Origin of the sequence: Dyadobacter jiangsuensis, from assembly GCF_003014695.1 — a bacterium.
GTDB classification, from domain to species: Bacteria; Bacteroidota; Bacteroidia; order Cytophagales; family Spirosomataceae; genus Dyadobacter; species Dyadobacter jiangsuensis.
Genome location: NZ_PYAS01000009.1, coordinates 1 through 230,686, shown reverse-complemented (window position 1 = coordinate 230,686; position 230,686 = coordinate 1). Strand labels below are relative to the sequence as shown.

Here is a 230,686-nt window from a genome sequence, read left to right as displayed (position 1 = left end):
CATTCGGGATAGCGAACATCGAGTAAGTACCTGCTTTCACCTTTTTGCCGCCAAAAGTAGCGTCTTCATAAAATTTGATCTCGGTTGACTCATCCGCGCCCAGGCGCCACACTTTGCCATACGGCTCCTTCTTTCCAAAGATTTCACGACCATTCAAAAAAGGGCGGCTGTATGCCACCTTCACCAACGCCTTTTCGCCATCCTTGCGATCATGCGCGAAATGGTCCGGGAAATAGGCGATATCACGCGGACTCTTATCCAGCCCCCTGAATTTCTGCGCATTCGCCCCGAATGCGATCACCATCATCAAAAGGGCAAGGAAAATGTTCTTTTTCATGTTTGTGGTTTTTGTTAAAGATTTGAATGCTAATGATATGAAAATCTTTCGAGTTTGAATGATTTTGCCAGACTCACTTTTTATAATGAAACCTGCATTTCAAGATCTTGATCGCATCGGGTGTCACCGAATATACCAGGCGGTGCTCTTCGTCTATCCTGCGGGACCAACAACCGGAAAGATCTCCCTTCAACGGCTCGGGTTTTCCGATTCCATCAAAAGGAGATCTTTTGCAATCCTTTATCAATTCGTTAATCCTTTTCAGGATTTTCTTATCTGTGTGCTGCCAATGAAGGTAGTCATCCCACCCTTCATCGTGAAAGATTAGCTTCACTCTTCAATAAGCGCCCTCTCATGGAAATTCTTTCCATTTTCCAGATCTGCGATCGCTCTGAGCAATCTTTCCCTGTTTTCCTTGCTACTCAACAGGTATTCGGTTGTATCCTGCTTTTCCCTCGTGACTTTGTCTACTTTTCTTTTACCAGCCATTGCCAGTTTCAGTTTATTCCAATCGATTGTTATTCTCATAGTGTGTTGTGTTTAAATTGGTTCACACAAATATAAAAAACTGAACTGACAAACAGCGTGCGCTACACAATCGCCTTCCCACTCAAAACCGGCCGCGGGTCTTTGGTATTTCCAATGATCGCGAGGCTTCTTTTGAACTCGACTTGGAGGTTATCGCCTTCAAACTTGCACCTTACCGTTTCGTAATGGGCGGTTTCGATGAAGCGCCAGGTCATTTCGAAAGTCGTGTCATCGATCCAGGCACCGTTGGCGGCTATTTTGGTTTTCTTTTCGCCGGGCACGGGCGTGAGAACGAGTTTGAGCGGCAGAGTCGATAAATCGGTCAAACCAATTTTCCAATTGCCTAAACCATTTACCACAAGGTGCTCGCCCTTATCATCGGTTACGCGAAACAAACACCAGCCTTTCTCAAATTCGAAGAATACTTTATTAATTTTCAACTCATTCTCAGCCAACTTAAATGCTTTTCCGCTCATTTTAGCGGCGAGTTCGGATGCTGGTTTTCCTGGCGTAAGCGGCAATGCGAGCGAACCCAGTTTCTTTTGCATTTCGGATTGAACGCCCTTGTCGGCGGGAACACCGGTAGCCTTCACGGTCGGAAGGATGTGATTCCAAACGTGGTTCAGAATGGCCTGCATATCGGCGGTTTCGCTGGTAATTGCCACCACCATATCTTCCTTCGGCATCACAATGCAGTATTGCCCGAAAGCACCGTCACCACGGTAAGCGCCATTGCGGCAGCGCCAAAACTGATAGCCATAGCCTTGTTGCCAGTCGTCGTCCTCGGGTTTGCGGTTACTGCCCTTGGACATGATATGCGAGCGCGTAGCCTCCTCCACCCAAGCGGCAGGAAGAATACGCTTGCCATTATACTCCCCTTTTTGCAAGTACAGCTGACCGAACTTGGCGATATCCTCCGTTTTCACCCGTAAACCCCAACCACCGGTATTAATGCCTTTCGGATCGACTTCCCAATCCACATCGTCGATTGCTAACGGCTGGAAAAGCCGCGGTTTAAGGTATTCGAGCAGGGTTTGGCTGGTCAGTTTTTGAATGATCGCCGACAGCATATAGGTTGCCCCGCTATTGTAGACAAAGAAAGTCCCCGGTTCATGCTCCACAGGCTGTGCCAAAAACGACTTCACCCAGTTATCACTCCCCGACTCGCGCAGCTTACCGGTTGTGTCCTTGTCATGACCGGTCGACATGCTGAGCAGGTCACGTACGCGCATAGCCGCGAGATTTGCACTTACTGTGGCAGGTTTGTCGTCCGGGAAAAACGAAACGACTTTGTCATCCACTTTCAGCTTCCCTTCTGCCACCGCCAGACCAATCGCGCTGGAAGTGAAGCTCTTGCTAAGTGAATACAATGTATGCTTCAAATCCGGCGCATAGGGTGCCCACCAGCCTTCGGCGACTACTTTTCCCTGGCGCAGGACCATCAGGCTGTGCAGGTTCAGCCGGTCGGTTTCGACGGCATTGGCAAAATCCAGAATGCCTTTGGCAGACATCCCCTGCGCTTCCGGCGAGCTGCGCGGCAATTGTCCGTAGCTGAGCGACGACGCCCACGCCGAGGCCGGAATGGCACTGATTACACCCAATTGTAGGGCACCAAACCCTAATATTTGAAGGAATTCCCTGCGGTTGTATGACATGGTTGTGATAAATGCTGGTGATCGAAAGTTTTTGGCAGCCGGTCCGACAGGTAGCATTTGCGCAGGTAGTCCTATCTTTGCACCGATCACAAAACAAATGACCGCATGCCGGAGAACGCAACTTCCTTCCAATCGCTTGGATTGTCCGAACCATTACTAAAAACCATTGCTGAACAGAATTATACTCAACCGTATCCGATTCAGCAGGCCGCAATTCCAGCCATTTTGAAAGGAAACGACGTGCTCGGCATCGCCAAAACGGGTTCCGGAAAAACGGCAAGCTTTGTGCTGCCTATTCTGGAATCGTTTCAAAACAGGCCGCCCGCAAAAAACAGGCACATCACTGCGTTGGTACTGGTTCCTACCCGTGAGCTTGCGGTGCAAATAGGCGCGGTTTTTCAGACCTTCGGCGAGCGGCTTCCACGCAAGGTAAAAACGCTGGCAGTATTTGGCGGGGTGTCGATCAATCCGCAAATGATCGCCATGCAGCATGTTGAAATATTGGTGGCAACGCCCGGCAGGTTGCTTGAACTGATCTCCTATAAAGCGCTCAGCTTATCGGAGACACGCATTTTGGTACTCGATGAGGCAGACAAGATGCTGAATATGGGCTTTGCGGATGAAATGCGGGACATTTTCTTCCTCCTTCCCAAGAATCGTCAGAGTATTCTCTTCTCCGCCACTTTGGGAGACGAGGTGGATAAAATCAATAAAAATCAACTGAAAAACCCGCTTCGCATTGAAATCGAAGAGGAAGAACAAAACCTGGACCTGATCAAACAAACAGGCTATTTCGTGGATCCTGACCGGAAGGGGCCGCTGTTGAGATATATCATCAAATCGCAGCAAATGAGGCAGGTATTGGTGTTCGTTTCGGCAACTCGGACAGCCGATAATCTTGTCGAGAAACTGAAAAAGAATGGCATCGACGCCATGGCCATGCATAGCAAAAAAAGCCAGGGTGCACGCACCGAGGCTTTAAATAAGTTTAAATCCGGAAAGCTGAATGTGCTCGTTGCGACAGACCTGGCGTCACGCGGAATCGACATCCAGTTTTTACCTTATGTGATCAATTTCGAACTGCCGAGGTCTCCGAAAGATTACGTCCACCGCATTGGCCGGACGGGACGAGCTGAGAATCCGGGTGAGGCAATATCTTTGATCTGCCCCGAAGACGTCCATCATTTCAAAATCATCCAGAAAAAGATGGGTAAGCGGGTTGAAATGATGGAGTCTTACGATATCGAGCTGCGGGGCTATTAACGCTACTTTTTCTTTGCGGCCAGGTCGACTATATCCTTCTTGCTGCCTGTCCAGAATGCGATTTTACGGCGGTTATAAGTGTAGGTAACCGCCACCGAATCGCCCCAGCTGATCACAGCGGGGTAGGAATATTCATCTTCTCTTTTTCCGGTAGCAATATCGACCTTGTCGGTCCAGTTCTGGCCGTCGTCATAGGACAGGATCAGTGAAAGCGGCGAGCGGGAGCCCCAGTTATGATCGTCGGGGTTGTAGGCGAGTACAAGGGTGCCGTCCGTCAGCTTGGCGAGGTCAATACCGCTGTTCGGGTTAGGTAATGAGGTCTTTTTGATGGTCGACCACGTTTTACCATTGTCCTTCGAATCGCTGCGTCCGATCACGCCGCCGGTTGTGCGCACGAGCATATGCACCTCACCGGGCTTGGATTCCCACAATGTAGGCTGGATCGCGCCTTTGCCTTTGATTTCCATCGTATCGATCTTGAAATACGGGCTGGCTGTCCAGGTCTTGCCTTTATCCGTGCTCCGGTCAACAAAAACTTCCCAGCGGTTCACTTCATTCGAAGCACCAGCGAGCCAATCGCCATTCGAAAGTTCGATCAGTTTGTCCTTCACCGGACCACGTCCGCCTTTGTCGCCTTTCACGAGTTCGTACGGTTCCGACCACGTGGCGCCATTATCCGAGGAAGTTTTCACCCAGGTTTCCCATTGGGCAATCTCCTTCCCTACTTTGAAATACAAAATCACTTTCCCGTCGGCAGTTTTCTGCAAAACCGGGTTCCAATGCGCATCTTCGCGGATTTTGGCCACCTCAATCGGCTCGCTCCATTGGCCGGGGCGACCTTTCGAAAGCCAGATACCCACGTCCGGGTTCTTCTCCTCCGTACCGCCGAACCATGCTACCAGAAACTGCCCGTCATCGAGCCGCACGAGCGTGGAAGCGTGACATTGCGGGAAAGGGCGCTGATCGCCGAATACGAATTCTTTGTCATTCGTGAGCGAGTCCAGTTTCTTGTCCTCTGCCGTTTCCGTCTTTTTCGAACCGCAGGATGTCATCACAATGGAGCCCAGCAGCAAAGTAGCCGCCAGCCACTTGGATTGCGTTTTGTATTGTAGCATGGATTAAATGATAGGTTAAACGTTTTGCTGAATACCCATGCAAATGGAAAAGAGGCTATTATTTAAGCAACTTCTTCAATTCGTTCATGACCGCGGCCGGGGCCTGCTCTTCGTAAAGAATGCTGTAAACCGCATTGGTGATGGGTAAATTAACGTGATAAGTCTTGTTGAGCTCCTGGATACTCCTGGTGGCATAATAACCTTCCGCGATCATCTTCATTTCAAGCTGCGCGGCCTTCACGCTATATCCCCGCCCGATCATATTGCCGAACAACCGGTTGCGGCTAAACTGCGAATAGGCTGTCACCAGCAAATCGCCAAGATATGCGGAAGAACTCAGGTTACGTTCGCGCGGGTCGAGGGCCGTAACCAGGCTACCGATTTCCTGCATTGCATTTGACACCAGTACGGCCTGGAAATTATCGCCATACCCGAGGCCGTGCGTGATCCCGCACGCCAGCGCGACGATGTTTTTCATCACAGCGGCATACTCAACTCCGTACAGGTCGTCCAACGCATTGGCTGTGACGTAACGGCAGGTCATTAGTGCGGCGAAATCTTCCGCCGCCGGACATTCTGTCGAGGCAATGGTCAGGTAGGATTGCTTTTCCAGGGCCACTTCCTCTGCATGGCACGGGCCCGCAATGACGCAGGTATCTTTCATTTCAATACCAAAAGCATCGGCTGCCCAATCGGTAACGAGGGCATTCTGGCCTGGTACCATTCCCTTAATGGCCGACACAATGCGCTTGCCCTGCAAGTGCTTCGCCGATAAATGCTGTAAAGACTCCTGGATGAATGCGGCCGGAACTGCGAGAATGATATAATCCGCTCCCTTCACCGCGTCGGTTGTCTTCTCGAAAACCTTCACTTTTTTAGGCGAAAGCACTACATCGCTGAGGTAGCTCGGATTGTGATTAAACTTCCGGATATGGTCGATGTCCTTCTGGTTCCGGAGCCACCAGCGGATCTGAACGTGATGTTGTTCGCAGAGAATTTTGATGAGCGCGGTCGCCCAGCTTCCTCCGCCTATCACGGCAATTTTAGTATGATTTAAAAAACTCATCCGGCTGGATTGTCACAATTTGGCTGAAATATGGGGCCAAAATAGCTGAAAATAAAAAATCCTTGCAGCAAAGCCGCAAGGATTTTCCTTTTTAACCTAAACTAAATCGAACTTATTACTTTTTTACAACGCATCAGTTCGGGTTTTCATTTGATTTTTTCCCATCTTTTTTCGGATCTTCCTTCTTTTTTTCAACCAGGTCACCGTTATTGAGGTTTTTGGACACAGCAATGTATGGTCCGGAGATAATCTTGTCGCCCGGTTTCAGGCCCGAAAGGATTTCGATATTCTCAAAATCACTGATACCCGTCTTCACTTCCTTCATTTCCGCCTTGCCGTTCACGTCGATAAACACGACTTCCTTAATCACTTCCTGCTTCTTCGGCTTCTTCTCGTCTTCCTCGGCCGGCTGTGCATTATTATTCGATCCGTCGCCTGAGCCCGGGATCACCTGAGGAGTACCTCCCCGCGTGGTAACCGCCGCGATAGGCACCGAAACCACACCATTTTTACGCTCTGTTATGATCTCTACCGATGCCGTCATACCCGGTTTGAAAGGATAAGATTTTTTCGAGCGGGCGGTCATCAGGTCTTTGAAAGACTCATTCAGTATTTTCACCTTAACCTGAAACTCGGTAACTGCATCCGCCGATGTGCTGGCTGCGGAACTGGACGATGAGGTGAGCGACGCAAGGCCTGCGGCAGTATTCGCAATTTCCTTCACCACCCCTTTGAACTTGCGGCCCGACGAGCTGTAAGCATCTACGTCGATCTCAGCAGTATCCCCGATCGACACCCGTACGATATCGTTTTCATTCACATTCACACGAACTTCCATATCCGCGAGGTTGGCAATGCGCATCATTTCGGTACCGGCCATTTGCGAAGTACCCACCACGCGTTCCCCAGCCTCCACATTCAGCAGCGACACAATGCCGCTTACCGGCGCGAAAATGCTCGTTTTACGCAGGTTTTCTGCCGCATCGCGCATGCTGGCTTCCGCACTCTTGATATTGAAAAGCGCTGCTGCTACATTCGCTTTCGATGATTCCACGTCCTGCTGGGCCACGCCATAACTGGATGCAAATCCTTCGAAATCCGCGGAAGAAATCACTTTATCAGCGAAAAGCTTCTTATTCCGCTCATAATTGGCCTTTGCCTGAACAAGCCTAGCCTCCGCCTGTGCTACCAATGCCTTGGTTTGCTCATAGTTGGCTTTACTTGAATTGACCGCTGCCTGCGCCCGGGCCATCAATGATTCGTAGTTATCCGGACGGATTTTCAAAAGCAACTGCCCTTTCACGACCGAATCACCTTCCGCTACATTCAATGCGATGATCTCACCAGAAACGTCCGGGCTGAGCTTTACTTCCACCTCCGGCTGCACTTTTCCCGATGCACTTACCCGTTCGATGATATCCGATTTTTTGACGGTCGCGTATTCTACCTGGGTGGTTTTGGGCTTACCGATGTAGCCGGCCTGTTTGGCCCCAAACAAACCACCGATGAGCAGCACCACGACACCTCCCGTTATCCACCAGATCTGTTTCGAAGATTTACGTGCCATATTTTTTTGATTACAATTTTTTAAAAATAGTTGCTGATAGTACGGGAATTCTAGAAATCAGAGAGCGGGCGGTTCATATAGAAATCCAGGATTTTAGTCCTGAAAACGTAGTCATACTTGGTCTGGACGAGGTTACCATTCGCTCTGTCAAGATTGGCTTTGGCGATGTTGTACTCCACCGAGTTGATAGCCCCTACGTCGAAACGGACCTGCGCCACGCGGAAAGTCTCCTGCAATGCACGGACCTGGTTGGCGGTGGCGGAGTAACGCTTGGCTGCATTCGTCATATCGATATAGGCCTGCTCCACATTCTTGCGAATCGTCAATTGCACCTGCTGCGCCTGATATTCGTAGGTCTTTTGCTGCAACTTGGCATTAGCCACGTTGTATTTCGTTCTGAAATTATTGAAGATCGGGATCGAGAGATTCAGGTTGATCGCCGAGTTTCGGTTAAAGTCGAGCTGATTGAAATAGCGGAAGTTCTGAATAGAACCATTCGGTGCGGTGACACGCTGGATGATCGGTACCTGTTTGTTGTCGATCATCACATAGTCGGTCGTCGAAGGAACATCGATAGTCGTATTTCCCGATCCGTCCCCCACAAATCGCTGCTTGGGCGCCGCGCTGGAATAGGCAGTATAAACACCGCCATTCAATGTCAGTGTAGGCATTCCCGCACCTCTTGCCAGATCGATGTTAATTTTTGACGCTTCAATCCGCATATTGGCAGCCTTCATTTGCGGAAGATTGTTCAATGCGGTTTCATAAATCTCCTGAATGGACGCGTCGTATGCCTGCATTGTCGGATCTTTGACCGGTATCTTCACGACGTTGATCACCTCGCTGCCAGGCATATTCATATATTGCTTCAAATTCAGCTTCGCACTTTCCAAGTTATTCTGCGCATTTACGAGTGAAAGTTCATCGTTGGCCAGCTGCGATTTAAGGTCAAGGAGATTGCTTTCCGCGAGCGTACCTGCTTCCACCAGCTTGGCGGTGCGTTCTACCTGCAATTGGGATGCATCAACCTGCCGCTGCGCTACCATGATGAGCTCCTCGTTGGTCACTACCTGCAAATAGGATAATGCAACATTGAGCATAATATCATTGCGGGTTGCTTCCAGGTCTTTGGCGCTTGCCTGGTAGTTGGCATTATTGAATTTGATGTTATTACTGATTTGAAAACCGCTGAAAAGTGTCACCTGACCGCCGAGCTGGTAGTTATTGGAGCTCACATTCTGCTGCACGAACTGGTTGGTAAACGGATCGATGTTACGTCCTGAACGGAAACCCTGGCTCGCGCTGAAACTGATGCTTGGCCACCGCTGCCATTTCGACTGCTCGTAGGTGTTGCCATTGGTTTGCACCGTAATTTCCGATTGCTTGACTTGCGGGTTGGTTTCCAGGGCAATCCGGATGCAATCTTCCAGCGAATAGGTATTGGCCGGCTGACTCACATTTTGCTGCGCCTGCGACACTGTCATTCCACCAAACAATGCCAAAACCAGTGCGGAATAGCGTAAAGAATGAAACATAAGCGGTTTAGAGTTAGATGATCAATATTAGTGCTTACCTGAAAATGCAACCATCCATTTGGTACGGACGGTTGCATTTCCGTGGTAAAGGGCGATTTATCCCGCATACCTCGGGATCAATGGAAAAACAGGTAACCGAGCCAAATTCCGGCGATGACGCCTATTAAATCGGCAATAAGGCCTGCCACAATAGCGTATCTCGTATTTTTGATCCCGACGGAGCCGAAGTAAAGCGCAACAATATACAGGGTAGTATCGGCCGATCCCTGGAAAATACATACCAGCCTTCCGACAAAGGAATCGGGGCCGAATTCCTTCATCGCATCGATCATCAATGCACGCGCGCCGCTGCCGCTGAGAGGCTTCATGAGCGCTACCGGTAAAGCGTCGGTAAAGTCGGTATTCATGCCTGTTGAGGCAAACACCCATTTCAAACCGTCGATCACGTAGTCCATCGCCCCGCAGCTGCGAAATGCGCTGATGGCGACAAGCAGCCCCACCAAATAGGGGATAACCGTAACCGACGTAGTGAATCCGCCTTTTGCCCCCTCGATAAATGCTTCGAAAACATTGACCTTCTTGAACATCCCCCACCCGAGAAATGCCGCTACTACGAAAAGCAGCACCGAATTCCCTACCAGGATCGAGATTGTTTCGATTTGCTCCTTGGGTAAGCCCGACAAATACCACAATATCAAGCCAATCATGGCTGTCACGCTACCGAGGCCGAGCATGATTGTCCGGTTAAAGAGATTGATCTTTTGCCACGTTGCGGTAATGATCATACTCACTACCGTAGTTATATACGTGCCCACCACGCAGGGGATGAACACATCGGAAGGACTTTCGGCACCCAGAATAGCCCGTTGCGCGATGATCGATAACGGGATGATCTGCAAGCCGGAAGTGTGGAGTACCAGGAACATAATCTGCGCATTCGAGGCGGTGTCCTTGCTGGGATTGAGCTCTTGCAAGCTTTGCATTGCCTTTAAACCGAATGGCGTGGCCGCATTATCGAGCCCGAGAAAATTCGCGGAGAAATTCATGATCATCTGGCCATTAGCCGGGTGGTCTTTGGGAACTTCCGGGAAAAGCTTGTTGAAAAACGGCCCGATGAACCGGGCGATGACATGGATAATGCCCGCCTTTTCTCCCACATTAAGAATGCCTAAAAAGAATGTCATTACGCCCGTGAGCGGTAATGCGATATCCATCACGGCCGTTTCGGCCATTTTGAGCATTCCTTCTGTAATGGCTTTAAAAGTTTGCACATCACCTGTCAAAATGAATTGCAGGAACGCTATCAGAAAGGCGATGACGAAAAAAGCTACGAAAATGTAATTTAAAGCCATATCAGGTTCAGGGGGTGCAGGGGGCAGGATTATTAATGATTTGTTTATAATGCATTGAGTAAAATATTTCTTTTAATGCAAATAACAAAGGTATATTGCAAACAGGTAGACCTATCAACAAACCTCAACGATTTTCCATGAAGCATTACAGCTTTTTACTCCTTTTGGCACTATTGTGCTGCAACAAACCTAAAAACAACAGCGAAACCACCGCTACAAACAGTGACGAACCGACCAAGGCCATCAACGACACCATCCCGCTGACGCGCGAAAAAGTGGAGAAAAGCCCCATCGCGAGTTACAGCGAAAAGGTTAAAGATGATCTCAACGACTGGCGTTTTGCCGTGGACGTTTACGAAACCCCGCAGACGTTCAAGTTCCTGATGAAGATCGAATACATGGTGCAGGAAGCGGAAGACACACTGACGATCCCTAATTTCGGCATTATGCCCAAAGTAGAAGTCCGGAAAGGCCCGGATGAAAATTCGTGCATTGTCGGGTTTCTTGACAAGCAGGGCGAGTTTAAGGACTACAAGCTGATTGCTTTGAAGGAGAAGCAGTTGAAGATTTCGACTTTGAAGTATTATGGACGGGCTCGGTATAAGGTGAGTAAATGAGGAACATTGGGAATTAAAGCATACTTTGAGCAATAGATTTATTCCAGAATGAGACGCACATTTTCGGAAGTGCCATCCCGGTTGACGAGCATTAAGTAATAAGTTCCTCTCGGCAAATCGCTCACTGGCAATGTAATAGTTCGTTCCTGTTCAAAAGCAGCTGTTGCGTATTGTGCTGTTGCGTCGATTGCTCTTACCTCCTTGCCGCCAACTTCGCTGAGTAATGTTACAGTCTGAGGTAATCGTTCAATCGCTTGCCCATCATCAAATTGAATTTTCACCTGGTCTTTTGCCGGATTGGGAAACACTTTGTAGATCGGAGTTCCCTTTGCACAATTGTCGACACAAATGGTGATTCCTTTCTGCACCGAGCCAAAACAGTTGCTAACGGTAATGTCTATGCCATAGCAGTTGTTGACGTAGGAATTGAAATAAGCGGTACCACCATTGGAATTGAGGATCGTATTCCCGGGATCACTGGACGTCCATATCCCGAACTGCGTCCCAGGCTCGGCGGTATACGCATTGAGCATAACGCCCGCACCGTTGCACATAAAGTCGGGCGAACCGCCGCCGTTGGCAGTTACGAGTAATGAAGCGGGCTGCGGAGCGCTTCGTTTGACGTTGATGGGAGTGCTAAATGCCGATGTTACCCCGCACACGGACGACGTAGCCGAAACCTTCACTGTTCCATCAGAAACACCGGTAATTTGCGCAGAGTTGGTATTTCCGGGCGAGTTTGCGGTAATGCCGCCGGTAGCAACCCAATTGTAACTTGTGGCGTTGCTCGCTGTTGCGGTAATCGTTTTGGGATTACAAAGTAGAATATCAGGTGAATTAATAACCGGTTTTGTAGGAACCGGTCTTGTAATCGTCAGCTGAGAAGACGTTGTCAATCCAGGCACATCATTTCTCGAAGTTGTGACTTTGATAACACCACCAGCACCGGCATTCGGCGTAAGCATAACGATATTTCCGCTTCCCGAAAGCGTCCAGCCAGCCGGGTAAGTCCAAACGTAATTGGTTGCGTTCGCTACCGGATCTACCGAGACGTTGATCGGCGCCGTGCCGCAATTGATTTGGTAACTTCCGCTCTGCGCGGCGCCGTTGATTTTGATGTTGCCGGGCGTGCCGAGGTAACGGATGGGGATAGTTTTGGTTTGCGTTAGGCCCACTGGGCATTCCGAACATCCCTGATCACCAGCGCTGGGTTGACCTGATGTAACTTTGATCGTACCATTTCCATTGGTATTGTTCCAGACAACCTTGATTTGATCCTTTGCATTAGCTTCAAGTATAGATGGACTTGCAGCAGGAATTCCGACAATAAGGCCATTCGTTACTTCCCATTTGTACTTGCAGTCTTTACCATTATTACATTTTGCAAACAAGCTCATTGCGACAGAATAGGTGTGTTCCGTATTATTCGGCAGCGCATATGAACACGTGTTATTTGGAAGCCCGCAATTGATAGCTACCGATTGCCCTTTTGCCGTTATTGATAATCCTATCTGACAAATTACAAATGCGATACAAAGACCTAGTTTAATAGTTTTCATAGTGCTGTATTTAAAAGTGAAAAGTAAAATTTAGCTTACTAATCGGACTCAGTGCGAATCCGAAACGATGGCTCTTTGATGTGACTTCTCCATCCAAACTTTTGCCCTTGGACCAGCGATGATTGATGTAAAGGTTGCTTTCTACCGAGGCCGACAAGCGCTTGGAGATTTGATACTTATAGCCACAAAACGGAGCAACAGCCACTGCCAGACTGGACGAAGGAAGAATTCCAGTAGTATTTTTATAGTTGTTGAACCAGTCGATCTCGGTATCGATTCCATGAAAGAATTGCCCTACCCGAAGATTTCGCCTCCATTCATATCCGATGCCGAATGAGGTTGAAAAACTCTGCATTTCACTGCGACTGTCAAAAGTCTCTGAATAACCCGAATCGGAACTCATTTTTGAAGCGCCTTTGTCTGCAAACCAGCTTAGTGTATTAATGGTCGCGCGGAACGCTCCTCTCCCCTTTTTAGGCGCATACCTAAGAGTCACGTGAGCCTGGCTGGCCGCTATCATGCGAAATACATCCAAACTTACATCCCACCTATAATCCGTGCTAGCATGATTATTACGAATCCCTTCCGGAGGCTTCTTTTGCTCCTGACAATGAGCGATTTGCATTGAACCAACTAGCCCCAAAAGTGCCATCAAAACTAAGTAGCATGTGTTCTTCATATTATTTATATTTTTTGTACAAATAAAATGAGAACAAACGACACCCATTCTGGGAAAAGGAAGGATCGGACCTACAAAAAGGAAGAAAATTCAGGGCCTTGATTTGAGCTTGCTGACGTAGTTTTCGGAGATACCGAGGTAGGAGGCGATGTACTTCTGGGGCACGCGGTTGAAGAGTTCGCGGGAACGTGCGCGGAACGATTCGAGCTTCTCGGGTGCGGAAAGCGTACGCATGTCGCGGAGCAATTCCTGGTGTGTCAGCAACAGGCGCTCGGCGATGATGCGGCCAATGCAGCAGGCTTCGGGGTGATTCCCATATAACTCGTATAGTTCAGTCCTGCTAATGTAAATGAGTATCGAAGATTCCAGCGTCTCAATGCATTCACGGGAAGGGAGCTGTTTTACAAAGCTATCCGCAGCGTGGAAGAAATCGCCCTCGCTGGCAAACCAGTCGGTGACGTCGCGGAAATTGCCCTGGCCGTCGGCTGCGAAATGGTAGCCTCGTACAAGCCCCGATTGCACATACCAGAGCTTATCGCATATTTCACCGTCCGATAGCAGCACCTTACCTTTCGGAACTTTGACGATTTTTAATCTTTGCTGAAACAGTATCCTTGTTTGATCTTCAACAGGCAGTATTTCACTCAGGGAGGATATGAACTCGTAATACATATTGATATAGTGTGTTGATATAACCGCAAGTTGAAAATTTTCAACCACATTTCTATACTACAATACGGCACAAAAAAAGCCCGGATAACCGGGCCCTATTTGGAATTGTTAGGAAGTGTAATTACGCATTAAATACGAGGTCCATCTTCTCACGGATAGTCAATAAACGTTTGCGGTCGCCGCCGGAAACTTCCGCGGAAGCCCAGCCTGAGTAACCGATCTTTTGCAATGCCTTGTTCACTTCCGACCAGTTGCAATCGCCTTCCATGAATTCGACGTCGAAGCCCTTCCAGAGGCCAAGGTCGTTTTGCTTTTTAAAGCTGAATTCTTTCAAATCCAGTTTAAGAATGCGCTTGTTCAATGCTTCAATCCACGAAACCGGCCAGCTGTAACGGAGCACGTTACCCACATCAAAATACCAGCCTACCATCGGATGTTTGAATTCATCGACATAACGGGCCGCTTCGAGCGGGCTCAGCAAAAACTGGTTCCAAACGTTCTCGAACGCTATTTTGACACCTGTTTTTTCACATACCGGCAGCAGCTTACGGATTTCCGCCTGCGAGCGCTCGTATGCTTCCGCGTAGGTCACATTGGCATTCACTACGCCTGGTACCACGAGAACGGTAGTCCCGCCGTATTGCTTGGTGTCGTACAACGCTTTTTCAATGGATTTGACGCATTCCTCACGCTTCTTGGGATCGGGATCCGACAATGGAAGCTTCCAGTGCATCGAGTTCACAGTTCCTGGCAGTTCCAGGCCGGTTTTGTCGCGCGCGGCAAGCACTTCCTTCATATCCAGCTTGTCGGGCGAGTCGAGTTCGACGCCGTCGTAGCCCAGGTCTTTCAGGAGTTTGAATTTGTCCATGATCGACAAATCCTCTTTCACCATGCCCCATTTAAGGCTTTTCTTCACCATCGGGCGTGCCAAGGGCGCAGCAGCTACTGCCTCGGTGCCAGCCAGCACCGAAGAGCCCACCGCCACGGCAGATGCTGCCATGGCGGTGTTTTTTAAGAAATCTCTTCTTTGCATAAGGTATCAGGAGAATGCTGTGATACCTGGTTTTGCCACCTCTACAACCGGTGGTTTCATATCAAAGCTGTAAGTATCAGGGCCCAGCTTCTCGGTAGAGTTCAATGCCTCGTTCCAGGTAATGCGCTTGCCGGTGTAGGCAGCCATTCTACCCATGATGGCGGTCAATGTGCTGTGCGCCATGAACTCACCGTCGTTGATCAGCTTACCGCTACGGATAGACGCAAACAGTTCGTTATGCTCTGTCTGGTACATATCGTTTTGTGCGCCTTCGTATTTCCATGGATTAGCACCGGTAATTTCGTGTACGTTACGTGCACAGTTCACCATCGCGCTTCCTTTGGTTCCCAATGTTTGTACGAGGTAGCTGTTTTCGCAGTTGGCCTGCTGACGTGAGTGGTGGAAACCTTTCACACCATTATCGTAATCGTAAACCACCGAGAAGTGGTCGAAGATGTTACCGAACAACGAATCGGTACGAACCTGACGGCCGCCTGTACCTACCGCCGAAACCGGCAGCTTGCCACCCATTGCCCACGCCATCATGTCGATACTGTGTACGGCCTGCTCCACGATGTGGTCACCGGCGAGCCAGGTATAGTAAGTCCAGTTACGCAGTACGTATTCAGCGTCTGTCCAGCCCGAAACGCGTGGGAACGACCACAGCGTACCGGTATCATAAGTGTTATAGATAGCCGTAATGTCGCCCACTGCGCCATCGAGGATCCGCGCGAAGCTCGCACGTTTCGGCTCATGGTAACGCCAGCAGAAGCCCGACATCAGGGACACGTTCTTTTGTTTTGCCAATTTCGCTGCATCCAGCACTTTGCGAACACCGGGAGCGTCAACCGCCACAGGTTTTTCGCAGAACACGTGCTTGCCTGCATTGATAGCGGCAGTGAGGTGCTCGGGACGGAAATGAGGAGGCGTAGCGAGCAACACTACATCCACACCTGAGTCCAGCACTTTTTTGAAAGCGTCGAAACCAATGAACTTACGACCTTCATCCACTTTCACTTTTGGACCGTGCACTTTGGTCAGGTTTTCAAGCGACGCGTCCATTTTGTCTTTGAAAATGTCGCCCATTGCCCACAACACCACGTTCGGGTCGGCTTTCAAAGCCTGGTTGGCAGCACCGGATCCGCGGCCGCCGCAACCGATCAAACCTACTTTGAGGGTATCGGCATTTACGCCTGCAAAAGCGCGATTAGGGTTCAGAATCGCAAAGGTTGGTAAGGTGCTACCTGCCAATGCAACTCCCGCCATTTTCAAAACATCTCTCCGAGAAGTACTCATTGTCAATTAAGGATTAGGTGATGGAATGACTGTTTTTATTGAATTTTCTGTTGATAATGCCAGTGATACAGGATCTTAAAGGCATTAAAGTTAATGCAAAACCGTAATATTTCCTGCTAATATAAACCAAAATTTCCATTTGCGTGCTCGACCACACACAAAAGTTATTACATGTTAATAATACAATTTATATAGTTTTATATCTCCGAACTTCCGTTTCCTGAATATGGTCCTTGAGAATTTACTGCTTATCATATCCCTCCTTTTTGTAGTTTCGATGCTCACGATGCTGAGCGAAAAAATCGGCATCTCCTACCCGATTTTCCTCGTTATCGCGGGTTTGTTGATCGGCGTTGTCCCCGGAATGCCTCACATCCAGCTCGAACCCGACTGGGTTTTTCTGATCTTTCTGCCGCCCTTACTTTATGAAGCCGCCTGGAATACCTCCTGGAAAGATTTCTGGGCATCCCGGCGCGCAATCGGGCTACTGTCGATCGGTCTGGTGGTATTTACGGCAACGGCAGTCGCTTACATTACCCACGCGCTCATTCCCGGTTTCACATTGGCTATGGGCTTCGTGCTCGGGGGCATTATCTCACCACCCGACGCCGTGGCGGCAACTTCCGTTTTGCACGGATTGAAAGTACCCAAGCGTGTCGTTACGATCCTTGAAGGGGAAAGTCTTGTCAACGACGCTTCGTCGCTGATTGTTTTCCGCGTAGCGCTCGCAACCATCGAAACGGGCAATTTCGTCCTCTGGAAAGCGGGAGCGGATTTCCTGATGGTCGCCATCATGGGCATTATCATCGGGTTGGCCATCGCGCACGTGCTGTACGTGGTACACCGCTTTTTCCCGACCACTCCGAGTATTGATACCGCGCTTACATTCATTTCACCGTATTTAATGTACATCACGGCAGAGCATTTCCATTATTCGGGCGTGCTGGCGGTGGTGAGCGGCGGACTCTTCCTGAGCTTCCGCGCGCATGAGCTGTTTACCTATCAGTCGAGAATGCAGACCAACTATGTCTGGCAGACCGTGGTTTTCCTTTTGAACGGTATTGTATTTATCCTGATTGGACTGCAATTGCCCGAAGTGATAAAGGGGCTGCATGAGTACACCATCACCGAAGTAGTAACCTATGCCGTCATTATCAGCATTGTCACGATTCTGATCCGCATTATCTGGGTTTTCCCCAGCACCTACATTCCACGGATCTTATTCAAATCTATCCGCCAGAAAGAGGCCCGGCCCGGTTGGCAGCCCGTATTCATTGTGGCCTGGAGCGGCATGCGCGGCGTGGTTTCACTGGCATCCGCATTGGCTATTCCGCTTTTGATAGATGGCAAGGCATTTCCGCACCGCGATCTGTTCTTGTTTATCACTTTTGTAGTGATCCTTTTCACACTCGTGTTTCAGGGGCTGAGCCTGCCCTATCTGATCAAATGGCTTAAAATTGAAGATGATGACGATAGCCTGGAAAAGGAGAATGCGATGATGAATTCGCGTCTGGCAACGGTGAGCCTGGATTATATGAAATCCAATTACGATGGCGAGATACAGGATTTCGAACCATTCAGGCTGTTGAAGGACCGTTATGAGAAGATCATCGAAATGGCCGACTACAAGCTGCTGCATTCCGACGACGACACGTCTGTCAGCCACGTGCGGAAATACCGCAAGATGTTACTCGAAATTATTGAAGTAAAAAGAGAAGAAATCCTGAAACTAAGACAGGAGAGAACTTGCTCCAACGAGCTCATCAAGACCAAAGAACATGAACTCGATCTCGAAGAAGCAAGGCTCCGCAGGTCGCCGTAGAATGGCTGTGGGTTAATTCCACTCCACTTCCACCACGTAATCCCGAAGGTCGATGGTAGTGAATTTCTCGTTACTCTGACGTTTGAGGGATACTTTGCCGTTTTGCACCTTCGCCACCTGCTGCGCGATCACGTCCTTTTCGTTTTTCTTACGGTAAATAGCGACCATCGGGTCCAGGCTGGTTACCTCCACCTCGCAGGTACGTCCTTTGGCGGTAATCAGCTTGGAGTTATTAGGCAAATAAGGGGCCTTCGCGAGTGCGAGCGCACGTGAGGCCTGCGGTACGCCGTAGCCTACGAAATTATTGCCGTAAGGGTACAAATGCGATGATTTCTCGATCAGCGAGATCAGTTCTTTGTTCGAAAGCTGCGGATTAGCTTGCAACAAACAGGCCGCAAAACCGGTAATTACAGGCGCGGAAAGCGACGTTCCGTACAACGAAAAGCACGATACGTTCGGCTTTACGTAGGACAAAAACTCCGGCCCGACACTGCTGTAACCAATGCGGTTCCATAGCTTGCCATTGGTAGCGCCCACCGAAAGCACTCCCTTCGCATCCGCAGGGGCCGAAACGATCCCCCAGCTTTTATCGTCGCCCTCGTTACCGGCGGAAACGATAATCATAATGCCTTTTTTATCGGAAGCGATCTGCGCCGCTTTGCTGATAGCGCTGGTTTTGCCGTCCATTTGCGACGGCTGATAATTCTCTTTCGGATCCGAGAATCCTTTGGCATAACCCAATGAAGTATTGATCAGGCGCACGCCGAGGCTGTCCATCCATTCCATGGCTGCGATCCAGTTATCCTCTTCGCCGCGGTACTCGCGCATCGAGTAATCCGTGCGTGCGAGATAGAATTTGGCATTGGTAGCCATTCCATATTGCACCTGATCCTGGTAATCAATGCCCGAAATAGCCGCGAGCACTTCGGTACCGTGCATATCGGAGAATGATTCGGCGGTGCTGAACAGCAAATCGCCCGGGCGGCCAGGTTTCACATAGTCCCGGATGCCTAATATTCTTTTGTTCGAGAAAACCTGTGAAAGCGAAAGCGAAGAATCCGCGCCGTAGAAACCGGCATCAATCACGCCGATCATCACGTCTTTAGCCGTGATATTTTCCTTTAAAAATGCATTGGCCTGCACCTGCGACATCACCGGCGCCATTTGCGCCTTTTCGATCGGCTGGGTGCGTGCTACATAGAAACCCGGATCGATCATGACCACGTCGGCTACGAAATCAAGCTCTCTTACTTTCATCGCCTGCTCGCTCGTGAGGTTGGCTGATACTGCGTTAAGCCATTTGGAGCGGTTGATGATATTGACCGATTGTTGCCGCAGCGCAGCTTCATATTCCTTTTTTACCGGTAAATCGGTTTCATCAGAAAGTACCAGGCCTAGTTTCTGCCGGTTTTCCAGCGTCAGCGCCGATACCGCAGGGCTTGCAGCCAGGTCTTTATTTTTCAGATAAATCCAATATTTCGGGCTTGCGGACAACACCAACGGCACAAATACAAACGCAAGCAAAAGCAGTCTTCTCATCAACGGCATTAGTTAGGTATTCTTAATCAATTTGGTATAATAATACTTTCAAAACTGCATTTGCACGAGCTGAGACCATTCCGTGCAGCAGCAGATGTTTAGAATTTTTGAACAAGATAAACGTAATTTTACAAATTAAATTACCGGATCCGAAAAAATACAGACATGCGATATTCCCCCATCGACCAAAAGCTATTTGTTGAAAACAGACGCCGTTTAACGACTTTACTCAAACCTAAATCACTGGCCATTCTCAATGCCAACGACATTATGCCTACCAATGCGGACGGCACAATGGGTTTCAAACAAAACAGCGATCTATTCTACCTCACCGGTGTCGATCAAGAGGAAACGATCCTGCTCCTCTTCCCCGACCACCCCGATCCGAAGTTCCGCGAAGTACTATTCCTCCGCGAAACCAACGAAATCATCGCCGTTTGGGAAGGAGAAAAACTGTCCAAGGAACAAGCCCGCGCCGCCACCGGCATACAGAGCATTTACTGGACACACCAGTACGAAACCGTGTTCGGTAACATCGTTTTTGAAGCCGAAAATGTGTATCTGAATACCAACGAGCACACCCGCAACGACTCGTACGTACAGTCGCGCGACGCGAGATTCATTCAAGATTTCAAAAACCGCTACCCGTTACACAACCTCGTGCGGCTCGCGCCCCTTATGCACCAGCTGCGTGCGGTAAAGCAGCCGGAGGAAATCGCATTGCTCCAAAAGGCCTGCGACATCACCAAGCAGGGTTTTGAAAGGGTATTGAAATTCGTCAAACCCGGCGTCCACGAGTTCCAAATAGAAGCCGAGCTGCTCCACGAATTCGTCCGCAACCGCTCGAAAGGCTTTTCGTACCAGCCTATTATCGCATCTGGCGCGAATGCCTGCGTATTGCATTACATTCAAAACGACCAGGTTTGCAAAGACGGCGACATCCTTCTGCTCGACGTCGCCGCCGAATATGCCAACTACGGCGCCGACCTCACACGCAGCATTCCCGTGAACGGCCGCTTCACCAAACGCCAGCGCGATGTATACGATGCCGTACTGCGCGTTTTTAAAGCTGCCAAAGGCTTGCTTGTGCCCGGCAATATCTGGGATGAATACCACCAGGAAATCGGCCGCATTATGGAAAGCGAGCTGATCGGCCTCGGGCTGATCACCAAAGAAGACATCGAAAAGCAGGACCCCGACCTTCCTGCCTACAAAAAATACTTCCCGCACGGCACCTCCCATTTCCTGGGCCTCGACATTCACGATGTAGGCAACAAATACCGCCGCTTCGAAGCCGGCATGGTTTTCACCTGCGAGCCGGGCATTTACATTCGGGAAGAAGGCCTGGGCATTCGTTTAGAGAACGATATCCTCATTACGGAGAATGGGAATGTGGATTTGATGGCGCATATCCCCTTGGAGGCAGAGGAGATCGAGGAGTGGATGAATGCTAAGTGATTCTTTGTAAATTTGTTGAAGACCTAAACAGATTTCTAATGGAAACGTCAGTGAATTTGAATGTCGCGTTGTCTTTTGAGCAATTGCTTGGGCTGATCCGACAACTTTCAAGACAGGAACAGGTGCAATTGGTATCAGAACTGAAGAAGGAGATCGTAGAAGATGAAGAGCCCACCAAAGAGCAAATTCTGGCTAATTTGAAGGAAGATCTAATTGCATTTAAAAACGGCACACTAAAAACTCGTCCTATCGAGGATATTCTTAATGAGCTTTAAAATAGAAGCCTCGGAACAATTTACAAAAGAATTAAAGCGGCTGGCCAAGAAGTATCCATCGCTGAAAAGCGATATCGGCTAGCTCATCCGCAGCCTCTCTCACGACCCGGCTCAAGGTACCTCGCTCGGGCAAAACTGCTTTAAAGTCAGGTTGGCAATCAAAAGCAAGGACAAAGGAAAAAGCGGCGGAGCGCGGGTGATTACTTTGGTTGTAATGCTTGCTGAAAAAGTAGTACTGCTCTCGATTTATGACAAATCGGAGAAAGAGAGTATCTCGGATGATGAATTGACAGCATTGATAAAAGAGATTTGACAAATAACCTATTTTTTACTTTTTACACATACACTAATGGCAAAACAACAACTTTCCGCAGAGGAAGCTATCACCGAGGCTAAACGCTATTTGAACAATGCGAAAGAAATTTTGCGTGAAAAGGGTGCAAAAGTTGACGGGCACTATCGGGATTCAAAATATGTAAAAATGGCTGGTCATACTGCCTATTCCGGGGTGCTTTTTGCGTTGGATCACTATTTCGGCAAAAAGACGAAAGGCCGGAAAGACGTCGATTGGTACAGGATCAACATTTCGAAAGAGGACCGAAAAATACTAGACTCTTTTGAAACGGTTTATGAACAGCTGCATCTCGTTATGGCTTACGATGGCTCAGGGAATGTAGAAGTCGTAAAAATCGGTTTCAGAGAAGCCGAACGCATCATCGACTGGGTCGAAATTCGAACAGCGACTGCCGCATAAAATAAAAATACCAATGCGAAGCCGGGGAGGTCGACGATCTGCCCGGCTTTATTATGAATACAAATTACATTGAATGGAACTCCTTCCCGAAGACATTTACAAACTACTGATCTCCTTCACCCTCGGCGGAATCATCGGCGCGGAGCGCGAGTACCGAAGCAAATCGGCTGGGCTGCGGACCCTGATATTGATCGCGATGGGCTCTACGCTTTTTACGATCCTTTCCATTAAAATCAGTTCGGATGCGGGGCGTATCGCGGCGAATATCGTGACCGGTATCGGTTTTATCGGCGCAGGGATCATCTTCCGGGAAAATAACCGGGTGGTCGGCATTACGACGGCGGCGATCGTGTGGGTGACGGCCGCGGTAGGAATGGGCATCGGGGCCGGGTTTTATGAGGTGACGATCTGCTGTTTCGTGATTTCGGGGATGACTTTAGTGATTTTGTCGCCCGTGCAGAAACTCATCCGCCAGAAAAGCCAGATACGGAACTACCGCCTGATGTGCGTCTACCAGAGAAAGACCCTGAAAACCTACGAGAACCTGTTCAAGGAATATGATCTGAAAATCCTGCGCGGCGAGCAGAGTCGTATCGGCACCCATATTACGGGTAGCTGGACGTTGCAGGGGTCCGAAAGAAAGCATGAAAAACTCACCCACCACCTGCTCAACGACCCGGACATCCTGGAATTTGATTTTTAACTATCAGTTACAAATGACATTAGTTTTTCATTAAAACTGATATGAATCATGCCCCGAAATGAGCCAAAAAGCGCTTTTGTAACGTTATAAATGGCCGGCAGGAAACTTTATACTGCAAAACAGGCATTATAGCAATAACCCACGTCCTCAAAAGATTTACACGGTGCAAGCCGGCAAGCAGGATCACCGACAACAGTTATGTCCGATATTATTAAACAAAAGATCTGGGAGATCATCGCTTCGAATACTTCCGCCGAAGAGGCCGGATGGTTGCAGCAAAAGGGATCTGCCGCCCCGGGCGTCGGTACGCCCATCGACCTGATGACGGCCTTCGTAGCAGCCCCCAGGTTTCTATCCAAAAAAATTATCCATACCTCCGACGCCGGAAAAGCCGCATTGAACCTCGAAATACCTGGATTTTCGGTGGACGGCTGGTCGCTCGTGAGGCTTAGCCGCGTGTGGCTGCTCACGCAACTCGAACCGTCGGATAAAGAAGGTTATACCAAGAGCATTGAAACACTTTTCGATACGGCGGAGATGAACGAGCTGGTGGCACTATATTCAGCATTGCCACTGCTTTCATATCCCGAGCAATGGCTTTTCCGGGCTACCGACGCGGTGCGTTCCAATATGGGTTTTGTATTCGATGCGATTGCATTGCACAACCCGTTCCCGGCGAAATACTTCAGCGAACTGGCCTGGAACCAGCTTGTGCTCAAAACAATATTCAACGACAAGCCGATCCATTTTATAGAAGGCCTGGAAAACCGCTCGAACGAGAAGCTGGCAGTGACGCTTTCGGACTTCGCGCACGAGCGATGGGCAGCCGGGCGCAGCGTGCCTGCGCAAGTATGGCGCCTAACCGGAAAGTTCTTGAACAACGCATTGCTGGCCGATATGCAGCATTTGTTTGATTCGGAGAAAGAGGATGACCGCCAGGCTGCTGCATTGGCCTGTGGCGAGGCGACGCTGCCTGCGGCCAATTACCTTTTGGCAAAATACACCGATCTGGAGAAATCAGTAAAATCCGGCGCATTGACGTGGGCCGATCTCGAACATTGATATTATGTGCGCTAATCATACAGAAATACCCCCTAACCCTTCGCATTTCGAAGATAGCGAAGAAGCCAACCAGGCCCCCGCACACCGCGATATCGCCTGGAACGATTACAAGGACCTTATCAAAGGAATGCGGTTTTTCGACCCGCATATCCACATGGTATCCCGCACAACGGACGACTACCAGGCGATGAACCAGGCCGGTATTGTAGCGCTCATCGAGCCTGCATTCTGGGTAGGACAGCCGCGCACGGGTTTATCAACATTCAAGGATTATTACAGCAGTCTGGTAGGATGGGAAAGATTTAGATCCTCCCAGTTTGGAATAAAACATTACTGCACCATGGGCCTGAACTCCCGCGAGGCGAACAACGAGCCGCTGGCGGAACAGGTAATGGAGATTTTACCATTATATATTTACAAAGAAGGCGTGGTAGGCGTCGGTGAGATCGGTTTTGATGACCAGACACCCGCCGAAGAAAAATACTACCGCCTCCAACTCGAACTCGCCAAGGAAGCGAAACTACCCGTGCAGATCCACACGCCGCACCGCGATAAAAAGAAAGGTACGGAGCGCAGTATGGCCATTGCATTGGAACACGGCATCGACCCGTCGTGGGTGATTGTGGACCATAACAATGAAGAAACCGTGAAAAGCGTGCTCGACCAGGGCTTCTGGGCGGCGTTTACCATTTATCCTTTTACCAAAATGGGTAATGAGCGGATGGTGAAAGTGGTGGAACAATACGGCCCCGAGCGCATTATGATCAACTCCGCCGCCGACTGGGGTATTTCCGATCCGTTGGCGATCCCGAAAACAGCCGCATTGATGAAAATGCGCGGCATTTCGGATGAAACAATCCGCCTCGTTACCTACCAGAATGCGATCGATGCATTTGGCAAGAGCGGACAGATCGACGTGACAGATTTCGAATCGGGGTACGCGGTGGATCAAACGGAGAAATTCCATGGAAACAGCATTTTGAGAGGCGGCCAGCAACCTGCTCCGGTGAAAGATTTTTTAGTGATTAATTAAAGTGGGCAGTCTCAAACCTTATTTGCAACTCACGCGCCCGGCCAACCTGGTAACCGCCATCGCGGACATCCTGGCCGGTATGGCGATCGCGCAGTTTACCTTCTCGGATTTCTCCCCTGCATTACTCGTGGTTTCCACCCTCGGCCTGTACGGCGGAGGTGTGGTGATGAACGATGTTTTCGATGCCAGACTCGATGCCGTGGAGCGGCCTGAGCGGCCCATTCCAAGCGGCAAAGTTCCGCTCGCACAAGCTACCACAATGGGGCTTTCACTATTGCTGCTGGGTATTGTCGCGGCGGGGGCATTCAGTTTACAAAGCGGGATGATCGCCGTCGTCGTGGCAATGCTCACCGTTTTATATAACCGTTTTGCCAAACATCACGTATTCTTCGGCCCGCTCGTAATGGGTATGTGCCGGGGCGGCAACCTGATACTTGGTATGAGCGTATTGCCGGAGTCGTTTCAACAATGGGCATTCATCGCCATTTTCCCGATCATGTACATCGGCGCGATCACGCTGATCAGTCAGGATGAGGTCCATGGTGGGAAGAAGCGAACATTATATATCGCGGCTTTTCTATACCTCGCCGTACTCGCCGCGCAGTTGACGATTGCGCAGGGAAAGGGTAATCTTTTGTTTACCATTCCATTTGTGTTACTACATGCCTGGTTCATTTTCCGGCCGCTTTGGAATGCGATGCAAAATCCTATTGGACCACTGATCGGCAAAGCCGTAAAGGCCGGCGTTATCTCGCTGATTGTCATGAATGCTTCCTGGTGTGCGGCATTTGGCTTGCTGCCTATTGCCATTGCGGTGCTCGCGTTGCTGCCACTTTCCATGTATTTGGCGAAGGCGTTTGCGGTTACTTAAATGAGGGGAGAATGGAGGAAAGGGAGGAGGGAGGAAAGGGTGGCTTCGGACTAATAAATAAATTGGACGATGACGGGACGGGGAAAACCTGTTAATTTTAGTCTTTATATCAATGATTTTGAGCTGCGTTTGAACGGATCGTGTTTTCAAACGTTTTTAATGTAAATACCCACTTTGCGTGTAATGCCAGATTCAATGCAAACCATAAAACAACGTTTCCAGGTGGAATACAACTATGCCGTATTCTTCACCCAACACCTTTTTGACACCCAGAACCCGTTACTGAAAGATTTTTTTCAAGAATATACCGAGCAGGGCTTTCAACGCAAAGCGCTGGTGATCGTGGACGAGGGGTTTGAACAGACACAGCCGGATTTGAAAAACAATATCCGCGCCTACTTCGCACAAAATGTAACGCATGTGCAGCTCGCGCCCGAGATCATTTCGGTACCTGGCGGAGAAGCGTGCAAAAATGACCCGTCGCAGTTCGATAAGCTCGTAGAAGCCGTCGATGTGTTCGGGATCGACCGTCATTCATTTGTGATCGGCATTGGCGGCGGTGCCGTGCTGGACTTGGTCGGCTACGCGGCTGCGGTCTCGCACCGGGGTATCAAGCTGATCCGTATTCCAACGACGGTTTTGGCACAAAACGATTCAGGTGTTGGAGTTAAAAACAGCATTAATTTCCACGGTAAAAAGAACTTCCTCGGCACATTCGCACCGCCGGTGGCTGTTTTCAATGACCTTACTTTCCTGCGTACGCTCGACGACCGCGACTGGCGCGGCGGACTCGCGGAAGCCGTGAAAGTAGCTCTGATCAAAGACCAGGCGTTCTTTGAATGGATCGAAGAACACGCAACGGCGCTTGCTAACCGCGATGAAGAGGCGATGGCTTACCTTATCCACCGCTGCGCCGAAATGCATACCGACCACATTGCCGGCGGTGACCCGTTCGAATTCGGCTCGTCGCGTCCGCTGGATTTCGGCCATTGGGCAGCGCATAAGCTGGAATTCCTGACGAATTTTGAGGTTCGTCACGGCGAAGCGGTTGCCATTGGTATTGCATTGGATTGTGTGTATGCTAATAAGATAGGTATGCTTGCAGAAAGCGATCTGCACCGCATTATAGATGTACTCACCAAAGTCGGTTTTGAACTATACCATTCCAAACTGGCTGAAAACGATAAAATCAACCTCCGCAACGGCTTGCAGGAATTCCGCGAGCATTTGGGCGGCAGGCTCACCATCATGCTGCTGGAAAAGATTGGAAAAGGAGTGGAAGTGCATGAACTGGATGCCGACATCATCGCACAGTCGGTGGATTACCTCGAAAGCTCCAAAATTATCCCTGCATGATCACGCCTTACGGACACCTTACCTATTGCAGCAATATCCATCCCGGCGAAAAGTGGGACGACCATTTCCGGTCGCTGCGCGAGAGCATTCCTTACATCCGCGAACAATTAGCGCCCGGTAAGCCGTTTGGCCTCGGGCTGCGCGTCGCGAATGAAGCATCCATCGAGCTGAGCAAGCCGGAAGTACTCGCGGAGTTCAAAGCCTGGCTAGCAGAGCAGAATGTATACGTGTTTGTGATAAACGGCTTCCCGTACGGCGGTTTCCACAACACCCGCGTGAAGGACGACGTGCATACACCCGACTGGACGACTATCGACCGCCTCGCATATACCAAACGCCTATTCAACATCCTGGCTGCATTGCTGCCCGCCGATATGCACGGAGGTGTTTCTACCCCGCCACTCTCCTACCGTCTTTGGTGGAAAACCGAAGCAGACAAACTGCAAGCGACTGAAAAAGCGACCGATCACATTCTCGAACTCCTCGACGAGCTGATCCACATTGAAAAGGAAACCGGTAAGTTCCTGCATCTGGACATTGAGCCCGAACCGGACGGCATTCTCGATAATACCGAGGATTTCGTGACCTGGTATACCAATGTTTTGCTTCCGAAAGGCACTATTTATTTGGTAGAAAAATACGGGATCGATGGTGAAGCGGCGCAGGCGCTGATCTTGAAACACATTCAACTGTGCTACGACATTTGTCACGCCGCGGTAGGTTTTGAAAAACCGGAAGATATTCTCGATTCACTGAATGAATATGGTATTCAAGTCGGCCGCATTCAGGTGAGCTCGGCTTTGAAGGTGAATTACACCAGCGAACGCGAGGTTAAACGCAAAGCCATCGAGACATTCGACGAGCCGGTTTACCTGCACCAGGTGGTCGCCCGCCACGACGACGGCCATTTCACGCATTATCCCGATCTCAAAGAAGCACTGAACGATTGGAACGAAACCCATGAAGAATGGCGCGTGCATTTCCACGTTCCGTTGTTTGTAAATACCTACGGCGTGCTCGATTCAACGCAAGGCGATATTGTGCAGACATTGGCATTGCAAAAAGAGAACCCATTCTCGGCCTACCTCGAAGTGGAAACCTACACCTGGGGCGTGCTGCCGGAGGATATGCAGAAGCCTATTGGCGAATCCATCGTCCGCGAGCTCGAGTGGGTGAAGAAAGTATTGAATTATGAATAAAACCGTAGTTATAGATATTGTAGGACTAAGCGCCAACCTGATCGGCGAACATACGCCGTTTCTGGATGCTTATGTCAAAAAGCGGCACCTTACACCCATCAAACCGGTGCTTCCGGCCGTTACGACCACTTCTCAAAGCACTTATGTGACGGGTAAATGGCCTGCGGAGAATGGCATCGTCGGCAATGGCTGGTACGATCGGGAAGATTCGGAGGTGAAGTTCTGGAAACAGTCGAATAAGCTAGTACAAGGAGATAAAATTTGGGATAATGCGAGAAAGACAGACCCGAATTTTACGATTTCGAAAATGTTCTGGTGGTATAATATGTACTCCACCGCCGACTGGTCGGTAACGCCGCGGCCGCAATACCATGCCGATGGCGTAAAAGCGCCCGATTGCTACTCTTACCCACCTGAATTGCGTGATGAATTGCAAGCCGAACTCGGCCAGTTCCCGCTATTCAACTTCTGGGGACCGAATGCGAATATCAAATCGACTCGCTGGATCGCCGATGCTTCGATGTCGGTAGAAAGAAAGCATAATCCAACGCTGACGCTCATTTACCTGCCGCATCTGGATTATTGCCTACAAAAATTCGGTCCGGATTTTTCGAAGATCAGCAAGGAGCTGAATGAAATCGACGAGGTAATTAAAGACCTGATCCAATTCTACGAATCTCGGAATGCGAAGATCATCCTACTTTCGGAATACGGTATTAACCCCGTGAATAACCCGATCCATATCAACCGCATTCTCCGCAACGAAGGGCTGATTTCGGTGCGTAACGAGCGCTGGTATGAGCTGCTGGATGCGGGCATTTCCAAAGCATTCGCGGTGTCCGATCACCAGATCGCACACGTTTACCTGAATGATCCTTCCGTGAAAGAGCGGGTCATGCAGGTTTTGAAAAAAACACCGGGTATCGATCTCGTACTGGATAAAGAAGCTCAGAAGGCATACCATATCGATCACCAACGCTCGGGCGATATTGTGGTTGTTGCCAAGCCGGATAGCTGGTTTACCTACTACTACTGGGTTGATGACGCCAAAGCGCCGGATTACGCGCATTTGGTGGACATTCACCGCAAGCCGGGTTACGATCCGGTGGAGATGTTTATGGATCCTAAAAATCCATTGATCAAACTCCGTGCGGGCTACAAACTGGCGCGGAAGCTACTTGGTTTCAGATATTTAATGGATGTTATCCCGCTGGACGCCACATTAGTGAAGGGCTCTCACGGAGGCATTAATATCCCCAAAGAATACTACCCGATCATCGTTACCGACCAGGCCGCTGAAAAGCAGGAACTGGAAGCGGTAGATGTGTACGATGTAATCTGGAAACACCTGATTTAAAACTCATTCCAAAAACAAATAGGCTTTCATGACGTTGTTCTAGAAACTTACAACTACGACCTCATGAAAGCCATACTTCGCCTGACGCTCATCCCGTTGGTTATCGCCGTTGCAGTTTTGGCCTGCAAATCCGATGATCCTGAAATAATCGAGGATCGTTTCCCAGAGGATTCCATCAATTCAAAAGACATTTTTCCGGCATTAACATTCAGCCAGCCGGTAGATCTCGTGCAGGCGCCGGGCGACAGCAGCCGGTTTTTCGTCGTGGAACAGGGCGGGGTTATTAAGATGTTTTCAAATGCGGAAAATGTCTCTTCCAGTTCTACTTTTCTGGATATCAAAAGCAAAGTACGGTCAGGCGGCGAACGCGGCTTACTAGGGCTCGCATTTCATCCTGATTTTAAGGCCAATGGCTACTTCTTCGTCAATTACACCTCCGGCACTCCGCTGAAAACGGTGATAGCACGCTATAAAGCCACCAGCGCCACTCAGGCCGATCCGGGCAGCGAAGCGGTTTTATTTACATTCAACCAGCCTTATGATAACCACAATGGCGGTTCAATGCAATTCGGTAAGGACGGCTACCTTTATATTGCCACCGGCGACGGCGGCAGCGGCGGCGACCCGCAGAATAATGCGCAGAACCTGAAAAGCCATTTGGGCAAAATCCTGCGCGTGGATGTAAATGGCACGGCGAAGGGCAATTACAGCATTCCCGCCGACAATCCCTATGCAACCGGCACCACCGGCAATTTACCTGAAATCTACGCCTACGGTCTCCGCAACCCTTGGCGCATCAGCTTTGACAGCAGTACCGGTAAGCTTTTCGCAGGCGACGTCGGCCAGAATGAACGCGAGGAAATCGATATCATCATAAAAGGTGGCAACTATGGCTGGCGCATTAAAGAAGGTGTCGACTGCTACAGTCCCTCGTCCAATTGCAATGCACAAGGTCTCATCGAGCCGGTACACGATTACAGCCAGGATAATGGCGATCGCTCCATTACCGGTGGCTATGTATACCGAGGCTCCGCCATTCCCGCGCTCGCGGGCAAGTACATCTACTGCGACTACATCAGCGGGCGCATATGGGCGCTCGAACTCGACGGCGATACCCGCAAAACGAACACGCTCATCATGGAAGGCAAGGGCAATATTTCCTCTTTCGGGCAGGATATCAAAGGCGAAGTCTACTATTTAAACTACGGGCAGGGCAAGGTAATGAAGGTGGTTAACGGAAATTTAAATTGAAAAATTAACCGGTCGTCCTATCTTTGCCGGAAATTTAAAACTATTAAAATGTCCAAGGTTCTTATCATTGGCGCAGGGGGTGTCGGTAGTGTTGTGGCACACAAATGCGCATTGAACAGCAATGTTTTCACCGAAATAATGCTCGCCAGCCGCACCAAGGCGAAATGTGATAAAATAGCAGCCGAAATCAAGGAAATGCACGGGGTTGATATCCAGACCGCACAGGTGGATGCCGACATCGTGGCCGAAACGGTTTTGCTCATCAAACGTTTCCAACCCAAAGTGCTTATCAACGTGGCACTCCCATACCAGGATCTGACGATCATGGATGCCTGCCTCGAAACCGGCGTGCATTACCTCGATACCGCCAATTACGAACCCAAAGACGTTGCGAAATTCGAATACAGCTGGCAATGGGCATACCAGGAGCGCTTCAAAGAGGCGGGACTGATGGCCGTTCTGGGCTGCGGTTTCGACCCGGGTGCTACACAGGTTTTCACCGCGTTCGCTGCCAAGCACCAGTTCGACGAAATGCATTACCTGGACATTATCGACTGTAATGCAGGCGACCACGGTAAAGCATTTGCGACCAACTTCAACCCTGAGATCAACATCCGCGAGATCACCCAGCCGGGCCGCTATTGGGAAAACGGTGAGTGGGTCGAGATCCCCGCGATGAGCATCCATAAACCGATCGATTACCCGGGCATCGGACCGAAAGAGAGCTACGTGCTGTACCACGAAGAACTCGAATCGCTCGTGAAGAACTTCCCTACCCTGAAACGCGCGCGTTTCTGGATGACTTTCGGCCAGGCTTACATTACGCATTTGAATGTGCTTGAAAATGTAGGTATGACGAGCATCAAGCCGATCAAATTCAACGGCATCGACATCGTTCCCCTCGAATTCCTGAAAGCGGTGCTGCCTGCTCCTGACACTTTGGGCGAAAATTACTCAGGCCAGACGTCCATCGGCTGCCAGATCAAGGGTATCAAAGATGGTGAAGAGAAAACCTATTACGTTTGGAACAACTGCGACCATGCTGAATGCTATCGCGAAGTGCGCGCGCAGGCTGTGAGCTACACCACGGGCGTTCCTGCCATGATCGGTGCGATGCTAATGCTGACGAACGAAGAATGGATGAAGCCGGGTGTTTATAATGTAGAAGAGCTGAATCCGGATCCGTTCATGGAGCTGCTGAATATCCACGGCTTGCCATGGCACGAAGCGGTGAACATCGAGCTTCCCCACGAATATTGATATGTCACGCTGACTAATGTCAGCCTGAGCGCAGTCGAAGGCAGTTGGTACGGCAACATCGTACATGCGCTTCGACTTCGCTCAGCGTGACAACGTTATCCTTCCATCGTAATCACCGCCCGGGTGCAAACCCCTCCTATCGGCGGATTGAATTTCGATACTTTCACCGTCACCTTCTCGACCGTCGGGTAATGCTCCCGAATCTTTTCAATTACATTAAAACCAATGTGTTCCAACAACTTGGCCGGCTCTTTCATGACTTTGGCCGTAAGCTGGTAAATGGTTTCGTAGTTGACAGTCTCACTCAGCTTGTCGTGCTGCGCGGCACGGAAAAAGTCGGTGGTAATGGTAATGTCCAGGGCATATTTGTTTCCGATACGTTGTTCTTCGGGGTAATAGCCGTGATATGCAAAAAACTCGAGTCCTTCGAGACTGATCGTTCCCAATGGTGGTTATTAGATTTGGTCAAAAAATGAACCGCCGCCCGATTTCTTCGGCTGGCTGCTTTCTCTCGGCCGGTTGATACCCGCCGAAGAATCCCTGGCCTTCTCTGCCACTCGATGCATTTCCGCCAACACCTCTTCGGCCTCGTCGGCAGCAGTTTTCTGCGTTTGTCTTGGTCTGTTGTAGGCAACCGGCTCTTCACGCACAGGCTCAGGCTCAGGAATTGGTGCTGGTTCCTGCTCGGGTGCCGGAACTGCTGTAACAACTGGTGCGACAGCCAGGATTTCTTCTTCCTGCTCAACTCCCCCCGGCAGTTCGGGATCCACCTCAAAAACCGGTTCCGGCTCCTGTTCCTCCGCTACTTCAAACACCACTTCCGGCTTGTCGTCCTGCAATACTACCTCTACCTCCTGCGCGGCTGGCGTCGCTGCCGGTGTCTCTTCCACTTCGATCCTCACCGGCGCCTGGTACAATGGCTTCTTCGGAATTTCGATCTCCGCGATATGCTTTTTGATGTCCTCCATTTTATTGAGGACCGATTCTTTGTCGTATTTCTGCTCGAAACGTTCAACGGTTTCGAGTGCGCTGTTAGCCAGTGAACTGAGCTGGACAATCAGGTTATCACGGAAGTTTTCGATCGCCCGGAAATCGCGTTCCTGAACCTTCACTTCCTGCGCAAAATCCTCCTTGAATTTCGCTAGCCTGTCCTCCGTTTGTTTGATAATCTGGCTTGTGCGCTGCTCCGCTTCGGTTACCAGGTCGTTCGCCGCAACGCGTGATTCTTCTATTCTTTTTTCCGCATTTTCGTTGGCTTCCTTCTCGATTAACTTGCTGGTATCTTCGGCTGCTTTTAAGGTTCTGAATAAGGTTGATTCAATATCTTTCAACTTCGCCAATTCCTTCTCTGCGTAGTCCAGCTGCATCTTCAGCAAGTTGTTTTCGCTTGAATACCGCTCCCATTCCTGAGACAAAGAGTTCAGGAAAGCATCTACTTCGTCCGGGTCATAACCTCTGAAAATCTTTTCAAAAGTGTGCTTGCGTATCTCTATAGCGGATATTTTCATGATGCATTCTATGCTTTGATGCCTAGTTAAAAACGGTTGTGTAAGTTAAAGATATATGTGTCACTTTTCAAAGTATTTACCAACATTACCATATTATAAGTATTGGCTTAAGCGACCTCCCAAACCGATATCATGCGGTCGTCGCTGCACGAAATCAGTTGATTCTCAAAGCTCGTCCAAAGGAGCTTGTTCACCGATGTTCCGTGCCCCGCATGACGCGCCCGGTCAATAATTTTTTTAAGCTTGAATGTGGCTGCATCCCACAATTTTATGGACTTGTCCATACTGCAAGTAGCGAAGAGGGAGCGATCAGGACTGAATGTAATGTCGTTGATCGCGTACATGTGCGCAGGGATGTCGGAGACAATGCCGTATGCATCATTGACGTCCCATATTTTCAGGTGCGCGTCCCGGCCGGTGGTGAACAGGTATTTACCGTCCGGTGAATACTTAACGGAAAATACGGAGTTTGTATGTGCTTGAATAGTCTTTTTTAATTTAAACCCATCCAAATCAAAGATATGGACGTTGCAATCACTATCGCCGGTAGCGAATTCATTAGTCTCCATATTGACCGCAATACTGCGAACACTTTTGCCCGCGATCTTGATATGCTTCTGAACCGCGAAAGTCGGCACGTCCATCACCACCACCACGCCGTCACCTAATGCAACGAGCGCCTTATCACCCGCAAAACGGATATCGAAAATAGTAGACGTTGTGATTTTGGAGGTCTTTTCAATGGCATTCTCCCTGGTATTCAACAGCTGAATGCCTTCAAAATTCTGCCCGATCCAGAGTGTATCGCTGCCTTCATGCAATGCGAGCGCGTATACGGATGTGCCCGCACGCGCTACGAGCTTGCCGAGATCAGGCTTTTGCAGGTCCCATTGAATTACAAAGCCATCGGCTCCGGCGGAATAAAAGCCGCGATCGCTCCCGTCAGAAATAATTGTATAAACACTATCCCTATGACCGGAAAAAGTATCTACTTTGCGAATATTCATCTTGATATTTTTGTAGCAAACAGTATTACCATGCCCCTCGTTCATTCCGAAAAGATAGAAGATAGCAGCACATTACTGCTTTGGAAACTGACGGAAACCGAAGCGGAACTTCAATATGCTCTGGGTAACGGCTTTAACGAGCAGGAGCTCGACAGAATCTCGCACCCGCAAAAAAAACGCGAATGGCTCGCCAGCCGGATGCTGATCAAGACATTGGCGGAGCAGTTTGGCATTAACTACGTGGGCATTCACAAGGACGAGCACGGCAAGGCATTCCTGATCGACAACGATTCGCACATTTCCATCACCCACACCGCCGAGTTTGTCGCCGTGGCCATCAACCCGACAGCCGCCGTGGGCATAGACATGGAAAAGACCGACCCCAAATTACAGCGTACTTCCAAAAAATACCTTTCCCCGCCCGAGCACGATCACGCAGGCGACGAAATGGACCGCCTTTGTATGTACTGGTGCGCGAAAGAAGCTTTGTATAAACTCTACGGAAAGAAAAAGATCAGTTTCAGGGATTCTATTTTTATCAGCCCCTTCGAAAACACCGACATTATCCTTAGAGGAAGCCTTACCGACGAAGACATCATCATCCCCTCTAACATTTACATCCGCTGGTTCGACGGCCATTGCCTGGCCATCGCGCTCTGATTTCAGCCTTCTGGCAATTCGTCGAGCGTCGATTTCAGTATTTTCTCGATTTCCCGGATCTTGTCCTGTTCGCTGGTCTTTTCGTAAGACAGGATCAGGTTACGCAATACGCGCTGCACGATTTCGAGGTTGGTACAGGGCTGGTAGAATATGTCTTTGGATTTGATATTCAACTGTGCGATGTAATGATCGATGTCCGTTTTGGAAAAAATGATCCCTCGGTTGAATACATTAATATAGAACTGCGTCTTGTCGCTTTTGTAGGTCAATACAAACAGGTTCGGCAAATTCACGCCGTACACCGGCATTCCCAGCTTTCTTGCGATCAGCAAATAGATTACACACAAAGTAATCGGATTTCCCCGCCGGCTTTCCAGCACCGAGCTGATCATCGAGTTGGTCGGTGAATGGAAGTTCTTGGTATTGGCCGCGAAATTCATCACTCCAAAGAAAATGCTGTTGATCCGCTTCACCTGATCCACCGCATTCATTTCCTCCTGGAACTGGATCCAGATGTCGTAGTAAAGCTGCTCGATGGTGGTTTTCAACTTTTCGATCGACAAGTCGGGGTAATGGTAGGTAGCAATGATCCACATGCCTTCCAGCAGGTCAAGCCCGCCGCCGTTCTTCCACGCTTGTAACCGTTCGATCATAATGCTAAGCTGCAATTCGTGGATCAGTTCCTCGATTTTACGCTGCACGATCGGGTTGAAACTCTCCTCCCACTCAGTCTCCAGAAAAGGTATCACTGTCCCTCCCAACGATAATATCTTCCCTTCAACATGCTGACTTACTTCATGATCTTCATCATCAAGCAAGGATATCAGTGCCTTGATTTCTTTCTGGTTCATTTTCCTCAAATCTGCGTTTTACAACCAACGGATAAATAAAAACATTTTTTTTTAATGGACGTCAAATTTTCTACTTTTGCCCGGAAAAAAAGGCGGGCAGAAACCGCTTTGAACACCATCTATACCACCATATTTTCATAAAAAACGCGCATAACGCATGAAAATTCTCGTTACCGGAGGGGCCGGTTTTATCGGATCCCATACCGTTGTAGAGTTGCACAACGCGGGGTTCGAACCCGTCATTATCGACAACCTGTACAACTCCAATCTCAACGTTTTAGAAGGAATCAAAAAGATCACCGGCAAGGAGTTTCCGTTCTACGAAATCGATTGCAACGATGCCGACAAAGTAAGGGCTCTCTTTGAAAAAGAAAAGTTCGACGGCGTGATCCATTTCGCTGCTTACAAAGCTGTGGGTGAGTCGGTTGAAAAGCCGCTGAACTACTACGAAAACAACCTGATTTCCCTGCTTGTACTCCTTCGGGCCGCGCAGGAATTCCATGTAGATAAATTTGTATTCTCTTCGTCGTGCACAGTATACGGCCAGCCAGAGCAGCTGCCTGTGACCGAAAGCACGCCGCGTCTGCCGGCTAACTCGCCTTACGGTAATACCAAGGCGATCGCCGAAGACATTATCCGCGACCACGTGCATTCCAAGCCTGATCTGAAAGCGATCTCATTGCGTTATTTCAACCCGATCGGTGCGCACGAAACGTCGCTCATCGGGGAACTTCCCAATGGCGTGCCGAGCAACCTGGTACCCTTCATTACCCAAACTGCCGCTGGTCTTCGCAAATCGCTCACCGTTTTCGGCAATGATTATGACACTCCGGATGGCACCTGTATCCGCGACTTCATCCACGTGGTAGACCTCGCGAAAGCCCACGTGAAAGCGCTTGACCTGCTGGAATCGCAGACGGATACTAACTATTATGATGTATTTAATGTAGGAACGGGCGAAGGTTATACCGTTTTGCAATTGATTAATACTTTTGAGGAAGTAAACGGCGTGAAACTCAATTACACCATCGGGCCACGCCGCGAAGGGGATGTCGAGAAAATCTACGCGCAGTCCGACAAAGTAAATAACGTAATGAAATGGCGTGCCGAGAAAACCATGGCCGACGCATTGCGCGACGCATGGAACTGGCAACTAAAACTCAAAAGCTGAAAAATGAAAAAGATCTTGATTACGGGAGGAGCGGGTTTTATCGGCTCACATGTGGTTCGCCGGTTTGTCAACTTTCACCCGGAATATCATATATATAACCTTGATGCGCTCACCTATGCAGGCAACCTCGAAAACCTGCGCGACATCGAGAACGCGTCGAATTATACATTCGTAAAAGGTGATATCGTCGACGCAGCATTTATCGACAAGCTTTTTGCAGAAAACGATTTTCACGGCGTGGTACACCTCGCAGCGGAAAGTCACGTCGATCGCTCCATCACCGACCCGATGTCGTTTGTGATGACGAATGTCGTTGGTACGGTAAATCTTTTGAATGCGGCCAAAAAAGCATGGAAAGACGATTTCAGCGGCCGCCGCTTTTACCACGTGTCTACCGACGAAGTGTACGGTGAATTGCACGACCCGGGCACATTCTTCGTGGAAACGACCAGTTATGACCCGCGCTCGCCTTATTCGGCTTCCAAAGCGTCGTCCGACCATTTCGTAAGGGCATACCACAATACTTACAAACTTCCCGTGGTTATTTCAAACTGTTCGAACAACTACGGTCCGAACCATTTCCCCGAGAAGCTGATCCCGCTGATGATCCACAACATCATCCAGCAGAAACCACTTCCAGTTTACGGAAAAGGTGAAAATATCCGCGACTGGCTGTTCGTGGAAGACCACGCGATCGCGATCGACGTGATTTTCCATAAAGGGGTCAACGGCGATACCTATAATATCGGCGGCCACAACGAGTGGAAAAACATCGATCTCGTGCATTTGCTTTGCGAGATTATGGACCGCAAGCTCGGCCGTGGCGAAGGCGAGAGCGTGAAACTGATCACTTATGTGACCGACCGCGCCGGACACGACCTGCGTTATGCGATCGACGCCACCAAATTGTCGGAAGAACTGGGCTGGAAACCTTCATTGCAGTTTGCCGAAGGCCTGGAAAGAACCGTTGACTGGTACCTTTCGAATCAGGAATGGCTGAACAACGTCACCTCCGGCAATTACCAGAAATATTATGACGAAATGTACCAGGATCGTTAATCCGGGCCATTTCCTTACTCAATTGAAACTCTATTTATGAAAGGCATTATTCTGGCCGGCGGTTCCGGTACGAGGTTACACCCGCTTACACTCGCGGTAAGCAAGCAACTCATGCCGGTTTACGACAAGCCGATGATATATTACCCGCTATCGATCCTGATGCTGGCGGGTATCCGTGAAATCCTGATCATTTCGACCCCGCACGACCTGCCGCATTTCGAGAAACTCCTCGGCGACGGGAGCCGTTTGGGTTGCCAGTTCAGCTATGCGGTACAACCGAGCCCGGATGGCCTCGCGCAGGCATTCATCATCGGTGAAGAATTCATCGGCGACGACAAGGTTGCGTTGATCCTCGGCGACAATATTTTCTACGGATCGGGCCTTTCAACCCTGCTCCAATCCAACAACGATCCCGACGGCGGTGTGATCTTCGCCTACCAGGTACACGATCCGGAGCGTTACGGCGTTGTAGAGTTTGACAAAGACAATCATGTGATTTCTATTGAAGAGAAGCCCGTTGAACCAAAATCCAACTATGCGGTTCCCGGCTTGTACTTCTACGACAACGATGTGGTGGAAATCGCCAAAACTATCCCTCCTTCCCCACGCGGCGAGCTCGAAATCACGGATGTAAACCGTGTTTACCTCGAACGCGGCAAATTGAAAGTAGGTGTCCTCAACCGTGGTACGGCATGGCTCGATACGGGTACATTCCAGTCACTTATGCAGGCCGGGCAGTTCGTTCAGGTGATCGAAGAACGCCAGGGTTTAAAAGTGGGCTGCATTGAGGAGATCGCATACCGTATGGGCTTTATTAATGCAGAACAATTGCGTGAAATCGCCCGGCCTCTTTTGAAGAGCGGCTACGGCACTTATCTGGAACGCATTGTAGCCCATGCCTGACAGGCGGCGGCACCGGGATTAGCACATATTATATTCGAATGAAGTTTTTGGTAGAGGAAATCGAAGAATATTCCGCGGCCCATACGGAAGATGAGAATGCATTGCTGAAATCTCTCAACAGGGAAACACATGCACACGTTCTCAGCCCACGTATGCTCTCCGGGCACATGCAGGGAAGGTTCCTTTCGATGATTTCCAGGATGATCCGGCCCGACCGCATCCTGGAAATCGGCACGTATACAGGTTACTCCGGCATTTGCCTTTGTGAAGGCCTTAATCCCGGCGGCAAACTCATCACCATCGATGTGAACGAGGAGCTCGAAAGCTTCACAAGAAAGTATTTCGATCAGACACCCTTCAAAGACCAGATCGACTATCGCATCGGTAATGCGCTGGATATTATCCCGACGCTCACGGATACGTTCGACATCGTCTTCATCGATGCGGATAAAATCAATTATTCTGCTTACTTTAACCTCTGTCTCGACAAAACCCGCACAGGCGGCTTCCTGATAGCCGACAATGTGCTTTGGAGTGGCAAAGTCGTACAGCAGTTGAAAAAGATTGACAAAGACACGCAGGCATTGCTGGATTTCAACCGGATGGTACACGAAGATCCACGGGTTTCCAACATGCTGCTGCCAATCCGTGACGGATTGATGATTCTTCAGAAATTATAGTACTCAATAGTCAGGCGACCATTTTCCTTTTTTATGGCCAGAACTTCCATTAACAACATCATCTCTTTTGTTATCGTCCTGCTGCTAACCGGCAACGCAGTTTTTGCGCAGGCCCCCGAAATACCATCCAGCGTCTCCTTCGGCGGTATCACCGTCAAGTTTGACCGCGGTGCGCAGGATATTATCGAGGAAGACGTCAAAAGTCTGATGTCGAACAGAAAGTTCTGGGAAGAAAAGATGGACCGAGCCATTATGCACTTCCCGATCGTGGAAGGCATTCTGATGGACGAGGAAGTGCCCATCGATTTCAAATACCTGGCCGTGCAGGAAAGCTCTTTCCGCCCGGATGTGGTTTCGAGCTCCAATGCGGTAGGTTACTGGCAGTTCAAACCCGAAACGGCACGTGAATTGAACCTTCGTGTGGATAATGATGTGGACGAAAGAAAGAATATCAGTTCTTCCACGCATGCCGCTGCATGGTATTTGAAAAAGAACAACCAGCAATTCAACAACTGGGTAACGACCTTGTACTCCTATTACCAAGGTGCCGGGGGTGTAAAAAAAGTGGTTCCGGCGAGCTGGGCATACGCACGCGAAGTGACGCTCACCGGCAAAACGGATCGCTATATGCTCCGCTTTTTTGCCCATAAAATTGCATTGGAATCCGGTATCGAGCGGTATAAATCCCCGAATGCCTACATTTTGATGGAATCTGATTATGGCAAAGGACAATCCCTCGACGAAATTGCCCGATCGCTGAATGTACCCGCCTCGGAACTGAAAAACCATAACAAATGGCTTAACGACGACAAAATCCCCAACGACCGCGAGTACCTTATTACTTTGCCCGTACCGGTAGATCAGGTGGCATCGGTCCGCGAAAAACTCGCATTGCCTCCCCGTCAGACTGCCGTGGCATCGGTTTACGAGGACACAGGTTATCCAGTCCTGAAAAAATCAGCTGTTCAACTTCAGGAGCCTAATTCACCCACACTCTACGAAATCAATGGCTTGCCGGGTATCGAAGCCCGCGCTGGCGACAAGCCCAAAACATTGGCCAAAGCCGCAGGCATCCGCACACCGCGTTTCATGCGTTACAACGACCTGCTCGCAGACATGCCGCTTGTTCCCGGCCAGGTATATTATCTTTCGCGCAAGCACAAGAAGGCAAGCGCCCCGTCGCATGTGGCCCGCCCTGGCGATACCTGGCTGAGCGTCTCGCAGCAATATGGTATCCGCCTGGTAAACTTGTTGAAATTCAACCGCACTACCAGTCGTAACTACCCTATCCAGACTGGCCAGGTGCTTTTCCTGAACAAAAAACGCCCGCGCAAACAGCCGATCGAGATCATCGCTCCGCCGCAACCTACCGCACCTGCTAAAAAGGATTCGATCATCGCGGCGGCCGGCACAACGGTTGTTCCTCAAAAAACACCTGCCTCCGCCACCACAGCGCCGGCAACGTCCAATAGCAACATTCCGGCCAATGCATCCGGACGTAAGAAATACACCCCCGTTTTGGTGGAAAAGAGTGAAAGTAACGCAGCAAAGGAAAGCGAACCGGCCAGTGTCCCCGCCGCTACGGCAGCGTCAGCCGGAAAAACGACGAGCAATGCACCCGGCCTGTATAAACCGTCTAACAAAACGACTTCCGGCACAGGAGCATCTGCACCGGCAGCTGCCAATACCAACGATCGCGTGGTGATCATCACGCAGGACGATACCAACAGCACATTCAAATCGGCCGAAGAGGATAAACCGGTTAGCAAGTCCAACACGCCTGGCAAAGTGGTAACACCGAACACTACGCGTACGACTGCATCATCCGGCTCTGTATACACCCGTATGCGTGCGGAACGTGCAGCAGAAGGAGAAAACGAAGCTCCGGCCAAGAGAGAAACGGAGCCTGCGCGTTGGAGCAACAGCGAGGAAAAAAATACGGCTACCGCTACTGCCTCTGCGGCGCCGGCGTATCATACCGTACAGCCGGGTGACACGTATTTTGGCATTGCGAGCAAATACAACCTGTCGCTACGCGAATTGCTGACAATCAACAACCGCTCCGCACAAAGCCGCTTGGTATCGGGCCAGCGACTGCTCGTATCCAAATCGGGCGAAGAGGCTGCACCGGCCAAAGTGGCTGTGGAACGCCCTGCTCCCGCGTCTACTTTCAGAACACCCGAGGAGATCAAAGAAGAAACGAGGCTCGCCGCCACGCCCGGTAGCGAATTCCACACAGTTCAGAGCGGACAAACCTATTACAGCATTTCAAAAGCTTACGGTATTTCCATTAAGGAACTACTCGAACTGAATAACCTGAGTGATTCTGATCGCCTGAAATCAGGTCAGAAACTACGTGTGAAAAGAGGTGAAGGTGGCGAATCCGAGGCTGTAAGCCAGCCATCAGGCTCCCAGACACACACCGTTGCACCGGGTGAAACCCTTTTCCGCATTGCCCAAACTTACCATACCAGTGTGGATGACATCAAGAAATTAAACAATATGTCCGGAAACAGTGTTATGGTGGGACAAAAACTTAAAATACCTCAGCAATAAGCTGTTCCGATTATGATTCTCATTGAAAATACGTGCATTAGCGACGACATCGAGGACCAGGAGTTTGTCTGTAATCTGGACAAATGCAAAGGCGCATGTTGTGTGGAAGGGGACTCGGGTGCCCCGCTGAATGAGGATGAGCTCGCGATTCTCGATGAGATTTATCCCGAGGTAGAACCCTACCTGACCGAAGCCGGCAAAAAGGTGATCGCCGCCGAAGGCACCTGGACCAAGGATTGGGACGGTGACTACGTAACACCGATCATCAACGGCCGCGAATGCGCCTATGCCATTTACGACCAGAAAGGCATTCTCAAATGCGGCATCGAAGAAGCGTATAACGACGGTAAGATCAGCTACAAGAAACCGCTCTCCTGCCATTTGTACCCCATTAGAGTTACGAAATACGAGCAGTACCACGCGCTCAATTACGACCGCTGGGAAATATGCAGCCCTGCGTGCAGCCTGGGCCAGCAATTAAAAGTTCCGGTCTACAAATTCCTCAAAGACCCGCTGATCCGTGCTTACGGAGAGGATTGGTACCGCCAGCTTTCTGAAGAAATCGACGAGAGACAACAAGCCCGCGCAAAGGAGAATGAAAAAGGGGAATGACTTTTTCAACGATGTTTATGACGTGGTAAGGCAAATACCAAAGGGCCGGGCAACTTCCTATGGCGCCATTGCCGCTTACCTTGGCAACAAGCGCGGGGCAAGAATGGTCGGCTGGGCAATGGGCAGCAGTTATAACGAGCAAGGCATACCGGCACACCGCGTCGTGAACAAAGCGGGTGAACTAAGCGCCAGTCAGCTGTTTGAAACACCAACTACCATGCAGGAACGGTTGGAAAGCGAGGGCGTAAAAGTAGAAAACAACCGGATCGTCAACTGGGAACAGTGTTTCTGGGATCCCGAAAAAGAATTGCATTGACATAAAAAAATCCCGGCCTTTTGGAAAGGCCGGGATTTTTTTATGCGTTCGTTGTTCATTGCAGCGAAATCATTTTGGAGCTGGTGCTCTCGATGTTCACTTCCTTCACTTTTTTGTCTTTCTTGTGGGACAGCTCAAAGTAGTAAGTTCCGTCAGTCATTTCGTCGAGGTTAAACACCCGACGGTATTTGGTGTCGCGTTCGTTGAACACTTCCGAGTAATAGATCTTGCCGCCTTTGTCTTTCAGCACTACACGTAATCTTTCATTGGCATTTTTGTCAACCGACAACCGTACTTTATTGGTATCGCCGATTTTGTACAACGCAGCGTCAAAAGCGACCGCGCTTGCGGTTTCTTTTTCTTCTTTGTTTTTCTTTTTGTCTGCCGCAAAAGATGTGAAAGACAAGGTGAGCGCAAAGGCGCTGGTCAGGATGGAAACAATGGAGATTTTCATGGCTAATAAGTATTTAAAGTTTGGCTCTGTACAATCGCACAGTTGACTTTAAATAAAAAAAGGATGTGCCAAACTCGGTTTCTAGGAACCAAATTATGGCACACCCTACTTTTAATACACTGATGATGAGTAGCTTACATTTATTTTCAAAAACTTTTCTGCTACTTCGTGTCCGGTAGCGGGCTGTTCAGAACCGAACATTTATGCCTGAAACCGAACGCTTTAAAACGGCACGCGGGCGTGTTGTACGGGGTTAAATTTTTCCTCTGCTTTCATTCGCGATTTTCTGGATCATCGGCAGACGGCTGGCGGGTATCGGGTGGCGATAATCCCAGAATGCCGACACACACACGATTTTCCATTCGCCATTGATCTTTTCGAGCAGCCTTACTTCTTTACTGTGATGAAAATTCTTTTCGGATTTATCGCTGTTGAACTGATCCCAGGTAAGGTACGCCACGTCGTCGTCGTAAAACTTGAAAATCATATTTTTCCGCTCCACAATCGGGTGGCTGGATACCGGTTCAGGGTTGGCGGCGATATACTTGCCGACCTGCTTGTTGATATCCGCCCAACCTACGTTGGAATCGAAAGTACCGTCATCATTACTCCAAGCCTGAAAGGCATAATCAGTTTGTGCATAATTCGATTTCCAGGCATTGAAATCCCGGGCGAAAAATGACTTCGTTTCGTTCTCTATAACTGCTTTAATGGCTTGTTTTTCCTTTTCGAGGTTAGCCTGACGGGCAGCTTCCTCTTCTGCGGCTTTATCCTTGCAGGAAACACAAAGGACAATGCCTAGTAAAATGACTGACAGTGTTTTCATACTGCAAAAGTTTAGTTTGTTAAATAAATAACCGAACTCAATCTTTCAACAAAACATCCATCAGGTGGCATGAATTACACGCCTGATTTTATCAGAAAGTTAAGATTTTTTTGAATATATGCAAGAAAAAACCCTCGAATTGTGTAACCGTTCCGAGGGTTTTTGAATATCAAATAAATTAGAATAATGCGCTGGTCGTCTAGGCTTGCGGCACATACCGTTTTCCTTCGCGATCATGAAGGAGCCAGAGGCCAATGAACGTTATTAACCCATTGATAATGAGACGTTCAAATCCAAATTTATAGCCATTAAACCATTCTGCGGAATGGTCGTTGATGATGTAGGTCAATATCGGGGCCAGAATGCAGACGAACGGCACGAAACGGTCTTTCACGGGCCGTTTCAGGAACGCACCGAAAGCGAACAACCCAAGCAGCGGCCCGTAGGTATAACCGGCCAGGTCGAATACCGCGGTGATAACTTCCTTATTGTTCATCCGGTTGAATATCAGGATCACCAGGTAGAATATCACTGAAAAGCCCACGTGCACCCAGAATTTGATCGATGAGCGCTTTTCTTCCGGCTGTTTCTCGATATTCATGAAATCAATACAGAATGCGGTAGTCAATGCAGTAAGTGCTGAATCGGAGCTGGCATAAGTGGCCGCAGTAATACCCAGCAGGAATGTAATGCCCACCACGAGTCCCAGGTGGTTCAATGCGAGCATCGGATAGAAATCGTCCGTCTTCGCGGTCGCAGGTATGCCTTGCGCCTCTGCATATACGTAAAGCAATGCGCCGAGCGACAGGAAGAGAAAGTTGACGATCACAAGCACCACCACGAACCAGAACATATTCTTCTGTGCTTCTCCGATGTTCTTGCAAGTGAGGTTCTTCTGCATAAGGTCCTGGTCGAGGCCGGTCATAACAATCGCGATGAAGACCCCGGCAAAGAACTGTTTGAAGAAGTTCTTGGGATCGTTGGTATCCCAATAGAATATCTGCGAATACCCGCTCTTCTGCACCGTCGTCCAAATATCGCCGACACTATTGAGATTCAGCTCACTGGAAACCAGCACGATCGTCAGTACGACAGCGGTAATGAGGAAAAAGGTTTGCAGCGTGTCCGTTACGATGATCGTTTTAACGCCCCCTTTAAATGTGTAAATCCAGATGAGAAATATCGTAATTGCTACCGCCACTTCAAATGGTACACCCAGCGGCTTAAACAATGCGAGTTGCAGCACCTGGGCAGCCACGTACAGACGTACCGCGGAACCTACCGTGCGCGAGAGCAGGAAGAAGCCCGAACCCGTTTTGTAGGACCAGAATCCGAAGCGCTGTTCGAGATACGAGTAGATCGAAATCAGGTTCAGCCGATAGTATAGCGGCATCAGCACCGTCCCTATCACGAAGTAGCCGAGAATGTACCCGATTACCACCTGGAAATAGGAAAACTGGATATTCGCTACCGCGCCCGGCACGGACACGAACGTAACGCCCGACAGCGAAGTACCGATCATACCGAATGCCACCAGGTACCACGGCGATTGCCGGTTGGCGGTAAAAAAAGTATTGGTATCCGCGCCCCTGGAAGTGAAAATGGACACCGTGATCAGCATTCCAAAGTAAACTACCAGTATCAGCAGGGAGATATAAGGGTTCATTAAAGTGGGTATTTGGGGATTCAGGAGTGGATTAAAAGGCGCTTAAAAGCTTCGGATAGTCTCCGTTTTTAATTAGATTTGCTAATCAAACAGAAATTTGGTTGTTATGCAAGCGCTCACAGAAACAGAGCTGGAAATTCTGGAAGAAACCGTAGATACGGACATTAAAAAGCTGATTATCTACAATGACGACGTGAATACCTTCGATTGGGTGATCGATACGCTGATCGAAGTTTGCGGCCACAGCAACGAACAAGCCGAACAATGCACGATCATTATCCATTATAAAGGGAAGTGCTCCGTCAAGGAAGGATCTTTTGAAGAGCTGGCCGGGATGCGCAACGAAATATGCAGGAGAGGCATTTCAGCAGAGGTGCATTGAGCCTTACCCCTATCGCACTGCCAGCATCAACAAAACGGGTTTTGATGTCCTTTCAAACCCATCACTCAGCATCTTCTCATGAACTACCCCTCACGTCTTATTGAGGAAGCCGTCGCCGAAATATCCCGCCTGCCGGGAATAGGCAAAAAAACCGCACTACGCCTGGCATTACATTTGCTGAAAAGGGACGAAGAGCAAACCCACTCGTTGTCCGATGCATTGCTGAAAATGCGTACCAAAACCACCTATTGCACCCGCTGCCACAACATCGCCGACGACGTGCTTTGCAACATTTGCAGCAATAACAAGCGCGACCAGACGACCATTTGCGTCGTGGTGGACACCCGCGACGTACTCGCTATCGAATCGACGAACCAGTACCGGGGCCTTTACCACGTGCTCGGAGGTATTATTTCCCCGCTTGAAGGCATCGGTCCTTCCGACCTGGAAATCGATTCGCTGATGTCGAGAATGGAAAAGCAGGAAGGCGATGAGGCGGTTCAGGAAATCATATTGGCATTGAGCCCTACCATGGAAGGTGATACCACCGCTTTTTACCTGCAAAAGAAGTTGAAGGCCACCGGAGTTAAAATAAGCACTATCGCAAGAGGTATTCCCATTGGCGGAGACCTGGAATATGCGGACGAGATCACGCTTGGCCGCAGCATTGTAAGCCGGGTGGCTTACGATTAACACTAAACACTTAATGTACTATTATGAATAGAACAGATTTTTTGCGGACATTGGCCGGCAGCGCACTCACTGTTGGCGCACTGACCGAACAATCATTTGCAGGCGCACCGAACGCTTCAGCGTCCGGCGCACTATTGGCTGAAACTGCTCCATTCAAGCAAGCTCCGCTTCCTTACGATTTCGGCGCATTGGAGCCAAGCATCGACAAACTAACGATGGAAATCCACTACGGCAAGCACCACGCTGCGTATGTCAAAAATCTCAACGACGCCGTAAAAGGAACTGAATGGGAGAAGAAATCCCTGGAAGATATCATCAAGTCGATCAGCAAAGCGCCTGCTGCCATCCGCAATAACGGCGGCGGGCATTGGAACCACACTTTCTTCTGGGAAGTAATGGGGCCTAAAAAGAGCGCAGCACCAACGGGAGCCGTCGCCGACGCGATCAATGGTCAGTTTGGTTCATTCGATAAGTTCAAAGAAGAGTTCGCGAAAGCGGGAGCTACCCGTTTCGGTTCAGGCTGGGCTTGGCTGGTTGCCAAAGGCGGAAAACTTGCAGTAGGCTCTACACCTAACCAGGATAACCCGCTCATGGACGTTTCCGATTTCAAAGGAACGCCCATCCTCGGCATCGACGTTTGGGAACACGCCTATTACCTGCATTACCAAAACAAACGCCCGGATTATATCAAGGCATTCTGGGATGTGGTGAACTGGGATAAGGTGGCTGAGAATTTGAAGAAAGCATAGTTGGGAGGAAAGGGAAGAAGGAAGAAAGGGAGGATGGAATGCTACAAGTCATTCCGTCCTCCCTTTCGCTTTTTATATTTTCTGTCCTTCCTCCATTCTCCCTTTCCTCCCTTCCTCCCAAAAAATTAGTTACAATACGCCGCAATCACCTTGTAAGCTTGCTGATAACCCAACTCTCCCGCCTTACTCAGGTCCAGACAGCCGTCGTTAATCTCTCCCAGGCTGTTTTTAACAATACCTCGCAAATAATATGCTTCCGGATAATCGGAACGGAGCTTGATGGAACTGGTAAAATCCAGTACCGCCCCCATCTGGTCACCGGATGCCGAACGGATCATCGCGCGTGAGAAGTAGGCATTCGAATAGGTTGGGTTGAGTTCTACCGCCGTAGTGAGATCGGCCATGGCCCCTTTCAGTTCCCCTACTTTCGACTTCGCGATTGCGCGCACGTAATACGCCTCCGCGCGCTCATTCGTGAGCGTTTCGATTTTTACATGAGTCTGCACCTGGTCACGCAGCTCGTCGAGCTTCTCCTTATTAATTTTCCCGGTGAATGCATTCTTTTTAGGATCGCCCGTGTATGCATTTTTCACTTCGATAGCCTTGGAAAGGTCCGCGATGGCACCACGTGGGTCGTTCAGTTTCCCTTTGGCAAATCCACGGCCATAATAGGCATTGTAATTTTCAGGATCGAGCTGAATAGTTTTGTCAAAATCGATAATAGCTCCCTGGAAATCGTCTGTTTTATTCTTGGCAAATCCGCGGTTAGCATAATACTCGCTGTCGTTAGGGCTTAGCTCTATGGCACGGGTAAAATCGGCGGCAGCGCCCTGGTAATCTCCGAGTTCCAGTTTGGCCAGACCTCTCCCGGCATAGGCGCCGGTGCGTTTCGGGCTCAATTCAATCACTCGTGTAAAGTCGGCGAGGCTACCGGCATATTCCTGCAAGTCCTGTTTGCAATTTCCCCTGGCATACAATGCGGCCAATTCGTCCGGATTGAGCGCCAGCGCATGATCGAGGTCGATCAATGCGTTCCGGTGGTTTTTCAATTTAGCATAGCTCACGCCGCGGTTGTAATAGGCCTTAGGCTCCTCCGGGTTGAGCTCGATCGATTTGGAATAGTCGTCAATCGCCGAGCGAAAATCCTCCTGCAAGCTTTTGCTTACGCCGCGGCTCTGGTAGTAAAGGGCTTCCTTGGGGTTCAGGTCTATGGCCTTGTCGTAATCCTGCATCGCGCCCCGGTAATCTTTGAGGTTGGCTTTGGCGAGCCCACGATTGAAATAGCTCGGCGCATGGTCGGGATTCATGGAAATTACCGTGGTATAAGCCTGCATTGCACCATTGAAATCCCCGGTACCGGCTTTGGTATTCCCGTCTTCGAAATATTCGGCAGCTGAACGTTGGGCGGAGGCTGAGCAACAGAAGGTAAGCGCAAGGAGAAATGAAATGCCAGTAAATTGAAGTCTCATGAATGTAAACCTTTTCCTCAAATCGATGTTTTTTAAATAGTGTATAAAAGTATTCAAATTCCGAGTCAGCATCAAAAAAAGAAAAGCCCTATTTTTGGAATGGTCCATATCCACATCCAATCACCAGAACTACACCAGTTATGTCATCAACCACCAAAAAATTGTCGCTCATTTTGCTTTTGATAATGGCCGGGGCGGCTGTCTATTTTGTGTTTTTAAAATCACCGGTGCAGGAAGGCTCCCCGATCGCGGAAGCTCCCGCTGTACAGGAATCCGTGTATCTGCCCCTCACCGATCTTACAGGTAAAGAAGTGGCGATGGACGAAAACAAAATCGCATTCGTGAATGTGTGGGCGACGTGGTGCGGGCCTTGCAATATGGAAATGCCCGGCATCCAGACACTCTATAATAAATACAAAGACCACAGCAAAATCGCATTCTACATCATTTCCGATGAAGATGCCGAGACGGTAAACCCGTTCATCGCCCGGAAAGGATACAACCTGCCATTCTACCAATATGCAGGTCCCTACCCGGCCCAGCTCGACGGCAATGCAATCCCCAGAACGTACATTATATATAAGGGCAAGATCCTCGCCCAGGAAATAGGCGCTTCGCAGTGGGACCGGCCGGAGGTGATCGAGCTGATCGAGAAGCAACTCGCCGAGATATAAAACAGAAAAGGCGTCACGTAAATGTGACGCCTTTTATATGTCAAGCTCAGGTTCGCTTATTCAACGATGAAGCTACCTTTCATCAGCGCGTAGTGGCCTGGGAAGCTGCAAATGTAAGTATAAGTTCCTTTTGCAGGAGCTGTGAACTCAATGGTGTCGCTTTCGCCACCGCCTACCAATTTGGTATGCGCGAGGATGCTGGCTTTTTCAGATGCAGGAATGTAATCTGTCTCTCTTGCAGCAGCAGCTTTTGAACCGAATGCAGCTACATCAGTACCTGGTTTCAGCAGAACCCAGTTGTGTCCCATAGCAGCTTTCGCAAGTTTACCTGAGTGAGTCAGCGTAAGTTTCACTTTTTGTCCAGCCTTCACTTTGATCTCTTTCAGGTCGAACTGCATTGCATCACTTCCTTTGATCACGATCGTCTTAGCTTGCTTCACATCGCTTGCTACTTCTTTTGCAGGAGATGTTTTAGCCGAAACAGGGTTCAATGTAACTGCTCCGAAAGCCAAAACTGAGGCAAGAAGCATTACGCCATACTTGGTCCTTTTCATATTCTGAGTATTAGTAAACTTGTGTTGGTTAAGATTAACAGGTGCAATTTACGACACGCGTGCCGAAAAATGCAATCCATTAACAATTGTTTGAACTTAAAAGAGGATCTTATACTGGTCACGAACAGCCCTTCCCACGCAGATGACCGATAACACCATCATATAGTGATTGATATCCACCGGGTCCATCGGCAGCGGCAGCTTCCCCGACTTCGTCGATAGCGCCAGCAGCATCATCGAAAACAGCGTCCACAATGCGCTCTTCTGCCGGTTGGCCAGGCCTACGCAAGAGATGAGTAATGTTACCAGAATGCAAAATGCCTTGATGATCAGTCCAACATATTCGACCCGAAACCACGTAATGCAGTAGAACAGCAAAGCGCCCAGCCCGACCGTCGAATAAAACAGGAAAGAACCACTCTCATACCGCATAATAAGGCACCACGAGGCAGTCACCAGGCATAGCGCGCCGAGCGTCATTTCCCCCGCTTCGAATATTTCGTGGGCCATCCCGAGTCCTTCGACACCGGCGTAAAACAGCAGATCGGTAAATGCGACGAGCGATATACTCATGAAGAAAATGCCCCAAAGCCACCTGATCAGAACGGACTGCTGCCTGAAATACCGGAAGAAGACAAATAAACTGGTGATCGCCAAAACGAGGTTAGAAAATATATGCGGATTCAGAAATATGTTCATAAACAGCCATCATGTAGTCAAAAAAGCAATTTACAAATTATGCCTACATTTTGCTACTTCGTGCTTTTCGTCCTACTTTTACCGAAAAAACTGATTTACCAACATGAGCGTTTTAGTTAATAAAAACTCCAAGATTATAGTTCAGGGATTTACCGGTTCGGAGGGCTCGTTCCACGCCCAGCAAATGATTGAATACGGTACGAATGTCGTAGGTGGTGTTACGCCTGGCAAAGGTGGGCTTTCTCATTTGGAAAGACCTGTTTTTAATACTGTTGACCTTGCCGTACGTGCTACCGGTGCAGACGTTTCGATCATTTTTGTTCCCCCGGCTTTTGCTGCTGATGCGATCATGGAAGCTGCTGATGCTGGTATCGGCGTTATCGTTTGTATCACCGAGGGTATCCCAACCAAGGACATGATGCAGGCGAAAGAGTATATCAAAGGTAAAAACTGCCGCCTCATAGGCCCTAACTGCCCTGGTATCATTACTGCTGAAGAATGTAAAGTAGGTATCATGCCGGGCTTCATCTTCAAAAAAGGAACGATCGGTCTGGTATCGAAATCCGGAACGCTTACTTATGAAGCGGTGGATCAGCTTTCACGTGCCGGATTGGGCCAAACTACGGCGATCGGTATCGGTGGTGACCCTATCATCGGTACTACCACCAAAGAAGCGGTTGAGCTCCTGATGAACGACGACGAGACTGAGGCGATCGTAATGATCGGCGAAATCGGCGGAAGCATGGAGGCGGACGCTGCTGCATATATCAGATCAACCGGCAACAAAAAGCCCGTTGTAGGTTTCATCGCTGGCCAGACAGCTCCGAAAGGACGTCGTATGGGCCACGCGGGTGCGATCATCGGCGGTGCCGACGATACAGCGGAAGCGAAAATCAGAATTATGAAAGAGTCGGGCATCTTCGTAGCAGAATCACCTGCATTGATCGGCGAAACGATGCTTCTCGCACTTGGAAAGAAATAATCATTGCTCACTGACTTTGATCGAAGGGCTGGGGAAACCCAGCCTTTTTTGTACCAATGAAGTCCATATTTTCGGCCGTTTTTTGGGCTTTTTTTACGGCAGTAACCTTGTTGGGCTCACTGGCGCAGGGCGCGGCGAAAGTAAACCCGCCGGGCCAGTTCTTCCCCGTTTATAATTACCAGGACGATTGGCTCGTGTACAACGAGCAGTACAAGAACTACGTCCCCTTTTCTCAGGGCGTCAACGAAGGCACACGCTTCGCAAGTCTTTACATTGACCTGGTTAAAAACAGGAGGTATTCACTCCTTGTACATTCCGAAAATGAGAGCTACCTGTTCCTTGAAGGTGCATTGCAAAACCGCATTGCAGCGGGCAAATGGCAGGAACTCAACCTGGACAGCCTTTACCGCCTCTACCGCAAGGACGAGCTCCTGCTGACCTTATACGGGAGCCCGGGTATTGCCGACAAAACGGTGATCATCTGCAACAAGAAAAAGCAAACCGACTCCGAGGCCATCGGACCTACCCGGTCGGGTTTTATCAATATTAAGCCAATTACTTTCACACCTTTCGGCACATTTGCGGGAATCGCATTGATCATTATCCTGATATTGAATGCGTGGATCTTCAATCTGAACCCGCTTTCTTTCATCCGTTTAATAAATCCCATCGAGTTTTTCAACAACGACCCGCGCGACCAGCTTTCGAAGATCAACAAGCCGTACAGCAACACGGTAATCTTCTTTGTCGCGATCAGTTCGATGATGATGGGCTTTACGGTCATTTACCTGTCGATTAACCGGCTCAACCTATTCTCTGTCAGTACGATACTTTCCGACAAAGTAAATACGGCACAAATCCTGGGCGACTTCTGCATCTTGTCGGTAATCTTCTTTTTGCTGATCTACGCAAAGTACATATTTATGGTGCTGGCGGGGAATATGCTCAATCTGGACAAGCAGGTCGACATTATTTTCATCAAAATCGTACAGTCGTCATACCTGTTTTACGCGCTGGTATTTCTAACCATTTTCGGCTTGTATTCCAACCATATCAACTGGCTGGAAGCTAGCAGGCCTTATATCCTTTTGCCATTCCTTTTTTTCTATGCAGCCCGGTTCGTCGCGCTATATGTTGTAGCCAAGCCGGCGGGCTCGTTGATTAATCTCTATTTATTTTCTTACCTTTGTGTCATCGAAATAATCCCGCTCATTGTGAGTATGAAGTTTGCTTTGTAGTCAGGAAACATGAGTTGGGAATAAACTAATGAGGATTATACATGAGTGATACCATCAATTTTGATCAGGACAGGCTTAAAAAAGTAACCAGTCTTTTGGTAAGTCAATCCCGACCAGCAGACGAGAATTCACCTTATTACGAATTAGCCAGAAAGTATAATATCAAGGTTGACTTCCGGCCGTTCATTCAGGTCGACGGGGTTTCCTACAAAGACTTTCGCAAGCAAAAAGTTAACATCCTGGACCATACGGCCGTTATTTTCACGAGCCGGAATGCCATCGACCATTTCTTCCGCATTTGCAACGAAGGCCGGGTTGAAGTACCAGCTACGATGAAGTATTTCTGTATTTCAGAGCAGACTGCCAATTATCTTCAGAAATACATCGTGATCCGCAAGAGAAAGATTTTCACAGGCACCAAAACAGCTGCCGAGTTGATCGAATTGATGCGTAAACACAAAAAAGAGAAGTTCCTTTACCCTTGCTCCGACGTCAGGAAAAACGACATTCCGGAGTTTGCGGATACTGAGGAATTCCACTTCACGGAAGCAACCATGTATCAGACGGTGTCATCTGACCTGTCCGATCTGGAAGACGTATACTACGATATCATCGCGTTTTTCAGCCCGTCGGGGATCAAGTCCCTTTTTGACAACTTCCCTGACTTCAAGCAGAACAATACCCGCATTGCGGCATTCGGCCCTACCACTGCGAAGGCGGTCGAAGATGCCGGGCTGTTCCTCGATATTCAGGCCCCGCTGCCGAATGCTCCATCGATGACAGGTGCGCTCGACTTGTATATCCGCAAAGCGAACAACGTATAAAAAGCTTTACAAAAAGCACGAAAAGCCCCGGAAAAAATCCGGGGCTTTTTCATGTATATATCAATTTTTTTAAGCAATATGCGTTATCAATCTAAATCCGAAAGCATATCAGCGTGATCCTTAAATCTATTCCTGCGGCATGACTTTGACCTTTACTCTTCGAAGTACCAGATATATCCGGCCCTTTGCATTATTGCTTTTCCTGCCGCTTTGTGCCGTTGCCCAAAAAGACGCGCAGTTCAGTTTGTTCTCGCTGAACCAGCTTTACCTGAACCCGGCTGCGGCGGGTGCCGACGGGCTGACCAAATTTCAGCTCACACACCGGACACAATACGCAGGTTATCAGGGAACTAACATCGACGATGCAGGAGGCGCCCTTTCAACACAGCTGTTCTCATTCAGTATGCCGGTCAAGAACTTCGGCATCGGCTTCTACGCATTGAATGATAAAAGCGGTCCCAGGACAGATCAGGATTTCAAACTCAGCGCCGCATACCATATACCGCTCGGCGGCGGTAAATTAGGCGTAGGCCTCAGCGCAGGGCTGTTCCGTCAGGCAATCGACTATGGCAAGCTCCGCGCCCGCGACCCGGATGATCCGTTGATTCAAACCGGTACCATTGCCGAAATTAATCCTGACTTCTCAGTGGGTGCACGCTATGAGAACGAGACGTTCTATGCCGGTCTATCGCTGAACCACTTTTTGAAACCGAAATATCAGCTGGGCTCCGAAACCGGTACTAATCCGCTGCCACGCACATTATACTTCAATGCGGGTGTAAATCTGGAACTCGGTTATTTGCTGGATATTCAACCGATCGTGTTGGTTAAGTCTGACATCAATACAGTATCGGTGGAAGGGGGGGCTACACTTACCTATAATAAACGTTACTGGATAGGCGGTACTTACCGGCAACAGGACACCTACTTCATCATCATGGGAGGCATTTACCTTCTTTCGGATCAATCTTTACGCCTCTCGGGGGCATATGACATGGTCGTAGGAGGCAATAAAACGAAGTCACCTTCTTCTTTCGAGGTAATGCTTTCATACGCGCTGCCTTCGCCGAAATTCGGCAAAAAGGCCCCTATCCGTACGCCGCGGTTCCGCTTTTAGCAGATTCGCCTAAACGCTATCGGATATATTAATATTTTATCATCAAATTATTAAAAATCCAAGATTTGGATGTCAAATCGACGTTTTTTGCAAACCTCTTGGTAAGTCGTGTGATTCAGTTTGCGAAACTTTGATTTATATTTGTAAAATGTTCGGCTTCCATACCAATTGCATTATTCTTACGTTAAGTCGATAAACACCTGATTTAGTAGTCGATCCGTGACGATTTCGGCACCGAAATCCAGCAGCTCTTATTCTGACAGGTGTGCACATTTTGTTTTAATTCAAGTATACTAGATATCATTCGTTGACGTTTTTAGGCTAGCATTTTATTATCAAAATTTACAAAACCACTATGAATGTGAAAGTGTTCTATCGGGATGGAGTCAAAAGCCTGCTTCTGGTAGCCGCATTAATGCTCTTGCAAAGCTGCGGTTTTCTTAAGAGCAAGTTTGGCAAGGGAGGAAAAGAAGAAAGCGGTATTCAAAACGGTGAAATCACTGCTACTGCCCGTAAAGGATTCAAGCAGACCACACCAGCAGGTATGGTCGTGATCCCCTCAGGTTCTTTTGTGATGGGCCAGGCTGACGAAGACATCGCTTCCTCCATGAACAACATGAACCGCCGGGTGACTATCAGTTCATTTTTCATGGATGACACTGAAATCACCAACAACGAGTATCGTCAGTTCGTGAACGCGTTGCTGGTTGACTCCGTATCGGTACTCGGTGAGGAGGAAATCATGGCGAAGTACTATCCTGATACAACCGTTTGGAAAAAAGACTTTGCCTATTCAAACGGAGATCCATTCGTAGAATATTATTATCAGCACCCAGGCTTTGATACCTACCCAGTGGTGGGCGTAAGCTGGATCGCTGCCACTTACTTCTCAAAATGGCGCACAAACCTGCTCCATGACTTCCAAAACAAGGAAGGCCAGTTCAACTCGACGGGCTTCCGCCTGCCGACCGAGGCTGAATGGGAATGGGCAGCCAGAGGTGGACGTGCCGTTGCGAAATATCCATGGGGTAACCCGTACACCATGAATGCAAAAGGATGCTTCCTGGCCAACTTCAAACCGCAACGTGGTAACTACGATGCCGACGGATATCCTTACACCGGCCCTGCAAATGCTTACAACCCTAACGACTTCGGCTTGTACAACATGGCTGGAAACGTAGCGGAGTGGACTTCAGATGCCTACACAGATAATGCGACAGCGATCGTATGGGATATGAACCCGCAATACAACGACCCGAACGAACCGCGCAAAGTGGTGAAGGGTGGTTCCTGGAAAGATATCGCTTATTACCTGCAAACCGGTACCCGTACTTACGAGTTTGAAACAGAAACCCGTGCTTTCATCGGCTTCCGTTGCGTAATGGATAACGTAAACGACCGCGGAGGAGCCCGCGCCCGTCGTCGCTAAAAAACACTTTCACTTAAAAAGAAGCAGCGTTTTTACTCTGCTTCTTTTTTACGATCAGACCGAATCAATCCAACACTTTACTTACTATAATTTTTTCACTGTAACCGATTTCAATTCACATGGCTAAGAGTAGCGGACCTAATTTTTTTTGGGATAAACTTGTACCAACAATATACAGTGCGGGTGCTGCCGTCGTAATTTTAGGAGCTTTGTTCAAAATCCAGCACTGGGACGGAGGCGGCCCGATGCTAACAGCAGGTCTTGGAACCGAGGTTCTGATATTCTTGCTTTATGCATTGCAAACCCTTACCCAATCGGTTGACAAGGATCCGGACTGGACCCGTGTGTATCCCGAACTCGCTGACGATTATTCAGGCCCTGCCATTTCCAGAAGCTCGGCCCCTAGCAGCAACATCACTGCCAAACTGGATAATATGCTGGACAATGCGAAAATCTCGCCAGAGGTTTTTGACAGCCTCGGAAAAGGTTTCAAAAACCTTTCTGAAACAGTAGGCAAAATCACCGACCTTACTGATGCAACCGTTGCTACAAACGACTACGCCAAAAATGTAAAGACTGCTTCAACTGCTATCAGCGACATGAACAAGTCTTATGGCGTTGCGATCAACGCGATGTCTTCAATGGCTGATGCTACCAAAGATGCGCAGTCATACCGCGACCAGTTCCAGCTGATCACCAAAAACATGGGTGCATTGAACGCAGTATACGAACTGGAATTGCAAGACACTACCAAGCACCTGAAAGCGATGAATGCTTTCTACGGCAACCTGACAGCCGCTATGGAAAACATGGCTGACGCGACAAAGGAATCGCAGGTGTTCAAGAGCGAAATGGCGAGACTCACCAACAATATCTCTTCATTGAACGGCATTTACGGAAACATGCTGACTGCGATGCGCGGTGGCAATGCGTAACAGCGCTCAGGCAATGGCTCTGTAATATCCTGTCATTGGGTTGCAGAGTCATTGTTGTTAGTTAAATAATTCGATCACTGAAACTGATTACACAACAATATGGCAGGTGGAAAAGAAACACCCCGTCAAAAGATGATTGGAATGATGTATCTGGTGCTTACGGCGATGCTCGCATTGCAGGTAAGTTCAGCTATCATCGAAAAATTCCTCCTTCTGAACAGTTCATTGCAACTATCCTCCGATGCGGCAGGTAAAATCAATCAAGAAACAGTATTGAAGATCAAGGCGGCCGTCGAGAAATCGGGAAACCGTGCTGCGGACGTAGCGGTTATTAAAGAAGCCGAACAGGTACGCAAGCTGTCTTCCGATATGTCGAACGAGCTGAACGCATTGAAAGATGAAATTATCAAAGATGCGGGCTCCGGCTACAACGAAGAAGGGGCCATCAAAAATCCGCAGGAAGAAACCAAAGTGGCAGAATTGATGATTGGCGTGCGCAAGAATGGGAAAGCATATGCTTTGAAACAAAAATTGAATGCCTTCACCTCTGAGCTTAACAAGTTTTCTCCCAACAAATTCAAAATGCTGGCCCAGGATGGTCGTGAAGATGATCTTGCAAAGAACAACAAGGACCAGCGTAATAAAGATTTTGCAGAGCTGAACTTCGAATCTACCCCCGTTGCGGCTGCATTGGCGGTATTAAGCCAGAAACAAACAGACATTCGTCGCATGGAAGGTGAAGTATTGAATTACCTGGCCAGCAAAGTAGGTGCTGCGGATATCAAATTTGACCGCGTGTTGGCGATGGTAAGTGCAGATGCGAAAACAGTGGTAGCAGGTACCAAATTCAAAGGCCAGATGTTCATCGCGGCTTCCGCTTCGGGTATTACGCCACGCATGAGCTTGAACGGATCTCCCGTTAAAGTTGAAAATGGTGTTGGTGTGATCGAATTCACAGCACAAGGCGGCGGTTACAACGCAGAAGGAATTGTTAAAAAAGAGCTTCGCGGACAGATCACCATTCCTACCCCATCAGGAAAAGACACGACTTACAATATGGTGCAGGAATACTTCGTCGTGAAGCCTTCCTACCAGATCGAAACAGGAACATTGCCTCCGTTGTATTTCGGGTGTGCCAACAAATTGAGCATCCAGAGCCCTGCGCTCGGGCCACTTTGGGCGCCTAATTTCACAACCGACGGTGGTGAGATCATTAACAGCGGTCAGAAAGGCAAATTCACAATCGTTCCTAACAAAGCAAGCCTGAATATTACGGTAAGCAATGCCGGTAACGTACTGGGCTCTGAGCCTTTCCGCGTGAACCGTGTTCCTAAACCTTCTTTGGAAATCCGTGTAAACGGTGCAGCATTCGACGAACGTCGTGGTGCCCCTGCTTCCGGAACCAGAAGCATTCAGGTAATTGCGGTTCCCGACGAGAGCTTCAAAAACTTCTCTCCTGAGGACGCGAAATTTCGTGTATCACAAGTTGAAATCTCCCTGGCCCGCGGCGCTAGAAGAATTAACGGTGTGCAATTGAATGGCAGCGGCGGTTCAATCTCCTCTCTGGCTTCGCAAGCGCAGCCAGGCGACCGTTATGTGATTTCGATCCTGAAAGTAGAGCGTCAGAACTTTAAAGGTGCTGTGAGCGAGGTAGAAATGGGGAACCAAACTCGTACTGTACCGCTATACTAATCCACCGCATTTAGTCGTTGATTGGACAATACAACTTTATGTATGATATGAGAAGAATGAACGGAAAAACGATTGCATGGTCTTTGCTGTCGCTGTCTCTTGCAAGTACTGCCGCATTTGCGCAGGAGAAAGAGGATTCGACTGCGAATCAGTTCTCGTCACGCCCCATTGCTGATGGCGACGTGATGATGAAAAGAACGCTCTGGAGACGGGTCGATTTGAAAGAAAAGCAGAACATTTCCATGTTCTCAAAAAACAATGAGATCACACGTTACTTGTTGGATGCGGCGAAAGCAGGGTTGATTGATGCTTACACAAACGACTCCTGCGCAACCAAAATCGGTGGTGACGATATTCATAAACGCATCCTGATCCCTAACCAGACAGCCGGTCTTTCTGCCGAGGAAATCGCGGCAGGTTTCGGAGAGCCCGCCAAAGCAGATGGCTGGGATGCAAAAGCCAAAACAGATCCCAGCAAGCAAACCGCCAACACAGACGATGGCTGGGGAAATGCCAAAAAGGATACCAAAAAAGAAGCTGAACCGGTAGACGACGGCTGGGGTCCTCCTAAGAAAAAGTCTTCCAAAAAAGGTGCTAAAACCGAGGTTGCCAAAGAAGAACCCAAAGTAGAAGCTCCTAAGCCGGATAGCACCTCTTTCGAAGCTCAGCAAGTAGCTGCATCAGAGGAAGAGTATTTCCCTGATCAATTGAGCATCCTGGAAGTGAAAGAAGACTGGGTTTTTGACAAGAAACGTTCACGCTTGTACACCGACATTCAGACGCTGACGATCGTTCTCCCTGCTGATCAGACTGCAACAGGACTTGAATTACCGGTTGCTTCGTTCCGTTGGAAGGATGTTGAAAGACTTTTCAGAAGTGACCCTAAGAAATATATCTGGTACAACACCCACAATACCGCCCAAAACAAGAACCTCGCAGATGCTTTCGATCTTCGTTTGTTCTACGGACGGATCACCAAGTTCTCTAACGCCAACGATAAGGCATTCCTCGATATCTACAATGGAGAAAAAGAGGCCCTGATCAAATCCCTGAACTACGAGCAGGAGCTTATGGAACTGGAACACGGTCTTTGGGAATACTAAGAATAACAGATATCAAAATGCGAAAGGGCTTCCAGTTGGAAGCCCTTTCTGTTTGTGCCCGCATCGCCGCATTTCAACGGTGCTACACGGCGCGTTTCCGATCATTCTATCTTCCAAAGTAGTTGTTTCACAGCAATAGAAAAAGGTCAGCTAAAACGGGGTTATCCGTTGCAACTGACCTTTCCTAGTTACTTATCCACTTCTTTGTTAACCTGCCGAATTTATTACTTTCTTTTCAAGCTGAATTTCAATTTGCTTGCCATTCTCACCTGCTTATCTGTCAAGCCCAATGCAGCAATTGTCTTATCGTAATCTTTGAGTATTTCAGCACTTAACCGTCCTCCTACATTTACAACTTCGCCAGGAACGATGACAATGCGAATATCCTGAAAAGTTCTTTTAGGAGCATCGTCCTGATCTTCGCCCCAGTTCGTAGCCAGCAACTCGACGAAAAACGTCTTATTCTGAACAGCATGCACAAAGGTGTACGAGCTAAACTTGTTACCAGCGAAAAGAACCAGACCCGGCATCGGCCAATAAACATTTTGTGATTTCAGGTAAACTAGTACAACAGATTTACTGAGAGCCGAGTCTTCTTCGGCAGTAAGGTTATCAATACCTGTAATAAATCCGCCTGTACTATCTGTATCGACCGCGCCTGTTGAGAGGATTAATGCCGAACTGCCCGCTCCGTCTTCTCCATCCTTACCCGCAGGTCCGGCAGGACCAGCCGGCCCCTGGGCTCCCGCAGCACCAGCCGGGCCGACAGCACCATCGTCTCCCTTGCAACTTATCATAGCGATCATTAACACCACAGAGGCAAATAGTAATAATTTTTTGAACATAACTGTTAAAGTTTAGAAAGTGATTAATTAGAAAACTGTATGAGTCAATACGCAGACGAACCCTGTTCTGACGAGAACAGTGGCGTTTAACGCATAAATTATATAAAAAAATTAACTATTCCTTTCGGGTATCCAAAGAATCAATTTGTGCTTCCAGTGTACGGTAATGCGTAAACTCTCGCAGCATTGCCACATTACCATCGGGAAGCTTCATTTCCACCGACCAATTCATAGAGGCTGCCAACTGGAAAATCATGAGTTGCACCTGATTACCAGCAATGCGCGGCAAATCGCTTTCCATTGCTTTGTCGTTCATTGTTTGCTTGGCTTCATTCAAAATGGCTGTATAATCGTCACTGTGAAAACGGTTGAGCCAGCCTTGTTCAATGTCATAAAACTTGTAATCGGTATCAATGGACAGGATTTCGGGGGCGGGAAAGAAATCAATGACCAGTTTGCGCTCGCCGTCGGGCCGGTGGAATTTCATTTTGCCAAAATCATAACCTACCAGCACTTTGGCTTTGGCAATAATCAGAGCTTTCTTTTTGTCATTAATTAAATTCCAGATGTTTTTGTCATTCTGATAATTATATATCTCGGTAAAATAGCCTTCGGCCATTACCACTTTAAATACCTTCTCAATCCGCTCTATCAATACGGAAGCTTCCTGCGTAGACACGTATTTCTTCGACTTCCTGCTCTGCAACCAGGTATTGAGTGCAGCGCCGGCCAGACCACCGGCAATGAGGGTAATAATCAAAAAAAATAGTGTAGTGGAGTCCATATCTCTATTTTTGTACTGATTAAAATTCAAATAAAAACGGCACAATGCCAAATAGCCCACAGAAATATCTGGTAACCGTAGCAGGTCCCACAGCGGTAGGCAAAACCGCATTATCCATCCGGCTTGCGCAGGACCTCGGTACCGAAATCATATCTGCCGATTCGCGCCAGTTCTTCCGCGAACTGAGCATAGGCACTGCAAAACCTACACCGGAAGAATTAATGCAAGCGAAGCACCATTTTGTGAATTCGCATTCTATTTCCGAAGCATACAGCGCCGGAGATTTTGAGCGTGATGCATTGGCACTGCTCGAAGTGCTTTTTAAGGAACACGATATGGTAATCATGACAGGCGGGTCGGGCTTTTACGTCAAAGCCGTGCTGGAAGGCCTCGACGACCTTCCCGCGCCGCTTCCCGGGCTGCGCGAATCACTGATGCAAAAACTGAACGACAACGGACTTTCCCCGCTGCAAGAAGAAGTTCGCCGGGTCGACCCGGATTTCGCTGCCACGCCTGAGCTAGCCAACCCGCAACGCGTCGTACGTGCGCTGGAAGTGTTTTATACCTCTGGCACGCCTATCAGTCAGTTCAAGTTAAACAGTGCGCGAAACAGGCCGTTCCTGCCCATTAATATTGCCCTGGATCGCGACCGTGCGGAGCTTTATCAAAGAATAGACCAGCGAATGGACATAATGCTGCAAGAAGGGCTGGTAGAGGAAGCTAAAAGCGTGATCGCATACCGTGAGCATCACGCGCTCAAAACCGTGGGGTACCGCGAAGTTTACAGCTATCTCGACGGCGAGTATGACGAAAAGGAAATGGTGCGGCTTTTAAAACAGAACTCACGGCGTTACGCCAAGCGGCAGCTCACGTGGTTCAGACATCAGGGGAATTTTGAGTGGTTTCACCCAAAGGAATATGACCGCATTCTCGAATATGTGCGGCAGCAGACAGGTTTGCAATAGCGCATTTGACGGAGCCGACGCTCCGTCAAATGAACACGTCTTAGTCTTCCAGCTCGCGGTAAGCCAGGATACCTCCCAGCACGTTGCGCACGTTAGCGAAACCCTGCGATTCGAGGTAACGTGCAGCCTTACCGCTGCGAGCGCCTGAACGGCAGTGAATAATGATCTCCTCGTCCTTCAACGGTTCCAGTTCATCCAGGTGATCGGGTAGCTCGCCCAGGGGGATCAATATCGCTCCGAGGTTATCCTCTTCGTATTCGTGTTCCTCGCGAACGTCGTAAAAGTGCAAATCTTCGCCCTTTTCAAGACGCTCTTTCAATTCTTCAACGGTAATATCCATATTCTAAAAATTTATGACGACTAGGTCTATTGAGAGATTAACATTTTTTGTACAAAAGAACGTTTCCCATCGGTAGCCTTAAAGATATAAATACCCTGACTCAGATGGTCAACAGGCGCTGATTGCTGATCGCGCGCGGGTGCCAGAGAATGCACCAGGTTCCCGGCAATGTTGTAAACTTCGATCTTTTTGAGCGATTTGTTATCCCAACGCACTTCGCTCCTCGCCGGATTAGGGTAAAAAATGGCATTCATCTGATCGGCCGGCTCATTGCCTGTAATGATTCCCTGTGCCTTTTTACCGAGATACGGGCGGATCATGATCGAGCCTTTCAGCGATGTTTCCTTCGCCCATTCCGTACCCAGGTTGTAATACACGGCATTCCTTCCCAAAAGTGAATTCCGGTCGAAGCCTACCGTCACCGGCTGATCGTTAATCTGCAACCAACCTACATAGAAAGTGTCCGGTACTGCAACCGGAGTCGCGAATGCATAATCGATGAAACCATCACGCACGGCCGGATAGCGCACGGCAACCGACCGCTGTGCGATCACCTGATCCGGCTTGCCGCCTTTGCTGCCATAAATCTGGATCGTAAAGCCTTGTCCCGAAATATCCTTATTGAAAGAAACCATTGACATCCGTATCCCACCGATTGTATCTGCCTTGGCAAGCACATATTGCACTGCAACGCGCCCGAGCTTCTGGTTCACCTGAACCCCGTATTCGGCGCTACCGTCGTCATAGGCAAAATAATCCGTCAATGCAGCCCTCGCGGTGATGGTATCGTTCGTTTTGAGGTTCGCCCCGGGGATTGTATCAGTGGTGGCAATGAAGAATTTGCTGATCAAATGCAGGCTGTCAATCTGAGCAGCTGCATTAATAGGCGCTATTTTAGCCCGAAGCACCTGCGATTTCAATGATTCAACAACGATCGAACGCTGCACATTGCGCGCGAATTCGGTCCCGCGCTGCGCGTCCGTGAGCGTGTAGGTACTCGTGAGGACATTGAAGTTGTTGAAATGATTGACGACGTCGGTCTTTACAGAATCTGCCGTTGCCGCCGCCGGGTTTATCCTATACTGACGCAGGGGCATTGCGGTATACTTTTTCAGGATATTCGTCACCGGCTTCCGCATGGCCACGTCGAATAGATATGGTTGCTTAACCGATCGCTTTGCATTCAAATAGACATAATCCAGATGCCAGGTGTCGTAAGGGCCCGAACTCCTGCCGTAGGACCGGAACCGGAACTGGAACGCATCGTGCATATAGCCCGCATCCTTAATGGGAACAAACTGTTGATGAAACAGCGTATCTACCTCATACCCCAACTGCTGCCATACAGATACCCATTCTCCTGCTTTGTTGAAAAACTCCAATTGCAAAAAGTCGCTGGAATCCGGCAATTCGCCCAGGCCTTTGGCGGCCCAGTAAAAACTGAGGTAAACAGAATCCGCGGCGACTTTACCGTTGAGATTAACAGGCTGAGAGGTAAGCGTATCGGTATAGCCCTGTACCAAAGGGTTTACCAGGTTATAGGGAATACCCTTGGCATTCAAGCCGTCGAATGTAGCCACATTGACCGACGGGTGCGAGTTGGTGAGTGTGTTGTTGATATAAACCCCGCTACCCGGCATCCAATATTTGCTGCTGGGTGCCAGCGTTTTGGTAGTCGAAAAATCATCAAAAAAAGGCAGGTTCAATGAAGCCTGCGTACGAAGGTTCTGTGGCTCGGGTTCATCACCTTCACCGCTGTACCTGGCCTGGTCGATCGGCACAATGCGTAACTGTGCGCGCACAACCTGGCTCTGCACCATAGCCAGCACACAAACCCATATAAAAATCCCGTGTGTGAAGAATTTTTTACTGCTCCGGTTGATTCCCATTATCCGTCGATTCAGCCACCTGCGGCGTTACCCACAAGTCGATTACGTCCCCTATTCTTACCTTATTGCCGGCGTCGGGGTTCTGCCGCACAATCGAGCCGGGCGCCTGGCCTTCCTCGGCCGGCACTTCCATTACCTGACCGACTTTCAATCCCGCTCCCACGATCGCGATTTTCGCCTCATCCAATGGCATTCCAATCACCGACGGCGTCTCAAACTGCGCCGTACCCAGCCCTTCGCCCAATTCCAGATCGATTTTCGTCCCTTTGGCGATCGGTTGACCCGGCAGGATTTCTTTACCATTATACAATTGCCTCAAAACCGCATTCTGCGCCATATCCGGAACGTAAGAAATATTCCCTTCTTCCAATCCCACACTTTTCAGCAACATCTGCGCACTGCGGTGCGTCATATCAGTCAGCTTTGGCATTTTGATCAGCGGCGCGGTGCGGGAAACTACCGTTACGTAGATTTTCCTGCCTTCCTTCACCTTTGAACCCGGCAATGGATATTGTGAAATGATCGTCAATGGCGGCACGTTGGTCACAAAAGTACAATCGACCTCGTAACGCAGGTCGCGGTCGCCGAGGAAGTCGTCGAGATCCTCTACACTTTTCTTTTTCAGGTCCGGCACGGTAATGGCTTCACCGTGATTCGTTGTAAAAGGGAGGTAAACAAAGAAAAACCCCAGAAAAAGGACCAAAAGCAGCGAGACAATGATTCCGATGTGTATGAAAAGATCAGTTCTGGATTGTGTACTTATTTTGGCCATGAATGTATTGGATGGGCTTTTGGTATTATAAACGGGTAAAAATAAACGTAATATTCCAAGATGCCAATATGCTAAACAGCATACGAACCGAGAATTCTCTTGATGTATTTACCCAGAATATCAAATTCCAGGTTCACCGTCTCTCCCGCATTTAACGAATGGAAATTGGTAAAGTTATAGGTGTAAGGGATAATCGCGACCCTGAATGTGTTTTCCCCGGAGTTAAAAACCGTGAGACTCACACCGTTAATGCAGATCGATCCTTTTTCCACTGTAATGTTGCCGGTTGAGGCATTATATTCAAAATCGAACAGCCAGCTTCCATCGCGCTCCTGCACCTGGGTGCACGTGGCGGTCTGATCAACGTGCCCCTGCACGATATGCCCGTCGAAACGACCGTTGGCTGGCATGCAGCGTTCCAGATTCACCTTGCTGCCAGGAGTAAGATCTCCCAAATTAGTCTTCAAAAGCGTTTCTTCGATGGCTGTTACCTTATATTGGTCGCCGTCCGTCGCCACCACCGTGAGGCAAACTCCATTATGGCTTACGCTCTGATCTATTTTAAACTCGTTGGCAATGGCCGACCGGAAAGTGAAGGTTTTGTTAGTTCCCTCCGTTTCGACATTCACCACTTCCGCGATAGCTTCTACGATTCCTGTAAACATTTTAATATTGGATTATAATGCAAAGTTACAATTTCCTAACCGCTCTCCTACCGCACAAAATTCCCGGGTGAGTCATTATTCGTACCCAACTGCTTTTCAATTAGGCATTCTTTACGAACTTTGCGGGAAATAAGCGCTGCGGAATTCCTGGTAAGGTGCTTGTAATCCAAATCTGTTAATGAAAAAAGTACTATTTATCGATCGCGACGGTACGATCATCGTTGAGCCACCCACCGATTTTCAGGTAGATTCCCTGGAAAAGCTCGAATTCCTGCCCAAAGCTATTTCCGCATTGCGCAAAATCGCGGATGAAACCGATTATGAGCTGGTTATGGTAACCAACCAGGATGGCCTCGGTACCGACTCGTTCCCCGAAGACACTTTCTGGCCCGCCCAGAACAAGATGGTCAAGACCCTGGAAGGAGAAGATATTTATTTCGCGGAAGTCCATATCGACCGCAGCTTTCCGGAAGACAACCTTCCAACCCGCAAACCGGGCATCGGAATGCTCACTGCCTATTTCTCGAATGATTACGATCTGGCCAACAGCTACGTCATCGGCGACCGCCTGACGGACGTGCAACTGGCCGTCAACCTCGGCGCGAAGGCAATACTTTTCCGCCCGGAAATGCCGGCAGACGGCATTAGCGACCAGATGAACGAAACCACTGCATTGGTTACCAGCGACTGGGATGCGATCTACGAACATTTGAAATTACCTTCCCGCAAAGCATTTGTAGAAAGAAATACCAAGGAAACGCAGATTAAGGTAGAGCTGAACCTCGACGGGAGCGGCCGCTCTGATATTCATACCGGGCTCGGCTTTTTTGACCACATGCTCGACCAGCTCGCCCGCCATTCCGGCGCCGATTTGTCGATCCATGTCGAAGGCGACCTGCACATCGATGAACACCATACTATCGAAGATACTGCCCTCGCATTGGGCGAAGCCTACCGCCAGGCGATCGGTGACAAACGCGGAATCAGCCGTTATGGTTTCCTTTTACCTATGGATGAAGCCCTTGCACAGGTCGCGATCGATTTCTCGGGCCGCCCATGGATTGTGTGGGATGCTGAATTCAAAAGAGAAAAAATCGGAGAGATGCCGACTGAGATGTTTTTCCACTTCTTCAAGTCATTCTCAGATACTTCGCTATCCAACCTGAACATCAAAGTAGAAGGCGACAACGAGCACCACAAGATCGAATCGATTTTCAAGGCATTTGCAAAAGCGATCAAAATGGCCGTGAAACGCGACCTTAAAGCCCTGGATTTCATGCCGTCGACCAAGGGAGTACTTTAATTTTTTGTTGAACAGCGAGCCAATCCGGCATTTTTTAGCTATTTTTGCTCATTCTTCATTGCATTATAATCGAGTACAACTATGATGATGACCGTTGTTATGATTGCTTTTTATGTCGTTCTGCTGAGCTCGGCGTTCCTGGTGGGGCGTTGGTTGGAGAACAACGAAAAGCAATGGAAAGCGAATAAGTAAGGGTTGTTGATACGACCCTTTTTTTGTTCATTTTGTGAAGAGGCTTAACAAAAAAATCTTTTCCAGATTAAACTAGAAAGTGCCCAATTGAACGTTTTAGTGGCATTGAGTGTTAACTTTGTTCTTAAAAAACTGTTTTCTCGTGTTCAGAACACTTTGTCTCATACTGCTTACGGCCTTCCTCATCTGTAAAGCCACAGATGTTGCCAGTCTGTTGCTGGCCAAGGAAAAGGCATCTGTGGTTTGTGATTCAGGAACCTGCGACAACGAGGAAAAAACAGAGGTCGAAAAACTGAACGACGACCAACTCCTGATTTCACATAGCGTACATTTTGACCGCTCCGTAACGCTCATCCCGGTCAAAAGCTCATTCTTCTACACTGCGAATTTCGATAACGAGATTTACCGCAACCTGCTCTCTCCGCCTCCGGAGCTAATCTGATTTCTTTAATCCAAACTCTTTAGGGTTCGATGTCATCGTAACGCGATGCGGCATTTCCGCGTCCCTACGTGCATGTTCCTCTATTATTCATTCCATTATTTTAATCAAGAAATCATGATCAGGGCTTATAATCAGTTATTTGAAAACAACAAAAAGTGGGCAGAAGAAACAACAAAGGAAAATCCTGAATTCTTCGCGAACCTCGCAAAAGGACAGTCACCCAAGTTCCTCTGGATCGGTTGCTCCGACAGCCGTGTACCTGCCAACCAGCTTACCGGCACCCAGCCAGGCGACATTTTTGTGCACCGTAACATCGCCAATATGGTGATTCACACGGATATCAGCATGCTTAGTGTGCTCGACTACTCGGTGAACGTACTCGGTGTGGAGCATATTCTCGTATGCGGGCATTACGGTTGCGGCGGGGTAATCACCGCGATGGGCAACAAGCAGGTAGGTCTGATCGACAACTGGTTGCGCCACATCAAAGACGTGTACCGCCTGCACGCACAAGAGTTGAACGCCATTGAAGACCCGCAAGAGAGGGCCAACCGCTTCGTTGAAATCAACGTTCAGGAGCAAGTGCGTGACCTGGCCAAAACGACCATCGTACAAACCGCGTGGGCAAATGGCAAAAGGCTGCAAGTACACGGGGTCGTGTACGATATCGCCAATGGTATCCTGAAAGACATGGACGTAACCATCGACGCCAGCAACTTTGCCGACGACGTATACCGTCTCGAAATACCGCAGCTAGTCTGATCAGCGGTTCTGCATTCCGAGTAGTCCAATTTTTGATCCTTATTGAATCAATCGTATGTCATTGAATAATAAAAGTTTGTTCGCCAATATCAAATACGATTTACCTTCCGGGCTTGTCGTATACCTGGTAGCGCTGCCGTTATGCCTCGGTATCGCGCTGGCCTCGACCGGGCGTTCCGATCTCCTGTTTTCAGGAGTTATCGCCGGTGTCGTAGGCGGAATCGTAGTAGGCTCACTGAGCGGCTCCTCCCTGGGTGTGGCAGGTCCGGCAGCGGGTCTGGTTGTGATTGTACTCAATGCGCTCGATACCCTCGGCAGCTTCGAGGCGTTTTTGCTGGCAGTGGTGCTCGCGGGAGTTTTGCAGGTGATCGCCGGTTTTCTGAAAGCCGGCATTATCGGTTACTATTTTCCTTCCTCGGTGATCAAGGGAATGCTCGCCGCCATTGGTATTACACTTATTTTAAAGGAAATACCGCATGCATTCGGCTACGATGCCGACTTTATGGGCGATGAGGCATTTGCGCAGAAAGACGGCCGTAATACTTTCACCGAAGTGTATTATTCGCTTCGCTATAACAGCACGGGTGCCATCATTATTTCGGCGGTATCGCTGGCGTTGCTGATCCTGTTCGACAAGCCGTTCATGAAACGGATCCAGTTGTTCCGGTATGTGCCGGGCGCGTTGTTTGTGGTGATTATCGGCGTGGTCCTGAACCTCGTTTTCGGAGCCGCAGCGCCACAATGGGCGTTGTCGGGCGAGCATATGGTGCAGTTGCCAGTGGCCTCGAGCGCCTCAGAGTTTTTCAGCTTCTTTAAAACACCTGATTTCTCTGCATTCAACAAGCCGGAAGTTTACACCGTGGCCATTACATTGGCTATTGTTGCCAGCCTTGAAACATTGCTTTCCGTAGAAGCAACCGACCGCCTCGACCCATTCAAACGCAGCACGCCTACCAACAGGGAGCTGATCGCGCAAGGTGTGGGGAATATGGCTTCCGGTCTGATAGGCGGGCTACCGGTCACACAGGTAATCGTCCGCAGCTCGGCTAACGTCGATTCGGGTGGCCGTACGAAACTGAGTACAATCGTACATGGTACCATTTTGCTGGTTTCCGTGGTGTTCATCGCCAAGTACCTCAACTACATTCCGCTTGCATCGTTGGCGGCGATCCTGCTGATGGTAGGCTATAAACTATCCAAATTCGAATTGTACAAAGGAATGTACAAACTGGGTCTGGAACAGTTTATCCCTTTCGTGGTAACCATTATCGCAATTCTCAGCACTGATTTGCTCAAAGGAATCGGTATAGGTATGGTGATCGCGATCTATTTTATCCTGAAAAAGAACCACAAGCATTCTTACCATTATATTAAAGAAGAGCATCGGAACGGCGAGACAATCACGCTTTTGCTTTCAGAGGAAGTCACGTTTCTCAATAAAGGAAGCATCAGCGCTACGCTCGATAACCTGCCCGACGGCGCTACCGTGGTGATCGACGGCTCGAAATCGATGAATATCGACTACGACGTGCTCGAAATCATCCAGGATTTCAAAAAACACCAGGCGCCGCTGCGCAATATCACGCTTGAAACGCGTGGTATCGGCGAAGTGGCCGCAGTGGGAGCTCATTAGCATAACCTGTTTCATAAAAGAAGGCCCGCCTCCGTACGGAAGCGGGCCTTTCTGTTGTTGTAATAAGTCGACAAGCAGGCTAACTCAATTTTTTTGCTTCAACCGTTGGATCAGCATGTCGTTGAATGTACGTTCAGCTTTATACAATTCGATTACCTGACTGGCTGTAATTACTTTTAAAAACTTGTTTTGGTATTCCTTTTCCAGATCGAGTTCCTTTTGGCGAAGTTCCTGTACTTCTTTCAGGTTGTTCAGCACCGACTCGTCGTTCTGACCCTCGGCTTTTTTATCATTAATGATCTTGCGCTGCGCCCGGTGTATCTCGCGTCTTTTCTGTGAGTACTCGTTGTACATCGGCCAGAAATCGGTGGACTGTTCCGGCGTCAGGTTGAGGCGGTTGGTAATGATCGCCACCTTGGCGTCCTGGATCTTCTTTATTTCTTCCTCGGAACGGCGCTGTGCCTGGGCTGCCGTGGATGCGACCCCGATGAATAGGAGCAAAAGAGCTAAAGTGTTCCGATACCGTTTGAATTCAATTTGTAAGTTCATTTCGATTGTTCGTTAGGGTCAAATCTTCTCCGGGGCAACCATAACTTCCTCCAATTGCTGGCGAAGAATATCGTCTTCCAGACCGTCCAGGTAATTCAGCACGGTCGAATCGGATTCGAATGCTTTCTGAACCACCTTGTGTTCGCTTAGATCGTAATAACTGATGTCCTGGTCTTCCAGGTAGCTGATGATAGAGGCGTTACTGATGTCGCTCAGAGGCTCCTGCCCCAGCGATCCCTGGCGCTCCGGTACCGTTACCCACACGAGCACGAGAATCAATGCCGATGCTGCCGCCAATCCGACGGAGCGTTGCCACGACCAGCTTACGAGGGGTTTACGGACGGGCTCCGCGGGGATCCGGGCCTGGATCATTTGCGGCAGCTTGTCAAAATAACCTTCCGGCACGGAAAAGGGCGTCTCCCTCTTCAGATCATCCAGCCGTATACGTTTTTTGTCCATGATTATTTATATTTCCTGTCTTGTGAAGGTTTGACCAATGTGAATGCAAATAGTTTAATCCGTATCGTTCAAAAAATCCTCAATTTTTTTGGAAGCCCAATGATATGAGGCTTTTAGCGCCCCTACCGAGGTTCCGGTGATTTCGGAAATCTCTTCATAGGGTAAATCTTCAAAATATTTCAGGTTAAATACCAAACGCTGCTTTTCTGGTAATTTTAATAATGCCTTCTGCAATTTCAGCTGGATGGCGTCACCACTCACGTCGGGGTCGGCTTCCAGCTTTTCGCTCAGCTCATTCTCGACGTCGTAGATCGGAATGAAATATTTCCGTCGCTTTTTATTCAGGAAATTAATGGCTTCGTTGCTCGCAATGCGGTACAACCAGGTGTAGAGCTTGGCGTCGCCGCGAAAGTTTTCCAGCGCGCTCCATGCCTTGATAAATACATCCTGAGTAATGTCATTGGCATCATCATGATCGACCACCATCTTCCTTACCAGCCAATATACTTTTTGCTGATACTTCCGCACCAGCTGATTGAAAGCGTTCCTTCGCGTTTCGGGATTTTCAAATAGGGATAGTAATTCTTCGTCGGACATTTAATCAGTATTAACCTGATCGTTTTTTACAGGAAATCCGGGTGACCAATAATTGTACCGGGGCCCGAAGTCAACGCCGGTCAATAATAGTTTATTTTTTTGTGCAGGACAAATAAAAGAGCTCTGAGATAGCAAAAACAACTGTTTTGCATTCTCAGAGCTCAATTGATTCTATTCTATTAATCAATCTGATTTGATCAATATTCAGATCTGATCAATTTAATCTAATCTCTAATCAATTCCCGTCGACTTAAGTCGACGGCAAGGCGATGCATTCTTGTGAGATGCCGTCCCGGCAATAGATATGCAAGACCCTTTTTTAATCCGATTCCGTCGACTTGAGTCGACGGGGAACGGGGAATGGGAATTGGATTATTCTTCTATTGCTTTCTTGCGATCGCTCTTTTCGCGGCTTCTACGATATGCTTCGCGTCCAAACCATATTTTTGGAGCAATTGCGCTGGCGTACCGCTTTCTCCAAAGCTGTCGTTTACGGCCACGTACTCTTGCGGAACAAGCTTGTTTTTAACCAAAACTTGTGCAACGCTGTCGCCCAAGCCGCCGATACGGTTGTGCTCCTCAGCTGTTACCACGCAACCTGTTTTCTCCACCGATTTCAGGATCGCTTCCTCATCCAAAGGCTTGATGGTGTGGATATTGATGATCTCGGCGTTGATACCATCCGCTTCGAGGATTTCGCCAGCCTGGATCGCCTCCCATACCATATGGCCGGTAGCGATGATACTCACGTCGGTTCCTTCATTCACCATCCATGCTTTACCAATTTCGAATTTCTGGTCAGCATCGGTGAAAACAGGGATTACCGGACGGCCAAAACGCAGGTAAACTGGTCCCTCGTGGTCGGCAATGGCGATGGTAGCTGCTTTGGTCTGGTTGTAATCGCAAGGGTTGATAACGGTCATGCCCGGAAGCATTTTCATCATACCGATATCTTCCAGGATCTGGTGGGTAGCACCATCTTCACCCAAAGTAAGACCTGCGTGTGAAGCGCAGATTTTTACATTTTTGTTAGAATACGCTACGCTCTGACGGATCTGGTCGTACACACGGCCAGTAGCGAAGTTCGCGAAAGTAGTAGCGAAAGGAATTTTGCCTCCGATGGTCAAACCAGCGGAAACGCCGATCATGTTCGCCTCGGAAATACCGCATTGGATAAAGCGTTCAGGGTTTTCTTTGATGAACGGTTCCAGTTTCAATGAACCAACGAGGTCGGCGCAAAGCGCTACGACGTTGGGATTTTGCTGCCCCAGCACGTGCATTCCGGCACCGAAGCCCGAACGCGTATCTTTCTTCTCAGTGAAAGTGTATTTTTTCATTTTGAATATTGTCTGTTTATGAAACCGCGTGCATTGCCACGCTGGTCCGGATATTAATAATCTCCCAAAGTTTCGTCAAGCTGAGCCAGTGCCGCCGCCAATTGCTCGTCGTTAGGCGCAACACCGTGCCATTTGTGGCTGCCCATCATGAAATCGACGCCATAGCCCATGCCGGTGTGCAGCAATACCATGATCGGTCTGCCATGTCCCAGACGGCCTTTGGCCTCGTACAGGCCTTTCGCCACTGCCGCCATGTCGTTTCCTTCTTCGATAGAGATTACTTCCCATCCGAATGCTTCATATTTGGCACCCAGGTCGCGGTTGTTCATTACCTTGACAGTCGGGCCATCGATTTGCTGGCCGTTCAGGTCGATGAATGCGATCAGGTTATCCACCTGGTGGTGCGGTGCGAAAGTAGCGGCTTCCCAAACCTGGCCTTCCTGCTGCTCGCCGTCGCCCATCAGTACATATACGATTCCTTTGTCGTTGTTCAATTTCTTAGCAGTTGCCGCGCCCAGTGCTACCGACAATCCCTGGCCCAGTGAACCCGACGCGATGCGGATACCTTCGAGGTGCTCATGGGTGGTGGGGTGTCCTTGCAGACGTGAATCCAGCTTGCGGAAAGTAGCCAGCTCCGATACGGGGAAGTACCCTCTGCGCGCCAACACGCTGTACCATACCGGGGAAATGTGGCCGTTCGAAAGGAAGAAAAGGTCTTCGTCCCTGCCGTCCATATCGAATACAACCTTACCATCGTTCTCTTTAAGCTTCATGCGCTCAAAATACAATGCTACCAACAATTCGGTGCAACCCAGCGACCCGCCAGGGTGACCCGACTGACAACCATGTACCATTCGTACGATGTCCCTGCGAACCTGGGATGCTACTTTTTCTAATTGTTCAATTTCCATTTTCATTTATTTTCTATTGGACTGTCCTTAATCGGGTTACCCGAGTGCGGGACGATTTAGGCGGCGTAAATGTCCTGCTATTCGGAATGTTAAAATGACTGATTATTATTCAGTTTTTCCAAGAATTTGATCAGTGTGTTTCGATGATTCCACTTTGGAAATGATCTCCTCAATGATCCCTTTTTTGTTGATGACGAAAGTTGTGCGGAGTAAACCCATATAGGTTCTTCCAAAAGTTGTTTTTTCTCCCCAAACGCCGTAAGCCTCAATCATTTTATGCTCCGTATCAGCCAGCAGGGGAAATGGGAGGTTATGTTTTTTGATAAACCGCTGATGCGATTTCTCGCTGTCGGGGCTCACCCCGAATACCTTGTAACCTTTTTTCAGGAGTGCTCCGTAGTTGTCGCGGATGTTGCAGGCCTGATTGGTGCAGGTAGGTGTGTTATCTTTGGGATAAAAGTACAAAACTACTTTCTCTCCTTTCAAATCCGACAGCTTTACTTGGTTTCCATCCTGATCTTTTACTGAAAATGCGGGTGCGGGGTCACCGACTTGTAGGCCCATAATCTATCTTCTACGTTTTTTGGTTTTCTTAGGTTTAACAACCAGGTCTACCAATTCTGTTCGCAAGATAGTACTATTTCCCGCCCTATCCGTCACTTCCAGCACGAGTTCTCCTTCAAATGGCTGGCTATCATCCAGTTTTTCCGACCATATATAGCCCTTTTTGAAATCGTAATTCAGCAAAACCCATTCACCATTCACCATTGCCTTGAAATTCGCGATCCCCGACAGCCCGTCGCCCACGTACCCGCGTATGCGATGCTTGCTATGCTCCACCAGCCGTGCACGTGGCGGAACGGTATCCTCCTGGATCACAAACGTGCCCAGCTCGCGGGTGTCGAAACGGATCAGGTCGCCGTCCCATTTCCCCCCCAGGAACCGGTAATCGCCGTTCAGGTAACGATACACGTAAGTGCGCGACTTCTCTTCGGGCGCTTTCTCGGGCGTGAATGTAACGTGAATGTAATCGTTCAATGCCGTGCCCCGGTTATTAATGGTTAATGCATTGAAATTCTGCTGGCCCATTAAAAACAGCGTATCAAAAAGACTGGTATTATCCAGGTCGACCGACCATTTCGCGTCCTTGAATGACGAGGCAATGCCCGGCAGCACCTGACTACGCAGGAAAGTCTTTACAGTAGTAGTGCCCACTTTCACGGAATCAGGCATTTCCTTTCTCAAATCCGTAAGAAAAACAGCCGACTCACCTGCGTACAGGTTGGGCACTTTTCGCTCTCCTTTTCCTTTAATATAAAAAGTCGCGAAAGGATCCTGGCTGCGGTAGTACTTCGCTTTCACAACCAAGGTATTCTCCCGTATCTCGGTCTGCACATATTCCGGATTTACCTCGGTATTAAATGCAGGTAACGGCGGGTTTTGCGGCTCGCCTTTAATCGTAAATATCAGCTCGGAGAAGTTCTCATAGGAATCCGAAATTCTAACTTTCACCTCGTGGCTAAGTGTATCGGCAATATTCAGCTTGCCGTTGATCGCATTGGTTTTATATAAATTGAATTGATTCCCGTCGGGAACGTAGCATTTCAGGAAACGCTGGCCGGTCGCCTGCTCGGTTTCGTAGTCGATCAGGTTGTTATAATCCCGGGTAGAGGCGTTTGGAAATACTTCAATATTGTAGGAAAACACTTCCTGACCGTCCATTTTAATCTCAATGCATTGCAGACCATAGCGGAAACCGGTGCCGGTCATCTGGTCGAATGCTATGAGATCAAGACCCACAATGCCGGTAGCCGAAACCGGCTCAGCCAAACGCCAGGTACCGTCTTTCAGTTTGACGGGTGTATAAACCCGGCGGTCAAACTGCCCGTTTACCCGCCCGTTAATATCCATCGGCCTGATCGCCAGATTGACAAACTTCGGAGGCGTAACGTCTTTGATTTCATTAAACCCGAAATACAGCGGATTCAGGTAGTTATCTTTCGAATCCCGCACTTCAAAATGCAAATGCGGCCCGGCCGAACCGCCCGTATTCCCCGACAATGCGATTACTTCACCTTTCTTGAATGTAAACTGACCCGCTTCCGGAAAGAGGTCGATTTCGAATGTCTGCTTTTTATACTGTTCCTGCCGCACCCACGATGCCAGCGGATCGCTGAATTTCAACAAATGTCCATAAACCGTGGTTTGTCCATTCGGGTGGCGCAAATAGATTACGTTTCCATAACCTGTCCTCTGAACTGCCACTTTATAAACATAACCCTCGGCCGCCGCGTACACAGGCAGGCCTTCGCGCTGTTGAGTACGAATATCCAGGCCCGCGTGGAAGTGGTTGCTCCGCAAATCGCCGAGGCCACCAGCCAGCGAATTGGGTAAACCCGGACGGATCGGAAACTGGTAATAGCCTTTCGGATAGGATTGTTTTTGAGCCAATGCTCCCCCCGCAATACCTGCCAACCCCAATACAAACAACCCTGAACGGACAAATGCCCGAAAATAATGACGCATGAAAAAGTGCATGAATAGTCGGTACGACGACCGGGTGATATGAAGAGTACGGTTTACTTAACGAACAGTTCGAGCATCTTCTTGCCTTCGATCGAGGCTGTCAGCTTGTCGCCGATCTGCACCGGACCGACGCCCTTGGGTGTACCTGTGAAGATAAGATCGCCCGTTTTGAGCATAAAATATTTGGAAACAAACGAGATCAGGTAATTGATCCGGTAGATCATCATCGACGAATTGCCGTTCTGCCGCGTCTCGCTATTCACATCCAGACTGAAATTGATGTCCTGGATATCCGCAAAATCCGACACCGGCACGAAGTCTGAAACGGGCGCAGAGCCATTGAATGCCTTTGCCAGCTCCCAGGGCAGCCCTTTTGCTTTCAGTTCGGATTGCAGGTCGCGGGCCGTAAAGTCCACGCCTATTCCGATTTCGCTGTAATATTTGTGAGCGAATTTTTCCTCGATATTTTTCCCCGCCCGGTTGATTTTCACGACCAGTTCGACTTCGTAATGAACGTCTTTTGAAAATTCGGGATAGTAAAAATCCTCGCCGGGGCGAAGCTGTGCGGTTTCAGGTTTCAGAAATATAACCGGGGAATCGGGTGTCTGGTTATTCAGTTCGGCGATATGCTCTGCGTAATTCCGGCCTACACAAATAATTTTCATCAGGGGTCAAATGCTAATTTAAAAGGAATGAACGTCAGGGACAAAGCTACTTACAAAGCAGGGGCCTCACAATATTTGTTACAATTTTTCAGACCTAATGCAGTTAAAATAGTAAACACATTAATTGCTATTTTTGAAAAAGTATCAGGCCATATTTCGCTTACGCATGAAGAAGTACATTTCCCAATCCCTTTCCTGCACGATTCTCATCCTCCTGATCACCACATTGCTTTCCTGCGAAGTATTCCGGACTACGCCCGAACGGAGCACATCATCGCGCACGGCGTCACGAGGCCGCACGGCACCCGCCCGCAGACCGTCTGACCGTAGACCACCTGCCCGCAAACCCGTAGCAAAAGCTCCGGCCAAAAAACCGGCACCTGCGCGCAACACCTCCCCGACGTACGCGCGGCCCGGCGATGCAAATACTGAGAATATCCCGCAAGTAGTACAAATCGCCCGGACCTACACCGGTACGCCTTATCGCTCCGGCGGGAATGACAAGGAAGGCATCGATTGCTCCGGCCTCATTTGCCAGGTCTATTCCGAAATGGGTGTGAAAGTCCCCCGCATTTCGTGGCAGCAATCCGAATTCGGGCAGGAAGTGGGTAGTGTGGAAGAAATTAAAGCGGGCGACTGGCTGTTTTTCGTTCCCGAAGCCGGCAAGGAAGGGTACGTATCGCACGCCGGCATTGTTACCGACGTCCGCGGCCGCGACGAGATCATATTCATCCACGCTTCTACCTCCCGCGGTGTACGTGAGGACAACCTCTTTTCAACTTATTTCAAAGGCCGTTTCGTAAAAGCCATGCGTCCCTTCTGAACTTAATAATAAACAACTATCATAGGGGTAGCACGGAATCTGGTTGTCCTTTTCGAAATTTGCAGTCACAACTCAATTTCCTCTACCCCATATGCAAGACACCGCAGCTCCTCCGCCGCTGACCGGCGACCGGACATTGACCGTACAGGCCAGTCCGGGCATCCCTGTTTACATTTTTGCCACCGTTTTCGCATCATTTTGTGTGATTACCGGGCTCATTTGGGATATCTGCTGGCATATGAGCATCGGTCGGGATGGACTGCTGTCACCACCGCACCTGGTCATTTACCTGGGGGCCTTGGTAGCCGGTTTGTTTTCGGGTTATGAGATTTTGAGAAAGACATTTTTTGGAAGTGATATCGAAAAAGCAGCCAGTGTCAGGATCTGGGGCTTCTTTTATAGCTCGCTCGGCTCGTTGTTCTGCGTTTGGGGCGCATTATCGATGCTTACCTCCGCCCCTTTCGACGACTGGTGGCATAATACCTACGGCCTCGACGTAACCATCCTTTCGCCTCCGCATACCGTGTTGATCCTCGGCATTATAGGCATTCAGTTTGGTGCGATGATCAGCGTTATTGCGGTGAAGAACCAGTTGAAACTTTTCGGTGGTATTGAAAGGGCCAAAGCATTGGACAGAACACTTTTCTGGCTGTTTGCACTTTCAGCGGGATTTCTGCTGACTATCTGGTTCACACTAATATCCGAGGAACTGGGCCGAATGCGCGTACACAGGTCGAGCTTCTACATCTTTGCCGGGGCTGCGTTTCCGCTGCTTTTGGTAGCAGTTGGCAGGGCCGTTTCGCATAAATGGGCCGTAACCGCCGTGGCCGGTGTTTACACGGCATTAATGCTCGGTACGCTGTGGATCATTCCGCTTTTTCCTGCGGAGCCCAAACTCGGGCCTATTCTGAACCACATTACCCATTACCAGGGCTTCCATTTCCCGATTTTACTGATTGTCCCGGCCGTTGTGATCGATATACTTCGCTATCGCTTCGCGCATTGGAACGAATGGAAACTCACGATCCTGCTCGGCGTCGCATTCCTGGTCGTGTTTTTTGTAGTTCAATGGTTTTTCGGCGGGTTCCTGATGGAGTCGCCCTATGCGCGTAACTGGTTCTTCGGAAGTCATTACTGGTATTTCGGGAATGATCCCAACTGGGAGTACCGCTACAAGTTCGGTCCATGGATGGTGGAAGGAACGCCGCGACTGCTCAAAGGATTGGGAATCGCATTGGTTTTAACATTAATCTCAACCCGCATCGGACTGGCGTGGGGTAACTGGATGCACCGGATTCAACGATGAAAAAAATTCTGTATCTCTTTCTCCTGTTGCTGCAAAGCACAGCCTCGTACGCGCACGTAGGAAGTGCGGGCGTACAAATGCAGGCGCAGGCCGGCGCATATAAGGTCCTTGTGAGCGTGACCCCGCCCGATGTCATCCCGGGAACGGCGCAGGTTACGGTTTTTATTGAGTATGGCGAAGCCCGCAAAGTGTCGGTGCGGCCAATCTATTTCTACTCGGGCGATAAAGGTGCGCCTACTGCCGACCCATTATTACCGGTACCGGGCCAAAAAGGCCAGTTCCAGGGTGCGGTTTGGCTCATGGAACCTGGCTCATCCAGTGCGCAGATCAGCATTGAAGGCGTCCAGGGCGATGCCGAGTTGATTATCCCCGTAGTGGCTGTTTCAACCGCCGAGCGCGATATGCCGAAAGGCCTTGGTATCGGTCTGAGCATTTTCGGGCTGCTGCTTTTCCTGCTGATGATCACGACCATCGGTGCAAGCGTGAGCGACGGCCTTTTGAAACCCGGCCAAAGCCTGACCGCAGCTCAAAAACGGAAGCGATGGATCAATATGGGCATTGCCACGGCAGTATGCTCGCTGATTTTGTATGGCGGAAGCAGCTGGTGGGATAGCTGGGCGGCGGAGTACAAGCAGTGGTTATACAAACCCCTGAGTGCTAAAACGGCGATCATCGAAGCCGATTCACAACGTGTGTTTCAACTGAAAATTGACACGACGAACTGGGACCACCGGAAGAAAAGAAGCACGCTCAGCACCCTGATCCCCGATCACGGGAAGATTATGCACACTTTCCTGGTGCGCATGCCGGGGCTCGATGCATTTGCGCACGTCCACCCCGACCGAAAGGATAGCCTGACGTTTGAGGCAGCATTGCCCGATTTACCTGCGGGCAAGTACCTGGTTTACTCGGATATCGTGCAGTACTCCGGCTTTGCCGAAACGATCGTCGACACGCTGGTGATCCAGGCCAAGCCAGCTGCACAGGTCGCCAAAGCAATATCCGAAGACGATACCTACATCATTACCGACCCGCTCGATACACCCGGCAGGGTGCCTATGGGCGAAAACGTGGTCATTTGCGGAAAACCAGGTACCAAAACCGTTTTCAAAGACGGCTCCTACGCCATTTGGGAAGGCAAGCCCGACAAAGCGCTCGAAGCGGGGAAACCCTATCAGCTCAATTTTGAAATATACAATCCGGACAATAGCCCTTGCTTCCCGGAACCTTACCTGGGCATGCTCGGCCACGCGGTCGTTATGCGCTCCGATGGTTCGGTTTACGTTCACTTGCACCCGAGCGGTTCCTATTCGATGGCTGCGGAGCAGTCTTTTGAAAATCGTATCTCGGATACCGCCCACGTTGCCAAATGGCCCAAACCGGACGTTTTCCGCGACAGCATCGACCGGCATTTAGCCCATCTCAAAGCCATGCCGACCGTCGATCGGGAAATATTCCTGATGCAGGAAATGGGCATGTACAATGTTACCGAAGGCGGCATGACCGGCATGGAACACGGAACGCGTATTTCGTTTCCCTATGCCTTCCCGAAAGGCGGCCAGTACCGGATATTTCTTCAAATCAAACGAAACGAAAAAGTCCTGACGGGCGCTTTCGACGTCCGGGTCAACGATCCGGTCACTTTATAGCCATTCTGGAATCCGATTTCTAAAAGAGCGCAGCGATCTTCTCGTAAGAGAGGTCGCTGTAATCGTTTATATACAGATTACACGGCGGCAACTCCTCGCGGGTATGCGAGCTAAGTACACCTACCACGCGCATACCGGCGTTGAGCGCGGCCGATACGCCCGAGAATGAATCTTCAAATACAACGCATTGCGCAGGCTCAACACCCAGGTTCTTTGCTGAGCTGAGGTAAACCTCGGGATCGGGTTTGTGCTTCTTCACATCCTCGCTGGCCAGGATCGAACCCAGCATTTCCTGAATGGGCACCTTGCTAAGGATCAGATCGAGATTCGCCCGGGGAGCGGAGGTGGCTACGCCCAGCACTGCTCCATTTGCTTTCAAATCATGCATGAATGCTACGATTCCGGTGATCGGCTCCACATAGGGCGCGTACAATTCACGGAATAGCCCTTCCTTTTCCTCCTCCATTTGCAGCAATTCCTCGCCTTCCACTACACGTTGCAAAAAATGGCTTAAAATATAGCTATTGCTTTTGCCATACATATGCTGGGCAAATTCCTCTTCGGTAGGCGAAAGATTTCGTTTTGAAAAAAACTCGCGAAATGCGCGGGAGTGATAAGGATTGGTATGGACAATCACACCGTCCATATCAAAAATGACTGCTAATTTTTCTTTCATCCGGCAAAGTTAACCATCGGAAACCCTTCCCGGAAATGAAATACCGAACTAAAAAATGGTACAGCCTTTGAAATACTTTGACAACTTTAATTCAAACTTTTTACACACAACCGACCTTTTTATGGAGCATTCTATTAAATTTACCCGCAACGCCTCACACTATTTATTCAAAACTTCCTTAAATTCAACATCATACTAAGAGCTTCCCGATTTACCCGACCCAATATCCGATCAATTAATTGCGTATATGAATGAATTAGAACGAGCTGGCAATGGAGTCGACGGTCACGCACTTTCGAAACCCAAAACGCTCACTTCCCTTGAAGTGTATGACCAGTACGGCGCCATGGCATATGGCATTATATTACAAATCCTGCCGCAAGTACATCTCGCACAGGAGGTGCTGGTAAGCGTATTCTCCTCTCCGCAATTGCAGTCTTGTAACAGTTATCCCTTTACCTTTGCAGCGTGCGTGATCAAGCTGGCACGAGCCAAAGCCGTGGAAGCCAAGCGCAAACTGACTGCCTTGGCGCCCGCAGGAGCCGAATATGCTCCGGGAGACACTTCTCCGCAAAGCATTTTTGATCTCGCATTCAGGCAGGGTTTCACGCCGGACGAAGTCGCGGGTAAATTGAATATATCCAAGAAGGAAGTACTTCGTTCTTTTCACGAGTTTTTCAAATCATATCGCAACGCATAAATTTTACACCCATTGAGCAAACAGGAATTTATCGAGAGCGGCATTCTCGAGTCACATTTAATGGGACTGGCCAACGAGGATGAGCAGGCGCAGGTAGCGGAAATGATGCTGGCAGACAGTGAAATGGCTGAGTACGTCAATGATCTCGAATACGACATCAAACGTTACTTCTCGGAAGGCGCTGTACCTCCTCCCGAAGCCGTACGGGAAATCATATTGCTGAGAAGCATCCGCGAGAAAAAGGGTCGTAACAGCTACCAAGAGCCCGTTGACGCGAAACAATACCTCGACGTAGAGGTGAACGACACGCACATGAAGGTGCATAAATTGTGGCGTCCTGCGTTCATCGCCGTATTCATCCTGTCGAAAATCTTCCTGATCGCCGGTTTATATTTCTATTTCAAATCGGTAGCGCAGCAGGAAGAAATTGAAAAGATCAAAACTGAGACACAACTGAATAACAAGTAAAAATATCTACCTGTACACACGAAAGCCGGCGGACCTTGCGATCCGACCGGCTTTTTTATGTTCATTACAAAACCCTATTTCAGGAACGCGCGGAGCATCCAGGCCATTTTCTCATGCTCTCTGAGCAGGCCGGTCACGTAATCGCTTGATCCCAGGTCTTTGTAAGTATCTGCAAATTCGGTCACCAGCGGACGAAGCAAACGGATGATTGTTTCGTGGTCATCCAGCAAATTTTGCAGTTGTGTTTTCGGTTCCGTGGTGTACTCCGGTTCGAGCAGGTCGGTCAGTTTCAGAATGTCGGCTAAACGCGCTTCCGAATAGTGACCGATAGCGCGGATACGCTCTGCGATATCGTCCAGAATCACCTGCAACTGCTCGTATTGTCCTTCAAAAAGCTTGTGCAGCTCGAAGAAATTCATGCCGCCGATATTCCAGTGGTAGTTGCGGGTTTTGGTATAAAGTACAAATTCATTGGCGAGCAACTTGTTCAATTGGTAGGCAACGGCCTGGCTATGCTCGTCAGATATTCCGATGTTGGTTTTCATGCGTCTCTGTATTTGATATGTTGATTGTGTTGATTCATAAAGGTAACCAAAGCTAGTCGGTAAAAAGTTGCCCTGCAACGTCAAAAAAAGCGATTTTCATCACTTTTTTCACCGCAGGAAAATTGCTGTTCGATATATCGTTACCAAAGTGCCCTTCGCCCGTATAGGTAGGAAAGAATTGTTATATTTGTTAACCTATCTTTTATGAAAGACAGCGAAAGAATCAGTAACCTGGAAGAAATGTCAGCCGAAATTCTCATGCGCCTCGACCGCGCAGAGGCTCAAATCAATGAATTGCGGAAGTCGCGTGCGCAGACAGCGAATGAAATCAGTTCGCTTGACCAATCTATGCGCGAACTTGCCAAGTATGTGTTTCGTGTAGACGAACGGCAGACGCATGTGGAAGACGCAATGGACAATCTCACAGCTTTGCAGAAGTTGGTACATGAATCCTTACTTGGAAAGGAAGATTTGGATCGGCTGTTTGAATTTACAATGCGGCGATTTGACAAAGTGGACCAACGTTTCGACGGCATCGATCGACGATTAGACAAAATGGACCAACGTTTCGACGGCATCGATCTTCGATTAGACAAAATGGATCAACGTTTCGACGGCATCGATCTTCGATTAGACAAAATGGATCAACGTTTCGACGGCATCGATCTTCGATTAGACAACATCGACAAAGGGGACCGCAATCCAACTAACTCAAAATCTTAATCAACAGTAGTTTTTACACTTATTATGTTCCCATTCCGCGTAGGCCAGGGCTACGATGTTCACCAATTAGTAGAAGGCCGACCGTTCTGGCTCGGCGGTATTTTAATCCCCCATACACATGGTGCCAAAGGGCACTCCGACGCCGATGTCGTTTGCCACGTGATGTGCGACGCGCTCCTGGGTGCGGCAAATCTCCGCAATATCGGCTACCATTTCTCCGACAAGGACCCGCAATGGAAGGGTGTCGACAGTAAGATCCTTTTAGCAAAAGTACTGGAAATGATCCGCGAAAAGGGTTACGAAGTAGGCAATGTAGATGTGACTATCGTATTGCAAAACCCTAAGCTTAACCCGCATATTCCGGCCATGAAAACCTGCCTGGCCGAAGTTACCGGTATTTCAGAAGAAGATATTTCGATCAAAGCGACTACCTCCGAGCATTTGGGATTCGTAGGAAGGGAGGAAGGCATTGCCGCGCATTGTGTTGCATTGATCTATAAACCGGGCGCATGACCGGGTATTGCATAGCTAACGTTCCTGTTCAAAATAGATTTGCATGAAAAAAGTAGTACTGTTTCTCTCCCTTTCGGTGGGCGTGACTTTCAGCGCATGTGCCCAGCAATCATCCGCCCCGCTTGCCGAACAACCCCTCGGGTTTGAAGAATACGATCCTATTTCCACGTTGAAAGTGGAAGAGCACCCGCTGAAAAAGGCGAAATTCCCATTCATCGACGTGCATAACCACCAGTACCAGATGCCGTCGCAGGACCTGAAAGCGCTGGTAAAAGAAATGGATGCGCTGAATATGGGTATTATGGTGAACCTCAGTGGCAGGGGCTGGTCGCAGGATTGGGCAGAGGGCACAGCTACTTTGAAGGGTTCGCTGGAAAACGTAGCCAAAAACGAACCGAAGCGCATCGCTGTTTTTACCAACCTGCAATTCAAAGGCTTTGGTGACAAAGATTGGTCTGCAAAAGCCGTGAAGCAGTTGGAGGAAGATGTGAAAATGGGTGCCAAAGGCCTGAAAATTTATAAAAGCCTCGGTTTTGCCGGCATTAAAGACGACAAAGGGAACCGCGTACCGGTGAGCGATCCGCGCTTGCAGCCGGTATGGCAGAAATGCGGCGAGCTGGGCATTCCCGTGCTGATCCACACCGCCGACGTACCGTCATTCTGGGACCCGATGGACCGTTACAACGAACGGTGGCTGGAATTGAAAACCCATCCGGGTCGCAAACGCGGGCCTAATGACCCCATTCCGTTCGACTCGCTGATCGCCGAGCAGCACCATATCTTCAAGATGAACCCGAAAACGACGTTCATCAATGCGCACATGGGCTGGTACCCCAACAACCTCAAAAAGCTCGACAGCCTGATGATCGCTTTCCCGAATATGTATGTGGAAATAGGAGCCGTCATTGCCGAACTCGGCCGCCAGCCGCGCACCGCCAAGAAGTTTTTTGATAAATACCAGGACCGTGTCCTTTTTGGAAAAGACAGCTGGGTACCTGCCGAATACGCTACCTATTTCCGCGTGCTGGAAACCGAGGATGAGTATTTTCCCTACCACAAAAAGTACCACGCGTTCTGGCGCATGTACGGGATGGGACTATCTGACGAAGTTTTGAAAAAGCTCTATTATAAAAATGCGCTGAAAATCATTCCGGGGCTCGACAAAAGCCAGTTCCCGAACTAGCTTTCCAGCCCTATTTGAATGCCTTGGCCTCCCGGACAATCGAACGATATTCGGCTTTGCCAAGGCATTTTTTATAATACTCCCTGGCTTTCGCCTTGTTGCCTGCCCGCGCGGAAATACGTGCGAGACCCGCGTAAGCAAATGCATGGTATTCTTTCGTGTATTGATCGTCGTGAGGTGTTTTAAGCGCTGCCAGGTATTCCTTTTGCGCGGCAGCGTCATTTTTCCGGTCCTTTTCTTCCAAAATCCCCTGAAACGTCCGCCAGGCAGCGGGATAAAAGCCGGTTCCCTGCTTGCGAAGCAGCTGCACACCTTCATATGCTTCATCATATTTGCCCGAGAGCAGCTGTGCTTCCAAATGCTTCATCAGGTAAATAGGATTTCGCGGATACATCTCTACCAGTTTTTCCATGTAAGCAACCGCTTTCTCCGGCTTCGATTCATATTTCAGGTAAATGTGGGAAATGTAATAGCACGACTCCGCCTTAGTTATCGTCCCGACTTTCGTGGCCGTATCCACCTGTTTCAATCCCAGGGCTTTGTCGCCATTTTTGAAAAACACCAGCAATGGCTTTACGATCGGATGTTCTTCCGGATACACTTCCACGTAATAATTATACATCCCGGATGTGAAGTAAAACTCCGGGTTCTTATGCATCAGTTTAAAACCTTCCACAAATGCATTGTACGCCTTTTTCCCCTCGCCTGCCGCAGCCATCATTTCACCGCGGTAGTTGTACATCATCGCCATATACCCCCTGGCGACCATCGTGTAAAACACGGCTTCGGGATCGGTACTATTCTTTCCATAGCGCTTATTAATCGCTTCCAGGCATTGATCGAGTTTCTGGATATACTCTTTGGATTTGGCCGGATTGTCCTTGATCGGCAGGTATTTCCAATAAAGGATAAATGAGTCCAGGATGTAGGAAACCGGGTGGTTGGGATACTTTTTCTCTACCTGATCGATGATCTGAACGGCTTCATCGAACTCGTAGTTGTATATTTTATCGAGGCTGTTCTGGATGTTTTTTAATGAGGCGGGGTCATTCAGCAATTGGGCATTGGCCTGGACGGAACAAAGGGCAAGTAAAATCCCCAGGCACAGGGAACGAAGTGTAATTTGCATGGCTTTCGACTCAAATTGGTTTGGTGGTATCCCAGCTGAACAGTAGCTTTGTTTATAACCCATAATTGAATGCGCGGGTTTCGACCGCAGGTTTTATTTTGGGCATATTCTCTCTATTCAACTTCCTTTTTGATAAAATATGATTCGCTACAAGCAGTTTACTTTGGGTAACGGCCTTCGGGTATTTGTCCACGAAGACTTTTCGACACCCATGGCTGCGGTAAATATCCTGTATAACGTGGGCTCGCGGGATGAAGACGAAGAACGCACCGGTTTTGCACATTTGTTTGAGCATCTGATGTTCGGCGGCTCCAAAAACATTCCCAGTTACGATATCCCTGTTCAGAACGTGGGCGGCGAGAACAACGCATTCACGTCTCCGGATATTACCAACTATTACATCACATTACCGGCAGATAATGTAGAAACCGCGTTCTGGCTGGAATCTGACCGGATGCTGAGCCTCTCTTTTGATCCTAATGTGCTCGAAGTGCAGCGCAAGGTCGTGATCGAGGAATTCAAACAGCGGTATCTCAACCAGCCATACGGCGATATGTGGCTCAAATTAAGGCCACTAGCCTACCAAACGCATCCCTATCGCTGGGCAACGATCGGTAAGGACATCGGTCACATCGAACGCGCGACTATGGACGATGTGCAGGATTTCTTCTTCCGTTTCTATCGGCCCAACAACGCGGTCATGGTAGTTGCAGGCGCCGTATCATTTGAAAAAGTGCAGGAATTGGCCGAAAAATGGTTTGGAGGAATCCCGGCCGGCCCGGCTTACGTCCGCAACTTGCCTGCCGAGCCGGTTCAGACCGAAGCCCGGTTTCTTGAAACCTCGGCTAATGTCCCGCTTAATTCGCTGATCAAGGTTTTCCATATGCCGGGCAGGTACGACCCGGGCTTTTACGCGGGCGATTTGCTGAGTGATGTCTTGGGAAGAGGAAAGTCTTCGCGCCTGTATCAGAAGCTGCTGAAAGAGCGTGCGCTGTTCAATAGCGTAAGCGGCAGTATAATTTCCTCGCTGGATCCGGGGCTTTTGATGGTTAAAGGAAACCTGAACCCCGGCGTCACATTGGAAGAAGCCGATGCCGCAGTGACTGAAATTTTACAGGAAATTGTTGAAAATGGCGCTACGGAAGAAGAAGTAACCAAAGTAAAAAATCAATCGGAGGCATCCCTGGCATTCTCGGAAGTGGAACTGCTCAACCGGGCGATGAACCTTGCATTTGCCGCCAACGCGGGCAATGTGAATTGGGCCAACGCCGATGCGGACATCATCAGGGCGTTAACCACGGATGACATTAACAATGCTGCAAAAAGCATTCTGAGACCTGAAAATACGTCGACGATGTATTATCGGGCCGAAGCGAAGTAAAAAGGGTTGAATAAGCAAAAAGCGCTGCCGTTTTTATGAAACTGGCAGCGCTTTTTGTATTAATACTGAAATATCATTCTTCCGGCAGGAACGTCAGATAGCTGAAATTTTGCTCATTAAACAGTTCCATCGCGATTTCCTGTAACTGGGCCGCACTAATCTGCTCGATTTCGCCAAAAATCTCCGGCAGTGAGTCGACTTTACCAGTATCCAGAATACTTTTAGCCATCATAAGCATGAAACTCATATTGCTTTCTTCCGACATCGCCAGCTGGCCCATGAGCTGCACCTTGGTTTGATGTAATTGCAATGTAGTCAAAGGCACCTCCCTGATTCGCTTCAACTCTTTGTTGATCAGAGAAATACTTTTATTCAATTGCTTTTTCTCCGTACCGAAGAAAATACCCGTGAAACCAGTGTCGAGATAAGGCGTATAATTCGCCTCGATGGAATACACAAACCCATATTTCTCACGCAGCGAAAGGTTGAAGCGGGAGTTCATTCCGGGTCCGCCGAGCAAATTCACCAGCATAAAAAACGGCAAACGGCGCTCATCGAGTAATGCATAGGCAGGCTGGCCCATCGCCACTTGTGCTTGCTGGATCGGGCGTTCGCGTTCCTGGCGCACAGGCGTGTAGATCAAAGGCGCATTGCGTTGCCTGCTGGTCGTACGATGCGGCACACCGCCCAGGTACTTCTCGGCAATGCGGATCACTTTTGAAAAAGGCAACCGGCTCACCGATGAAACCACAATTCGCTCGGTGTCGATATTATGATTGATGAATTCGTACAATTGCTCCCGGCCAAATGAGTTGACCGTTTCGGCCGTGCCGAGGATATTACTTCCCAATGCATGATCCGGGAAAATCAGCTGATCGAAATCATCCTGAATGGCGTCTTCCGGGGAATCGACATACATCGACATTTCTTCCAAAATCACGTTCCGCTCCCGCTCGATCTGCTTGTCGGGAAATACGGAATGAAAAGTAATATCGGCCAGCAAATCCATCGCCTTCTCGAAATGGTCGTCGAGTACAGAGGCGTGGAAGCATATTTTCTCTTTGGTAGTATAGGCATTCAGCTCGCCGCCGACGTTTTCAAGCCGATTGATCACGTGGTAGGAGCTTCGCTTCTCGGTACCCTTGAAAGCCATGTGCTCCCAGAAGTGGGCGAGGCCTTGCTGATGCGGTAATTCGTCGCGGCTACCGATGTCGAGCATAATGCCGCAATGCGCTATTTGCGTGTAAGGAACCTGCTTATGTGCAATACGGATCCCGTTGGCCAGCGTGTGTATCTGATATTCTTCGGCTGTTGAAAGGGAGGATGCTTTGGGGTTACCCTGCTTGCGGACATTGTTTCTCTTCATTCCTATGTAACACAAAATAGCCACCAATAATTTTCGGTGGTATCCGCAAAAATACGGACTTTTGCCCGGAAAGCCTTGCAGTGATACATGATGCGCATCGGATTCGACGCTAAAAGAGCGTTCGCCAATAAAACTGGTCTGGGAAATTACAGCCGCTTCGTGCTCGATGCATTGACGGTGCATGAATCCGGCCACGAATATCTTGCCTACACCCCCAAAAACAACCGACATCTGTTCGACGGATTTCCCAGCGGATCAATACATTATCCCAAGGGGTTTATCGACCAGAAGCTTTCGGCTTATTGGCGCTACGCGCGGATAACGCGACAGCTCCGTGCAGATAACGTCAGCATTTACCACGGCCTGAGCAACGAAATCCCTCAAGGGCTGCACCAGGCAGGCATTAGGTCGGTTGTCACCATTCACGACCTGATTTTCGAAAGGCTCCCCCATCTTTTCAAGCCCGTCGACCGCGCCATTTACCGCCACAAATTCCAGTCGGCCTGCAAGCGCGCCGATTCCGTCGTAGCGGTAAGCGATCAAACGCGCCGGGATTTGATCGAATTATATGGTGTGGATGACGCGAAGATCAAAGTCATTTACCAGGATTGCAACCCGGTATTTCAAAAGCAGCTTCCCCTGCAAGAAAGAAGCCGCATTTGCGCTGAATATGGCATTGCCGGCCCATTTATTCTTTCCGTCGGCACCTTGGAAGAGCGCAAAAACCAGCACCGGTTGGTAGAGGCATTTGCCCGATTGAAAAACCATGATTTCAAACTGTTATTGGTGGGCAAGCCAACCGGCTATTTGCAAAAAATCACGGAAACGATTCAGCGGCTGAAACTTGAAAATCGGGTGCTTCTGCTCCACAATGTGTCGACGGCGCATTTGCCTGCATTGTACCAACAGGCGGAGGTATTCGCCTATATCTCGATTTATGAAGGCTTCGGAATTCCTATCGTCGAGGCATTACACAGCGGCACAGCGGTGTTGGCGGCCAAAGGATCCTGCCTCGAAGAAGCGGGCGGGCCGGGCGGGCTTTACGCAGATCCCTATCAAACAGAAAACATCAGCGAACAGCTACTAAAACTGGTCACTGATGTTCATCTTAGAAATACTTTATCGGAGGCAGGCAGGCAATACGTTCAGCAATTTTCAGGTAAACACATTGCCGGGCAGCTTGTTCAGCTTTATGAAAGCCTGACTTGATTATTTCTCGCGGTACTGCTCGATAATGCGGTACAATGCTTTTTGCTTTTCCAAATCGGGGAAGAAATCGAAAAGCTGCTCGTGCGCATCGTAATCGAGCGTCAGACCAATTTCAAGGTTTACCAATGCCTCGCGGTATTGTCCTGCGTGGATCTGGTAAACAGCCATGCGATAGTACAAATCCGCTTCTTCCGACATTTCATCGATCGCCGCTTGCAGCAAATCGCACGCACGGGCATAGTTACCTTGCTCGAACAGCACGTATGACCATTTCAGCCAGATATCCGGATTGGAGGGCTCTATTTCCGCTGCTTTTTCAAACGCTTCGAATGCCGAAACGACATTACCAACTTTGAATTCAGTTTCGGCCAGAGCCAGCCAGTAATCAGGGTTCAGCTCGGTGATCTGGATCGCCTTACGGAGAAAACCTACCGCTTCATACCAACGGCCCAGCTCGCTGAAACAAATGCCGAGGCCATACCAGCCGTCGTCCCACTGGCTATCCAGTTTTACGGTTTGCCGGTAATATTTAATGGCTGTTTCAAACTCGCCTAACTTCTCATAACAAGTACCGAGGCAGCAGCATGTTTCCGGCTGTTCGCCTTCCAGCTCGATGGCCCGCAGGTACTGGATTTTGGCATCCTCGTACTTTTCCAGGTTCATGTAGGAATTCCCAAGCTGGAAAAACGCGGAGGCAAAATCATCCTTAATCAGCGTCGCGTACTCATACGCGTGCACGGCATCCTCGTGGCGTTCCAGCTTGCTGAATGCAATCCCGAGGTTGTACCAGGCATGATGCGAGAACGGATCGCGGTCGACGAGCTCGTTATAATATTCCAAATGGCTTTCCAGCTGCCCTACCAGATCAAGGCAATGGGCGAGTTCGTAAAGCGCATTCTCGTTGTTCAAATTGTTGCGAAGCGACCGTTTGTAATATTTGATCGCATCTTCGTATTTACCCCAGTTCTGGTAAGTCTGCCCGATCTGGAAGTAGATCTCATCCCTGTCCTCCACCCTGCCGAGCAGGTTTTCGAGGATTTCAATGGCTTCTTCATATTCCCCCATCATGTTGGCCACTGCCACTTGCATGAAAGAGATTTCGATATCGCCTGGGTGAAAGAGTGAGGCGCGCTCCAATATTTCGAGGGCCATTTCGTGCTCGCCGCGGTTGGCGTGCAGCTGGACCATGCTAAGCAGCAGGTCAAGCGAATAAGGGTAATCCGACAGGCCCATCTCGCAGGCTTTGAAAGCCTTTTCCCAATCCCCCTTTTCTATGTAGTGTACTGTAACCTTTTCGTAAGTGTCCAAATCAAAAAAGACCGGCTCGCTGGTTTTCAGCATTCTTTCGAACCTGAGCAGTGTCTCCTTCATATAATCCTTCCTTTCACCAAAATTTTTCTCCATCATACGAACCGCTAGGTTAGAATCGAGGGCAAATGCACCACTGTTAATGAAAGAAAGTTATAAAATAATTCCCCGGATTTCAAATCCTCCCGAGCAAACTTTCACTAATGCGGGACACCGTTTCCTCAATAGACTTAAATTGAAAATCCAATGCTTTCTTCACTTTGCCGTTGTCGTAAGTGATTTTTCTGGCGGCCGATTGCGCTGTTTCTCTGGTAATCAGCGGCTTTGTACCCAACAACCAGGTCCGCACCGCCTCTACCCGCCATATCACTCCGGCCAAACCAGCACCGACCTTGAACGACGGTCTTTTGCGGCGCATTTTATCCGCTATCAGGTTAAACAAATTCTGATAGGAAATGCTCCCCGCGTTAAGCAGGAAGCGCTCGCCGGTAATGTCCGAACCGGCCAGACGATACACGATTTCGGCCACGTCCTTTACGTCCACGACGTTCGCAATACCCTCTGTATAAAATGGCTTTTCTCTATATACGTACCTAAAAAGCTGAGTACTGCTCTTTTCCCAATCACCTTCACCCAAAATGATCGTCGGGTTCACGACTACCGCATTTAGCCCTTCGGCAATGCCCCGCCACACTTCCAGCTCGGCCATATGTTTGGTTTTGGCATATTCCGAATTTTCCGGCGAATCTTCCCACCGTTGCCCCTCGTTCAAAACCACACCCTGCCCGGTTGCCTGTTTACGCGGATCGGGACGCCCGATGGCGGCAATGCTGCTTACGTGCACCAGTTTTCGTGTCTGGTATTTCAAACACACATTGACCACGTTGGCGGTTCCTTCGGCATTTACTTTATACATCATTTTCCGGTCGCGCGGCACAAACGACACAACGGCGGCTGTGTGGACCACGTAATCCATCGTTTCTATGGCCTTCTCAAGGGATAGCACATCGAGAATGTCACCTTCCACCCAGGTTAGCCGCGGATGCGCGTCCGCGAGCAGGCGCTTATCCGCACCGGGGCGCGCCAGCGCATATACTTCATGATTTTCCGACAAGAACTTCCTGGCTACTGCACTGCCCACCAAGCCCGTCGCACCGGTAATGAGTACTTTCATGTAAGCAAAACAAATTGTTTGGGTCAAAGTTCGTAGTAAAAAAGTAGTTTGTCACACCATTGCAAGCCTTTTTACTAATTTTACGCTCCGGCTACACCGGGGAGCCAGGCCAGGCTCCGATGATTGAACCAAATCCCTGAATTCAAATGCCGATTTCCAATCCCGAAAGATATACCGTCACAGCAGCGTTGATTTACGCCAACGGCCCGATCCACATCGGACATTTGGCGGGCTGTTATGTACCTGCTGATATATACGTTCGCTACCTGCGCTCCTCCGGCAAAGAAGTAGCGTTTATCAGCGGCACCGACGAGCATGGCGTACCTATTACCATCCGCGCCAAAAAGGAAGGACTCACCCCTCAGCAGGTGGTTGATAAATATTACGAGCAGATCGACGCTTCGTTTAAATCGCTGGGTATTTCATTCGACGTATATTCTCGCACCAGTAAGCCTGTTCACCACGAAACTTCCCGCGAAATTTTCAGGGATTTGTATGATAAAAAGGTGTTCATCGAGGAAACGACCGAGCAATACTATGACGAAACGGCGCAGCAATTCCTGGCCGACCGGTATATCGTAGGTACCTGTCCAGTTTGCGCCAACCCCAATGCTTATGGCGATCAATGCGAGCGCTGCGGCTCAACTTTGAGCCCTTTGGAACTGAAAGACCCGCGCTCAACTTTGTCGGGAGCAAAACCCGTCCTGAAAGCAACCAAAAACTGGTACCTGCCGCTCGACAAAATGCAGCCCGACATTGAAGCGTACGTCAACGGCCATTCCGAATGGAAGACCAACGTATTCGGGCAATGCCAGTCATGGCTGAAAGACGGCCTGAAACCCCGAGCGATGACCCGCGACCTCGACTGGGGCATTAAAGTACCCGTTGAAGACACCGAGGGCAAGGTACTATATGTATGGTTCGAAGCACCCATCGGCTACATCTCGGCGACCAAAGACTGGTTAATCCAAAAGAATGGCACCGACGAAGGCTGGCAGAAATGGTGGCAGCCTGCGAAAGACGCGTCGCAGGGAGAAACCAAGCTCGTGCATTTCATTGGAAAGGACAATATCGTTTTCCACTGCATTATCTTCCCGGCTATGCTGATGGCCGAAGGAAATTACATTCTAGCCGACAACGTGCCCGCCAACGAATTTATGAACCTCGAAGGCGACAAGATTTCGACCTCACGCAACTGGGCCGTGTGGCTGCACGAATACCTGGAAGAGCTGCCCGATAAGCAGGACGTGCTGCGTTATGTGCTCACCGCGAATGCGCCCGAAACCAAAGACAGCGAATTCACCTGGAAAGATTTCCAGACCCGTAATAACAGCGAACTCGTAGGTATTTACGGAAACTTCATCAACCGTGCAGTGGTGCTTACGCAGAAATTCTGCGAAGGCAAAGTGCCGCAGCGTGGTGAATTACAGGATATCGACCGTGCCGCGCTCGACGAACTGGCCGCGTTCCCGGCAAGGATCGCCGAGTCGATGGAAAATTATCGTTTCCGCGAAGCACTTTCATTGATTATGGACCTTGCGCGTACGGGCAACAAATACCTGGCCGATACGCAGCCATGGCACGCGATCAAAACCGATCCGGAGCGCGTGAATACAATATTGAATATTGCGTTGCAGATTTCCGCGACCCTTTCGATCGTTTCAGAGCCGGTACTACCATTTACCTCAGCCAAAATTCAGGAGCAACTAGGCTTGTCGGGTAAAAACTGGCAAGACGCGGGCAAGGCAGATCTGCTCGCTGCCGGCTCCCCTGTTTTGGAAGGAAAATTGCTTTTCGAAAAAATAGAAGACAGCGTGATTGAAAAACAGGTGCAGAAGCTTCATGATGCCAAACGCCAGAATGAGTTGGAGGGCAAAACAGTACTTCCTGTCAAACCTGAAATCCAGTATGACGATTTCGCGAAGATGGATATTCGCGTCGCAACCATCCTGGAAGCCGAAAATGTTCCTAAAAGCAAGAAGCTATTGAAGCTGCGAATTGATATTGGTTCGGAGCAGCGCACCGTTTTGAGCGGCATTTCCGAGCATTTCAAAGCAGAAGAAGTGATAGGCCAAAAGGTGCTATACCTTGCAAACCTGGCGCCGAGGAAGATGATGGGAATGGAAAGCCACGGGATGATCCTGATGGCCGAAGACCGCGACGGCAGCCTTGCATTCGTTCAACCGGGCAAAGATGTCTGGAACGGCGGAACGGTGAACTAAACTCATCGGCCCTGCATTGGCGGAGTACCATGCAGGGCCCCTTTTTACTGAAACTCTTTTCTTACCGAGTCGTAGATCGAGTTGACCCGCTCTACCAGCGACAAACATTCCTTGTCGCTCAGGTGGTCGATCGTGTTGCTCACGGCATTCGACACCACACGGCCTTCTTCGTTCACCTTTGCGCCTTTTTGCTTGATGACGCTAAGAATGCTTTCCCACTCTCCAACCAGTCCTTCTGAAAAATACCTTGGTTCGATAATGTTGAAGTAGGCCGACTGCGATTTCAGTTTCTGCCTTAGTTTGGACTGGTCAACTTTAAGTTCTTCGACCAACTTGGTAAGCTCAATAAAAGCGAAAATATTAGACTTTTTCATAACGTTGAGATTGACGAGCACTAAGGGAATTAATAATGCAAGATACAGATATGTAATTCCTTTTTTGAAAAAGTGGGGAATCTTTACTCAATCTTAATGCATTCTATTGGAAGCGTACAAACCCTACCCGGATTAGTACCATAATACCCTCCATTTACTTTGTAGTATTTGTCGAAAAGCCCTCTGAGGCGGTCCCTGAGCCATAAAAAAGCCTGGCGATTTGCCAGGCTTCGTTATAATGAGTCGCTAATTTCTACCAACGTTCGATATCAACCTTCCGGTGATAATCCCCCTGCTCATCTCCAAATGGGAGGAACAGTACCAATTGACGACGACCATCGTCGTACCTTGCTGATATATTGTCTATATCTACTCCGTCCGGGATGACGAAGGTATTGATGAAACGGATTGTCTTCCACTGCTCATCGTCGGGCAAATTTTCCTGTGAAAATATGGGCAGCAAGTGGAAAAGCTTTAAGTTATTTGAGTTCCTCTTGCCTTTTACAACCTCCAATTGAAGATCCTCAACCTCGATGCCTGGAATTTTCACAACTACTTCGAAACCGTCCGACCCTTTGTCAAGCTTGATAGAGGGCTCACTCATTCCACCGTTAACTGTGTTGATAAAGTCTATGTTCATCAACATCTCCCGGGGTATTTTCAGTTTGCTTTCCATAGCTATCGCGTTTTAGGTTCACAAGTTTTACTTATTAACGAAAAACTGCGTGCCAAAGATCGTTTTCGGCCAAAAATGTGATGGACGGTGTGGTCAGAAAACATCTTTTATCTGCGTGTAACCAGCCATTGAAGCGGATCAACGCATTTTAATCTCGTCTTTTCCATACCCAGAAATCGAGGGCTCAATAAAATGCCAAAATTGCAGCTTACCTCAATCCGGTACGCCAAAATGACACCATTCTCCCCTCAAATCCGATCAGCGATCGCTGTGTCCGAGGCTGCGATCCGGTGCAATAATGTCTCTCACCCGCTGTTTGATTTCCTTTGGTTCCGGGAAGTGGCCTTCGCGTTTTCGATCCCAAAGCAGGCTCTCGCCTAGCTTTATGGTGTACCGCCCTGCCACTTCCGAAGGCCGTAGCTGCACTGCATGCAAATCATCACTGAAAGTGATCAACAGCTCTTGCGCCATCCAGGCAGCGCGTAAAAGCCAGCCGCATTTCGGGCAGTACTCGATTTCTATGGTTGGTTTCATACCTTCATTTGCTATGAATGTCAAAAGTCGGCATTGGAAGTATAGAATCAAAAAAGCCGCGAGGGAATGTCCCTCGCGGCTTCATTTCTAACAGAAATACTAGCAAAGCCTTGGACAAATCGGGCCCTCACCCGCTGTCTGCGTCGGATCTTCTTGTGTTTTAGCGTTCACAGGAGCAGTGATATCTTTTCCATTTTTATCGACTCCGATAAAAATCAGAGTTTGCTTCCCGTTCTTATCTTTCGCAAAATAGAATCGAATACCTACACAACCCTTCTGCGATAACACCTTCTCCAAGACGGTTTTTCCATAGGAAACAGCTCTTGTATCTTCTGGACTAATATCTTTCTGAAATCTCTCTTTCATTTCTTTGAACTCTGAAACCGGTATCATAGCTCCCATTCTGTCCGCGGCTCGCTGTTCCTCGGCCGTCAATGTTGTATTCTTCTCAATACCAGGAACTACTTTTTCATCCTCTTTTTGACAGGCCCAAGTCAAGATTACCAGGCACACAGCTGAAATAAGAAATCTTTTCATAATTAAAGTTGGTTTAAATGGATTGACAGTTTGGCGCTGATAAACAGCCTTTTACCACACGCATAGTAGCTCGCCCCAACAACACAATCCAAAACAAATAGCCCATCAACCCGTTTGAATTATCTGACGGCAAAAAAGCCGCCAAGGACATCCCCTCGCGGCTTTCGACTATAACCTAACCCTTTAATCTTGATGAGAAAGCTTTTGAAAAGTCTTCCCTAACGCTTTACAAATGTACAAGGCTCTGCATAAGTATTTTAGCGCAAAAATCCCTGATTTTCAGCACGGGTAGGCTTACAAGTGTGACATCGTATTATTGCCCGGGACCTATACGTAAAATTACGCGATTTTCATTCCTAATGAACAAATCGCACTGATTTACAATTAGTTACAAATTAACCGTTAAATCAATTGCAAATGGTTGGCTTGTCCTTCGCGGCCTCCGTATTTACATTTACATTGTTTAATTGTTATATTTTAACGAAAGCTATGGATACCAAAAAATTTACAGGTCGGGAAGGCCAGCTGATTTCAGCAGCTGCCGCCCAGGAGCTTACCATTCCACACCAGAAAAGGGAACGTTACTTCACCGACAAAGGTGAAAACTATGTGAAGGCTGAATTTTTCGGCATTCACACATTCAACGAGCTGATCAAACTGCATGGCGACAACTGCGTTGGCTTCAGAGTATATTACGGGCTGAGAGACGAAGAGGAAGACGATGATACCAAAACTAAAAAAGCAAAAAAACCAACTCCAAGACTTGTTCTGGTCCCTGTCGACGCCGATGGTAAAGACATTATCAGGACCGCGCAACTGGGAGGCCTGAAAGATATGCCTGATTCGGGCGAGGCAATGACTGGTGGCCCGCTTTGTCCGCGCCGCTGCTAACATTCTAGATCATGTTCAATGCTTGAGAGTTACTTCTCCTATATCATAAGGCAGCCGGTTATCAGTGCCCCGGTATTTTTGAACCTGCTGCCTATTTTACTGATTTGGCGAAAGAGAGCATACAATGAGAAATTGTTACTCATCCTATTTGTCTATTTGATATTAAAACTCTGTGTTGATCTTGTGATGTTCGATTTGGCGTCACATAGACAAAACAATGTGATTTACTATAATGTGAGTATTCCTGTAAGATACGTTCTGACGAGTTGGATGTATTACTACGAGTTCGACAACAAATCACACAGAAGATGGCTGCTTTTTTCATGGCCACTATTCGTGGGATTTTCCATGTGGGATATTATTCATACAAATTCATCGATAGGCGACGTGCACGATCAAAATGTAGTTCTATACTCTGCGACGATCGAAAGCCTGTTGATGCTTTTCTGGATAATGCTCTATTTTTATGATACGATACGCGCACTTAAAATCCCCAATCTTCTGACATATCCTTTTTTCTGGATTTGTTCGGGGTTGCTCTTGTTCTATTCAAGCTTCCTGTTCATTGCTCCGGTTATGCATTATGCGGCCAGGTGGGACCAATGGATGGATATAGGGACTCTCGATTATATACCTTACGTGTTTGAGAGCGTAAGTCTCATACTTTTTAGCATTGGGATAGCCCAATACCGTGACAACTCCTATGCAAAATAACGACGAACTGAAGCTGGCACTACTCATCGCGTCCTTGGCGATGCTGATGATGGCGTTCTTTGTCATCGCATTTGTGATGTACTACCAGAAAAAAAGGTTCGAAGAAGAAAAGCGTATCAACGACATCGAGAAAAACTACAATCGTCTACTCCTCGATACCGCGCTGAACTCCGAGGAAACAGAGCGACGGCGGATCGCGCAGGATTTGCATGACGATATTGGCACGATGCTCTCGCTTACAAAGTTAAGTCTCAATCAATTGAGCAAATTGGTGGCCAACTCGGGGGACGAGAAGGAGGAAAGCATTATGAAAAAGTCGCAGTCACTGGTGGAAGAAACGATCCTGCACGTGCGGCGCATCACGCGTGACCTGGTGCCGACGACGTTGGAGCGGTTCGGGTTAATGGAGGCGATCGAGGAGTTTATCCATAAGCTGGAAGAGGACAACAATCTGGTGATTGCCTTCCAATCGAACACAGAGGAATTTCCGCGTCAGGGCCAGAAACTGGAACTGACGCTTTACCGCATTATGCAGGAACTGGTCAACAACGCGATCAAGCACGCGAGCTGCACAAAAATCGATATTGTGCTGGAAATCGACGAAGAAATGATAGGTTTGCGGGTAACTGACAACGGCGTCGGTTTCGACCCGGAAAAAATAAAGGAAAGCAACCTGGCAGGGCTGGGCTTGCTCGGAATTGAGAGCCGGTTGGCTATTGTGAATGGAACAGTCCAGTACGAACAGCCGGCCAAGGGCGGTTCCAGCGCTATCGCGAGGATTCCGGTGAACCCGGCATCCGGTAACAAACCTGAACCATTACATCCATTCCGCCGGGAACGAGTGAATATTTAATGCTATGAGCACCCTTAAACTAGGAATCGCCGACGATCACGAATTATTCAGAAAGGGATTTATCTCTATGCTGAGCGGCATTCCCGACTTCGAATTTATACTGGAAGCCGGCAACGGCCAGGAACTCCTGGACCGACTGCCCGCCAATACGCCTGACATCGTTTTCATGGACCTTCAAATGCCGGTTATGGACGGCATTCAGGCCACGGAAGCCGCATTCGAACGTTTCCCGAACATCAAGATCATCGTGGTTTCAATGTATAACGAGGACCGTTTCGTGATACACATGCTCGAAAAGGGCGTGCAGGGATATTTGCTGAAAGATACCAGCCCTGACGAAGTCGAAAAGGCGATCAGAAGGGTGCACGAAGAAGGCTTTTACTATAACGACTTCGTTTCCAAGGCCATGCACCGCAAAATGGTAAACCGGCAGGTCAACAAGCATCCGTTCTTCCCGAATGCATGTAATGTAGCGCTCTCGTCCCGCGAAAAAGAAGTACTCCAATTGATTTGCGACGGGCTTTCTACCACGGAAATCGGCGACAAACTGTTCATCAGCGTGCGCACCGTCGAAGGACACCGGTTGCGGGTTTTGGAAAAAACCGGAACAAAAAGTACCGCGGCCGCAGTGGCATTTGCCTACAAAAACCAACTGCTGAGTTAAGCACAATGCTTTCATGGTGAAAACTTCCGGGGTTTATAGTATATTTCCACGGAGCCATTCCATGTATAGCTATGAAAGTCCTGATCGTCTGCACAAACCACGACTCATATCCGACCAAAACCTCTAAAACAGGTCTCTGGCTGAATGAACTGACGCACTTTTACGACTTAATGGCCAGAAGACGCATCCTGATGGATATCGTTAGCCCGTTGGGCGGCGTCATACCGGTGGATGAAAGGAGCATCGATCTGAAAGACGAATGCAATGCGCGGTACTGGGAAGATGCCTCTTTCCGAGTCAAGCTTCAAAATTCCCTTAAACCATCGGATGTTAACCCCGCCGATTACCGCCTGATCTATTTCGCTGGTGGGCACGGCGCAATGTCGGACTTCACAGATAATACCGAACTGCAGAACATCGCGAAGGCTATTTATGAGCGGAACGGCATGGTCACCGCGGTTGCGCACGGCGTTTGCGGGTTGCTCAACGTGCGGCTATCCGATGGCACATTACTCATCCAGGACAAATATGTAACCGGCTACTCCAACGTCGAGGAAGCGTTGGTGAGTTTTGTGAGCGAAGTCCCTTTTTACCTCGAAGACAAATTGAAGGAACGCGGCGCGCATTACACCAAGGCAATGATCCCATTTGTGGAATTCATCGAAATGGACGAAAGGCTCATTACCGGACAAAATTCCCATTCGGCCCGGAAAGTAGCGTCGAAAGCGCTGGAAGAACTTTTTGAAAAGTAGTATTTAATCCTACTTGATCAACTCACCGAAAAGTGAGCGGAAAGTAGGCAGGACCAGGTCCTTTTCCGAAACGATGGGATCGGTAATCCCCCAGTCGATATTCAAATCGGGGTCGTTCCACAGGATACCAGATTCGGATTCCTTACTGTAAAGATTCGTGCATTTGTAGCTGAAAACAGAATCTTCCAAAGCCACGAATCCGTGTGCGAAACCTTCCGGGATGTAAGCGATATTGTTTTGCTCTCCGCTCAGTTCAAATACCTCGTGCTTACCGAACGTCGGCGAATCAGGACGAATGTCCACAGCCACATCCAGCACTCTGCCCGAGATTACCCGAACCAGCTTACCTTGCGCGAAAGGCGCATTTTGGAAGTGCAAGCCTCTTACCACACCCTTCCTGGAAAACGATTGGTTGTCCTGAACGAAGTTTACGGGCAGACCGAGTTTTTTAAATGTCTCCTCATTATACGATTCAAAAAATACTCCACGGTCATCGCCGAAGACCCTTGGAAATATTTCAACTAGACCGGCAATGGAAGTTTCTCGAATCTGCATATTGTGGTTATGTGTTGGTTGGAGCAAAGTTTAATGTTGGGGCAAATTTATGAATCTATTGGAAGAGGTTGTAATTTCGCCGCAATATTTACAAAATCATGACTTATCAAGAGCTCTTCCAGCAAATTTCGACCAAACGGTCCTATTTGTGTGTGGGTTTGGACACCGATATCCAGAAAATCCCGGCGCATCTGTTGAAAACCGACGATCCGATTTTTGAATTCAATAAACAGATCATCGACGCCACCGCCGACTATTGCGTTTCCTACAAACCCAACATCGCATTCTACGAAGCATTGGGACCAAAAGGTTGGGAGAGCCTTCAAAAGACGGTAGCGTATATTCCGAAAAGCCATTTCACGATTGCCGATGCCAAACGCGGCGATATCGGTAACACGTCAGGCTTGTACGCCCGTGCGTTTTTCGACAAATCATCCTCCGGCCTCGACTTCGATTCCATCACCGTGGCTCCCTACATGGGCAGCGATTCGGTGACGCCGTTCCTGGCATTCGAGGACAAATGGGTAATCCTGCTTGCATTGACTTCCAACCCGGGCAGTGCCGATTTTCAGCGGCTCGATGTGGAAGGTTCTGCATTATACGAAAACGTCCTGCGTACGTCGCAGACCTGGGCGGGCGCAGAGCGCATGATGTACGTGGTCGGCGCAACGCAAGCTTCCGATTTTGAGAAGATCCGCACCATTATCCCCGACCATTTCCTGCTGGTACCCGGCGTTGGCGCGCAGGGCGGTAACCTGGAAGAGGTTTCGAAGTTTGGTATGAACAAAAGTTGCGGATTGCTCGTCAATGCGTCGCGCAGCATTATCTACGCCAGCAATGGCACCGATTTCGCCGGAAAAGCGAAGCAGGAAGCAGCGGCGCTGCAACAGGAAATGGCCATTTACCTCGACAAATATTTATAATCCAATCACTCCGGCATTTCGTTGCCGCCCATATCACAAAATGCAACTTTCTGACCATTACCCATATTCTATCCAGGGCATCGACCCGATCCAGCTCATCAACCAGTACGGAAGCCCGCTTTACGTGTACGACGGCGCGACCATCCGCAGGAAGGCGGCCGAGCTGCAACATGCATTTGCCGGCGTGAATATGAAGATCAAATATGCCTGCAAGGCCAATACTAACCTGGCCGTGCTCCGACTGATGCGCGAAATCGGCGTGGAACTGGATGTGGTGTCGCCGGGCGAATTTGAAATGGGAAAAATGGCGGGTTATGATGCCGGCCAAATCACATTTACACCCAGCGGCGTAGACTTTGAGGAAGTACGCGAAGCCGTTGAAGCCGGGGCCATTGTGAACGTCGACAGCATTCCGCTGCTCGAATGGTTTGGACAAACTTACGGCAATACCAAACCCTGCATGATCCGCATCAAGCCAAACGTGGCTGCGGGCGGGCATACCAAGATCATGACGGCACATGCCGATTCCAAATTCGGGATTTCGGTGCTGCTGCTGGATCAGATTTTGGAGGTGATCAAAAAATACGACATTAAAGTGATCGGCTTGCACCAGCATACCGGTTCGGATATTAAGGATGCCGAGCCATTCCTGAAAGTGGCCGATATCCTTTTCGAAACCGCCAAGCATTTCCCCGACTTGCAAGTGGTCGACCTCGGTGGTGGTTTTAAAGTTTCCTATTTGCCTGGCGATGCCATTACGGATATGGATTTGCTGGGTAAAAAAATCTCGAAAAGATTCCAGACTTTCTGCCAGGAATATGGTCGCGAGTTGCAGCTCTGGTTTGAACCGGGCAAGTTCCTGGTGAGCGAATCGGGCTTCCTTTTTGTGACCACCAATGTGGTAAAAGAAGATCCCGCGCGCAACTTCGTGCATGTGGATTCGGGCCTTAACCACCTGATCCGCCCGATGATGTATGGTTCTTACCACCATATTCTCAATATTTCAAACCCGAAAGGTGAGTTGAAACATTATAATGTAGTAGGCTATATCTGCGAAACCGACACGTTCGCAACCGACCGCGAACTCCCCGAAGTTCGGAAGGGCGACGTGCTGGTGTTCCTGAATGCAGGCGCGTATGGCCTGACGATGAGTTCAAACTATAATGCCCGCTTCCGGCCGGCCGAAGTGCTGATCGACAACGGCGTGGCGAAGTTGGTGAGACGGCGCGAGACGATGGAGGATTTGCTGAAAACACAAATCGATCTTTAAGATTTACATGCAAATAAATAGAGAGAAGCTGTACAGAGTACCTGTGCAGCTTCTTGCTTTTGGTACCGGCGTACATTCCTTTTCAGTCAAAATTTCAATACATTTATTCATTAACCTATACTTAAATGGATAACTGATGAAAACACTGTGCGCCACACTCCTGCTGGCTTGCCTGTCGGCTGTTTCCCAAGACGGCATTGCCCAATCCACCAACACCGCTTACGATTCCACGCTCGCCAAAAAGCTCCACGCGGATGAATATGGTATGAAAAAGTATGTCATGGTGCTTCTGAAAACCGGCAGCGCGACGAACGTTCCTAAAAGCAAATCGGACAGTGCTTTTGCCGGGCATATGCAGAATATCAACCGCCTGGCCGAAACCGGAAAGCTCGTGGTAGCAGGGCCGTTCTTCAAAAACGACAAGTACCGGGGTATTTTCATCCTCAATGCGGACTCGATCGAGGAAGGCCGAAAGCTCGTCGAAACCGACCCGGCCGTACAGGCGAAGCTGCTCGACATGGACTTACTGATGTGGTACGGCTCCGCGGCCCTGGCCGAAACGCTCGAAATCCATAAGAAGATTGAGAAGAAAATCCATTGATTTCTTGCCATTTTGTCCGAAAGAATCGCATTCCGTCACTCTTTTGAGACAAAATTTCCGATTTAACCGGTCGGCACACCATTTTTCATTTAGCGTTACATCATTAACAATGCGATCAACGCTATGAACTTTAACCAATATACTATCAAGGCGCAGGAGGTCATCCAGCACGCCGCCCAAATGGCCCAGGGAAACCAGCAGCAGGCTATTGAAACGGGACACGTGTTGAAATCCATTTTGGAAGAAGACCCCAACACGTCTCTATTTCTATTGAATAAGCTCAATATCAGCGCAGACGTACTCAATAACCGTTTGCAGAAAATATTGGACGGGTACCCGCGTGTAAGCGGGGGACAGCCCTATTTGGGCAACGATATGGCAGCTGCCAGTGGAAAGGCACAGAATTACCTGAAAGAGTTCGGGGACGAATTCATCAGCATAGAGCTGCTGATCCTGGGTATTCTCAGCGGAAAAGATTCCACAGCCAACATGATGAAGGAGCTGGGATTCAATGAGAAGGAACTGATCAATGCAATCAAAGAACTAAGAGGAAAGAATAACCCTGTGAAAGATCAAAATGCAGAAGCCAAATACCGCTCCCTGGAACGGTACAGCAAAAATTTGAATGAATTGGCCAAAGCCGGCAAAATCGACCCGGTGATCGGCCGCGACGAAGAAATCAGGCGGGTGTTGCAGATATTGAGCCGCCGTACCAAAAACAACCCGATCCTGCTCGGTGAGCCGGGTGTGGGTAAAACCGCGATTGTGGAAGGATTGGCCCAGCGTATCGTGCAGGGCGACGTTCCCGAAAACCTGAAATCGAAAACGATCGTATCGCTCGATTTAGGTTTGCTGATCGCCGGTGCGAAATACAAAGGTGAATTTGAGGAAAGGCTGAAAGCGGTTATCAAAGAGGTAACCGATTCGGAAGGTGAGATCGTGCTTTTCATTGACGAGATCCACACACTGATCGGCGCGGGCGGCGGTGGCGAAAGTGCCATGGACGCAGCCAACTTGCTGAAACCGGCATTGGCACGCGGCGAACTGCACGCGATTGGCGCTACCACGCTGAAAGAATACCAGAAATATGTCGAGAAAGACAAGGCCCTGGAACGTCGTTTTCAGGCTGTCATGGTGGACGAGCCAAACATTTCCGATGCGATCAGTATTCTGAGAGGTATCAAGGAAAAATACGAATTGCACCACGGGGTTCGGATTCAGGACGACGCGGTCATTGCTGCCGTGGAGCTTTCTAACCGCTACATCAGCGATCGGTTCCTTCCGGACAAGGCGATTGACTTAATGGATGAAGCCGCTTCCAAGTTACGTCTGGAAATGGACAGCGTACCCGAAGAGCTCGACGAACTGAACCGCCGCATTATGCAGCTCGAAATCGAGCGCGAGGCGATCCGCCGTGAGAACAACAAGGACAAGGAAACCGTCCTTAACAAAGAAATTGCCGACCTCGGCGAGCAACGTAATGCCCTGAAAGCCCAATGGGAAAATGAAAAGGGTAAAGTGAATGAAGTGCGCGCATTGAAAGAACAAAGCGAGCAGCTGCGCCTCGAAGCCGAGCAGGCCGAACGTTCGGGTGATTTCGGTAAAGTAGCCGAGATCCGCTATGGCCGCATTCCCGAGGTTCAGGCCAAATTGGAAGAACTTCAAAAATCGGAGCACGCGGAAAGCCTGATGCAGGAGGAGATTACGCCGGAAGATATTGCCGAAGTAGTCGCCAAATGGACCGGCATCCCTGTCAGCAAAATGCTGCAAAGCGACCGCGAGAAGCTGCTGCAACTCGAAGAGCATTTGCACCAGCGCGTAGCTGGCCAGAATGAGGCCATCGAAGTGGTATCCGACGCTGTACGCCGCAGCCGCGCAGGCTTGCAGGATGCGAAACGGCCGATCGGCAGCTTCCTCTTCCTCGGCCCGACCGGCGTAGGTAAAACCGAGCTCGCAAAAACCCTGGCCGAGTACCTGTTCAACGACGAGAATGCCATGGTGCGGATCGATATGAGCGAGTATCAGGAACGCCACGCGGTAAGCCGCCTCGTAGGCGCGCCTCCAGGATACGTGGGCTACGACGAAGGCGGCCAGTTGACCGAAGCCGTGCGTCGCAAACCTTACAGCGTGATCCTGCTCGACGAAATCGAAAAAGCACACCCGGATGTATGGAATATCCTGCTGCAAGTGTTGGACGAAGGCCGATTGACTGACAACAAAGGTCGTGTGGCGAATTTCAAAAACACGATCATCATCATGACGTCGAACATCGGCAGCCATATTATCCAGGAGAAATTCGCGGAAGACGAGGGCTGGAACCACACGCTGATCGTCGAAGAAGCCAAACAGGCGGTACTCGATCTGTTGAAAGCATCGGTGAGACCAGAGTTCCTGAACCGTATCGACGAGATCGTGCTGTTCGAACCATTGACATTGAAAAACATCCGCAAAATCGTGGATATCCAGTTCAAAGGCATCCAGCATATGCTGAAAGAACAAGGTATCACGCTCGACGCGACCGACGAAGCGTTGACCAAGCTCGGGGAAGACGGTTTCGACCCGGCATTCGGTGCGCGTCCGCTGAAAAGGGTGCTTCAAAGAAGAATCCTGAATGAATTATCGAAAGGTATTCTGAGCGGGCAGGTTGCGAAAGATTCGGTGATCATGATGGAGCTCGATTCAAAAGGCGAACTGGTCTTCGAAAACGTTGGAAGTGTAGAAATCTAATCACGAAATAGTGCTAATACAGGGAGCGGCAGCGATGCCGCTCTTTTTATTTTCCCCAAATCGGGATTTACCGCAGGCCTCATTCCCACGTTGTGGAAGCTGCGCATCGCCCCTTTGACGCGTGCACGACCCAAAAGCAAGTCAATTTATTGGCATATTTTTTGTACAATTATTTATTCTTATAATCTAACCTTTTAATCCACACCTAAATCCATGGAACAATCACTGAATTCAATCAAAGTCGCGATACTGGTTGCCGATGGATTTGAGCAGGTTGAAATGACCTGCCCCAGAAAAGTCCTAAACCAACGCGGCGCGACTACCCACGTTATTTCGCCCAATAAGGACATTGTGAAAGGATGGAGCCATCTGGACTGGGGCGAAAACCACCGTGTGGACGTCCCGCTCGAAATGGCACGTGCCGAATACTACGACGCACTGCTGCTCCCGGGCGGGGTAATGGGCCTCGATGCGCTGAGGATCAACCAAAAGGCTGTCGACTTTGTACGATCGTTCTTTATCGCGGGAAAACCTGTGGCGGCGATCTGCCATGGCCCTCAAATCCTGATCGACGCCGACGTGGTGCTGGGCCGTACGCTCACTTCGTACGCCGCCATCCGCCACGACCTCGAAAATGCCGGCGCAATATGGGTGGATCAGGAAGTGGTAACCAACAACGGACTTGTCACCAGCCGCACCACCGACGACCTTTCGGCATTCGTGAGCACCATGATCCGGGAGTTTAATATGGAATTCCACCATTGACTGCATTAATCACTGATTCAAACGCTTAGCCAGGGCATCCCGTAACGGATGCTCTTTTTGTTTCCATTTCAAGCCAAAATTTTGGTATTTGCTCTTTCATTACCTGGTTTTCGCATGACACTCATTTCGCTTCAAAACGTATCCGTCCGCAAATACGAATCAACGGTCCTTTCTGAAATCAACTGGAATATTGAACAAGGAAAAAACTGGGCGATCATTGGCCCGAATGGCTCCGGCAAATCGGTGCTGCTGGAAGTGATCGCCGGAAAATGGCCCGTACTCACCGGCAAAATAGCTTACGACTGGACCACACCCGTCCGGGAGAATATCGAGCTTGCCTCCAACGACTATTCATTCAACCGCATTGTGAGTGCCGGCGCCGAATACTACCAGCAGCGCTTTCATGCGTACGAGTCCGAACGCGCTCCCAGCGTGCGTGCGATCCTGACCGACCAATTGAAACCGGTCGGTACCGTCGACGACAAATCCGTGAGATTGGCACCGTCCAAAGTGAGTGATGACGAATTGGCGCGGGTAAGCGGCCTGCTGTCCATTACCCATTTACTCGACCACCCGTTTGTGACGCTCTCCAACGGAGAAACGAGGAGGATGCTTTTGGCCAAATCTCTCTTGAAAAAGCCAAAGGTGCTCATGCTCGACAATGCATTCAGCGGCCTCGATGTGCATTCGCGCGAGGTGCTCCGCAATGCCCTGACCGAACTGACCAAACAAGGCGTGACCATTATCATGGCCACCACAGCCACCGAAATCCCGCCATGCATAACCGACGTGCTCGAACTGGAAGCCGGGAAGATTGAAGCACAAAAACCCGTAGCACAATTTCGGTCGGCAGCTGCCCACACCCATCACTTCCCGCAGCCTGATTCGCAAAAACTGGCTCATTTCGGTCATCCCGAATTCACGGGTTTTAAGAATGCGCTCGATTTGCGAAACATCCGCGTCAAATACGGTGAAGATCAGATTCTCGACGGCGTAAGCTGGAAAATTGGGAAAGGAGAAAAATGGGCGTTATCCGGCCCGAATGGCTCCGGCAAATCGACTTTACTCAGCATTATCACGGCCGATAATCCGCAGCGCTTTGCCAATGATTATGATTTGTTCGATCAAAAACGGGGTGGCGCGGGCGCTTCCATCTGGGATATCAAGCAAAAGATCGGGCACGTTTCGCCGGAACTGCATTTATATTTCCCCAGAAATACCACCGTTTTCAAGACCATTGCCTCCGGCTTTTTCGACGCCACCGGTGTTTTCTTTAAAAAACTCACCGAAACGCAGATCGAACGTGTACATGAAGTGGCCGAACTTCTGCACGTGCATGAACTGATCGAAAAAGACTTCTCGCAACTATCAAAAGGTCAGCAGAGAATGGTGCTGCTGGCGCGTGCATTGGTTAAAAACCCACCGCTCCTCATTCTTGACGAGCCTTGTCAGGGACTGGATACCGACGCTATCGACTACTTCAAGTCCGTTGTGAATGCGATTTGTGATACCGATCAGCGGACGCTGATTTACGTTTCGCATTACCCAAACGAGATTCCAAGCTGTGTGAAGCATTATTTGAAACTGGAAAAAGGAAAAGTCGTCTAATCGCGCTAGTGGTTCCAACTTTTTACGGGAAACAGCTATCCTATTTTTCCTGTACTAACCAAATCACTAGCTATGACCAGAAAAGTATTCGTTTACATTGCCGCCAGCCTCGACGGTTACATTGCCAAACACGACGATGATCTGACGTTCCTGTCACTCGTGGAACAAGAAGGCGAAGATTACGGCTATGCCGAATTCATCGATACGATCGACACCGTGATCATCGGCCGCAAAACGTATGATAAGGTGCAGGCCATGGGCATTGAATATCTGCGTGCCGATAAGGAATATCACATCGTGACGCGTACACCGCGTGCGCAGGAAGGCAATGTCCGCTTTCATACCGGCGACCTGAAAGCATTCATCGAAGAGCTGAAACAAAAAGAAGGGAAACACATTTTCGTCGATGGCGGCGCGGAAGTGGTGAACCAGCTCATGCAACTCGACCTGATCGACGAGTACATCGTTTCATTGATTCCCATTCTCCTCGGCGACGGCATCCGCCTGTTCAAAGACGGTCGGCCGGAGCAAAACCTTACTTTCGTGAGCAGTAAGTCTTTTGAAAAAGGTTTGGTGCAGCTGCATTACACACGCAGATAGCGCATTGCATTACCGGACGGGCCTGGCTTTCACCGGCTCGTCCCATTTGTTTCTGGCAAACCCGTTTTTGAGGTTCATCACAATGGAAATGGAGCTGCTGCCAAAGCCTGGTACATATTGCGCCCGGCCATAACCGACCTCGAAACGCTTAACACGTAGCCACGCACCGAACGAAAAACCCGCTAATGCGCCGCGGTTCGTCAGGCGGAGTTCCTGCCGTTTCAGGTGATCATAGCCCAGCAGAATACGGAAATTGGGATGTGCCAAAATCTCTGCGCCGAGCGACAGATGCCTGCCCAGCTTTTCTGCTACTCCCACTTTTTTGGGCAGTTTAGTGCCATTAATGTCGTAGGTATAAAACAGGTTCGGGTCGTTGTAAACCATATCGAACCGGTTCAAGTGATGGGCCGTCAGCGACACGCGAATGGGCATGTATTGGGGTTTGAAAGTTACCCCTACCCGCATATCGAATGGCAGCACCGGCGTATTCGCGCCATTGTAGTTCTGCTTTAAAAAACCGAAGTTTTTAGCCACGAAACCGATCGTCAGGTCCTCACGCGGGTGCCGGAATGTGGCACCCCAGTCGAACGCCATTCCCCAGGTTTGGTAGCTTTCAATCGATGCTCCTACGAATTTGGCCGTCGCGCCGAGCGTGAATGCGCCTATGGTGTGGCCATAACCGGCAGATAACCCATAATCCGCCGCACGGAACTCCCCTACCACATTGCCTATGTCGTCGGTTTCCTGCATGGTGCCGTAGTTCAGGTATTGCAGTCCTACTGCCCAGGTGCCGCCCGTTTTGCGGACCCGGTTGGCATAACCCATATTCACAAACTTCGTATCCGCCAGGTAGGGCATCAGGTTCAACGATACATTGTTGATCTTCGCGGAATCGAGCAAAGCAGGGTTTTGAAGAAACAATGAGGGATCATTGCCTTGCGCGGTAATGTGGTTGGAACCCAACGCGGTACTACGTGCCTGGGCGGGCAATTGAAGAAAATCCAGACGGGTACGGCCGCCCGTGACCTGGGCGAAAGCGGCATTCCACGGCGCACAAAGCCATGTGATCAGGAAAAGCAAACCGCAGCCTGTGCTCCTCATAAACGTCCAATAATTTCCCTAATCATTAAAATGCAGCTATATTTATAACCGTTCACCAACAAATGTAACCATATCCCCGCATTACATGGAATCCCTATCAGCCGCTGTTTCAAAAAAAGAACTTTTAGATCAAAAAAACGCTGAGGCTGAACTGGGCGGCGGTGAAAACAGGATCCAGGCGCAACATGCAAAGGGAAAGCTCACCGCCCGGGAACGCATTTCCATTCTACTCGACAAAGGCTCCTTCGAAGAAATAGGCCGATTTGTGATGCACCGCAGCAAGGATTTCGGGCTGGACAAGGAGCATTACCTCGGCGACGGCGTGGTAACAGGCTACGGCAAAGTTAATGGCCGGCTGGTTTACGTTTTCGCACAGGATTTCACCGTTTTCGGCGGCTCGCTTTCGGAAACACATGCGGAAAAAATCTGCAAGCTGATGGACCTCGCCATGAAAAACGGCGCCCCGCTGATCGGCCTCAACGACTCGGGTGGCGCGCGCATTCAGGAAGGGGTGCTCTCGCTTGCAGGTTATGCGGATATTTTTTACAAAAACACGCTGGCTTCCGGGGTCATACCGCAGATTTCGGCTGTAATGGGCCCTTGCGCCGGCGGTGCCGTATATTCGCCTGCGATCACGGATTTCATATTAATGGTTGAAAACACGAGCTATATGTTCGTGACCGGACCCAATGTGGTCAAAACGGTGACGCACGAAGAAGTAACTTCGGAAGAACTCGGCGGTGCGATGACGCACGCCACAAAATCGGGCGTAACGCATTTTGTTTCGGCCAATGAAGTCGAATGCCTGCAGTCAATCAAAAAGCTGCTGAGCTATATGCCGCAAAATTGTGAGGACGATGCGCCTCGGTATCCTTACACACCCGGCGACGAGCTTCGCCCGGCATTGAATACGCTCATTCCGGAGAATGCCAACCAGCCTTACGATATGCGGGAGGTAATCACCGAGCTTTCCGACCCCGACAGTTTTTTTGAAGTACACGAAAATTTTGCTGAAAATATCGTCGTGGGCTTCTCGCGCATTGCCGGCCGCAGCATTGGCATTGTAGCCAACCAACCCGCCGTGCTTGCGGGTGTGCTCGACATCCATGCGAGCCAGAAAGCGGCGCGTTTTGTGCGGTTTTGCGATTGTTTTAACATTCCGTTGTTGGTATTGGAAGATGTCCCCGGCTTCCTTCCCGGTACCGACCAGGAATGGAATGCGATCATCAGCAACGGCGCGAAACTGCTGTATGCATTCTGCGAGGCGACGGTTCCGCGCATTACCGTGATCACGCGCAAGGCGTACGGGGGCGCCTATGATGTGATGAATTCCAAGCACATCGGCGCGGATATGAACTTTGCATGGCCTTCCGCCGAAATCGCCGTAATGGGCGCGAGCGGTGCGGCCGAAATCATTTTCAAACGGGAGATTGCACAAGCCGAAAATCCGGCGGAGAAATTGAAGGAAAAAATCGACGACTATACCCACAAATTTGCGAACCCTTACCGGGCCGCGCACCGCGGTTATATCGATGAGGTGATCTACCCCGACCAGACCCGCGCGAAGCTCATCCGCGCCTTCGAAATGCTGGAAAACAAGGTGGATGTGCTCCCCAAAAAGAAGCACGGCAATATTCCATTGTAACGAGCACGCAGGGCGTATTGCCCATTTTCTCTGATTTTACGGCCCATTCCGAGGCATTACCCCATTAATATCGGGTAATGCCCGGGAATGCTTTGGCGCATTCCTGATATTGTCCTAATTTCACAAGCACATAACAATCAGTTTTACTTCCTAAAAGAACCTTAACGAATGAAAGAAGAGAAAGGACTTTCCGCGTCCTCACGCAGGAGCTTTATCAAAGGCTCACTGGCGACGCTGGCAACGTTTTCGATCGTTCCCCGCCATGTGCTGGGGAAAGGTTACCTCGCCCCTAGCGACACGCTCACCAAGGCTATCGTTGGAACCGGCTCCATGGGCCGCGGCCACATCCCTTATGCCGGCACCAAAGTAGTTGCATTGTGTGATGTGGATAAAAAACACCTCGACATTGCGGTAAATATGGTTGACAAGGGCGTCAAAACCTTCTCCGACTACCGCGAGCTGATCCAGCTTCCCGAGGTGGACATCGTGCACGTGGCGACGCCTCCGCATTGGCATGGCATTATCGCCGCCGATGCTGCCCGCGCGGGCAAGGACGTGTGGTGCGAGAAACCGATGACCCGTACCATTGGCGAAGGCAAGCGCCTGGTAGAGGCCGTCCAGCAGCATGGAAGAGTGTTCCGTCTCAATACCTGGTTCCGTTTCGAAAGCAATTTCTACGGAATGAATACCACCGTAAAACCCATTAAAAAACTCGTTCAGAGCGGCTTGCTCGGCTGGCCATTGAAAGTGACCGTGAGCAAGCATACCGGTTTCGACTGGAAGTTCTATTGGGTAGGTAAAACAAACAATGCACCTCAACCGGTACCAGCCGAGCTCGACTATGATATGTGGCTCGGACCCGCGCCGTACAAGCCATACAGCGAGCACCGCGTGCACGGGACCTTCCGTGGCTATTGGGATTACGATGGCGGCGGCCTGGGCGACATGGGCCAGCATTACATTGACCCGATTCAATATTTCCTCGGCAAGGACGATACCAGCCCTGTAAGTGTGGAAGTGGATGCCCCTCAGCAACATACCGAAGCCGTAGGAACCTGGCGCCGCATTACCTACACTTATGCCGATGGCTGCCAGATCGTGCTCGACGGCGAGGCCAAAGACGATAAAGTAGCGTACATCGAGGGCCCGAAAGGCAAGCTGTACCAAAATTTCAAATCGGATATTCCGGACCTGGAAAAGAAACTCGCCGCATTCCCCGATCCCGAACCACAGATTACCGACTTCGTGGACGCCGTGAAGAACCGCAAAAAGTTCGCATTGAACGAAGAAAACGGTCACCGCTCTTGTACGATCGTAAACATGGGCCTCATCGCATTGCGCCTGGGCCGCTCATTGAAATTCGATCCGGACAAGCAGGAATTTATCGACGACGAAGGCGCCAACCGGTTGATCAACCAGCCAATGCGTGCTCCCTGGACCATTTAAGAACCTAAAAGCTACGCTGACAGGCCTATTCGGGCTTGCGGCACCGGCATATCTGATGAAAAAAAGACTTTACCCTATCATGGCCCTCTGCCTGGCTTCCTCGCAGCTGATGGCCCAATCCGACAACTCGCTCGACGCCAAAGTGAAGGCGGTGTTGGCGAAACTGCCTTCCCAAAACGAGGCTGCACTGAAGAAAAACATGGAAGAGCTTGCCCAGCTCGGCAAGCCCGGCCTGGTGCAGATTGCCTCCATGCTGACACCGCTCGGCAAAGGAGACAATACCAAAATCCAATATGCATTGGGTGGCTTCACCTATTATGCGTCCCAGGCCGGCAAAGAAGCATTGCGTAAAGACGCGGCCGAGGCCTATGGCGAAGCATTGTCGAAAGTAAGCGATCCCGACAGCAAAAATTTCCTCATTTATCAGCTCCAAACAGTGGGCAAGGATGAATCAGTGGATGTTTTGAAAGGTTATCTCAAAGACGAGCGGCTTTCGCAACCTGCTGCGCGAACGCTGGCACGCATTGGCTCGCCAGCTGCCGGAGCTGCATTGCTGCAAGCGCTAAACAATGCCAACGGAGGCGCCCAACTCGCGATCACCGAGGCATTGGGCGGCAGCCACAACAAAGAAGCTGCTCCCGCCATCGAAAAAACCGCTGCCAACTCCGACACCAAGCTGCGTAAGGTAAGCCTTTATGCGCTTTCGGAAATCGGCTCGCCTTCTTCGGAAAGTATCCTGGCAGGCGCTGCGCAGAAAGCCGCTTATGGTTACGATGAAGCGGATGCTACGGCTGTTTACCTCAAATACCTCGCAAATCTGGCGGCCAATGGTAATGCAGCCTCCGCTGAAAAAGCGGCGCTCGCTTTGATCAAGGCTACACCTGATGCGAAGCAATCAGCGACGCGTTCTTCTGCATTGAAGATTTATTCGGATATCAAAAAGAGAGAATCTGTACCAGTGCTCGTAAGCGCATTGCAGAGCAGCGACGCACAATACCGCGCTGCTGCATTGAAACTGGGCCAGAAATACCTGATGGCCGATGGCACTACGCCTTGGCTGAATGCATACAAAAAGGCGACTCCTACCGTGCAGGCGGAGATCATCACTATGCTGGGCCGTGCGGAATCGAAAGATGCATTGCCGGTCGTTTTGAAAGCATTGGCTTCGAAGGATAGCAAAGTAAAAACCGCTGCCATTTGGGCTGCCGGCAGAATCGGTCAGGAAAGCAGCATTGCCAAACTGATCCCGGTTCTGAAAACAGCCACTGCGGACGAAATAGCGGCAGTTAAGAGCAGCTTGCTTACGATTAAAGGTGCCTCGCTCGTGGATCAGGTGGCAACCGCCATTCCTACCCTTCCTGCGGCTTCACAATCGGCCTTAATCGACGTACTGGCTGCCCGTGGAGCGAGTTCCAAGCTTCCGGTTGTTTCCGCACAATTGAAAAATACCAATCCCGAAGTGCGGAAATCGGCTTTCAATGCATTGAAATCCCTGGCTACCGGTAACGATTTGCCACAGCTCTATACCTTGCTGAATACCGTTTCCAATGCCGACGAGGTTGCAGCCACGCAGAGCGCTATCGACGCGGCGATTAAGGAAAGTGGTGATGTGAATAGCCAGACAGACGCTGTTTTGAAACAAATACAGGCTGCCCCTGCCGATAAACAAGGTAATTACCTTGCGGTTTTGGCAGGTATTGGCGGTAAAAAAGCGCTGAAATCAGTGGCCGAAGCTTATGGAAACGGAGATGCCGCGAAAAAGAAATCGGCCATTGCGGCTCTCTCGGCATGGTCGGATGCAAGCGCAGCCGGAGAATTGCTGACAATTGCGCGCAACACCAGCGACACAGATGATTTCAATGCCGCATTGACAGGCTATGTAGCTACAACAGCAAAGTCCGGAAAGACGGCTGCCAACAAGGTGATTATGCTTCGTGAGGCATTGGCGATCGCGAAAACCGATGCACAGAAAGAAGCCATTTTGAAAGAGCTCGGAAGAAACCGGACTTTCAATTCGCTATTACTGGCAGGAAAATACCTGGATAACGCCGGTACACAACAGGCAGCAGCGCAGGCCGTGATGAACATCGCATTGGCTAACAAAAACCTGTACAGCGCCGAAATCCGTGAGCTGCTTACCAAAGCGGGTCCTCTTTTGAAAGGACAGGATGCTGATTACCAGCGCGAATCCATCCGCAAACATTTGGCTGAGTTGCCGACTGGCGAAGGTTTTGTGTCATTGTTCAATGGCAAAGACCTTTCAGGCTGGAAAGGTTTGGTACAAAACCCGATCGCACGCCGCAAAATGAGCGCCGACACTTTGGCTTTCAAACAGAAAAAAGCGGATGAAGCTGCATTCAAGGATTGGTTTGCCAAAGATGGTGAACTCGTGTTCTCCGGCCATGGCGACAACCTTTGCACCGTAAAACAATACGGCGATTTCGAAATGTACGTCGATTGGAAAATCCAGAAAGACGGTGACGCAGGTATTTACCTCCGCGGTACGCCGCAGGTGCAGATCTGGGATACCTCACGTGTAAGCGTAGGCGCGCAGGTGGGTTCGGGAGGGCTTTATAACAACCAGAAAAACCCGAGCAAGCCTTCGAAAGTAGCCGACAATGCGATCGGCGAATGGAATACCTTCCATATCACGATGATCGGCGACCGCGTATCGGTGGATCTGAATGGTGAGAATGTGGTAGACAATGTAGTGCTCGAAAACTACTGGGATCGCAACTTGCCTATCTTCGCGAAAGAACAACTCGAATTACAGGCGCACGGCAACGAGATCCACTACCGTGATATCTACGTTCGTGAAATCCCTCGTCCTGAATTTACATTGCCCGAAGCCGAGCAGAAGGATGATTTCAAAGTCCTCTTCGACGGTACCAATATGTTTGAATGGGTGGGTAACAAAACCGACTATTTCATTCAAAACGGCGAACTCGTTGTCGATCCTAAAAAAGGCGGCAAAGGCAACCTGTACACCAAAGATGAATACAGCGATTTCGACTTCCGTTTCGAGTTTCAGCTTACGCCGGGTGCCAACAACGGCCTGGGTATCCGCACGCCGATGGAAGGCGACGCGGCGTACGTAGGAACTGAAATTCAGATTCTGGACAACGAAGCAGAGATTTACAAGGATCTGCACGAATACCAGTACCACGGTTCAGCCTACGGCATTATTCCTGCGAAAAGAGGCTATTTGAAACCGATTGGCGAGTGGAACTACGAAGAAGTGCGCGTGCAAGGCTCGAAAATCAAGGTAACCCTGAACGGCACCGTAATCCTGGATGGCGACCTTGCAGAAGCCAGCAAAAACGGCACTGCCGATCATAAGGATCACCCGGGACTTAAAAGAACCAGCGGCCACCTCGGGTTCCTTGGCCACGGTTCCGAACTCAAATTCAGGAACATCCGCGTCAAAGACCTCACCAAAGTGGCACCAGAACCGGTGGAAACAGGAAAGAAAAAGAATAAGAAGAAAAAATGATTTTGGAGATGCCCCGCTATTTGCGGGGCATTTTTATTTCCGTACATTTAGTATAAATTTATACTGGATTTAGTAAATATTTAGATCATTATGAAAAAGCACACACCTAAGCCATATCCGGAGCCAGAGGACGGCCCGGGGGCCACTTTTAATGAACCTTATGCTGCCTATTATGGCGCGCAACACCCCGGTATTATCTTCAAAACCTCCCTGCAAAAGCCCGAAAGCCAGATGACCAGCTTTCAGAAAATCGAGATGATCCGGAAAGGGATCAGCAAGAATGATTTTGAGTTGTTTAAGGAGAAGGCTGGTTTGGACTATGATCAGCTGGCCCATGCATTGTCGGTGGCGCGGGCGACGCTAATCAATAAAAAGGGGGATGAAAAGTTTAATCAATCCCTAAGCGAGCGGATCGTTAGCCTGGCTGATATTTATTCTTACGGATACGAAGTATTCGAAGACGCAGCGCGTTTCAATAGCTGGGTTTTCAGGCCTAATCAGGCGCTGGGAGGCCAGCGGCCTTTTGACTTCCTGGATAATCAGTTCGGCCGCGAAGAAATCAAAAATATGATCGGGCGCATTGATTACGGGGTTTATTCTTGATGCCGTAGCCGATGATCGTTTACAGAGTCGGGCGCACACGTTACGCCCGCGACCTCGACGGCGAAGGTGCACGCCTGCATGGCGGCCGCTGGAACCACCCGCTTACGCCCTGCATTTATACTTCGGAAAGCCGCGCGCTGGCGTTGCTGGAATATACGGCCAATGTAAACATAGATGACATTCCGCGGGCGCTCAGTATTACCGCGTTTGAAGTAGACCCTGACTATATTTTAGAATTGCCGGTCAGCGCCCTGCCCGGCGATTGGAAGAATGCCCCTGCACCCGCTTCGGCCAAAGATTTTGGTACTCATTTGCTCCGGAAGGCCGATTACGGGATTATCAAAATCCCTTCCGCTATCATGGACGATGAATTCAATTTCCTGCTCAATCCGCTATTTCGCAGGGCTGTAACCTATTCCATCCGATCGGTCCGTGATTTTGTTTATGACGTCAGACTTAAATTATAGAAAAAAATTAAAAAATGTCCCCTTGGATCACTTTGGGCAATTTTATTTAGCTTTGATATAATAATCAGAAAATCAAGACCAAGAAAAGTAAATAAGCCGACTTTGGCTCTTGAGTGGATAAAGTAAAATATATTTATTACATCTAAAATCAATAAAATCAAGGCGTTTCATGGACATTTTTGTTGGTAGTCTTTCTTTTAAGTTAAAGGAAAGCGAGCTGCGTGAAGCTTTCGAAAAGTATGGTAAAGTGAGCTCGGCGAAAATTATCATTGACAAAATTACGCGTCAAAGCAAAGGGTTCGGGTTTGTTGAAATGCCCGATGAAACAGAAGCGAGAGCTGCCATTAGTGCATTGAACGGGGCGGATATGTATGGCAGGCCTCTGGTTGTAAACGAATCCCAGAAGAGAGAACCCAGAAGCGACGGCGGTGGCGGCACTTCCCGGCCCGATACGCGCAACCGGGAAGGCTTTAACCGGCCACGACCGGCGGGAAATGACGGTCCAGGTAACAGAACGCCTTATACTCAAGATAGAAATACAGGAAGGGATTATACCCGGCAAGAACCGTCTGTTGACGACGACGATCAGGACGATGACGACGCACCGAGCGCACCGGCAAGACCTGCCGAACGCAACTTTAGCGACCGGGGCTTTTCGGGAGGAGGCAACAACTTCCGCCAGCCCGACAAGCAGCGCGACAAGGGGCACCACGACCGCGGACATGACCATAACCGTCACCAGGGAGGAAGACCGAAAATGGAAGACCGTTACAGCAACAAAAAAGGCGGAGGCGGTTCGAAAGACTACGGCCGCCGGTTTGGTGGTGGCGACGATTGGGACTAAAATACTACATTGTAAAAAGAGCCTGCAAGCGAAACTTGCAGGCTCTTTTTATTTCCTGAATATGAAGTAAACTGCCAGGACCAGGAAAACGAACCCGACGAAGTGGTTCCAGCGGAAAGTTTCTGTTTTGAAGAAAAGCAAAGTGAAAACCATGAAAATGACCAGCGTGATTACTTCCTGAATCACTTTCAGCTCTACCAGTGAAAATGGCCCGCCATTCTCCTTGAAGCCGATCCTGTTGGCAGGAACCTGAAAACAATATTCAAACAGGGCTATCCCCCAACTGATGAGGATAATGGAGAATAGCCCCAGTTTACTGAACCAGGCCATCTCCTTGAATTTCAAATGCCCGTACCACGCCATGGTCATGAAGGCGTTGGACAATATCAGAAGGCCTATGGTTACGAACGATTTCATGCTGCGGCTTTAACCTTGTTATCGCGGAAGAACAACACGAAGAGTACCAGTACTACGGCTGCAATACCAGCCGGCACCATCCAGATCGACGTCCAGTTTTTCACATTGTCGACCGTGTACATATCAGCCACCACACCGGCAATCCACGAACCGATACCCATTCCGATGCCGTAAGTAGCGATGGAGATCAGGCCTTGCGCCGAAGAACGGTATTGCTCGCCCGCTTTGCTGTCGGTGTAAATCTGGCCGGTAACGAAGAAAAAGTCGTAGCAAACGCCGTGCAGCACAATCGCCAGGTAAAGTAGCCATTCGCTGGAAGCATCGCCGTAACCGAAGCCGATGAAGCGGATGATCCAGGCAATAAGACCTACTACCAGCATCCATTTCACGCCAAAACGTGAAAACGCCAGCGGGATCAGTAACATAAATACAACTTCGGAAGCCTGCCCAAGGGACATTTTATTTTCCACGTTGGTCATGCCCGAATCCGTCAGCGACGGGTTTGCCATGGCGTAGTAGAACGACAATGGGATACAGATCAGCAGCGAAGAAATAAAGAAGATCGCGAAAGAGCGGTCTTTGAACAATTTAAACGCATCCAAACCCAGAATATCCGAGAAAGAGGTGTGTGAAGTTGGCTTTGGAGGGGTATCAGGCAGGAAGAAAGAGTAAACGCCGAGAAATGCAGCCGTAAACATCGAAATCTTGAAAATCAATGCGGTACCGCCAATTTCATAGTATCCGATGATGTTGGTTACCGCGATCCAGGCTACTGTTCCCATTACGCGAATCGCGGGAAAGTCCTTTTCCGAATCGGTAACCTGCTGCATGGCGATAGACGTCGTGAGCGACATCGCCGGAGCGAAAGTGATACAGTAGGCCAGGATCACCCAGAAAAACGTGTCGGGGTCTTTCACTTCCGCCAGCACATACAAAATAGCAGCACCTGCAAGGCTTAATATGCCCAGCACTTTTTGTGCCGCGAAATAACGGTCGGCGATCATACCCACGAAGAATGGCGCGATGATCATCGCAATGGAGAATGCCGCGTAGGCATTGCCCACCTGGACGCCCGTCGCGCCCAGTTCCGTAAACATATACTTGCTCATTTGCCCGTACCATGCACCCCACACAAAATAGAGCAGGAACATCATGGCCATCAACTGAAAGCGGGTCGAATTTTTCATAAACTAGGTTAGCGGTTGTAGGAGATTGATTGGTATAACATGAGATAAATAGTTACTTCTTGATAAGCTTCTGGAACTCGTTCAGTTTCAGCAATGCTTCGATGGGCGATAGTGTGTTGACATCCACGAGCATCAACTTTTCTTTCAGTTCGTCCAGCTTCGGGTCGGCCGGTTCGAAAATGCTGAGCTGGAAGTTGTTTTTGGGAATATCCTTCACCCGCTTCTTGTGCTCGTGTGCCACGTGGTCTTTTTCCAGGTGCTGCATGATCTCGCTCGCGCGCAGGACGATCGGCTGCGGCATACCGGCGATCTGCGCCACGTGGATACCGAAACTGTGCGCACTGCCGCCCGGTTTGAGCTTCCGCAGGAAAACCACCTTGTTGTCCACTTCCTTTACGGCCACATTGAAGTTTTTGATGCGCGGGAAATCTTCCGCAAGCTGGTTCAGCTCGTGGTAGTGCGTTGCGAAAAGCGTTTTGGGCCTGCAATTGGATTGGCTATGGAGGTACTCTGTAATCGCCCAGGCGATGGAAACGCCGTCGTAGGTGCTTGTTCCCCGCCCGATCTCATCCATCAGCACCAGGCTTTTGCTGCTCAGGTTATTGAGAATGCTCGCTGTCTCGGTCATTTCCACCATGAAGGTACTTTCCCCTTTGCTGAGGTTATCGCTCGCCCCTACCCTGGTGAAAACCTTGTCGACCAGACCGATCGTAGCCGATTTGGCAGGGACAAAACTGCCCATTTGCGCCATCAATACAATAAGCGCCGTTTGCCGGAGCAATGCCGACTTACCGGCCATGTTCGGCCCCGTAATGATGATGATTTGTTGGCTGGCGTCGTCGAGGTAAACGTCATTTGGTACGTAACTTTCGCCCACGGGCAATTGCTGCTCAATTACCGGGTGACGCCCCTCCTTAATATCCAGCTCATTACCCTCACTGATAACGGGTTGCACATATTTATTCTTCCGGGCAACCAATGCAAACGAGCTCAGCACATCCAGCGCCGATATTACCTGTGCATTCTGCTGGATAGCAGCCACATATTCCGAAGCCGTTTGAACGATTTCACTGAATATCCGGAATTCGATCGTCGAAATGCGGTCCTCCGCATTCATGATTTTTTCTTCGTATTCTTTGAGCTCCGGCGTAATGTATCGCTCCGCATTCACGAGCGTCTGTTTCCTGATCCAATCGGAAGGAACCTTGCTCTGATGTGCGTGGGTGACTTCGAGATAATAGCCAAAAACTTTGTTGTAGGCAATTTTTAGCGAACCAATGCCCGTCCGTTCAATCTCGCGGTTCTGGAGTTTGATCAGGTAGTCTTTGCCTTCATACGAAATGGCGTGCAATTCGTCCAACTCGCTGTCCACGCCGCTCTGAATCATGCGGCCCTGGTTAGAGAGCACGGGTGCATCATCGCGAAGTTCGCGCTCGATTTTATCGACCAATGCCTCGCACGCATCCAGCTGGGAAGCAAATTTATCCAGCATTCCACCTGTAAGCAGTTCCTTTACTGGGGCAATTTGTTTCAATGATTTTTTAAGCTGAACCAATTCCCTCGGATTGATGCGGCGCACCGCCACTTTGGAAATCAATCGTTCCAGGTCACCGATCTGCTTGAAACATCCTACCAGCGATTCATGAAGCTCTTCGTGCGCGAGGAAATGCGCTACCGCGCTCAGGCGCTCCTCTACGGGCGCTTTGTCTTTCAACGGTAATACCATCCACTTCCGCAGCTGCCTCGCGCCCATCGGCGTCACTGTGTGGTCGAGAATGTCGATCAGCGGCACACCGCCTTCCTGCTGAGGGTAAACGAGTTCGAGGTTACGGACAGTGAAACGGTCGAGCCACACGTATTTCTCTTCTTCCAACCGCGTAATGCGGCTGATATGCGCAACTTCCTTATGCTCGGTTTCGCGCAGGTAATGCAAAATCACCCCCGCCGCTATAACTCCCATCGGCAGCGCTTCGATGCCGTAGCCTTTTAATGTAGTCGTTTGAAAATGTCCTGTAAGCTGCTCGTAGCCATAATCATAGCCAAAGCACCAGTCTTCCAGGTGAAAAGTATGGTATTTCCCTCCGAAGAGCTCGTTAAATTCCTGCTTGTGTTTTTTGCAATACAATACCTCGGCCGGACCGAAGCCTTGCAGCATTTTGTCCACGTAGGCCGCATTACCCTGCGACGCCATGAATTCGCCTGTGGAAATATCCAGGAATGCGATTCCGTAAAGGCCGTCGTTGCCGACGTGTATCGCCGCCAGGTAGTTGTTTTTGCGGATATCGAGCACATTGTCGTTGAACGACACCCCGGGCGTAACAAGCTCCGTTACTCCGCGCTTGACAATCCCTTTCGCCGCAGCCGGGTCTTCGAGCTGATCGCAAATCGCGACGCGCTCGCCCGCACGGACGAGTTTCGGCAGATAATTATCCAGTGAATGGTGTGGAAAACCCGCCAGCTCTTCATGCGCACCGCCATTGTTCCGGCGCGTAAGCACAATGCCCAAAATTTTGGAAGCTCTTACCGCATCCTCTCCGAAAGTCTCATAAAAGTCACCAACCCGGAAGAGCAGCAGTGCTCCGGGGTATTTGGCTTTAATCTGATTGTATTGTTTATTAAGCGGAGTTTCTTTGTGTGCCTTTGCCAATTATCAGCCTAATTTTAAGAACAAGGATTTGTACAAAATTAAGCCTTCTCTCCGGTTTGGCAAGTCAGGGCAAATGATTTATCCCCTCGTCAAAAGGTCCTTTCATAAAAAAGTTTAGCCTCTTTCGGCGTAACTTCCCATACGTCCCCTGGTTTAGGAAAATTTATTTCTTTATCCGCTAATGAAATTTTTCCGATAGACCAGCGCACCAGCCTGAGCGTCGGGAAACCGACGGCCGCCGTCATCCGCCGCACCTGCCGGTTCTTGCCTTCATGCAATGTAACCGACATCCACGAAGTAGGTATATTCTTCCGGAAACGGATCGGCGGATTGCGTTCGGGTAGCTCCGGCTCCGCTATTTTCGACACTTCGGCGGGGAGCGTTTTATATTGTTTCCCATTAATGGAAATATTCACACCTCCGGATAGCTGCCGGCAAGCCTCTTCCGTCACCTCGCCTTCCACCTGGACGTAATAGGTACGCGTGTGCCTGTTGCGCGGTTCAAGGAGTTTCGTTTTAAGGAAATTGTCGTTGGTTAACAACAAAAGCCCTTCGCTATCGGCGTCCAGCCTCCCAACCGGGTAAATGTCTTTGGCAAATGTAAAATCGAGGTCAGCCAGCGTTTGATGATCGCCCTCGCGTGAGAATTGCGAGAGCATTCCGAAAGGCTTGTAGATGAGGAAGTATTGGAACAAGATGATGTACGTTTAAGATGCCAGGCTAAGCTTTCAGTAGCTTACGAAGGTCGAGTGAAAAACCCGGCAAAACCTTTTCGCCCGAAAGTACCGCATTAATTCCAACTATTTCAACTGACCCGTCCGCACGGAATATGTAGGCCTTCTTGTCGAAGCGATCTATTAGCCAACCTAATTGAACACCGTTATCAATGTACTCCCGCATTTTGTTCAGAAGGAATTGCAAACCATGGCCGTTATGCCTGAGTTCGACAACGAAATCCGGGCAAACCGGAGCGAAACGTTCCTTTTCATCCCTTGAAAGTTGATTCCATTTCTCGGCCGTCATCCAGGATGCGTCAGGTGATCTCACCGCTTTGTTCGGCAGTGTGAAGCCAGCAGAACAACCGAATCCTACTCCAAGTTGCGAATCGATATTCCAGGAAGACAGTGCCCAGGTAAGATGCGCTCCGATAATGCCGCCCCTGGCACCGGATAAAGGCAGAACAACAACATTCCCTGCCGAATCTCTTTCAAAATCTACCATTTCATTAATTTGACAGAATCGAAAGAAATCTTCTTCGTCCATCATGTTACCGAAGTTCAAAACGATTGGCCATATGTATTCCATAGCTTAATAAAGAGTTTGTCTACCTTTAAAAGTAAACAGACATTTCAGCTATAAAAACACACATTTACCCCAATGCCCTATTGAATTTCCAACCACACCGGACAGTGGTCCGAATGGACGGCGTCGTTGTACTGGCGGGCGGCGGTAATGCGGTTTTTGATGGGATCGGCTACGGAAATGTAATCGATACGCCAGCCTTTGTTATTGCCGCGAGCGCCGGCACGGTAGGTCCACCAGGAATATTGCCGCAGGGTCGGATTCATAAAACGGAATGCGTCGGTGTAGCCGTTGGCGAACCACTCGGTCATCCAGGCGCGCTCTTCGGGTAAGAAACCGGACGATTTCTGGTTCCTTACCGGGTCGTGAATGTCGATTTCAGTATGCGCGATATTATAGTCGCCGCAGATAATCAGGTTCGGGCGCTCCTTTCTCAATTCGTTAACCCAAATAAAAAAGTCGGCCAGGAAGCGCATTTTCACGCTCTGGCGCACGTCACCGCTGGTACCTGACGGGAAATAGCAATTCAGCACGGTGATATCGCCGAAATCAGCTCTCAACACACGTCCTTCCGAATCATAGGCCGGAATACCACATCCCTCCACCACATAATCCGGCTTGATTTTGGAAAATATTGCCACCCCGCTATAACCCTTTTTCTCGGCCGCATGCCAGCCTGCCAGCTCGTAGCCCAGCTCCCGGAAGCCCGAAAGGTCGACAACATCAGGCGTTGCCTTCACTTCCTGAAAACAAAGAATATCAGCCGGCGTGGTTTGAAGCCAATCGAGCAGGCCGTTTTTTAATGCGGCGCGAATGCCGTTCAGGTTGTAGGTAAGTATTTGCATAAATGAGGAGCAGGCGTTGGCAGCCCTAGTAAAATAGTACTTGCTTTCCGGTAGCAGTCGACTCCCATTTCCGGGATGCGCCGCGCGACATGATCCACGCACGGTATTTTCCCTCGGGAAGCTTCGCCTTATAAAGCGAGTACTGGTAATTGTTGCTGTAATATGAGGCTTTTTGTAAAAAATCGGAAACGGTATTGGCCTCGGGAACCGCCGGGAGTACGATGGTATTCCGGTCTGATTCGAGGACAATGTAAAACGTTCCCTCTTGAACCTTCTCCGGCGTCACAGAAAACTTGAAATATTTTGCGGGAAGATTACTTTCGCCATTTCTGTATTGAGATTGCGCGTCGAAAGTCCCCGAGAACGGTTTTCCCGAAGCAGTCTGGCGGATCAGGTCTTCCTGCGCAGGCATATCGTAAAACTGGTAAAAATCCGTAATTCCATCCGATTCAAGCCCGATGATCAGGTCGCGCATACGCGTGGGGTGGTTCCAGAACGGGATGTCGGTAAACAAGTCCCCGATGGTCAGAAATGTCTTGTAGTTTTTCCAGAAGTAGCTATCGATCACCAGGTCGTCGTGCAGCTTCCGGATCGATACGATAGAGGTAAAATAGCTCACGAAATTCAATCCGACAAAAAACAGCATCGCAACGACGGCTACCAGTTTCTTCCAGGATTTGAAGTTTTTCAAAACAATTACCGTACAGACATAGCAAGCTGCAACCAGCACGACGCCGAATATCATGTATCGCCTCGAAAACACGGTACCGCCGTACATAACGTAGTTGTTAATCGGCCGGCTGATAACGAACATTGCGCCCGTACCCATAACGAACATCATTGTGCCCAGCAGGAACCAGTCCGACCAAACAGGTTTGCGCGCAAGCAATATCCTCAATGCCCATACTGCGAAAATAAAGGTGATACCGGCACCCAGCACGACGCAAGCGATCATGTCCTTATGAAACACGGGCACGAGCGGATGCCGGACGTCGAGGTACAAGGCATTGCCCCAAAATGCCATCACGAAGATCGCATTGAAAAACGGATGGTTCCAGACCTTTTCGCCCGGCGAACTGACAAACTGGTAATCGAAAAAGAAATAGAACAACAAAACCGCAGCGCTGGCCGCAATCCACACAAACAGGTTTTTGAAACGCTTTTGAAACGCCAGTATGATCATTCCCACGATCCACGCCAGCAAGCCGCTGCCGCTCGTAAAGGTTGTAAGCAATGCGGCAATGAGCCCGATGCGGAAACCCTTTTCATCTGCCCGAGCGAGGCCATAGGCGGTCAGCATCGCAAAAAAGATCAGCGGTGTGTTTTGCAGCGCTGCAATGCCCCAATAGGCGTTTTCAAAGTAAACCAGATTGAAAAGTATATAGGGAACGGGAATGAACCAGTACCACGCAATACCCTCCTTCTTAAAGCTCAGGTAAAGTAACCAGCCTATCCCAAGCATAAAAAGATCCCCGATAATGATCTGCGTTTTGATATTGACCGTGCCGGTCAACACGAACATGATCAGCATCACAATCCGCTCGAAACCAAACCGGTGCTGGTTCACCTGCTCGAAAAGCGCTTTCAGCATTCCGGTAAAACTATCCGCATTGCGCAGTTTCTGAACGGTTTCGAGCAGGTTAAAATCGTCGGTATAGGGAATATTGACGAGGTGCGCATCGAGGAGAATAAAAAAATAGAGCACCGGCAGTACAATCAGGCCGATGCCGGTCCATTGCCGCCAGGGCTTTATCTTTTCTATCAAAAACGTAGCTCCAAACAGCAGCAGCAGCACAACAACAAGGCTGTAATACTCAAACAGATGAGGATCTTCGAGAAATAGCTTCAAAATGTAGGGGTGTTTGGGAACTGAATGTGCCTGCTTACCGTGTTCCGGTGATCATCTGGCTGGTTATTTCTTTTTCGAAAGTAATGTAACCAGGATAATTGACCTGCTTTCCGGCAATATCCAACGTCGGCCTCACTTTCACAACAAACTTCGATGGTTTGGCATCCGACTTGCCGGTCAGGGCGAGGATCATGTTCACAAACTGATCGCGCGTTTTGTCGTTCGAAAGTAACTGGTAGGCATTGGTTTGCAGGCTTACGGGTACACGCGTAGGCGTGGTGCCCGGCATTACTTCAATCAGCTGACTCAAATATCCGTTGAAAATCTCGCTTTCAGTGAGCAGTACTTTGTATTCCAGCTGGTTGATCGCCGCGCGTTTGCGGGTGGGGTTGGTAATATCCACATTTACCCGGAGATTTAAGGGCACATCTTTTCTCAATAGTCCCATTGCCAGGCGCGGATATCTGGCCAGGTCGAAATCGCTGAAACTCCTGATGTTCCTGAACTCGCGGATGTCGATCCCGGCGAGGTACACGCTATCGACCGATGCAATATCATATTTACAATCACCAAAAACCTTCGCCTCCGAAACCTGGCGACTCACGCCGCAACTTGTCATTACAGCCGCAACAAGGACGATTGCAGCCAACCAAATGTGTTTTTTCATTACAATGTATTTTACGCAAGTTAAACAGTAGGTATCAGAACGCATACCCCGGGCGGGGATTATTAGTTTCTGGTGTTATTTTTTTGCGTGCTTTCGTGCCAGCCTCTACATTTGCACACTCTAATTTTCACCCAATCAACACGAACAATGGCCAGCTGGTATTTAGGAAAAATTCGGTATCAAAAAGAAGATGAAGCAGGAAGGTTGAAAACGATCAACGAGACTTACCTCGTAGATGCAGTTTCATACACCGAGTCGGAAGCGAGGCTGTACAAGCAGATCCTCACCGATGCCAGCGATTTCAGCGTGACGGCCATCAGCAGAATGCGCCTGGCCGACCTCTTCTCTTATGAAGAAGGCGAACAGTGGTTCAAAGCAAAGGTCATTTACTTCTCCGTGGATGAAAAAAGCGGTAAGGAGAAAAAAATCGTGAATTATATGCTGGTGAATGCGGAAGGCATCCAGCAAGCCCTCGACCGGATCAACGAAAGCATGCGCAACTTCCTGATCCCTTACGAGGTAACTGATATTACCCTTACGCCTATCCTCGATGTGTTCCCATATTCGGCGGATGAAGATAAAGAACCGGAGATTCCGGCCAATATGCGCCCGCTAAGCGAAGTGATGGCCGAACGCGCACAGGTTGCGGCAGCAGATGTTGAAATTCCAGCGGCGGAAGCCGTAATAACGGAAGCCGCACCTGCGGAGAATGCATAACATAGTGCAGCCTGATAATCACAAATGTCAGTCTGAGCGCAGTCGAAGACAGTCCGTACGGCGGCGTCGTACATGCCCTTCGACTGCGCTCAGGGTGACACCCTAGATATTAATCATTCACCTTCAATATGGTATAACCCTTTGTATTCGCCGTGTAAGGGTCCTTTCCAAAGCTTTTCAGTTTCAATACCACATCCTTCGAATTGATCTCAGAAAGCAGCAGATCCGGAGGCAGCAAGTTCATGTAATCGAACGAAACCGGTAAGCTCACAGCACTTTCGACAAATTCGAGGCCGTAGAGCGGGTACACGCTGAATGGCGTGTAGGTAAGCCAGATTTTTTCCTGACTGCCGGAAGTGGCGTAGGTCAGATCGTACTCCGTGCTGGCAAAACCAAAATCCTCTCTTTTGTTTTCAGTAGGAACGACGTACGTTTTGAAATCGTCCTGCTGTTGCTTTTTCGTATCCACATCAGGCTTGAATTCCTTTACCACCTCATTAATCCTCACTTTCTTCCCATCCTCATCCGTACCGCAGAAAATGTATTTCCCGTCGGGGAAGCCGATCACGAAATCGAAGGACCTACCGCCTTGCCCGAAACTGGTCTCTTTCACAAAACACATAGCGCCGGTAACCGGGTCGAGGTGGATTTTGATCGTCCCGGCAGTCTTATCCGCCTTGTTCTGGTAATCAAAAACCAGGGCGTGGCTGAAATAGTACTGACCTTTGTCGGGCTTCCAGAGCGTAATGCGCTGCTTGTCGGCAGGGATCTTTTTCGGGGCCTGGGCCGTTGCCGGCAGAACAGCGCCCAGGAGGCACACCGAGAGGGCGAAGATGGATATGTAGCGTTTCATTTCTCAGGTTGTTTAAAATGGATGCAAGCTAGAAAGAGCCTGCTGAAAAACCATACCATCGCTGCATTTTCCGCGAACATCGTAAATTGCACCGCATTTGACCAATCTACATGAGTCTTTCATTCCAGCAAAAAAACATTACCCTTCGCCCCGGGCGTCGCATTTACTTCGCGTCGGACTTTCACCTCGGAGTACCCACCGCGTCCGCAAGCCGGGAACGCGAAAAGCGCATCGTAAGCTGGCTCGAATCGATCAGGCACGATGCTCAGGTTATTTTCCTGGTAGGCGATATTTTTGATTTCTGGTTTGAATACAACCGGGCGATACCGAAAGGCTTTGTGCGTTTGCTGGGCAAGCTGGCCGAGTTGGCCGACGAAGGGATTGAGCTTGTCATTTTCACAGGCAACCACGATATGTGGATGTCGGGATACCTCACCGAAGAGCTCGGAGCACCTATTTACCGCAACCCGGTAAGCTTCACCATTACCTCACCGGCAGGCCAGAAAAAGCTCCTCGTTGGCCACGGCGACGGCCTGGGCCCGGGAGACCACACTTACAAATTTTTAAAGAAGGTATTCGAAAACCGATTTTTCCAATGGCTTTTCCGCGTCGTGCACCCGGACGTAGGCATGTGGATCGCCTCCGAGTGGTCGAAACGCAGCCGATTGGCGAATGTGAATAAGGGTGAAGAGCGTTTTTTAGGCGCGGATAATGAGTGGTTATTTCAATACTGCCGTGAAGTAGAAGCCGCAGCCCCACACGATTACTACATTTTCGGGCACCGGCATCTGGTGCTGGACATGCACGTCAGTGCACATTCACGCTACATTAACCTCGGAGAATGGGTTACGCAGCAGCACTATGCCGTATTTGACGGAAAAAACCTGGAATTGAAGAAATTCGAACCGGCGGCCGTTTAGTCGTTGTTCTTTTTTCTGGCATCGATTTCAGCCTGGCTGGGAACGATGAAATCCTGCTTCGTGATATTTTCACGCGGAGTTGCATTCAGTTCTTTGCTCCAATCCTTTTGTTTCAAATCCCCGTTTTTGACGGATTTGATAAACTTAGCCCATGCAAATGGGTTGAGGAATGGAAAACTGGTCGCAAAACCCTTGTTCGCCGCCGACTCACGTCCGAACATCAGCTGATCCATCGAGTACCGGTAGTTGGTCTGCGCATTGTTGGGCATCTGCGCGGCAAGGCGGTTGATGTAGTCGGGGTCGGTGCTCTTTGCCAATGCATCGCGCTCAGCCTGATCGGGCAATTTGAGTGCGAGGAAGGCCTTTTTAAATTCTTCTTCGGTCGAATAAGGATAGATCGTCACGCCGGAAAGTGTCACCACGTCCTCGCGCAAGGCCACGATAGCCGAGTAGATGTCCGAGTTATAGCCTCTCGGTACAATGTGGAATTGTTTTTTATACCCCACATAACTGAACACGATGCTATCGCCCGGGAAAACCGGGATAGTAAATGAGCCATCGCCTTTGGCAAGCGTTCCCCGCCCCGCATTCACGATAAAAATGGTGGCACCCGGCAACCGCTCTGTGGTTTTACCTCCTACGACTACCCCCGAGAAGATAATCGCCTTCTGTTCGCCCTGAGCAAAAGCTTCCCGCCCACACAACATTCCCGCCAGCACGAGGAAAAATATTAAAAGACTCCGTTTCATTCCTTCCAGATTACGCCCCGGGAAAGCCCGGAAACTTTGATTAGCACGATGATAAATTTCCCTTCAAATAGTGTTTGCCGAATGCATGTAAAAATTCCGTTCCTTATTTTACAAACGACCTGAGTAACCGGGCATTGCCCTATGAATTATACAAAGCGATTTCGCTCAGGAAAATAACTTCAAAAATGTAACAATAAATGGTGCCGACAGCAAAAGGCCGTCGAAACGGTCGAGAAAGCCGCCGTGGCCGGGAATACTGCTTCCCGAATCCTTGATGGCAATGCTCCGTTTGAACAACGACTCCACCAGGTCGCCGTAAGTACCCACCACCACGATGATCGCGCCGATGCAATACCACTTCCAGGGTTCGAAGGTACGGAAATAATGCCCCAGCGCAAACGCGATGATGCCCGCAAAAACCGCACTGCCCATGGATCCTTCCCAGGATTTTTTGGGAGAAATGCGTTCGAACAGTTTCCTTTTTCCAAACTTGGTACCTGCGAAATACCCCCCGATGTCCGACGCCCACAGAAGTAGCAAGCTACCCAGTACGATCTCGTAATTGTAAGTTCCTCCCCGCAGCGCCATCACGATGATCAATGCGAACGGCAATGCGACGTAAATAATGCCCAGGAACGTAAAACCGATGTTCGTAAAGGGTTTCAGGTCGTTCTTTTTATAGAGTTTGATAAAAAATATCATTGACAGCAGCGGGCTGATAATGAAGTAGTTTTCAAACTCGACAATGTCCTGCTCAATCAAATACGCAAGAAGCATCATGACTGTGCCACAGAACGTGCCATAATATGTAAGAGGCTGGTTACCATCGAGCCCGAGCAGCTTGTAAAATTCCAGCTGCGTGAGGGAGCTGATGGCGCAAAAAAGCAGCAAAAACGACCATTCACTGTAAACAATGCAACTAATAATGACAAATACGCCCGCCAACCCGGTGATGGTTCTTTGCTGTAAATTACTCAGGTTGTTTAAGCGCTTCTTCATTCGTTAGTATTGTTTGGGCCGTTGCAAGGTCGGCCGCGGGCACATGCACTTCAAAGTTTCCAAAAATCGGGTAATTGCTGTCCTGTTTGTTCACAATCACTGCCCCGATTCCATTCTGGTCCAAAATTTCCCGGGCAATTTCGGCCCGGATCGCCTGTCCGCTCTGGTAGGCCTTCGCCCAATTCTCCTCCATTATTTTTGAAAATGTTAAATTATCTTAAAAGTTGCGCGGAACACCCGTTCCCACTCCCTGGCGGGCCCTTCTGATCACTTGCAGAATGGCGGCTGAGACCACGGCCGAAGCCGCAATGAGCATGAATGGCATCGATTTTTCTTCCTCAATATTGATATCCACCAGGCCTACATTATGTAAGTACATCATTACCAGCACAAAACCATTATTGACGAAATGCGCCAGTACCGCGACCCACAAATTGCCGGTCCAATAATACAGATAGCCGAACAATGCACCAAGCATCATACGCGGCAGAAAGCCATAAAACTGAAAGTGAATAGCACTGAAAATCGCGGCCGACACCCAGATCGCGGCGTGAATATTACGTAATTCCTGAAAAAGCTTCGACTGGATCACCCCTCTGAAAAGGATTTCCTCGCCCAGCGCCGGAAGCACGGTCACGACAAACAATGCGATCAGCAACTGACCGAAACTGGTATAACTCGTAAGAAATTCCGTCATCACCGAAAGCTGGTCTTCCTTGTCACGCATCCATTTTTCGAGCCCCGACAATGCATCCGGCAGATCCATCGCCTGGTTCCATTCGATAAACTTACTGTTGGCCGGAATAAACGCCAGTACCAGCAAAAACGCCAGCACCCAAATATACCACACCGGTTTACGAGTTGTGCTGAGGTCGCTTATTGTACGTCGTTCGATATAGAACCAGTAAATGAGCGTGGGAAGCAAATAGGAAAAGAAATGGACCGTACCCTGCATGATCATCAGCGCATTCCATCCATTTGGTATTTTTTCGGGTTCGGCAAAGAGCTGGGTGAGCAGGGCAGTAACGTCTTCGGTGTCCGCACCGAGGTAAACAGCGAGCACCATTACAGCCAGTACATTGCCTACTGCCATGCCGATAAGCATAAAGCCAACCAGTACCAATAAACTGCCCCAGGTGCCGGGTACGCGCGAAACAACCAGATTCGGGTTACTATTTTGCATAATTGGTGTAAATTTACAGTTTATTATCAATTAATAAATAAGGGCTTCGCAAAGCTCACGTGCCCAGATGGTTGCTTCTTCGGGAGTTCCAATGGGTAGTGCAATGGGACATATTACTGCGAAGCGGTGTTGAAGGATTATGGTTAAGATTGGAAATATAGAACTGAGTGATTTTCCGTTGCTGCTGGCGCCTATGGAGGACGTGAGCGATCCGCCTTTCCGTGCGGTATGCAAGGAAAACGGGGCCGATTTGATGTACACCGAATTTGTGTCGTCGGAAGGACTCATTCGTGATGCAGCCAAAAGTGTTCAGAAACTGGATATTTTTGAGTACGAAAGACCGGTAGGCATCCAGCTTTTCGGCAGCGACGTGGAAACCATGGGCTCTTGCGCGGAAATCGCGTCGCGCGTGAACCCCGACCTGATCGATATCAACTATGGCTGCCCCGTGAAGAATGTCGCATGCCGCGGCGCAGGCGCTGCATTGTTGCAGGATATTCCGAAAATGGTCAAAATGACCGAGTCGGTGATTAAATCGACGCATTTGCCGGTGACGGTAAAAACACGGCTGGGTTGGGATGACAATACCAAAAACATTCAGGATGTAGCGGAGCGTTTGCAGGATATTGGCATTAAAGCGCTGTCCATTCACGGCCGTACCCGCGTGCAGATGTACAAAGGTGCCGCCGACTGGTCGCTCATTGCCAAAGTGAAGGAAAACCCGCGCATTACCATCCCCATTTTCGGTAATGGCGATATCGATACGCCCGAGAAGGCTTTGGAATACAAAAATACCTACGGCGTGGACGGCATCATGATCGGCCGCGCTACGATCGGTAATCCCTGGATCTTCAACGAAATCAAGCATTACCTCAAAACCGGCGAAAAACTGCCGCCGCCAACGATGGAACAACGCGTGGATGTCTGCCGCAGGCACCTCGAATTCTCCATCCGCTGGAAAGGGCCGGTAGCGGGCGTTTTTGAAATGAGAAGGCATTATACCAACTATTTCAAAGGGCTGGAACACTTCAAACCTTACAGAATGCGCCTCGTGGAAGCGCCTACATTCGACGAACTCGACAGCATCCTCAAAGAAATCTCCAACGATTACAGCGAAATGGTATGCTGAAAGTAAATGTGGGCAACAAACCGCAGGCCGAACAGCCTGAAAGCAACCATGCATTTGAAATAGACCAACGGAAAGAAGGCTGGTTTATCAATGGTAGTGCATTCGACGGCGACATTGCGGCGCTTGGCAACAACCGCTTTCACGTAATCTGGAACAACAAATCCTACAATATCGAGGTACTCGACCGTAACCCGGCTGAGAAAACGACGCATCTGCTCATCAACGGCCAGCATTATCACACCGCGGCAAAGGACGACCTCGATCTTTTGCTCGAAAAAATGGGCATGCAGAATAGCTCCGCACAAAAGATCAACAACGTAAAGGCCCCAATGCCGGGCCTGATCCAATCCATTGCCGTGGCCGAAGGCGACAGCATTACCAAGGGCGACAACCTGCTCGTGCTGGTAGCCATGAAAATGGAAAATGTGATCAAATCGTCGGGTAGCGGGGTCATTAAGACGCTGAAAGTGACGCCCGGACAGATTGTGGAAAAAAACCAGGTATTATTGGAGTTTCACTAAATTACTTGTGAATCTGAACTTCGTCCGCTTATTTTTACGGATCAAAACACCACTCACAACCATGCCGGAACCAAAATACAAACGTTTATTACTGAAACTCAGCGGAGAAGCACTCAACGGGGGCGATAAAGCCCAGGTCATCGACTTTAACATTCTCGACAATTATGCCAAGGAAATCAAAAGGATTACCGAGGTAGGCGTGCAGGTTGCAATCGTAATTGGTGGTGGAAACATTTTCCGCGGGGCTTCCGTGGAGAAATCGGGGATCGACCGTGTGCAGGGCGATCACATGGGTATGCTCGCAACCGTGATCAACGGGATGGCAATCCAGAGCTCACTCGAAAAACACGGAATGAACACACGCCTGATGTCGGCCATCAAAATGGAGCAGGTTTGCGAACCGTTGATCCGCCGCCGTGCTGTTCGTCACCTCGAAAAAGGCCGTGTGGTGATTTTCGGAGCGGGAACCGGTAACCCTTATTTTACAACCGACACCACCGCAGGCCTTCGTGCCATTGAGTCGGAATCGGAAGTGGTTTTGAAAGGGACGCGCGTGGACGGCGTTTATACAGCCGATCCCGAAAAAGACCCGACTGCTACCAAGTACGACCAGCTTTCATTTGATGAAGCTTTGTCCAAAAACCTCAAGATCATGGACCTTACCGCATTCACGTTGTGCAAGGAAAACGATCTGCCGATCATCGTATTCGACATGAACAAACCGGGCAACCTTTACGACCTGGTGATGGGCGGCAATGTCGGAACGTTGATTTCGAACCAATAGAAAAATACAGCTTACTATAAAACAATGGAAGAAATAGAATTATATCTGGATGACGCCAAGGATACGATGGACGGCGCAATCAAGCACCTTATTATTGAATTAGGTAAAATCCGCGCCGGAAAAGCATCTCCCCAAATGCTGGAAGGTCTTCAGATCGAATACTATGGTTCAATGACGCCGATCCAGAACGTGGCGACAATCAACACGCCCGACGCACGGACACTGGCGATCAAACCTTTCGAGAAGAAAATCATCAACGATATCGAAAAGGCGATCCGTAATAGCAACCTGGGCTTCTCCCCGTCAAACGATGGCGAGTTCATCCGGATTTCTGTTCCCCCATTGAATGAAGAACGCCGTCGCGAGCTTGTAAAACGTGCTAAAAACGAGATCGAAACCGCGAAGATTAACGTCCGTAACATCCGTCAGGACGCGAACAACTCATTGAGAAAACTGACCAAGGAAGGTGTTTCCGAGGATTTGGTAAAATCGAGTGAAGAGCGCGTTCAGAAACTGACCGACAGCTTTGTGGCAAAAATCGAACAGATATTCTCCGTGAAGGAAAAGGAGATCATGGAAGTATAAGACTGATTCCCTACCTTAACCAAACAAAAACCCGCTTTTGGCGGGTTTTTTGTTTGATTAAGGTCCCTGGACTGAAGTCCAGGGCAATGGGATTGAAGCAATAGCTCAAAATCGAATGATAAAAAATCCAACGCCCCGGACTAAAGTCCGGGGAAATATAGATTTCATAAAATTATTTGTTAGCTGAGAAACCTTCGAAGCCCCGGTGGTTCGACTCTTCGTACAGGCGCTCTTTCGGCAGGCTGCGGAAGTAGTCGTAAGTGATTCTGAGACCTTCTTCGCGGGATACTTTCGGCTCCCAGCCCAGGATTTCCTTCGCTTTGGAAATGTCCGGCTGGCGCTGCTTCGGATCATCCTGTGGAAGCGGCTTGTACACCACTTTCTGGTCGGTTCCGGTCAGCTTGATAATCTCTTCGGCAAACTGGCCGATGGTGATCTCTTTCGGGTTACCGATGTTGACAGGCAACGAGTAGTCGCTCATCAGCAGGCGGTAGATACCTTCCACCAAATCATCCACGTAGCAGAATGAACGGGTTTGGGTACCATCACCGAACACGGTAATGTCCTCACCACGCAATGCCTGGCCCATGAATGCAGGCAACACACGTCCGTCGTTGAGGCGCATTCTTGGCCCATATGTATTGAATATGCGCACGATACGGGTTTCGATGCCGTGATAGCTATGGTATGCCATCGTAATAGCTTCCTGGTAACGTTTCGCCTCATCGTAGCAGCCGCGCGGCCCGATCGGGTTCACGTGACCCCAGTAATCTTCGGTTTGCGGATGCACGAGCGGATCGCCGTATACTTCCGAAGTGGAAGCGATAATGAAACGTGATTTTTTAGCACGGGCCAATCCCAGCAGGTTATGTGTTCCCATTGCCCCTACTTTGAGCGTCTGGATCGGGATTTTCAGATAGTCGATCGGACTGGCGGGAGATGCGAAGTGCATGATGTAATCGAGCTCGCCCGGTACGTGCACATATTTGGTCACATCATGATGATAGAACTCGAAGTTCGGGTTCGGCATCAGGTGTTCGATGTTGCGCATATCACCGGTGATCAGGTTGTCCATCCCGATCACATACATTCCCTCCTTTAAAAAACGCTCGCAGAGGTGCGAACCCAGGAAACCTGCTGCTCCCGTAATTAAAACACGTTTCATTAAGATGAGTAAGTTAAAGTATTTACTATTTTATGATCAGGCAGGCACCACCTTCTCACGACCGATGCTGTAATAGGTATAGCCCATTTCACGCATCTGATCGAGTTCGTACAGGTTTCTACCGTCGAAAACCACTTTGTTTTTCAGCAGTTTACCCATTTTTTCAAATTCCGGCGTGCGGAACTGAGGCCATTCGGTAAAGATCATCAATGCATCCGCGTCATCGAGCGCTGCGTAAGGCGTGTGGGTGAAGGTGATTTTATCTCCCAAAATACCTTTTACGTTCGTCATCGCTTCCGGATCGTAAGCCACTATTTTCGCGCCGGCTTCGAGCAACGCTTCGATGTTTTCCAATGCAGGTGCTTCACGAATATCGTCGGTGTAAGGCTTGAATGCCAATCCCCAAACCGCGATCGTTTTACCTTTCAGGCCTTCGGCGAAGTAGTTTTCCACCATCGGGAGCAACTTCTTCTTCTGGTCGTAGTTCACGTCCATCACCGATTTCAGGATGCGGAAGTCGTAATCGTAATCTTTAGAAGTCTTAGCCAGCGCCTGTACGTCTTTCGGGAAACAGCTACCGCCATATCCGATACCCGCAAAAAGGAAGCGCTTGCCGATACGGCTGTCGGTTCCGATACCACGACGAATATCGTCCACATTGGCACCTACTTTCTCGCAAAGGTTCGCGATTTCGTTCATGAACGTGATCTTCATCGCCAGGAACGAGTTCGCGGCGTATTTGGTCATTTCTGCCGAGCGCTCATCCATAAAGATCACGGGGTTGCCCTGTCGCACCAGCGGAGCGTACAACTTCTCCATTACCTTTTTGGCTTTTTCCGAGGTTGTGCCTACCACCACGCGGTCGGGTTTCATGAAATCTTCCACGGCAACACCTTCGCGGAGGAACTCGGGATTCGATACCACGTCGAAGTCCACTTTCGCATTCTTAGCGATCGCAGCGTGTACCTTCTCAGCCGTTCCCACAGGCACCGTACTCTTGTCGATAATCACCGCGTACTGATCCAGGATTGGTCCTAGATCGTCTGCAACTTTGAGAATATATTTCAAGTCGGCAGAGCCGTCTTCACCCGGAGGCGTTGGTAATGCGAGGAATATCACCTGCGCATCCTTGATACCTTCGGCCAGGTTGGTCGTAAACAACAAGCGTCCTTCCGCCACATTGCGGTCGAACAGCACGTCGAGGCCCGGCTCGTAAATGGGTATTTCTCCTTTTTGAAGGCGTTCAACCTTTCTGACGTCGATATCGACACAAGTCACCTGGTTGCCGGTCTCGGCAAAGCAGGTACCTGTTACCAGACCAACATATCCTGTTCCTACTACTGCAATTTTCATATACGGTTAATTATTATATAGCTGTTTTGGCACTTGTTTAATAAAATCCGGGAATTGTACTTAACTAAGTCCAGTGCGTAAGGACGGTTGCAAAAGTAATTTTTTTAAGCGAATGTTCACCTTCGCGATTTGTATTTGTTCGTTACTGGCTAGCGATTTTGTTGCATTCTCACTATCATTGGGTAATCACACAAATATAATCATCAACACCTATGGACACACGAGAAAAAGACCTGACTATAAACCCCTCCGACGAAATTTGTAACCTTATCAAACAAACCGTCAGGGATTTCGCCGCGCTGCACATCAAACCCAACATCCGTACCTGGGATGACCTGCAGCATTTTCCGAAAGAACTTTTCAAACAAATGGGAGAGCTTGGCCTCATGGGCATGCTCATTCCTGAGCACCTGGGTGGTGCGGGCCTCGGCTACCGCGAATATGTGACAGCCATAGTCGAACTGGCGAAAGTTGACCCCTCGGTAGCCTTGTCGATGGCGGCGCACAATTCACTTTGCACCAATCATATTTATATGTTCGGCAATGACGAACAGAAACAAAAATACCTCCCCGGCCTCGCCTCGGGCTCGCTCGTAGGCGCATGGGGGCTTACCGAGCCCAATACGGGTTCCGACGCGGGCAATATGCGCACAGTAGCCGTGCGGGATGGTGATGACTGGGTGATTAACGGCTCCAAAAACTTCATTACCAACGGTAAAAGCGCCGATGTGCTGGTTGTCATGACCCGTACCGGCGAACCAGGCGACAAGCACGGGGCTACCGCATTCGTCCTCGACACCAATACGCCCGGTTTCAGCGCAGGCCGCAAGGAAGACAAGCTCGGTATGCGTGCTTCCGAAACCGTGGAATTGCTATTTCAGGATTGCCGCATTCCCGACAGCCAGCGGCTCGGCGAAATCGGCGACGGCTTTATACAATCATTGAAAGTGCTCGACGGCGGCCGCATTTCCATTGCCGCGTTGGGCGTAGGCACCGCATGGGGTGCTTACGAGGTCGCATTGGATTATTCCAAAGAGCGTAAGCAATTCGGGAAAGCGATCTGCGATTTCCAGGCCATTGCGTTCAAACTCGCCGATATGTACACCGACGTCCAGGCCTCGTCATTACTCACCTTCCACGCCGCTTCATTAAAAGATGCCGGCGAAAAAGTAACATTAGCGAGTTCGGTGGCCAAATACCACTCCTCCGAAACCGCTGTACGCGTTGCCAACGAAGCCGTGCAGATATTCGGGGGTTATGGTTTTGTGAAAGATTATCCCGCCGAGAAATTCTACCGCGACAGCAAACTCTGTACCATCGGCGAGGGTACGAGTGAGATACAGAAAATAGTGATTTCCAAGGAGATATTGAGGAATTAATTCCCGCTCCCGTCATTCCGATATCTTCTTTTTAAATACTACCATAATTATCCCAACCGGCTGATAAATAAGCACTGCCGGTTGGGATTTATTACTAATTCAGCACCGCCAACGGCACAGCTATCGATTCCTGCTATCCCAAATCAAACATGAAATGTGATGGAAAGATCGGTACTCATGCTGCTGCTGCTGACAGTAAGCTACACAAATGCACAGCCTGCGGGCTCGTTGCCGGGAAACCCCGTGATCACTTTTTCGCCGGTATCAAGCCAGGTCGTTTTGCTTACAATCAACGAAAGGTTCGATACTACCGGTTGCTATGACCCAAAGCGCTATTCGCTGCAATCCGCAGCCGATCCGGACTACCAAACGGTCACACAACCGGTTCGGATTGGTCGGCATAGCTTCGTAAAGGGACTCACTCCTTCGGACGAACCCTCTATCGTTTTTGAATTGTACTTGATTTTTGAAAAACCTCTGAAAAACAGTAGTTCTTACCATTTGCTGGTCGACAACATCATCGATACCGACGGTAATGCCGCAAGCCTGGATACCACTTTCATTTTTAGCGACGCCGAAATCCTGGGAAATGTAAAAGCAAACGAGGTAGGTTATCTGCCCGAAAGCCCCAAGCTTGGGAAATTGGGCCGGTTCCTGGGAGATGCCTGGTTTATGCCCATAGACACACTGGCACCACCTGCTTTTCAGGTAATCGGCGAAAATCAGCAGGTCGCGTTCAACGGAACTTGTCAGTATCTCCGGTCAGATTCCGCATTCAGCGGGGAAATCGTATTTGAAATGGATTTTTCAGCCTTGGAAACACCGGGCAAATACTACGTTTATATACCCGGGTACGGCCGTTCCGAAGTGTTTACGATCGCTTCGGACTGCTACGACACACTCTATTTCAACACAGCCAGAGCATTATACTACCAGCGATCAGAGGAAATTGAAGCCGCTTACGGAGGCGTATGGGCCCGTGAAGGATTACCTGCCCAAACCGCACAAATCCACGCATCGCACCTTAATTCGCCACTTTACTCAGCCTCTGATTACCCGCCGGGCACAGAACTGCCAATACACGGTGGCTGGCTCGATGCCGGTGACTACGGACGTTACGTCCCCACAGCAGCCAGCGCGTTGTTCATCATGTTCACCGCATTTGAAATATACCCTCAAAAATTCCCGGATAACCACCTCGACATTCCGGAAAGCGGCAACGGCATCCCCGACTGGCTCGACGAGGCCAGATACGAAACCGATTGGCTGTTGCAAATGCAGGCACCCGACGGCGGCGTGTATTTTCGCGTCACCCCGGCCACCTGGTCACAAGGCCTGCCGGGCGAGGAACAAAATACCCTTTACATTTCCGAGAAAACGACGCAGTCGACTGCCCTGTTCGCTGCCGCCATGGCTATGGCTGCGAGAAATTTCAAGAACTTCGATGCTGCTTATGCCGCGCTGTGCCTCGAAAAAGCGCGAAATGCATGGACGTTCCTGAAAAGTCACACCACCCCTACGCCGCCGGTCAATATGCCGGGCATTTCCGCCGGTCCCTACCCCGACCCGATCGACGCCGACAACCGTGCGTGGGCCGCAGCGGAACTGTACAAAACAACCGGTGAAGCACAATACAATGCGGATTTCAATGAATGGTATGGCCAGATACCGCACCAGTTTCACGCGACTATGAGCTGGCAACAGCACACTTTCAAAGCGGCGTGGGCCTATGCAACTACGACTTTCAATATAAACAATGCATTTGTAGATGAATTCAAAAACAAGCTAACCAACGAGGTGCTGGTCAACTACTACAACAGGACCATGAAAATCCATGCCTATCATGGTGCCTACCACCACTTCAAAGGATATGTGGGCTACGGTTCCTTTGGAATGGCCCAAAGCTACGCTTTTGACTACATCATGTTTGCGCACCTGCTCCAAAAGCAGGAATTACTGGATTATGCTAAAATCCAGGTTGATATTCCGTTGGGTAACAATCCGCTGGCGCAATGCTTCATCACAGGCGCCAGTGTGCATTCACCGATGTACCCATTGCATTGGTCGACCGTGCCTGGCCAATACGCTCAACCCGTACCCGGTGTGCCCGTTTTCGGACCGGCGGCTTCTCTGCTGATGAACCGCCTGTCGAGTTTTGTAATCCAGGACTCGTTGAACCGGTATCCTTACGGCTACAAGAAAGAAGACCCTTACCCCGTGCTTCGCCGCTATACCGATGCCCGTCAGGCCGTTGAAATGTCTGAATTTACCGTTCAGGAGATCGCCGTAACCGCGGCGGTATTTGCGTATTTGAGTAGCGTTGTTACCAATCCGTTACCAGTTCGATTAAAGGATTTTTCGGTCAAAGCCGAAAACTGCAAAGTCCGGCTGGATTGGAGCACATCGGAGGAAGTAAATGCGTCCCACTTTTCAGTGCAGCGCAGCAAAGATGCCAGGAACTTTCATGAAATAGGCCGCATTGAGGCATCGGGCTCTCCCAATACCACGTCTTACTATCATTTCGAGGACTCTTACCCCGATGCATCAAACTATTATCGTCTGCAAATCACGGATAACGACAGCACGCATGAAAACTCGGCCATGCGCTTCATCAAATTGCCCTGCAAGCAAGTTGAATGGGTGATCATTCCGGTCGGTTACCCTGTTTACGAGATTCATATTGAAAATGCCTCCGATGGACAAAATGAAGGTTACACAGGCGAGCTTTACAACTGCTACGGTCGTAAAATTCTGGAAGTCACAATGGCTCAGAACTTCACTTTCAACGTTTCGCGTTTACCCGCAGGCGTATACGTGATGCGCTTACGAACAAGCGCGGGCGAAGATCTGGGCCGGCGGAAGCTGTTGATCTTTTAACCGCCCGACCATTTATCCGGGACATCGACCGACGGGCACCGTTACCTGACATTAGTCCGAGAGCGATAGGATTGAACGCTACTTCGTGCTATTTTCGCCATAGACCTTAAACCGACTTGTTATGACCCCTTTCATTGTTCTGCTCGTCCTGGTGGTGCTCACCATTCTGATGACCGTCAAGGTTGTCCCACAGCAAAGTGCTTACATTCTGGAACGTTTGGGAAAATTTTACGCCGTCCTGCAACCGGGCGTCAACTTCATCATTCCCTTTTTCGACCGGATCGCTTATAAGTACACGCTCAAAGAAGCGGCTGTTGACATTCCCGAGCAGATCTGTATCACCCGCGACAATGTGCAGGTGCGCATGGACGGGGTCATATTCATCCAGGTAATCGACCCTCGTAAAGCGGCTTATGGTATTTCGGATTACACATTTGCGGTAATCCAGCTGGCGCAAACCACCATGCGGAGTGAGATCGGCAAGCTCGACCTCGACAAGACATTCGAGGAACGTATGACAATCAACCGTGCTGTGGTGGAATCGATCGATGAAGCGGCCACAGGCTGGGGCGTGAAGGTGCTTCGCTACGAAATCAAGAACATTACCCCACCGCAAAGCGTATTGAATGCGATGGAAAAGCAAATGCAAGCTGAACGCGAACGACGTGCGGTGATCCTGCAATCGGATGGTGAAAAGCAGGCGGCCATTAACGTAGCTGAGGGCCAGAAACAGAAAGTGGTACTGGAATCGGAAGGTATTCGCCTGCGTCAAATCAACGAAGCGGAAGGTGAGGCCTCGGCATTGAAATCGGTAGCAGAAGCTACGGCCGAAAGTATCCGTTTGGTAGCCCAGGCGATCCGTGAGGAAGGTGGCGCCGAGGCTGTGCAATTAAAGGTGGCCGAAAATTATGTAGAGCAATTCGGGAAAATAGCCAAAGCCGGCAACACGCTCATCCTCCCGGCCAACCTCGCCGACATGGGTTCGCTCATCGCGACGGCATTAACCGTAGTCAAATCGTCGGAACACAAGCAATAGTATCATGGATTTGACCTTACCTCAGATTTGGCTCATCGTAGGGCTGGTAATGCTGCTGGCAGAGCTGGTCAGCGTCCTGCTTGTATTCGTTTTTTTTGCGGCCGGCGCATTATTGACTTCCCTTCTCACGTCTATCGGGCTACTGCCGAGCACCGAAAGCCAGATACTGGCTTTTTCGGCCATTTCGTTGGTTTCACTACTCGTACTCCGGAAACACGCCCGCAATTTGCTCGAACGCCGTTCCGCAGCAGAATACAGTGAGTTCACCGGCGAAACCGCCATGGTGATCCGCGATATTCCCGGTAATGGCGAAGGCCGGATCTACTACCGGGGCGCCGAATGGAAAGCCATTTCGGAAAACCATCATAATATCCCAGCGGGCAGTAAAGTGGTGATTAAAAAAACAGAGGGCATTGTCCTCATCGTAGAAGAATCCTGATCTCTAATATTAACCCAAACAAAAAGCCGTGGGCCCGATCTACTCGAACCCACGGCTTTTCAATTTCATTCTAAAATTACTTTTTCAGCGCCTCCTCTACCGGATGCCCGATGTTGCCGCTGGCTGGCAAAATGTGCAGCAATGAAGCGATCGTCGGGGCGATGTCGCAAACAGACGTTCTTTTCACAGTTTCCCCTTGTTTGATCCCCCAGCCAAACATCACAAACGGCACCTGGGTGTCGTAATTGTAAGGCGTTCCGTGCGAGGTTCCGGTGGACGTTCCGTAGAACCAGCCAGGCTGCGATATTACCTGCAAATCGCCGCTGCGCTTCGCATTCACGTTGTTTTTGTACAGCTCCAGCTGGTAGGTATTGAGCGGCGCCTTGCCCATATCGGTCAGGTCGATCACGTCTGCAATGCCCGGTACCGTCAATGCTGCGTCGCGTACCACGCTGTGCACGGCTGCGATGGTGATGTTCTTTTTTCTCAGCAGTCCGTGGTCAAAATAAAGCTGGTTGTTATCCGTCGCCACCACATATTTATCTTTTCCAAAAGCCTCATTCAGCGCGTCGGTAACGGCATTGGTGAGCAACTTACGGTCGACGAGGCCGGCCGGCAGCTTATGCTCCTTCGCGAAGCCCGGAACATCCACCACTCCGTGGTCGGCGGTGAGGAATACGGTATATTGGCCTTTTCCTACCCAGCCGTCGAGGAAGTTGAACAAGTCGGCAAACTCGCGATCCAGGCGCAGGAAATCGTCCTGTTGCTCTACCGAGTTCGGTCCTACACGGTGGCCAATCTTGTCGGTCGATGAAAAGCTGATTGCCAGGAAGTCGGTATCTTTCCCTTTTCCAAGCTGCTCGCCTTTGATCGCCTCGATAGCCATTTCCTTCGTGATGGTGTTACCCCACGGGGTGTCGGTCACAATCCCGAATGCATCACCCGCCATTCCAACGAGTTCATAAGGGAATACCGGTTTTTTCGCTCCGGGCAGCTTCCCTTCCCAGGGTACATCGTCGGGAGAGCTCTGCGTGTACGCGTCCGCTGTCAGCAGGAGGTCCCAGCCCTTTTGCGCATAAGCGGCAGGCATTTTCTTCGCATTGTAATCTTTGGCCCATTGCGGCAGGTCGTCCATGTAATAGGTACTGCTCACCCAGTTACCGGTTTTGGAGTCAAACCAGTAGGCGGCATTCGCAGCATGGCCTGCGGGCAGGATCGAGCCGCGGTCTTTGATCGCCACGCCGATGGTTTTGGAGCGGAAGTTGGTCGCAATGCGAAGCTGGTCGGTCACCGTGCTCACGAGCAGGTTTTTGGGAGACATTTTACCCACCGCCACATTGCTGCTTCCTACGGTTTTCACGGTACTGTCTTCCACGCAATACACATCCTGTTTCGCAATCGGATCGTACCATTCGTTACCTACGATACCGTTGATTGCGGGTACCGAGCCCGTATACGCAGACGCGTGACCCGCGGCCGTAACCGTAAGCGCGTAGCTGTAATGGTTGTTACGGCAGTTGAAGCCCTCATTCATCATTCTTTTGAAACCGCCCTCGGTATATTGGTCATAATAGCGGTACAAATAATCATAACGCATTTGATCCACCACAATACCTACCACCAGTTTGGGACGGGCAATAGTCGAGGCTTTTGTCGCGGTCGCTTTTGCAGCCGCCTTCTTGGGAGTTTGTGCAGAAACGGCCGTCGTAGCCATTGCAGCCAGTACCCAGCAAGCTAATTTTCTCACGATTAAGGGATTTAGATAAAACAAAAAAACTGCGGAGCCTGGTACTGTCCGAACCCGGCATGACCGCAGTGGAATACTTTTCGAGATTACTTTTTCAATGCTTCCTGTACCGGGTTGCCGACATTACCGCTCGGAGGCAGAATGTGCAGCAACGCGGAAATTGTAGGGGCAATGTCGGCAATAGAGGTCCGGCGGAGCGTCTCACCTTTATTGATTCCCCAGCCGTACAGCAGGAATGGCACGTGCGTATCGTAGTTATAAGGAGTGCCGTGGTCGGTGCCGGTGCTCATGGTCGAAGCAAACCAGCCGGGTTGCAGCAATACCTGCAAATCGCCACTGCGCTTGGCGTTGATATTGTTCTTAAACAGCTCCAACTGATAGGTATTCAAAGGCGCTTTACCCATATCGCGCAGGTTAATCACATCGGCTACGCCATCTACCGCCAGCAATGCGTCGCGCAGTGTCTGGTACACGTCCGCCACGGTGATCTTCTTCTCTTTCAGGGTCGCCTTGTTGAGGTAAAGCTGGTAGTTTTCAAATGCAGAAACATATTCAGCCTCGCCATAAGCATCATTCAGTGTTTTCACGATGGTGCGGGTCAGAGTCGTGGCATTCAGCAAGCCAGCGGGCAACTTATGCTCCTGCCAGAATGCCGGCACATCCATGGCCCCGTGGTCGGCAGTGAGGAATACGGTATAGTTTCCTTTGCCTGCCCAGCTGTCGAGGAAGTTGAAGAAATCGGCGAATTCGCGATCCAGTTTCAGGTAGTCATCCTCCTGCTCCACCGAGTTCGGCCCGAACATATGGCCGATGCGGTCGGGAGAAGAAAAGCTCACGGCGAGGAAGTCGGTGTCGGCACCTTTGCCAAGGTTTTCGCCCTTAATCGCCGCGATGGCCATTTCCTTGGTAATGGTGTTACCCCACGGCGAAGTGGTCATCGGGCCGTATGCGTCGCCTGCATTGCCGGTCAGGTCATGCGGGAACACCGGCTTGGCAGCGGTCGAAAGTTTCCCTTCCCACGGCACATCGTCCGGTGAGCTTTGGGTATACTCCGCAATGGGTAACAATGTATTCCAGCCTTTGCCCATGTACTCGGCAGGCTTTTTCAGGGCATTATAATCCGCAACCCACTGCGGCAGATTGTCCATGTAGTAGGTACTCGTCACGAAGTTCCCTGTTTTGGAATCAAACCAGTAAGCGCCTGATGCCGCATGACCTGCCGGTAGAATGGAAGCGCGGTCTTTGATCGCCACTCCAACGGTTTTCGAGCGAAAGTTGGTCGCGATGCGAAGCTGGTCGGTAACCGTGGTAACCAGCAGATTTCGCGGCGACATTTTACCGACTGTTACATTGCTGCTGCCCACCGTCGCAACCGTGTTATCATCGGTACAATACACATTTTTAGCTTGCGCAACGTCATACCAGTCGTTACCCACAATACCGTTAATGCCCGGCATCGAACCCGTGTACACGGCCGAATGCCCGGCTGCCGTTACGGTCAATGCATAATGGTAATGGTTGTTCCGGCAGTTGAAACCCTCATTGATAAGCCTTTTCAAACCGCCCTCTTTGTACTTGTCGTAGTAGCGGTACAGGTAGTCGTAACGCATCTGGTCAACGACCATGCCGACTACGAGTTTGGGCCTTTCCAGCTTGGTTGCCGCTGCGGGAGCTGACGCCCCTGTTTTACTTTTGGTTTGGGCAAAAGCAGGTTGAACAATGACGAGTCCGGCGAACAAAACTCTGAGAAGCGGATGATAGATCAATTTCATGTGGATGCTATTGACAGCGTGAGGTTCCGTGTAAATATTACTCGGCAAAGATAAAGATGTACTACGTTTAAAAGCAGAAAACCGGCGTGCTTTTCACGACCGGTTCTCTGAATCTTAATTTTATTTTAATCTTATTTTTTATCACTTCCGCCAAGCTGCGCGGGTGCGCCGCCGGTTTGAGCGCCTTTTTTGGCCTTCTCAAAATCACCGGCTTTGATGATGACGAGCTTGTTGTAGTCGATATGCTTGTTAAATGCAGCCTTGATCTGATCCGGTGTCAATGCTTCGATTTTCTTCTCAAAATCAGCATCCCATTGCATGGTACGATTTAGATAAAGGTTACTGCTGAGGGTCGTCGTGAGCGACGCGTCCTGCGAGCGTGCTACCTGCCGGGATTGCAGATATCCCGATTTGGCGGCTTTCAACTCGTCCGCCGTAAACCCTTCCTTCATCACCTTTTCTATCTCTTCTTTAAACGCCGCTTCCAGTTTCTCGGCATTTTGAGGCGCATAAATCGCATATGACATGAATGTACCGTTCTTATCCAGCGGGCTCGCCGAGAATTGAGAGCCCACCCCGTAACTCAACCCTTCCTTCTGACGAATGCGGGTAGCGAGGCGAGAATTCAGGAAGCCACCGCCGAGCATATAGTTACCCATAATCAATGCCGGATAGTCGGGATCGGTATCCTGTAACGGGATATTCAACCCGGCCACAAACATCGCATTAGCCTTGTCCGGCGTTTCGATCGCCTTGTTCTCGGCTTTTACGGCCTGGTAAGGCGACGCAATGCGGGTAAATGGCTTGGCGCTTTTCCAGCTTCCGAACTCGTCGTTCAGTATCTTCTGGATCGCATCTTTATCGAAATCGCCCACCACCGTTGCAGAGGCATTGTTCGCTCCATAAAAATCCTTGTGGAACTGGCGGATCTGATCGATCGTCGTGGCCTTAATGCCCTCAATATCCTCATCGAATGTACCCACGTAACGCACATCACTCTTCGGGTAAGGCGACGTAATGCGACGATACTGGTTAAATGCAATGGCCTGCGGTTCGCTGCGCTGCGATTCGATGCCCGCGAGTTCTTCCTGTTTCAGTTTTTCAAACTCGTTTTCGTCGAATGCCGGCGTTTTCAATACTTCCGCCACCAGTTTCATCACGGCCGGCAAGTTTTCCTTGGTCGTTTCAATGCTGGCACCAGCCTGATTGGTATTACCAAAGAAGCTGACGCGCGCTTTCAGACGGTCGAATTCATCTTTTACCTGCTGGCGGGTTTTGGTTTTGGTACCCTTGTCCAGCATCGATCCGGTCAGGTCGGAGATGGTGGCCTTGTTTTGCAGGCTCTTCTCGTCGCCGAAGCGGAGGAAAATGCGTGCGGCAACTACATTTCCACGCGTCTTTTTAGGAAGCAATGCCGTTTCAATAACGTTGGCTTTCTCAACACGCGTCGTGCGGCTCTCTACATTGGCAGGCGAAGGATCGAATGCCTCGCCTTCCGCTACCACAGCCTCTCCTTTATAATCTTTCACGAGGTCAGCCACTTTCGGCGCTTCGGGGATTTCAGCCCTCACCGGATTGGCCTCCGGCATGAATGTTCCCAACGTGCGGTTCGAAGGCTTGAAATAATACTGCGCCACCCGGGCCACATCTTCCGGTGTTACTTTGCGGATATTATCGCGGAACAGGAATGCCAAACGCCAGTCGCCCGTAGCAATAGATTCGCTGATGCTTAGCCCAACCCTCTCCGAGTTCCGGAATTCGAGGTCCCAGTTTTTGAGGATCGTCGTTTTGGCTCTTTCCACATCTTCTTTCGAAGGTTTAAACGTGGCGGTAGAATCGAGCGTGGCGGTAAATGCTTTTTTGGCTTCGTCCAGCGATTTTTCTTTCAGGATCTCAGCCCCAAACAATACAAAGCCGGGATCGTACAGCTGGAATGTGTATCCAAATTGAGACGATGCTTTCTTGGTATCCACCAGGTTTTTGTACAATCTGCCGTTCGGCTCTGTCGTAAGCACTTCGGTAAGCACCTCCATCGCCGGATAGTCGGCGTGCGAGCCAGGCATAATGTGGTACATGGCCATCAGCATCTGTACGTCGCCGGTTCTTTTGAGCTCCACAAAACGCTCGCCGTCCTGGGTAGGCTCCACGGTGTAGGAATGCGGAAGAACGCGGGTCGGTTTTGGTATTTTGCCAAAATAATCGTTGATCAATGCCAACGTCTTGGGCTCGTCGATCTTACCGGCCACAGTCAGCACCGCATTGTCGGGCTGGTAATATCTTTTGTAGAATGCTTGCAGGTTTTCGATGGGTACGCGTTCGATGTCGGAGCGGTTACCGATCGTCGATTTGCCGTAGTTGTGCCACAGGTAACCACCTGAAATAACCCGCTGCATCAGCACGCGGAACGGACTGTTTTCACCCGATTCGAACTCGTTACGCACCACGCTGAATTCACTATCAAGGTCCTTTTTGGCAATAAACGAGTTCACCATCCGGTCGGATTCGAGGTCGAGTGCCCATTTCAGGTTTTCGTCGGAAGCCGCGAAGGTCTCGAAATAATTGGTTCGGTCATACCACGTCGTGCCGTTCGGCCGTGCGCCGTGCTCGGTAAGTTCCTGCGGAATGTTGGTATGCTTCGGAGAACCTTTAAATACAAGGTGTTCGAGCAAGTGAGCCATCCCCGTTTCCCCGTAACCTTCATGGCGCGAGCCTACCAGGTAGGTGACGTTCACCGTGATGGTCGGCTTCGACGGATCGGGGAACATGAGCACTTTCAGGCCGTTTTCAAGATTGTATTCCGTAATCCCTTCCACGGACGTCACCTTTGTAACGCCTTTCGGCAGCTGCTGTGCTTCGGAAGGCATCGCCAGCATCGCAGCAAGCATCATTCCGACAAGCGAGCCGTACCTGAACAAATTTGTTCTTTTAGATTTCATGACCATATTAAAAACCATTAGTTTAGATTTATAATCCTTGAAAATAGTGCAGAATATCACATTTACCAATGGATTGGTGACAAATGGCAAAATAATATACGTTGCAACATAATGTCGTATTCAGCGTGTATGGGTTGCATATGCGTTTTCAAACCTGTCCCTCATTGAAAGAGAATGACCACAATTAAAAAAGCCCCGATCCTGTTTTCCTTCCTTGCAGCTGTCCTGCTTTCCGCTTGCGCCGGCAACGGAATACCCATTTCATCCAATACCAAATATCCGATTGAGGTCCTGTACGACAACCAGCCGCTGGAACGCCCATATTCCGAACTCGCGGTGGTGGAAATAGGGAGCGAGGATTCACTTACGGCCGACCAAACCAAGGACAGAAGAATGATGTTTCGCGGAAATGACGCCAAGACGAAGGAGCTCCTGACGGCGCGGCTGGTGATGAAGGCCCAGAAAATCGGCGCCGACGCGATCATTAACGTCAAATACAAATACTACACGAGCGTGAATAAGGAAGGCTATATGCTGAGCGGGCTGGCCGTGCGGTACCGCGGAGAATGACACTTCTAACAAGATAAACCAAAAACCATGCTGTTTACTGCCAAACTATCCGACATGCCCGTCGAGGCGGAATCGAGGGTGATCATCCGTTTTCAGGATTGCGATCCGCTGATGCACTTGAACAACTCCAAATACTTCGATTACTTCTTCAATGCGCGGGAAGACCAGGTTTCCAAACTGTATGGTTTCAGTTTCGAAGCGATGTTCCGCGAGCTGCGCACGAGCTGGGTCGTGTACCAGCACCAGATCGCTTACGTAAGGCCCGCGCGCATCAGCGAATGGGTGCGCATTACCTCGCGCGTGATCTACTATAATGAAGATACGATGGTAACCGAGTATTTCATGACCAACGACCTGCGTACGGAGCTCAAAACGGTGCTGTGGACCACTTCCAAGCATATCAGCATTGCCTCCGGGCAGCGCGTGCCGCACCCGAAGGAGGTCATGGACTACCTGGGCGCAACTTGCGTACCGGGCCTCGATTTCCCAAACCTGCATTTCAACGACCGCATTCATGCGATCAAGCATGAACTGGCCGCAGGCACTAGCGAGTAGGGTCTTTTTCTGAAATCAGCTTTCTTGTGGTATCCTGTTTGGCATCCTGCGGGGCATCCTGACGAATGGAATCCGCAGGCAGGAAGGGTATCCGCACGCCCGGCTTCGGCGAGCGCGTGAAGCGGTTGAAGCTATGGGTAAACTGCATGCTCACACCGCCGGTTGTGAACGTACCGGTGTTGAACACCAGGTTGTTCTGGATATTCCGGTTGTAGGCTTTCACCCGCACCGACCCTTTGGCATTCAACCAGTATTCCAATGTCCATTCACCGAGCAGGCTCGCCGCATCATATTGCGAAGCACCCGTTTGCGATTGGGTACCCGAAGTGAAACGCCCGTCACGCGTGACGCGGAAGCGGTCGTTCAGGAAGCGGTAGGAAAAGCGAAGCTGCAAGTTATTCAATGCATTCTGATCCAATGAAAGGCCCGAAACACCCACTTCCAGGTTTTCGTTGATACCCGAAGCCCAGCGGCTGATCTGGTTCGAAACGAGCTCGCTGATACTGCTTCCCAGGAAGTTTTGACTGCCCACCGTCGCCAGGCTGCTTTCAGGCAATAGCTGGTTCACAACGAGCAAGCTGCTCACCTGCCGGCTCAGCTCCTGTTCGTCGGATTTCAACTTGTTCTGAAATGCTTCCAGCTGACCGCGGTAAGCGCTTAGCGACGGATTATCCAGGATTTTGAGGTCGTACCGGATCGTAGGCGACATCAGCCGCTCCGATAGCCCGATGGTCACTTCCACGGGATACCTTCTCGATAATGCATCCCCACTGTTGTTCCCCAAATTGCCGGTATTAGGCAACACGCCTGCCAACGAAACCATTTGGGTGTACCCGGCTTTTACGTCGAGCTGTGCACCATAGGGGTCACCAGCCCATATGATCCTGCTGCCCGGTTTGATATTGAATTTCTTGTTAATGACATTCTGCAACGTGAAATTATACTCCCCCTTTTCGATTTCATACGTTCCTGCCATGGTGAAATCGCCCTGGGTATCGATGTTGAGGTTGAGACGCCCGCTTCCGTTCCCGCGCAGCACGTCGCCGGTTTGCCGGTCGAAAATAATCTCGCAGGTCGCGTCGGGTGTAAGGTTGAAATTGAAATCCATTTTAATCCCGCCCGCAATGTGGCTCCGCGCGATGGAATCGACAGCAGGAGCGCCGGTAGTGCTGTCGGCGGGCACCATTTTGCTGACAAACTGGATATAATCCTGCGTGACCACTTCGGTAGCTCCATCCAGCGGAATATGAATGCGCGTTCCTTTGTTGCTGGTCACATTGGCTTCGATGTTCAGGTTATCGATCGGGCCGTACACCGCCACCGGGCCTGTTACATAGGCCGTTCCATAGAACATATCGTTGTCCTTAGCAATGGTATTTAAAATTTTGAAATTGCGGAGATCGGCATTGAAACCGAGGGAGAAATACTTGAACCCATCATGAAAGACCCCGCCGCGCAACGTCGCCGTGTTACCATCGGAATCGGTCACGAGAATATTGTTACCGGTGATCTCGCTTTCGGAGAAATTGATTTTATCACTGAATGTAAACACCGATTGAAGGTAATCGAACTTCATACGGCCCTTGTCCACCGTAAGCGAGCCTTCCAAAACGGGTGCGTCGACCACGCCTCTGATCGATACCACCCCTTGCGCCGTTCCGCTGATATCCGATACCAATCCCTCCGCGAACGGTTCGAGCGCTTTGAAATCCGCCTGATTGAAAATGGCTTTCAGATTCAGGGTATTTGTTTCGAGCTTCGGACGGTATGATCCTACCAGGCTGAAAACCCGACGTGCATTCTTACTCAGTTGGGCGTCGATCTGCAACTCGCTGGTGATCTGGTCCCAGTCGCCGGTGCCGAGCAGGTTTCCGAATTCGTACTGTCCATACCCAAGGCCTTCGATCGCGAAATTCGCGTCCAGCATAACGCTGTTGTAAATGTCTTTCACCTTCGCCGAGCCATCCATAATACCCGATAGTTTGGTATTGAACACGGGGTTCAAACTGGCCAGCTTGAAGTTTTTGATATCCAGCAGCAGGCTCTTTTCCGGATCTTCGGAGGCGGTTCCGCTGAGAAAAATGCGCTGTTTGCCACTCACCAAACCGAGGTTCGACATGGTAATATCATCACCCACAATCGAAATCAGGCTCTCCGAAGGCACATTCCATTCTTCATCCAGCAGATTGAGTTTTGAATTTTTGAAACCAATATCCAGACCGGCCGGCAGGAACCGTATCTCCCCAGCGAGATTGGCCCGGTTGGTGCTTTTTACCTGGTGAACCGCGCCATTGAAATCGATATGGTCCACATCCCAGGTACCTTCCAGCTCCATTTTCTCGGTTGGTACCATCTTGCTGATCTGCTGCTTATCGGACGTCACGAGAATGGAAGCAAGTACCTCGGCGCTGTTCACAAATTTGGAAGTAGTAACATCCACTTCTGCATTCATGAAATGGTTTTTACCATAGCTCACCGTATCCGATACCGCATTGAAAGTCAGCACGGCCGTATTATCCATTTTAAAGATCCCCTCCGCCTTTGCGCCGCGTGAAATGTAAATATCCGGGCTCAGGAAAGCCAGGAACTTCGACAGGTTGTGCGTCTGAACCGAGTAATCGATATCGTACCTCCGCGAAAGCATCTTCAACGGCTTCCGGGCATAGTATTCGTTCCGGCTGGCCTCGTTTTCAAAGAAATACAATTTATATTCTTCCAAAACCTGACTCACATCCTTCCAGGCCTGCGTGGGCAGGAAGTTGCCTTCTACCTTCGCCGTCAGGAATTCGCTATCAAGCTGCAAACGGCGCTTTCCAAGGTGATTTCGCGAAGACAACACGAGCGTATCTACCACGAGGTTCCGCTCTTTATTGGTCATCACGAGGTAGGTATTCAGCAATTTGGCATTCCCCACGAGTTCGTCGACCGTATTACCCGTCACATTCACGTTCAATTGCGTACGGAGCGTGATCGGATCTTCGCTAAGACCCAGTTCCTTCAAATTGGCTCTTTCAATAAGCCCTTTGACGTCGAACATGTTCTGTTGCTTCGAAAGATCGAACTCGCCGTCGAGATTGACCACGAGGTTGCTGTCGCGGGCACTCACCAGTCCGTTGAAATACTGGTTTTGCAGATTGCCTCTCAACCGGATGTTTTTGTAGTCATAATTTCGGAAACCCACCCGGTGCACCAGCGCGTTCATGTCCGCGGAAGCCACCGAGAGCTCCAATCCCTTTCCGTATACCTTCCCTTCAAAATCCAGTTCCTGCCAGTTATCCTCGTCTTCCAGCAAAGTACCCAGGTTGAAAGACGCTGTTTTGACCCCACCCGAATAGGTCGTCGATTTGGCATCGGCGATATGAAACACCAAATCGCCAGAAAGCTCCCCTAGCTCCGACGAGGCCGAGGCATTCACCGCAAAATCTTCCAGCGTTCCCTTGAACGTGCCATCCAGCAGCGTGTAGCCGAATTTCTGCAAATCGGGGTGCATGTCCCATTCCGGGTAATATTGAACCAGATCCACCGGGTCGATTTTGGAAACCGACAGCCGGATATCCATCAGTACGCCTTCGATCGTCGGGAGTCCCTTGAAGCCGATATCGCCGATGAGCCTGCTGTTTTTGCCAAAATGCAGGTCGGTATTGGAAAGCAGAAAATCATCAACCTTCCCATTGAAATCGCCCGATATCAGCCAGGTCTCATTCAGCCCATCAATATAACTTGAAAACAATCCCAGGTCCTGCGAATCCACCCGGCTGCCGACCAGATGCCCTTTCATGCGGATCTTGTGGTTGAAATCGCCCAACTCGCCCGAGCGGTTGTAGTAGAATATCACCTCGTCCTTCAAATGCGAGTTACCGATGTGCGCGTCGAGTTCCTTCAACTCCATTTTCTTCTGGCAGAAAAGGAATTTCGTATCGAGATCGTGCATTTCCAGGCCCGTTTGCTTGTCGACCGTTTTCAGGTTTTTGGCGCGAAATGCAATGGTATCTCCCTGAACGAGGAAATCGCTGAGCTCGCCGTAGAGGTGTTTGAGACTGAAATGCGAATAGTCAAATACCCTCGAACCACGATCGCGGGGCTGGCGGGGATCGTCGTAACCGAAAGTACCATCGATCACCTTGGCTTTACCGATAATGAAAGGCGTATTGTTTTCGGGCGCGTTCGGCGGCCGTGGCACTGCGGGCGCCGTGAGCTCATTAATGCGGGCAATGAACCCGTCGATATTGAGATCGCCGGATTTCGGCACGATTACCAGGTGCACATTAGGCCGGTATACATTGACTTCGTCGAGAAATATCTCCTTCGCCGAGTCGCGCATAATGTTGTTGACATTCAGATTGATATCCAGCCGGCCGACGTCGATCATGTCCGCGCCCGAGGAATCCTTCACAGAAACCCCTTCCAGCGAAACGACGTCGAACCACTTGATATTAACCCTTTCAATGCTGATTGGATACCCCAGTTTGGTGGAGATTTCGGCCGTTACGTGCCGCACCGCCCAGGTTTGCACAGAAGGAAGCTGTAATGCGGTGGTAGCAATCCCAAGCGCCAGCAGCACGAAGATGACAACCACGATCAGACCATTACCAAGCGCCTTCAGGAATTTTAACATATACAGCTTCGCAGCGGGATACTGCTTATCTTATTGTTAATGCTTAATTTTGCGAATATTTTCCACAGTATGAATATCCTCGCCATTGAATCGTCGTGTGACGAAACCTCCGCAGCTGTTATAACAAACGGGAATATCCGCTCCAATGTTGTTGCTACACAACTCATCCACACCCAGTACGGCGGCGTCGTCCCGGAGCTGGCTTCGAGAGCGCATCAGCAACACATTCTGCCTGTGGTGGACAAAGCATTGAATGATGCAAAAATAGCAAAAAAAGACCTGGATGCCATTGCTTTTACCAAGGGACCGGGTTTGCTGGGTGCTTTGCTGGTAGGCACTTCGTTCGCGAAGTCGATGGCGCTCGGGCTGGATATTCCGCTGATCGAGATCAATCACATGCAGGCGCACGTGCTTGCGCATTTCATCGACGACCCCAAACCCGCATTCCCGTTCCTGTGCCTTACCGTGAGCGGCGGGCATACGCAGATCGTGAAAGTGACCGGCCCGCTCGACATGGAAATCATTGGTGAAACGCGCGACGACGCCGTGGGAGAGGCTTTTGATAAAACTGCCAAGCTGCTTGACCTGCCCTATCCGGGCGGCCCGTTAATCGACAAATATGCCTCGCAGGGAAACCCGCAAGCCTTTCCATTCCCGCTTCCGGAAATACCGGGGCTAGACTTTTCGTTCAGCGGGATCAAAACTTCGTTTTTGTATTTTCTCCAAAAGCAGGTCCGGCAGAACCCGGATTTCATCAAGGAAAATATAGCCGATATCTGCGCCAGCATTCAGTTCACATTAATTGATATTCTCCTCAAAAAACTGAAAAAGGCATCCCGCGAAACCGGTATTAAGGAGATTGCGATCGCGGGCGGCGTATCCGCTAACTCAGGTTTGCGCAAATCGTTGCAGGAACTCGGCGAACAGCTGGGCTGGAATGTGTATATTCCTGCTTTCGAATACTGCACCGACAATGCGGCCATGATCGCGATCGCGGCTCATTACAAGTTCGAAGCAGGCGATTTCTGCGACCAGACGGCCAGTCCGCTTGCGAGGATGGAGTTTTGAAATAGTATTAACCTAAATGGGATTGTATGAAACACTTTTGCCTGGGCATTCTTTTTCTTTCAATCCTGTGGGCGACCGGCCCGCTTTTCGCACAACCGGCACGCACACTCCGCGGCGACCTGACGATCAAGCCATTCTTCCGGATCGACAGTACCGATACCCAAACCAGGATCGCGTACGATGCTTCCGACAAGTCGTTTTACACCATCGCCTGGAATGGCGATCTTTTCCACCTGACTCCGAACGGATCGGGGAATTATACTATTGTAAGACTGGCCTCGGCCCAGGACCATGGCATTAACTACATGCAGGGGCTTGCATTGCACGAAGGCAGCGTTTATCTGGCCGGCAATGTGGTCATTACGCAGGGTGTATCGGGCTATGGGAAAGCCGTGAAAGCCAAGCTGACCGGCGGCAAACTGGCTTGGACCGAGATTTTCAAAACGGCAGAACATGCCTCTTCCAAAACGCTTTTCGACCACGCATTCAGCGCTATTTGCTTTTCGCCCGACGGCAAGGATATGTTCATAGCGAGCGGCTCCCGCACCGACCATGGCGAGGTGAAAGATAATGAGGGCCTCTACCCCGGCCTGCGCGAAGTGCCATTGACAGCCTGCATCTTCAAAATACCCGCCAATACCGAAAACCTCCAATTGCCCAATGACTCTGCCGCCCTCGCGCCTTATGTATACGCGCGCGGCGTGCGAAACGCTTTCAGCCTTGCATTTGCGGCCAATGGCGACCTGTTCAGCGTCGAAAATTCCGGCGACCGCGACGATCCCGAAGAAATGAACTGGATAAGGCCCGGCGGGCATTATGGTTTTCCGTGGGAAATGGGCGGCAACGACACGCCTATGCAGTTTGCTGGATACAAGCCGACAGACGACAAGCTGATCAACCGCAATTACACAGCCTACCAGATCGGCGCATTTCACGACGATCCGCAATACCCTAAAAAACCACAGAACCTCACTTTTCGCAAACCGATCCAGAATGCCGGACCCGACGCCGACATGTACCGCGACCCGGCCAGCGGAAAGGTGATGGACGCCAGCGAAAACGGTAAAACCATGGGCACCTTCACCGCCCACAGATCACCGTTAGGGTTGGTTTTTGATACAAAATCAGGCTTCGGGGGCGAGTACAAAGGCAAAGGGTTTGTGCTGAATTTCCAGGAAGGCTCCGCTACCTACGGGCCGATGCAGGATCCCGGGCAGGATTTGCTGATGCTCGATTTAAAGAAAAATGCAGCTGGCGACGATTACACATTGAATGCCTACCGCATTGCCTCTGACTTTTTCCAGCCTACCGATGCGACGATCGTCGATAACAAATTATATGTGCTCGAAGGCCAGGGCCAGATTTGGGAAATTACTTTTCCGAAAGAAATAGTCACCGCGGTAGAGCCGACGCGTAGCGCATTCACTGTATACCCAAACCCGATCCGGGGCAGAATGCGGATTGAAGGATCGGCAACCCTGCAAAATACCCAGCTGACCGTCACCGACATGACCGGCCGCACGCTGATCCGCGAAAAGCGGCAGGTAAACGGGGAAACCGAGCTGGATGTTTCCAAACTTCCGGCCGGCACGTATGTGCTTCAAGTAGAGTCGCAGCAACAGCAGGTTACCACCCGATTTGTCGTCAACCCGTGAGAGCGCTCATCCAATATACACTCATCATCCTTTCTGCGATCTGGCTGTCGTGCAGTGACTCCTCATCGCCCACCCCGCCTGCGAACGGTGGTAACGAGCCTCTAGAGTTGACTGGTTTTTCCCCGCTTTCAGGCAAAAAAGGTACTGTTATCAAAATCCAGGGCAAGCATTTTGGCACGGATGCAGCAAAGGTTTCGCTTCAAATCAATGGCTTGAAAGCGACCATCAATGCTGTTACCGATACTGAAATATCAGCATTAGTCCCCGACAAATGCGGTTTAGGAAAACTCGTCCTGACAGTGAACGGTAAAGAAGTCGCATCTGCGGCAGCATTCCGGTATCTCTACACGGCCACCACGAGTTACTTTTCAGGCAGCGGACTCGGCGGGTACGAGGATGGGACGCCTCAAAAATCCAAGTTCGGGACACTGTACAACATTGCCATGGACAGCAAGGGCGTTATGTTCGCCGCCGACCTCGGCAATTGCATGGTAAGGCGCATTGAAACCGACGGCAGCACTTCCACCGTCGCGGGCGCTGCGAGCGGGGGGTTCAAAGACGGCAAAGGCAACCAGGGGTTGATGAAGTTCCCGATCGGCGTCGAACTGGCCCCCGACGGGTCCATATTCGTCGCGGATCATGAAAACCACGCCATCCGCCAACTCTTTCCCGACGGCACACTTACTACCGTGGCCGGTGAGCCAAATCGCCCGGGGGCGGCAGACGGCGGCCTGGCATCTGCGCAATTCAAACGGCCTTACGGTGTGAAACTGGATAAAACAGGTGTGCTATGGATTTGCGATACCGAGAATGGCCTCATCCGTAAACTGGCAAACAGCCAGGTGACTACTTTCGCAGGAAGCACACCGGGCTATGCCGATGGGAAACTGAGGGATGCCAAGTTTTACATGCCCTCCTACCTGAATTTCGACGAAAACGGGAACGTCTTCATCGCTGATAAACACAACCATTGCATTCGCAAGATCACACCGGATGGCATGGTAACTACATTTGCCGGCATGCCTACTCACACCGGCTACCGCGACGGCGAAGCAGGCCAGGCCATGTTTAACCAACCTTGTAATATCCAGATCGACAAGCTCGGAAACCTTTATGTGAACGATTTATGGAATCACTGCATTCGCCTCGTGTACCCCGACGGGTATGTGACGACGCTCGCGGGCAAAGGCGAAACCGAAGGGTACGAGGAAGGAACCGGCGAAAATGCACTTTTTAAGCATCCTCAGGGATGTACTTTGGACAAAGACGGAAATCTTTTTGTTACAGATTCAGCTAATCAACGTATACGTAAGCTGACCATCGAATAATCATGGCCATGACATTGTCAGAAATCTGGGTCTACCCCGTAAAATCCCTCGGCGGGATCAGGCTCACCAAAGCATTAACCGAAGAAAGAGGACTCCAATACGATCGTCGATGGATGATCATTGATGAAGAAAATGTATTCATCACTCAGCGCGCCCATTCGAAAATGGCGCTGATAGACGTCGCATTGGAAGAAGAAGGATTGAAAATATATCTCCGCGCCGATCCGGCGGATTTTGTACTCGTGCCCTACAAACCGGTAACCGCATTGCCCGTTACCGTGCAAGTGTGGGACGATACCGCGGAAGCACTTACGGTTTCCGACGAAGCCGACACCTGGCTTACCCGGCAGCTTGGAATGAAACTCCGGCTGGTAGTAATGCCCGATTCGACCCAAAGGAAGGCGGATCCACGCTATGCGCGGCACAACGAGAACGTAAGTTTTGCCGACGGTTTTCCATACCTGGTCATTTCACAGGCTTCTCTCGATGATCTGAACAGCCGCCTCGCGGAGCCGATTGAAATGCGGCGTTTTCGTCCCAATTTCGTCATCAACGGCACCGAAGCATTTGCAGAAGATCAATGGAAGCACATTACCATCGGCGATCTGCGTTTCGAAGTAGTGAAGCCCTGCGCACGCTGCGTACTCACGACCATTAACCCTGAAACCGCCGAAAAAGGAGCCGAGCCGCTCAAAACGCTGGCAAGCTACCGCCGGAATGGCAACAAGATATTATTCGGGCAGAATGTGACGGTGCAGGATTTTGGAGAATTGAATATAGGAGACCAGGTTCTGGTCCTTGAATAATGAAAAAGGGTCCGGCAGCGGACCCTTTTTCATATTATCATGATTGAGCTTCTGTTTCGCTCGCTCCGGTTGTCTGGAACGGGCTTTTCATAATACCCCTTTCTGAGTTGCGGATAAAATTGATGATTTCGTCGCGTTCGTCCGAAGGCGCCATTTCCAGCTCGATCTTTTGAAGTGCTTCCGCATTGTTGAGGCCCTTCATGTAGACGTAGCGATAGATATTCTGGATCTCGGTGATCTGGTCATTGGTATAGCCTCTTCTCCGCAAGCCAACTGAGTTGATACCCACATAGGAAATAGGCTCGCGTGCAGCTTTGGTAAAGGGAGGCACATCTTTCCGTACCAGCGAAGCACCCGATACGAATGCGTGGATACCAATTTTGACAAACTGATGTACTGCGCTCAATGCACTCACAATAGCCCAGTCGCCCACATGGACGTGCCCGGCCATTTGCACATTATTGCCAATGATGACATTGTTGCCAACCCGGCAGTCGTGCGCCACGTGCGCATAAGCCATGATCAGGCAATCGGAGCCTACCACCGTTTTCCAGTGCTCTTCGGTACCACGGCTGATCGTCGCATACTCGCGAATCGTCGTATTGTCGCCGATCACCGTCAGCGTGTATTCATTATTGTATTTCAAATCCTGCGGTGTTGCCGAAACGACGGCACCGGGATAGATCTTACAGTTTTTACCAATACGCGCACCGGAGTTGATTACAGCGTGTGATCCTATCCAAGATCCTTCCCCGATCTCAACATCGGCATGGATCATTGCAAAGGGTTCAATCTCTACATTCTGAGCAATCTTAGCGTCAGGATGGATATATGCTAATGGTTGAGTCATTTTTTCTTTACCAGGCTTGCTATCATATCCGCTTCACACACCAGCTGTCCGGCTACATATCCCCGGCCGCTCATTTTAACTATCCCCCTCTTCATCGGCGAAGTGAATTCACATTTAAAAATAACTGTATCCCCCGGAAAAACATTGCGACGGAAACGGCAAGCATCAATTCCGATGAGGTATGGCCAGTAGTTGTCCGGATCGGGAACGCTGGAAAGCACCAGAATTCCCCCCGTTTGCGCCATTGCTTCCAATTGCAAGACGCCGGGCATTACCGGGTTCCCCGGAAAGTGCCCCAGAAAAAATTGTTCGTTGATCGTCACATTCTTCACCCCTACCACGCTGTTTTCATCCAGCGCGATGATTTTGTCGATCATCTGGAACGGATAGCGGTGTGCGAGTAACTGACCGATCTGGTTGATATCGAATACGGGAGCCTTGTTAGGATCGTATTGCGGGATGTCTCCTTTTCCGGACTTGATCAGTTTTTTGATTTTCTTAGCCAAAGCCACATTCGCAGCGTGGCCCGGGCGTGCCGCCAGGATCTGCGCCTTGATCGGCCGGCCTACCAGCGCGAGGTCACCAATGAGGTCGAGCAGCTTGTGGCGTGCCATTTCATTGGAATAATGCAGGTCTACATTATTCAAAATTCCCTTGGATTTGTCGACACTCACTTTCGGCTTGTTCAAAAGCTGCGACAGGTGATCCAGTTCGCCGTCTTGCACTTCGCGATCAACGATCACGATCGCATTCGTCAGGTCGCCTCCTTTGATCAGATTTTGCTTGTAAAGTGCTTCCAGCTCGTGCAGGAATACGAATGTGCGGCACGATGCGATATCGTCTTTGAACAACGTGATATCGTTCAGAGAAGCGTGCTGGCTGCTGATGACGGTAGAGTTGTAATCCACCATCACCGTCAGGCGATAGTCCGAAAGCGGTAATGCCACCAGTTCGGTATCCTTATCCTTATTCTTATAATGTACGTATTCCGGAACTTCGAAATAATTGCGGTATGCATTCTGTTCTTCGATACCGGCATCCAGCAGCGCATCCACGAATTTGATAGAACTGCCGTCCATGATCGGAGGCTCAGGGCCGTCGAGCTGGATCAGCACGTTATCAATCTGCAAACCTACCAGGGCGGCAAGTGTGTGTTCAACCGTATGGATTCTCGCGCCGTTCTGCTCGATGGTAGTACCGCGGGAAAGATCCACTACATTATCGACATCTGCATCTACAATGGGTTGGTCGGGTAAATCAACACGTTGAAACTTGTACCCGTGGTTGGCTGGCGCCGGCACGAATGTCATCGTAGCGACAACACCGGTATGTAAACCCACTCCAGTTACGGATACAGACTTAGAAATGGTTTGTTGTTTTTCGTTCATTATATCTATTTCCTTTTCTAAATAAGGTGCGTCCGGGATGCTGTATTACTGAAAATCAGACGTTTCCTGTTTGCGTTCCAGGTCTTTCAGCCGTTCTTCCAGCTCAGGCAGCCTGCGCACCAAAGCCATGGACCGTAAATGTTCGTTCAGGTCCCTGGCGGGGGAGCCCGATAGCGACAGGCCTTCCTTTTTAATGGATTTGCCGAGCCCGCTCTGAGCCCCGATCTTAGTATTGTTTGCCACCGTAATATGTCCAACCAAACCGACCTGACCGGCAATCACGCATTGCTCGCCGACGGTAGTAGAACCGGACACTCCCGACTGGGCCGCAATTACGGTATTTTTTCCAATCTCTACATTATGTGCGATCTGAACCAAGTTATCTATTTTCGCTCCCTGGCGGATAATCGTCGAGCCCATTGTCGCACAGTCGATCGTCGCATTGGCGCCGATACTTACATTATCCTCTATCACCACATTTCCGAGCTGCGGGATCGTTTTATAGCTACCATCGGCCTGCGGTGCGAAACCGAATCCGTCGCTGCCGATCACCGTGTTTGCAAAAATCGTCACATTCTTGCCGATCACCGTGTTATCGTAGATTTTCACGCCGGGATGGATCACCGAGTAATCGCCCACCTCGACCCCATCGCCCAACCAGGCCTGCGGGTAAATCTTCACCTCTTTTCCAATCACGCAATTTTTCCCGATATAGGAAAATGCGCCCCGGTAACAGTTCTCTCCCGTCTGGCTGTTCTCTCCGATAAAACTCGGCTGCTCCACCCCCGACTTGATGCCGGCGAGGCGTTTCTGGTATTCTTCCAGCAGGATTGTGAAGGCGGTGTAGGCATTTTCGACGTAGATCAACGTCGCTGAAATATCTTTTTTGGGAGTAAAATCTTTATTGACAATTACTGCCGAAGACTGTGTGGAGTAGATATAATGCTCATATTTGCTATTGGCCAGAAAAGAAATACAACCCGGCAGGCCCTCTTCAATTTTTGCAGCCGAACTAATTGTAATCTGATCATTTCCAACAACAGTTCCATTCAGCATCTGAGCAATCTCGCTGACAGTAAATTTCATATTTTATCGGCTAATTTCAGGTAATAGTATTCGTGTACGTTGTAAAAATTATTAATTCTGCCTTCTTTTTAGGGTCCTGATTAACCACGCAAAGATACATTTTTACCCCAACATACATAGTACTTGCGTACAATCTTAGTGAGGGCTTCGATGGTCGGAATGTCGGACGCATCGGCGATATCCAGCAAATTTCCCTTTTTCATTTTAACGCGTATCGGGTCCTGCTCTTTGGCATAGGCCCAATTAGTGGTTTCGCCGGTGATCAGAAAATATTTCATATCCGTTTCGGAGATCCCCCGCGCCATCAGCCGCTCCCGGAGCGGCGCCAGCACCTCTTCCCCCGGCGGCTCGTTAAAAAAGCTGATTTTAAACAGGTTCCGATCCAGGAGCATTTGGCACAACGTCGACAAAACAGGGTCTGGGTGTGTTCTCCATCCTTTTACAGATGCCCATACGTCGTTATCGTCCAATCCGTTGAATGCCTCCAGCAAATCGGGCTCATTATCGAAATCGGCAAGTGTAAAACGGTTATACAAGAAGCGTGCGAAATCGGGCGTTGCAAAAAGTTGCTCACCCGCCGCAGCCAGTTCACGGGCGCGGTGCATGATCTGCGTGAGCATCGCCTGCGCGCTCAGAAGCGTCTTGTGCAGGTACACCTGCCAGTACATAAGCCTGCGTGCGTGCAGGAAGTTTTCTATACTCAACAGCCCCTTCTCCTCCACCACCAGCTGGTCATGGCTGATATCCAGCATTTTAATCAGGCGATCGGCACCAATGGAGCCTTCAATGACGCCCGTGTAGAAACTGTCGCGGTTCAGGTAATCCATCCGGTCCATATCCAGCTGACTGGAAATCATCTGGTGATAAAACTTGCGCGGATACTTCCCCTCGAACATCTGGATAGCGATATCGAGCCGGCCATTCAACTGGCGGTTAAGGTCCTTCATCATCACCAGCGTAATCGCTTCATGCGGAACGCCGGGGAGCACCACACTCTCCAGCACATGGGAAAACGGCCCGTGCCCCAGATCGTGCAAGAGAATAGCAGCCTGCGCCCCTTCCGATTCGGGTTCCCAGATCATATGGCCTTTTTCCTGCAAAGTCCGCAGTGCCTGGCTCATGAGGTGCATGGCGCCGAGCGCGTGATGAAAACGTGTGTGCAATGCGCCTGGATAAACGATATCCGCCAGACCGAGTTGCCTTATCCTCCGGAGCCGCTGAAAGTAAGGATGATCGACCAGATCGTAGAGCAGATCCGACGCGATCGAAATGAATCCGTAGACCGGATCGTTGATGATTTTCCTTTTATTCAAAATCGATTTTTTGGTAAAAGTAATAAACAACCAACGGACAAAAGAAGCTAATCTTGTCGTATTCATTTGGAGAATTGAACCGATTCGCTAATTTTGCACTCCAAACGAAGGTTTGGCAAAGGGCCTATAGCTCATTCGGTTAGAGCAACTGACTCATAATCAGTAGGTGCTTGGTTCGATTCCAAGTGGGCCCACCTAAAAATCAAGGACTTGGGTACAAAATCTAAGTCCTTTTTCTTTTTGTTGCAATAAAATTTGCAATAGTCTTTATGGAAACAATGAGCTTGCACAACGCCGAACAAAAACTTTCCTGAGCGTCCGTTTTATGCAACTGATTTCTCTTCTTAAAACCGTCAGCGACCACTCACACTGATAATGTCAAGTTAATGAGTTTAGTCGTGTTCTTCAAAGTTGATAATCTAAGAATCCATACGTTTAACAAACAGCTCAGTACGGCGTTTAAGCAACTAATTGATACATATTGATATGCCTAGTCTATATTTGAGGAGTTCATTTGCATCGGTGAGCTTCGAGTTGTTATCAAAACGCGTATTAAATAGAGCCTCTAAGCCAATACTTCGGCTAAGCCGTAAGTTCAATCCAAACGCGCCGGATAGGGCAAAGTTTTGAGAATTGACGGTCGTGTGCATACCATCGGTGTCCTCCTTTCCCCATTGGAAATTATAGCCGGAGGAGAGTTGCAAAAATGGCTTTAGTTTGAACCTCAGAAGGTAATAGCGGGAATAGATTGCAGGGAGCGCAGAATATAGTTGATATTCAGGTAACACGTAAGTACCTGGTGCCCCCGACTTATTCCGCTGGTACCGTTTCCCCATTGAAAATTGTAATCCAACTACCAAACGATCCGCTACTAGGTAGCCGATCTGGGGGCTAAGCGACCAAGTCCTTGTCAATTGTTGTATATCATTAGCCGCAGATGCCGAGGCATTTAACGTCGCAACGATGTGCCCTTTTTTCAGTCCTGCAGAAGAAGTATTCTCTGAACTACTGGTTGGCTCACTCAATGCTGAATTTTCTTGTGCATGCGTATGGCTAATTGATGCAAGGATAAAAAGCCAGATAATTAGGATGTTCTGTATTTCTTTCATAGAAATATCGTCCGAGATGAACAGTAAAAAGAGCAAATTTCTTCCAACTTGTTACAACCGCAGCTAAAATTTCAAAGTGTAGCTTATATAAGGCAGTATAGGGAGAAAAGAAACCTGCTTGATGGAAATTCCTGTCGGCTTGAAATCACTATTACTACGCTGAATTTTAAGGTCAAGGTATAAAGGATTTTTTCTGTTATAAACATTGTATAGCCCAATCCCCAGCTCAGCATTGCGTTTACGGGCAGTTGTTAAAGATTTGACAGCACCAATATCCAGTCTATGGAAACTCGGCATCCTTCCGTTGTTCCGATGGTCATATATAAACTTGGGGTCAGAATTATTTTCCGTCAGTGTGGCGGCCACAGGTAATGTGACAGCATGTCCTGTTTGATAAACAAACGCGCTATTGATAGTCCATTTATTTCCAATCGCATAGCCGGCGGTAATCGAAACGTTATGCCGCCTGTCATACTTCATTGGAAACCAGCTGTTATCATTTATGCCTGTAAACCTTCTCTCAGATTTGGACAAGGTGTAAGAAAGCGACCCCTTAAACTTACCGACGTTTTTGGCGACCATAAATTCCAATCCTTTTCCCCTGCCTATCCCATTTTTAATAACAATTGAATCCCAGGAATCGGCCAACAAACCGGTGAAATTGGTGCCATCGGGATAATCAATCAGATTTTTCTGCCTTTTAACATATGCTTCAAGTGATAGTTCCCAGCCTGAGTCTGGAAAAATTTTATATAACCCTAGTGATATTTGCCTGGCCCTCGAAGGCACTACCTTGTCCGTAGAAGGAACCCATGCATCATAACCAAATCCGAAGCCGTTGTTGGTCAGTTGGTGGAGATATTGATTCATCACCGAGAAACCAGCTTTCAGTTTCCATTTGTTTGAAAGGGAATAGCTTAATCCGAGTCGTGGTTCCGGATTATAGAATGTACGACCGCTTACTCTGTAAATACTATAACGTAACCCTGGATTGAGCCGGATGCCCGAAATTACAGCAATATCTCCGTCAACATATAAATCTAACTGATACGCAGGAAGCCGACCTTCTTTGGAGTTATCGAACAATCCGTTGTAGTTGCTTTTTGTCACAAACGGGCTAAATGAATGTCGTGTGCCGTCGACACCAAACTTCAAGCCCAGTCGATTCACCGGAAAATAGTCAAACTGGATTTTGGCTCCCCAATCCCTTACACCAGCATTGGTATACCTATAAAAATTTGCAGGCTGTTCATTTATATTTTGGTCTTGGAAATCATTCGTGAATTCGCTGGTGTACCTCGAATACAGAACAGCAAATCTTGCGAAAAGTTTTTGAGAGAATACTTTGCTGTACCGGAGTGTCGCCGTAGTATTTCCCCAATTATTCCCGATGGCTGTTTCCGTTTCTTTACCATTACCGCTGGCACTCCACTCGATATATTTGAATCGATCAAAGCCATTATAAAGACTAATATACACTTGATCCGTTTTATTGATCTGGTAATTGAACTTCGCATTTAGGTCATAAAAGCGATACACACGCTCCTCTCCTGTGCCAGAGCTGGGCTTTTTACGTAAACTGAATAGAGAAGTAAGCCCTAAGGTCGAAACGCGACCTGATATGATAAAGGATGCCTTATTTTTAATGAGAGGTCCTTCCAGCGTAAGTTTTTGGTTTAGCAGTCCTATGCCGACTTCCCCACCGAATTTCTGATTGTTCCCATCTTTCATGGTAAGATCGATAACAGAGGCAAGTCTGCCCCCGTACCTGGCTGGGAATGCACCTTTGTACAGATCTACTGATTTTAAAGAAGTCGGGTTGAATACTGAGAAAAACCCACCTAAATGCATGACATTATATACAGGTACTTCATCCAGAAGGATCAAGTTTTGATCCGGCGTTCCACCGCGAATGTATAATCCTGCACTTCCCTCTGTACCAGTGGAAACACCAGGGGTATAGCTTAAAGCTTTTAGAACATCCACTTCACCAAGTAGTGCCGGCAACGCCTTAATTCTGTGAATGGGAATGGATAAACTCCCGATAGGTGCACTGAAAAGCTTATTTTCCCTAATGCTTATCTCGTTGAGATTATTTTGCTGATACAACTTTACTTCCAAAGGAAAACCAAGATCGCCAATGCTGGTTATTTGAGTTGGCAAATAACCCACATAGCTTACTTTAAGATGATGACCCGAAGAAGGAACTTCAATGCTAAAGAAGCCATATGCATTAGTTTGCACTCCCGTTCCCGCAATGCTATCGCTAACAGAAGCTCCGATGAGCAATTCGCCGCTTGTAGCATCACGAACCGTTCCACTTACAGTAATTTTTTGTGCAAAAGCCTGTCCAATGGAAGTAAACAGCAAAATGAAAATATATTTAAACGGCTGGTTCATAGTAGCTCTATGGTTTTTTCGCTGGACCCAAAAATAAGTCCATAGCCATTTTTGACATTGGTTAGTGCCCGCTGCGGAGGAAGAACCAAGTGATCTACACCTTCCGGTTGCTTGTTTTCTATTTTCGCATATTCAAAGTATTCTTTGGAAACTACGCCAATACGCGCAGTCACTTTTAACGCTCGGTCAGTATAATTGTAGCCAGTTGCTGTTTCTACGTAAAATTTCAGTGGGATCGCCGGTACTGGTAAGCATTGACCGGACATCAAGAAGACGCGACTTTGCGGAAATAGATATGCTTTTATAACCGCATTGTATTTTGGCTTCTCAGGTTCCGTTCCCCAAGTATGGCAATCTTCTTCATTGGCAGGTATATTGTCTGCCGAAGCATAGGGATAGCTGGAAAGCGTATCGCTTTTGTAGTAACTCATCAGCTTAATACTAAGATACTTATCAGAAATATCGTCTCTATTTGCGAGATATAGCGTAACCAAATCTTGTGGAGTTTGATGGTTCATTTGAGGAACAACATCATGTGTCCGTATTGCAGTCACCTCAGATATTTCGGCGGGCACAGTCACAACAGCCGACTCCGCCATAGGTAACGAAGGTGCCGACACCTTCACGAAGTAGCTGGCACCCGCCTGAATCACGCTATCGGATGTATAGAATCCAGGCTCCTTGCCGGAATGCGAAAGTTTCAGGTATATTTTTCCGTTTTTATACAATTCAACTGTGGCATTATTTACTGTAACATCGTTCGGAATATTTCCAACCGGATTAAAAGTCTTCGTGACTTGTAATTTGAATGATGAATTTGCCTGAAGTTTCCCCCACAGAACAAGTTTGTCGCCTGAGTATGGAACATTCATTTCCAAGTCTTGTTCTTTACAGCCGACTAAGAATGTTAGTGAGAGAAAAAGAAAGCGCCTAAAGTTCATGGTCAGATATATGTGCTTAAAGCCAAACCATGTATACACAAATAGCATTTACATGGCTTGGCTATCTTAATTTAAATCTGCATAGTTCGTTGAATGAGTATGCAAATTATAAAAACCCGGGTCATTCTGGATAGGAATTCGCATTATACAATTTTGAAGGTGTAACCTGGCAGTACATGTTAGCCTGGCAATCGGAGAGCCAGGATAGCGCTGCTGGTCCGTAAAATTCGACAACGAACATGCTGATCTCTTCCACATTGTTGCCACTTCTTGACCCAGAAAAAGGATATCTTGAAAATCTTGGCTCCGAATGATCGACAACAAACACTTATTTTTCTGATGAAAGGCGTAACTCGAAACTTTTATAGAATAGAGAGAAAGGAATGGACAAGCCGATTCTCCCAAGCTGGTGATTTGGTATTATCTATTGATAGTTTTCTTTTTGAAGAACCATCAAAGGAATATATAGAGTGCTGTACACCGATAGAATTTTGGGAGATTTCAAAAGACGATTACCATGAGCTTTTAGCTAAATATACTGAACTTCACGTATTGGCCGGTAAGCTGTCGTATTGCAATTTACGGTTAAGCACTACTAGGATGTACAATTGGAAAATGTTGACCACAGTCGAACGGTATGAGCAATTTTGCAAGGAAAATCCAAGCCTTATAAAGACTGTACAGGGACAGCACATTGCTAGTTATTTGGGGATTAGCACATTTGACCTGTCAAGAATAAGACGCCGGTTTTCAAAAATAAAAGTATCTACTTTTATTTTACACCTAGTCGACTTTCCAGATATCTGGTGAAATCATTTTAGCTGAACGCTGTAACTAGCTCATAAAAAGAGTGGCACTTAATAATTAGTTGATTTGTTGTAAGTTGGACACATCTCTTTGGTAATGCCACCTAAATTTACAATAAACTGTGCGTATGAATCGCCGCCCGTGTCGGTTTTTCAGGACTAGTCAGTGGTTAATAGTATACTAATACTAGTTTTTTACCACCGCAAAAATTATCAGAATCAGGATTTTTGAAGGTACTTGCCAAACACTATCTGGCACTTATAAGCACACTTCAAACATGAAAAAAATTCTGACGCTGCTTCTCTTTGTGCAAGCCTGGATTGTAGGCCACAATTCGTTTTCCCAGCAGATTTATAATGGAAAGAATGTCGATCGCACGGCTATGAGTTTCTTCGACGGGCAGCAGACATTCAGGGCGTTGGAGTATACTATTGACCCGGATCCGCAAAGCGCAAAAGTCTACCGGCTACAAGCTTTACCGGAGAATGGCCTTCCCGGAATCAACCTGTATGGAATTTCCCAAGGAGACACAGTTTATTTTGAGGACAAGGCAATTCCCGACAACCAATTCACAGATAATCCAACGCCTTACCTTAGTGCAGAGGCAGTGCAGACATTTTATAGCCTGCAGGCTGTGATGAAGGAATTCAAACAACGATTTGGGTGGACCGGGCTAAATAATACAGGATTAGCCGATGTCGATGTTTACATGTCAAATATTGACGAAGACCCCGCACCTATACTTAATGTACCTTATGCGCTTTATTCATTCGGCCCGGCCTATGGCCATTTCAGGTTCTATCGAAGCTTAAAAAACAACTTGCCGTTCACTAATGTCCTTGACATCGTGGGACACGAATTCTTTCATGCTATTTTTCGCTACAAAACCGGCATATCGATAGATTACGATTTTTGCAAGGAAGGCAGGGCATTGGAAGAGGGGATTGCCGATATTTTTGGGATTTATGTCAAGAATAAGATTAAACAATCGACACCCCCGAATTATAATTGGATATTCGGCGAATATGCGTTAGCAATCCCACGTCCATCTGATGATCCGAAATCCGCAGAGTTTGCCGATACTTACAATGGAGAATACTACGTAAATGTGTGTTCAGAAAACTACTTTCCGCACCCGGCGGGGGGAATAACTAATAAATGGTTTTACCTGCTCAGCGAAGGCTTTCAAGGTTCAGCATACAACGACTTGGGTTATGGGTACAGCAACCTAGTGGGCATTGGCGTTGAAAAGGCTATCCAGATCGTCTGGGAAGCAATTCCAAATATTACGGTCAACACGGATTATCCTACTTTTCGATTACTGACCTTACAAGCCGCGGAGAAGCTTTATGGCCCAAATTCCCCTGAATATCTAGCAGTAGAAAATGCATGGTGTGCCGTAGGCGTCTGTGATAATACCCAAAAAGGTTTCACCATGTCACCGGCCAATGGCACCTTTGATGTTGAGCCCTGGCCTACCACGCAGGTGAGTCTGACCTGGGAGGATCAACCTGTTCTCGAATGGGAAGTAAAGATGTCCACCAAATATGATTTCTCCGAAAATCTGCAAACCTACAAAGTCAGCAATTTCACGACTCTCGTTAACCCCAAAGGCGGTATAACCTACACCGCAACAGTCAATGGCTACTACCATCCGGGGGAGCGAGTCTACGCCCGAGCGCGTATCACTCAGGCAGACCCCAATTTTTGTCGGACGGCCACCAATCCTCTTTGCGCGCTCTATCAGGTTTTCAGTCCGGCACATGCTTTTACACTCAGTAAAAAGAAGGCTTCTTTTTTCAGCTGGATACAGGGCAACAATAAGGTTAATCCATGGAAAGACCCCACGTTAACCTGGAAGTCGGTCAACGGAGCTCAGAAATACACTTTTCAGGTTTTCACCGACAAGGCCTTGACAAACCTGGTTTCTTTCGGCACGGTTAATCACACCGGTAATTTTCAGGAATCGGGAGTGATCAGCACACCTCTGGAGAACGGCAAGAAATACTACACCCGTGTGCGTGCGTTGCGGACTAACATTCCACAGATCGTCGATAACAACGGCGCATGGTCGGAGGTTGACAGCATCTACACCGTCGCTCCGCCCACAGAAGTTTACCAGGCCAAGAGTCAAAAAGCCAATGACCCGGCAAAAGAAGTATCCTCCATGGGTTTTTGGGTAGGCTGGGACCCCGCGCCAGGTGCGGATGCCTTCGTGATCCAGATTGCCTCAGATGCCGCATTCACCAACATGATACGGACACACAATGCCGCTGGCAACCTGACCACCGATCTCGTGAGCTTGCCGCTGCTAACGAATCTGACAAATCTGTTCGTGAGGGTATTACCTAAAAAGGGTCCGGTTTATAGCACTTGTTTGAATACTTGGCGCGTGATTACCAACGAAAACCTTGGCGTACCTGCCATGACTACCCCGGCAGACGGATCGCCTATCGAATACAAAGACTACTGGGGCGAGGGTTTCGGATGGAAAGCCAATACTCTGAACATGGCTCTGGTTGATCACTTCGAGCTGCATTTGACTAAGAAGAGTTCAGGGCTTACCACGATGTATACCACTGACAAATTCGACATTTACATTCAAGACCAGCTCCTGTTTGATTCGAAACAAGGAATAAAGGCGAAAGTACGTGCCGTTGGACCATCGGATGCAAAATCAGCCTTCTCCGCCGAGTTCTCCTACCCCATCTGCCCCGACCAACCCCTGCCCAAGTTCCCGGGCGATTTTGACAAAATTGATCCCTCCAAAGCTGTTACCTTCTCATGGCACCCCAGCCAATGGGTCAAACCAGGCGACAACTACTTACTCACTATCATGGATAACGGCATTCCGATATTCGGCTTCAACAATGCGCCGACGACAGCTACATCCATGAATGTGCCAGCCAACACGCTGCAACCCAACAAGACTTATTCGTTCAATGTCCAAAACCAGGGCTCATGCCCGGGGCTCAAAATATGGACGGTTGTCTTTTCAACGCTCGCAGGAGGAAGCAACAATCCTCCTGCCACACCTGTTAAGAACTTCGTGATCGAGCTGCGCGCCTTCCGCAACGACCCCGATGCCAACTTCATCCCTCCCGCATTCGGAACATCGGATTATTTTATGGGGTTTGAACTGTTCGATCCCAACGGCGTCAAAGTTCCCGTATTTGATGGAAATGGCCAACCTATTTCCCAATTGCTGGTTGACTCGGAAAACGCGATTGTGGGTATAGCTGTCAACCAAATGCCGATCGGCAAGTATACTTTGAGGCTGAAAATGCTCAACATCGTTACGCCGGTACTCTATTTTCCCTTCGACCAGCCAAGGTTCTCCGTATTCCTCGACGGGAATGTCGTGGTTAGCAATCACGTCATCACCATTGATCTGGTCAACCCTGCCTCTCCTTTCAATGAATGGCAAATCGGCTTTCAATTTGCCGACATTCTAATCGATGTGAAATAGCGAATTACAAAACCACACTCAATCATCACAACGTATGAAAAGAATAGTCTCAATTTTACTGTCTGTAACATTTCTGTCGACAATAGCCTTTGCCCAGAATCTGAAAGAAGGTTTTAGTTTTGACAGAAAAGGACAAATACTGACCGTCAAACATCCGGACGGTCACTTCCAGCATATCGATTTGAACAATCCAGCTTTCAAGGGCAAGGCAATCGCATTTACCTATTCGGCCAAAAAGAAAACGGTTTATCACGAGCCCGAGAAGGTAAGCGGCTCGGTTCAAGTATTCCCGAACCCCGCTTACGGAAGCGTTAACGTGCTTTTAGACAGATCGTGGGATTTTCCGGTCCAAATGCAAGTCTGCGACAAAAACGGACACACGATCAAGACCCAAAGCCTGGAAACCGAAAACACATCCATGAACATTGATGCATTTCCTCAGGGAATTTACATTATCAAATTCCAGGCAGGCAGCACTTCTGCGACACACAAACTTGTTGTGCAGTGAAGGGTGAATAAAACATCCTTTCTTTTGTGGCTCTCAAATTCAAACCTTCCGCACCGCCCCAATCCGCATCGGCGCCAGCTCATACGTGCAAATCCCGGCAGCAATGACCGGGTCTTTCTGCGCGAGCTGGTTCGCTTCTTGTTCGGAAGTGACTTCAATGATCGCCATTCCGAAAGCCCCCTTCGGATCGAGAACGGGACCAAAAAGCAGAGAGCTGCCTTCATCCGTAAGCATGGTCCAGTAGTCGATGTGCTGCAACATGATCGTCCGCTCGGTATCGGACATATCGAGGTGGTAGGTCGGACGTGGGGGAATGAGTCGAAAGAAGAAATGCATTGGTAAATAGATCAGGTGGTTCGATGGATTTGCTTTCTTCCCTAAAACTACTCAAAAACCTCCGTTCACTAACTGTTTCTTGCCATTGCGCCCCAGGTACCGCAATTTCGTGAGTCTTTACACTATCCAAGAAATGGAAATGCTCACACTTTACATGATCGCTTCGCTCACTTTTGCAACAGTTACGCTCGTCGGCGGCGGCAAATGGATGCTGGTACGAGAAAACAGAAAATTGAAACGTGTGCTGAAAACCGGGAGAGAGTATGAAGCGCTGATCCTGGACGCCCAGCCTGTCAGACCTTCTATATTCAATACAGAAAACATCCGGTTAAAGGTGCAGATATTGGCGGAGAAACCGCTGGTCGTAACGTTTGATTATGACGCATCCTATCCCGAATGGCGCGAACTGGTGACGGGGAAAGTGATCAGGGTGGATGTTGACCCAACTGACCCGCAGAATGTCCTGATTATCCGCAAATCTTCGCGACCGTCGAAATCATCTTCCACCAGCAACAACGCATTGCTGGTTTTTTAAAGAATAATCATAATATCCGGGTTGGGCCGGTCTTTTTTATCGAGGTATTCCCAGGATACAATGTCTTCTTCCGGATAAATATTGCCGGTATCCTCGGGCCCTTCGTCTCCAATAGCTTCAATAAATGCCTTCGAAGCCTTTTTATAAGTCCCTTCGCGCGGAACGCCGTTCATATCGGTAAACAAAACCAGTGATTGGTCCTCGGGCAGTTTTCTGTCTTTCATCATGCTATTTTTTAATGGTAAAAGAAGGCATTTCCACCTTCTTTTACATATTTACCCGCAAATTTTATACCTGCGGCCTGTTAGCGGCCAAGGGGCGATCCGGGTATTGATAACTGTAAGATCTCAAAACTTCCTGGCAAACCGGATAAAATTCCCCCAATCGTAATCCGTCATATTATGCTCGCCTTCTCGGTTATGATAGCCAAAGTGCGAATCGATCACCGGCTTATCGATCCCGGGCGGATCTTTGGGTAATCCGGATTGGATCTTGTACAATTCATACACCGGTTCGGCCGCCTTCAACGCGAGAAACGTCCCCCTGGGATCAGCCCAGAGATCTTTCGACGCATTGGTCGCGTATACGGGCCGGGGTGCGATGAGCGCGATCAGCATGTGCTGGTCTACCGGCAGGGCATTCTCTTTGTCATTGTATTTCTTGTAATTATTGCTGAACCAATGCGGGAAAGTGGCGTTGATGCGGCTGATCCGCTCACCAAATTGCCGCCGCGCCAGGGCCGCTCCGGTATTCCCCGAGCAATTGGTCACACATGCCGCAAAGCGCCGGTCCTGCGCGGCCGCCCACAAGGATGTTTTACCTCCCCGCGAGTGTCCAACCACGATCACCTTCTTAGCATCAATGTCCTTATCCGTTTCAAAATAATCCATCACACGGCTAGCTCCCCATGCCCAGGCGCCAATAGCCTTCATGCCATTCTCCTTTTTCAATTGCTCAGAATAAAGTTTTTGCAGAACACCGGTCATATAAGTATCCTTGTTATCGGGCGCAAGATCGCTCACATGGAATGCTGCGATTGCGAAACCGCTGTCAATCACCATTTCGGCCGGCCAAAATTCACTCTTTTTCGTTCTGGTCGGGTCCGTATTCTCTTTCCCGCGGTTGTTGATCAGCAAAAACACCGGCACCGGTTTCTTCGCCTGTGCAGGAATAAAAAGGACCACATTGATCTGTACCGAATTCCCTTTTCTGAAAACAGTGATACCTACCTGTTTCAAAATCGCCTTGCCTGCCATATCTGCCCCATCATCCTCCGTCAATGCGTAGCGGATAGAGTCGTAATCTGTGGGCATCTGACCATAAACGTGATCTTCAAACAATTTCAATACTTCCGGCCTCCTCAACTTCTCCCATTTTTCATCGTTACGGATTATTTTGCCCGATGTGGTTTTCAGCACATCCGGCAAGGTATAATGCGGAACTTTTGCTTCGTCGTAATTCTGGGAGAAAACCGGATAACCAGTCAGCAGGATCAGGAAAAGGGCTATTCGATTCATGTGAATTAGTTAGGTATTCATTTCAAAATAAAACGCTCAAATATCCGGTATTTACTGACAAAGTGCATGTTAATCGAACTGCGCAAACTTTTTTTTCGAAAGCTACCCAACCTTCCGTCCTTCCTCCGCAGTTTATTTTATTGACAGGTGGCCACCTGATTTTACATCTATTCAATTTTTAAACATGATGGTCATGAGAAGAGAAAAATGGCTGGTATTATGCATTGCATCACTGCTAATCCAGCTGGTCGCCTGCGAACGGGGAAAAACGGAAGAGAATGCACCGGCACCGGTTTCGGCCAGGACAGGGACTGATGGGAACAAAGATCAGGTGATCCAGGAAGGGGACCAGCTCTACTTTACGCCGGCCGTTCTTGACACGGCCAATTTCCTGGGGTTCAAAATAGCTACGGCCAAAGAGTACGAATGCAGCAATAGCTATCTGCAAATAGACTGGCCACAGCCCGGTGAGGGCCTTTCGGCAGAAATCAAGGGTGTAGTTGCTGGAAATCAATGCGATGCAGGCAAAGCAACTGCCAAGGGGTTCATTGCCACGAGCTATGGCAATGAAGAAAATTACAAGAAGAATATTGAAATTCGTTTCCAGAATAAAACTTACAAGGGCTCTTTCAAGAAGACCGGCAAGCATTTCGAATTTACCTGGCCTTATGAAAGCGGCGTGGTATTCACAACCAAAACGTTATAAGTATTTCATTGAAATAAACCAGCCTGACCGGCCTGCACAATGCCGGTCAGGCATTTCAATACGATTTGGACCCATTAAACCAGATATTGGCAGGTTGCAGGCGGCAGGAGCGCCAGAGTCAGGAAAAATTGTACCGGCAATTTTACCCTGTCCTGTTTGCGCTTTGCAAGAACTTTTTTGAGGACAAACACGACATCGTCACGGCAATCAACAATGGCATGCTGAAAGTATTCACGCATATCGACCAGTACGACGCAACCAAAGGCGAGTTTTTCAGCTGGATGTACACGACCGTCCGCAATGCCGCGCTCACCCTGCTTCGGGACCGGAAAACCCAGCAATTCGATTACGTCGAGATTGAGGATAAAATGGGGTTTGTGGCACCCGAAAATCCATTTGAGCAGCTTTCGGGAACGGATATCTACGTGTACCTCATGCAACTGCCGGTAGCTACGCGCCGCATTTGCAGCTTGTACTACATGGATGGTTTTTCAGTGAAGGAAATAGCAAGTTCACTCGCTATCAGCGAAGGTACCGTCAAATGGCATTTAAGCGAGAGCAGGAACAGGTTGAAAGTAATTTTTGAAAACCCTCTGTGATGGAAAGGAAAGACAAACATATCAGCAAGTTCCTTCACGGCGCGCTCCCGGATCCCGAAATCCCGGCGGACGACGCCTGGGCGGGCATGAGCGATATGCTGGATGCTCCGCAAGATCAGGGAGCAGGCGTTGCAAAATGGCACGCCCGGCTCTGGAAATCCATTGGCAAATTCAAAGGGTTATTCATACTGATCTCGACAGTCGTCACTGTTTCGGCGGTGATTGCATTAGTTGTTTTTAATGGTCATAAAACTGAATACCGACCAACTGCACCTTCAAGCATTCCATCTGAGCACAGAAATTCCGCCAACAAGGTAAGCACGTCGGATTCTGTTACCGAGAAAAGGAAAACAGCTATTCGTCGCCAGAATACCGCCAACATACCGGCAACCGCTAACTCCGCAACCGATCGGGTAAAAACCGGCGGCAACGAAGGCACCGTGAAAAGTGGTACTCGGGGGCAAAAAGTGTCGGAACACGTAGCACCGACGCGGGTTGGAGCACAGCCGAAAATTCCGGATAATGCCGGGCCAACCCGAACTTCCTCGCATACACGTAAATCCGATACATATGCTCCCGTGATAAGCGGGCGCAACGCGCACGTTCGCAACCACTCACGCGAGGATCAACCCGACAACGCATTCCCGAATATTCCTGCACAATCCGAAAGTGCACGTAACAAGCCAAAATCAACCGGGCTCCTGGTCACGAATCAGACCAATATCACCCCTGTTAGCCATGAAAAAACAACTTCCGCGTCATCCTCAGAACACTTGCTCAATAGCCTCGAACCACTTCCCGGGCATTTCGAAGGACCCAAAAGTGATTTAAGCAAACTGGTTCAGAAACCCCTACTGAATGTAGCCCAGCCAACGCCGAAAAAGCAGAACTCCTTGTTGACCAATCTGCATTTCGGACCGGAATGGAATATAAACCGTGCTTTTGCCTCGCCCGATTATATGTTAACCGGGACCGACGGTCACAAGCATCCTTTACGACTCGCTATCCCTGGTGTATTTGTGTCTAAAAGCTGGAAGAGGCACACGGCAACATTCATTTTCAATCCGCTGCACTCCTACTTTGGTGAAAAGGAGCGCGTCGCACAACGCCTGGATACAATCCCGTCCGCGGATTCAACGCTTCAACAAATCAGCCGTAACACCAACTTCATCAAAGCGTTCGGGCTTGATTTTTCTCTTCAATACCAATATCAGCTAACCCGCGGGTTGTCACTGGTGGGCGGGCTCTCCTATGCTCGGTACTCCTCGGCATTGCTTCGGAAAGAAACCGAATACCCCAATGGCATGGTCGTCGACGAAGGGTATTTGACAGCAAGAAGTCGCGAAGCATTGAAATCCTACGTCCGCCCAGAGCAATGGAACATTCGGGTGGGAATACTATTCTACTCCCGGACCGTGTTCAATAGCCGGTTGCAAGTTGGCATAAACACCATCATTCCACTTTCAAACCTGTCTCACAATGGATTTAAAAGCGTCAAATCCCCTAACTCTCAAATGTCGATCAGATTCCTCATCAGATAATAATTAACGTAAATGGCGCAAACATCTGGGTCCGCGCCATACTTCCATCCTTATCTGCACAATTAAATCTTAATCCCAAACGAAATGCCGATGCTCCGCCCGTCCGAGCTCCATACACCCGCGCCGGGGTACATGGTCGGGCGTTTGGTGAAGTACTGCTTGTCGGTAACGTTGTTCATCCCGAAACGCAGCTTGTAATGCTGGCCCAGGTAGAGCGTCGCATTCACATCAAGCAGGCCATACCCCGGCACCTTTCCGATCGTACCGTTGGCCGAAGGTTCCACGGTGTTCAGCGGGTTGGCGAAGTTGGAACTTACGTAGCTGTATTGGGCCGTTACCGAAAGCTTTTTGTATTGAAACTGAATCCCGTTTCGTGAAATCCACGTTGGAATGCCCTCCACGCGGTTGCCGGCTACGCTTTTGTTCTCACCATTCGATACTGCCGTTCCACGCACGTATTGGGCGTCGAAATAGGAAGTGGACGTGAAAAACGACAGTTCTGTTTGTGCTTCGGCGCCGTTGTACTGTTTGAATGCGGTGTATTCCAAATAGGCTTCCACACCGCGGGTCCTGCTGTCCCCGGTGGTAGTACGGTACAGGTATGCATTACCGTTGGCATCTTTCATCGAAATGGTACCCATCCGGTTGTTGATCAACACCTGGAAGAGCCCAATGTCGTATTTCAGAACATCGTGGATATTTCCGCTAATGCCTGCTTCCAGGTTATAGCCGGTCGCGTCTTTCAGGTTTTTGTCAACCTGCTCCAAAACGGAACCGGGGATAATGTCCTTGAAAACAACCGGGCGGTAGGCTTGCGAGAAACCCGCATAAGCGCGGCTATTCTCCGCGATTTTATACTGAGAGCTGATCCCGAAAAGCGGAAAACTGTGCTTGATGGTGTTCGGCAGGTTTTGAGGATCGTAATACGTGATCTTGCCCGTCATGTCGGTACCGCCCTTCTCTACACGGATACCCGGCGAGAAACTCAGCCGCGGGGTGATGAAAATGAGGTTTTCCACAAACAACGCGATGTTGTCGGTGGTCATGTACATATCCCGGCCAAACTGCGGATCGGTGAGGCTGAGATCAAAATCGCTGCCGGTTGTGCCCTTGCCCAGCAGGCGACGACGAAGCTTGTTATGCATGTACTGAACTCCGCCCGAAACCGCATTCCGGAAACCCAGAAAATCGTATTGGTGTACCAGGCGAAGCTCGGAAGTAAAGCTTTTGAAATTATCAATATCCACCTGGCGGGCGCGGTAGGCATTGGTAACGCGGCTGATCGTATCGGGCACGTTCGCGAATGCGTCGAACATCACGCTGTTACGCGCGCCGTATACGCCCGAGGTTGTCAGTTTCAGCTGGGTATTGGGGTTGATCTTCCAGTCCATCACGATCGACGGCACATAAATATCCGGATTAAAATAGTTACGGGAGCGGGTCGACTGGCGTGGATCTTCTTTGAACATCGCGTCGGTCAGCGGCCCGGGAATCTGGTACACGTATTCCGAACGGCCCAGCTCCGCTTTAATGCGAAATGCTTTGCTGAATTCGTACATCAGACTTACATACTGCGACTGCGCATCTGACTTCGCATTCTTGCGGTAACCGTTCGAATGGCGCTTCTGGTAGTAGGCCAAGTACGTCAGCTTGCCCACCTTGCCGCCAATGGCATTGTAAGAGCTGAATAAGCCAAATGAGCCGGCCGAGTTTATGGTTTCGAATGTAAATGCCTTGGTCGTGTCCGGCCCTTTGGTAACGTAATTAATCATTCCCCCGAACTGCGCGCCGTATTGCAATGAGGATGTCCCCCGCACCAATTCCACGCGCTGAATAGATTCCATCGCAGGACTGTAATGGCTTGCGGGGTAGCCGTACATATCGGAATTGGTGATAATACCATTTTGGCGAATATTATACTCCCACGAACGGTGCGGGTCGAGGCCGCGGGTGGAGATGTTGACCTGGTTGCCGCTGCCGTCCATATCGTACACAAATACGCCCGGAATTTTGGCAAAAATCTGCCGTCCGGTTTTTTCGGCGATATTCCCGTTTACACCGTCGATCTGGATCACTTCGCTCTTTTTACCGGCGGTGATGTAAGTGTTGTGAACATCGGGGAGGCGTTCGGTGTGGATGATATTCTTACGATCGCCTACCGTGACCTCGTTCAGGTCCAGCACTTTATCATAATCCTTCTTTTTATCGGTTTGTGCGTGAGCAGTTTGAAGGAGGGTACAGAGAATGATCGTTGTTAAGTAAAATTGTTTCATCAGCGTTTGTATCGTTCTATTTTCATAAGTATTACCGCAGTAGCGGCGGAGTGAATTAATATTGATCGGTGCCGGGATGGAATGTGCGCCAGCTGTGCCAGAATTCCTGGTAGGCATTGATGCGCTTCAGATCATTGCCGGCGCCGGTGAGCCGTTTGCCGAGTAGATTATGCGCGCCGGATGGAGCGAAAATGGTGTCATTCTTTAAGGTAAATGGTTCGTTAATTTCTTTGTTAAAAGCGAAAAAGCTGTTATTGTCGGCACTGAGTACCAATGCCACCGGCACATTCCCTACCTGGCTGTTGATAATCCGCTCCTTTTTAAGACGGTTCCAGTCGAATGCTTTGGCCGCTCCGCCCGCCTGAACGCCCACTACCCAGGATTTGTCTTGCCAGGATAATGTATCGGTTTTAGTCAGTGCGGATTTGCCGCGGCCGGATTCGTAACGGCTCATCGAGTCGTATTTGGCCTGGTACACCGGGTCGGGCTGCATAATCTTGCTATCCGGGTGCAGTTTGAGCCACTGGCTTAGTGACGTCTGGCTGCTGGCCAATTCGGGAAGCATTTTCCCTTTCAGCGGACCGGCAATCGCCTCGCCGTTGGCTTGCCGCCACCAGCTCCCGGTTTCACTATCTTCGAACATCGCATTGAAATGGTCCATTCCCACCAGGCGGAACACCTCCGGTTTGCCGTCCACAACCGGCTCAAAAACCCGGCCTGTACGGCACACGGTGCAGTAGGTAACCATAATAGGCTTCCCACCGAGCACATCCCGGACCTGATGGTGGTAGCCGATATACTGGATGGGATAGGCTTTGGCCTCCCCATTGGCCTCCACACCGATCACAAGGCGGTCCATAGCCACTTTGTTGGTGGCTGCATTGTGCTCGATTACCTGTGATGGCTGGTAAAACATCGTGTCCGCCGCCATTTCGAAATTGGTTGCATAAATAACTCCTGCTGCAACCAGCACCAGGATAGCAGGCAGCCATTTCCTTTTACCGGAAAACACCGCAAACCCGCCGGCCACGATCATCGCCCAGAATAAAATGCGCAGCGGCCAGCGCCAGGTATGCAGTATATAAGCGGCATCGATGCTGTTCATCCGCTGGCTGCCCGGCATAGGCATAATGAAATACACCTTCGCTATTTCGTAGAGTATAATCCCGAGGATTCCGAGGTAAAAAAGCTTCTTCATACAGATCAGAGAGGTGCAGCGCACCGAAATATTTGTAGCGAAATAATTGTAGCGAAATAATTGCGGCGAAAAATTTGTGGAATTAGCGCATTTAAAAGAAATGGGTTCGCCAGGCGGCGAACCCGTTTGCCTAATATATTAACCTATGATAATACGCAAAATCCAGCTCATTTGCTTCTGAATGTAACAAACAACGCAACCAAAAAAGGCAGAGAGAAAACCAGCAAGGCATTCCCGAAACCGCCCAGCACCGTCACCAGAGAGCCAATGAAAAACACCGCCGTAGCGGTAAAGAACCGGCCGACGTTAAAACAAAAACCGGTGGCCGTGCCCCGCACCGCAAACGGAAACAGCTCGGGAATGTAGCTCGACAAAGCTCCCTGGCTGATCCCGAAACAGAATGCGAGCATGGCCGTTTCGATGTAAATGATATTGGAAAATGTGCGGTTGGTGATAAACAGCACGCCACACATCACCACGCAGGTAGCAAATGTGGCCATCAAAGTATTTTTCTTGCCGAATCGGTTTATCAGAATCCCCGAAAACACTCCGCCGGTAATGCCGCCCATTCCCAGCAGGATCATGAGCAATCCCCGCTCCTTCTGGCCGTCCTGCCCGCTCGCGAGCAACGACTGCGCCCACGTGGGAAGCCACGAGAATATCCCCCAAAGGCCTATCAGAACGGCACCGAAAATCAGTGAGCCGCGAATCACATTCGGCAGATTCTGAGCGTCAAAAATACTTTTCTGACCACTCCTGACCTCCCTGACATTCTTCCACCGGTCCGATTCCGGCAAAAGCAAAAAGATCAGTAATGCAGCAGCAACCGGAATGAAGCCGATGCCAAACGCCGTGCGCCAGTTTGAAAACAATAAATTAAGACTGCCGGTAGTAACAATGCCGATAGGAAAGCAAACGGCCAGAACGCCGAGGATCACAGCGCGGCTTCGGTCCTCCCATATTTCGGAGATGTAAACCGTGGTGATCAGCAACACCCCGCCCACGCCCATTCCGGCGGTGAAACGAATGGCCAGCAACGAATACCAATCGGGAACAATGGTAACCAGGCAAGTGGAGACACCATACAATGCCGTCACCAGCGTCAACGACTTTTTCCGGCCGATGCGGTCGCTTACGACCCCGAACAGCAGCCCGCCGCACATCCAGCCGTAGAGGTAAACCGCATTTACATAAGCGCCTATTTCGCCCAGTTCCGCTTCGCTCACCGCAGCACCTTTCAGTTCCGGAATAGCCACCGGCAGGTACACCGACATCAGCGTCGACACCGTGCCGCTCAGGGTATAGGCCACCACGCAGAGGATAAACGCAAGCCATTTCTGACTAACGCTGATCGGTTCCACACGTTGTATTTCCAAAGTTTCCATAGCCCGTTAGCGGAATAGTTGGTCGAAATTGAGACTTACATAATACAGCCCGCCCACAGCCGGTGAGCCGTAAGCCTGCACGATGTATTTATTCGTGATATTGGAGCCGCCCACTTTCACCACCGTTTTCAGGCTGGGAATGCGGTAGCTCACTTGTGCATCAAGCAAATTGTAGGCATTCACACGGCCCGGGCGCATTTCGGTGAATGTACCGTACCAGTCGAAAGCCTCCTGCCAGTGCCAGGCCACGTTGAAGCCGAGTCGATCGGTCAGGCGTGCATTTCCAAACATGACGTTGGTTTTCCACTTCGGTGTGTTGAAAGCCGGGATATTGTTCGGGTCGGCATCGCCCATGTTGAAATCGATCCAGGTCGCATTAGCCGATACCTTGTAATTTTTAGGCAAAGAGTAAGTCAAACCGGCACTGACACCCTGAATTGAGACCTTGTCTTTGGCATTGGTATACAACTGATACAACTGCCTGCCCGACCCCAGCAGCTCCATCGCAGCGGCCTGATTCACTGAGCCGTCCGCGGCCAGGATATTCGAAGGCGCGGCGGCTACCACGGTATTGATGATAAAATCGGTATACTGGCTGTAATAGTAATTGACATCGACCAGCAATTGCTTGGCGATCAAACCTTTGTAACCCACCTCGTAGCTTTTCACCTTTTCAGACTTGATGTAAGGCACGTCCGATTTCACGAGCTTGCTTTTGTTGTTGGCCACTGCTTGCGGGAAGGGGACACCCTTTGCCATATCTGCTCCAAAAGCCGCCGCAAATTGCGAGAACGATGCGATGGTCACCGAATTGGTATAGGCATTCATTCCCTCCGAATTCACCGGTGCACCGCCGAGGATGATGATCGGGCCGACATTCAGCTTGATATACTGATCGCCGATCGTCGGATTGCGGAAACCTGTCTGGTAGGAAGCACGGAAATGATGGTTCTCATTCGGTGAGAAAACAGCCGATGCGCGCGGCGTGAACCGGCCGTCGAAGTTCTCGTTCTTGTCATAACGACCCGAAACGGTCAGTTTCAGCCGGTCTTTCCAAAGTGATTTCGAAGCTTGTGCAAACACGCCGTACTCCTCGTTGGTGAGGTCTTTATCCTTATCGTCGAAAAGTGTCCCCCCGGTATTGAGGAAGTATTTCCGATAGTTACCTCCCACCTGCAAATTGATTACTTTCAAAAGCGAGCTGAAATCATACATCCCTTCTATGTGGTTCAGGCTGCATTGGCTGAGAATACCCGCCCCGGCCAGCCCGCGGGTTTTGATGAGCCGGTCTTTGGCGGAATTGAAAGCGTCGGAGCCCGGAGCGATGCGCCCCTCGTCCGCGAATGCGCGTGCAGCAGTGTGATTTTGCTGGGTTACGCCGCCAATCGCGCCGGTGTAGGCGGCTGCATATCTCGCAAACCAGGTCGAATCGGCCTTGTTGGGAGCTACGGTATTACCTGCCAAATCCTTCACCCAGCTACGGTTAATCTGCTGGCCCAATGCACGGGTATTGTACGAATTGGTCGAATACTCGTGGTTCGTGTAGGCACGTACGTAGAAATTGCTTCCGCGCAGTTCCAGCCGGTGCTGCACAAACTTGAAATCGTTGATCACAAACCGGTTCGAACCCGTGTATTGTGCTGTACCCTGATTGAAATTTCCCTGATAAATAGCTTCCAGCTTGTCGGTAATGCGGTAATGCAGCGCACCGCCCAGTTTCAGACTGTAAACACCGTAAGTAGCCAGGTCTTTTTCCTCGTAGCCCGTGCGTGACACGCGGCCGATGTTCGGCAATGTCTGTGCCACCTCATCGCCGTAAATGTTCAATGCATTGCGACCGGGATTGTTCGGGCCGCGGTTTTCGGGGTTGGTATTAGGGTCAATGTCGGTGTAATCGTTGGCATACCAGTCGGTGCCTTTGAGGTACGATGCATTGACTTTAAATGCAAGTTTGTTGTTGAAGGCTTTCGCGTATCGGATGGCCAGGTCATAAAGCGGTTTCGCGCCGAGGTCGGTACCATCTCCGATGTGGTTGATACCGAACTTGGTCTGGGCGCTGAGTCCCTGGTATTCAAATGGATTTTTGGTGCGTGTATTGAGCATTCCGTTGAATGCGATCGGGCCGTACAGTGCCGAGGCGGCACCCGGTATCAGTTCCGCGCTCTCAACATCGATGTCGTGCGGACCGAACAGGTTACCCATCGCAAAACCCAGGCCGGAAGGCTGGTTATCCACGCCGTCTACGAGTTGCAGAAAACGGCTGTTGCCCGTCGTGTTGAACCCGCGGGTGTTGATTTGCTTGTATGTCAGGCTGCTCGTTACCATATCGAGCGATTTCAGGTTGACCAAACCATCGTAAAAATTGGCGGACGGGGTCTGCTGTATGGCACGGGAATCCATTTTCTCGATGCTCACCGGTGACCGCAGAATGCTTTCTTCCACTCTTGAAGCGGTTACTACCACCTGGTTCAGCTCCTCGATAGCCGGCACCAGGTTCACCCGCAGCCCTTCCGGAGAAGCCACTTCTTTTTCCTGCCGTGCATAACCCACCAGCGAGATGATCAGCGTCGTAGGTATATTGGTTTTTAGCTCAAAATAACCTTCTGCATTGCTAATGGTACCGGTGTTCCTGCCTTTGACAGAAACGGAAACACCGGAAAGCGGCTTCTGGGAATCATTGTCAAAAATGTGTCCCGATACTTTCGTCGCCTGTCCCCAAACGGATTGTGTGAAGCACAGGGTAATAGTGAGGAGGAGGATGGGTAAAAGTCTTTTCATAGGTTAGGTTTTAATAGAGGTTCGATTCAATAGGTCAGGAGGGTTGAGTTTGCTTCTTCAAATGGTCGTAGCCGTTCGGCAGTCGGTTGTAACCGTGATCCACTAAACGTTGGCCCAGACCGGTATAGAATTGCGGATCGGCCGGAGCAACCGTAGCCATTCCGTCGACGTAGCGATTGTAGAGGCAAAAGAGGCCCGCGATCAGGACCGTGTCGTGGATTTCAGTATCCGTGGCGCCTTGTGCCTTCGCATTCGCAACCGATTCGGCTGTGACCGCTTTGCCGCTCACCTGCACCTGTTTGGCGATTTTCAGCAATGCTTTCATCTTATCGGAAACCGGTGCGGCTTCGATATCCTGCTTCATCAGCTCGCAGGTTTCGGTTTCACCCAGCAGCAAATCGGCCGCCGCAGTGTGCGCAGCAGTGCAAAACCGGCATTCGTTGTTATGCGACACAATGGTCGCGATCAGTTCGCGCTCAGCGGGCGACAGCGAATTCTCGCCACGCAAAATGAACTGCGTCAGCTGACGTATAGGCTCAGCAGTTACGCGGCTGTATTCCAGCAAGCCGGTAATGCCGGGCAAATGCTCCGGTAACGGGATATGTGGCACGGTACGGTATTGGGTTTGTGTTAACGACTGTTTTTTCTCAGGTGTGGTCAAGAGGTTGTCAGGGATTGTCAGGAATGGTCAGGAGTTGTCAAGGGTGGTCAGGAATTGTCAAGAATGGTCAGGAATTGTCAAGGGTTGTCAATATGTTCGCCAAATGACCACATCCGACCATATCTGACTACACCTGACTATAAATGACTACACCTGACTATACTTGACAATAAATGACTATACTTGACCATAAATGACTACAAATGACCACAACTAACTACACCTCAACAACATCCGCCTTGACCGGAAACCGCACATAGCCCGTAAACGCCATGCGTTGCCCCATTTCGCGGTACGCCTCGTTCTCTTGCGGCGCCCAGGTACCCAGTCCGTCCACATAACGATTGAACATGCAGAACGCCGCGGCGATCAGCACCGTATCGTGGATTTCCTTATCACCTGCACCCTCGGCACGGGCTGCTGCGATGTCCTCGTCGGTTACGGCCTTGCCGCTTTTCTGTACTTTGGCAGCGATATCCAGCAATGCGCGTAGTTTCGAGGAAATTTCGATCTGCTGAAAGCCGTTTTTGATGTCGTCGATCAGGCTGACGTCATAACCTAAATGCGCCATCGCAGCCGAACCGTGTGACGTGTGACAGAAATGCGTGTCATTCAGTAGCGACACATAGGAAGCGATCAGTTCGCGCTCGCCGCTTGTGAGGGGCGATTCACCACGCAGGAGCGTTTCCGCCAGCAGTTGCAGCGGGCCAGCCGTTTCGGGCCGGAAGTTAAAAAGGCCGACAATGCCTGGCAGCGATTCATCGGGTAGAGTAATATGCGCCATGGGAAGGAGATTTCTGGGTTAGTAAATCGGTCTTTCCTCCTGCATATGCGCATTCATATGTGCAACTGCATACTTACTCGCACCATACAGAGGCGTGCAACGTACACATATGAACGTTCCGCAATTTCAGGAAGAATAAAGAAGATGTACTAAGCCAGGTCTGGCGGCGGGGATGGTATGGAGTAATATCTTTCAGGCAGAATAGATCGGGCAGGGAATTGCTGGGCCAGGTATTTCGATGGCTCCCATTCCAGCACATAAAACACATGCTGGCGACCGGCGGTCATATATTCTTTGAGGAAATTCTTTAAAATACTCGAATGCGCGTCGTTTTGCGAACCGGTTGCATGGCCTGTCACCTGGTCGTTGATCTTCGACGCGAGATCCGAAAAGCGGTCGCGGGCGCCCTGGTCGAACTCGCAATGCACGTACAATGTATCGTTGATCAGCTGCTGGCTTTTCATTTGGTAGAACTGCCCTTCATGCTCGATCTGCCCTTGAACGGGCTCCGGCGCGTCCCAGTTGGTCTGATAAGGCACCGCCACCGGCACTTTGATCACAATATCCGCGGAACCTGCTGCCTGCTCCACGAAGCCTTTCCCTGCCGAGCTGATCGTATACCGCTCCTCCGACAGATAGACTATCGAATAGCCCACCATGTTGTATAGCAGCAGCGCCAGCAGCAATATGGAAATGATCCTGCGCAATGTTGAAATATTGAAATTTTGAGCGGTTTGTACAAATGTAGGAAAATGGTGCAGAAATCTATGGCAGTCATATAAAATTTTTGGTTCTCAGGTACATTTGCACATTATGAGTCTCATTAACCCAAAATCACACCATGCCTTTCGTCAATTTCAAAACCAATAAAGTAGTCAAAATCTGGGACGGCATTTATGGCACGCTGGGCCATTCGGAGCAGCAGACATTCGGGCATTTCACGATCGTTGCCGGAACCGTTCTGCCGGAACATAGCCATTTCCATGAGCAATGGTGCCATGTGCTGGAAGGAGAATTGGAATTCACCATCGACGGAGAAACGATGCTGCTCACGCCGGGCATGACAGCCCACATTCCGCCGCACGCGCCGCACTCCGCTATTGCCCACACGCAATGCCGGGTGATCGATTGTTTTACACCCGCACGTCAGGATTTTATCGAACTGGAAAAGGAGTCATAATTCAAAGCCTTACACCGGTTGTGCCTCCTTTTTCCATAGAAATGTCAATGGGTGCATTGGTTTTCCAGCTGCCGCGGGTGAAATCGGGGACGTCGATCGAATTGGAACGGTGCGCTACCGACCACTCGCTGAGTGGGCCGATGGAGCTCCACAATGCGGCGTCGTACACGTCCTGATCGAGCGGAAGGCCATTGCGGAGGCAGTCGATGGTGCGCCAGTCCATGAGGAAATCCATGCCGCCGTGCCCGCCGACCTGCTTGGCGGCTTCTCCTATTTTCTTTACGATGGGCGGCGTGTGTGCGGTTTCCAACGCTTTGTACGCTTCGGGCGAGAGCCATTCGTGCCCTTGGGAAATGCGCGCGGGCTCCGGGTATTTCAATGCGGCGCCTTTGGTACCGCTCACCAGCTGAATGCGCGAATAAGGACGCGGCGAAGCTACGTCGAACTGCACCATGATCGTCTTGCCCTTTTTAGTCCGGATGGTGGATGTGTTCATCATCCCGTTGAACGGCCTCCCGACAAACGGTTTGAAATCCGGATCATTCGCGGCCAGGCTCCTGGCGGTGCCGGCCATCACAAAGTCATTGTTCGACATCGACACCAGGTAATCCATCGCATCCCCGCGGTTGATATTCATTACCTGGCAAATGGGCCCCAGGCCATGCGTCGGATATAAATTACCTGTCCGCTGCGAAAGCTCTTTCAGCTCCCACATCTGGTAGAAGCGCTCTTTATCAAACACATATTCCTGCAAATTGTGGATATAGGCGCCTTCCGCGTGGGTGATTTCACCGAAGAAACCTTGCCGCGCGAGGTTCAATGTAAGCAGTTCAGAAAAGTCGTAGCAGCAATTTTCGGTCATCATGCAGTGCTTCCGCGTCTTTTCGGAGGTTTCGACAAGCTCCCAGCATTCATCGATGGTTTTGGCCGCAGGCACCTCCACGCAAACATGCTTACCGTGGTTCATGGAAAACACCGCCATCGGCGTATGCAGTGCCCAGGGCGTCACGATATACACCAGATCGAGGTCGTTGCGTTCGCACAGCTTTTTCCAGGCATCGGGAGCGGTATGGTATCCTTGCGGTTTATGTCCATTACCCGCCACCAGTTGAATAGCCTCAGCGACTTTCCCTTCCCGCAGATCACATACGGCCCTAATTTCCACCCCCGCGATCTTGTTCATGCGTTCTACGGCCGCCATTCCGCGGTTACCCAGCCCGATAAACCCGATGCGTACCGTTTCCAGCTTCGGAGCGGCGTAATTACACATATTGAATTGCTGCGCGCCGGCGCTGTGTATCTGCGGCATACCCGAAACGCCCGGTGGTAGTGCCGCCGAAGCGAGCCCGAGGCCGGTTATTTTGATAAAATCCCTGCGGTGCTGATCCATCGGAGGAGCGTGTTATGCATTTGAAACTGATTCCGTCAAGAACTGTGGCGTGTAACCATTCTCTCCCGCCCATTGCACGGCAGCGCGGATTTTGTCGCGGAAATCGGGCTGGTAGTTGAAGTAAAACGGATAGAAATATTGCTCGTGCACCAGCAAATCGAGGTATGGCGGCTTTTGCCCGTTCTTTTCGTGTGCATCGAGGTGCGGTTTGATATCTTCCAGCTTTTTGGTGTCGATGACAATGCTGGCCCGCACGAACGTGATGTCCTCGGCTGTGTCGCGCCACACAAAGCGCTTTTTGAGGTGCCGCCGTTGCGGTACCGTGAGGTAATACGATGCCGACGGCAGGTTATCATCCACATTGAAATAGCCCACCTGCGTCGCGTAGCCTGCGTCGCGCATCGCACGCGAGCCGGCGGCGGTGGCTTCGCCCCAGTGGATCGTGGTGACGGCGTGCATCACTTCCTCTCCGGCAAACCGCCGGATCTCGTTCATGATGAGATCACAGTCTTTTTTCACCTCATCATAACCGGCGTTCACATACGGCATGTCGGGAAACTCCTGCAATGCGTGGAAGCTCAGCCGGAGCCAGTCCGCATTGGCTTTCCATTCATTTTTGTATTGATCCGTGAAATCAGAGAGATTGAAACCGTCGGTCTGGTAAAACAGGTTCAGGTGGATTTTGGTACCATATTCCGCATTAACCTCTTTCAAAAATCCGAGATATGGATTATCAAAAAGCGACGCATAACGGTCCCTGTTTTGCTGAATATCCCTCAAAAACCAGACATTGTCGTCAATCGACAGCCGGTAATGCCCGGCGAAATTTTGGAGTAAAAAAATACGAATGGCTGTTTTTTCCCCGCTTACCGCGTCAATCGCTTCCAGCCGGTTTTCATATCCTTCCAAACGCATCTTCGCCTCGAAATGCCCGTCAGCATGCACAGCCGGAACGCCGTTCACCGCTATTTCAGCATCTTCCGCCGCCGCGATTTTGACCGTAATTTCCAATTTACCATCCATAAAAACGCCGTCAAATGCATGAAACACGTCTCCTTCAATGGGCGAGAGAAAGGTTAGCGGGGTGTTGGGAGAATGCATGGGAGGTAATGTGTTGAAGATTTTGACCGCCGACCACGGACCGCCGACCGCCGATGTTTTTTATGATTTTTCAGAATATACAAGATTTGACCTCATCGATGATCCATGACCGCGATTGGCTCTCGTTGGTCGGCCGTCGGCGGTCAGTTCACTAATACGTCGCCCTACCCCCCGAAAGATCAAACGTAAACCCGGTAACAAAACTATTCTCGGGCGAGACGATGAATGCAGCCATGTTGGCCGCTTCTTCGAGCGTGCCGCAGCGTTTCATGGGGATCTTGTCGGTCATGTATTTCACCTGGGCCTCGGGCATGGCGTCGACGAGCGGCGTCTGGATCACCGCGGGCGCCAGCGCATTCACGGTAATGCCTGTCTCGGCATACTCTTTCCCCTGCACTTTGGCCATGCCGATCACCGCGGCCTTCGAAGCCGAATAGGCCAGCATACCTGCATTCCCCTCTTTTCCGGCAATAGATGCAACGTGCAAAATCCGCCCGTAGTTGTTTTGAAGCATATAGGGAAGCACGGCCTTGGCAGTGTAAAAGCTCGCCATGAAATTGATATTGAACACTTTCTGCAAATTGGCCGTATCCACCTCATGGCTTTTGATATTGGTGGCCCCGGTAATGCCGGCACAATTGATGAGAATATCTATTTTACCAAAACGCTCCACCACGCGTGCTACCGCCTGCGCCACACGCTGCTCGTCCGTGACATCCACGCCGATGAGCTCTTCATGCTCCGCATTTCCGACAAACTCGTCGTTCAATGCCTGCTCATTCAGATCGAGTAACCCTATTCTGGCGCCTTCATTCAGGAGTTTATGGGCGATCACGAGGCCCAAACCGGAAGCGGCACCGGTAATGACGGCAACCTGATTCTCGAAATTGTTCATTTTACCAGCACGTTTTTGGTTGGATTTAGACTTGCCGGTTTTAAAAATACTTTTTTCTCCGTTCTTAATCACGCTTTCGAGAAGGTTGTTTCCAGTGATTTGATTTCCCACGTTTCATCATTAATTACATCCAAAACCCTCTGATTCAACTCCTTAATATAAGAAACAGACGAAGGGTCAGGAATATACGCGGCCTTGCGGGCAATGCTGTTTTTGAGGATGCCACGAGCCATTAGCAGCTCTTTTTCGGCATAATGGAAGAGCTCCATATTTTGCAGCGAGAAGAATATCTGCGGCATGACCTTTTCAAACAAGTCGAAAGCCTTTTGATGCGCGCCCTGGTTGCGCAGGGTGAATACTTTCTGCAAAATATCCGATACCGCAAGCCCCGGCATGACGCCGCGGATGCCGAGCGGGATGAGTTCCAGCATATACAAGCCGCCCCATCCTTCAAAAAGCCCGATTTTCCCGCCGGTTTCTTTGATAATGCTCTCAAACTTCGGTGCACAAAGCGGTTCTTCGAGTTTGAGGTATTTAAAATTCGGATGATGCTCCATCAGGTCGCGGATGAAGCCGACGCTGATCGACGAGCCGCCCGGGTTAAAATCCTGGATCAGTACCGGCGTATTGGGGACCGATTCTAAAAATCCGGACAGGTAGGCTTTGAGCGATTCCTCGGGCAGACTGAAAATCCGCGGCACGGCCAGCGACACCACGTCCGCACCCGCAGCCACATTCGCCTGCGCGAGCCGGATCGCCTGTTTCAGCGACGGGTGGTTCGATTGCGCGACGATCTTTACACGCCCGGCCGCCTGCGACACCGCTATCCGCACTACCTGCAACTTCTCGTCGTCGGTCAGCTTGTAAAATTCGCTCGCATAAGCAGGCAGGCAAACCGCCTCGATACCGCTTGCCACGGCAAAATCGATCAGGTCGCGAAGGGCCGCTTCGTCAATCTCCTCGTCTTCTGTGAATGGCGTCGGAATAATGGGCACGACGCCGGACAGTTCGTTTTCTGCATTCATACTCTTAGGGTTTTATGGATTGGCATTGACCAGTTCTTCCTGCTTCTTTTCCCGCGCCGCCTTGCTGTCGACAATGGTGAGTATCAACGTCGATACGAGTACTAGGACGCCACCGATAATGGCTTGTGTTTTCAAAGTTTCGCCCAAAACAAAAGCCGCAATGGGCAATCCCATGAACGTAATGAGGTAGTTGGACAGGGCGACCTGTGTGGCATCGAGGTATTTGAGTACCTTGAAAAACAGCAGCATCGACAGGAAGTTGTGAAAGAGCGTCAGCGCGATCATACCGGTCCAGGTTTGGGCGGTGTAATGCGGTATCACCGAAAACATTTGGGGTTCGTAATACCATACCAGCGGTGCGAGCAGGATCGCCATCACCAGATAGGTGTAAAAAACCATTTCCATTTCCGTGTATTGCTCGGCGACCTTCTTGCAGCCGACATTGTAATAGCCGTTGCCCAGTATGGCCAGGAATATCAGCAGGTTACCCATCGCATATTGTGAGCTCATGTCCATGTTCCGGATATCGTCGGTGGAGCAAAGCAGCACGCCCACGATCGCGATCCCAAAGCTGATCCACCGGATACGGTTCATTTTCTCTTTCAAAATAAAAAAGGCAAAAACCGCTGTCACGACCGGCAATGCGAGGATCAGGATGGCTGCATTGCTCGCCAGGGAATATTGCGTGCCCCAAGTCATGAGCACCTGCGACGGAAATGCACCGATGGCCGCCAATTGTACAAAAATGAGTACATCTTTGAGTTTCTTGTTCCCCTTTCTAAAATCCCGCCAGGCATAGGGAGCCAGGAAAACCGTAGCGAGCAGCATAGGCAGCCACACGGTAAAATAGGGCCCTACCTGATCCTGAGTAAGTTTTATGCACGTGAAATGGAACGACCAGATCAGGTTGCAGAAGAAGAGGATAGTCCACGAAAAAAATGCCTTCTTCATGAATGTGCGGTTAGGATTTTTCCGGTTTGATATTTTTCGAGCGCCTGCCGGTCGAGCGTAATGCCCAGCCCGTGGCCTTGCGGTACTTTCGCGGCACCGTTTTCAAATTCGATGGGGTCAGCCAGCAGGTCGTCCACCCGCACCAGTTCCCCGAAAATGTCCGACGGGATGGTGCAATTAATGCTCGCCGCCGCGATATGCAGGCCCATGGTTTCCGAAATACCCAGGTCCACTTCCGACCCGCGCCAGCATGGCTTGCCTTCCAAATGTGCGATCTCCGCCAGCAGCACACAGTTGTATGCCGAGCCATTGAAATTATAGCCATCGGCCGCATCCGCCCGCACGAACGTGATCATGTCGCGGATATCCTGCGTGTAGGGAAGCGAAATATGGCGGTACAAGGGTATTCCAAGGTGTTTTTTCAGGTATTTAAATCCTTCCGCATCCGCGTGCAGAATCGGATCTTCGAGCCCCAGCATGACGTCCATCTCCACCCCTTCCATCAATTTCATCGTCGTTTCCACATCATTCCAGCGCTGGTTCGGATCGAGCAGGACCTTAATACCATCGCCGCATTGCTTTTTGATCTCCTCCGTCCAAAGGCGCACCGGATCTTCGTCGGAGCATTTGAATTTGAAAACCTTGTGACCTTTCTGCATCGCTTCGAATGCTTTCTGCGCCGCATCTTCCGGTGTGCGCCGTCCTGTCCAGCCCATGCAATCGACCGTGTTGCGGTAGCTCCCGCCGAGCAGCTGGCACACCGGCACGTGCAGCAGTTTCCCTACCAGGTCGAGCACACAGCTTTCGAATGCCTCGTAAATGCGCTGGTCGGTTACGGGTAGGCGCCGCCAGTTCAGTTTCAGTACATCTTTCCCTACAAATTCCCCCAAAGCTTCGCGAATCAGCTCGCCCGACGCGCTGCGGTAGGTCTCGCCTACGCCCGTGAGCCCGTTCGCTAGGGTCATTTCGATGATCCACTTGGGCTGGTTCGCAAACTCCGTCCAGCTTTCTCCGGTAAGGAATTTCTGAGCAAATGCGGTGTCCTTGTCCAGTACCGTTTCGGAATTAAGGCTTCCGGCTTTGGCCGGCACGATTACTTCCGTGGCACGGACCGATGCGATTGTTGTCATTTCTGCGCGTATTTTTCAGCCAGCTTCCGGATATCGTAGCTGAAATCGATGAATGCTTTTTCCCAGGCTTCGGCGCTCTCCGGCGTGTAGGGGTAAAATCCCTGTGCGTTGCTCACGCCTCTCGCTCCCGAGGCCACGAGTTTTTCCATCATCTCGGGGCTCGTTTGTCGGTTGTCCAGGTCGGGGAACAAATCCTTCATAACAGTGAGGTAGGCCGGAATGCCCGTCAGGTCCATAAAGCGGAACGGACCGGCGAAGGTGATCCAGTAACCCAGGTCGTTGCGCAGCGAGCGGTCGACGTCCTCGACCGTCGCATAGCCGTTTTCCACCAGATTGAATGCCTCGCGCAGCATGGCGTACATGATGCGGTTGGTGATAAACCCGCGAATATCCTTTCGCAGCAGCGAGGGTTCCTTGCCCCAGCTTTCGGCCAGCTGCACGATTCGCTCTGCGTGTTTCAGGTCCGATTCCTTCCCGCAAATCACCTCCATAAACCGGGTAATATGCGCCGGCTCGGCCCAGTGAATTCCCAAAAGCCTTTCGGGATGCCACAACCCGGCCTGTAACACCGATACCGGTATGGCAGACGTGTTGCTGCCGATAATGGCGGTATTGGAAAGAACAGTCTCCAATGCATTGTAAACGGCCCTTTTGGCTTCCAAGTCCTCCGTAATCGATTCGATTACCACCTCATGCCCCACCAGATCCGCGATATTGGTCGTAATAGTGATGCGCCCGGCAACCGCTTCCGGCGATTCTTCCAGCATACCTTCCTCATTGAGTTCCGTGAGATAGCCCAGGATCCGCTTGCGGGCGGGCTCGGCCTCACTTCCATCTTTGACCAGCGAAGTAACCTCGTGACCCGCCGCGAGAATGCAGGTAGCAATGCTGCTTCCCATCAGGCCAAGGCCAACCGTACCGATGCGTTCCTTTAAACTCATTGTTATCAATGCAAAAAACGGGTGCTTAAACTAGCCTATCAGTGCAATAGCGTCGATCTCGATCTTGATGCCGTCCGAGAGTACCGACTGGACAGTGGTGCGGGCGGGCAGAATGCCTTTGAAAAACGAGGCATAGGCCACATTGTAGCGGTCGAAATCGTTGATATCTTCCAGATGTACGGTGCATTTCATAATATCGTCGATGGTCCCTCCCGCGGCTTCCACAACCTTCTTCACGTGTTCGAGCGTGAGTAATGTCTCCTCCTCAATAGTACCACGCTTCACCTCGCCCGTAGCGAGGTCCAACGGCCCCTGCCCACTCACGAACAGTAAGCCATTCTTCAAAACACCGGCAGAATACGCGCCGGTGCTGACACTTTTATCGGGATGCTTGATTTCCTGTTTGGGCATATGGGTTACTTTTTATGACAAATATGTGAAATGTCAGTTGTGGTCAGATATAGTCAGAAATGGTCAGGTATTGTAGTGGCTCCTATCTACCTATCGTATCTCGCTAACCCCTCACAATCTCCCATTATACCAGACTATTTCTTGACAACACATGACCTTCCTGACAACACCTGACCACTCCCTGACAACACTTGACCATACCTGACCACCCCTGACTACAACCGCCCCCCAATCTCCCACTCCGCAAATGCTTCCAGGAACGTCACCAATGCCTCCGTGGCTTTGCCGATCAAATGTGCGCCTTTCGCGGCGCTGGCTTTTTGCGGCTCTCCGCTGCTGCCGTTGCTCGAAATGAATGCGGTTTGCTTGAAGAGCGTTACGCCGCGGTAAGGCTCGTCGTCTTCCCAGGGAATGTAGCCGTTGCCGGCTGGCCGTTGTGCGCGCTCCGCGTTTTCCATCCATACCTTTTCCGGGAAAAGGTGGAGCATCATGCTCGTTTCATATTCGCAGGCGTGGCTCAGCGCCGGGCTCTCCATGGGCGCCTCACCGGCAAACGGCTTTCCACCAAGCTCCCAATAGGTCACCAGTGCGATGTTGGCCGCATTGGCCAGGTCACTATCGCTGCTGAGCACCGCAAGCGCCTGCTTTACCGGTGTAATGTTGCCGCCATGGCCGTTCAGCAGCACAATCCGCCGAAAACCGTTTTGCAGCAACGAGTCGACCAGATCCACGATTACCTGTGTGTATAATGCCGGCTTGATACTGATCGTCCCGCCGAATGACAAATGATGGTGACTTGAACCGAACGGCAGCGTCGGGCACAGCAGCACCCGCTTTGGCAGTAATACTTCCGCGGCACACGCGAGGTGCGTCACGATATCCGTATCCGTCGACACCGCCATATGCGGCCCGTGCTGTTCCGTAGCGCCTAGCGGGAGTACCACTACCGCGTCTTCTGCGGATGCACGGATTGATGGATAGTTCAAATTGGCAAATAACATAGCGGAGGTTCAGGACAGGCGTTGATCAAATGTATAGATTAATTTTTTGTTTACAAAATTTATATAAAATAGTTTACAAAATATTTGAAATATTATTTTTATACTAATTATTCCAGCAAAGATCACAAAATAAATTCTAGCAGTAACCCAGCTGTTTTGACTACCAAAAACTTAAAAATCGGGCTTAAACAGGACTTCAAATGACTGATCGGCTACGTGATCCGGCTTGCTTTCAACGCGATAGTCGATCACCTTCAAAGACAGTTTTTCCCACAATCCATTCTCGACATCGAACCTGCCCAGCATCGTATTAAGCCGGTAAGGTATATATTCCGATCGCCAGGCTTCCGAATAGGCCGTTTTCAGCTCGCCGGCTTCATCCATTACATCCACAAGCAGGCCATGGCACGGGTAAACGAGGTCATAGGCCACGAAATCGTTCTTCTTTCGTTCCAACATCGACTCATTCCACCGGTCGCAGATGGTTTTCGCCCACAAAAAGCGCGTCGCCGAATAGCGCATCAGCCTGGCGGTAACGATCATCGAATGAATGAACGCGGTATCTCCCGGACTGCAAGTGGCCAATGCGGTAATCAGCTCCGCCTGGGCAGACTCACTAAGCCTCCGCGCATTCCGGAAATCGGCTGCGTGTTCAAGGGTATTTTTAAGATAATAGGGCAAAAAGGGGTTCGACCAGCTCTCGATGATCGTCCCGCGCGGCATGCCATTGGTATTCCGACCAAGACATTTATCCAGTGCCTCATTGGCAGCCGCCAGGTCATCGAACGCCTTTTGCATTGGGCCGGCCACCAGACGGTACATCACATGGCTGTATGTTTCCGTAAAATGCTTTTTATCAGGCACATTACCTTGCCACGCACCAATGCAGCCATAAGCCATAAAAAGCCACGACGCCCGCACAAACGGTTCCACGGGATCAGTCCATACCGAGTGAATGAACCCCAACGCCTTATGCTTCACTCCCGCTTGAAGGCAGAGATCGATGTTATCGTAAGTATAATCGGCGTCGGGGTAAATGTGGCCCCAGCCGGACACGGCAGGCTGAATAAAAAACGGCTTTTGCTCTTTCAAAATCGGTCTTAAATACCGGTTAATCTCGACAGTATCAGGCTTGTATTCCCACAAAACAGGAATTACTTCCGCCGGGATTTTCTGGATGATATCCGGATAATAATTGTTCATATCCGTCCAGGCCAGCACCGTTTTCCCATACTTTTTGAGTTCCGCCTGAACAAACGTAAGCTGCTGAACCCAAAGATCTTCGGAGTTAATGCGCGCATCCTTGTCATCGGCAATGCGCTTGGTTTCCCAGGTTTCATCAAAACCGACGTGAATGAACGGACCTGGAAAGAGCTCGGCATACTGACTGATCCAGTCTTTTAACAAGGCATTCGTCGCGGACTTGCGCGGGTCGAGCTCGTGCCCATATTGCCCGATCGCCAGGCCGGCATATTGCTCATTCCGCAGTAATTCATGCAAATGCCCGTACAAATTCAGGAACGGCACCACATCCATGTGCCGCTGCCGGCCATATGCGATAATCTCCCGCACTTGGGCCTGCGTGTAACCCGAGCGGTACGCGATGTTTGGAAAGCCTTTCAGTTCGATACTGACCTCATTATAAAAGTAATACTGGTTGGTTTTCCACCGGGCGAGGAAGTCGATCTGCCGCTTGATTTCCGCGATAGTCGGCAGACCACCGTGTGCGAAATCCATCATCACGCCGCGGTAGGTTAATGCAGGACGGTCTTCAACGACCACACCGGGAATAAATGCAGTTTTACCTTCGCCTGAGATCAGCTGTCGTAATGTCTGCACCGCATAGTACAATCCTGCGGACGTTTGCGCTTCCACGCGCACTCCCTTGTTCGAGACCGTCAGCTTGTAATGCTCTCGGGTACTCTTACCGTCCCGCTCCGAAACTTCGGGCAATGCACCTCCCTCCCTTCGTATCACCCATTGAAAGGTCGCCGAAGCAGAAGAAGATGCATTTTTAATTCCCGTTCCCGTGCGCTCCCCCACAATGCTCTTCAACTCCTGCAATGCAAACCGCACCTCCGCACTGGCCGCCGGCGGCATCGCGACGGTCAGCAACGATACCGGAAACTTCTCTTCCGAATACCGCACCATTTGCGGCTGTGGAAGCAGTACAGGCGTATTTTGCGCCAAAACGGATGTCACAAACAGGCAGGCGGCAAGCAAACGAAGGAGCATCTTTCTGAATTTTTGAACGTTTTTTTTGAATTGGCCAAGAAGTCAGGTATCGCAAATGCATTCCACAGATGACAACACCTGACTACAAATAACTACACCTGACCACAAATGACTACACCTAACCGCGTCAATTTTTATCCCACCAAAGCGGCGTAGCGGCATTGTCAGGCCCGCCAAGCATTTTCACGGCCTTCTCCACTTCGGCGGCATTGGTTTGCTTTTCGGTATCCAGGAAAGGCATCCGGCGGATGAATGTACCTTCCGGCAGGTCAGGATTTTCGCTGTGAACAATCGGATAGAGCTTGGGAAGACCCGTTCTGCGCACCTCAGCCCAACCTTCCATGCCATCCGGGAACAATGCGAGCCACTTTTGCTGCGCAATCTGTTTGCGCTGCATGCTTTCCGAACCACTCCATTTCACGGGATAATCGTTTACCGCAGGCGAATTCATTCCATCCTTTGGCGCAATAGGAACTGCGGTATTGGCAATATACTTCGCGATAGCCACCTGGTCGCTCACGCCCCATTGGGCCATCGAAGCCTGGATGCCTTTTTTGTAAAAATCCTCGGCAGTACCACCCATATTCCAGCCATTGAGCGCGCCTTCGGCACGGAGGAAATAGGCTTCTGCGGCGTGGAGGATATTTTGAGGCACATTATAAGTGGTTTTCCAATCGCTCCCTACCCAGGTAGCCCAGCGCGTACCCATGTTGGAATTGAATAACCTGGAATTAATATCGATGATCTTTTCGGAAGTGAACAATCCGTTGCGGACGCCCTCATAAGTGCCTGTCGAAACCGATGGCTGGAAGTAAATCGGCAACCGCGGATCTCCATAACCTTTCAAAATCGATTCCATGGAAGCGCTCATACGCACATCGTCCCAACCCGCAGTCACAGCCAAGCCATTGTATTCGGCATAGGTAGTGGTCGATTTCGGCATGTAGGCGTCGTCGGCGATGTCGGTGATCACACCTGCCGCCACTGCTGCTTCGGCCTGTTGCTTGGCCATTTCCGGGTTCACTTTCGATATGCGCAATGCGAGGCGCAGGCGCAGGGTGTTGGCAAACTTCATCCAGGCCGCAGCGGGTGCCGCATTCTTGTTGTAAACCAGGTCATAATTGCCAAACGGCTTATCGCCGGAATGCGATTTGAGAATCGTCGAAGCCGCATCCAGCCGTTTGAAAAAGTCATAATAAATGGAATCCTGCGGCGTGTACGAAACGTAGCGCTTACCCGAAGCAGCATCGGAATACGGAATCGGGCCGAAGTAATCGGTGATCCGGTGGAACATCCAGACCCACCAGATATTCGCCAATGCATTCTCCGAGCTTTGCGTTTCGGTACCGGCCATGATGGTTTTCAGTTGCGGTGCCGCTGCGGTGTACACCGGGTTCCAGCAGGCAGGCATCCAGTCTTGCCGGATCACATAACGGTCGGTGGGGAAGGAATGCGCGGCTTGCGACAAAAACTGGGAATACACCGAAGCAATCGTACCCTCACCGACTTCAAAATTGTCGGGACTGAGTGTAGGCGTCATCAACGCGTAGGCAAACATGAACGGATATTCCTTGCTGCCAACGCTGCTGATCTTGGTCGCATCGGTGTTTAGCGAATCGAAATTGTCGGTACAATTTGTCAGAATGGCCGCAGCAAGGACCACCGGCAGCATTTTCGTCAGTACCCGACTTATATTTTTTATCCTCGTCAACATAATGAGCTCTTTTTAGAATGATAGTTTGAGGTTCAATCCGATGTTCCGGGTCGATGGCAAATTGAAATATTCAATACCCTGGTAATTGCTGTTACCCAGGCTCATTTCTGGATCGAAATCCATTTTTCGCTTGCCTATGCCAGGGATATCGAGGATCGCATTGCCGCGGTACAGGAAGAAAAGGTTGCGTGCGACGACCGACAGCCTCGCAGCACTCAGGAAACCCGGCAAGCCTTTGAAATCATAACCGAGCGAAACCTCCCGCACACGTACATTGGTAGCATGATAGGTAAAAAACTCACCCCACGAATAATCCCCCTGCGCGACGGTTTGCCAGAATGCCTCCGCATTGATCGGCACGGTGTTCGGTGCACCTTCCGCGGTAACGCCTTCTACCACCCATGAACCCGCTTCGCGGAATTTCTCGGTATCAACACCCGTCCCATTGTAAGCCATTTGCGCAGCGGTACCCGAAGTGATTACACCTCCGAATTTGCCATCCACAAGCACATTCAGCGCCCAGTTTTTATAGCTGAAACTATTGCTGAAACCGGCCGAGAATTTGGGATTGTAATTGCCCAGGTTTTCGATTGCATCCGATTTAACAGGCACGCCTTTGTCGCTCACCACGTACTTTCCATTGAGCGTTTTCCATTTATAACCATACAAATCCCCGAAGGAACCGCCTTCCTTAATCAACGGAGTAGCCGTGCGCACGCTCGTGGACGAGCCTAGGTACAGCTGACTCACGCCGTCATACAGCTCCACCACCTTACTCTTATTCAATGCATAATTGAGCCCCATATTCCAGCTAAAATCCTTTGCCACAACCGGTTTCAGGCTCAATACCACTTCAAACCCTTTGTTTTGGATATTACCCGCATTCACATTCAATGTGGAATAACCCGACGATGCCGGCGATGCGACTCTGATCAGCTGGTTTTTGGAATTGGTTTTATAATAAGTCAAATCAATACCCAGGCGGTTGTTATAAAACCGCCATTCGGTACCAAACTCCAGTGATTGGGTTAATTCGGGCTTCAAATCCGCAATCGCCTTGGTACTGCTGCTGGCAATATACCCTCCGAAACCCCCACGGATATAAGTATACGTCTGCCCCAGCAGGTAAGGATCGGCATCATTACCGACTTTCGTAAACGATCCCCGCACTTTGCCCAGGTTTATCCATTGCGGCAATTTGACCATCTCGGAAATGACCGCCGACAAACCGACCGATGGATAGAAATACGAATAGGGCGACGGCAGCGTACTCGACCAGTCGTTCCGCGCGGTGAGGTCGAGGAAGAGGTAATCGCGGTAACCGAACTGCACCGTTCCATACACCGACTGCAACTGCCGTTTCGCTGTGGCGGTTTCTGTTTTGAGCGTTGTGGCGTAGCTCAGGTCATATTTATTGGCAAAACCAAGTCCGTCGGCGGCATTGATCCGGTGCCGCATACTCCGGTTGAGTACCGAACCTCCCAGGTTATACGTCAATTTCAAATCCGGCGCGATATTGTTTGTACCGGTCAGCAACAGGTCGGCATTGCGCTCGGCGATGTAATCATTACCCTCCGAATAGTATCCGCCGGGCTGGCGGGCATAGTTGACGGTATTGTTGGCGTACTTCTGCGTAATAAAATCGTTATAACTGTCCGAACTCACCCGTCCCTGAATGTTCAGCCAGTCGGTCAGCTTGTATCTCAAAACAAACAATCCGGTAACGCGACTGCGGTTTTCATCGCGATGCGTATTATTGATCGTCCAGTAAGGATTCATATATACCGCATCGGGGCTCGTCCAGAAAGTGGGTGTTTCCACGCCGGTAACATCTACTTTTTTGTAGGATTTAAGTGTTTCAGGATCAACGCTGCGCGGCATCCGGTAGGCATTCGCCACCACCATACCATCCCCTCCTACACCCGGCTTGTTGAAAATGTTCTGCAGCATATAGGTCACCTTCACATCCGCCGAAAGCCGGCTGGTAATATCGTAACTGAGCCGCGCATTGAAGGTATTCCGGGATAGCCGGTTATGCGGCACAATGCCATTGATGTAATTGTTCGCGTAGGAAAAATACGATTGTACCTTCTCCGAACCGCCGCTCACACCTACCGAGTTGTTGGTTGAAACCGCAGTTTTGAAAAAGTCCCTGATATTGTCGGGATAAGCTTTGAGCGAAACGGTATTACCCGACCAATCCTGCACGCTCTGGCCGGTAATGCGCTCGCCCCAGCTCCCGTTGGTCAGCGTCGAGTATTTACCGCCGGAACCCTGGCTGTAAGCATTCTGTAACGATGGCGTAACCAGCGCCTTATCCAATGTGACCCCGGAATTTACGTTCACATTAATCTTGCCGCTTTTCCCTTTTTTGGTCGTAATCATGATCACGCCATTGGCTGCACGGCTACCGTAAAGTGCCGCACCCGCCGCACCTTTCAGCACGTTAATCGACTCGATATCATCGGGGTTAATGCTCGATGCACCATCACTTCCGCTGTGCCCGCCCGCATCATAGCGTACCTGGCCCGCGGGCGTGGAGTTGTCGATCGCCACACCGTCCACGACGATCAGCGCATTGTTCGAGCCCTGGATAGAGCGGTTACCGCGCAAAACAATCCTCGTGGCACCGCCCGGGCCATTCGCGGATGGTGTAATCGTAAGCCCGGCGATTTTACCGGAAAGCGTATTCGTGAAATTCGCATCACGGATCTCATTCACCTGATCACCACCTATTTTCTGGGTAGCATAGGTGAGCGTTTTTGCCGCCCGTTCGATGCCAAGGGCCGTTACTACCACTTCCTGCAAGCCCATCGCATCATCCATAAGCGTAATATCTCCCAATGCGCTCTGGTTGCCGACCGATACTTCCTGCGTTTTCATTCCAATGTATGAAATGACGATCACAGCCGCGCTTGCGGCGCTCTCCGGCACTGCAATTTCGAAATGACCATCCTTGTCGGCAATCGCCCCCGAAGTAGAATGCTTAACCACGATAGAAGCTCCGGGAACCGGCGCACCTTTCTGATCGATAACTTTCCCTGTAATCTTTTTACTCTGTTGCGCGTAGGTCTGATTGAAATGCGCAGCCGAACACAGTACGCATAGCATCAGCGAAAGGATCCGCAAACGGTTACGTAAACGAAACCGCAGCAAAGGAATCTCCGAAGGAAGGGATTCCGGGAATTTTAGAGATTTTTTCATAAACAAAGATTTCGGAACAGTAATGGGTTTAATAGGGCAACAGGAACCACCCATCCCGGGCGGGATGAGCACGCAAGCAGTACTTGAAATAATGTTAACAAATATATTATTTTTTTGTCAACAAAAAAATTTAGAAAAAATTATTGTTCCGTGTTTTCGGCAAATGATCTATCGCAAATCATGCTGCCGACCGAACGCCTCTCGACCACAACCCCGTTCAACAGAAAATCCTATGGCACAAAAAAGCCGGCTCCCTGGAAAGGAAACCGGCTTGGAGAAGTACAATATGCTTTTTGAAGCGGCTAGGTCAGGTCGATCGACGCTACTTCGCCACGTATCAGATGTTTCAGAAGTGCTTCCTCCGCGCGTTTGATGTCGCGCTCTTTTATACCCGCCACGATTTCGCGATGCTCCTGATCCGTCAGTTCGTAATCGTCCATATGCGTTTGGGTTTTGCCCAGCTTTTGGTGAAACAACGGGATATTACTGGCCTGATACAGCTCAACAAGCCTTTCATTACCAGCACATTCTATCAGCGTTTCATGGAATTTCACATCCGCTTCGCAAGCTCCGCCGAAATACCCGCGCTCGACCATCGATGAAAAATCGTCGCAGATACGGTCCAGCTCCGCTACCTGTTCTATGGTAACTTTCTGGATAAGCAACCGCAATGCACCTATTTCCAGTATTTCCCGGAGCTCCCGAATCTTATGGCTGTCTTCCAGAGTGAGTGTCTTCACAAAAAAGCCCCCCTTTTCGCCTTGCACGATCAGCTGCTCACCGAGTAACCTGGTTAAAGCTTCACGGATAGCCATCCTGTTAACATCCAGCTTCTTAGACCATTCATCCTCTTTCAGCCGCGTACCTGACGTGAGCTGATTGGACAGTATCTTTTTCCGCAATTCTGTATATGCCCTGTTCGAGAGTGAGTCTTCCTTCATTTTAATGTAAACAAAAATTCAAAATTTAGTAAACCAAAACATTTATATAAAGGTAAGCAATATTCATAACTTCTGTATGTGCATACAATCTATCTACTTCTATACAGATTTTAGAAACTATTTCTGTTTTAAGCCATTTTTATCGTATTTTACTCTTTCAAAACTCAGCCTCAGGTTACAACTAAGACCCGACCTTGTTCACTCGTATCCACTCGCTATTGCTGTTAGCTTTAACGCTTTCCACTTTCTTGTCGGGGTGTCTGCGTGAAAAACAACCAGACAGATCTGCCAAAGTGTATATCGAACACCAGGATGGCAAGTATACCCTCGTAAGAAATGGAAAACCTTACAGCATCAGGGGCGCCGGAGGCGAATCTCATTTCCGCAAACTTCGCGAAGCGGGCGGCAATACCTTACGAACCTGGGACACCACGCATCTTGCTCAGATTCTCGACAGCGCACAAATGCAGGGACTGGCTGTTATCGTCGGCCTTCCGATTCCCAATAGCGGCGATATTTCCTTTTACAACAATCCTGAAATTACCACAACCAGATATCGGGCACTGCTATCGCTTATCAAACGGTTCAGAAACCATCCTGCGGTATTGATGTGGTGCCTGGGCAACGAACTCGACTTCCCTTACAAATGGACATATGGGGATTTTTATGATTCGTTCAACGAGCTCACGGACATGATCCATCGGGAAGATCCGGACCATCCCGTCACCACCACGATCCTGAATTTCAACCCCAAATACATTTTCAACATCGGGCTGCGCTGCGACATCGACGTGATCTCATTTAACATTTTCAGTAATCTGCCCTTGCTGCGCAAAGATCTCGACGACCTTGCGTGGTTCTGGAAAGGCCCGTATATGCTGCTCGAATGGGGAATCAACGGCCCCTGGCAAGGTACTGAACAAACAGCCTGGGGCGCTTACATTGAAGATACCAGCAAAAAGAAAGCCGACATTTACCAGGAGCGTTACCGACAGCACATGCCGCTGGCAGACCCCCGCTTTTTGGGCGCCTGCGTATTTTTTTGGGGAAACAAACAGGAAACCACACATACCTGGTTCAGCATATTCGACGAAAACGGCCACGCCTCCGAAGCAGTGGGCGCCATGCAAGACATCTGGACCGGCCAATCTTCCCCGGTTACCTATCCCGAAATAAAATACATGCTGCTGAACAACCAGGGTGCGCGTGATAACATATTGCTCAACCCGTCGGCCTCCGCGTCTGCCGAAGTACTCCTCTTCAAAGGACATGATCGTATACGGTCGATCCGGTGGCAGGTATTCCGGGAAGACTGGTACCGCGAAAACCGGATTAACAGCACGAAAAAACTGCTGCCCATCACAACTGCCGAAAACTCCGGCCAAAATCTCCGGCTTTCGTTTTCAGTTCCGCAGGAGGAAGGTCCGTACCGGCTCTTTGCGACGATTTACGACCATGCCGGAAACTTCGCTTCATGTAACACTCCTTTTTACGTTGTAAGCCCGCCATGAAGCAAGCATTATATGTAAAACCGCCCACCCGCAAGCAATTGATCATGCTGCGGCTGATGATTTTCTTCGGACTGGCGTCGATGGGATTTTTCCTCTCGAGTGTCCTCTCCGAGACCGTCCGGGGCTATGCGCCACTGTACTGGATGCTCGTGGTCACGTTTATGTACACCTGCCTGAAAGTACTGCATGAATGGTATCACTACCTGTTCATCACCGTGCCACCTACGCCGCCGCTGACACGCCGGTACACGGTCGATATTTTCACCACTTTCTGTGCCGGCGAGCCGTACGAAATGATCGTCGAAACATTAACGGCGATCCAGGCCATTACCTATCCTCATGAAACCTACCTGTGCGACGAAGCCGATGACCCATATCTGCGTAATGTCTGCGCACAACTGGGCGTGCATCACGTGACGCGCACCGACAAGCGCAATGCCAAAGCCGGAAATATCAATAATGCATTAAGTATTTCAAAAGGAGAACTTTGCGTGGTTCTCGACCCCGACCATGTTCCTTTCCCGGATTTTCTGGACCCGATCGTATCCCATTTCGATAATCCCGAAATAGGCTATGTACAAATCGTGCAGGCCTACAAAAACCACGACGAGGGATTGATTGCCAAAGGTGCGGCCCAGCAGACTTACCAGTTTTACGGCCCGATGATGATGACCATGAATCATTACGGAACCGTGCTTGCCATTGGTGCCAACTGTACTTTCCGACGTACCGCCCTGGACTCCATCGGAGGGCATGCCGCCGGGCTGGCCGAGGATATGCACACGTCTATGCAGCTGCACGCGAAAGGATGGAAATCGGTCTACGTTCCGGCAGTGCTCGCGCGAGGGCTGGTACCTTCGACGCTTTCGGCCTATTATAAACAACAGCTCAAATGGTCACGCGGGGTATTTGACTTGTTTGTACACGTCTATCCGAAACTGTTTTCAAAGTTCACGTGGGCTCAGCGCATTCATTATGGCACCATTCCGCTGCATTATTTGTCGGGTTTCATCTTCCTGATCAACTTCCTGATCCCTATTCTGGCACTGGTACTGGACGTGAGCCCGATGCATTTCGACCTGACCGACTTTCTTCTGGTCAGCTTGCCGATGGCTTTCTGCGTTATCCTGATCCGGCATTTCGTACAATGGTGGGTCATGGAAGACGAAGAGCGGGGATTCCATGTGGTGGGCGGCTTATTGATGATCGGAACCTGGTGGATATTCATGCTGGGTGTCCTATACACGATCTCAGGCAAGAAAATCCCCTACGTACCTACGCCCAAAGACGGCAATGAGGCCAACAATTGGCCATTGAATATCCCGAACCTGGCTGTGTTGGGCGTCTCACTGCTGGCAATCGTGTACGGGCTTTATCAGGACCTGAACCCCTACAATCTGATCATGGCCGGCTTCGCGGGGCTGAATTGTTTTTTCATGTGCTTCACGATCGCGGCAAGCCGCCAACAGCAGATCCGTGAATTTTCGGGCTCCTCACCCGCATTAGATAATGTGTTTAAGGCGATCAAGGAATTGAAAGGCAACTTCTGGATCCTGCGACGACGCATTTACAGTGGAGTAAGAACTTCCGCATTCCTCATTACAGTACTGCTGATCAGCGTTATCGTTTATTTCCGGCGCTTCAACCCCGCGCTGGAATACAATCTGGCCGTTGCGAAGGAAAATCAGGTGTATGCGCTCAGCCTGACGAAGCAAAAACCGCCACGGCAGCCGGATGTGCCTGCGCTTTTCCGCGCAATGGGCCTGCGTGAGCCGGATACGAGCGTCGCTCACACGGGGAAATTCAACCCGTTTTTCGAGGGAACGCGGGGTGTGAATTACACCAAAGGACATAACTGGTCGCGGCGGTACCCTGCATTTACCAAGCATGAGCTCCAAGCCGACCTCAGGCAAATGCGTAACGCAGGTATCAACGCGATCCGGCATTTTGGCCCCGGCATTTATGATTACAACATCCTGATGGCGACCGGTCGGACGGGAATCAAAGTTCATTATACTTTTTGGGTACCCGAAACACTCGATTTTGTGGACGACCAGCGTGGTGCCGACGATCTGTCGGATGAAATATTAACCACTGTGAGCAGGCTTCAAAATCAAAAACATATTGTTTCCTGGAACATCGGCAACGCTGCAATCCAGCGTCATCGCCGATCGGAACGAACCGAGGAGCAGAAGCAATATTTGTATTGGTTAAAAAAGGTCACGGCCGCGATTAAGAAGATCGACGGCACGCGCCCTGTAACGGTAGACCTCGAACTGAATGCGGAAACTCAAGGTCTGGCGTATCTAATCAAACAGATTGCTCCGACCATCGACGCCGTCGGACTTGTTCTGACGGATGTCGAAAAAAAGCCGGAAGAGTCCGCGTTGCGGGGCCTTGCGGTACCGTTCTATTTCAGCTATATCGGCGCGGATGCATTCGCGGGTGGCCGGGACCGACGTACCGGAACGTTCATTTCCAATTGGCAGGATGAAAAAATATTTGAACAGGTAAGCTTTGATGGCCTGCATGACTACGCCGGGCGGCCGAAACACTCGTTCCAAATGCTCGAATCAATTTGGGGCAACCGAAATCTACCGCAGCCTGCGACGCATTTTAAAATTCTGAAACCCGCATTGGCTACATTCGAAGGCTCCTCGCTGGATTATCATGCTATTGTCCTGCAAAACGGGCAATGGAAAGTCATTCAGGAGCCGGCAACAGGCATGCGGTTCGAATGGAAACTTGTGAGAACGGACGGCTTCAATAATCCGGTTGAAATGATAGACGCTGGCAACGGTCCCCGGTTGAGTTTAACCATACCGAAACACCCGTCGCTTTACCGCCTGTATTTATATGTAGTTCAGAATGGAGTCGTGAATGAAATCATCGAATCTCAGCTGAATACACCGCTAAGACCGGAACATGCGACCCGGGCTGTCAGCGGTCCGCATCCAATGCTTCAACAAAACGATTAAAGGTTGCCTGGCTGATGCCCCAATCCGGTGCAGGAATATCACCCCAAACTTCCGGATTGTCGGCAAGGTTGAAGTAACAAACGCCCGCAACTTCCTTGTGGCCTGCCATTACTCCGGCTGCCTTTTCCAACCATTCCGACTGGAAATCTTCCGGCCCTTTCACGCCGAATTCCGTTATAAAAATCGGCTTGGAGGCCAGGCGTACACGCCATACCTTGCGGTTGAAAATGGTTTCAAAAGATTCTTGCTTGGTAGGGTCGGTGATATTCTTGTCGGGCAGGCCGTAAATAGCGATGCTGACAAAATCGACTACGTCGCCGCCGGGATACCACTCCATGGAACCCCGGTCACCCGCCGGCCCCCACACTTTTTTCACATTTTTAACACCTTTCCCCAACTCCATAAAATGCCGGAATGCACGGATGTACAAAGCCGGATCTTGGCTTTGCCATGAATACCGGTGGATCGGGATTTCCATTTCGTGTGCAAAACGAACGTAAACGGTCAGATTAGTCTTTGAAATTGTGTTAAACAGAGACTTAAATTCTTCATCATAAACACCCAGAACAGTATTTCGCAACACGGAGGAGTCTTTTCTTACCTTGCCGTCACGCCAGGGCTCCACGGTAACGATTACCTCATGCCCGCGACGCACAACGGCTTCGAAATCACGCTCAAAACCACCCGTCTGTATGTTCCCCAGATCCACAAAGAGGTGCTCTATATGCACGTCCTTCGAGCCCGTGAGTGCTTGCCGGGGATCATACACCCCCAGAATCGGTTTGGCATTCGCTGCCCGGCCAGCTGTTTCTTTCACAGCATATTGCTGAAAAAGAAATACTGAATCCTGCTTAATGCCCTTCACAGCTTCCCGCAAATCAGTTTGCAGCTCTTGCACTAAGCTATCGCTGCCGGAAGCCAATACCCAAAGCGGCTTATCCATAAACCGTGTCCGGATCAGCTTCCTCCGAAGTGCAGTCCGTTGGTCGGGGTCACGCGGATAGGCGGTTGCTGAAAGCTCGCTCTGGCCATTGACAGAAATTCCGACCGCGTCCACTACATCCTCTCCCGGCCAATACTCCTCTGTCCCCGGATAACCCGCCGGCGACCACATGATTTGAAGAGTAGGCTTTGCTTTCCGGCAAATTTCAGCTACATGCCGGAAGGCTGCGATATAATCGTCGGGAGATTGATATTGCCATGAGTGTCTTTGAACGGGCACCTCCATATCCGGATCCCATCGCAGGTAAATCTGTTTCTTTTCAGGCAGCAAGCCGCATAGCAGACGCAGGGCGTCGTCGAACTCACCGTCGGTCACCATACGCAGTGCTCCCTCCTGCCCGGCCACGACGGTCAATAGTAAATCCTTCTCAGCTGAGATACCTTTCAGCACGGCGGCAAGTGCAGTATCGGCGGTATTCGGATAAAGCTGAATAGAAATGTGTTGGAGATTCCGCGTATCGACGCCCGGCGTGGATACGCCCAATGAATCGGCCCGATTGATATACCCTACCGCGCGCTCTGCAAAAGCGGCATTCAATACATCTGTGGAGTAATTGCCGGATGTTGAAAACGGAGAGAATCGTATCCAGTAAAACACGAGTGCTCCGATCAATACCAGTCCCGCGGCTGGCAGAAGAACGCCTTTTGCCTTCATAAAACCCTGAAAAAAGTGCTGCGGGCTTAAATTAGTAAATTCACCTGATCGTAAGGCAAAAGGTAGCGGCTAAGTACAAAAAAAGAACCGGACGATGGCCAGTCTCCCACGATTCTGACCATGCCCGGCTTTCGGTGTGTGTTAATGCTTTTCCTTGATGAGTGCTGTGTATCAAAATTCAACCATCTCTAAACCAGCTCGCTTTCGTATTGAAAACCAATATGTGTCGGCGGATAGCTCAATATCCGGTTGAATTCGGTAATGGCCTGGTTGATCTGACGCTGGGTGATTCCACTGTATTCCATCAGAAGGACCTTGGCTTGCTGTGCGCTGGACCGCTTCATTTTCCAGTATTGTGGGTGGTTAACCCCGATGGGTGTGCGAAAGTATTTTTCTTTGGGTTCGCGGATTAAAATCTCACAATCGGTATCGCGTTGTGGATTATCATGGAGGAAGTAACTTTTTACGACGACTTTAACCTCCCTGCCGTTTTTTAGTTGGAAAATTTTCTCGTGAATCATGACTTGTCTTTTAAGTATTAAGGATCGATGAATAGTATTGAACTGCTGGCAATGCTTCGGCTTCCCCAAAATTTTCATACCAGCAGCGCCTGTAAAACTTTTACAAACTTCGCCGCTGCTATGGATATTTCAGCAAAATGATTAGTAAACGGTCGATTCAATGATCCTTCGGTAACAATCTGATTACGAGGCAAGTAAATTTGCGCATTCTGCTAATCCACAACATGCCCCACAAACTGTGCCGTGTTGTCCAAAATCTTCCCGCCCCGCCTGAACCCGAGTGCACATGCCTCCCCGGCGTAAAACACGCCGGCCTGGTAGGTGTGGCCGCCTGCGTCGGTCGGAAGGGCGACATATTCCTGGTAAATGCGTGATTGTTCGTTGTATTCACCCGCAGCGGTTTCCAGCACAGCTCCGCTTTCGTCGTGGATAACCACATTGGCGCCCTCACGGCCCAGCAATACCTTGCTCACCGATTTTTTATGCGGAAGCACTTCTCGTTCCGTTTGCAGCAGCAATGGATGGTATGGATAAAGGTCCCACAGGATTTTCAGAATGTATTTGGATTGGAACAACAATGTGTAGGCAGGGTTTAGCACTACCGCCTTCCTGTTTTTAACAATCTCCGTCAGCATTGCGGCCAGCTCCGGCTCGCCACCGCCGATGTGCTCCCATGGCACCAGTTTGAACCAGAAATCAAACCGGACAAAGTGCCCATGTTCCGGCTCCTGGTAGAATATACCTTCGCCATTCGAAAACTCCACATCATCGATATAGGCGAATTCGACGTCAAAGCCGGCCTCTTTCGCTGCTTCCATTAACACCGCCACATTGGTATCGTCCTCGGGATAACCACGCATCGCCGAGAACAACATGGATGGCGTGAGGTCACTGTTCTCCTCTTTGAGGTAAACAAACTGCCCCACCAGGCTTTCAAACAGCGTGTTGAACTGCTTGGATTCGTCCATACCGTTCATCCGCAAATGCGCCCATTGTACCACGGCCGTTTCCGGAATGCAGGTAGCCGTGTCCGCATTGAACTCGATCAGTTTGACGGGCTCATCATTAAATCCGCCGGCCAGGTCGAAACGGCCATAGAGATGTATCTGCCGGTCGTCGCTCCATGAGAACTTGATCAGCTCGATCAGGTTTTCGGGAATGCCCATTTCCCGGAAAAGGTTGTGATCGATGGCATGCTGCCCCGCTTCGATCAACATATCATATAATGTACCGGCTGCTTCGTAATAATTTTCGGCCTGCTGCTCGGTTACGATCACCATGTCATTCACTACGTATGGCGCTGTATCGGTGCCAAGCGCCCAATCCCAGCCGGCTTTCTGCAAAGCGGCCTGCGGCGGATTGGGCAGTGATTTCAATTTTATCATATTTTGAGTTTAAAGTTTAGGAGTTCATGAATCTATGAGTAGTAGGTTAGAGCTCATAAACGCTGGACTCTTTTAGCCCCCGCTTCGACTCGACGACCTTCCAAAGAAACCTTTACGACCTCCCGAAGGCCTCGTCGTCACGGTCCTTACCGAGCGGGAACTTTCCACGCCCAGCGTCGCGCTGCGCGAGCTTGCCCAGGCGCCCGGGTTCGCATAAAACGATCTGCTACGCTCCATATCCATCCTGTCGCGGTAGTTGTTCATATAGGAATAGGAGGAGTTACGACCGAGCAGATAGCCCATTCCGCCGTACAGCAGCATGCTCGAAAGCCCGCTGTGATAGCCCATATGCGGGTTCGAGCGGATCTCCTGGTCGATCAACGCTTTGGCCGCCATCGGGTTCAGCGTGTCTTTGTGGCCATCGAGGTAGGAAACGATCGCCACGGAGCTGTCAGCCGGGACGTTTTCCTCGCTGATAATTTTAAACTCTCCCGGGCTCACTTCCTTGATATGCGACCGGATTCCCTTACCGTAAGTCGTTTCTTCATAACTGTATTCCGATTCATCATCATTCGAAGAACAGGAAACGAGCGCCGTTCCCGACAGCAATGCGAGCGCCAATGCACCGCCCATGCCGATGTCCTTTACCTTTTTGATAAAAGAGCCCTTTCGTAACTGTGTCATAATGTTGATTTTCTATTGAGGATTTTTCAAAAGTAATGCATGAAAACGGCCGTTGGCTTATGATTCGTGCCAGTGGCGTTTTCGGTGGATATCCTAACCTGTGGACTTACAGGCGGCAAAAAAATTGGAGCATAGCCGGTAGCTAACCCAGCTATGCTCCATGTACATTAATACTCAAAAATATCAGGCCTTCTTCGCGATTTTCTCGATGGCGCCGACCAGCTTGTCGAGATCGCTGGTTTTCGTGTACACGTGCGGCGTCACGCGCACACAATGGATGTTTTCCCAATTGATGCCCACGGTATGTATCTGATAATCCTTCATCAGTTTACCGTCGAGCTCCTCGGGTTTCATACCTTCGATGCTGACGCCCGCGATCGCGCAGGAGAATTCAGGTTTCAACGAGGTATGGATTTTCACCCCCGGGATTTGCGCGGCTTTTTCGGCCCAGTATTTTTTCAGGTAATGAATGCGGTCCTGCTTGCGCTTGTTGCCAATACCTTCCTGGAAATTAATCGCCTCGCCTATCGCCTGCTCGATGGGGAAGCTGCGCGTACCGAGCGTCTCGAACTTGCGGATATTTCCGCTTTTTGGTTCGCTGTTGCAAAGCAGCGGCCATATTTTCCCGATTTTATCCTTTTTGATCCACATCATCCCGCTGCCCACCGGCGCACTCAGAAACTTGTGCAGGCTGGTACCGAAATAGTCGCATTCCAGGTCAGGAATCTTATAATCCAGCAATCCGAATGTGTGCGCACCATCGCAAACGACCTCGATCCCTTTGGCATGTGCCATTTGGGAAATCTCCTTGACCGGCATAATCTGCCCGACCCAGTTGATGATATGCGTTACGTGAATGATCTTTGTCCTGGGAGTGATCGCATCGGCGTATGCTTTGACGATTTGGTCCTTGTTTTCAATAGGAAAGTCAAAGGAAAGCTGCTTGTATACGATGCCGTCCCGCATCTGGCGCTGTTTCCAGGCTTGTACCATATTCGGGTAATCCTGCAAAGTACCAATCACCTCGTCGCCTTTTTCCAATGGTAAACCGAAAATGATGGTATTCAATGCCTCTGTCGCGTTTCGATTGATTGCGATTTCCTCGGCGTCGGTCCCAGCCAGCTTGGCCAACCGCTGGCGAAGCGGCTCGCGGCCCTTATCCATAATGCGCCACATATAGTACGACGGCCCTTGCGCGGCTGCTCTGTTATATTTGTCCAGAGCCTCCTGCACTACCATCGGTGAAGGAGAAACCCCTCCGTTGTTGAGGATAATGATTTCGCTTTTGCTGGCCGTGTAAGCGTCCTGAATCACCGACCAGTATTCTTCATTGCTTTCGCTGGCGGGGTTCCAAAGTTGTTCTGCTTCGAGGAATTGCTCGGCGTGGAGCTGGTTGAAAAGGCTGTTGATCCCGAAAGCGCCCATACCCAAGGCAGCACTCTTCCGGAAAAAGGAACGGCGGTTGTTCATAAAATTTTGTTTAAGGAATAGTAATGGAGTGAAGTACAATATATTGAATATCTACTTCAAATCCCAATTACTCAGTCCCCAAACCGTCTTTCACAGCAGCTTCTTTCAACCATTCGTAGGTATTGGCCGGCATAGGCAGCCCATCAACATCGAGTTGCAGGAACATCAAATGCAAATGCGTGGGTGAGCGCTTCTGGTAGGCATTGTAGCCGGTACGTCCCATCTCTGAAATCTTGTCGCCGGCGTTCACCCATTGGCCGGGCTGCACCTCTACGATATTGTTATGAGCATAGTAGAAAAGGCCATCTAGGCAAGGGTCGTAAATCCATATCCAGTTGCCGCCGCGGTATTCACTGTCATATTTCCAGCTGGTTTCGGTAGCTACGACAATCCCCGACGTGAATGCAAGCACGTCAATAGGCTGCCAGGTACGGTCGTCGAGCACGTCCTGGTCCTTGTCGCGTACAAACAGATCGTGGGCCGGATGGCTGCCAGTCACACTCATATCGAAAAGGTCGAAGCCATTGGGCCGGTAACCACGCCCCCTGGAACCCACCGACTCCCTGGCCGTGTAGCCTTTGATCGGATAAACAAAATAGGATGAGTCGATGGATCGGCAGGTATCCCTTCTGAATTCAGCGCGAAAATTCCGCATTACGGCCGCAAATGCCGCACGGGCCGAATCGGGCGTGATTACATTATCGCGGATATCCATCTGGATTTGATGGAAAGTCCGGCAGTATTCTGCAATTTTATCGGAAGATTCACTCCGGTTCGTCAAACCGGCCACACAAATCACCAACACAATCCCGGTAATTCTTTTAAATGTCATCAACAATGCGTTAATCAACCCCTTTTCTTTCACTTAAACCCTGTTTTTGAGGAACGATAGCGAGAAGGCTCACTAATAAAAAAGTGCTGCAAAGGTATCCGTTCTATGTTAAATAAATGCAGAGAAGTTCTTTATTGGTCAAACACTAAAATCAGATTACAATGCAAAAACGTCGTTTTGGACGAACTGGCTGGGAAATCAGCGAAGTAGGTTATGGAATGTGGGGACTTGCGGGCTGGACAGGCTCCGACCGTAAGGAAACAGACGACTCCCTCGACCTGGCCGTCGAATCGGGTGTCAATTTCTTCGATACTGCCTGGGGCTACGGCGAAGGCCTGAGCGAACGCATTCTTGGCGAACTGATCAAACGCAATCCCGATAAAAAGATTTACGCCGCCACCAAGATACCACCCAAAAACCGCCAATGGCCATCACGCCCTGAATTCGCACTGAAAGACGTATTCCCGGCCGATTACATTGTCGAATACACTGAAAAAAGCCTTCAAAACCTCGGCACCGAGCAGATCGACCTGCTGCAATTCCACGTATGGGAAGATGCCTGGGCCGAAGAGGGCGAATGGAAAGAAGCGATTCAAAAACTCACCAAAGAAGGGAAAGTAGGAGCATGGGGGATCAGCATCAACCGCTGGGAACCGGATAATGCATTGAAAACGCTCGAAACCGGCCTGATCGACGCAGTGCAAGTGATTTACAACATTTTCGATCAGGCACCGGAGGATAATCTGTTCCCCCTTTGCCGGAAACTCGACATCGGCGTGATCGCCCGCGTGCCCTTCGATGAAGGTACGCTCACCGGCCTGTTGACCAAGGAAACCAAATTCCCGGCCGACGACTGGCGCTCGACCTACTTCGTACCCGAAAACCTGAATGCAAGTGTGGACCATGCCGAAGCATTGCGTGCCGATATCCCGGCAGGCATGACGATGCCCGAACTCGCATTGCGTTTTATACTCAACAATCCCGACGTGCACACGACGATCCCGGGCATGCGCAAGCTCCCGCACGTACGCTCGAACGTCGCCGTAAGCGACGGCGTAAGGCTCGATGCTGCGGTGGCCGAAAAAATGAAAGCCCACCGCTGGGACCGTCAGCCTACGAAATGGTCGCAATAGGCTGTTTACGCAAAATGCCTTCCGATACCGGAAGGCATTTTTTGTTTTTTAATGAGCCTTATTGTTAACGATACAATTTACTATCAACCGAAAATCGTCCCGGGCCTGTCAGAAATAATGTAATGTAAGGAAAGAAAAACAGCAGGGCATGCTCTTTCATATCGAACGGGTCTTTGGCGTGAACTATCGTCGCCACTACCACCATCGTAATGATCAGTGGAATGAGTGCCGCACGGGTTCCGAGGCCCAGGATAATGAGGATCGAGCAGCCGAACTCGGCACAGATAGTCAGTATAAAGGACAGTTCCTCGCCTATCCCGATCGGATCGGCAAATGCGCGGTCGCCTCCCAGGAAGTTGTTCAGTTTGGCGTAGCCGTGTGTGAGCATGAGGCACGAAACCCCTACCCGCAGGATCAGCACCGCCCAATCCACGGAAGCGGGCAGTTTGATCGGTTTCAGAAATCTTTTGAGCATAGTGGGTTAAATTGGTTTATACTAAATCTCCATTCATCAGTAGCCTTAACTACCGCAATACCGAATATAGTTTCCAGGCAAAAACGAAAAGTAACCAAATTTTTAATTTTCATATATCAAGTTTTATTTTTAGGTTTGTCTAAATTTATATTCAGATACAAATAAATTAATAATTCGGCCGTACTATGAAGCTACGCATACTCCTATTGTTCAGTTGTTTGCCATTCGGTGCCTGGGCCCAGTTTTCGCTCTCCGGAAAGATTTCCCTGGATGGCCAGGCCGATCCGGCATTCGGAGCATCGGTTTATATTAACGAACTAAAAACCGGTACCACGGCCGATACCGCAGGCTATTTCCGACTTACGGGCATTCCCAAAGGCACCTACACCGTGCGCGTCAGCTACGTTTCACTGCCTACGATCACTGAAAAGAACGTGCGGATCGATCGGGATGTCAGAAAAGATTTCGTGATGAAATCCGGCGCCAATGCATTGGAAGAAGTAGTTGTGACGGGAACCATGAAAGAAGTATCGAAGCTCGACAGCCCTGTACCGGTCGACATTATTACCTCCAAATTCATTTATAAAAACCCGGTCCCCAGCATTTTCGAGGGGCTTAGCTATGTAAACGGCGTTCGCCCGCAGCTGAATTGCAATGTCTGCAACACGGGCGATATCCATATTAACGGCTTGGAAGGGCCCTACACGATGGTACTCATCGACGGTATGCCAATGGTGAGCGGGCTGTCGACGGTTTACGGACTTTCGGGTATTCCCAACAGCCTGATTGAGCGCGTGGAGATTGTGAAAGGACCTGCGTCTACTCTATACGGTTCAGAGGCTGTCGGTGGTTTGATCAATATTATCACCAAAAACCCTTCGAAAGCACCGGTATTTTCTGCCGATGCATTTGGTACTACGTGGCGCGACTATAATGTGGACCTCGGCGTGAAGTTCACTCCAAGTGCCAAAAGCAGCTCTTTACTCGGTATCAACTACTTCAATTACCAAAATCCGATCGATAACAACAACGACGGCTTTACCGACCTTACGCTTCAGAACCGCATTTCGGTTTTCAACAAATGGTCATTTGACCTCAAAAACAACAAGCAGGCTAATGTAGCTGCGCGCTATTATTACGAAGACCGCTGGGGCGGACAAATGCAATGGAACCGGTCGTACCGCGGCGGAGACCAGGTTTATGGCGAAAGCATTTATACCAAACGCTTCGAGCTTTTAGGGAACTACCAGCTTCCGTTCGACGAGAAAGTGACGTTGCAATATTCTTTCAGCTCGCATAACCAGAACTCGGCGTATGGCCACGTTCCGTTCAATGCCGACCAGAAGATCGCATTCGCGCAGTTTTTGTGGGATAAGGAGATCGGCAAGCACAGCCTGCTGATGGGAACGCCATTCCGCTACACTTTTTACAATGATAATACCCCGGCTACACGTTACTCCGACGGCCAGGATCATGCCGACAAGATTTACCTCCCCGGCATATTCATCCAGGACGAGTACAAAAATGGCCCGCATGCTATCCTTTTGGGCGCGCGGTACGACTACAACAGCCGGCACGGAAGCATTTTCACGCCAAGGGCTGCTTACAAATACAAGTTCAATCAGACGGACGTGATACGGCTCAACATCGGCCGCGGTTTCCGGATCGTGAACCTGTTTACCGAAGACCACGCGGCATTGACAGGTTCGCGCGAGGTTATTTTGAAAGAGGCTTTGAAACCCGAGCAAAGCTGGAATGCGAATATCAACTGGGTGAAAAAGATTGTTACAGGGAATTCGTTCATCGGAATCGACGCTTCGGTATTCTATACCCACTTCACCAACCGTATCCTGCCCGATTACGACACCAATCCGAACGAAATTATTTATGATAACCTTGATGGCTATGCTGTTTCCAAAGGTATCAGCATGAATCTGGATTTCAACTTCCCCTTCCCGCTGAAAATCATCGCCGGTGGGACCTACATGGACAACTTCCAGAAGGAAAACGGTGTGCGTTTCAGGCCGGTACTCACCGAGAAGTTCACCGGAACCTGGTCGGTTTCCTACGAAATCCAGAAGGCCGGGCTCTCATTCGACTATACCGGGAACATTTACGGCCCTATGCGCCTGCCGCTCCTGAGTGATACCGATCCCCGCGCTGCGAACTCGCCGGTATGGTCGTTACAGAATATCCAGGTAACCAAAAAATTTGATAATGGACTGGAAATTTACGGGGGTGTTAAGAACCTCCTCAATTTCACTCCGCCCGCCAATTCGATTGCCCGCGCGAACGACCCTTTCGACAAAAACGTAAAATTTGACGAGCAAGGCCAAGTAATTGCCACACCCGATAACCCCTACCGCCTGACATTCGATCCATCGTACGTTTATGCGCCAAATCAGGGCATCAGGGCATTTTTAGGGATGAGATACACGCTCAGATAGGCTGAAGGCACGACATCAAAAAATGTCGCCAAAAATGTTATTATATAACTTTTCAAAGATTACAAACATTCAGTATATTGATATTCATTGATTTGAATAATTTTTGATTGTATCTTTGGGCCATCAACCAATTAACACTACCAATTATGGCATTAGCAAAACAGTTTGTAAAAAGTAAGTCTGTTTTCAAAGTGACGTTTACAGTTCCTGCCGAGGCGGCTTCTGACGCGAAGAAAATTGCCCTCGTAGGTGAGTTCAATGGCTGGAATCCCGAAGAAGCGATCGCATTGAAAAAACAAAAAGACGGTTCATTCAAAACCAGCCTCGAACTGGGAGCCGGAGAATATCAGTTCCGTTATATCCTCGACGGCGAAAAGTGGGAAAACGACTGGGCAGCCGACAAATATGTTCCTGCCGGCGTAGATGCTACCGAAAACTCAGTAGTAGTTCTCTAATCCACTTTACAAACCATAAAAAAACCGGAGAGCATTAATGCCCTCCGGTTTTTTTATGGTTTTAAGATAAATATCGGCTATCAGATCGAGAAGCTGTCGCTTTCGACATAGGCTTTGATCAGCGCTTCTTCGCCTTCTTTTCCTTGCTTCGAATTGCCGTGTTCCATACCCATAATGAACGACTTGCCCTCTTTCTTACTGCGGTCGTAGATGTATTTGAACACGTTTTTATAGTTGATCTCGCCTGTCGTAGGCTCTTTACGGCCCGGTTCGTCGCCGATCTGGAAGTAGTCGATCTCGCTCCATGTACGATCGATGTTGTAAATCAGGCGGCCTTCATTCTTTTGCATGTGGTAAATGTCGTACAGGATCTTGCACGATTTGCTGTTCACTCCACGGCATATTTCATAAGTCTGGTCCGAAGTTCTCAGAAACAGGTTGGGTGAATCGCTCAGCGGTTCGAGTACCATTACCAGCCCGTGTGGTTCGAGGATTTCGGCACCGCGACGCAATGCATCGATCACGTGACCGGTTTGCACGCCGATCGGCAGGTTTCTTTCGAAATCACCCGGAACGACCGTCATCCATTTCGCATTCACGCGCTTCGCAACTTCCACCGCTTTTTTACAGCCATTCAGGAAGATGTCGATATATTCCTGCTTGCCTGCGGCCAGTGTATTGGCACCATTACCGCCTTTATCTACTACAAACACGCCCATTTCCATTCCCAGGCGGCTCATTTCTTTGGCAATGGCTTCCTGCTGCTCCACCGGACGGCCCATCATGCCGTTGTCTTCCAATGCCATGAACCCCTGGTCTGCCATAAATTTAAGCTGGTCGATCACGTCCTTACCGGCGCTGTTCTGAAACATCCCGAAATGGGAAGCATATTTGAGCTTAAACTTGTTTTTGGCCATAGGAGCGGCGCCCAATGCATCTCCTGCTGCGAATGCGGCACCAGCCAAACCAAGGGTAGATTTTACAAAATTTCTGCGGAGCATAAATGTTTCGATGTTTTTGTTTCAGAATTAAAGATGTACAGTCCGGAAATATACCCCAAAATCGGCTCTCAATCTTCGTTCTACTGGTTTTTTCTCCGTTTCCGTCGTTCCTTCTTACCACTCTTGGGCTCCTCCGCCGGAGCGGCTACCACTTCTTCCACAGGGGGTTTGGGTAAATAAGGGGCCAGCTGCGCCTTGATCTCCTCCCGGAATGCATTCTTAACTCCTTCCAGCGCCGCTTCCTTCACTTCTCCATCGATCTGTTCGTTTCTCAGCAACTTTACCACCGCTTCCTCGCCCGGCCAGCTCGCGCCCAGGTAGCGCGCAGCATTCTTCCGTACGCTCAACGCTTCGCCTGCATTCAGTAAGGTCGACCGCAACAAGTATACAGATTCAGAACTGCCGACCGTCTGAATGGAAGCCAGCAATGCCGACTTTTTCTCATCATTCATACCTGCCAGCTTTTGGGTAACATACGAAATCCCCGCCTGTTCGAGTAGCAATGCTCCTGCATCACGACCGATCACCTCATCGGATTTACTCAATGCGAGTTTCAGCAACCGGTCATTTTCCGATTCCAGCTCGTAGCGTGTCATCAGGTCAATGTAATGCTCGGTACCGTAAGTTTCGTCGAGGAGCTTGTTCAAAGCCGTGAGCCCCTGCTGGGAGTTGGTTACAAACGATTTATCCAAATGCAGCAACGCCAATTTGCTCACTTCAATCCGATCGGACGACGGGACATTCAAAACATTGAGCAGCGCCTGCGTTTTCTCGTACCCGGCATGGAAAAAGTCGAACGAACGGAAATAACGCAGCCTGCTTTTGAAGCTGACCGACGTATCGGCCGCCAGTTCACTCAAATAGGGAATGGCCTTGCGTGTACGCGCTAGCCAGATAATGTCCTTTCCGGCATCGCTCAACCATGGTTTCGGCCCCTGCCTTTCGAGCCACGCCGGGAACAGGCGTTCCCATTGGTCATAGGCTCCAATGCTCAGCGCTTCCACAGTCCAGCGGTCGTTGCCTTTGTATTGTTTCGCCAATTGAAGCCATACATCCAATGCTTCGTAGGTATGGTTATGGTTAATGGCCAATGCGCATTCACGGCGCACTTGCGGGTCTTTGTCGGAAGTGAGGCGCTTGATGTATTCTGTCGGGTCGCTGTTCCGTTGGCGTACGGCGCGCAAGGCGGTAATACGCAAATTCGGGTTCAACTCACGGAAAGCGATGTCGAGATTGCGGTAGTTGAAACCTTCGATGCGGTTCAGTACCCACAAAGCGCGGGCCCGGAGTTTAGGGTTGCCATTATACAATCTGAAAAGCTCTTCCAGAAACGGCTCCGCGGCCCAGCCATGCTTTACGCAGGCATTCCAGGCCAGGTAGCGTTGCGACAGATTGGGACTTTGCAATGCCTTTACAGCCTGCTCTGGGATAGACAAGTCATACACTGGTATTTTGTAAGGTGTACCTATGGGAGCAACACGGAAGATGCGGCCTCTGCTGCGGTCCTTCATTTTGTTAGATCCCATCACAGGGTCGTACCAGTCGGAAATGATCAGCGAGCCGTCCGGCGCTACGCAGACATCCGTAGGCCGGAACCATTTGTCGCGCTTGCCTTCGAGTACAGGCAAAATGCCAGTTGATTTATACCCTGCCCCATCATTCTGCACGGGAAATGCGCTCACGTACCCCTGACCCGCATCGGCGAGTAAAATCTGATCCCAATAGCGCCGTGGCAGCAAATCACCCTCGTAGATCGTCATACCCATTGGGAAACCCGAACCGGTTTCCAACAAATCGGGCACTACGCCCGGGTCGTTCTGGTGCCAGTGGCGGCGGGGAATTTCGTCTTCCAGGTTGGTGCGGTTGAGGCGCCAGCTTGCGCCGGTCATTTCATCGATATAACCGAAATTGCCATTCTCCATCACATACGACACACGGTCGCCCCCGTTCCCAGGTTCTTCCTGGTCCGACTGCCACATGGTACCGTAGCTATCCACAGCCACTTCCCAGCCATTGCGAAAGTTTTCTGCCATGATTTCGACTTTGGTAAAATCCTGTTCGCAGCGAAACACTACGCCTTGCTTATATTGCCTGAAATCGATTGGCCTTTCATATTTATCAAGCAGCGGACGATCCTGCCCGTCCACCAGTTGCCTTCCTGCATTACCGAAATTGAAATAAAATTTACCATCCGGCCCGAACACGAATGCATGCACACCCGCGTCATTCTGTGAGCCGCCAATGCCTTTGAAAAGAATCTCCTTCGTATCGGCTTTGTCATCGCCATTGGTATCCGTAAAAAGCCACACGTAGGGACTTTGCGACACAATCGCCTTATTACCCATTACCCAAATCCCCAGCGGTGCATTAAGCTCCGGGCCCTGGTAAAAGACCTTGGTAACATCCGCTTTGCCGTCGCCATCCTTATCCTCCAAAATCACGATCCGGTCGCCCTGCCCGAGTTCGGATTTACCGTTTACAGCAGGCCGGTAATTGTATGCCTCGCACGCCCACACGCGTCCGCGATGGTCGACGTCGATATTGATCGGATTGATCACATTAGGCTCAGAAGCAAAGAGCGTCGCTTCGAGCCCGTCGGCAGCTTGCAGACCCGCAACCGCATTACGCGAGAAGCGCCGTTCTGTCTCCGATAATGCCGCATAGGCACTATCCGGGCTAACAACCACCAATGAATCAGCAACTTGACTAAAACCTTGAAATGAAAGGGAGGTAAAAAGAACCGCAGCACACCACGCAGATCTCACGATAGGAAATTGTTTCAAAACGAATTTTTGATGATGCAGATAATTTCAAAAAACGTTATAAAAATACCTCCTATTTCGGGAAATACGAAATGCAGTTTTAGCAAAATGTAACCTTTCGGCGATTTAAAGTAGCTTGATTTAGAGATGGAAGGTGGCTAAATTTAGGGAAGGATTACACGCACTATCAGTATCTATGAAAGAAAAAATCAGGCATTTGATTGCCGGAAAGATTATTGAGCAAGGAGAAATCAAACTGTTGTTATATAATCTCGCAAGAAACGGCGGGCTTACTGACCAACTTCAAAACCAGTACCTGGACAGGCTGAACGCTCTCGAAGAAGATATCGAAAATCTAAAAAAAGCGTTAAAAATCTTAAACGAATAACCAGAGAGAAAATGGATAAGGAACAAATAATAAAAGCACTATACAGTGCCAAAACGCTGGCATCTATTCAAAAGGCCAATGATAATTGGAGCGTAACTTATCAGGCAGCTTCGGAGTCAGATAAAGAATATTTACTGGCAGAGTACCACAAATATGGTGAGTATGTCATGGAAAAATCCAGACTATCAAGCCTCGAGGTGCAGAAAGTCCTGGCCGAATTCGAAGCCATGAAACTCGCAGAATCCCAGCATTGATATGAGGGTGACCCAAAAGCAAAAGCCCTTTTTCTACTATGTAGAACGAGGGCTTTTTTGTATTTTTAATTACGACATTAGAAATACATGGGCAAGAT

General features: G+C 49.8%; 208 protein-coding genes and 1 tRNA gene (1 of these 209 cut by a window edge). 100 read left to right on the top strand and 109 right to left on the bottom strand.

The features are described from left to right. The 4 genes from CLV60_RS19595 to CLV60_RS19580 all read right to left on the bottom strand — a co-directional run. On the bottom strand, positions 1 to 337 hold the 5' portion of the coding sequence (locus CLV60_RS19595) for a DUF2911 domain-containing protein (protein WP_106597059.1). The gene continues 221 nt to the left of window position 1, outside the view; only the first 337 of its 558 coding nucleotides appear in the window; the start codon lies at positions 335 to 337; its stop codon lies beyond the left edge, outside the window. A 73-nt stretch (positions 338 to 410) separates the two neighbouring features. Then, complete coding sequence (locus CLV60_RS19590; RefSeq protein ID WP_106597058.1) at positions 411 to 671, bottom strand: Txe/YoeB family addiction module toxin; 261 nt, start codon at positions 669 to 671, stop codon at positions 411 to 413. Then, positions 668 to 865 (bottom strand): type II toxin-antitoxin system Phd/YefM family antitoxin, encoded by a 198-nt coding sequence (locus CLV60_RS19585; protein ID WP_106597057.1) that lies wholly within the window; start codon positions 863 to 865, stop codon positions 668 to 670. Before CLV60_RS19585 ends, CLV60_RS19590 begins: the two co-directional genes overlap by 4 nt. Positions 866 to 927: 62 nt before the next feature. Further along, positions 928 to 2,520: a serine hydrolase domain-containing protein gene (locus CLV60_RS19580; protein ID WP_106597056.1), complete on the bottom strand. Its 1,593-nt coding sequence runs from the start codon at positions 2,518 to 2,520 to the stop codon at positions 928 to 930. A gap of 105 nt (positions 2,521 to 2,625) precedes the next feature. Here CLV60_RS19580 and CLV60_RS19575 point away from each other — a divergent pair, with 105 nt between their 5' ends. Further along, the gene (locus tag CLV60_RS19575) at positions 2,626 to 3,783 is read left to right on the top strand and encodes a DEAD/DEAH box helicase (protein ID WP_106597055.1); all 1,158 of its coding nucleotides are present in this window, start codon (positions 2,626 to 2,628) and stop codon (positions 3,781 to 3,783) included. A gap of 2 nt (positions 3,784 to 3,785) precedes the next feature. Here CLV60_RS19575 and CLV60_RS19570 read toward each other — a convergent pair whose 3' ends face one another. The 5 genes from CLV60_RS19570 to CLV60_RS19550 all read right to left on the bottom strand — a co-directional run bounded on the left by CLV60_RS19570 (position 3,786) and on the right by CLV60_RS19550 (position 10,418). Further along, complete coding sequence (locus CLV60_RS19570; protein ID WP_229211052.1) at positions 3,786 to 4,898, bottom strand: sialidase family protein; 1,113 nt, start codon at positions 4,896 to 4,898, stop codon at positions 3,786 to 3,788. A gap of 58 nt (positions 4,899 to 4,956) precedes the next feature. After that, complete coding sequence (locus tag CLV60_RS19565) at positions 4,957 to 5,964, bottom strand: NAD(P)H-dependent glycerol-3-phosphate dehydrogenase (RefSeq protein WP_106597054.1); 1,008 nt, start codon at positions 5,962 to 5,964, stop codon at positions 4,957 to 4,959. 133 nt (positions 5,965 to 6,097) lie between these two features. Next, a complete protein-coding gene (locus CLV60_RS19560) occupies positions 6,098 to 7,531 on the bottom strand; it encodes an efflux RND transporter periplasmic adaptor subunit (RefSeq protein WP_106597053.1) in 1,434 nt (477 codons plus the stop codon). Between the two features lie 50 nt (positions 7,532 to 7,581). Next, on the bottom strand, positions 7,582 to 9,066 hold the full coding sequence (locus CLV60_RS19555) for a TolC family protein (protein WP_106597052.1): 1,485 nt from the start codon (positions 9,064 to 9,066) through the stop codon (positions 7,582 to 7,584). Between the two features lie 116 nt (positions 9,067 to 9,182). Next, complete coding sequence (locus CLV60_RS19550; RefSeq protein ID WP_106597051.1) at positions 9,183 to 10,418, bottom strand: spore maturation protein; 1,236 nt, start codon at positions 10,416 to 10,418, stop codon at positions 9,183 to 9,185. 137 nt (positions 10,419 to 10,555) lie between these two features. Here CLV60_RS19550 and CLV60_RS19545 point away from each other — a divergent pair, with 137 nt between their 5' ends. Beyond that, the gene (locus tag CLV60_RS19545) at positions 10,556 to 11,035 is read left to right on the top strand and encodes a hypothetical protein (protein WP_106597050.1); all 480 of its coding nucleotides are present in this window, start codon (positions 10,556 to 10,558) and stop codon (positions 11,033 to 11,035) included. A 38-nt stretch (positions 11,036 to 11,073) separates the two neighbouring features. Here CLV60_RS19545 and CLV60_RS34735 read toward each other — a convergent pair whose 3' ends face one another. The 5 genes from CLV60_RS34735 to CLV60_RS19520 all read right to left on the bottom strand — a co-directional run bounded on the left by CLV60_RS34735 (position 11,074) and on the right by CLV60_RS19520 (position 16,244). Next, positions 11,074 to 12,432 (bottom strand): PKD-like domain-containing protein, encoded by a 1,359-nt coding sequence (locus CLV60_RS34735; RefSeq protein WP_229211051.1) that lies wholly within the window; start codon positions 12,430 to 12,432, stop codon positions 11,074 to 11,076. A gap of 172 nt (positions 12,433 to 12,604) precedes the next feature. Beyond that, entirely contained in the window at positions 12,605 to 13,273 is a 669-nt protein-coding gene (locus CLV60_RS19535) for a hypothetical protein (RefSeq protein ID WP_106597049.1), read from the bottom strand. A gap of 90 nt (positions 13,274 to 13,363) precedes the next feature. Further along, positions 13,364 to 13,945, bottom strand: a complete 582-nt coding sequence (locus tag CLV60_RS19530; protein WP_106597048.1) for a Crp/Fnr family transcriptional regulator — start codon at positions 13,943 to 13,945, stop codon at positions 13,364 to 13,366. A 121-nt stretch (positions 13,946 to 14,066) separates the two neighbouring features. Next, the gene (locus CLV60_RS19525; RefSeq protein WP_229211050.1) at positions 14,067 to 14,945 is read right to left on the bottom strand and encodes a sugar phosphate isomerase/epimerase family protein; all 879 of its coding nucleotides are present in this window, start codon (positions 14,943 to 14,945) and stop codon (positions 14,067 to 14,069) included. 39 nt (positions 14,946 to 14,984) lie between these two features. Further along, the gene (locus CLV60_RS19520) at positions 14,985 to 16,244 is read right to left on the bottom strand and encodes a Gfo/Idh/MocA family protein (protein WP_106597046.1); all 1,260 of its coding nucleotides are present in this window, start codon (positions 16,242 to 16,244) and stop codon (positions 14,985 to 14,987) included. A 256-nt stretch (positions 16,245 to 16,500) separates the two neighbouring features. Between CLV60_RS19520 and CLV60_RS19515 the strand changes: the two genes are divergently transcribed. Then, the gene (locus CLV60_RS19515; protein ID WP_106597045.1) at positions 16,501 to 18,096 is read left to right on the top strand and encodes a Na+/H+ antiporter; all 1,596 of its coding nucleotides are present in this window, start codon (positions 16,501 to 16,503) and stop codon (positions 18,094 to 18,096) included. Positions 18,097 to 18,108: 12 nt separating this feature from the next. Here CLV60_RS19515 and CLV60_RS19510 read toward each other — a convergent pair whose 3' ends face one another. Next, positions 18,109 to 19,635, bottom strand: coding sequence for a S8 family serine peptidase (locus CLV60_RS19510; RefSeq protein WP_106597192.1), 1,527 nt, complete (start codon positions 19,633 to 19,635; stop codon positions 18,109 to 18,111). A 165-nt stretch (positions 19,636 to 19,800) separates the two neighbouring features. Here CLV60_RS19510 and CLV60_RS19505 point away from each other — a divergent pair, with 165 nt between their 5' ends. The 13 genes from CLV60_RS19505 (at position 19,801) to CLV60_RS19445 (ending at position 32,214) form a co-directional block, all read left to right on the top strand. Beyond that, on the top strand, positions 19,801 to 21,093 hold the full coding sequence (locus CLV60_RS19505) for an aminopeptidase P family protein (protein ID WP_106597044.1): 1,293 nt from the start codon (positions 19,801 to 19,803) through the stop codon (positions 21,091 to 21,093). Between the two features lie 38 nt (positions 21,094 to 21,131). After that, a complete protein-coding gene (locus tag CLV60_RS19500; protein ID WP_106597043.1) occupies positions 21,132 to 21,368 on the top strand; it encodes a hypothetical protein in 237 nt (78 codons plus the stop codon). A gap of 85 nt (positions 21,369 to 21,453) precedes the next feature. Next, entirely contained in the window at positions 21,454 to 21,681 is a 228-nt protein-coding gene (locus tag CLV60_RS19495; protein ID WP_310589366.1) for a type II toxin-antitoxin system RelE/ParE family toxin, read from the top strand. 36 nt (positions 21,682 to 21,717) lie between these two features. Further along, positions 21,718 to 22,122 (top strand): DUF5618 family protein, encoded by a 405-nt coding sequence (locus CLV60_RS19490; RefSeq protein ID WP_106597042.1) that lies wholly within the window; start codon positions 21,718 to 21,720, stop codon positions 22,120 to 22,122. A 73-nt stretch (positions 22,123 to 22,195) separates the two neighbouring features. Then, on the top strand, positions 22,196 to 22,825 hold the full coding sequence (locus CLV60_RS19485) for an MgtC/SapB family protein (protein WP_106597041.1): 630 nt from the start codon (positions 22,196 to 22,198) through the stop codon (positions 22,823 to 22,825). A gap of 198 nt (positions 22,826 to 23,023) precedes the next feature. Then, complete coding sequence (locus CLV60_RS19480) at positions 23,024 to 23,887, top strand: EboA domain-containing protein (protein ID WP_106597040.1); 864 nt, start codon at positions 23,024 to 23,026, stop codon at positions 23,885 to 23,887. Between the two features lie 4 nt (positions 23,888 to 23,891). Next, entirely contained in the window at positions 23,892 to 24,920 is a 1,029-nt protein-coding gene (locus CLV60_RS19475; RefSeq protein ID WP_106597039.1) for a TatD family hydrolase, read from the top strand. A 1-nt stretch (position 24,921) separates the two neighbouring features. After that, a complete protein-coding gene (eboC, locus tag CLV60_RS19470) occupies positions 24,922 to 25,791 on the top strand; it encodes a UbiA-like protein EboC (protein ID WP_106597038.1) in 870 nt (289 codons plus the stop codon). Between the two features lie 195 nt (positions 25,792 to 25,986). Continuing rightward, complete coding sequence (locus CLV60_RS19465) at positions 25,987 to 27,147, top strand: 3-dehydroquinate synthase (protein ID WP_106597037.1); 1,161 nt, start codon at positions 25,987 to 25,989, stop codon at positions 27,145 to 27,147. Continuing rightward, complete coding sequence (eboE, locus tag CLV60_RS19460; RefSeq protein WP_106597036.1) at positions 27,144 to 28,346, top strand: metabolite traffic protein EboE; 1,203 nt, start codon at positions 27,144 to 27,146, stop codon at positions 28,344 to 28,346. Before CLV60_RS19465 ends, eboE begins: the two co-directional genes overlap by 4 nt. Next, positions 28,339 to 29,703, top strand: coding sequence for an alkaline phosphatase family protein (locus CLV60_RS19455; protein ID WP_106597035.1), 1,365 nt, complete (start codon positions 28,339 to 28,341; stop codon positions 29,701 to 29,703). The genes eboE and CLV60_RS19455 overlap by 8 nt, the downstream gene beginning before the upstream one ends. A 63-nt stretch (positions 29,704 to 29,766) precedes the next feature. Further along, positions 29,767 to 30,954 (top strand): PQQ-dependent sugar dehydrogenase, encoded by a 1,188-nt coding sequence (locus tag CLV60_RS19450; protein ID WP_106597034.1) that lies wholly within the window; start codon positions 29,767 to 29,769, stop codon positions 30,952 to 30,954. Positions 30,955 to 30,957: 3 nt separating this feature from the next. Next, a complete protein-coding gene (locus CLV60_RS19445; RefSeq protein ID WP_223400319.1) occupies positions 30,958 to 32,214 on the top strand; it encodes a saccharopine dehydrogenase family protein in 1,257 nt (418 codons plus the stop codon). A 95-nt stretch (positions 32,215 to 32,309) separates the two neighbouring features. Here CLV60_RS19445 and folB read toward each other — a convergent pair whose 3' ends face one another. From folB to CLV60_RS19430, 3 genes are all read right to left on the bottom strand, one after another. Continuing rightward, positions 32,310 to 32,660: a dihydroneopterin aldolase gene (gene folB / locus CLV60_RS19440; protein WP_019940367.1), complete on the bottom strand. Its 351-nt coding sequence runs from the start codon at positions 32,658 to 32,660 to the stop codon at positions 32,310 to 32,312. A 9-nt stretch (positions 32,661 to 32,669) separates the two neighbouring features. After that, entirely contained in the window at positions 32,670 to 33,722 is a 1,053-nt protein-coding gene (locus tag CLV60_RS19435; RefSeq protein WP_106597032.1) for a DivIVA domain-containing protein, read from the bottom strand. A gap of 107 nt (positions 33,723 to 33,829) precedes the next feature. Continuing rightward, positions 33,830 to 34,729, bottom strand: coding sequence for a WD40 repeat domain-containing protein (locus CLV60_RS19430; RefSeq protein ID WP_106597191.1), 900 nt, complete (start codon positions 34,727 to 34,729; stop codon positions 33,830 to 33,832). Between the two features lie 30 nt (positions 34,730 to 34,759). Here CLV60_RS19430 and CLV60_RS19425 point away from each other — a divergent pair, with 30 nt between their 5' ends. Beyond that, complete coding sequence (locus CLV60_RS19425; RefSeq protein ID WP_106597031.1) at positions 34,760 to 35,389, top strand: 4'-phosphopantetheinyl transferase family protein; 630 nt, start codon at positions 34,760 to 34,762, stop codon at positions 35,387 to 35,389. Positions 35,390 to 35,391: 2 nt separating this feature from the next. Here the strand turns inward: CLV60_RS19425 and CLV60_RS19420 are convergent, their stop codons facing one another. Further along, positions 35,392 to 36,240: a transglutaminase-like domain-containing protein gene (locus CLV60_RS19420; protein WP_106597030.1), complete on the bottom strand. Its 849-nt coding sequence runs from the start codon at positions 36,238 to 36,240 to the stop codon at positions 35,392 to 35,394. Between the two features lie 157 nt (positions 36,241 to 36,397). On the opposite strand from CLV60_RS19420, the gene galE reads away from it, so the two are divergent. From galE to CLV60_RS19385, 7 genes are read left to right on the top strand one after another with little or no spacing between them, the layout of a single operon-like run. Continuing rightward, positions 36,398 to 37,411 carry a UDP-glucose 4-epimerase GalE gene (gene galE, locus CLV60_RS19415; protein ID WP_106597029.1) on the top strand — a complete coding sequence of 338 codons (1,014 nt, stop codon included), beginning with the start codon at positions 36,398 to 36,400 and terminating at the stop codon, positions 37,409 to 37,411. A 3-nt stretch (positions 37,412 to 37,414) separates the two neighbouring features. Then, positions 37,415 to 38,470, top strand: a complete 1,056-nt coding sequence (gene rfbB, locus CLV60_RS19410) for a dTDP-glucose 4,6-dehydratase (protein WP_106597028.1) — start codon at positions 37,415 to 37,417, stop codon at positions 38,468 to 38,470. 36 nt (positions 38,471 to 38,506) lie between these two features. Beyond that, complete coding sequence (gene rfbA, locus CLV60_RS19405; RefSeq protein ID WP_106597027.1) at positions 38,507 to 39,373, top strand: glucose-1-phosphate thymidylyltransferase RfbA; 867 nt, start codon at positions 38,507 to 38,509, stop codon at positions 39,371 to 39,373. 38 nt (positions 39,374 to 39,411) lie between these two features. Next, on the top strand, positions 39,412 to 40,053 hold the full coding sequence (locus CLV60_RS19400; RefSeq protein WP_106597026.1) for an O-methyltransferase: 642 nt from the start codon (positions 39,412 to 39,414) through the stop codon (positions 40,051 to 40,053). Between the two features lie 33 nt (positions 40,054 to 40,086). Further along, the gene (locus CLV60_RS19395; protein WP_106597025.1) at positions 40,087 to 42,609 is read left to right on the top strand and encodes a LysM peptidoglycan-binding domain-containing protein; all 2,523 of its coding nucleotides are present in this window, start codon (positions 40,087 to 40,089) and stop codon (positions 42,607 to 42,609) included. A gap of 12 nt (positions 42,610 to 42,621) precedes the next feature. After that, the gene (locus CLV60_RS19390; RefSeq protein WP_106597024.1) at positions 42,622 to 43,221 is read left to right on the top strand and encodes a DUF3109 family protein; all 600 of its coding nucleotides are present in this window, start codon (positions 42,622 to 42,624) and stop codon (positions 43,219 to 43,221) included. Then, on the top strand, positions 43,205 to 43,537 hold the full coding sequence (locus tag CLV60_RS19385; RefSeq protein ID WP_106597023.1) for an MGMT family protein: 333 nt from the start codon (positions 43,205 to 43,207) through the stop codon (positions 43,535 to 43,537). Before CLV60_RS19390 ends, CLV60_RS19385 begins: the two co-directional genes overlap by 17 nt. A 55-nt stretch (positions 43,538 to 43,592) precedes the next feature. On the opposite strand, the gene CLV60_RS19380 is transcribed toward CLV60_RS19385, so the two are convergent. The 3 genes from CLV60_RS19380 to CLV60_RS19370 all read right to left on the bottom strand — a co-directional run bounded on the left by CLV60_RS19380 (position 43,593) and on the right by CLV60_RS19370 (position 46,483). After that, a complete protein-coding gene (locus tag CLV60_RS19380; protein WP_106597022.1) occupies positions 43,593 to 43,991 on the bottom strand; it encodes a hypothetical protein in 399 nt (132 codons plus the stop codon). Positions 43,992 to 44,244: 253 nt separating this feature from the next. Continuing rightward, complete coding sequence (locus CLV60_RS19375; RefSeq protein WP_106597021.1) at positions 44,245 to 44,817, bottom strand: Cif family virulence factor; 573 nt, start codon at positions 44,815 to 44,817, stop codon at positions 44,245 to 44,247. Positions 44,818 to 45,016: 199 nt separating this feature from the next. After that, complete coding sequence (locus CLV60_RS19370; protein WP_106597020.1) at positions 45,017 to 46,483, bottom strand: sodium:solute symporter; 1,467 nt, start codon at positions 46,481 to 46,483, stop codon at positions 45,017 to 45,019. Positions 46,484 to 46,589: 106 nt separating this feature from the next. On the opposite strand from CLV60_RS19370, the gene CLV60_RS19365 reads away from it, so the two are divergent. The 3 genes from CLV60_RS19365 (at position 46,590) to CLV60_RS19355 (ending at position 48,307) form a co-directional block, all read left to right on the top strand. Further along, positions 46,590 to 46,865, top strand: coding sequence for an ATP-dependent Clp protease adaptor ClpS (locus CLV60_RS19365; protein WP_106597019.1), 276 nt, complete (start codon positions 46,590 to 46,592; stop codon positions 46,863 to 46,865). Positions 46,866 to 46,943: 78 nt separating this feature from the next. Continuing rightward, positions 46,944 to 47,558, top strand: a complete 615-nt coding sequence (gene recR, locus CLV60_RS19360; RefSeq protein WP_106597018.1) for a recombination mediator RecR — start codon at positions 46,944 to 46,946, stop codon at positions 47,556 to 47,558. A 23-nt stretch (positions 47,559 to 47,581) separates the two neighbouring features. After that, entirely contained in the window at positions 47,582 to 48,307 is a 726-nt protein-coding gene (locus CLV60_RS19355; protein WP_106597017.1) for a superoxide dismutase, read from the top strand. A 125-nt stretch (positions 48,308 to 48,432) separates the two neighbouring features. Here the strand turns inward: CLV60_RS19355 and CLV60_RS19350 are convergent, their stop codons facing one another. Beyond that, positions 48,433 to 49,776, bottom strand: a complete 1,344-nt coding sequence (locus CLV60_RS19350; protein ID WP_229211048.1) for a tetratricopeptide repeat protein — start codon at positions 49,774 to 49,776, stop codon at positions 48,433 to 48,435. Between the two features lie 140 nt (positions 49,777 to 49,916). On the opposite strand from CLV60_RS19350, the gene CLV60_RS19345 reads away from it, so the two are divergent. Further along, positions 49,917 to 50,450 (top strand): TlpA family protein disulfide reductase, encoded by a 534-nt coding sequence (locus tag CLV60_RS19345; protein WP_170118824.1) that lies wholly within the window; start codon positions 49,917 to 49,919, stop codon positions 50,448 to 50,450. 56 nt (positions 50,451 to 50,506) lie between these two features. Here the strand turns inward: CLV60_RS19345 and azu are convergent, their stop codons facing one another. After that, a complete protein-coding gene (azu, locus tag CLV60_RS19340) occupies positions 50,507 to 51,004 on the bottom strand; it encodes an azurin (protein WP_106597015.1) in 498 nt (165 codons plus the stop codon). 96 nt (positions 51,005 to 51,100) lie between these two features. After that, positions 51,101 to 51,703 carry a hypothetical protein gene (locus tag CLV60_RS19335; protein WP_106597014.1) on the bottom strand — a complete coding sequence of 201 codons (603 nt, stop codon included), beginning with the start codon at positions 51,701 to 51,703 and terminating at the stop codon, positions 51,101 to 51,103. 103 nt (positions 51,704 to 51,806) lie between these two features. On the opposite strand from CLV60_RS19335, the gene sucD reads away from it, so the two are divergent. The 8 genes from sucD (at position 51,807) to porN (ending at position 61,023) form a co-directional block, all read left to right on the top strand. Beyond that, a complete protein-coding gene (sucD, locus tag CLV60_RS19330) occupies positions 51,807 to 52,685 on the top strand; it encodes a succinate--CoA ligase subunit alpha (RefSeq protein ID WP_106597013.1) in 879 nt (292 codons plus the stop codon). A 56-nt stretch (positions 52,686 to 52,741) separates the two neighbouring features. Beyond that, complete coding sequence (locus tag CLV60_RS19325; RefSeq protein WP_106597012.1) at positions 52,742 to 53,923, top strand: DUF4271 domain-containing protein; 1,182 nt, start codon at positions 52,742 to 52,744, stop codon at positions 53,921 to 53,923. A gap of 41 nt (positions 53,924 to 53,964) precedes the next feature. Continuing rightward, positions 53,965 to 54,747, top strand: a complete 783-nt coding sequence (locus tag CLV60_RS19320; RefSeq protein WP_106597011.1) for a uroporphyrinogen-III synthase — start codon at positions 53,965 to 53,967, stop codon at positions 54,745 to 54,747. Between the two features lie 139 nt (positions 54,748 to 54,886). Further along, positions 54,887 to 55,864, top strand: a complete 978-nt coding sequence (locus CLV60_RS19315; protein WP_170118823.1) for a PorP/SprF family type IX secretion system membrane protein — start codon at positions 54,887 to 54,889, stop codon at positions 55,862 to 55,864. Between the two features lie 355 nt (positions 55,865 to 56,219). After that, a complete protein-coding gene (gene porK, locus CLV60_RS19310) occupies positions 56,220 to 57,293 on the top strand; it encodes a T9SS ring complex lipoprotein PorK/GldK (RefSeq protein ID WP_106597010.1) in 1,074 nt (357 codons plus the stop codon). Between the two features lie 119 nt (positions 57,294 to 57,412). After that, positions 57,413 to 58,228 carry a type IX secretion system motor protein PorL/GldL gene (gene porL / locus CLV60_RS19305; RefSeq protein ID WP_106597009.1) on the top strand — a complete coding sequence of 272 codons (816 nt, stop codon included), beginning with the start codon at positions 57,413 to 57,415 and terminating at the stop codon, positions 58,226 to 58,228. A 99-nt stretch (positions 58,229 to 58,327) separates the two neighbouring features. Continuing rightward, entirely contained in the window at positions 58,328 to 59,920 is a 1,593-nt protein-coding gene (porM, locus tag CLV60_RS19300) for a type IX secretion system motor protein PorM/GldM (protein WP_106597008.1), read from the top strand. Positions 59,921 to 59,958: 38 nt separating this feature from the next. Next, positions 59,959 to 61,023, top strand: a complete 1,065-nt coding sequence (gene porN, locus CLV60_RS19295; RefSeq protein WP_211302257.1) for a type IX secretion system ring subunit PorN/GldN — start codon at positions 59,959 to 59,961, stop codon at positions 61,021 to 61,023. Between the two features lie 224 nt (positions 61,024 to 61,247). Here the strand turns inward: porN and CLV60_RS19290 are convergent, their stop codons facing one another. Both CLV60_RS19290 and CLV60_RS19285 read right to left on the bottom strand, forming a co-directional pair. Then, a complete protein-coding gene (locus tag CLV60_RS19290) occupies positions 61,248 to 61,868 on the bottom strand; it encodes a hypothetical protein (RefSeq protein ID WP_106597006.1) in 621 nt (206 codons plus the stop codon). Positions 61,869 to 61,983: 115 nt separating this feature from the next. After that, on the bottom strand, positions 61,984 to 62,652 hold the full coding sequence (locus CLV60_RS19285; RefSeq protein ID WP_106597005.1) for a DUF4230 domain-containing protein: 669 nt from the start codon (positions 62,650 to 62,652) through the stop codon (positions 61,984 to 61,986). A 44-nt stretch (positions 62,653 to 62,696) separates the two neighbouring features. On the opposite strand from CLV60_RS19285, the gene miaA reads away from it, so the two are divergent. Further along, the gene (gene miaA / locus CLV60_RS19280; RefSeq protein WP_106597004.1) at positions 62,697 to 63,617 is read left to right on the top strand and encodes a tRNA (adenosine(37)-N6)-dimethylallyltransferase MiaA; all 921 of its coding nucleotides are present in this window, start codon (positions 62,697 to 62,699) and stop codon (positions 63,615 to 63,617) included. A gap of 40 nt (positions 63,618 to 63,657) precedes the next feature. Here the strand turns inward: miaA and CLV60_RS19275 are convergent, their stop codons facing one another. The 4 genes from CLV60_RS19275 to CLV60_RS19260 form a co-directional block, all read right to left on the bottom strand. Beyond that, positions 63,658 to 63,957 (bottom strand): rhodanese-like domain-containing protein, encoded by a 300-nt coding sequence (locus CLV60_RS19275; protein ID WP_106597003.1) that lies wholly within the window; start codon positions 63,955 to 63,957, stop codon positions 63,658 to 63,660. Between the two features lie 26 nt (positions 63,958 to 63,983). Then, positions 63,984 to 65,846 (bottom strand): T9SS type A sorting domain-containing protein, encoded by a 1,863-nt coding sequence (locus tag CLV60_RS19270; RefSeq protein ID WP_106597002.1) that lies wholly within the window; start codon positions 65,844 to 65,846, stop codon positions 63,984 to 63,986. Further along, complete coding sequence (locus tag CLV60_RS19265; protein ID WP_106597001.1) at positions 65,824 to 66,618, bottom strand: PASTA domain-containing protein; 795 nt, start codon at positions 66,616 to 66,618, stop codon at positions 65,824 to 65,826. Before CLV60_RS19265 ends, CLV60_RS19270 begins: the two co-directional genes overlap by 23 nt. A gap of 71 nt (positions 66,619 to 66,689) precedes the next feature. Further along, positions 66,690 to 67,283, bottom strand: coding sequence for a riboflavin synthase (locus tag CLV60_RS19260; protein WP_106597000.1), 594 nt, complete (start codon positions 67,281 to 67,283; stop codon positions 66,690 to 66,692). A gap of 178 nt (positions 67,284 to 67,461) precedes the next feature. Between CLV60_RS19260 and hisB the strand changes: the two genes are divergently transcribed. The 4 genes from hisB (at position 67,462) to CLV60_RS19240 (ending at position 71,615) form a co-directional block, all read left to right on the top strand. After that, the gene (hisB, locus tag CLV60_RS19255) at positions 67,462 to 68,586 is read left to right on the top strand and encodes a bifunctional histidinol-phosphatase/imidazoleglycerol-phosphate dehydratase HisB (RefSeq protein ID WP_106596999.1); all 1,125 of its coding nucleotides are present in this window, start codon (positions 67,462 to 67,464) and stop codon (positions 68,584 to 68,586) included. A 334-nt stretch (positions 68,587 to 68,920) separates the two neighbouring features. Further along, positions 68,921 to 69,220 carry a hypothetical protein gene (locus CLV60_RS19250; protein WP_106596998.1) on the top strand — a complete coding sequence of 100 codons (300 nt, stop codon included), beginning with the start codon at positions 68,921 to 68,923 and terminating at the stop codon, positions 69,218 to 69,220. 114 nt (positions 69,221 to 69,334) lie between these two features. Next, positions 69,335 to 69,982 (top strand): carbonate dehydratase, encoded by a 648-nt coding sequence (can, locus tag CLV60_RS19245; protein ID WP_106597188.1) that lies wholly within the window; start codon positions 69,335 to 69,337, stop codon positions 69,980 to 69,982. A 55-nt stretch (positions 69,983 to 70,037) separates the two neighbouring features. Further along, positions 70,038 to 71,615 carry a SulP family inorganic anion transporter gene (locus CLV60_RS19240; protein ID WP_106596997.1) on the top strand — a complete coding sequence of 526 codons (1,578 nt, stop codon included), beginning with the start codon at positions 70,038 to 70,040 and terminating at the stop codon, positions 71,613 to 71,615. Positions 71,616 to 71,699: 84 nt separating this feature from the next. Here CLV60_RS19240 and CLV60_RS19235 read toward each other — a convergent pair whose 3' ends face one another. The 8 genes from CLV60_RS19235 to CLV60_RS19200 form a co-directional block, all read right to left on the bottom strand. After that, positions 71,700 to 72,116, bottom strand: a complete 417-nt coding sequence (locus CLV60_RS19235; RefSeq protein ID WP_229211047.1) for a Spy/CpxP family protein refolding chaperone — start codon at positions 72,114 to 72,116, stop codon at positions 71,700 to 71,702. A 66-nt stretch (positions 72,117 to 72,182) separates the two neighbouring features. Further along, the gene (locus CLV60_RS19230; protein ID WP_106596995.1) at positions 72,183 to 72,623 is read right to left on the bottom strand and encodes a hypothetical protein; all 441 of its coding nucleotides are present in this window, start codon (positions 72,621 to 72,623) and stop codon (positions 72,183 to 72,185) included. A gap of 54 nt (positions 72,624 to 72,677) precedes the next feature. Continuing rightward, the gene (locus CLV60_RS19225) at positions 72,678 to 73,220 is read right to left on the bottom strand and encodes a sigma-70 family RNA polymerase sigma factor (protein WP_106596994.1); all 543 of its coding nucleotides are present in this window, start codon (positions 73,218 to 73,220) and stop codon (positions 72,678 to 72,680) included. A gap of 380 nt (positions 73,221 to 73,600) precedes the next feature. After that, a complete protein-coding gene (locus CLV60_RS19220) occupies positions 73,601 to 74,557 on the bottom strand; it encodes a transketolase family protein (protein WP_106596993.1) in 957 nt (318 codons plus the stop codon). Positions 74,558 to 74,610: 53 nt separating this feature from the next. After that, complete coding sequence (locus CLV60_RS19215; RefSeq protein ID WP_211302256.1) at positions 74,611 to 75,468, bottom strand: transketolase; 858 nt, start codon at positions 75,466 to 75,468, stop codon at positions 74,611 to 74,613. Between the two features lie 105 nt (positions 75,469 to 75,573). Next, positions 75,574 to 76,032, bottom strand: coding sequence for a thioredoxin-dependent thiol peroxidase (bcp, locus tag CLV60_RS19210; RefSeq protein WP_106596991.1), 459 nt, complete (start codon positions 76,030 to 76,032; stop codon positions 75,574 to 75,576). Positions 76,033 to 76,035: 3 nt separating this feature from the next. Beyond that, the gene (locus CLV60_RS19205) at positions 76,036 to 77,994 is read right to left on the bottom strand and encodes a M23 family metallopeptidase (RefSeq protein WP_229211046.1); all 1,959 of its coding nucleotides are present in this window, start codon (positions 77,992 to 77,994) and stop codon (positions 76,036 to 76,038) included. Positions 77,995 to 78,047: 53 nt separating this feature from the next. Continuing rightward, positions 78,048 to 78,659, bottom strand: a complete 612-nt coding sequence (locus CLV60_RS19200) for a fumarylacetoacetate hydrolase family protein (RefSeq protein ID WP_106596989.1) — start codon at positions 78,657 to 78,659, stop codon at positions 78,048 to 78,050. A 166-nt stretch (positions 78,660 to 78,825) separates the two neighbouring features. On the opposite strand from CLV60_RS19200, the gene CLV60_RS19195 reads away from it, so the two are divergent. The 3 genes from CLV60_RS19195 (at position 78,826) to CLV60_RS19185 (ending at position 82,437) form a co-directional block, all read left to right on the top strand. Next, positions 78,826 to 79,482, top strand: a complete 657-nt coding sequence (locus CLV60_RS19195; protein WP_106596988.1) for a C40 family peptidase — start codon at positions 78,826 to 78,828, stop codon at positions 79,480 to 79,482. 91 nt (positions 79,483 to 79,573) lie between these two features. Beyond that, positions 79,574 to 80,788, top strand: a complete 1,215-nt coding sequence (locus CLV60_RS19190) for a hypothetical protein (protein ID WP_106596987.1) — start codon at positions 79,574 to 79,576, stop codon at positions 80,786 to 80,788. Beyond that, the gene (locus CLV60_RS19185) at positions 80,785 to 82,437 is read left to right on the top strand and encodes a DUF8832 domain-containing protein (protein WP_106596986.1); all 1,653 of its coding nucleotides are present in this window, start codon (positions 80,785 to 80,787) and stop codon (positions 82,435 to 82,437) included. Before CLV60_RS19190 ends, CLV60_RS19185 begins: the two co-directional genes overlap by 4 nt. Positions 82,438 to 82,456: 19 nt before the next feature. Here CLV60_RS19185 and CLV60_RS19180 read toward each other — a convergent pair whose 3' ends face one another. Next, on the bottom strand, positions 82,457 to 83,113 hold the full coding sequence (locus CLV60_RS19180; RefSeq protein ID WP_106596985.1) for an HAD family hydrolase: 657 nt from the start codon (positions 83,111 to 83,113) through the stop codon (positions 82,457 to 82,459). A 247-nt stretch (positions 83,114 to 83,360) separates the two neighbouring features. Between CLV60_RS19180 and CLV60_RS19175 the strand changes: the two genes are divergently transcribed. Further along, on the top strand, positions 83,361 to 83,813 hold the full coding sequence (locus CLV60_RS19175; RefSeq protein WP_106596984.1) for an RNA polymerase sigma factor: 453 nt from the start codon (positions 83,361 to 83,363) through the stop codon (positions 83,811 to 83,813). 12 nt (positions 83,814 to 83,825) lie between these two features. Next, positions 83,826 to 84,281 carry a hypothetical protein gene (locus tag CLV60_RS19170; RefSeq protein WP_229211045.1) on the top strand — a complete coding sequence of 152 codons (456 nt, stop codon included), beginning with the start codon at positions 83,826 to 83,828 and terminating at the stop codon, positions 84,279 to 84,281. A 74-nt stretch (positions 84,282 to 84,355) separates the two neighbouring features. Here CLV60_RS19170 and CLV60_RS19165 read toward each other — a convergent pair whose 3' ends face one another. After that, positions 84,356 to 84,826 carry a Dps family protein gene (locus CLV60_RS19165; protein ID WP_106596983.1) on the bottom strand — a complete coding sequence of 157 codons (471 nt, stop codon included), beginning with the start codon at positions 84,824 to 84,826 and terminating at the stop codon, positions 84,356 to 84,358. Between the two features lie 204 nt (positions 84,827 to 85,030). On the opposite strand from CLV60_RS19165, the gene CLV60_RS19160 reads away from it, so the two are divergent. Genes CLV60_RS19160 through CLV60_RS19150 form a run of 3 tightly spaced genes read left to right on the top strand, consistent with a single transcriptional unit; the run spans position 85,031 to position 87,245 of the window. Next, positions 85,031 to 85,549, top strand: coding sequence for a hypothetical protein (locus tag CLV60_RS19160; RefSeq protein ID WP_106596982.1), 519 nt, complete (start codon positions 85,031 to 85,033; stop codon positions 85,547 to 85,549). A gap of 24 nt (positions 85,550 to 85,573) precedes the next feature. Next, positions 85,574 to 86,062: a 2-C-methyl-D-erythritol 2,4-cyclodiphosphate synthase gene (ispF, locus tag CLV60_RS19155; RefSeq protein WP_106596981.1), complete on the top strand. Its 489-nt coding sequence runs from the start codon at positions 85,574 to 85,576 to the stop codon at positions 86,060 to 86,062. A gap of 43 nt (positions 86,063 to 86,105) precedes the next feature. Beyond that, positions 86,106 to 87,245, top strand: coding sequence for an amidohydrolase family protein (locus tag CLV60_RS19150; protein ID WP_106596980.1), 1,140 nt, complete (start codon positions 86,106 to 86,108; stop codon positions 87,243 to 87,245). Between the two features lie 10 nt (positions 87,246 to 87,255). Here CLV60_RS19150 and CLV60_RS19145 read toward each other — a convergent pair whose 3' ends face one another. Beyond that, on the bottom strand, positions 87,256 to 88,374 hold the full coding sequence (locus CLV60_RS19145) for a tetratricopeptide repeat protein (protein WP_106596979.1): 1,119 nt from the start codon (positions 88,372 to 88,374) through the stop codon (positions 87,256 to 87,258). Between the two features lie 139 nt (positions 88,375 to 88,513). Between CLV60_RS19145 and CLV60_RS19140 the strand changes: the two genes are divergently transcribed. Continuing rightward, positions 88,514 to 89,755: a M16 family metallopeptidase gene (locus tag CLV60_RS19140; protein WP_106596978.1), complete on the top strand. Its 1,242-nt coding sequence runs from the start codon at positions 88,514 to 88,516 to the stop codon at positions 89,753 to 89,755. A gap of 73 nt (positions 89,756 to 89,828) precedes the next feature. On the opposite strand, the gene CLV60_RS19135 is transcribed toward CLV60_RS19140, so the two are convergent. After that, a complete protein-coding gene (locus CLV60_RS19135; protein WP_106596977.1) occupies positions 89,829 to 91,121 on the bottom strand; it encodes a M16 family metallopeptidase in 1,293 nt (430 codons plus the stop codon). Positions 91,122 to 91,208: 87 nt separating this feature from the next. Between CLV60_RS19135 and CLV60_RS19130 the strand changes: the two genes are divergently transcribed. After that, positions 91,209 to 92,330, top strand: coding sequence for a glycosyltransferase family 4 protein (locus CLV60_RS19130; protein ID WP_229211044.1), 1,122 nt, complete (start codon positions 91,209 to 91,211; stop codon positions 92,328 to 92,330). Here CLV60_RS19130 and CLV60_RS19125 read toward each other — a convergent pair whose 3' ends face one another. Then, the gene (locus CLV60_RS19125) at positions 92,331 to 93,737 is read right to left on the bottom strand and encodes a tetratricopeptide repeat protein (protein ID WP_106596976.1); all 1,407 of its coding nucleotides are present in this window, start codon (positions 93,735 to 93,737) and stop codon (positions 92,331 to 92,333) included. 76 nt (positions 93,738 to 93,813) lie between these two features. Then, the gene (locus tag CLV60_RS19120) at positions 93,814 to 94,812 is read right to left on the bottom strand and encodes an NAD-dependent epimerase/dehydratase family protein (protein ID WP_106596975.1); all 999 of its coding nucleotides are present in this window, start codon (positions 94,810 to 94,812) and stop codon (positions 93,814 to 93,816) included. A 146-nt stretch (positions 94,813 to 94,958) separates the two neighbouring features. Between CLV60_RS19120 and metG the strand changes: the two genes are divergently transcribed. Further along, positions 94,959 to 97,034 carry a methionine--tRNA ligase gene (metG, locus tag CLV60_RS19115; protein WP_106596974.1) on the top strand — a complete coding sequence of 692 codons (2,076 nt, stop codon included), beginning with the start codon at positions 94,959 to 94,961 and terminating at the stop codon, positions 97,032 to 97,034. A gap of 44 nt (positions 97,035 to 97,078) precedes the next feature. Here metG and CLV60_RS19110 read toward each other — a convergent pair whose 3' ends face one another. From CLV60_RS19110 to CLV60_RS19095, 4 genes are all read right to left on the bottom strand, one after another. Then, positions 97,079 to 97,408 carry a hypothetical protein gene (locus tag CLV60_RS19110; RefSeq protein WP_106596973.1) on the bottom strand — a complete coding sequence of 110 codons (330 nt, stop codon included), beginning with the start codon at positions 97,406 to 97,408 and terminating at the stop codon, positions 97,079 to 97,081. Between the two features lie 253 nt (positions 97,409 to 97,661). After that, positions 97,662 to 98,084: an Hsp20 family protein gene (locus CLV60_RS19105; RefSeq protein ID WP_106596972.1), complete on the bottom strand. Its 423-nt coding sequence runs from the start codon at positions 98,082 to 98,084 to the stop codon at positions 97,662 to 97,664. Between the two features lie 258 nt (positions 98,085 to 98,342). Beyond that, positions 98,343 to 98,618 (bottom strand): Rdx family protein, encoded by a 276-nt coding sequence (locus CLV60_RS19100; protein ID WP_106596971.1) that lies wholly within the window; start codon positions 98,616 to 98,618, stop codon positions 98,343 to 98,345. A 99-nt stretch (positions 98,619 to 98,717) separates the two neighbouring features. Beyond that, on the bottom strand, positions 98,718 to 99,155 hold the full coding sequence (locus tag CLV60_RS19095) for a hypothetical protein (protein WP_106596970.1): 438 nt from the start codon (positions 99,153 to 99,155) through the stop codon (positions 98,718 to 98,720). Between the two features lie 489 nt (positions 99,156 to 99,644). Here CLV60_RS19095 and CLV60_RS19090 point away from each other — a divergent pair, with 489 nt between their 5' ends. From CLV60_RS19090 to CLV60_RS19070, 4 genes are all read left to right on the top strand, one after another. After that, positions 99,645 to 100,046: a hypothetical protein gene (locus CLV60_RS19090; RefSeq protein ID WP_106597185.1), complete on the top strand. Its 402-nt coding sequence runs from the start codon at positions 99,645 to 99,647 to the stop codon at positions 100,044 to 100,046. A 703-nt stretch (positions 100,047 to 100,749) separates the two neighbouring features. Continuing rightward, positions 100,750 to 101,613, top strand: a complete 864-nt coding sequence (locus CLV60_RS19080; protein WP_106596968.1) for a sensor histidine kinase — start codon at positions 100,750 to 100,752, stop codon at positions 101,611 to 101,613. A gap of 4 nt (positions 101,614 to 101,617) precedes the next feature. Further along, positions 101,618 to 102,277: a response regulator transcription factor gene (locus CLV60_RS19075; RefSeq protein WP_015812427.1), complete on the top strand. Its 660-nt coding sequence runs from the start codon at positions 101,618 to 101,620 to the stop codon at positions 102,275 to 102,277. 71 nt (positions 102,278 to 102,348) lie between these two features. Continuing rightward, the gene (locus CLV60_RS19070; protein WP_106596967.1) at positions 102,349 to 103,029 is read left to right on the top strand and encodes a type 1 glutamine amidotransferase domain-containing protein; all 681 of its coding nucleotides are present in this window, start codon (positions 102,349 to 102,351) and stop codon (positions 103,027 to 103,029) included. A gap of 9 nt (positions 103,030 to 103,038) precedes the next feature. Here the strand turns inward: CLV60_RS19070 and rfbC are convergent, their stop codons facing one another. Further along, positions 103,039 to 103,584 (bottom strand): dTDP-4-dehydrorhamnose 3,5-epimerase, encoded by a 546-nt coding sequence (gene rfbC, locus CLV60_RS19065; RefSeq protein WP_106596966.1) that lies wholly within the window; start codon positions 103,582 to 103,584, stop codon positions 103,039 to 103,041. Between the two features lie 98 nt (positions 103,585 to 103,682). On the opposite strand from rfbC, the gene pyrF reads away from it, so the two are divergent. From pyrF to CLV60_RS19030, 7 genes are all read left to right on the top strand, one after another. Further along, positions 103,683 to 104,507, top strand: coding sequence for an orotidine-5'-phosphate decarboxylase (gene pyrF, locus CLV60_RS19060; protein WP_106596965.1), 825 nt, complete (start codon positions 103,683 to 103,685; stop codon positions 104,505 to 104,507). A 40-nt stretch (positions 104,508 to 104,547) separates the two neighbouring features. Further along, positions 104,548 to 105,777, top strand: a complete 1,230-nt coding sequence (gene lysA / locus CLV60_RS19055; protein ID WP_106596964.1) for a diaminopimelate decarboxylase — start codon at positions 104,548 to 104,550, stop codon at positions 105,775 to 105,777. Between the two features lie 136 nt (positions 105,778 to 105,913). Next, a complete protein-coding gene (locus tag CLV60_RS19050; protein WP_106596963.1) occupies positions 105,914 to 106,378 on the top strand; it encodes a YciI family protein in 465 nt (154 codons plus the stop codon). 123 nt (positions 106,379 to 106,501) lie between these two features. After that, positions 106,502 to 109,105: an ATP-dependent chaperone ClpB gene (gene clpB / locus CLV60_RS19045; RefSeq protein ID WP_106596962.1), complete on the top strand. Its 2,604-nt coding sequence runs from the start codon at positions 106,502 to 106,504 to the stop codon at positions 109,103 to 109,105. A gap of 213 nt (positions 109,106 to 109,318) precedes the next feature. Continuing rightward, positions 109,319 to 109,870, top strand: coding sequence for a type 1 glutamine amidotransferase domain-containing protein (locus CLV60_RS19040; RefSeq protein WP_106596961.1), 552 nt, complete (start codon positions 109,319 to 109,321; stop codon positions 109,868 to 109,870). A 114-nt stretch (positions 109,871 to 109,984) separates the two neighbouring features. Next, positions 109,985 to 111,478: an ATP-binding cassette domain-containing protein gene (locus CLV60_RS19035; protein ID WP_106597184.1), complete on the top strand. Its 1,494-nt coding sequence runs from the start codon at positions 109,985 to 109,987 to the stop codon at positions 111,476 to 111,478. A 72-nt stretch (positions 111,479 to 111,550) separates the two neighbouring features. Next, positions 111,551 to 112,078: a dihydrofolate reductase family protein gene (locus CLV60_RS19030; protein ID WP_106596960.1), complete on the top strand. Its 528-nt coding sequence runs from the start codon at positions 111,551 to 111,553 to the stop codon at positions 112,076 to 112,078. A 9-nt stretch (positions 112,079 to 112,087) separates the two neighbouring features. Here CLV60_RS19030 and porQ read toward each other — a convergent pair whose 3' ends face one another. Next, a complete protein-coding gene (gene porQ, locus CLV60_RS19025; RefSeq protein WP_106596959.1) occupies positions 112,088 to 113,179 on the bottom strand; it encodes a type IX secretion system protein PorQ in 1,092 nt (363 codons plus the stop codon). Positions 113,180 to 113,264: 85 nt separating this feature from the next. Between porQ and CLV60_RS19020 the strand changes: the two genes are divergently transcribed. From CLV60_RS19020 to rbp, 6 genes are all read left to right on the top strand, one after another. After that, positions 113,265 to 114,824, top strand: a complete 1,560-nt coding sequence (locus CLV60_RS19020) for an acyl-CoA carboxylase subunit beta (RefSeq protein WP_106596958.1) — start codon at positions 113,265 to 113,267, stop codon at positions 114,822 to 114,824. Positions 114,825 to 114,992: 168 nt separating this feature from the next. Next, on the top strand, positions 114,993 to 116,270 hold the full coding sequence (locus CLV60_RS19015; protein ID WP_106596957.1) for a Gfo/Idh/MocA family oxidoreductase: 1,278 nt from the start codon (positions 114,993 to 114,995) through the stop codon (positions 116,268 to 116,270). Between the two features lie 55 nt (positions 116,271 to 116,325). Next, complete coding sequence (locus CLV60_RS19010; RefSeq protein WP_106597183.1) at positions 116,326 to 119,763, top strand: 3-keto-alpha-glucoside-1,2-lyase-like domain-containing protein; 3,438 nt, start codon at positions 116,326 to 116,328, stop codon at positions 119,761 to 119,763. 90 nt (positions 119,764 to 119,853) lie between these two features. Beyond that, positions 119,854 to 120,366: an Xre family toxin-antitoxin system antitoxin gene (locus CLV60_RS19005; RefSeq protein ID WP_106596956.1), complete on the top strand. Its 513-nt coding sequence runs from the start codon at positions 119,854 to 119,856 to the stop codon at positions 120,364 to 120,366. An 11-nt stretch (positions 120,367 to 120,377) separates the two neighbouring features. Further along, the gene (locus CLV60_RS19000; RefSeq protein ID WP_106596955.1) at positions 120,378 to 120,833 is read left to right on the top strand and encodes an RES family NAD+ phosphorylase; all 456 of its coding nucleotides are present in this window, start codon (positions 120,378 to 120,380) and stop codon (positions 120,831 to 120,833) included. 169 nt (positions 120,834 to 121,002) lie between these two features. Then, positions 121,003 to 121,677, top strand: a complete 675-nt coding sequence (gene rbp, locus CLV60_RS18995) for an RNA-binding regulator (RefSeq protein ID WP_106596954.1) — start codon at positions 121,003 to 121,005, stop codon at positions 121,675 to 121,677. Positions 121,678 to 121,725: 48 nt separating this feature from the next. On the opposite strand, the gene CLV60_RS18990 is transcribed toward rbp, so the two are convergent. The 8 genes from CLV60_RS18990 to CLV60_RS18955 all read right to left on the bottom strand — a co-directional run bounded on the left by CLV60_RS18990 (position 121,726) and on the right by CLV60_RS18955 (position 130,591). Next, positions 121,726 to 122,094: a DMT family protein gene (locus CLV60_RS18990; protein ID WP_106596953.1), complete on the bottom strand. Its 369-nt coding sequence runs from the start codon at positions 122,092 to 122,094 to the stop codon at positions 121,726 to 121,728. After that, positions 122,091 to 123,281 (bottom strand): MFS transporter, encoded by a 1,191-nt coding sequence (locus tag CLV60_RS18985; RefSeq protein ID WP_106596952.1) that lies wholly within the window; start codon positions 123,279 to 123,281, stop codon positions 122,091 to 122,093. Before CLV60_RS18985 ends, CLV60_RS18990 begins: the two co-directional genes overlap by 4 nt. 52 nt (positions 123,282 to 123,333) lie before the next feature. Next, positions 123,334 to 125,928, bottom strand: coding sequence for a DNA mismatch repair protein MutS (gene mutS / locus CLV60_RS18980; protein WP_106596951.1), 2,595 nt, complete (start codon positions 125,926 to 125,928; stop codon positions 123,334 to 123,336). 89 nt (positions 125,929 to 126,017) lie between these two features. Next, a complete protein-coding gene (locus CLV60_RS18975; protein ID WP_106596950.1) occupies positions 126,018 to 126,623 on the bottom strand; it encodes a pseudouridine synthase in 606 nt (201 codons plus the stop codon). Between the two features lie 25 nt (positions 126,624 to 126,648). Continuing rightward, on the bottom strand, positions 126,649 to 127,194 hold the full coding sequence (locus CLV60_RS18970; RefSeq protein WP_229211043.1) for a Uma2 family endonuclease: 546 nt from the start codon (positions 127,192 to 127,194) through the stop codon (positions 126,649 to 126,651). A gap of 116 nt (positions 127,195 to 127,310) precedes the next feature. Continuing rightward, positions 127,311 to 128,075 (bottom strand): exodeoxyribonuclease III, encoded by a 765-nt coding sequence (locus CLV60_RS18965; RefSeq protein WP_106596948.1) that lies wholly within the window; start codon positions 128,073 to 128,075, stop codon positions 127,311 to 127,313. A 25-nt stretch (positions 128,076 to 128,100) separates the two neighbouring features. Beyond that, entirely contained in the window at positions 128,101 to 129,924 is a 1,824-nt protein-coding gene (locus CLV60_RS18960) for a hypothetical protein (protein WP_229211042.1), read from the bottom strand. A gap of 34 nt (positions 129,925 to 129,958) precedes the next feature. Beyond that, entirely contained in the window at positions 129,959 to 130,591 is a 633-nt protein-coding gene (locus tag CLV60_RS18955) for a hypothetical protein (RefSeq protein WP_106596947.1), read from the bottom strand. 147 nt (positions 130,592 to 130,738) lie between these two features. On the opposite strand from CLV60_RS18955, the gene CLV60_RS18950 reads away from it, so the two are divergent. After that, complete coding sequence (locus CLV60_RS18950) at positions 130,739 to 131,308, top strand: DUF4494 domain-containing protein (protein WP_106596946.1); 570 nt, start codon at positions 130,739 to 130,741, stop codon at positions 131,306 to 131,308. A 109-nt stretch (positions 131,309 to 131,417) separates the two neighbouring features. On the opposite strand, the gene CLV60_RS18945 is transcribed toward CLV60_RS18950, so the two are convergent. Further along, positions 131,418 to 132,161 carry a hypothetical protein gene (locus CLV60_RS18945; RefSeq protein ID WP_106596945.1) on the bottom strand — a complete coding sequence of 248 codons (744 nt, stop codon included), beginning with the start codon at positions 132,159 to 132,161 and terminating at the stop codon, positions 131,418 to 131,420. 110 nt (positions 132,162 to 132,271) lie between these two features. Between CLV60_RS18945 and CLV60_RS18940 the strand changes: the two genes are divergently transcribed. Beyond that, the gene (locus CLV60_RS18940; protein WP_106596944.1) at positions 132,272 to 133,081 is read left to right on the top strand and encodes a UDP-2,3-diacylglucosamine diphosphatase; all 810 of its coding nucleotides are present in this window, start codon (positions 132,272 to 132,274) and stop codon (positions 133,079 to 133,081) included. Here the strand turns inward: CLV60_RS18940 and CLV60_RS18935 are convergent. The 4 genes from CLV60_RS18935 to CLV60_RS18920 form a co-directional block, all read right to left on the bottom strand. Beyond that, positions 133,078 to 133,830 carry a carboxypeptidase-like regulatory domain-containing protein gene (locus CLV60_RS18935; protein WP_106596943.1) on the bottom strand — a complete coding sequence of 251 codons (753 nt, stop codon included), beginning with the start codon at positions 133,828 to 133,830 and terminating at the stop codon, positions 133,078 to 133,080. The two genes, CLV60_RS18940 and CLV60_RS18935, sit on opposite strands and share 4 nt — an antisense overlap. Before the next feature lie 165 nt (positions 133,831 to 133,995). After that, entirely contained in the window at positions 133,996 to 134,829 is an 834-nt protein-coding gene (locus tag CLV60_RS18930) for a phosphatidate cytidylyltransferase (RefSeq protein ID WP_106596942.1), read from the bottom strand. Next, positions 134,801 to 135,022: a putative signal transducing protein gene (locus CLV60_RS18925; RefSeq protein ID WP_106596941.1), complete on the bottom strand. Its 222-nt coding sequence runs from the start codon at positions 135,020 to 135,022 to the stop codon at positions 134,801 to 134,803. The genes CLV60_RS18930 and CLV60_RS18925 overlap by 29 nt, the downstream gene beginning before the upstream one ends. Before the next feature lie 24 nt (positions 135,023 to 135,046). Then, positions 135,047 to 136,012, bottom strand: coding sequence for a CPBP family intramembrane glutamic endopeptidase (locus CLV60_RS18920; RefSeq protein ID WP_106596940.1), 966 nt, complete (start codon positions 136,010 to 136,012; stop codon positions 135,047 to 135,049). Positions 136,013 to 136,151: 139 nt separating this feature from the next. Here CLV60_RS18920 and dusB point away from each other — a divergent pair, with 139 nt between their 5' ends. The 4 genes from dusB to frr all read left to right on the top strand — a co-directional run bounded on the left by dusB (position 136,152) and on the right by frr (position 139,031). Beyond that, positions 136,152 to 137,141, top strand: a complete 990-nt coding sequence (dusB, locus tag CLV60_RS18915) for a tRNA dihydrouridine synthase DusB (RefSeq protein WP_106596939.1) — start codon at positions 136,152 to 136,154, stop codon at positions 137,139 to 137,141. Further along, entirely contained in the window at positions 137,135 to 137,662 is a 528-nt protein-coding gene (locus tag CLV60_RS18910; RefSeq protein ID WP_106596938.1) for an acyl-CoA carboxylase biotin carboxyl carrier protein subunit, read from the top strand. Before dusB ends, CLV60_RS18910 begins: the two co-directional genes overlap by 7 nt. 61 nt (positions 137,663 to 137,723) lie before the next feature. Further along, positions 137,724 to 138,446, top strand: a complete 723-nt coding sequence (pyrH, locus tag CLV60_RS18905) for a UMP kinase (RefSeq protein ID WP_019940260.1) — start codon at positions 137,724 to 137,726, stop codon at positions 138,444 to 138,446. A 24-nt stretch (positions 138,447 to 138,470) separates the two neighbouring features. Then, positions 138,471 to 139,031: a ribosome recycling factor gene (gene frr / locus CLV60_RS18900; protein ID WP_106596937.1), complete on the top strand. Its 561-nt coding sequence runs from the start codon at positions 138,471 to 138,473 to the stop codon at positions 139,029 to 139,031. Between the two features lie 172 nt (positions 139,032 to 139,203). Here the strand turns inward: frr and CLV60_RS18895 are convergent, their stop codons facing one another. Together CLV60_RS18895 and CLV60_RS18890 are read right to left on the bottom strand one after the other, a co-directional pair. Beyond that, positions 139,204 to 140,196: a UDP-glucuronic acid decarboxylase family protein gene (locus CLV60_RS18895; RefSeq protein WP_106596936.1), complete on the bottom strand. Its 993-nt coding sequence runs from the start codon at positions 140,194 to 140,196 to the stop codon at positions 139,204 to 139,206. A gap of 36 nt (positions 140,197 to 140,232) precedes the next feature. Continuing rightward, a complete protein-coding gene (locus CLV60_RS18890) occupies positions 140,233 to 141,549 on the bottom strand; it encodes a UDP-glucose dehydrogenase family protein (protein ID WP_106596935.1) in 1,317 nt (438 codons plus the stop codon). Positions 141,550 to 141,761: 212 nt separating this feature from the next. On the opposite strand from CLV60_RS18890, the gene CLV60_RS18885 reads away from it, so the two are divergent. From CLV60_RS18885 to CLV60_RS18870, 4 genes are all read left to right on the top strand, one after another. Continuing rightward, entirely contained in the window at positions 141,762 to 142,928 is a 1,167-nt protein-coding gene (locus tag CLV60_RS18885; RefSeq protein WP_106596934.1) for an acyl-CoA dehydrogenase family protein, read from the top strand. Between the two features lie 159 nt (positions 142,929 to 143,087). Next, complete coding sequence (locus tag CLV60_RS18880) at positions 143,088 to 145,805, top strand: glycoside hydrolase family 9 protein (protein ID WP_229211041.1); 2,718 nt, start codon at positions 143,088 to 143,090, stop codon at positions 145,803 to 145,805. Between the two features lie 121 nt (positions 145,806 to 145,926). Next, positions 145,927 to 146,841 (top strand): SPFH domain-containing protein, encoded by a 915-nt coding sequence (locus CLV60_RS18875; protein ID WP_106596933.1) that lies wholly within the window; start codon positions 145,927 to 145,929, stop codon positions 146,839 to 146,841. Between the two features lie 4 nt (positions 146,842 to 146,845). Continuing rightward, positions 146,846 to 147,280 carry an NfeD family protein gene (locus tag CLV60_RS18870; RefSeq protein WP_106596932.1) on the top strand — a complete coding sequence of 145 codons (435 nt, stop codon included), beginning with the start codon at positions 146,846 to 146,848 and terminating at the stop codon, positions 147,278 to 147,280. A gap of 76 nt (positions 147,281 to 147,356) precedes the next feature. Here the strand turns inward: CLV60_RS18870 and pafA (CLV60_RS18865) are convergent, their stop codons facing one another. The 3 genes from pafA (CLV60_RS18865) to CLV60_RS18855 form a co-directional block, all read right to left on the bottom strand. Beyond that, entirely contained in the window at positions 147,357 to 148,994 is a 1,638-nt protein-coding gene (gene pafA, locus CLV60_RS18865) for an alkaline phosphatase PafA (RefSeq protein WP_106596931.1), read from the bottom strand. A gap of 119 nt (positions 148,995 to 149,113) precedes the next feature. Continuing rightward, entirely contained in the window at positions 149,114 to 150,799 is a 1,686-nt protein-coding gene (gene pafA, locus CLV60_RS18860) for an alkaline phosphatase PafA (RefSeq protein ID WP_106596930.1), read from the bottom strand. Between the two features lie 131 nt (positions 150,800 to 150,930). Then, on the bottom strand, positions 150,931 to 153,741 hold the full coding sequence (locus CLV60_RS18855) for a M16 family metallopeptidase (protein ID WP_106597180.1): 2,811 nt from the start codon (positions 153,739 to 153,741) through the stop codon (positions 150,931 to 150,933). Between the two features lie 168 nt (positions 153,742 to 153,909). On the opposite strand from CLV60_RS18855, the gene CLV60_RS18850 reads away from it, so the two are divergent. Next, the gene (locus tag CLV60_RS18850; protein ID WP_106596929.1) at positions 153,910 to 154,305 is read left to right on the top strand and encodes a hypothetical protein; all 396 of its coding nucleotides are present in this window, start codon (positions 153,910 to 153,912) and stop codon (positions 154,303 to 154,305) included. Positions 154,306 to 154,332: 27 nt separating this feature from the next. Next, positions 154,333 to 154,860: an acyl-CoA thioesterase gene (locus CLV60_RS18845; RefSeq protein WP_106596928.1), complete on the top strand. Its 528-nt coding sequence runs from the start codon at positions 154,333 to 154,335 to the stop codon at positions 154,858 to 154,860. On the opposite strand, the gene CLV60_RS18840 is transcribed toward CLV60_RS18845, so the two are convergent. Next, positions 154,850 to 159,475, bottom strand: a complete 4,626-nt coding sequence (locus CLV60_RS18840; protein ID WP_106596927.1) for a translocation/assembly module TamB domain-containing protein — start codon at positions 159,473 to 159,475, stop codon at positions 154,850 to 154,852. The two genes, CLV60_RS18845 and CLV60_RS18840, sit on opposite strands and share 11 nt — an antisense overlap. 69 nt (positions 159,476 to 159,544) lie before the next feature. Between CLV60_RS18840 and tsaD the strand changes: the two genes are divergently transcribed. Genes tsaD through CLV60_RS18820 form a run of 4 tightly spaced genes read left to right on the top strand, consistent with a single transcriptional unit; the run spans position 159,545 to position 164,332 of the window. Then, positions 159,545 to 160,543 carry a tRNA (adenosine(37)-N6)-threonylcarbamoyltransferase complex transferase subunit TsaD gene (gene tsaD, locus CLV60_RS18835; protein ID WP_170118822.1) on the top strand — a complete coding sequence of 333 codons (999 nt, stop codon included), beginning with the start codon at positions 159,545 to 159,547 and terminating at the stop codon, positions 160,541 to 160,543. A 26-nt stretch (positions 160,544 to 160,569) separates the two neighbouring features. Next, positions 160,570 to 162,198 carry a PQQ-dependent sugar dehydrogenase gene (locus tag CLV60_RS18830; protein ID WP_106596926.1) on the top strand — a complete coding sequence of 543 codons (1,629 nt, stop codon included), beginning with the start codon at positions 160,570 to 160,572 and terminating at the stop codon, positions 162,196 to 162,198. Beyond that, positions 162,195 to 163,526, top strand: coding sequence for an IPT/TIG domain-containing protein (locus CLV60_RS18825; RefSeq protein ID WP_106596925.1), 1,332 nt, complete (start codon positions 162,195 to 162,197; stop codon positions 163,524 to 163,526). The genes CLV60_RS18830 and CLV60_RS18825 overlap by 4 nt, the downstream gene beginning before the upstream one ends. A gap of 2 nt (positions 163,527 to 163,528) precedes the next feature. Continuing rightward, positions 163,529 to 164,332: an MOSC domain-containing protein gene (locus tag CLV60_RS18820; protein WP_211302255.1), complete on the top strand. Its 804-nt coding sequence runs from the start codon at positions 163,529 to 163,531 to the stop codon at positions 164,330 to 164,332. Between the two features lie 37 nt (positions 164,333 to 164,369). On the opposite strand, the gene lpxA is transcribed toward CLV60_RS18820, so the two are convergent. The 4 genes from lpxA to CLV60_RS18800 all read right to left on the bottom strand — a co-directional run bounded on the left by lpxA (position 164,370) and on the right by CLV60_RS18800 (position 168,972). Then, positions 164,370 to 165,182, bottom strand: a complete 813-nt coding sequence (lpxA, locus tag CLV60_RS18815) for an acyl-ACP--UDP-N-acetylglucosamine O-acyltransferase (RefSeq protein ID WP_106596924.1) — start codon at positions 165,180 to 165,182, stop codon at positions 164,370 to 164,372. Continuing rightward, on the bottom strand, positions 165,179 to 166,570 hold the full coding sequence (locus tag CLV60_RS18810) for a bifunctional UDP-3-O-[3-hydroxymyristoyl] N-acetylglucosamine deacetylase/3-hydroxyacyl-ACP dehydratase (RefSeq protein ID WP_090148197.1): 1,392 nt from the start codon (positions 166,568 to 166,570) through the stop codon (positions 165,179 to 165,181). Before CLV60_RS18810 ends, lpxA begins: the two co-directional genes overlap by 4 nt. A 45-nt stretch (positions 166,571 to 166,615) precedes the next feature. Beyond that, on the bottom strand, positions 166,616 to 167,656 hold the full coding sequence (gene lpxD, locus CLV60_RS18805) for a UDP-3-O-(3-hydroxymyristoyl)glucosamine N-acyltransferase (RefSeq protein ID WP_106596923.1): 1,041 nt from the start codon (positions 167,654 to 167,656) through the stop codon (positions 166,616 to 166,618). 80 nt (positions 167,657 to 167,736) lie between these two features. Beyond that, positions 167,737 to 168,972 (bottom strand): HD domain-containing protein, encoded by a 1,236-nt coding sequence (locus CLV60_RS18800; protein ID WP_229211059.1) that lies wholly within the window; start codon positions 168,970 to 168,972, stop codon positions 167,737 to 167,739. Between the two features lie 117 nt (positions 168,973 to 169,089). On the opposite strand from CLV60_RS18800, the gene CLV60_RS18795 reads away from it, so the two are divergent. Then, a tRNA-Ile gene (locus CLV60_RS18795) sits at positions 169,090 to 169,163 on the top strand. A 273-nt stretch (positions 169,164 to 169,436) separates the two neighbouring features. Here the strand turns inward: CLV60_RS18795 and CLV60_RS18790 are convergent. The 3 genes from CLV60_RS18790 to CLV60_RS18780 all read right to left on the bottom strand — a co-directional run bounded on the left by CLV60_RS18790 (position 169,437) and on the right by CLV60_RS18780 (position 173,350). Next, positions 169,437 to 170,078 (bottom strand): hypothetical protein, encoded by a 642-nt coding sequence (locus CLV60_RS18790; protein ID WP_146151574.1) that lies wholly within the window; start codon positions 170,076 to 170,078, stop codon positions 169,437 to 169,439. Positions 170,079 to 170,141: 63 nt separating this feature from the next. Then, positions 170,142 to 172,478 carry a TonB-dependent receptor gene (locus CLV60_RS18785; protein ID WP_106596921.1) on the bottom strand — a complete coding sequence of 779 codons (2,337 nt, stop codon included), beginning with the start codon at positions 172,476 to 172,478 and terminating at the stop codon, positions 170,142 to 170,144. Then, positions 172,475 to 173,350 (bottom strand): DUF4249 domain-containing protein, encoded by an 876-nt coding sequence (locus CLV60_RS18780; RefSeq protein WP_229211040.1) that lies wholly within the window; start codon positions 173,348 to 173,350, stop codon positions 172,475 to 172,477. The genes CLV60_RS18785 and CLV60_RS18780 overlap by 4 nt, the downstream gene beginning before the upstream one ends. Before the next feature lie 1,153 nt (positions 173,351 to 174,503). Here CLV60_RS18780 and CLV60_RS18770 point away from each other — a divergent pair. Both CLV60_RS18770 and CLV60_RS18765 read left to right on the top strand, forming a co-directional pair. After that, positions 174,504 to 177,695: a M4 family metallopeptidase gene (locus CLV60_RS18770; protein WP_106596918.1), complete on the top strand. Its 3,192-nt coding sequence runs from the start codon at positions 174,504 to 174,506 to the stop codon at positions 177,693 to 177,695. Positions 177,696 to 177,729: 34 nt separating this feature from the next. Then, positions 177,730 to 178,203, top strand: coding sequence for a T9SS type A sorting domain-containing protein (locus CLV60_RS18765; protein ID WP_106596917.1), 474 nt, complete (start codon positions 177,730 to 177,732; stop codon positions 178,201 to 178,203). A gap of 39 nt (positions 178,204 to 178,242) precedes the next feature. On the opposite strand, the gene CLV60_RS18760 is transcribed toward CLV60_RS18765, so the two are convergent. After that, entirely contained in the window at positions 178,243 to 178,539 is a 297-nt protein-coding gene (locus tag CLV60_RS18760) for a YciI family protein (RefSeq protein WP_106596916.1), read from the bottom strand. Positions 178,540 to 178,678: 139 nt separating this feature from the next. On the opposite strand from CLV60_RS18760, the gene CLV60_RS18755 reads away from it, so the two are divergent. Further along, a complete protein-coding gene (locus tag CLV60_RS18755) occupies positions 178,679 to 179,074 on the top strand; it encodes a hypothetical protein (protein WP_106597176.1) in 396 nt (131 codons plus the stop codon). Here the strand turns inward: CLV60_RS18755 and CLV60_RS18750 are convergent. Together CLV60_RS18750 and CLV60_RS18745 are read right to left on the bottom strand one after the other, a co-directional pair. Continuing rightward, positions 179,071 to 179,301 (bottom strand): hypothetical protein, encoded by a 231-nt coding sequence (locus CLV60_RS18750; protein ID WP_229211039.1) that lies wholly within the window; start codon positions 179,299 to 179,301, stop codon positions 179,071 to 179,073. The two genes, CLV60_RS18755 and CLV60_RS18750, sit on opposite strands and share 4 nt — an antisense overlap. Before the next feature lie 120 nt (positions 179,302 to 179,421). Next, positions 179,422 to 180,591: a glucuronyl esterase domain-containing protein gene (locus tag CLV60_RS18745; RefSeq protein ID WP_106596914.1), complete on the bottom strand. Its 1,170-nt coding sequence runs from the start codon at positions 180,589 to 180,591 to the stop codon at positions 179,422 to 179,424. 193 nt (positions 180,592 to 180,784) lie between these two features. Here CLV60_RS18745 and CLV60_RS18740 point away from each other — a divergent pair, with 193 nt between their 5' ends. The 3 genes from CLV60_RS18740 to CLV60_RS18730 all read left to right on the top strand — a co-directional run bounded on the left by CLV60_RS18740 (position 180,785) and on the right by CLV60_RS18730 (position 183,437). Further along, positions 180,785 to 181,297 carry a hypothetical protein gene (locus CLV60_RS18740; protein WP_106596913.1) on the top strand — a complete coding sequence of 171 codons (513 nt, stop codon included), beginning with the start codon at positions 180,785 to 180,787 and terminating at the stop codon, positions 181,295 to 181,297. Between the two features lie 65 nt (positions 181,298 to 181,362). Further along, on the top strand, positions 181,363 to 181,896 hold the full coding sequence (locus CLV60_RS18735) for an RNA polymerase sigma factor (protein ID WP_106596912.1): 534 nt from the start codon (positions 181,363 to 181,365) through the stop codon (positions 181,894 to 181,896). Next, on the top strand, positions 181,896 to 183,437 hold the full coding sequence (locus CLV60_RS18730; protein WP_106596911.1) for a hypothetical protein: 1,542 nt from the start codon (positions 181,896 to 181,898) through the stop codon (positions 183,435 to 183,437). The genes CLV60_RS18735 and CLV60_RS18730 overlap by 1 nt, the downstream gene beginning before the upstream one ends. Before the next feature lie 62 nt (positions 183,438 to 183,499). Here the strand turns inward: CLV60_RS18730 and CLV60_RS18725 are convergent, their stop codons facing one another. The 7 genes from CLV60_RS18725 to CLV60_RS18695 all read right to left on the bottom strand — a co-directional run bounded on the left by CLV60_RS18725 (position 183,500) and on the right by CLV60_RS18695 (position 193,223). Next, the gene (locus CLV60_RS18725) at positions 183,500 to 185,710 is read right to left on the bottom strand and encodes a TonB-dependent receptor family protein (protein ID WP_106596910.1); all 2,211 of its coding nucleotides are present in this window, start codon (positions 185,708 to 185,710) and stop codon (positions 183,500 to 183,502) included. Between the two features lie 55 nt (positions 185,711 to 185,765). Beyond that, the gene (locus tag CLV60_RS18720) at positions 185,766 to 186,908 is read right to left on the bottom strand and encodes a DUF3179 domain-containing (seleno)protein (RefSeq protein ID WP_106596909.1); all 1,143 of its coding nucleotides are present in this window, start codon (positions 186,906 to 186,908) and stop codon (positions 185,766 to 185,768) included. 167 nt (positions 186,909 to 187,075) lie between these two features. Continuing rightward, entirely contained in the window at positions 187,076 to 188,293 is a 1,218-nt protein-coding gene (locus tag CLV60_RS18715; protein WP_106596908.1) for an MFS transporter, read from the bottom strand. A 6-nt stretch (positions 188,294 to 188,299) separates the two neighbouring features. Next, positions 188,300 to 191,071: a TonB-dependent receptor gene (locus CLV60_RS18710; protein ID WP_106596907.1), complete on the bottom strand. Its 2,772-nt coding sequence runs from the start codon at positions 191,069 to 191,071 to the stop codon at positions 188,300 to 188,302. A gap of 34 nt (positions 191,072 to 191,105) precedes the next feature. Further along, on the bottom strand, positions 191,106 to 191,681 hold the full coding sequence (locus CLV60_RS18705) for a carboxymuconolactone decarboxylase family protein (protein ID WP_106596906.1): 576 nt from the start codon (positions 191,679 to 191,681) through the stop codon (positions 191,106 to 191,108). A 268-nt stretch (positions 191,682 to 191,949) separates the two neighbouring features. Then, positions 191,950 to 192,516, bottom strand: a complete 567-nt coding sequence (locus CLV60_RS18700; RefSeq protein ID WP_106596905.1) for a carboxymuconolactone decarboxylase family protein — start codon at positions 192,514 to 192,516, stop codon at positions 191,950 to 191,952. A 149-nt stretch (positions 192,517 to 192,665) separates the two neighbouring features. Continuing rightward, on the bottom strand, positions 192,666 to 193,223 hold the full coding sequence (locus CLV60_RS18695; protein WP_229211038.1) for a hypothetical protein: 558 nt from the start codon (positions 193,221 to 193,223) through the stop codon (positions 192,666 to 192,668). A 134-nt stretch (positions 193,224 to 193,357) separates the two neighbouring features. Between CLV60_RS18695 and CLV60_RS18690 the strand changes: the two genes are divergently transcribed. Next, positions 193,358 to 193,696, top strand: a complete 339-nt coding sequence (locus CLV60_RS18690) for a cupin domain-containing protein (protein WP_106596904.1) — start codon at positions 193,358 to 193,360, stop codon at positions 193,694 to 193,696. A 1-nt stretch (position 193,697) separates the two neighbouring features. On the opposite strand, the gene CLV60_RS18685 is transcribed toward CLV60_RS18690, so the two are convergent. The 13 genes from CLV60_RS18685 to CLV60_RS18625 form a co-directional block, all read right to left on the bottom strand. Then, on the bottom strand, positions 193,698 to 195,086 hold the full coding sequence (locus tag CLV60_RS18685; RefSeq protein WP_106596903.1) for a Gfo/Idh/MocA family protein: 1,389 nt from the start codon (positions 195,084 to 195,086) through the stop codon (positions 193,698 to 193,700). Between the two features lie 12 nt (positions 195,087 to 195,098). Continuing rightward, positions 195,099 to 196,187: a hypothetical protein gene (locus tag CLV60_RS18680; protein WP_106596902.1), complete on the bottom strand. Its 1,089-nt coding sequence runs from the start codon at positions 196,185 to 196,187 to the stop codon at positions 195,099 to 195,101. A gap of 151 nt (positions 196,188 to 196,338) precedes the next feature. Further along, positions 196,339 to 197,082 carry an SDR family NAD(P)-dependent oxidoreductase gene (locus CLV60_RS18675; RefSeq protein WP_106597174.1) on the bottom strand — a complete coding sequence of 248 codons (744 nt, stop codon included), beginning with the start codon at positions 197,080 to 197,082 and terminating at the stop codon, positions 196,339 to 196,341. A gap of 68 nt (positions 197,083 to 197,150) precedes the next feature. Further along, positions 197,151 to 198,107, bottom strand: a complete 957-nt coding sequence (locus tag CLV60_RS18670; RefSeq protein ID WP_106596901.1) for a dihydrodipicolinate synthase family protein — start codon at positions 198,105 to 198,107, stop codon at positions 197,151 to 197,153. Between the two features lie 12 nt (positions 198,108 to 198,119). Next, a complete protein-coding gene (locus tag CLV60_RS18665; RefSeq protein WP_106596900.1) occupies positions 198,120 to 199,058 on the bottom strand; it encodes a DMT family transporter in 939 nt (312 codons plus the stop codon). Continuing rightward, entirely contained in the window at positions 199,055 to 200,188 is a 1,134-nt protein-coding gene (locus CLV60_RS18660; protein ID WP_106596899.1) for a mandelate racemase/muconate lactonizing enzyme family protein, read from the bottom strand. The genes CLV60_RS18665 and CLV60_RS18660 overlap by 4 nt, the downstream gene beginning before the upstream one ends. Continuing rightward, the gene (locus CLV60_RS18655; RefSeq protein ID WP_106596898.1) at positions 200,185 to 201,129 is read right to left on the bottom strand and encodes a 3-hydroxyacyl-CoA dehydrogenase family protein; all 945 of its coding nucleotides are present in this window, start codon (positions 201,127 to 201,129) and stop codon (positions 200,185 to 200,187) included. Before CLV60_RS18655 ends, CLV60_RS18660 begins: the two co-directional genes overlap by 4 nt. Before the next feature lie 30 nt (positions 201,130 to 201,159). Beyond that, on the bottom strand, positions 201,160 to 201,540 hold the full coding sequence (locus CLV60_RS18650) for a RidA family protein (RefSeq protein ID WP_106596897.1): 381 nt from the start codon (positions 201,538 to 201,540) through the stop codon (positions 201,160 to 201,162). Between the two features lie 215 nt (positions 201,541 to 201,755). Further along, positions 201,756 to 202,541 carry a creatininase family protein gene (locus tag CLV60_RS18645; protein WP_106596896.1) on the bottom strand — a complete coding sequence of 262 codons (786 nt, stop codon included), beginning with the start codon at positions 202,539 to 202,541 and terminating at the stop codon, positions 201,756 to 201,758. Between the two features lie 171 nt (positions 202,542 to 202,712). Next, entirely contained in the window at positions 202,713 to 204,776 is a 2,064-nt protein-coding gene (locus tag CLV60_RS18640) for a glycoside hydrolase family 20 zincin-like fold domain-containing protein (RefSeq protein WP_106596895.1), read from the bottom strand. Between the two features lie 127 nt (positions 204,777 to 204,903). Next, entirely contained in the window at positions 204,904 to 206,490 is a 1,587-nt protein-coding gene (locus CLV60_RS18635; RefSeq protein ID WP_211302254.1) for a SusD/RagB family nutrient-binding outer membrane lipoprotein, read from the bottom strand. 12 nt (positions 206,491 to 206,502) lie between these two features. Continuing rightward, on the bottom strand, positions 206,503 to 209,694 hold the full coding sequence (locus CLV60_RS18630; protein WP_106596893.1) for a SusC/RagA family TonB-linked outer membrane protein: 3,192 nt from the start codon (positions 209,692 to 209,694) through the stop codon (positions 206,503 to 206,505). 302 nt (positions 209,695 to 209,996) lie between these two features. Then, a complete protein-coding gene (locus CLV60_RS18625; RefSeq protein WP_106596892.1) occupies positions 209,997 to 210,635 on the bottom strand; it encodes a GntR family transcriptional regulator in 639 nt (212 codons plus the stop codon). 218 nt (positions 210,636 to 210,853) lie between these two features. Here CLV60_RS18625 and CLV60_RS18620 point away from each other — a divergent pair, with 218 nt between their 5' ends. Next, entirely contained in the window at positions 210,854 to 212,146 is a 1,293-nt protein-coding gene (locus tag CLV60_RS18620) for a glycoside hydrolase family 2 TIM barrel-domain containing protein (protein WP_229211037.1), read from the top strand. Beyond that, entirely contained in the window at positions 212,143 to 215,124 is a 2,982-nt protein-coding gene (locus CLV60_RS18615; RefSeq protein WP_106596890.1) for a glycosyltransferase family 2 protein, read from the top strand. The genes CLV60_RS18620 and CLV60_RS18615 overlap by 4 nt, the downstream gene beginning before the upstream one ends. On the opposite strand, the gene CLV60_RS18610 is transcribed toward CLV60_RS18615, so the two are convergent. From CLV60_RS18610 to CLV60_RS18585, 6 genes are all read right to left on the bottom strand, one after another. Then, entirely contained in the window at positions 215,087 to 216,781 is a 1,695-nt protein-coding gene (locus tag CLV60_RS18610; protein WP_106596889.1) for a glycoside hydrolase family 26 protein, read from the bottom strand. The genes CLV60_RS18615 and CLV60_RS18610 overlap by 38 nt on opposite strands. Before the next feature lie 188 nt (positions 216,782 to 216,969). Continuing rightward, the gene (locus CLV60_RS18605) at positions 216,970 to 217,302 is read right to left on the bottom strand and encodes a hypothetical protein (protein ID WP_106596888.1); all 333 of its coding nucleotides are present in this window, start codon (positions 217,300 to 217,302) and stop codon (positions 216,970 to 216,972) included. 212 nt (positions 217,303 to 217,514) lie between these two features. Next, positions 217,515 to 218,687, bottom strand: a complete 1,173-nt coding sequence (locus tag CLV60_RS18600) for a glutathionylspermidine synthase family protein (protein WP_106596887.1) — start codon at positions 218,685 to 218,687, stop codon at positions 217,515 to 217,517. 72 nt (positions 218,688 to 218,759) lie between these two features. After that, positions 218,760 to 219,371 carry a Cj0371 family chemotaxis-regulating polar lipoprotein gene (locus CLV60_RS18595; protein ID WP_106596886.1) on the bottom strand — a complete coding sequence of 204 codons (612 nt, stop codon included), beginning with the start codon at positions 219,369 to 219,371 and terminating at the stop codon, positions 218,760 to 218,762. Positions 219,372 to 219,554: 183 nt separating this feature from the next. Further along, the gene (locus CLV60_RS18590) at positions 219,555 to 220,841 is read right to left on the bottom strand and encodes an aminotransferase class V-fold PLP-dependent enzyme (RefSeq protein ID WP_106596885.1); all 1,287 of its coding nucleotides are present in this window, start codon (positions 220,839 to 220,841) and stop codon (positions 219,555 to 219,557) included. A gap of 67 nt (positions 220,842 to 220,908) precedes the next feature. After that, complete coding sequence (locus CLV60_RS18585) at positions 220,909 to 221,673, bottom strand: M23 family metallopeptidase (RefSeq protein WP_106597173.1); 765 nt, start codon at positions 221,671 to 221,673, stop codon at positions 220,909 to 220,911. 161 nt (positions 221,674 to 221,834) lie between these two features. Between CLV60_RS18585 and CLV60_RS18580 the strand changes: the two genes are divergently transcribed. Continuing rightward, positions 221,835 to 222,806, top strand: a complete 972-nt coding sequence (locus CLV60_RS18580; RefSeq protein WP_106596884.1) for an aldo/keto reductase — start codon at positions 221,835 to 221,837, stop codon at positions 222,804 to 222,806. 64 nt (positions 222,807 to 222,870) lie between these two features. Here CLV60_RS18580 and CLV60_RS18575 read toward each other — a convergent pair whose 3' ends face one another. Next, positions 222,871 to 223,281 carry a DoxX family protein gene (locus CLV60_RS18575; RefSeq protein WP_106596883.1) on the bottom strand — a complete coding sequence of 137 codons (411 nt, stop codon included), beginning with the start codon at positions 223,279 to 223,281 and terminating at the stop codon, positions 222,871 to 222,873. 185 nt (positions 223,282 to 223,466) lie between these two features. Here CLV60_RS18575 and CLV60_RS18570 point away from each other — a divergent pair, with 185 nt between their 5' ends. Together CLV60_RS18570 and CLV60_RS18565 are read left to right on the top strand one after the other, a co-directional pair. After that, complete coding sequence (locus tag CLV60_RS18570) at positions 223,467 to 225,728, top strand: TonB-dependent receptor (protein WP_106596882.1); 2,262 nt, start codon at positions 223,467 to 223,469, stop codon at positions 225,726 to 225,728. A 146-nt stretch (positions 225,729 to 225,874) separates the two neighbouring features. Beyond that, positions 225,875 to 226,183: an isoamylase early set domain-containing protein gene (locus tag CLV60_RS18565; protein ID WP_106596881.1), complete on the top strand. Its 309-nt coding sequence runs from the start codon at positions 225,875 to 225,877 to the stop codon at positions 226,181 to 226,183. Between the two features lie 80 nt (positions 226,184 to 226,263). On the opposite strand, the gene CLV60_RS18560 is transcribed toward CLV60_RS18565, so the two are convergent. Together CLV60_RS18560 and CLV60_RS18555 are read right to left on the bottom strand one after the other, a co-directional pair. Further along, positions 226,264 to 227,184, bottom strand: coding sequence for a hydroxypyruvate isomerase family protein (locus tag CLV60_RS18560; protein WP_106596880.1), 921 nt, complete (start codon positions 227,182 to 227,184; stop codon positions 226,264 to 226,266). 80 nt (positions 227,185 to 227,264) lie between these two features. Beyond that, complete coding sequence (locus CLV60_RS18555; RefSeq protein ID WP_229211036.1) at positions 227,265 to 229,967, bottom strand: PVC-type heme-binding CxxCH protein; 2,703 nt, start codon at positions 229,965 to 229,967, stop codon at positions 227,265 to 227,267. 175 nt (positions 229,968 to 230,142) lie between these two features. Here CLV60_RS18555 and CLV60_RS18550 point away from each other — a divergent pair, with 175 nt between their 5' ends. Both CLV60_RS18550 and CLV60_RS18545 read left to right on the top strand, forming a co-directional pair. Then, on the top strand, positions 230,143 to 230,334 hold the full coding sequence (locus tag CLV60_RS18550) for a hypothetical protein (protein WP_106596879.1): 192 nt from the start codon (positions 230,143 to 230,145) through the stop codon (positions 230,332 to 230,334). Between the two features lie 11 nt (positions 230,335 to 230,345). Then, complete coding sequence (locus CLV60_RS18545) at positions 230,346 to 230,588, top strand: hypothetical protein (RefSeq protein ID WP_106596878.1); 243 nt, start codon at positions 230,346 to 230,348, stop codon at positions 230,586 to 230,588. Positions 230,589 to 230,686 lie beyond the last annotated feature (98 nt).

Coding starts and splice junctions, on each gene's coding strand:
- CLV60_RS19585 (WP_106597057.1), bottom strand. CDS start 865: ATGAGAATAACAATCGATTGGAATAAACTGAAACTGGCAATGGCTGGT.
- CLV60_RS19580 (WP_106597056.1), bottom strand. CDS start 2,520: ATGTCATACAACCGCAGGGAATTCCTTCAAATATTAGGGTTTGGTGCC.
- CLV60_RS19575 (WP_106597055.1), top strand. CDS start 2,626: ATGCCGGAGAACGCAACTTCCTTCCAATCGCTTGGATTGTCCGAACCA.
- CLV60_RS19570 (WP_229211052.1), bottom strand. CDS start 4,898: ATGCTACAATACAAAACGCAATCCAAGTGGCTGGCGGCTACTTTGCTG.
- CLV60_RS19565 (WP_106597054.1), bottom strand. CDS start 5,964: ATGAGTTTTTTAAATCATACTAAAATTGCCGTGATAGGCGGAGGAAGC.
- CLV60_RS19560 (WP_106597053.1), bottom strand. CDS start 7,531: ATGGCACGTAAATCTTCGAAACAGATCTGGTGGATAACGGGAGGTGTC.
- CLV60_RS19555 (WP_106597052.1), bottom strand. CDS start 9,066: ATGTTTCATTCTTTACGCTATTCCGCACTGGTTTTGGCATTGTTTGGT.
- CLV60_RS19550 (WP_106597051.1), bottom strand. CDS start 10,418: ATGGCTTTAAATTACATTTTCGTAGCTTTTTTCGTCATCGCCTTTCTG.
- CLV60_RS19545 (WP_106597050.1), top strand. CDS start 10,556: ATGAAGCATTACAGCTTTTTACTCCTTTTGGCACTATTGTGCTGCAAC.
- CLV60_RS34735 (WP_229211051.1), bottom strand. CDS start 12,432: ATGAGCTTGTTTGCAAAATGTAATAATGGTAAAGACTGCAAGTACAAA.
- CLV60_RS19535 (WP_106597049.1), bottom strand. CDS start 13,273: ATGAAGAACACATGCTACTTAGTTTTGATGGCACTTTTGGGGCTAGTT.
- CLV60_RS19530 (WP_106597048.1), bottom strand. CDS start 13,945: ATGTATTACGAGTTCATATCCTCCCTGAGTGAAATACTGCCTGTTGAA.
- CLV60_RS19525 (WP_229211050.1), bottom strand. CDS start 14,945: ATGGCAGCATCTGCCGTGGCGGTGGGCTCTTCGGTGCTGGCTGGCACC.
- CLV60_RS19520 (WP_106597046.1), bottom strand. CDS start 16,244: ATGGCGGGAGTTGCATTGGCAGGTAGCACCTTACCAACCTTTGCGATT.
- CLV60_RS19515 (WP_106597045.1), top strand. CDS start 16,501: ATGGTCCTTGAGAATTTACTGCTTATCATATCCCTCCTTTTTGTAGTT.
- CLV60_RS19510 (WP_106597192.1), bottom strand. CDS start 19,635: ATGAGAAGACTGCTTTTGCTTGCGTTTGTATTTGTGCCGTTGGTGTTG.
- CLV60_RS19505 (WP_106597044.1), top strand. CDS start 19,801: ATGCGATATTCCCCCATCGACCAAAAGCTATTTGTTGAAAACAGACGC.
- CLV60_RS19500 (WP_106597043.1), top strand. CDS start 21,132: ATGGAAACGTCAGTGAATTTGAATGTCGCGTTGTCTTTTGAGCAATTG.
- CLV60_RS19490 (WP_106597042.1), top strand. CDS start 21,718: ATGGCAAAACAACAACTTTCCGCAGAGGAAGCTATCACCGAGGCTAAA.
- CLV60_RS19485 (WP_106597041.1), top strand. CDS start 22,196: ATGGAACTCCTTCCCGAAGACATTTACAAACTACTGATCTCCTTCACC.
- CLV60_RS19480 (WP_106597040.1), top strand. CDS start 23,024: ATGTCCGATATTATTAAACAAAAGATCTGGGAGATCATCGCTTCGAAT.
- CLV60_RS19475 (WP_106597039.1), top strand. CDS start 23,892: ATGTGCGCTAATCATACAGAAATACCCCCTAACCCTTCGCATTTCGAA.
- CLV60_RS19465 (WP_106597037.1), top strand. CDS start 25,987: ATGCAAACCATAAAACAACGTTTCCAGGTGGAATACAACTATGCCGTA.
- eboE (WP_106597036.1), top strand. CDS start 27,144: ATGATCACGCCTTACGGACACCTTACCTATTGCAGCAATATCCATCCC.
- CLV60_RS19455 (WP_106597035.1), top strand. CDS start 28,339: ATGAATAAAACCGTAGTTATAGATATTGTAGGACTAAGCGCCAACCTG.
- CLV60_RS19450 (WP_106597034.1), top strand. CDS start 29,767: ATGAAAGCCATACTTCGCCTGACGCTCATCCCGTTGGTTATCGCCGTT.
- CLV60_RS19435 (WP_106597032.1), bottom strand. CDS start 33,722: ATGAAAATATCCGCTATAGAGATACGCAAGCACACTTTTGAAAAGATT.
- CLV60_RS19430 (WP_106597191.1), bottom strand. CDS start 34,729: ATGAATATTCGCAAAGTAGATACTTTTTCCGGTCATAGGGATAGTGTT.
- CLV60_RS19425 (WP_106597031.1), top strand. CDS start 34,760: ATGCCCCTCGTTCATTCCGAAAAGATAGAAGATAGCAGCACATTACTG.
- CLV60_RS19420 (WP_106597030.1), bottom strand. CDS start 36,240: ATGAACCAGAAAGAAATCAAGGCACTGATATCCTTGCTTGATGATGAA.
- galE (WP_106597029.1), top strand. CDS start 36,398: ATGAAAATTCTCGTTACCGGAGGGGCCGGTTTTATCGGATCCCATACC.
- rfbB (WP_106597028.1), top strand. CDS start 37,415: ATGAAAAAGATCTTGATTACGGGAGGAGCGGGTTTTATCGGCTCACAT.
- rfbA (WP_106597027.1), top strand. CDS start 38,507: ATGAAAGGCATTATTCTGGCCGGCGGTTCCGGTACGAGGTTACACCCG.
- CLV60_RS19400 (WP_106597026.1), top strand. CDS start 39,412: ATGAAGTTTTTGGTAGAGGAAATCGAAGAATATTCCGCGGCCCATACG.
- CLV60_RS19395 (WP_106597025.1), top strand. CDS start 40,087: ATGGCCAGAACTTCCATTAACAACATCATCTCTTTTGTTATCGTCCTG.
- CLV60_RS19390 (WP_106597024.1), top strand. CDS start 42,622: ATGATTCTCATTGAAAATACGTGCATTAGCGACGACATCGAGGACCAG.
- CLV60_RS19385 (WP_106597023.1), top strand. CDS start 43,205: ATGAAAAAGGGGAATGACTTTTTCAACGATGTTTATGACGTGGTAAGG.
- CLV60_RS19380 (WP_106597022.1), bottom strand. CDS start 43,991: ATGAAAATCTCCATTGTTTCCATCCTGACCAGCGCCTTTGCGCTCACC.
- CLV60_RS19375 (WP_106597021.1), bottom strand. CDS start 44,817: ATGAAAACACTGTCAGTCATTTTACTAGGCATTGTCCTTTGTGTTTCC.
- CLV60_RS19370 (WP_106597020.1), bottom strand. CDS start 46,483: ATGAACCCTTATATCTCCCTGCTGATACTGGTAGTTTACTTTGGAATG.
- CLV60_RS19365 (WP_106597019.1), top strand. CDS start 46,590: ATGCAAGCGCTCACAGAAACAGAGCTGGAAATTCTGGAAGAAACCGTA.
- recR (WP_106597018.1), top strand. CDS start 46,944: ATGAACTACCCCTCACGTCTTATTGAGGAAGCCGTCGCCGAAATATCC.
- CLV60_RS19355 (WP_106597017.1), top strand. CDS start 47,582: ATGAATAGAACAGATTTTTTGCGGACATTGGCCGGCAGCGCACTCACT.
- CLV60_RS19350 (WP_229211048.1), bottom strand. CDS start 49,776: ATGAGACTTCAATTTACTGGCATTTCATTTCTCCTTGCGCTTACCTTC.
- CLV60_RS19345 (WP_170118824.1), top strand. CDS start 49,917: ATGTCATCAACCACCAAAAAATTGTCGCTCATTTTGCTTTTGATAATG.
- azu (WP_106597015.1), bottom strand. CDS start 51,004: ATGAAAAGGACCAAGTATGGCGTAATGCTTCTTGCCTCAGTTTTGGCT.
- CLV60_RS19335 (WP_106597014.1), bottom strand. CDS start 51,703: ATGAACATATTTCTGAATCCGCATATATTTTCTAACCTCGTTTTGGCG.
- sucD (WP_106597013.1), top strand. CDS start 51,807: ATGAGCGTTTTAGTTAATAAAAACTCCAAGATTATAGTTCAGGGATTT.
- CLV60_RS19325 (WP_106597012.1), top strand. CDS start 52,742: ATGAAGTCCATATTTTCGGCCGTTTTTTGGGCTTTTTTTACGGCAGTA.
- CLV60_RS19320 (WP_106597011.1), top strand. CDS start 53,965: ATGAGTGATACCATCAATTTTGATCAGGACAGGCTTAAAAAAGTAACC.
- CLV60_RS19315 (WP_170118823.1), top strand. CDS start 54,887: ATGACTTTGACCTTTACTCTTCGAAGTACCAGATATATCCGGCCCTTT.
- porK (WP_106597010.1), top strand. CDS start 56,220: ATGAATGTGAAAGTGTTCTATCGGGATGGAGTCAAAAGCCTGCTTCTG.
- porL (WP_106597009.1), top strand. CDS start 57,413: ATGGCTAAGAGTAGCGGACCTAATTTTTTTTGGGATAAACTTGTACCA.
- porM (WP_106597008.1), top strand. CDS start 58,328: ATGGCAGGTGGAAAAGAAACACCCCGTCAAAAGATGATTGGAATGATG.
- porN (WP_211302257.1), top strand. CDS start 59,959: ATGTATGATATGAGAAGAATGAACGGAAAAACGATTGCATGGTCTTTG.
- CLV60_RS19290 (WP_106597006.1), bottom strand. CDS start 61,868: ATGTTCAAAAAATTATTACTATTTGCCTCTGTGGTGTTAATGATCGCT.
- CLV60_RS19285 (WP_106597005.1), bottom strand. CDS start 62,652: ATGGACTCCACTACACTATTTTTTTTGATTATTACCCTCATTGCCGGT.
- miaA (WP_106597004.1), top strand. CDS start 62,697: ATGCCAAATAGCCCACAGAAATATCTGGTAACCGTAGCAGGTCCCACA.
- CLV60_RS19275 (WP_106597003.1), bottom strand. CDS start 63,957: ATGGATATTACCGTTGAAGAATTGAAAGAGCGTCTTGAAAAGGGCGAA.
- CLV60_RS19270 (WP_106597002.1), bottom strand. CDS start 65,846: ATGGGAATCAACCGGAGCAGTAAAAAATTCTTCACACACGGGATTTTT.
- CLV60_RS19265 (WP_106597001.1), bottom strand. CDS start 66,618: ATGGCCAAAATAAGTACACAATCCAGAACTGATCTTTTCATACACATC.
- CLV60_RS19260 (WP_106597000.1), bottom strand. CDS start 67,283: ATGTTTACAGGAATCGTAGAAGCTATCGCGGAAGTGGTGAATGTCGAA.
- hisB (WP_106596999.1), top strand. CDS start 67,462: ATGAAAAAAGTACTATTTATCGATCGCGACGGTACGATCATCGTTGAG.
- can (WP_106597188.1), top strand. CDS start 69,335: ATGATCAGGGCTTATAATCAGTTATTTGAAAACAACAAAAAGTGGGCA.
- CLV60_RS19240 (WP_106596997.1), top strand. CDS start 70,038: ATGTCATTGAATAATAAAAGTTTGTTCGCCAATATCAAATACGATTTA.
- CLV60_RS19230 (WP_106596995.1), bottom strand. CDS start 72,623: ATGGACAAAAAACGTATACGGCTGGATGATCTGAAGAGGGAGACGCCC.
- CLV60_RS19225 (WP_106596994.1), bottom strand. CDS start 73,220: ATGTCCGACGAAGAATTACTATCCCTATTTGAAAATCCCGAAACGCGA.
- CLV60_RS19220 (WP_106596993.1), bottom strand. CDS start 74,557: ATGAAAAAATACACTTTCACTGAGAAGAAAGATACGCGTTCGGGCTTC.
- CLV60_RS19215 (WP_211302256.1), bottom strand. CDS start 75,468: ATGGAAATTGAACAATTAGAAAAAGTAGCATCCCAGGTTCGCAGGGAC.
- bcp (WP_106596991.1), bottom strand. CDS start 76,032: ATGGGCCTACAAGTCGGTGACCCCGCACCCGCATTTTCAGTAAAAGAT.
- CLV60_RS19205 (WP_229211046.1), bottom strand. CDS start 77,994: ATGCGTCATTATTTTCGGGCATTTGTCCGTTCAGGGTTGTTTGTATTG.
- CLV60_RS19200 (WP_106596989.1), bottom strand. CDS start 78,659: ATGAAAATTATTTGTGTAGGCCGGAATTACGCAGAGCATATCGCCGAA.
- CLV60_RS19195 (WP_106596988.1), top strand. CDS start 78,826: ATGAAGAAGTACATTTCCCAATCCCTTTCCTGCACGATTCTCATCCTC.
- CLV60_RS19190 (WP_106596987.1), top strand. CDS start 79,574: ATGCAAGACACCGCAGCTCCTCCGCCGCTGACCGGCGACCGGACATTG.
- CLV60_RS19185 (WP_106596986.1), top strand. CDS start 80,785: ATGAAAAAAATTCTGTATCTCTTTCTCCTGTTGCTGCAAAGCACAGCC.
- CLV60_RS19180 (WP_106596985.1), bottom strand. CDS start 83,113: ATGAAAGAAAAATTAGCAGTCATTTTTGATATGGACGGTGTGATTGTC.
- CLV60_RS19175 (WP_106596984.1), top strand. CDS start 83,361: ATGAATGAATTAGAACGAGCTGGCAATGGAGTCGACGGTCACGCACTT.
- CLV60_RS19165 (WP_106596983.1), bottom strand. CDS start 84,826: ATGAAAACCAACATCGGAATATCTGACGAGCATAGCCAGGCCGTTGCC.
- CLV60_RS19160 (WP_106596982.1), top strand. CDS start 85,031: ATGAAAGACAGCGAAAGAATCAGTAACCTGGAAGAAATGTCAGCCGAA.
- ispF (WP_106596981.1), top strand. CDS start 85,574: ATGTTCCCATTCCGCGTAGGCCAGGGCTACGATGTTCACCAATTAGTA.
- CLV60_RS19150 (WP_106596980.1), top strand. CDS start 86,106: ATGAAAAAAGTAGTACTGTTTCTCTCCCTTTCGGTGGGCGTGACTTTC.
- CLV60_RS19145 (WP_106596979.1), bottom strand. CDS start 88,374: ATGCAAATTACACTTCGTTCCCTGTGCCTGGGGATTTTACTTGCCCTT.
- CLV60_RS19140 (WP_106596978.1), top strand. CDS start 88,514: ATGATTCGCTACAAGCAGTTTACTTTGGGTAACGGCCTTCGGGTATTT.
- CLV60_RS19135 (WP_106596977.1), bottom strand. CDS start 91,121: ATGAAGAGAAACAATGTCCGCAAGCAGGGTAACCCCAAAGCATCCTCC.
- CLV60_RS19130 (WP_229211044.1), top strand. CDS start 91,209: ATGATGCGCATCGGATTCGACGCTAAAAGAGCGTTCGCCAATAAAACT.
- CLV60_RS19125 (WP_106596976.1), bottom strand. CDS start 93,737: ATGATGGAGAAAAATTTTGGTGAAAGGAAGGATTATATGAAGGAGACA.
- CLV60_RS19120 (WP_106596975.1), bottom strand. CDS start 94,812: ATGAAAGTACTCATTACCGGTGCGACGGGCTTGGTGGGCAGTGCAGTA.
- metG (WP_106596974.1), top strand. CDS start 94,959: ATGCCGATTTCCAATCCCGAAAGATATACCGTCACAGCAGCGTTGATT.
- CLV60_RS19110 (WP_106596973.1), bottom strand. CDS start 97,408: ATGAAAAAGTCTAATATTTTCGCTTTTATTGAGCTTACCAAGTTGGTC.
- CLV60_RS19105 (WP_106596972.1), bottom strand. CDS start 98,084: ATGGAAAGCAAACTGAAAATACCCCGGGAGATGTTGATGAACATAGAC.
- CLV60_RS19100 (WP_106596971.1), bottom strand. CDS start 98,618: ATGAAACCAACCATAGAAATCGAGTACTGCCCGAAATGCGGCTGGCTT.
- CLV60_RS19095 (WP_106596970.1), bottom strand. CDS start 99,155: ATGAAAAGATTTCTTATTTCAGCTGTGTGCCTGGTAATCTTGACTTGG.
- CLV60_RS19090 (WP_106597185.1), top strand. CDS start 99,645: ATGGATACCAAAAAATTTACAGGTCGGGAAGGCCAGCTGATTTCAGCA.
- CLV60_RS19080 (WP_106596968.1), top strand. CDS start 100,750: ATGCAAAATAACGACGAACTGAAGCTGGCACTACTCATCGCGTCCTTG.
- CLV60_RS19075 (WP_015812427.1), top strand. CDS start 101,618: ATGAGCACCCTTAAACTAGGAATCGCCGACGATCACGAATTATTCAGA.
- CLV60_RS19070 (WP_106596967.1), top strand. CDS start 102,349: ATGAAAGTCCTGATCGTCTGCACAAACCACGACTCATATCCGACCAAA.
- rfbC (WP_106596966.1), bottom strand. CDS start 103,584: ATGCAGATTCGAGAAACTTCCATTGCCGGTCTAGTTGAAATATTTCCA.
- pyrF (WP_106596965.1), top strand. CDS start 103,683: ATGACTTATCAAGAGCTCTTCCAGCAAATTTCGACCAAACGGTCCTAT.
- lysA (WP_106596964.1), top strand. CDS start 104,548: ATGCAACTTTCTGACCATTACCCATATTCTATCCAGGGCATCGACCCG.
- CLV60_RS19050 (WP_106596963.1), top strand. CDS start 105,914: ATGAAAACACTGTGCGCCACACTCCTGCTGGCTTGCCTGTCGGCTGTT.
- clpB (WP_106596962.1), top strand. CDS start 106,502: ATGAACTTTAACCAATATACTATCAAGGCGCAGGAGGTCATCCAGCAC.
- CLV60_RS19040 (WP_106596961.1), top strand. CDS start 109,319: ATGGAACAATCACTGAATTCAATCAAAGTCGCGATACTGGTTGCCGAT.
- CLV60_RS19035 (WP_106597184.1), top strand. CDS start 109,985: ATGACACTCATTTCGCTTCAAAACGTATCCGTCCGCAAATACGAATCA.
- CLV60_RS19030 (WP_106596960.1), top strand. CDS start 111,551: ATGACCAGAAAAGTATTCGTTTACATTGCCGCCAGCCTCGACGGTTAC.
- porQ (WP_106596959.1), bottom strand. CDS start 113,179: ATGAGGAGCACAGGCTGCGGTTTGCTTTTCCTGATCACATGGCTTTGT.
- CLV60_RS19020 (WP_106596958.1), top strand. CDS start 113,265: ATGGAATCCCTATCAGCCGCTGTTTCAAAAAAAGAACTTTTAGATCAA.
- CLV60_RS19015 (WP_106596957.1), top strand. CDS start 114,993: ATGAAAGAAGAGAAAGGACTTTCCGCGTCCTCACGCAGGAGCTTTATC.
- CLV60_RS19010 (WP_106597183.1), top strand. CDS start 116,326: ATGAAAAAAAGACTTTACCCTATCATGGCCCTCTGCCTGGCTTCCTCG.
- CLV60_RS19005 (WP_106596956.1), top strand. CDS start 119,854: ATGAAAAAGCACACACCTAAGCCATATCCGGAGCCAGAGGACGGCCCG.
- CLV60_RS19000 (WP_106596955.1), top strand. CDS start 120,378: ATGATCGTTTACAGAGTCGGGCGCACACGTTACGCCCGCGACCTCGAC.
- rbp (WP_106596954.1), top strand. CDS start 121,003: ATGGACATTTTTGTTGGTAGTCTTTCTTTTAAGTTAAAGGAAAGCGAG.
- CLV60_RS18990 (WP_106596953.1), bottom strand. CDS start 122,094: ATGAAATCGTTCGTAACCATAGGCCTTCTGATATTGTCCAACGCCTTC.
- CLV60_RS18985 (WP_106596952.1), bottom strand. CDS start 123,281: ATGAAAAATTCGACCCGCTTTCAGTTGATGGCCATGATGTTCCTGCTC.
- CLV60_RS18970 (WP_229211043.1), bottom strand. CDS start 127,194: ATGATGGACGAAGAAGATTTCTTTCGATTCTGTCAAATTAATGAAATG.
- CLV60_RS18965 (WP_106596948.1), bottom strand. CDS start 128,075: ATGCAAATACTTACCTACAACCTGAACGGCATTCGCGCCGCATTAAAA.
- CLV60_RS18955 (WP_106596947.1), bottom strand. CDS start 130,591: ATGAAAAAACACATTTGGTTGGCTGCAATCGTCCTTGTTGCGGCTGTA.
- CLV60_RS18950 (WP_106596946.1), top strand. CDS start 130,739: ATGGCCAGCTGGTATTTAGGAAAAATTCGGTATCAAAAAGAAGATGAA.
- CLV60_RS18945 (WP_106596945.1), bottom strand. CDS start 132,161: ATGAAACGCTACATATCCATCTTCGCCCTCTCGGTGTGCCTCCTGGGC.
- CLV60_RS18940 (WP_106596944.1), top strand. CDS start 132,272: ATGAGTCTTTCATTCCAGCAAAAAAACATTACCCTTCGCCCCGGGCGT.
- CLV60_RS18935 (WP_106596943.1), bottom strand. CDS start 133,830: ATGAAACGGAGTCTTTTAATATTTTTCCTCGTGCTGGCGGGAATGTTG.
- CLV60_RS18930 (WP_106596942.1), bottom strand. CDS start 134,829: ATGAAGAAGCGCTTAAACAACCTGAGTAATTTACAGCAAAGAACCATC.
- CLV60_RS18925 (WP_106596941.1), bottom strand. CDS start 135,022: ATGGAGGAGAATTGGGCGAAGGCCTACCAGAGCGGACAGGCGATCCGG.
- CLV60_RS18920 (WP_106596940.1), bottom strand. CDS start 136,012: ATGCAAAATAGTAACCCGAATCTGGTTGTTTCGCGCGTACCCGGCACC.
- dusB (WP_106596939.1), top strand. CDS start 136,152: ATGGTTAAGATTGGAAATATAGAACTGAGTGATTTTCCGTTGCTGCTG.
- CLV60_RS18910 (WP_106596938.1), top strand. CDS start 137,135: ATGCTGAAAGTAAATGTGGGCAACAAACCGCAGGCCGAACAGCCTGAA.
- pyrH (WP_019940260.1), top strand. CDS start 137,724: ATGCCGGAACCAAAATACAAACGTTTATTACTGAAACTCAGCGGAGAA.
- frr (WP_106596937.1), top strand. CDS start 138,471: ATGGAAGAAATAGAATTATATCTGGATGACGCCAAGGATACGATGGAC.
- CLV60_RS18895 (WP_106596936.1), bottom strand. CDS start 140,196: ATGAAACGTGTTTTAATTACGGGAGCAGCAGGTTTCCTGGGTTCGCAC.
- CLV60_RS18890 (WP_106596935.1), bottom strand. CDS start 141,549: ATGAAAATTGCAGTAGTAGGAACAGGATATGTTGGTCTGGTAACAGGT.
- CLV60_RS18885 (WP_106596934.1), top strand. CDS start 141,762: ATGGACACACGAGAAAAAGACCTGACTATAAACCCCTCCGACGAAATT.
- CLV60_RS18880 (WP_229211041.1), top strand. CDS start 143,088: ATGGAAAGATCGGTACTCATGCTGCTGCTGCTGACAGTAAGCTACACA.
- CLV60_RS18875 (WP_106596933.1), top strand. CDS start 145,927: ATGACCCCTTTCATTGTTCTGCTCGTCCTGGTGGTGCTCACCATTCTG.
- CLV60_RS18870 (WP_106596932.1), top strand. CDS start 146,846: ATGGATTTGACCTTACCTCAGATTTGGCTCATCGTAGGGCTGGTAATG.
- pafA (WP_106596931.1), bottom strand. CDS start 148,994: ATGGCTACGACGGCCGTTTCTGCACAAACTCCCAAGAAGGCGGCTGCA.
- pafA (WP_106596930.1), bottom strand. CDS start 150,799: ATGAAATTGATCTATCATCCGCTTCTCAGAGTTTTGTTCGCCGGACTC.
- CLV60_RS18855 (WP_106597180.1), bottom strand. CDS start 153,741: ATGGTCATGAAATCTAAAAGAACAAATTTGTTCAGGTACGGCTCGCTT.
- CLV60_RS18850 (WP_106596929.1), top strand. CDS start 153,910: ATGACCACAATTAAAAAAGCCCCGATCCTGTTTTCCTTCCTTGCAGCT.
- CLV60_RS18845 (WP_106596928.1), top strand. CDS start 154,333: ATGCTGTTTACTGCCAAACTATCCGACATGCCCGTCGAGGCGGAATCG.
- CLV60_RS18840 (WP_106596927.1), bottom strand. CDS start 159,475: ATGTTAAAATTCCTGAAGGCGCTTGGTAATGGTCTGATCGTGGTTGTC.
- tsaD (WP_170118822.1), top strand. CDS start 159,545: ATGAATATCCTCGCCATTGAATCGTCGTGTGACGAAACCTCCGCAGCT.
- CLV60_RS18830 (WP_106596926.1), top strand. CDS start 160,570: ATGAAACACTTTTGCCTGGGCATTCTTTTTCTTTCAATCCTGTGGGCG.
- CLV60_RS18820 (WP_211302255.1), top strand. CDS start 163,529: ATGGCCATGACATTGTCAGAAATCTGGGTCTACCCCGTAAAATCCCTC.
- lpxA (WP_106596924.1), bottom strand. CDS start 165,182: ATGACTCAACCATTAGCATATATCCATCCTGACGCTAAGATTGCTCAG.
- CLV60_RS18810 (WP_090148197.1), bottom strand. CDS start 166,570: ATGAACGAAAAACAACAAACCATTTCTAAGTCTGTATCCGTAACTGGA.
- lpxD (WP_106596923.1), bottom strand. CDS start 167,656: ATGAAATTTACTGTCAGCGAGATTGCTCAGATGCTGAATGGAACTGTT.
- CLV60_RS18790 (WP_146151574.1), bottom strand. CDS start 170,078: ATGAAAGAAATACAGAACATCCTAATTATCTGGCTTTTTATCCTTGCA.
- CLV60_RS18785 (WP_106596921.1), bottom strand. CDS start 172,478: ATGAACCAGCCGTTTAAATATATTTTCATTTTGCTGTTTACTTCCATT.
- CLV60_RS18780 (WP_229211040.1), bottom strand. CDS start 173,350: ATGAATGTTCCATACTCAGGCGACAAACTTGTTCTGTGGGGGAAACTT.
- CLV60_RS18770 (WP_106596918.1), top strand. CDS start 174,504: ATGAAAAAAATTCTGACGCTGCTTCTCTTTGTGCAAGCCTGGATTGTA.
- CLV60_RS18765 (WP_106596917.1), top strand. CDS start 177,730: ATGAAAAGAATAGTCTCAATTTTACTGTCTGTAACATTTCTGTCGACA.
- CLV60_RS18760 (WP_106596916.1), bottom strand. CDS start 178,539: ATGCATTTCTTCTTTCGACTCATTCCCCCACGTCCGACCTACCACCTC.
- CLV60_RS18755 (WP_106597176.1), top strand. CDS start 178,679: ATGCTCACACTTTACATGATCGCTTCGCTCACTTTTGCAACAGTTACG.
- CLV60_RS18750 (WP_229211039.1), bottom strand. CDS start 179,301: ATGATGAAAGACAGAAAACTGCCCGAGGACCAATCACTGGTTTTGTTT.
- CLV60_RS18745 (WP_106596914.1), bottom strand. CDS start 180,591: ATGAATCGAATAGCCCTTTTCCTGATCCTGCTGACTGGTTATCCGGTT.
- CLV60_RS18740 (WP_106596913.1), top strand. CDS start 180,785: ATGAGAAGAGAAAAATGGCTGGTATTATGCATTGCATCACTGCTAATC.
- CLV60_RS18730 (WP_106596911.1), top strand. CDS start 181,896: ATGGAAAGGAAAGACAAACATATCAGCAAGTTCCTTCACGGCGCGCTC.
- CLV60_RS18725 (WP_106596910.1), bottom strand. CDS start 185,710: ATGAAACAATTTTACTTAACAACGATCATTCTCTGTACCCTCCTTCAA.
- CLV60_RS18720 (WP_106596909.1), bottom strand. CDS start 186,908: ATGAAGAAGCTTTTTTACCTCGGAATCCTCGGGATTATACTCTACGAA.
- CLV60_RS18715 (WP_106596908.1), bottom strand. CDS start 188,293: ATGGAAACTTTGGAAATACAACGTGTGGAACCGATCAGCGTTAGTCAG.
- CLV60_RS18710 (WP_106596907.1), bottom strand. CDS start 191,071: ATGAAAAGACTTTTACCCATCCTCCTCCTCACTATTACCCTGTGCTTC.
- CLV60_RS18700 (WP_106596905.1), bottom strand. CDS start 192,516: ATGGCGCATATTACTCTACCCGATGAATCGCTGCCAGGCATTGTCGGC.
- CLV60_RS18690 (WP_106596904.1), top strand. CDS start 193,358: ATGCCTTTCGTCAATTTCAAAACCAATAAAGTAGTCAAAATCTGGGAC.
- CLV60_RS18685 (WP_106596903.1), bottom strand. CDS start 195,086: ATGGATCAGCACCGCAGGGATTTTATCAAAATAACCGGCCTCGGGCTC.
- CLV60_RS18680 (WP_106596902.1), bottom strand. CDS start 196,187: ATGCATTCTCCCAACACCCCGCTAACCTTTCTCTCGCCCATTGAAGGA.
- CLV60_RS18675 (WP_106597174.1), bottom strand. CDS start 197,082: ATGAACAATTTCGAGAATCAGGTTGCCGTCATTACCGGTGCCGCTTCC.
- CLV60_RS18670 (WP_106596901.1), bottom strand. CDS start 198,107: ATGAATGCAGAAAACGAACTGTCCGGCGTCGTGCCCATTATTCCGACG.
- CLV60_RS18665 (WP_106596900.1), bottom strand. CDS start 199,058: ATGAAGAAGGCATTTTTTTCGTGGACTATCCTCTTCTTCTGCAACCTG.
- CLV60_RS18660 (WP_106596899.1), bottom strand. CDS start 200,188: ATGACAACAATCGCATCGGTCCGTGCCACGGAAGTAATCGTGCCGGCC.
- CLV60_RS18655 (WP_106596898.1), bottom strand. CDS start 201,129: ATGAGTTTAAAGGAACGCATCGGTACGGTTGGCCTTGGCCTGATGGGA.
- CLV60_RS18650 (WP_106596897.1), bottom strand. CDS start 201,540: ATGCCCAAACAGGAAATCAAGCATCCCGATAAAAGTGTCAGCACCGGC.
- CLV60_RS18645 (WP_106596896.1), bottom strand. CDS start 202,541: ATGTTATTTGCCAATTTGAACTATCCATCAATCCGTGCATCCGCAGAA.
- CLV60_RS18640 (WP_106596895.1), bottom strand. CDS start 204,776: ATGCTCCTTCGTTTGCTTGCCGCCTGCCTGTTTGTGACATCCGTTTTG.
- CLV60_RS18635 (WP_211302254.1), bottom strand. CDS start 206,490: ATGTTGACGAGGATAAAAAATATAAGTCGGGTACTGACGAAAATGCTG.
- CLV60_RS18630 (WP_106596893.1), bottom strand. CDS start 209,694: ATGAAAAAATCTCTAAAATTCCCGGAATCCCTTCCTTCGGAGATTCCT.
- CLV60_RS18625 (WP_106596892.1), bottom strand. CDS start 210,635: ATGAAGGAAGACTCACTCTCGAACAGGGCATATACAGAATTGCGGAAA.
- CLV60_RS18615 (WP_106596890.1), top strand. CDS start 212,143: ATGAAGCAAGCATTATATGTAAAACCGCCCACCCGCAAGCAATTGATC.
- CLV60_RS18610 (WP_106596889.1), bottom strand. CDS start 216,781: ATGAAGGCAAAAGGCGTTCTTCTGCCAGCCGCGGGACTGGTATTGATC.
- CLV60_RS18605 (WP_106596888.1), bottom strand. CDS start 217,302: ATGATTCACGAGAAAATTTTCCAACTAAAAAACGGCAGGGAGGTTAAA.
- CLV60_RS18600 (WP_106596887.1), bottom strand. CDS start 218,687: ATGATAAAATTGAAATCACTGCCCAATCCGCCGCAGGCCGCTTTGCAG.
- CLV60_RS18595 (WP_106596886.1), bottom strand. CDS start 219,371: ATGACACAGTTACGAAAGGGCTCTTTTATCAAAAAGGTAAAGGACATC.
- CLV60_RS18590 (WP_106596885.1), bottom strand. CDS start 220,841: ATGAACAACCGCCGTTCCTTTTTCCGGAAGAGTGCTGCCTTGGGTATG.
- CLV60_RS18585 (WP_106597173.1), bottom strand. CDS start 221,673: ATGACATTTAAAAGAATTACCGGGATTGTGTTGGTGATTTGTGTGGCC.
- CLV60_RS18580 (WP_106596884.1), top strand. CDS start 221,835: ATGCAAAAACGTCGTTTTGGACGAACTGGCTGGGAAATCAGCGAAGTA.
- CLV60_RS18575 (WP_106596883.1), bottom strand. CDS start 223,281: ATGCTCAAAAGATTTCTGAAACCGATCAAACTGCCCGCTTCCGTGGAT.
- CLV60_RS18570 (WP_106596882.1), top strand. CDS start 223,467: ATGAAGCTACGCATACTCCTATTGTTCAGTTGTTTGCCATTCGGTGCC.
- CLV60_RS18565 (WP_106596881.1), top strand. CDS start 225,875: ATGGCATTAGCAAAACAGTTTGTAAAAAGTAAGTCTGTTTTCAAAGTG.
- CLV60_RS18560 (WP_106596880.1), bottom strand. CDS start 227,184: ATGCTCCGCAGAAATTTTGTAAAATCTACCCTTGGTTTGGCTGGTGCC.
- CLV60_RS18550 (WP_106596879.1), top strand. CDS start 230,143: ATGAAAGAAAAAATCAGGCATTTGATTGCCGGAAAGATTATTGAGCAA.
- CLV60_RS18545 (WP_106596878.1), top strand. CDS start 230,346: ATGGATAAGGAACAAATAATAAAAGCACTATACAGTGCCAAAACGCTG.